Origin of the sequence: Bacillus sp. S/N-304-OC-R1, from assembly GCF_019749375.1 — a bacterium.
Lineage (GTDB): Bacteria > Bacillota > Bacilli > Bacillales > Cytobacillaceae > Cytobacillus.
Genome location: NZ_JACWFE010000001.1, coordinates 173015 through 403700, shown reverse-complemented (window position 1 = coordinate 403700; position 230686 = coordinate 173015). Strand labels below are relative to the sequence as shown.

General features: G+C 36.9%; 221 protein-coding genes, 1 tRNA gene, 1 pseudogene and 2 riboswitches (2 of these 225 cut by a window edge). Of the genes and pseudogenes, 189 read left to right on the top strand and 34 right to left on the bottom strand.

Annotation, left to right across the window (positions count from 1 at the left end):
* The 102 genes from sucC to mutL all read left to right on the top strand — a co-directional run.
* A protein-coding gene (sucC, locus tag H0173_RS01965) for an ADP-forming succinate--CoA ligase subunit beta (RefSeq protein WP_221844234.1) crosses the window boundary here: on the top strand, nt 1-877 show its 3' portion. It extends 284 nt beyond the left edge of the window; the window shows 877 of its 1161 coding nt (coding positions 285-1161); its start codon lies beyond the left edge, outside the window; its stop codon occupies nt 875-877.
* A 77-nt stretch (nt 878-954) separates the two neighbouring features.
* Nucleotides 955-1857 (top strand): succinate--CoA ligase subunit alpha, encoded by a 903-nt coding sequence (gene sucD / locus H0173_RS01960; protein WP_221844233.1) that lies wholly within the window; start codon nt 955-957, stop codon nt 1855-1857.
* 95 nt (nt 1858-1952) lie between these two features.
* Nucleotides 1953-2819 carry a DNA-processing protein DprA gene (gene dprA, locus H0173_RS01955; RefSeq protein ID WP_221844232.1) on the top strand — a complete coding sequence of 289 codons (867 nt, stop codon included), beginning with the start codon at nt 1953-1955 and terminating at the stop codon, nt 2817-2819.
* A gap of 460 nt (nt 2820-3279) precedes the next feature.
* On the top strand, nt 3280-5355 hold the full coding sequence (gene topA, locus H0173_RS01950; protein WP_221844231.1) for a type I DNA topoisomerase: 2076 nt from the start codon (nt 3280-3282) through the stop codon (nt 5353-5355).
* Nucleotides 5356-5536: 181 nt separating this feature from the next.
* On the top strand, nt 5537-6847 hold the full coding sequence (gene trmFO, locus H0173_RS01945; RefSeq protein WP_221844230.1) for an FADH(2)-oxidizing methylenetetrahydrofolate--tRNA-(uracil(54)-C(5))-methyltransferase TrmFO: 1311 nt from the start codon (nt 5537-5539) through the stop codon (nt 6845-6847).
* A gap of 57 nt (nt 6848-6904) precedes the next feature.
* On the top strand, nt 6905-7807 hold the full coding sequence (xerC, locus tag H0173_RS01940) for a tyrosine recombinase XerC (protein ID WP_221844229.1): 903 nt from the start codon (nt 6905-6907) through the stop codon (nt 7805-7807).
* Nucleotides 7808-7862: 55 nt separating this feature from the next.
* Nucleotides 7863-8405, top strand: coding sequence for an ATP-dependent protease subunit HslV (gene hslV, locus H0173_RS01935; protein WP_221844228.1), 543 nt, complete (start codon nt 7863-7865; stop codon nt 8403-8405).
* Between the two features lie 18 nt (nt 8406-8423).
* Nucleotides 8424-9827, top strand: a complete 1404-nt coding sequence (gene hslU / locus H0173_RS01930; protein WP_221844227.1) for an ATP-dependent protease ATPase subunit HslU — start codon at nt 8424-8426, stop codon at nt 9825-9827.
* Between the two features lie 104 nt (nt 9828-9931).
* A complete protein-coding gene (codY, locus tag H0173_RS01925) occupies nt 9932-10711 on the top strand; it encodes a GTP-sensing pleiotropic transcriptional regulator CodY (protein ID WP_221844226.1) in 780 nt (259 codons plus the stop codon).
* Between the two features lie 400 nt (nt 10712-11111).
* The gene (flgB, locus tag H0173_RS01920; RefSeq protein WP_221844225.1) at nt 11112-11504 is read left to right on the top strand and encodes a flagellar basal body rod protein FlgB; all 393 of its coding nucleotides are present in this window, start codon (nt 11112-11114) and stop codon (nt 11502-11504) included.
* Between the two features lie 2 nt (nt 11505-11506).
* On the top strand, nt 11507-11965 hold the full coding sequence (gene flgC, locus H0173_RS01915) for a flagellar basal body rod protein FlgC (RefSeq protein WP_221844224.1): 459 nt from the start codon (nt 11507-11509) through the stop codon (nt 11963-11965).
* A gap of 28 nt (nt 11966-11993) precedes the next feature.
* Nucleotides 11994-12287: a flagellar hook-basal body complex protein FliE gene (fliE, locus tag H0173_RS01910; RefSeq protein WP_396021175.1), complete on the top strand. Its 294-nt coding sequence runs from the start codon at nt 11994-11996 to the stop codon at nt 12285-12287.
* A gap of 103 nt (nt 12288-12390) precedes the next feature.
* Nucleotides 12391-13986: a flagellar basal-body MS-ring/collar protein FliF gene (gene fliF / locus H0173_RS01905; RefSeq protein ID WP_221844222.1), complete on the top strand. Its 1596-nt coding sequence runs from the start codon at nt 12391-12393 to the stop codon at nt 13984-13986.
* Between the two features lie 11 nt (nt 13987-13997).
* Entirely contained in the window at nt 13998-15014 is a 1017-nt protein-coding gene (gene fliG, locus H0173_RS01900; RefSeq protein ID WP_221844221.1) for a flagellar motor switch protein FliG, read from the top strand.
* Nucleotides 14998-15777, top strand: coding sequence for a flagellar assembly protein FliH (gene fliH / locus H0173_RS01895; RefSeq protein WP_221844220.1), 780 nt, complete (start codon nt 14998-15000; stop codon nt 15775-15777). The genes fliG and fliH overlap by 17 nt, the downstream gene beginning before the upstream one ends.
* Nucleotides 15778-15779: 2 nt before the next feature.
* Complete coding sequence (gene fliI, locus H0173_RS01890) at nt 15780-17099, top strand: flagellar protein export ATPase FliI (protein WP_221844219.1); 1320 nt, start codon at nt 15780-15782, stop codon at nt 17097-17099.
* A gap of 5 nt (nt 17100-17104) precedes the next feature.
* Complete coding sequence (gene fliJ / locus H0173_RS01885; RefSeq protein ID WP_221844218.1) at nt 17105-17548, top strand: flagellar export protein FliJ; 444 nt, start codon at nt 17105-17107, stop codon at nt 17546-17548.
* 9 nt (nt 17549-17557) lie between these two features.
* The gene (locus H0173_RS01880; RefSeq protein ID WP_221844217.1) at nt 17558-18172 is read left to right on the top strand and encodes a MotE family protein; all 615 of its coding nucleotides are present in this window, start codon (nt 17558-17560) and stop codon (nt 18170-18172) included.
* A 36-nt stretch (nt 18173-18208) separates the two neighbouring features.
* Nucleotides 18209-19468, top strand: coding sequence for a flagellar hook-length control protein FliK (locus tag H0173_RS01875; RefSeq protein WP_221844216.1), 1260 nt, complete (start codon nt 18209-18211; stop codon nt 19466-19468).
* A 13-nt stretch (nt 19469-19481) separates the two neighbouring features.
* Entirely contained in the window at nt 19482-20114 is a 633-nt protein-coding gene (gene flgD / locus H0173_RS01870) for a flagellar hook assembly protein FlgD (protein ID WP_221844215.1), read from the top strand.
* Nucleotides 20115-20129: 15 nt separating this feature from the next.
* Nucleotides 20130-20516, top strand: a complete 387-nt coding sequence (locus H0173_RS01865) for a TIGR02530 family flagellar biosynthesis protein (protein ID WP_221844214.1) — start codon at nt 20130-20132, stop codon at nt 20514-20516.
* A 77-nt stretch (nt 20517-20593) separates the two neighbouring features.
* Complete coding sequence (locus H0173_RS01860; RefSeq protein ID WP_221844213.1) at nt 20594-21838, top strand: flagellar hook protein FlgE; 1245 nt, start codon at nt 20594-20596, stop codon at nt 21836-21838.
* Between the two features lie 55 nt (nt 21839-21893).
* Nucleotides 21894-22115, top strand: coding sequence for a flagellar FlbD family protein (locus H0173_RS01855; RefSeq protein WP_221844212.1), 222 nt, complete (start codon nt 21894-21896; stop codon nt 22113-22115).
* Nucleotides 22105-22533, top strand: coding sequence for a flagellar basal body-associated protein FliL (gene fliL, locus H0173_RS01850; protein WP_221844211.1), 429 nt, complete (start codon nt 22105-22107; stop codon nt 22531-22533). Before H0173_RS01855 ends, fliL begins: the two co-directional genes overlap by 11 nt.
* A gap of 45 nt (nt 22534-22578) precedes the next feature.
* Complete coding sequence (fliM, locus tag H0173_RS01845; protein ID WP_221844210.1) at nt 22579-23577, top strand: flagellar motor switch protein FliM; 999 nt, start codon at nt 22579-22581, stop codon at nt 23575-23577.
* The gene (fliY, locus tag H0173_RS01840; RefSeq protein ID WP_221844209.1) at nt 23567-24877 is read left to right on the top strand and encodes a flagellar motor switch phosphatase FliY; all 1311 of its coding nucleotides are present in this window, start codon (nt 23567-23569) and stop codon (nt 24875-24877) included. Before fliM ends, fliY begins: the two co-directional genes overlap by 11 nt.
* Nucleotides 24878-24896: 19 nt before the next feature.
* Nucleotides 24897-25259: a response regulator gene (locus H0173_RS01835; RefSeq protein ID WP_221844208.1), complete on the top strand. Its 363-nt coding sequence runs from the start codon at nt 24897-24899 to the stop codon at nt 25257-25259.
* 23 nt (nt 25260-25282) lie between these two features.
* On the top strand, nt 25283-25942 hold the full coding sequence (locus H0173_RS01830; protein ID WP_221844207.1) for a flagellar biosynthetic protein FliO: 660 nt from the start codon (nt 25283-25285) through the stop codon (nt 25940-25942).
* Nucleotides 25939-26604: a flagellar type III secretion system pore protein FliP gene (gene fliP, locus H0173_RS01825; RefSeq protein WP_221844206.1), complete on the top strand. Its 666-nt coding sequence runs from the start codon at nt 25939-25941 to the stop codon at nt 26602-26604. Before H0173_RS01830 ends, fliP begins: the two co-directional genes overlap by 4 nt.
* Before the next feature lie 13 nt (nt 26605-26617).
* Entirely contained in the window at nt 26618-26887 is a 270-nt protein-coding gene (gene fliQ, locus H0173_RS01820) for a flagellar biosynthesis protein FliQ (protein WP_221844205.1), read from the top strand.
* A gap of 4 nt (nt 26888-26891) precedes the next feature.
* Entirely contained in the window at nt 26892-27668 is a 777-nt protein-coding gene (fliR, locus tag H0173_RS01815) for a flagellar biosynthetic protein FliR (protein ID WP_221844204.1), read from the top strand.
* A 3-nt stretch (nt 27669-27671) separates the two neighbouring features.
* On the top strand, nt 27672-28757 hold the full coding sequence (gene flhB, locus H0173_RS01810; RefSeq protein WP_221844203.1) for a flagellar biosynthesis protein FlhB: 1086 nt from the start codon (nt 27672-27674) through the stop codon (nt 28755-28757).
* A gap of 80 nt (nt 28758-28837) precedes the next feature.
* Nucleotides 28838-30874: a flagellar biosynthesis protein FlhA gene (gene flhA, locus H0173_RS01805; RefSeq protein ID WP_221844202.1), complete on the top strand. Its 2037-nt coding sequence runs from the start codon at nt 28838-28840 to the stop codon at nt 30872-30874.
* A complete protein-coding gene (gene flhF, locus H0173_RS01800) occupies nt 30871-32031 on the top strand; it encodes a flagellar biosynthesis GTPase FlhF (RefSeq protein ID WP_221844201.1) in 1161 nt (386 codons plus the stop codon). Before flhA ends, flhF begins: the two co-directional genes overlap by 4 nt.
* 1 nt (nt 32032) lies before the next feature.
* Nucleotides 32033-32899, top strand: coding sequence for a MinD/ParA family protein (locus tag H0173_RS01795; protein WP_221844200.1), 867 nt, complete (start codon nt 32033-32035; stop codon nt 32897-32899).
* 8 nt (nt 32900-32907) lie between these two features.
* Nucleotides 32908-33999 carry a protein-glutamate methylesterase/protein-glutamine glutaminase gene (locus H0173_RS01790; RefSeq protein WP_221844199.1) on the top strand — a complete coding sequence of 364 codons (1092 nt, stop codon included), beginning with the start codon at nt 32908-32910 and terminating at the stop codon, nt 33997-33999.
* Nucleotides 34000-34019: 20 nt separating this feature from the next.
* Nucleotides 34020-36074, top strand: coding sequence for a chemotaxis protein CheA (locus tag H0173_RS01785; RefSeq protein WP_221844198.1), 2055 nt, complete (start codon nt 34020-34022; stop codon nt 36072-36074).
* A 50-nt stretch (nt 36075-36124) separates the two neighbouring features.
* Entirely contained in the window at nt 36125-36595 is a 471-nt protein-coding gene (locus tag H0173_RS01780) for a chemotaxis protein CheW (RefSeq protein WP_221844197.1), read from the top strand.
* A 4-nt stretch (nt 36596-36599) separates the two neighbouring features.
* Nucleotides 36600-37238 (top strand): chemotaxis protein CheC, encoded by a 639-nt coding sequence (locus tag H0173_RS01775; RefSeq protein WP_221844196.1) that lies wholly within the window; start codon nt 36600-36602, stop codon nt 37236-37238.
* Nucleotides 37231-37728, top strand: a complete 498-nt coding sequence (locus tag H0173_RS01770) for a chemotaxis protein CheD (RefSeq protein ID WP_221844195.1) — start codon at nt 37231-37233, stop codon at nt 37726-37728. Before H0173_RS01775 ends, H0173_RS01770 begins: the two co-directional genes overlap by 8 nt.
* Nucleotides 37729-37850: 122 nt before the next feature.
* Nucleotides 37851-38612, top strand: a complete 762-nt coding sequence (locus tag H0173_RS01765) for a FliA/WhiG family RNA polymerase sigma factor (protein WP_221844194.1) — start codon at nt 37851-37853, stop codon at nt 38610-38612.
* Between the two features lie 24 nt (nt 38613-38636).
* Nucleotides 38637-39995, top strand: coding sequence for a FapA family protein (locus H0173_RS01760; RefSeq protein WP_221844193.1), 1359 nt, complete (start codon nt 38637-38639; stop codon nt 39993-39995).
* 29 nt (nt 39996-40024) lie between these two features.
* Nucleotides 40025-40336: a hypothetical protein gene (locus H0173_RS01755; RefSeq protein ID WP_221844192.1), complete on the top strand. Its 312-nt coding sequence runs from the start codon at nt 40025-40027 to the stop codon at nt 40334-40336.
* A gap of 9 nt (nt 40337-40345) precedes the next feature.
* Entirely contained in the window at nt 40346-40954 is a 609-nt protein-coding gene (locus H0173_RS01750) for a hypothetical protein (protein ID WP_221844191.1), read from the top strand.
* 144 nt (nt 40955-41098) lie between these two features.
* Entirely contained in the window at nt 41099-41800 is a 702-nt protein-coding gene (gene rpsB / locus H0173_RS01745) for a 30S ribosomal protein S2 (RefSeq protein WP_221844190.1), read from the top strand.
* 208 nt (nt 41801-42008) lie between these two features.
* The gene (gene tsf, locus H0173_RS01740) at nt 42009-42890 is read left to right on the top strand and encodes a translation elongation factor Ts (RefSeq protein ID WP_221844189.1); all 882 of its coding nucleotides are present in this window, start codon (nt 42009-42011) and stop codon (nt 42888-42890) included.
* Between the two features lie 270 nt (nt 42891-43160).
* Complete coding sequence (gene pyrH / locus H0173_RS01735) at nt 43161-43886, top strand: UMP kinase (protein ID WP_221844787.1); 726 nt, start codon at nt 43161-43163, stop codon at nt 43884-43886.
* Complete coding sequence (gene frr, locus H0173_RS01730) at nt 43886-44443, top strand: ribosome recycling factor (RefSeq protein WP_221844188.1); 558 nt, start codon at nt 43886-43888, stop codon at nt 44441-44443. The genes pyrH and frr overlap by 1 nt, the downstream gene beginning before the upstream one ends.
* A gap of 288 nt (nt 44444-44731) precedes the next feature.
* Nucleotides 44732-45508 (top strand): undecaprenyl pyrophosphate synthase, encoded by a 777-nt coding sequence (locus H0173_RS01725; RefSeq protein ID WP_221844187.1) that lies wholly within the window; start codon nt 44732-44734, stop codon nt 45506-45508.
* A gap of 19 nt (nt 45509-45527) precedes the next feature.
* The gene (locus tag H0173_RS01720; RefSeq protein ID WP_221844186.1) at nt 45528-46316 is read left to right on the top strand and encodes a phosphatidate cytidylyltransferase; all 789 of its coding nucleotides are present in this window, start codon (nt 45528-45530) and stop codon (nt 46314-46316) included.
* Nucleotides 46317-46386: 70 nt separating this feature from the next.
* On the top strand, nt 46387-47529 hold the full coding sequence (locus H0173_RS01715; protein WP_221844185.1) for a 1-deoxy-D-xylulose-5-phosphate reductoisomerase: 1143 nt from the start codon (nt 46387-46389) through the stop codon (nt 47527-47529).
* A 71-nt stretch (nt 47530-47600) separates the two neighbouring features.
* Nucleotides 47601-48863 (top strand): RIP metalloprotease RseP, encoded by a 1263-nt coding sequence (gene rseP, locus H0173_RS01710; RefSeq protein ID WP_221844184.1) that lies wholly within the window; start codon nt 47601-47603, stop codon nt 48861-48863.
* 130 nt (nt 48864-48993) lie between these two features.
* Complete coding sequence (locus H0173_RS01705) at nt 48994-50700, top strand: proline--tRNA ligase (RefSeq protein ID WP_221844183.1); 1707 nt, start codon at nt 48994-48996, stop codon at nt 50698-50700.
* 164 nt (nt 50701-50864) lie between these two features.
* On the top strand, nt 50865-55184 hold the full coding sequence (locus H0173_RS01700; protein WP_221844182.1) for a PolC-type DNA polymerase III: 4320 nt from the start codon (nt 50865-50867) through the stop codon (nt 55182-55184).
* 221 nt (nt 55185-55405) lie between these two features.
* Nucleotides 55406-55879, top strand: a complete 474-nt coding sequence (rimP, locus tag H0173_RS01695) for a ribosome maturation factor RimP (protein WP_221844785.1) — start codon at nt 55406-55408, stop codon at nt 55877-55879.
* A 51-nt stretch (nt 55880-55930) separates the two neighbouring features.
* A complete protein-coding gene (gene nusA, locus H0173_RS01690; RefSeq protein ID WP_221844181.1) occupies nt 55931-57061 on the top strand; it encodes a transcription termination factor NusA in 1131 nt (376 codons plus the stop codon).
* A gap of 16 nt (nt 57062-57077) precedes the next feature.
* Nucleotides 57078-57362: an RNase P modulator RnpM gene (rnpM, locus tag H0173_RS01685; protein ID WP_221844180.1), complete on the top strand. Its 285-nt coding sequence runs from the start codon at nt 57078-57080 to the stop codon at nt 57360-57362.
* Nucleotides 57359-57661 (top strand): YlxQ family RNA-binding protein, encoded by a 303-nt coding sequence (locus H0173_RS01680; protein ID WP_221844179.1) that lies wholly within the window; start codon nt 57359-57361, stop codon nt 57659-57661. Before rnpM ends, H0173_RS01680 begins: the two co-directional genes overlap by 4 nt.
* A gap of 19 nt (nt 57662-57680) precedes the next feature.
* Nucleotides 57681-59888: a translation initiation factor IF-2 gene (gene infB / locus H0173_RS01675; protein ID WP_221844178.1), complete on the top strand. Its 2208-nt coding sequence runs from the start codon at nt 57681-57683 to the stop codon at nt 59886-59888.
* Nucleotides 59885-60166, top strand: coding sequence for a DUF503 domain-containing protein (locus H0173_RS01670; RefSeq protein ID WP_221844177.1), 282 nt, complete (start codon nt 59885-59887; stop codon nt 60164-60166). Before infB ends, H0173_RS01670 begins: the two co-directional genes overlap by 4 nt.
* A gap of 19 nt (nt 60167-60185) precedes the next feature.
* Nucleotides 60186-60554 (top strand): 30S ribosome-binding factor RbfA, encoded by a 369-nt coding sequence (gene rbfA / locus H0173_RS01665; protein WP_221844176.1) that lies wholly within the window; start codon nt 60186-60188, stop codon nt 60552-60554.
* Nucleotides 60555-60615: 61 nt separating this feature from the next.
* The gene (gene truB / locus H0173_RS01660) at nt 60616-61539 is read left to right on the top strand and encodes a tRNA pseudouridine(55) synthase TruB (RefSeq protein ID WP_221844175.1); all 924 of its coding nucleotides are present in this window, start codon (nt 60616-60618) and stop codon (nt 61537-61539) included.
* A 33-nt stretch (nt 61540-61572) separates the two neighbouring features.
* Nucleotides 61573-62523, top strand: coding sequence for a bifunctional riboflavin kinase/FAD synthetase (gene ribF / locus H0173_RS01655; protein WP_221844174.1), 951 nt, complete (start codon nt 61573-61575; stop codon nt 62521-62523).
* A 123-nt stretch (nt 62524-62646) separates the two neighbouring features.
* Nucleotides 62647-62916, top strand: a complete 270-nt coding sequence (gene rpsO, locus H0173_RS01650) for a 30S ribosomal protein S15 (RefSeq protein ID WP_221844173.1) — start codon at nt 62647-62649, stop codon at nt 62914-62916.
* Nucleotides 62917-63246: 330 nt separating this feature from the next.
* Complete coding sequence (pnp, locus tag H0173_RS01645) at nt 63247-65367, top strand: polyribonucleotide nucleotidyltransferase (protein WP_221844172.1); 2121 nt, start codon at nt 63247-63249, stop codon at nt 65365-65367.
* Between the two features lie 145 nt (nt 65368-65512).
* Complete coding sequence (locus tag H0173_RS01640; RefSeq protein ID WP_221844171.1) at nt 65513-66499, top strand: polysaccharide deacetylase family protein; 987 nt, start codon at nt 65513-65515, stop codon at nt 66497-66499.
* A 36-nt stretch (nt 66500-66535) separates the two neighbouring features.
* The gene (locus H0173_RS01635; protein WP_221844170.1) at nt 66536-67771 is read left to right on the top strand and encodes a M16 family metallopeptidase; all 1236 of its coding nucleotides are present in this window, start codon (nt 66536-66538) and stop codon (nt 67769-67771) included.
* Between the two features lie 109 nt (nt 67772-67880).
* Nucleotides 67881-68132, top strand: a complete 252-nt coding sequence (locus tag H0173_RS01630) for a YlmC/YmxH family sporulation protein (protein ID WP_221844169.1) — start codon at nt 67881-67883, stop codon at nt 68130-68132.
* A 262-nt stretch (nt 68133-68394) separates the two neighbouring features.
* Entirely contained in the window at nt 68395-69294 is a 900-nt protein-coding gene (gene dpaA, locus H0173_RS01625; protein ID WP_221844168.1) for a dipicolinic acid synthetase subunit A, read from the top strand.
* A gap of 1 nt (nt 69295) precedes the next feature.
* Nucleotides 69296-69895: a dipicolinate synthase subunit B gene (dpaB, locus tag H0173_RS01620; RefSeq protein WP_221844167.1), complete on the top strand. Its 600-nt coding sequence runs from the start codon at nt 69296-69298 to the stop codon at nt 69893-69895.
* A 141-nt stretch (nt 69896-70036) separates the two neighbouring features.
* Nucleotides 70037-71086: an aspartate-semialdehyde dehydrogenase gene (asd, locus tag H0173_RS01615; protein WP_221844166.1), complete on the top strand. Its 1050-nt coding sequence runs from the start codon at nt 70037-70039 to the stop codon at nt 71084-71086.
* Between the two features lie 107 nt (nt 71087-71193).
* Nucleotides 71194-72456: an aspartate kinase gene (dapG, locus tag H0173_RS01610; protein ID WP_221844165.1), complete on the top strand. Its 1263-nt coding sequence runs from the start codon at nt 71194-71196 to the stop codon at nt 72454-72456.
* A gap of 2 nt (nt 72457-72458) precedes the next feature.
* Complete coding sequence (gene dapA / locus H0173_RS01605; protein ID WP_221844164.1) at nt 72459-73325, top strand: 4-hydroxy-tetrahydrodipicolinate synthase; 867 nt, start codon at nt 72459-72461, stop codon at nt 73323-73325.
* Nucleotides 73326-73605: 280 nt separating this feature from the next.
* Nucleotides 73606-75273 carry a ribonuclease J gene (locus tag H0173_RS01600; RefSeq protein ID WP_221844163.1) on the top strand — a complete coding sequence of 556 codons (1668 nt, stop codon included), beginning with the start codon at nt 73606-73608 and terminating at the stop codon, nt 75271-75273.
* Nucleotides 75274-75408: 135 nt separating this feature from the next.
* A complete protein-coding gene (locus H0173_RS01595) occupies nt 75409-76152 on the top strand; it encodes a ClpP family protease (RefSeq protein WP_221844162.1) in 744 nt (247 codons plus the stop codon).
* Entirely contained in the window at nt 76149-76361 is a 213-nt protein-coding gene (locus tag H0173_RS01590) for a YlzJ-like family protein (protein ID WP_221844161.1), read from the top strand. Before H0173_RS01595 ends, H0173_RS01590 begins: the two co-directional genes overlap by 4 nt.
* 170 nt (nt 76362-76531) lie before the next feature.
* On the top strand, nt 76532-78868 hold the full coding sequence (locus H0173_RS01585) for a DNA translocase FtsK (protein WP_221844160.1): 2337 nt from the start codon (nt 76532-76534) through the stop codon (nt 78866-78868).
* Between the two features lie 283 nt (nt 78869-79151).
* Complete coding sequence (locus tag H0173_RS01580) at nt 79152-79877, top strand: GntR family transcriptional regulator (protein WP_221844159.1); 726 nt, start codon at nt 79152-79154, stop codon at nt 79875-79877.
* Nucleotides 79878-79958: 81 nt separating this feature from the next.
* A complete protein-coding gene (locus H0173_RS01575; protein WP_221844158.1) occupies nt 79959-81065 on the top strand; it encodes a BMP family lipoprotein in 1107 nt (368 codons plus the stop codon).
* A gap of 318 nt (nt 81066-81383) precedes the next feature.
* Nucleotides 81384-82919, top strand: coding sequence for an ABC transporter ATP-binding protein (locus H0173_RS01570; RefSeq protein WP_221844157.1), 1536 nt, complete (start codon nt 81384-81386; stop codon nt 82917-82919).
* Entirely contained in the window at nt 82912-83958 is a 1047-nt protein-coding gene (locus tag H0173_RS01565) for an ABC transporter permease (protein ID WP_221844783.1), read from the top strand. The genes H0173_RS01570 and H0173_RS01565 overlap by 8 nt, the downstream gene beginning before the upstream one ends.
* A complete protein-coding gene (locus tag H0173_RS01560; RefSeq protein WP_221844156.1) occupies nt 83959-84918 on the top strand; it encodes an ABC transporter permease in 960 nt (319 codons plus the stop codon). It begins immediately after the preceding gene.
* A 257-nt stretch (nt 84919-85175) separates the two neighbouring features.
* Nucleotides 85176-86456, top strand: coding sequence for an EF-P 5-aminopentanol modification-associated protein YfmF (yfmF, locus tag H0173_RS01555; RefSeq protein ID WP_221844155.1), 1281 nt, complete (start codon nt 85176-85178; stop codon nt 86454-86456).
* Nucleotides 86457-87746: an EF-P 5-aminopentanol modification-associated protein YfmH gene (gene yfmH / locus H0173_RS01550; RefSeq protein ID WP_221844154.1), complete on the top strand. Its 1290-nt coding sequence runs from the start codon at nt 86457-86459 to the stop codon at nt 87744-87746.
* 84 nt (nt 87747-87830) lie between these two features.
* Nucleotides 87831-88553 (top strand): elongation factor P 5-aminopentanone reductase, encoded by a 723-nt coding sequence (gene ymfI, locus H0173_RS01545; protein WP_221844153.1) that lies wholly within the window; start codon nt 87831-87833, stop codon nt 88551-88553.
* A 95-nt stretch (nt 88554-88648) separates the two neighbouring features.
* Nucleotides 88649-88909 carry a DUF3243 domain-containing protein gene (locus tag H0173_RS01540; protein ID WP_221844152.1) on the top strand — a complete coding sequence of 87 codons (261 nt, stop codon included), beginning with the start codon at nt 88649-88651 and terminating at the stop codon, nt 88907-88909.
* A gap of 293 nt (nt 88910-89202) precedes the next feature.
* Nucleotides 89203-89997 carry a DUF3388 domain-containing protein gene (locus tag H0173_RS01535; protein ID WP_221844151.1) on the top strand — a complete coding sequence of 265 codons (795 nt, stop codon included), beginning with the start codon at nt 89203-89205 and terminating at the stop codon, nt 89995-89997.
* Between the two features lie 18 nt (nt 89998-90015).
* Nucleotides 90016-90921: a helix-turn-helix domain-containing protein gene (locus H0173_RS01530; RefSeq protein ID WP_221844150.1), complete on the top strand. Its 906-nt coding sequence runs from the start codon at nt 90016-90018 to the stop codon at nt 90919-90921.
* Nucleotides 90922-91177: 256 nt separating this feature from the next.
* On the top strand, nt 91178-91756 hold the full coding sequence (pgsA, locus tag H0173_RS01525) for a CDP-diacylglycerol--glycerol-3-phosphate 3-phosphatidyltransferase (RefSeq protein ID WP_221844149.1): 579 nt from the start codon (nt 91178-91180) through the stop codon (nt 91754-91756).
* A gap of 42 nt (nt 91757-91798) precedes the next feature.
* Complete coding sequence (locus H0173_RS01520; protein ID WP_221844148.1) at nt 91799-93049, top strand: competence/damage-inducible protein A; 1251 nt, start codon at nt 91799-91801, stop codon at nt 93047-93049.
* Between the two features lie 255 nt (nt 93050-93304).
* Complete coding sequence (gene recA / locus H0173_RS01515) at nt 93305-94345, top strand: recombinase RecA (protein WP_221844147.1); 1041 nt, start codon at nt 93305-93307, stop codon at nt 94343-94345.
* 309 nt (nt 94346-94654) lie between these two features.
* On the top strand, nt 94655-96220 hold the full coding sequence (gene rny / locus H0173_RS01510) for a ribonuclease Y (RefSeq protein WP_221844146.1): 1566 nt from the start codon (nt 94655-94657) through the stop codon (nt 96218-96220).
* Nucleotides 96221-96332: 112 nt separating this feature from the next.
* Complete coding sequence (locus H0173_RS01505) at nt 96333-97130, top strand: TIGR00282 family metallophosphoesterase (RefSeq protein ID WP_221844145.1); 798 nt, start codon at nt 96333-96335, stop codon at nt 97128-97130.
* Nucleotides 97131-97458: 328 nt separating this feature from the next.
* Nucleotides 97459-97719, top strand: a complete 261-nt coding sequence (gene spoVS / locus H0173_RS01500; protein ID WP_009791522.1) for a stage V sporulation protein SpoVS — start codon at nt 97459-97461, stop codon at nt 97717-97719.
* Between the two features lie 319 nt (nt 97720-98038).
* Nucleotides 98039-99772, top strand: a complete 1734-nt coding sequence (locus H0173_RS01495) for a 2-oxoacid:acceptor oxidoreductase subunit alpha (RefSeq protein WP_221844144.1) — start codon at nt 98039-98041, stop codon at nt 99770-99772.
* Complete coding sequence (locus H0173_RS01490; RefSeq protein WP_221844143.1) at nt 99773-100639, top strand: 2-oxoacid:ferredoxin oxidoreductase subunit beta; 867 nt, start codon at nt 99773-99775, stop codon at nt 100637-100639. It begins immediately after the preceding gene.
* Nucleotides 100640-100925: 286 nt separating this feature from the next.
* On the top strand, nt 100926-102470 hold the full coding sequence (miaB, locus tag H0173_RS01485; protein WP_221844142.1) for a tRNA (N6-isopentenyl adenosine(37)-C2)-methylthiotransferase MiaB: 1545 nt from the start codon (nt 100926-100928) through the stop codon (nt 102468-102470).
* 1 nt (nt 102471) lies between these two features.
* A complete protein-coding gene (locus tag H0173_RS01480) occupies nt 102472-102900 on the top strand; it encodes a YlbF/YmcA family competence regulator (RefSeq protein ID WP_221844141.1) in 429 nt (142 codons plus the stop codon).
* 228 nt (nt 102901-103128) lie between these two features.
* Nucleotides 103129-103677, top strand: coding sequence for an outer spore coat protein CotE (locus tag H0173_RS01475; protein ID WP_221844140.1), 549 nt, complete (start codon nt 103129-103131; stop codon nt 103675-103677).
* Nucleotides 103678-103792: 115 nt separating this feature from the next.
* The gene (locus H0173_RS01470; RefSeq protein WP_221844139.1) at nt 103793-104419 is read left to right on the top strand and encodes a LysE family translocator; all 627 of its coding nucleotides are present in this window, start codon (nt 103793-103795) and stop codon (nt 104417-104419) included.
* A 153-nt stretch (nt 104420-104572) separates the two neighbouring features.
* The gene (gene mutS, locus H0173_RS01465) at nt 104573-107176 is read left to right on the top strand and encodes a DNA mismatch repair protein MutS (RefSeq protein ID WP_221844138.1); all 2604 of its coding nucleotides are present in this window, start codon (nt 104573-104575) and stop codon (nt 107174-107176) included.
* Nucleotides 107177-107211: 35 nt separating this feature from the next.
* Nucleotides 107212-109083, top strand: a complete 1872-nt coding sequence (gene mutL / locus H0173_RS01460) for a DNA mismatch repair endonuclease MutL (protein ID WP_221844137.1) — start codon at nt 107212-107214, stop codon at nt 109081-109083.
* An 854-nt stretch (nt 109084-109937) separates the two neighbouring features.
* Here mutL and H0173_RS01455 read toward each other — a convergent pair.
* The 4 genes from H0173_RS01455 to mreBH form a co-directional block, all read right to left on the bottom strand.
* Nucleotides 109938-110297 carry a response regulator gene (locus H0173_RS01455; RefSeq protein WP_221844136.1) on the bottom strand — a complete coding sequence of 120 codons (360 nt, stop codon included), beginning with the start codon at nt 110295-110297 and terminating at the stop codon, nt 109938-109940.
* Nucleotides 110298-110365: 68 nt separating this feature from the next.
* Nucleotides 110366-110452, bottom strand: a riboswitch (cyclic di-GMP riboswitch).
* 414 nt (nt 110453-110866) lie between these two features.
* Nucleotides 110867-111151, bottom strand: a complete 285-nt coding sequence (locus H0173_RS01450; protein ID WP_221844135.1) for a hypothetical protein — start codon at nt 111149-111151, stop codon at nt 110867-110869.
* 317 nt (nt 111152-111468) lie between these two features.
* The gene (locus H0173_RS01445) at nt 111469-111840 is read right to left on the bottom strand and encodes a hypothetical protein (protein ID WP_221844134.1); all 372 of its coding nucleotides are present in this window, start codon (nt 111838-111840) and stop codon (nt 111469-111471) included.
* A 1234-nt stretch (nt 111841-113074) separates the two neighbouring features.
* Nucleotides 113075-114082, bottom strand: coding sequence for a rod-share determining protein MreBH (gene mreBH, locus H0173_RS01440; protein ID WP_221844133.1), 1008 nt, complete (start codon nt 114080-114082; stop codon nt 113075-113077).
* A gap of 373 nt (nt 114083-114455) precedes the next feature.
* Between mreBH and miaA the strand changes: the two genes are divergently transcribed.
* The 7 genes from miaA to glnA all read left to right on the top strand — a co-directional run bounded on the left by miaA (nt 114456) and on the right by glnA (nt 121498).
* Nucleotides 114456-115415: a tRNA (adenosine(37)-N6)-dimethylallyltransferase MiaA gene (gene miaA, locus H0173_RS01435; protein WP_221844781.1), complete on the top strand. Its 960-nt coding sequence runs from the start codon at nt 114456-114458 to the stop codon at nt 115413-115415.
* A gap of 28 nt (nt 115416-115443) precedes the next feature.
* Nucleotides 115444-115677: an RNA chaperone Hfq gene (gene hfq / locus H0173_RS01430; protein WP_221844132.1), complete on the top strand. Its 234-nt coding sequence runs from the start codon at nt 115444-115446 to the stop codon at nt 115675-115677.
* A 226-nt stretch (nt 115678-115903) separates the two neighbouring features.
* A complete protein-coding gene (gene spoVK / locus H0173_RS01425) occupies nt 115904-116851 on the top strand; it encodes a stage V sporulation protein K (protein WP_221844131.1) in 948 nt (315 codons plus the stop codon).
* 151 nt (nt 116852-117002) lie between these two features.
* Complete coding sequence (gene hflX, locus H0173_RS01420; protein WP_221844130.1) at nt 117003-118259, top strand: GTPase HflX; 1257 nt, start codon at nt 117003-117005, stop codon at nt 118257-118259.
* Between the two features lie 13 nt (nt 118260-118272).
* On the top strand, nt 118273-119541 hold the full coding sequence (locus H0173_RS01415; protein WP_221844129.1) for a methionine gamma-lyase family protein: 1269 nt from the start codon (nt 118273-118275) through the stop codon (nt 119539-119541).
* A gap of 188 nt (nt 119542-119729) precedes the next feature.
* Nucleotides 119730-120128 carry a MerR family transcriptional regulator gene (locus tag H0173_RS01410; RefSeq protein WP_313770590.1) on the top strand — a complete coding sequence of 133 codons (399 nt, stop codon included), beginning with the start codon at nt 119730-119732 and terminating at the stop codon, nt 120126-120128.
* 35 nt (nt 120129-120163) lie between these two features.
* Nucleotides 120164-121498, top strand: coding sequence for a type I glutamate--ammonia ligase (glnA, locus tag H0173_RS01405; RefSeq protein ID WP_221844128.1), 1335 nt, complete (start codon nt 120164-120166; stop codon nt 121496-121498).
* Between the two features lie 141 nt (nt 121499-121639).
* On the opposite strand, the gene H0173_RS01400 is transcribed toward glnA, so the two are convergent.
* A complete protein-coding gene (locus H0173_RS01400) occupies nt 121640-121930 on the bottom strand; it encodes a DUF4257 domain-containing protein (RefSeq protein WP_221844127.1) in 291 nt (96 codons plus the stop codon).
* Nucleotides 121931-122160: 230 nt separating this feature from the next.
* The gene (lexA, locus tag H0173_RS01395; protein WP_221844126.1) at nt 122161-122784 is read right to left on the bottom strand and encodes a transcriptional repressor LexA; all 624 of its coding nucleotides are present in this window, start codon (nt 122782-122784) and stop codon (nt 122161-122163) included.
* Nucleotides 122785-122940: 156 nt separating this feature from the next.
* Here lexA and yneA point away from each other — a divergent pair, with 156 nt between their 5' ends.
* The 8 genes from yneA to H0173_RS01355 all read left to right on the top strand — a co-directional run bounded on the left by yneA (nt 122941) and on the right by H0173_RS01355 (nt 131153).
* Nucleotides 122941-123264 (top strand): cell division suppressor protein YneA, encoded by a 324-nt coding sequence (gene yneA / locus H0173_RS01390; protein WP_221844125.1) that lies wholly within the window; start codon nt 122941-122943, stop codon nt 123262-123264.
* 19 nt (nt 123265-123283) lie between these two features.
* A complete protein-coding gene (locus H0173_RS01385; protein ID WP_221844124.1) occupies nt 123284-123940 on the top strand; it encodes a YneB family resolvase-like protein in 657 nt (218 codons plus the stop codon).
* 138 nt (nt 123941-124078) lie between these two features.
* Nucleotides 124079-124312 (top strand): DUF896 domain-containing protein, encoded by a 234-nt coding sequence (locus tag H0173_RS01380; protein WP_221844123.1) that lies wholly within the window; start codon nt 124079-124081, stop codon nt 124310-124312.
* 177 nt (nt 124313-124489) lie between these two features.
* The gene (gene tkt, locus H0173_RS01375; RefSeq protein WP_221844122.1) at nt 124490-126490 is read left to right on the top strand and encodes a transketolase; all 2001 of its coding nucleotides are present in this window, start codon (nt 124490-124492) and stop codon (nt 126488-126490) included.
* 176 nt (nt 126491-126666) lie between these two features.
* The gene (gene sirA, locus H0173_RS01370; RefSeq protein WP_221844121.1) at nt 126667-127104 is read left to right on the top strand and encodes a sporulation inhibitor of replication protein SirA; all 438 of its coding nucleotides are present in this window, start codon (nt 126667-126669) and stop codon (nt 127102-127104) included.
* 87 nt (nt 127105-127191) lie between these two features.
* Nucleotides 127192-127404 carry a YneF family protein gene (locus H0173_RS01365; protein ID WP_221844120.1) on the top strand — a complete coding sequence of 71 codons (213 nt, stop codon included), beginning with the start codon at nt 127192-127194 and terminating at the stop codon, nt 127402-127404.
* A gap of 205 nt (nt 127405-127609) precedes the next feature.
* Nucleotides 127610-129358 carry an ABC transporter transmembrane domain-containing protein gene (locus H0173_RS01360; protein ID WP_221844119.1) on the top strand — a complete coding sequence of 583 codons (1749 nt, stop codon included), beginning with the start codon at nt 127610-127612 and terminating at the stop codon, nt 129356-129358.
* Nucleotides 129359-129362: 4 nt separating this feature from the next.
* Nucleotides 129363-131153: an ABC transporter ATP-binding protein gene (locus H0173_RS01355; RefSeq protein WP_221844118.1), complete on the top strand. Its 1791-nt coding sequence runs from the start codon at nt 129363-129365 to the stop codon at nt 131151-131153.
* Between the two features lie 78 nt (nt 131154-131231).
* On the opposite strand, the gene H0173_RS01350 is transcribed toward H0173_RS01355, so the two are convergent.
* On the bottom strand, nt 131232-131402 hold the full coding sequence (locus H0173_RS01350) for an aspartyl-phosphate phosphatase Spo0E family protein (RefSeq protein ID WP_221844117.1): 171 nt from the start codon (nt 131400-131402) through the stop codon (nt 131232-131234).
* A 371-nt stretch (nt 131403-131773) separates the two neighbouring features.
* Here H0173_RS01350 and H0173_RS01345 point away from each other — a divergent pair, with 371 nt between their 5' ends.
* From H0173_RS01345 to H0173_RS01335, 3 genes are all read left to right on the top strand, one after another.
* The gene (locus tag H0173_RS01345) at nt 131774-132481 is read left to right on the top strand and encodes a cytochrome c biogenesis CcdA family protein (RefSeq protein WP_221844116.1); all 708 of its coding nucleotides are present in this window, start codon (nt 131774-131776) and stop codon (nt 132479-132481) included.
* A 227-nt stretch (nt 132482-132708) separates the two neighbouring features.
* Entirely contained in the window at nt 132709-133068 is a 360-nt protein-coding gene (locus tag H0173_RS01340) for a response regulator (protein WP_221844115.1), read from the top strand.
* 151 nt (nt 133069-133219) lie between these two features.
* Entirely contained in the window at nt 133220-133684 is a 465-nt protein-coding gene (locus H0173_RS01335) for a CcdC family protein (RefSeq protein WP_221844114.1), read from the top strand.
* An 84-nt stretch (nt 133685-133768) separates the two neighbouring features.
* Here the strand turns inward: H0173_RS01335 and H0173_RS01330 are convergent, their stop codons facing one another.
* The gene (locus H0173_RS01330; RefSeq protein WP_221844113.1) at nt 133769-134200 is read right to left on the bottom strand and encodes a DUF2621 domain-containing protein; all 432 of its coding nucleotides are present in this window, start codon (nt 134198-134200) and stop codon (nt 133769-133771) included.
* A gap of 144 nt (nt 134201-134344) precedes the next feature.
* Here H0173_RS01330 and H0173_RS01325 point away from each other — a divergent pair.
* Nucleotides 134345-134441 (top strand) — tRNA-Sec (locus tag H0173_RS01325).
* Nucleotides 134442-134846: 405 nt separating this feature from the next.
* On the top strand, nt 134847-136379 hold the full coding sequence (locus H0173_RS01320) for a malate:quinone oxidoreductase (RefSeq protein WP_221844112.1): 1533 nt from the start codon (nt 134847-134849) through the stop codon (nt 136377-136379).
* A gap of 218 nt (nt 136380-136597) precedes the next feature.
* Here the strand turns inward: H0173_RS01320 and H0173_RS01315 are convergent, their stop codons facing one another.
* Nucleotides 136598-137743, bottom strand: a complete 1146-nt coding sequence (locus H0173_RS01315) for a thermonuclease family protein (protein WP_221844111.1) — start codon at nt 137741-137743, stop codon at nt 136598-136600.
* 216 nt (nt 137744-137959) lie between these two features.
* Between H0173_RS01315 and H0173_RS01310 the strand changes: the two genes are divergently transcribed.
* Nucleotides 137960-138838 (top strand): proline iminopeptidase-family hydrolase, encoded by an 879-nt coding sequence (locus tag H0173_RS01310; RefSeq protein ID WP_221844110.1) that lies wholly within the window; start codon nt 137960-137962, stop codon nt 138836-138838.
* 117 nt (nt 138839-138955) lie between these two features.
* The gene (gene kynU / locus H0173_RS01305; protein ID WP_221844109.1) at nt 138956-140242 is read left to right on the top strand and encodes a kynureninase; all 1287 of its coding nucleotides are present in this window, start codon (nt 138956-138958) and stop codon (nt 140240-140242) included.
* A gap of 44 nt (nt 140243-140286) precedes the next feature.
* On the opposite strand, the gene H0173_RS01300 is transcribed toward kynU, so the two are convergent.
* Together H0173_RS01300 and glcD are read right to left on the bottom strand one after the other, a co-directional pair.
* Entirely contained in the window at nt 140287-141615 is a 1329-nt protein-coding gene (locus H0173_RS01300) for a (Fe-S)-binding protein (protein ID WP_221844108.1), read from the bottom strand.
* Nucleotides 141612-143024: a glycolate oxidase subunit GlcD gene (gene glcD / locus H0173_RS01295; protein ID WP_221844107.1), complete on the bottom strand. Its 1413-nt coding sequence runs from the start codon at nt 143022-143024 to the stop codon at nt 141612-141614. Before glcD ends, H0173_RS01300 begins: the two co-directional genes overlap by 4 nt.
* A 367-nt stretch (nt 143025-143391) precedes the next feature.
* On the opposite strand from glcD, the gene H0173_RS01290 reads away from it, so the two are divergent.
* The 8 genes from H0173_RS01290 (at nt 143392) to H0173_RS01255 (ending at nt 152719) form a co-directional block, all read left to right on the top strand.
* Entirely contained in the window at nt 143392-143529 is a 138-nt protein-coding gene (locus H0173_RS01290) for a YvrJ family protein (RefSeq protein WP_221844106.1), read from the top strand.
* A gap of 201 nt (nt 143530-143730) precedes the next feature.
* A complete protein-coding gene (locus H0173_RS01285; protein ID WP_213100807.1) occupies nt 143731-143931 on the top strand; it encodes a cold-shock protein in 201 nt (66 codons plus the stop codon).
* Between the two features lie 213 nt (nt 143932-144144).
* The gene (locus tag H0173_RS01280) at nt 144145-145290 is read left to right on the top strand and encodes an exonuclease SbcCD subunit D (RefSeq protein ID WP_221844105.1); all 1146 of its coding nucleotides are present in this window, start codon (nt 144145-144147) and stop codon (nt 145288-145290) included.
* Entirely contained in the window at nt 145287-148421 is a 3135-nt protein-coding gene (locus H0173_RS01275) for an AAA family ATPase (protein ID WP_221844104.1), read from the top strand. The genes H0173_RS01280 and H0173_RS01275 overlap by 4 nt, the downstream gene beginning before the upstream one ends.
* A 111-nt stretch (nt 148422-148532) precedes the next feature.
* The gene (locus H0173_RS01270) at nt 148533-149219 is read left to right on the top strand and encodes a Dph6-related ATP pyrophosphatase (RefSeq protein ID WP_221844103.1); all 687 of its coding nucleotides are present in this window, start codon (nt 148533-148535) and stop codon (nt 149217-149219) included.
* Nucleotides 149220-149259: 40 nt separating this feature from the next.
* Nucleotides 149260-149991 (top strand): YwaF family protein, encoded by a 732-nt coding sequence (locus H0173_RS01265; protein ID WP_221844102.1) that lies wholly within the window; start codon nt 149260-149262, stop codon nt 149989-149991.
* A complete protein-coding gene (gene selB, locus H0173_RS01260) occupies nt 149988-151877 on the top strand; it encodes a selenocysteine-specific translation elongation factor (RefSeq protein WP_260630969.1) in 1890 nt (629 codons plus the stop codon). Before H0173_RS01265 ends, selB begins: the two co-directional genes overlap by 4 nt.
* 254 nt (nt 151878-152131) lie before the next feature.
* Complete coding sequence (locus H0173_RS01255) at nt 152132-152719, top strand: C40 family peptidase (protein WP_221844101.1); 588 nt, start codon at nt 152132-152134, stop codon at nt 152717-152719.
* 65 nt (nt 152720-152784) lie between these two features.
* On the opposite strand, the gene H0173_RS01250 is transcribed toward H0173_RS01255, so the two are convergent.
* The 3 genes from H0173_RS01250 to H0173_RS01240 all read right to left on the bottom strand — a co-directional run bounded on the left by H0173_RS01250 (nt 152785) and on the right by H0173_RS01240 (nt 154875).
* Nucleotides 152785-153834: a M42 family metallopeptidase gene (locus H0173_RS01250; protein WP_221844100.1), complete on the bottom strand. Its 1050-nt coding sequence runs from the start codon at nt 153832-153834 to the stop codon at nt 152785-152787.
* A 117-nt stretch (nt 153835-153951) separates the two neighbouring features.
* Nucleotides 153952-154566 carry a hypothetical protein gene (locus tag H0173_RS01245; RefSeq protein ID WP_221844099.1) on the bottom strand — a complete coding sequence of 205 codons (615 nt, stop codon included), beginning with the start codon at nt 154564-154566 and terminating at the stop codon, nt 153952-153954.
* A 120-nt stretch (nt 154567-154686) separates the two neighbouring features.
* A complete protein-coding gene (locus H0173_RS01240) occupies nt 154687-154875 on the bottom strand; it encodes a hypothetical protein (RefSeq protein ID WP_221844098.1) in 189 nt (62 codons plus the stop codon).
* Nucleotides 154876-155225: 350 nt separating this feature from the next.
* Between H0173_RS01240 and ltaS the strand changes: the two genes are divergently transcribed.
* The 6 genes from ltaS to H0173_RS01210 all read left to right on the top strand — a co-directional run bounded on the left by ltaS (nt 155226) and on the right by H0173_RS01210 (nt 161678).
* Nucleotides 155226-157169 (top strand): lipoteichoic acid synthase, encoded by a 1944-nt coding sequence (gene ltaS, locus H0173_RS01235; RefSeq protein ID WP_221844775.1) that lies wholly within the window; start codon nt 155226-155228, stop codon nt 157167-157169.
* A gap of 150 nt (nt 157170-157319) precedes the next feature.
* Nucleotides 157320-157553 (top strand): group-specific protein, encoded by a 234-nt coding sequence (locus tag H0173_RS01230; protein WP_221844097.1) that lies wholly within the window; start codon nt 157320-157322, stop codon nt 157551-157553.
* Between the two features lie 231 nt (nt 157554-157784).
* Nucleotides 157785-158471, top strand: coding sequence for a helix-turn-helix transcriptional regulator (locus tag H0173_RS01225; protein WP_313770598.1), 687 nt, complete (start codon nt 157785-157787; stop codon nt 158469-158471).
* A 39-nt stretch (nt 158472-158510) separates the two neighbouring features.
* A complete protein-coding gene (sdaAB, locus tag H0173_RS01220; RefSeq protein ID WP_221844096.1) occupies nt 158511-159173 on the top strand; it encodes an L-serine ammonia-lyase, iron-sulfur-dependent subunit beta in 663 nt (220 codons plus the stop codon).
* Between the two features lie 36 nt (nt 159174-159209).
* Nucleotides 159210-160085, top strand: coding sequence for an L-serine ammonia-lyase, iron-sulfur-dependent, subunit alpha (sdaAA, locus tag H0173_RS01215; RefSeq protein WP_221844771.1), 876 nt, complete (start codon nt 159210-159212; stop codon nt 160083-160085).
* A gap of 345 nt (nt 160086-160430) precedes the next feature.
* A complete protein-coding gene (locus H0173_RS01210; protein ID WP_260630967.1) occupies nt 160431-161678 on the top strand; it encodes an MFS transporter in 1248 nt (415 codons plus the stop codon).
* Between the two features lie 34 nt (nt 161679-161712).
* Here the strand turns inward: H0173_RS01210 and H0173_RS01205 are convergent, their stop codons facing one another.
* Nucleotides 161713-163086, bottom strand: coding sequence for a dipeptidase (locus H0173_RS01205; protein WP_221844095.1), 1374 nt, complete (start codon nt 163084-163086; stop codon nt 161713-161715).
* A gap of 385 nt (nt 163087-163471) precedes the next feature.
* On the opposite strand from H0173_RS01205, the gene paaA reads away from it, so the two are divergent.
* The 22 genes from paaA (at nt 163472) to H0173_RS01095 (ending at nt 185505) form a co-directional block, all read left to right on the top strand.
* A complete protein-coding gene (gene paaA, locus H0173_RS01200; protein WP_313770597.1) occupies nt 163472-164374 on the top strand; it encodes a 1,2-phenylacetyl-CoA epoxidase subunit PaaA in 903 nt (300 codons plus the stop codon).
* Nucleotides 164375-164449: 75 nt separating this feature from the next.
* Nucleotides 164450-164806, top strand: a complete 357-nt coding sequence (paaB, locus tag H0173_RS01195; RefSeq protein WP_221844093.1) for a 1,2-phenylacetyl-CoA epoxidase subunit PaaB — start codon at nt 164450-164452, stop codon at nt 164804-164806.
* Nucleotides 164793-165608: a 1,2-phenylacetyl-CoA epoxidase subunit PaaC gene (gene paaC / locus H0173_RS01190; protein WP_221844092.1), complete on the top strand. Its 816-nt coding sequence runs from the start codon at nt 164793-164795 to the stop codon at nt 165606-165608. Before paaB ends, paaC begins: the two co-directional genes overlap by 14 nt.
* Nucleotides 165609-165739: 131 nt before the next feature.
* The gene (locus tag H0173_RS01185; RefSeq protein WP_221844091.1) at nt 165740-166048 is read left to right on the top strand and encodes an EthD family reductase; all 309 of its coding nucleotides are present in this window, start codon (nt 165740-165742) and stop codon (nt 166046-166048) included.
* Nucleotides 166041-166820 (top strand): enoyl-CoA hydratase-related protein, encoded by a 780-nt coding sequence (locus H0173_RS01180; RefSeq protein WP_221844090.1) that lies wholly within the window; start codon nt 166041-166043, stop codon nt 166818-166820. The genes H0173_RS01185 and H0173_RS01180 overlap by 8 nt, the downstream gene beginning before the upstream one ends.
* Nucleotides 166821-166995: 175 nt before the next feature.
* Nucleotides 166996-167871 (top strand): phenylacetic acid degradation operon negative regulatory protein PaaX, encoded by an 876-nt coding sequence (paaX, locus tag H0173_RS01175; protein WP_221844089.1) that lies wholly within the window; start codon nt 166996-166998, stop codon nt 167869-167871.
* A gap of 307 nt (nt 167872-168178) precedes the next feature.
* Entirely contained in the window at nt 168179-169201 is a 1023-nt protein-coding gene (locus H0173_RS01170; protein ID WP_221844088.1) for an ABC transporter substrate-binding protein, read from the top strand.
* A gap of 18 nt (nt 169202-169219) precedes the next feature.
* Nucleotides 169220-170233, top strand: coding sequence for an ABC transporter permease (locus H0173_RS01165; RefSeq protein ID WP_221844087.1), 1014 nt, complete (start codon nt 169220-169222; stop codon nt 170231-170233).
* Nucleotides 170226-171020 carry an ABC transporter ATP-binding protein gene (locus H0173_RS01160; RefSeq protein WP_221844086.1) on the top strand — a complete coding sequence of 265 codons (795 nt, stop codon included), beginning with the start codon at nt 170226-170228 and terminating at the stop codon, nt 171018-171020. The genes H0173_RS01165 and H0173_RS01160 overlap by 8 nt, the downstream gene beginning before the upstream one ends.
* Nucleotides 171021-171289: 269 nt before the next feature.
* A complete protein-coding gene (locus H0173_RS01155) occupies nt 171290-172396 on the top strand; it encodes a Leu/Phe/Val dehydrogenase (RefSeq protein ID WP_221844085.1) in 1107 nt (368 codons plus the stop codon).
* 96 nt (nt 172397-172492) lie between these two features.
* Nucleotides 172493-173563 (top strand): pyruvate dehydrogenase (acetyl-transferring) E1 component subunit alpha, encoded by a 1071-nt coding sequence (pdhA, locus tag H0173_RS01150; RefSeq protein ID WP_221844084.1) that lies wholly within the window; start codon nt 172493-172495, stop codon nt 173561-173563.
* Nucleotides 173560-174555 (top strand): alpha-ketoacid dehydrogenase subunit beta, encoded by a 996-nt coding sequence (locus H0173_RS01145; RefSeq protein WP_221844083.1) that lies wholly within the window; start codon nt 173560-173562, stop codon nt 174553-174555. The genes pdhA and H0173_RS01145 overlap by 4 nt, the downstream gene beginning before the upstream one ends.
* Before the next feature lie 10 nt (nt 174556-174565).
* On the top strand, nt 174566-175786 hold the full coding sequence (locus H0173_RS01140; protein WP_221844082.1) for a dihydrolipoamide acetyltransferase family protein: 1221 nt from the start codon (nt 174566-174568) through the stop codon (nt 175784-175786).
* Nucleotides 175787-177220: a dihydrolipoyl dehydrogenase gene (gene lpdA / locus H0173_RS01135; protein WP_221844081.1), complete on the top strand. Its 1434-nt coding sequence runs from the start codon at nt 175787-175789 to the stop codon at nt 177218-177220.
* 118 nt (nt 177221-177338) lie between these two features.
* Nucleotides 177339-178454 carry a 4-hydroxyphenylpyruvate dioxygenase gene (gene hppD, locus H0173_RS01130; protein WP_221844080.1) on the top strand — a complete coding sequence of 372 codons (1116 nt, stop codon included), beginning with the start codon at nt 177339-177341 and terminating at the stop codon, nt 178452-178454.
* On the top strand, nt 178387-179553 hold the full coding sequence (gene hisC / locus H0173_RS01125; RefSeq protein WP_313770589.1) for a histidinol-phosphate transaminase: 1167 nt from the start codon (nt 178387-178389) through the stop codon (nt 179551-179553). Before hppD ends, hisC begins: the two co-directional genes overlap by 68 nt.
* A 2-nt stretch (nt 179554-179555) precedes the next feature.
* A complete protein-coding gene (locus H0173_RS01120; RefSeq protein WP_221844079.1) occupies nt 179556-180164 on the top strand; it encodes a flavin reductase family protein in 609 nt (202 codons plus the stop codon).
* A 17-nt stretch (nt 180165-180181) separates the two neighbouring features.
* Entirely contained in the window at nt 180182-181090 is a 909-nt protein-coding gene (locus H0173_RS01115; RefSeq protein ID WP_221844078.1) for a fumarylacetoacetate hydrolase family protein, read from the top strand.
* Nucleotides 181091-181103: 13 nt separating this feature from the next.
* Nucleotides 181104-182249 (top strand): homogentisate 1,2-dioxygenase, encoded by a 1146-nt coding sequence (locus H0173_RS01110; protein WP_221844077.1) that lies wholly within the window; start codon nt 181104-181106, stop codon nt 182247-182249.
* Between the two features lie 308 nt (nt 182250-182557).
* A complete protein-coding gene (locus H0173_RS01105) occupies nt 182558-183055 on the top strand; it encodes an RNA polymerase sigma factor (RefSeq protein WP_221844076.1) in 498 nt (165 codons plus the stop codon).
* Complete coding sequence (locus tag H0173_RS01100; protein ID WP_221844075.1) at nt 183055-184836, top strand: TolB-like translocation protein; 1782 nt, start codon at nt 183055-183057, stop codon at nt 184834-184836. Before H0173_RS01105 ends, H0173_RS01100 begins: the two co-directional genes overlap by 1 nt.
* Nucleotides 184837-184944: 108 nt before the next feature.
* Nucleotides 184945-185505 (top strand): hypothetical protein, encoded by a 561-nt coding sequence (locus H0173_RS01095; protein ID WP_221844074.1) that lies wholly within the window; start codon nt 184945-184947, stop codon nt 185503-185505.
* Between the two features lie 151 nt (nt 185506-185656).
* On the opposite strand, the gene H0173_RS01090 is transcribed toward H0173_RS01095, so the two are convergent.
* Both H0173_RS01090 and katA read right to left on the bottom strand, forming a co-directional pair.
* Nucleotides 185657-186508: a DegV family protein gene (locus tag H0173_RS01090; RefSeq protein ID WP_221844073.1), complete on the bottom strand. Its 852-nt coding sequence runs from the start codon at nt 186506-186508 to the stop codon at nt 185657-185659.
* A gap of 490 nt (nt 186509-186998) precedes the next feature.
* Nucleotides 186999-188459, bottom strand: coding sequence for a catalase KatA (gene katA, locus H0173_RS01085; protein ID WP_221844072.1), 1461 nt, complete (start codon nt 188457-188459; stop codon nt 186999-187001).
* 533 nt (nt 188460-188992) lie between these two features.
* Between katA and H0173_RS01080 the strand changes: the two genes are divergently transcribed.
* Nucleotides 188993-190183, top strand: a complete 1191-nt coding sequence (locus H0173_RS01080; RefSeq protein WP_221844071.1) for a glycine C-acetyltransferase — start codon at nt 188993-188995, stop codon at nt 190181-190183.
* A gap of 75 nt (nt 190184-190258) precedes the next feature.
* Nucleotides 190259-191197 carry an L-threonine 3-dehydrogenase gene (locus H0173_RS01075; RefSeq protein ID WP_221844070.1) on the top strand — a complete coding sequence of 313 codons (939 nt, stop codon included), beginning with the start codon at nt 190259-190261 and terminating at the stop codon, nt 191195-191197.
* Nucleotides 191198-191239: 42 nt separating this feature from the next.
* Here the strand turns inward: H0173_RS01075 and H0173_RS01070 are convergent, their stop codons facing one another.
* Nucleotides 191240-191977: an arylamine N-acetyltransferase family protein gene (locus tag H0173_RS01070; protein ID WP_221844069.1), complete on the bottom strand. Its 738-nt coding sequence runs from the start codon at nt 191975-191977 to the stop codon at nt 191240-191242.
* 25 nt (nt 191978-192002) lie between these two features.
* Nucleotides 192003-193073: a selenide, water dikinase SelD gene (selD, locus tag H0173_RS01065; protein ID WP_221844068.1), complete on the bottom strand. Its 1071-nt coding sequence runs from the start codon at nt 193071-193073 to the stop codon at nt 192003-192005.
* A 199-nt stretch (nt 193074-193272) separates the two neighbouring features.
* Between selD and H0173_RS22595 the strand changes: the two are divergent.
* A pseudogene (locus H0173_RS22595) lies at nt 193273-193467 on the top strand (SelT/SelW/SelH family protein); the annotation flags it as partial.
* 123 nt (nt 193468-193590) lie between these two features.
* Nucleotides 193591-194988 (top strand): L-seryl-tRNA(Sec) selenium transferase, encoded by a 1398-nt coding sequence (gene selA, locus H0173_RS01055; protein WP_221844067.1) that lies wholly within the window; start codon nt 193591-193593, stop codon nt 194986-194988.
* Nucleotides 194989-195031: 43 nt separating this feature from the next.
* Here selA and H0173_RS01050 read toward each other — a convergent pair whose 3' ends face one another.
* Nucleotides 195032-195175 carry a small acid-soluble spore protein P gene (locus tag H0173_RS01050; RefSeq protein WP_221844066.1) on the bottom strand — a complete coding sequence of 48 codons (144 nt, stop codon included), beginning with the start codon at nt 195173-195175 and terminating at the stop codon, nt 195032-195034.
* A gap of 114 nt (nt 195176-195289) precedes the next feature.
* On the opposite strand from H0173_RS01050, the gene H0173_RS01045 reads away from it, so the two are divergent.
* Complete coding sequence (locus tag H0173_RS01045; RefSeq protein WP_221844065.1) at nt 195290-195550, top strand: hypothetical protein; 261 nt, start codon at nt 195290-195292, stop codon at nt 195548-195550.
* A gap of 43 nt (nt 195551-195593) precedes the next feature.
* On the opposite strand, the gene sspO is transcribed toward H0173_RS01045, so the two are convergent.
* Entirely contained in the window at nt 195594-195743 is a 150-nt protein-coding gene (sspO, locus tag H0173_RS01040; protein WP_221844064.1) for a small acid-soluble spore protein O, read from the bottom strand.
* Nucleotides 195744-196098: 355 nt separating this feature from the next.
* Here sspO and acnA point away from each other — a divergent pair, with 355 nt between their 5' ends.
* The 9 genes from acnA to H0173_RS00995 all read left to right on the top strand — a co-directional run bounded on the left by acnA (nt 196099) and on the right by H0173_RS00995 (nt 203929).
* Nucleotides 196099-198807 carry an aconitate hydratase AcnA gene (acnA, locus tag H0173_RS01035; protein ID WP_221844063.1) on the top strand — a complete coding sequence of 903 codons (2709 nt, stop codon included), beginning with the start codon at nt 196099-196101 and terminating at the stop codon, nt 198805-198807.
* Between the two features lie 125 nt (nt 198808-198932).
* Nucleotides 198933-199349 (top strand): hypothetical protein, encoded by a 417-nt coding sequence (locus H0173_RS01030; RefSeq protein ID WP_221844062.1) that lies wholly within the window; start codon nt 198933-198935, stop codon nt 199347-199349.
* Between the two features lie 43 nt (nt 199350-199392).
* Nucleotides 199393-199899 (top strand): redoxin domain-containing protein, encoded by a 507-nt coding sequence (locus H0173_RS01025; RefSeq protein ID WP_221844061.1) that lies wholly within the window; start codon nt 199393-199395, stop codon nt 199897-199899.
* Nucleotides 199900-200016: 117 nt separating this feature from the next.
* The gene (locus H0173_RS01020; RefSeq protein WP_221844060.1) at nt 200017-200148 is read left to right on the top strand and encodes an FbpB family small basic protein; all 132 of its coding nucleotides are present in this window, start codon (nt 200017-200019) and stop codon (nt 200146-200148) included.
* 63 nt (nt 200149-200211) lie between these two features.
* On the top strand, nt 200212-200355 hold the full coding sequence (locus tag H0173_RS01015; protein WP_221844059.1) for an acid-soluble spore protein N: 144 nt from the start codon (nt 200212-200214) through the stop codon (nt 200353-200355).
* A gap of 143 nt (nt 200356-200498) precedes the next feature.
* Entirely contained in the window at nt 200499-200735 is a 237-nt protein-coding gene (tlp, locus tag H0173_RS01010; protein WP_221844058.1) for a small acid-soluble spore protein Tlp, read from the top strand.
* A gap of 103 nt (nt 200736-200838) precedes the next feature.
* On the top strand, nt 200839-203166 hold the full coding sequence (locus H0173_RS01005; protein ID WP_221844057.1) for an AAA family ATPase: 2328 nt from the start codon (nt 200839-200841) through the stop codon (nt 203164-203166).
* Between the two features lie 2 nt (nt 203167-203168).
* Nucleotides 203169-203591, top strand: coding sequence for an acyl-CoA thioesterase (locus tag H0173_RS01000; protein WP_221844056.1), 423 nt, complete (start codon nt 203169-203171; stop codon nt 203589-203591).
* A 44-nt stretch (nt 203592-203635) separates the two neighbouring features.
* Nucleotides 203636-203929: a hypothetical protein gene (locus H0173_RS00995; RefSeq protein WP_221844055.1), complete on the top strand. Its 294-nt coding sequence runs from the start codon at nt 203636-203638 to the stop codon at nt 203927-203929.
* An 87-nt stretch (nt 203930-204016) separates the two neighbouring features.
* Here the strand turns inward: H0173_RS00995 and H0173_RS00990 are convergent, their stop codons facing one another.
* From H0173_RS00990 to plsY, 5 genes are all read right to left on the bottom strand, one after another.
* Nucleotides 204017-204304 carry a HesB/YadR/YfhF family protein gene (locus H0173_RS00990; RefSeq protein WP_221844054.1) on the bottom strand — a complete coding sequence of 96 codons (288 nt, stop codon included), beginning with the start codon at nt 204302-204304 and terminating at the stop codon, nt 204017-204019.
* 36 nt (nt 204305-204340) lie between these two features.
* Nucleotides 204341-204607: a hypothetical protein gene (locus tag H0173_RS00985; RefSeq protein WP_221844053.1), complete on the bottom strand. Its 267-nt coding sequence runs from the start codon at nt 204605-204607 to the stop codon at nt 204341-204343.
* Between the two features lie 151 nt (nt 204608-204758).
* Nucleotides 204759-205913, bottom strand: a complete 1155-nt coding sequence (locus tag H0173_RS00980; protein WP_221844052.1) for a CapA family protein — start codon at nt 205911-205913, stop codon at nt 204759-204761.
* A gap of 455 nt (nt 205914-206368) precedes the next feature.
* Nucleotides 206369-207142, bottom strand: a complete 774-nt coding sequence (locus H0173_RS00975; protein ID WP_221844051.1) for an ATP-binding protein — start codon at nt 207140-207142, stop codon at nt 206369-206371.
* Nucleotides 207143-207247: 105 nt separating this feature from the next.
* A complete protein-coding gene (plsY, locus tag H0173_RS00970; RefSeq protein ID WP_221844050.1) occupies nt 207248-207832 on the bottom strand; it encodes a glycerol-3-phosphate 1-O-acyltransferase PlsY in 585 nt (194 codons plus the stop codon).
* A gap of 275 nt (nt 207833-208107) precedes the next feature.
* On the opposite strand from plsY, the gene H0173_RS00965 reads away from it, so the two are divergent.
* Entirely contained in the window at nt 208108-209829 is a 1722-nt protein-coding gene (locus H0173_RS00965; protein ID WP_221844049.1) for a glycosyl hydrolase family 18 protein, read from the top strand.
* Nucleotides 209830-209874: 45 nt separating this feature from the next.
* Here H0173_RS00965 and ade (H0173_RS00960) read toward each other — a convergent pair whose 3' ends face one another.
* From ade (H0173_RS00960) to H0173_RS00925, 8 genes are all read right to left on the bottom strand, one after another.
* Nucleotides 209875-211617, bottom strand: a complete 1743-nt coding sequence (gene ade, locus H0173_RS00960; protein WP_221844048.1) for an adenine deaminase — start codon at nt 211615-211617, stop codon at nt 209875-209877.
* A gap of 27 nt (nt 211618-211644) precedes the next feature.
* Nucleotides 211645-213012 carry an NCS2 family permease gene (locus H0173_RS00955; RefSeq protein ID WP_221844047.1) on the bottom strand — a complete coding sequence of 456 codons (1368 nt, stop codon included), beginning with the start codon at nt 213010-213012 and terminating at the stop codon, nt 211645-211647.
* A gap of 77 nt (nt 213013-213089) precedes the next feature.
* On the bottom strand, nt 213090-213404 hold the full coding sequence (locus tag H0173_RS00950) for an XdhC family protein (RefSeq protein ID WP_221844046.1): 315 nt from the start codon (nt 213402-213404) through the stop codon (nt 213090-213092).
* Nucleotides 213401-214216: an XdhC family protein gene (locus tag H0173_RS00945; protein ID WP_260630965.1), complete on the bottom strand. Its 816-nt coding sequence runs from the start codon at nt 214214-214216 to the stop codon at nt 213401-213403. The genes H0173_RS00950 and H0173_RS00945 overlap by 4 nt, the downstream gene beginning before the upstream one ends.
* A 5-nt stretch (nt 214217-214221) precedes the next feature.
* On the bottom strand, nt 214222-216540 hold the full coding sequence (locus H0173_RS00940; RefSeq protein ID WP_260630964.1) for a xanthine dehydrogenase family protein molybdopterin-binding subunit: 2319 nt from the start codon (nt 216538-216540) through the stop codon (nt 214222-214224).
* A complete protein-coding gene (locus H0173_RS00935; protein WP_221844045.1) occupies nt 216537-217412 on the bottom strand; it encodes an FAD binding domain-containing protein in 876 nt (291 codons plus the stop codon). The genes H0173_RS00940 and H0173_RS00935 overlap by 4 nt, the downstream gene beginning before the upstream one ends.
* A 10-nt stretch (nt 217413-217422) precedes the next feature.
* Nucleotides 217423-218019: a nucleotidyltransferase family protein gene (locus H0173_RS00930; protein WP_221844044.1), complete on the bottom strand. Its 597-nt coding sequence runs from the start codon at nt 218017-218019 to the stop codon at nt 217423-217425.
* Nucleotides 218019-218510 (bottom strand): (2Fe-2S)-binding protein, encoded by a 492-nt coding sequence (locus H0173_RS00925; protein WP_221844043.1) that lies wholly within the window; start codon nt 218508-218510, stop codon nt 218019-218021. The genes H0173_RS00930 and H0173_RS00925 overlap by 1 nt, the downstream gene beginning before the upstream one ends.
* 317 nt (nt 218511-218827) lie before the next feature.
* Nucleotides 218828-218926, bottom strand: a riboswitch (purine riboswitch).
* A 148-nt stretch (nt 218927-219074) separates the two neighbouring features.
* Here H0173_RS00925 and H0173_RS00920 point away from each other — a divergent pair.
* The 14 genes from H0173_RS00920 to H0173_RS00855 all read left to right on the top strand — a co-directional run.
* Nucleotides 219075-219425, top strand: a complete 351-nt coding sequence (locus H0173_RS00920; protein WP_221844042.1) for a Na-translocating system protein MpsC family protein — start codon at nt 219075-219077, stop codon at nt 219423-219425.
* Between the two features lie 246 nt (nt 219426-219671).
* Complete coding sequence (locus tag H0173_RS00915) at nt 219672-221000, top strand: nucleobase:cation symporter-2 family protein (protein WP_221844041.1); 1329 nt, start codon at nt 219672-219674, stop codon at nt 220998-221000.
* A 46-nt stretch (nt 221001-221046) separates the two neighbouring features.
* Nucleotides 221047-222510 carry an allantoinase AllB gene (allB, locus tag H0173_RS00910; RefSeq protein ID WP_221844040.1) on the top strand — a complete coding sequence of 488 codons (1464 nt, stop codon included), beginning with the start codon at nt 221047-221049 and terminating at the stop codon, nt 222508-222510.
* A 97-nt stretch (nt 222511-222607) separates the two neighbouring features.
* Nucleotides 222608-223198: a cysteine hydrolase family protein gene (locus H0173_RS00905; protein ID WP_221844039.1), complete on the top strand. Its 591-nt coding sequence runs from the start codon at nt 222608-222610 to the stop codon at nt 223196-223198.
* Nucleotides 223191-223781: a UbiX family flavin prenyltransferase gene (locus H0173_RS00900; protein WP_260630963.1), complete on the top strand. Its 591-nt coding sequence runs from the start codon at nt 223191-223193 to the stop codon at nt 223779-223781. The genes H0173_RS00905 and H0173_RS00900 overlap by 8 nt, the downstream gene beginning before the upstream one ends.
* A complete protein-coding gene (locus H0173_RS00895) occupies nt 223778-225115 on the top strand; it encodes a UbiD family decarboxylase (RefSeq protein ID WP_221844038.1) in 1338 nt (445 codons plus the stop codon). The genes H0173_RS00900 and H0173_RS00895 overlap by 4 nt, the downstream gene beginning before the upstream one ends.
* Before the next feature lie 71 nt (nt 225116-225186).
* Nucleotides 225187-225450, top strand: a complete 264-nt coding sequence (locus tag H0173_RS00890; protein ID WP_221844037.1) for a BMC domain-containing protein — start codon at nt 225187-225189, stop codon at nt 225448-225450.
* Between the two features lie 14 nt (nt 225451-225464).
* The gene (locus H0173_RS00885) at nt 225465-226454 is read left to right on the top strand and encodes a hypothetical protein (protein ID WP_221844036.1); all 990 of its coding nucleotides are present in this window, start codon (nt 225465-225467) and stop codon (nt 226452-226454) included.
* 20 nt (nt 226455-226474) lie between these two features.
* Nucleotides 226475-226933, top strand: a complete 459-nt coding sequence (locus H0173_RS22505; protein ID WP_221844035.1) for a BMC domain-containing protein — start codon at nt 226475-226477, stop codon at nt 226931-226933.
* Nucleotides 226934-226960: 27 nt separating this feature from the next.
* Nucleotides 226961-227245 carry a BMC domain-containing protein gene (locus tag H0173_RS00875; protein ID WP_066288284.1) on the top strand — a complete coding sequence of 95 codons (285 nt, stop codon included), beginning with the start codon at nt 226961-226963 and terminating at the stop codon, nt 227243-227245.
* Nucleotides 227246-227247: 2 nt separating this feature from the next.
* Entirely contained in the window at nt 227248-227988 is a 741-nt protein-coding gene (locus H0173_RS00870; RefSeq protein ID WP_221844034.1) for a hypothetical protein, read from the top strand.
* 14 nt (nt 227989-228002) lie between these two features.
* Nucleotides 228003-228281, top strand: a complete 279-nt coding sequence (locus H0173_RS00865; RefSeq protein WP_221844033.1) for a EutN/CcmL family microcompartment protein — start codon at nt 228003-228005, stop codon at nt 228279-228281.
* A 3-nt stretch (nt 228282-228284) separates the two neighbouring features.
* Nucleotides 228285-230093: an adenine deaminase gene (gene ade / locus H0173_RS00860; protein ID WP_221844032.1), complete on the top strand. Its 1809-nt coding sequence runs from the start codon at nt 228285-228287 to the stop codon at nt 230091-230093.
* Between the two features lie 20 nt (nt 230094-230113).
* On the top strand, nt 230114-230686 hold the 5' portion of the coding sequence (locus H0173_RS00855) for a cyclase family protein (RefSeq protein ID WP_221844031.1). 111 nt of this gene lie beyond the right edge of the window; 573 of the gene's 684 nt are visible here — the first part of the coding sequence; the start codon lies at nt 230114-230116; its stop codon lies beyond the right edge, outside the window.

Here is a 230686-nt window from a genome sequence, read left to right as displayed (position 1 = left end):
TCTTCTTATCGAAGAAGGTTGTGACATCAAGAAGGAATACTATATTGGTTTAGTATTAGACCGTGCAACTTCTCGCGTAGTATTAATGGCATCTGAAGAAGGCGGAACTGAAATTGAAGAAGTAGCTGAAAAAACGCCGGAAAAAATCTTCAAAGAAGAAATCGATCCAGTTGTTGGTTTAACAGCTTACCAAGCTCGCCGTATTGCATTTAACATTAATATTCCAAAAGAGCTTGTAAATCAAGCAGTTAAGTTCATGATGGGCTTATATACTGCTTATATTGAAAAAGATTGTTCAATCGCTGAAATTAACCCGCTAGTTGTAACTGGTGATGGCAAGGTTATGGCATTGGATGCTAAGTTAAACTTTGATAGCAATGCTATCTACCGTCAAAAAGATATTTTAGAATATCGTGACCTTGATGAAGAAGATGCAAAAGAAATCGAAGCATCTAAATACGATTTAAGCTATATTTCTCTAGATGGAAATATTGGCTGCATGGTTAACGGTGCTGGACTGGCTATGGCAACTATGGATATCGTTAAACATTACGGAGGAGATCCTGCTAACTTCCTTGATGTTGGTGGCGGTGCTACAGCAGAGAAAGTTACTGAAGCATTCAAAATCATCCTTTCTGATAAAAACGTAAAAGGTATTTTTGTTAATATCTTTGGCGGAATAATGAAATGTGATGTAATCGCAACAGGTGTAGTGGAAGCTGCGAAACAAGTTGGATTGAACGTGCCTTTAGTTGTTCGTTTAGAAGGTACAAATGTTGATTTAGGTAAGAAGATTCTTGCTGAGTCAGACATTGAAATTATTGCAGCTGAATCTATGGCTGATGGCGCACAAAAAATCGTTTCATTAGTAGGTTAAATTAATTTGGTATGCCATCTGAATAGGTATAAATACTTGATTTAGTTGGTAACCTGAAACCAGAAAGGGGAATAATCGTGAGTGTTTTTATTAACAAAGATACAAAAGTAATTGTTCAAGGGATCACAGGTTCAACTGCCCTTTTCCATACAAAACAAATGTTAGAATACGGAACAAAAATTGTTGGAGGAACAACTCCTGGTAAAGGCGGCTCTGAAGTAGAAGGCTTACCAGTATTTAATACTGTTTCTGAAGCTGTTAAAGCTACTGGAGCAAATGCCTCTGTTATTTATGTTCCTGCACCATTTGCAGCAGATGCTATTCTAGAAGCGGTTGATGCTGAGTTAGATCTTGTAATTTGTATTACTGAGCATATTCCTGTATTAGATATGGTTAAAGTGAAACGCTATATGGAAGGCAAGAAAACACGCCTAGTTGGTCCAAACTGCCCAGGTGTTATCACTCCTGAAGAATGTAAAATTGGTATTATGCCAGGATATATTCATACAAAAGGCCATGTTGGAGTTGTATCACGTTCTGGAACTCTAACTTATGAAGCAGTTCATCAGTTAACACAAGCTGGTATCGGCCAATCTACTGCTGTTGGTATTGGTGGAGACCCAGTTAACGGAACTAACTTCATCGATGTTCTTAAAGCTTTCAATGAAGATCCAGAAACATATGCTGTAATTATGATCGGTGAAATCGGCGGTACAGCTGAAGAAGAGGCTGCAGAATGGGTTAAAGCTAATATGACTAAGCCTGTAGTAGGCTTTATCGGCGGACGTACTGCACCTCCAGGAAAGCGTATGGGACATGCTGGTGCCATCATTTCTGGCGGTAAGGGAACTGCTGATGAAAAGATCCGCGTAATGAACGAATGCGGAATCGAAGTAGCTGCAACACCTTCTGTAATGGGAGAAACATTAATTAAAGTTCTTAAAGAAAAAGGACTTTATGACAAGTGTAAAACTCATTAATTCAATAAATAATATATCATTAATTTTTTGCAGACCCCCCCTTTTATAGGGGGGCTATTCTGCATTCATAATATATTTGAATAAGGGGGATTAAAATGGATGATTTTAAGCTGAAATTAACCCATTTGCATCACTGTAGGGGAATCGGCTGGAAAACAATTTTAAATATTTTAAAGGCTGATCCTGAACTTCGCAGGCTTTATCAACTCAGTATAAACGATTCTTTCCAAACAACTACCACGTTATCTTCTTCCACACTTCATGACCTTCACTCCAATTTATTACTCGAAAAAATTCATCACTATCACAATCAGAACGTTCACATTATTACCGTATTTGATGAAGATTATCCAGTATTATTAAAGGAAACCTATCAGCCGCCATGGGTTTTATATGCAAAGGGAGATATTTCGTTATTAAGAAATAAATTGAAACTTGCTGTAGTCGGCTCAAGACAGTGTAACCAATATGGCAATGAGGCCATACAAAGCTTATTTCCAAAATTAATAGAAAATGGTGTTGTTATCGTAAGTGGATTAGCAGCAGGGATTGATACGATTGCCCATCAAACGGCAATTAGATTAGGTGGAAAAACTATTGGAGTCATTGCTGGCGGCTTGAACCATATTTATCCTGAGTCTAACAAAGCGCTTTCGTTAGATATGATGAAAAATCATTTAATAATTTCTGAGTATCCACCTCATACAAAACCAGAAAGATGGCAATTTCCATTGAGAAATAGAATTATTAGCGGCATGAGTAATGGTACCTTTATTGTTCAAGCTAAAAAGAAAAGCGGATCATTAATAACTGCTAACTACGCAGTTCAAGAAGGAAGGGAAGTTTTTGCTCTTCCAGGAAATATGTTTAGTCCTTACTCAATTGGAACAAATGAGCTTATTCAGCAAGGAGCGAAATTAGTTCAAACACCAGATGATATACTAGAAGAATTAACATATTAAACAAATATGTATTTTTTTGAAAAAATTGTTGTATAATTCTAAAAAATGAATCACTATGTTTTAAGAAAATGATTTCCTAGAAAAATGGAACTATTTTTTTCAAATTTGCTCAAAAGGCTTGAAATTCCATCCAAACTGTTATACATTTTGCAACAGATGTTCGAAATTGCGAATGGAAAAATTACCTAATTCAATAGACCATTTAAAATGAAACCGCTTTTATATTGATATTAATGTTTGACAAAGATGAAAGAGTTGTACAATAATAGTTGATATTTCTTCAACCATTATTCACAACCTAATAATATCAGCATTTTTTATCTTACAAAGTTATTTCTAAGTAGAAAAAAGACTTTACTGTCGGTAAAGCAATAAAATAATTGGTATTAAGTATTTGAAGCTGTGTTAATAGTCATCTTACTTGAACCGAAATAAAATCCCCTCTTAAGGAGGACTAGGAATGTCAGAGTTTTTAGTTATCGTTGAGTCACCTGCAAAGGCAAAAACGATTGAGCGTTATCTAGGTAAAAAATATAAAGTAAAAGCATCAATGGGACATGTTCGGGACCTTCCGAAAAGCCAAACAGGTGTTGATATAGATAATCAATATGAACCTAAATATATAACAATTCGCGGTAAGGGCCCTGTTTTAAAAGAATTAAAAACGGCCGCAAAAAAAGCTAAAAAAATATACCTTGCAGCTGACCCTGATCGTGAAGGTGAGGCAATTGCTTGGCATTTAGCACATAGTTTGAATATGGATATTACATCAGATTGTCGTGTTGTGTTTAATGAGATTACTAAAGATGCGATAAAAGATTCATTTAAAAATCCAAGACCAATTAATACAGATCTTGTTGATGCTCAGCAAGCAAGGCGGATCCTTGATCGATTAGTAGGTTATAATATTAGCCCATTACTATGGAAAAAAGTAAAAAAAGGGTTAAGTGCAGGTAGGGTTCAATCCGTAGCCGTTCGATTAATTATTGATAGAGAAAAAGAAATTAAAGCGTTTGAACCAGAGGAATATTGGTCAATTGATGGTGAATTTCTAAAAGGGAAAGACAGCTTTGAAGCATCCTTTTATGGCATTGGCAAAGAAAAGCTTGAATTAAAATCTAAAGAAGATGTTGAAAATGTTTTAAGTAAAATGTCTGATGGCACGTTTTCAGTCACATCTGTTACTAAAAAAGAGCGAAAAAGAAATCCTGCGGCTCCATTTACGACATCTTCACTACAACAGGAAGCGGCAAGGAAATTAAATTTTCGCGCGAAAAAAACAATGATGCTCGCGCAGCAGCTTTATGAAGGGATTGATCTTGGCAAAGAGGGTACGGTTGGTTTGATTACTTATATGAGAACCGATTCAACTCGTATTTCCGAAATTGCCCAGACAGAGGCTTCAAATTATATTGACCAAACGTTTGGAAAAGATTATCTATCTTCAGAACCGAAAAAAGAAAAGAAGAAATCCAATACACAAGATGCCCATGAAGCGATACGGCCTACAAGTGTTACAAATGATCCAGCTAGTCTTAAAGAGTTTTTATCTAGGGATCAGCTGCGTCTGTACAAATTAATTTGGGAACGATTTATTGCAAGTCAAATGGCACCAGCCATTATGGATACAATGAGTGTAGATTTGAAAAACGGAGAGGTCATTTTCCGAGCAACTGGATCTAAGATAAAGTTTCCAGGCTTTATGAAGGTATATGTTGAGGGAACAGACGATCAAGATGATGTAAAGGATAAAATGCTTCCTGATCTTAAGGAAGGTGATGAGGTCTTTAAAAAAGATATTGAACCTAAACAGCATTTTACTCAGCCTCCACCTCGTTATACAGAGGCTCGTCTTGTAAAAACTCTTGAGGAACTTGGGATTGGTCGCCCATCTACATTTGCACCTACTTTAGATACGATCCAAAAGCGTGGGTATGTAGCATTAGATAACAAGCGATTTATTCCAACTGAGCTTGGAGAAATTGTTCATGAGTTAATCCTCGAATTTTTCCCTGACATTCTTGACGTAGAATTTACGGCAAAGATGGAGAAGGATCTCGATTATGTTGAAGAAGGCAAAGTAAATTGGGTAGATATCATTCATAATTTTTACATTGACTTTGAAAAGCATCTTGAAATTGCCGAAAAGGAAATGCAAGAGGTCGAGATTAAAGATGAGCCTGCAGGAGAAGATTGCGGACAATGCGGCAGCCCTATGGTATTTAAAATGGGACGCTTCGGTAAGTTTATGGCTTGCAGCAATTTCCCTGACTGCAGAAATACAAAACCAATTGTGAAAGAGATTGGTGTTAAGTGTCCGAAGTGTAATGAAGGAAATATAATAGAAAGAAAAAGTAAAAAGCGCCGGATTTTTTATGGTTGCGACCGTTTTCCGGAATGTGACTTTATTTCATGGGATAAGCCTTTACCGCGCAGCTGTCCAAAATGTGAGAATACGCTTATTGAAAAGAAGCTGAAAAAAGGTGTCCAAGTCCAATGTATCGAATGTGACTATAAGGAAGAAAAGCAAAGTTAAGGGTGGGCGATGCGCTCACTCTTTTCTAATGAAATAACTTTTATTCCAACTTTTACTTAAAACAGAATAAATTTAATCATTTTTATAGATAAATTATTATTTATGAGAATTGTTTCATTGCAAAGTGATAACGATTAGGTGTAAAGTAAGAGAGCTATGTTTCAAAAGCGGAGGTAAGAAAATGAATAATACAGTTAATGTTATAGGTGCTGGGTTAGCTGGAAGCGAGGCAGCCTGGCAGCTTGCTAATAGAGGAATTAAAGTAAACCTATATGAAATGAGACCAGTTAAACAAACTCCGGCTCATCATACAGAAAAATTTGCAGAACTAGTCTGCAGTAACTCATTACGTGCAAATACGCTAACGAATGCTGTTGGGGTGTTAAAAGAAGAAATGAGGAAATTAAACTCAATTATTATTGAGTCTGCGGATGCTTGTGCAGTCCCTGCTGGAGGAGCATTAGCAGTTGACCGCCATGAATTTGCAGGTCGAGTAACAGAAAAAGTTAAGAATCACCCAAATGTAACAGTTATCAATGAAGAAGTAGTTGGAATTCCTGAAGGTCCGACGATAATAGCAACAGGACCATTAACGAGCGAGTCATTGTCAGCCAAGCTTAAGGAATTGTCAGGGGAAGAATATTTATATTTCTATGATGCTGCAGCCCCAATCATTGAGAAAGAGTCCATTAATATGGATAAAGTTTACCTTAAATCACGCTATGATAAAGGGGAAGCTGCTTACTTAAACTGTCCGATGACAGAAGAAGAGTTTAATACATTTTATGAAGCTTTAATAAGCGCTGAAACAGTGCCATTAAAAGAATTTGAAAAAGAAATCTTTTTTGAAGGCTGTATGCCAATTGAAGTAATGGCTAACAGAGGGAAAAAGACCATGCTTTTTGGTCCAATGAAGCCAGTAGGTTTAGAAGATCCTAAAACGGGAAAAAGACCATATGCAGTCGTACAGCTTCGTCAGGACGATGCGGCTGGAACACTATACAATATTGTTGGATTTCAAACTCACCTTAAATGGGGTCCTCAAAAAGAGGTTATCCAATTAATACCGGGTTTGGAGAATGCTGAAATTGTTCGTTACGGAGTTATGCACCGGAATACTTTTATTAACTCCCCTAAAGTATTAAAATCAACTTATCAATTTAAAAATCGGGATGATCTCTTTTTTGCTGGCCAGATGACAGGGGTAGAGGGCTATGTAGAATCAGCTGCAAGCGGCTTAGTAGCTGGAATTAATGCTGCAAGATTTGTGAATGGAGAAGAGTTACTTGAATTTCCTCATGAAACAGTAATCGGAAGCATGGCAAGATATATTACATCGGCTAATGAAAAAAGCTTTCAGCCAATGAATGCAAACTTTGGCTTGATGCCTGAGCTTCCAGTTAAAATAAGAGGAAAGAAAGAGCGAAATGAGCAGCACGCTAACAGAGCGTTAGAAACAATTCAGAACTTTGCGAAAAGTAAGGAGATTTAATTGCAAGGGCTTCTAAAATGTGATACTATTTAGAAGCCCTTGTGAGGTGATTAATAAATGGACCAAAATGTGAACAATTCGTTAAACATGTTTATTGAATATTTACAAATCGAGAAAAATTATTCACAATATACTATTGAACATTATCAGCAAGATATTAACGAATTTTATATGTTCATATCTGAACAAGGAATTAGCAAGCTGGAAAATGTTAAATACTTTGATGTCCGAATTTATTTAACAAAGCTTTTTGAAAAAAAATTAGCAAGAAAATCAGTTGCAAGAAAAATTTCTTGTTTACGAAGTTTTTTTCGATTCCTTGTTAGAGAAAAAATAGTCTCCGAAAATCCTTTTGCTCTAGCTTCAATTCCAAAGCTTGAAAAAAGGCTTCCGGAATTTTTTTATGAGGAAGAATTGAAAGAGTTATTTAATGCATGTAAATCGGATACGATATTAGGGCAAAGAAACAAAGCTTTATTAGAACTGCTTTACGCAACGGGTATTCGTGTAAGTGAATGCAGTAATATCCGGTTAAATGATTTAGATATGCATTTATCAACCGTTTTAGTTCAGGGCAAGGGTAATAAGCAAAGGTACATTCCATTTGGAAGCTTCGCCCAAGACGCCTTACAATATTACATACAACATGGCCGCCAAAGCTTGCTTGCTAAGGAAGCACCTAACGATTATTTATTTTTAAATAGCAGAGGGAGACCATTAACACCTCGGGGCATTAGGCATATTCTTAATCAGCTGATTGAACAGTCATCTTTAAATGGCAAAATACATCCCCATATGCTTAGACATTCGTTTGCAACACATTTACTTGCAAATGGTGCAGATATGAGAACCGTTCAGGAATTGCTAGGTCATGCTTTTTTATCGTCAACACAAGTATATACACATGTTACTAGTGAGTATTTAAGAAGTTCTTATTTAGCCCATCATCCTAGAGCTTAGCACCATATGGATGCTTTGCCCAATATAGGAATACTAGGCAAAAGGAGGATAAAGAATGTCTCAATTCCATGCAACAACTATATTTGCTGTGCAACATAAAGGAGAATGTGCAATGGCCGGTGATGGCCAGGTTACATTTGGCAATGCGGTTGTAATGAAACATACTGCACGTAAAGTTCGGAAACTGTTCAATGGGAAAGTCATTGCTGGATTTGCTGGTTCTGTTGCAGATGCGTTTACTTTATTCGAGATGTTTGAAGGAAAGCTTGAAGAGTATAATGGAAATCTTCAGCGGGCTGCAGTGGAGCTTGCCAAGCAATGGAGGAGTGATAAAGTATTGCGGAAACTTGAAGCAATGCTTATTGTCATGAATTCAGAAAGTATGCTTCTTATTTCGGGAACAGGTGAGGTTATTGAGCCTGACGACGGAATATTAGCTATTGGCTCAGGCGGACATTATGCTCTTGCTGCTGGAAGATCATTAAAACGCTATGCCGGTGACCATTTATCAGCTAAGGAGATTGCAAAAGCTTCACTGGAAATGGCAGCTGAAATATGTGTTTACACAAATCACAATATTATTGTGGAAGAACTGTAAGGGAGAGTGTTCTGACCGATGGTTAAAGGAATGAATTTAACACCCCGTCAAATCGTTGAAAAACTTGATCAGTTTATTATTGGTCAAAAGGAAGCGAAAAAAGCAGTAGCAGTAGCACTTAGGAACAGGTATCGCCGTGGACTATTAGATGAGAAGCTTCGTGATGAAATTAGCCCGAAAAACATTTTGATGATTGGGCCAACTGGTGTTGGTAAGACTGAAATTGCCCGCCGGATGGCAAAGTTAGTTGGAGCACCTTTTGTTAAGGTTGAAGCAACTAAATTTACTGAAGTCGGTTATGTCGGACGTGATGTTGAGTCTATGGTTAGGGACCTAGTTGAAACATCTGTAAGGCTTGTTAAGGAAGATAAAATGGCAAGTGTTAAGGAACGTGCTGAGGAAAGTGCAAACAGAATAATTATTGATTTATTAGTTCCTTCTAACAAAAAAACGGTTAACTATAAAAACCCTCTTGAAATGCTTTTTGGCGGTGGAAATGATCAAACTGAACAAGATACATCTTCTGATGATATGAATATTCAGGCAAAACGTAAAGTGGTTAAAGAAAAGCTAGCTTTAGGTGAACTTGAAAATGAATATATTACCGTTGAATTAGAAGAGCAGCAACCATCCATGTTTGATATGCTTCAAGGTTCTGGAATGGAACAAATGGGGATGAATATGCAGGATGCTTTAAGTAGTTTAATGCCAAAACGCAGAAAAAAAAGAAAGCTCACTGTTAGTGAAGCAAGAAAAATTCTTACGAACGAAGAGGCACAGAAATTAATTGATATGGATGAAGTGACTCAAGAAGCGGTTTTTCGTGCAGAGCAATCAGGAATTATTTTCATTGATGAAATTGATAAAATTGCCAGCAAAAATAATGGCGGATCGTCTGCTGATGTTTCCCGTGAAGGTGTTCAGCGTGATATTTTGCCGGTTGTAGAAGGTTCTACTGTTGTGACTAAATATGGCACTGTAAAAACAGATCATATTCTTTTTATGGCAGCTGGGGCATTTCACATGGCAAAACCATCAGACTTAATACCGGAATTGCAAGGGCGTTTTCCAATTAGGGTGGAGTTAACTAAGTTAACTGTTGAAGACTTCTTTAATATTTTAGTTGAGCCTGACAATGCTTTAATTAAACAATATCAAGCATTATTAGAAACAGAAGGTATACAAATTGAATTTTCTGACGATGCTATTCGTAGGATTGCTGAATTCGCATTCGAGGTAAATCAAAATACTGATAATATCGGAGCACGCCGTCTTCATACGATCATGGAAAAGCTGTTGGAAGATTTATCTTTTGAGGCTCCAGACGTAACAATGGAAAAAATATTAATCACTCCTCAGTATGTAGAGGAGAAATTAGGTGCAATATCTCGCAACAAGGACTTAAGTCAATTTATATTGTAAAATTTGTGTTAAATTATTTGTGAATAGATAGACAAATAATAATATTATGATTCAAGATAAAACAGAATAAAGCTTTATTGTTAAGCAAAATGGAGGAAAATTCAATGGATTTATTATCAAGAACAAGAAAAATTAATGCTATGCTTCAAAGAGCGGCTGGAAAACCTGTTAACTTTAAAGAAATGGCAGAGACATTAAGTGATGTTATTTCTGCAAATATTTTTGTTGTCAGCAGACGTGGGAAACTTTTAGGGTTTGCGGTAAATCAGCAAATTGAAAATGACCGTATGAAACAAATGCTAGCGGATCGTCAATTTCCTGAAGAATATACAAATAATCTTTTTAACATTCAAGAGACTTCACCAAACCTTGATGTTGAAAGTGAATATTCCGCATTCCCTGTTGAAAATAAAGACCTATTTAGAACAGGTTTAACAACAATTGTTCCAATTATCGGCGGCGGGGAGAGACTAGGTACTTTAATCCTTGCAAGATTAAACGAGCAATTCCATGATGACGATTTAATTTTAGCTGAGTATGGTGCAACAGTAGTAGGAATGGAAATTTTACGTGAAAAATCAGAAGAAATTGAAGAAGAAGCACGCAGCAAAGCAGTTGTACAAATGGCTATCAGTTCTCTTTCATATAGTGAACTTGAAGCGATTGAGCATATATTTGAAGAACTAAGCGGCAGCGAAGGTCTTCTTGTAGCTTCTAAAATAGCTGACCGTGTGGGAATTACAAGATCGGTTATCGTCAATGCACTAAGAAAATTAGAAAGTGCAGGCGTAATTGAATCAAGATCACTTGGTATGAAAGGAACTTATATTAAAGTTCTGAATGACAAGTTTTTATATGAGCTTGAAAAATTAAAATCTCACTAAAATATTTGCAAAAAAACCTCCTTCTTTCGACAAAAAGGGAGGTTTTTTATTGTTCGCATATTACATTTATTAATTTTTTTAAAATGTTTTTTACGTTAATTACTAAATTTCATTTCAATGTTATAGGACTTTTTTAATATTTGTGTTAAAGTTATCAGGTTATTTGTTCGTAAATTTGTTATTATTTACAAAGTTTTACTCTTTCCTACAAGATTTTCTCGATCTATAATAAAAAATGGGAATAAGGTCATGTTAAAAGTATCCTAAGTATCATAGACAGATTATTTCATTTTCATTACAATAAAAGGTAAGCGACATAAATCGTTTTTTTTCTTCTAATTTCAACATTTTACTTAAATGCCAAATTTATCTTAAAAATAGCATTAATGAGGTGCGTTTTATGAAGTTATTTTCTAATACAATAACGTCTCTTGAAAATGGTCTTAATTATTCTGCACTAAAACAAAAAGTAATCTCACAAAACATTGCTAATGAAGCAACTCCAGGCTATAAAGCAAAAGATGTTAGCTTTAAACAGTCATTAGAGGAAGCAGTAAATGTAATACATGCAAACCGCACAGATATGCGTCATTTTGACTTTCAAGGCAGTCAGCTCTCAAATGCTGGAGTGATCACAAAAAAAAATGTTTCTTACAATCATAATGGAAATAGTGTTGATATAGATAAAGAAATGACAGATTTAGCAGGTAACCAAATCTATTACAACGCCCTTATCGAGAGAATTAACGGTAAGTTTTCGAGTTTGCAGACAGTCATTAGAGGAGGTAAATAACAATGTCGATTTTTCATAGTATGAATAATTCTGCTTCCGCATTAACAGCGCAGCGTTTAAGAATGGATGTTATTTCTTCCAATATGGCGAATGTGGACTCAACTAGAGGAAAGCTAGTGAATGGGGAATGGCAGCCTTACCGCAGAAAATCTGTCATACTCGAACCAAAAGAAGGTCAATTTTCAAATTTCCTAAATAAAGCAATGAATCGCTCTAATGCAGATGGAGCAGGAAATGGTGTAAAGGTTACAAGAATTGTGGAAGATCAAACACCATTTAAGCTTGTTTATAATCCTGAGCATCCTGATGCTAATGCTGAAGGATATGTCGAACTTCCTAATGTGGATCCTTTGAAAGAGATGGTAGATTTAATTAGTGCTACTAGATCGTATGAAGCTAATGTGACTGTCTTGAATGCTTCGAAGAGCATGTTGATGAAAGCATTGGAAATCGGGAAATAAAGGAGCAGAGTAGATGAATAATATAGGGATGGCTTCTGTAAGCCAAATTTTAAAACCGCAGGAACCAAAACAGACTCATACATATACACCATACGAGGCTCAAAAGAGTTTTGCGTCCGTATTAAAGAAATCTATTGAAGAAGTTAATAAACTTCAAAATGTATCTGATAATATGACAGAAAAACTAGTAAGAGGCGAAAATATAGATTTGCACCAAGTTATGATTGCTTCACAAAAAGCAAGCATAACACTTCAGACAACATTGGAAATCCGCAATAAAGTAATTGAGGCATACCAAGAAACGATGCGTATGCAAGTTTAATAGAATAGTTGTTTTTTGTTAATTGAACAATTTTGAAGCTAAAAACTACTGTTTTGCGGTTATTAGCTGCCAAAGAATGAGACAGAATAACCGGGGGATTGAAATGAAAGAATCGTTTCGGAAATATAAAGAGAAAATTCAAGAGTTTTTGCAAAGTCGAACCAAAAAGCAGAAAATATTGCTCTTTGGTTCCATACTTTTATTTATAATTCTGGTAACTAGTTTATCCTTGTTGGCAACGAGAACAACATATGTGCCGCTTTATAGCAATCTTTCACCTTCTGAAACAGGAACGATAAAAGAGAGTCTAGATGGCCGAGGGATAAAATCGGAAATTACTGATGGTGGAACAACGATTAAAGTGCCTGAGGAAGTAGTGGACACGCTTAAAGTTGAACTGGCTGCTGAAGGGATACCGAAATCAGGTAATATTGATTACTCATTTTTCAGCCAAAATGCAGGCATAGGCACAACGGAAAATGAATTTAAAATGATTAAATTAGATTCAATGCAAACAGAATTAGCAAATTTAATAAAAGGAATTGATGGGATTAATGACGCAAAGGTTATGATTAACCTTCCGGAAAAAGGAATCTTTGTGAAAGACTCGTCTGAAGAAGCTTCTGCTTCGATTGTTTTGAATACAAAACCAGGGTATAAATTTGAGGAATCACAGATCCAAGCTCTTTATCATTTAGTCTCAAAAAGTATTCCAAACCTACCTACTGATAATATCGTCATAACGAATCAGTTTTTTGAGTACTTTGATCTAAAAAATAATCAAAATTCTACTCCTGGTTCAACTTTTGCTGAACAGCATGAAATTAAAAAGCAAATTGAACGCGATGTACAGCGCCAAGTCCAAGGAATGCTCGGCACATTAATGGGTCAGGACAAGGTAGTTGTGTCTGTAACAGCAGATGTTGACTTTACCCAGGAAAATAGAGAAGAAAATCTCGTCACTCCAGTAGATGAAGAAAATATGGCGGGAATTGCTATCAGTGCCCAAAAGATTACAGAAACCTTTACGGGAAGTGCAGATCAAGCCGGCGGATTAGCTGCTGCTGAAGATCCTGCAGATGTACCGGGGTCTTCCTACTTAGAGGGAAATGGAACAAACGGAGATTATGAGAAAGTACAAGAAACTTTTAATAATGAAGTAAACAAAATTCGTAAAGAAATCGTAGAAAGTCCTTATAAAGTAAGAGACTTAGGTATCCAGGTAATGGTTGAACCGCCGAAACCAGATGATCCAACTTCACTACCTCAAGAAAGAGTAGATGATATCACAAAAATTCTGGCAACCATTGTGCGGACAACAATTGATAAAAAAGCCGGAACACAAGAACTGACGGATGAGGCAATCAATAACAAAATTGTTGTATCTGTTCAGCCGTTTAATGGAAAAGTGCAATTCACTGAAGATGTTAAACAAGTTCTTCCTCTTTGGGCTTATATAGTAGGTGGAGTTCTTCTGGCTATTATTGGATTGTTAATCTTCTTATTTATTAGAGCAAGAAGAAAACAAAAAGCTGAAGCAGAAGAATTATTAGAAATGGAAGAAGCCATTTATGTTCCTGATGTAAACGAGGAGCAGGAAACTGAAAGCTCAATGCGCAAAAAGCAGCTTGAAAAAATGGCTAAGGAAAAACCAGAGGATTTTGCCAAACTATTGCGTACTTGGATTGCTGAAGATTAGGAGGTATGGGAATGGCAAAGAAAGATTCAAAAGAATTAACGGGGAAACAAAAGGCAGCCATACTTCTAATTTCGCTCGGACCTGATGTTGCATCTTCGGTATATAAGCATTTAAGTGAAGAAGAAATAGAAAAGTTAACTTTGGAAATTTCCGGAGTAAAGAAAGTGGATTCTTTGGCAAAAGAAGAAATTCTAGAGGAGTTTCATAATATTGCATTAGCACAAGATTATATTTCACAAGGCGGTATTGGTTATGCAAAAACGGTGTTAGAAAAAGCGCTCGGTAATGAACAAGCTGCGATTATTATTAATCGACTAACATCATCATTACAAGTAAGACCGTTTGATTTTGCCAGAAAAGCTGATCCTGCACAAATATTAAACTTTATTCAAAATGAGCATCCGCAAACAATTGCCTTAATTTTATCTTATTTAGATGCTGCTCAAGCTGGACAAATTTTATCTGAGCTGCCTCAAGAAATGCAAGCGGATATTGCAAGAAGAATTGCAGTTATGGATAGTACTGCTCCTGAAATTATTAATGAAGTCGAACAAATTCTTGAAAGAAAACTATCCGCAACTGTTACACAAGACTACACACAAACTGGTGGAATTGAAGCGGTTGTTGATGTTCTGAATGGTGTAGACCGTTCTACAGAACGGACGATTCTAGACGCATTAGAAATTCAAGATCCAGAGCTGGCTGAAGAAATTAAGAAAAGAATGTTCGTATTTGAAGATATTGTTACCCTTGATAACCGTGCCATTCAGCGTGTTATCCGCGATTGTGAAAGTGAAGATCTTATGCTTTCACTTAAAGTATCAAGTGATGAAGTTAAAGAGATTATATTCAAGAATATGTCCAAACGAATGGTTGAAACGTTTAAGGATGAAATGGAATATATGGGACCTGTTAGACTTCGTGATGTTGAAGAGGCACAATCAAGAATCGTTGCCATTATTCGCCGCCTAGAAGAAGCTGGAGAAATCGTCGTCGCACGCGGCGGGGGAGATGATATTATTGTCTAGATTAATAAAAGGTGTTTCCCCTTTAGTTAATCAAGTTCCCAATGACAAAAAGGTCATCTCAATAAAGCTGTTTAAACCAGATCTTAAGGACGACGAGATTACTCCAAATCCAATAAATATGGATGAGCTGACACAATCTATTATTGAAAATGCCCAAAGAGAGGCAGAAGAGATATTAAGAAGTGCAAGGCATGAGGCGGAGCAAATCCGTGAAAAACTGGATGAAAATATTCAAGACTTTGAATTGGAAAAAGTAAGGATAACTGAGAGCGCCAAGGAATCCGGATTTGCTGCTGGCTTTGAAGAAGGACGAGAAAAAGGATACTTAGAATATCATGATGTCATTCAACTGGCACGTTCTGTTGTTGATTCAGCAAAAGCAGATTACCGTTCACATGTTGAATCATCTGACCGAGAAATTCTAGAAATTGGCATTAAAGTAGCCGGAAAAATTCTAGGGAAAACAATTGAAGAAAACGGGGAAGAATTCCTAACTCTTGTTAAGAGAGCATTAAAAGAGGCTAGAGAAAATCAAGAGGTTCAACTGCATGTAAACCCAATCCATTTTGATTTGCTGCTTGCTAACAAAGAAGAGCTCAAAATGCTCTTTCCAAGGGAAGTAGACTTATTCATTTATCCTGATGACGAATTAGTAGAGTCTAGCTGTGTTATTGAATCGGTTAATGGAAGAATTGACGCTAGCATTGACAGTCAGCTAGAAGAAATTAAACGCAAGCTTATTGAAATGCTAGAGGGTGAATAGGAATGAAACTTCTTGATGTGATCGGACAAATTGATGGTCTTGATTCTTTTAAACGTTTTGGGAGAGTTAAAAGAGTAGTAGGATTAATGATTGAATCTCAAGGTCCACCTGAAAGCTCGATTGGTGATGTGTGTTATATACACGTTGGAAACAAGAAAAATAGAGTGATTCAAGCAGAAGTTGTTGGCTTTAAAAATGAAGAAGTTATTTTAATGCCATTTACGACAATAAACGATATTTCACCTGGAAGCTTAGTTGAGGCGACTTCAAGACCATTAGAGATAAAGGTAGGTCCCCAATTAATCGGCACAATTATTGATTCTATTGGACAGCCGCTTGATGGATCACCATTGCCAAAAGGATTATCTCCAGCACCAACTGAACAAGAGCCGCCAAATCCAATGCAGAGACCCCCTATCTCTTCTTCTATAGAAGTAGGTGTTCGAATGATTGATAGTTTATTAACTGTTGGAATTGGACAGCGAGTAGGAATTTTTGCTGGTAGTGGAGTAGGCAAAAGTACTTTACTAGGTATGGTTGCACGGAATACAACAGCAGACTTAAATGTTATTGCTTTAATAGGTGAGCGGGGAAGAGAAGTTCGTGAATTTATAGAACGTGATCTTGGCCCAGAAGGACTTAGCCGATCAATTGTCGTTGTGGCAACTTCTGATCAGCCAGCGTTAATGAGGATAAAAGGTGCCTATACAGCAACCGCAATTGCTGAATACTTCCGTGATAAAGGTCTCAATGTCATGCTGATGATGGATTCAGTAACAAGGGTGGCAATGGCACAAAGAGAAGTGGGTCTTGCCATTGGGGAGCCTCCAACAACTAAAGGATACACACCTTCTGTGTTTGCTATTTTACCAAAGCTTCTTGAAAGAACAGGAACGAATGAAAAAGGTTCAATCACAGCCTTTTATACCGTTTTAGTTGATGGCGATGATATGAATGAACCAATTGCTGATACAGTCCGTGGGATATTAGATGGCCATTTTGTTTTGGATCGGGCTCTGGCGAATAAAGGTCAATATCCAGCTGTTAATGTTTTAAAAAGTGTCAGCAGGGTGATGAATAATATTGTCCCTCGTGAACATATATCAGCCGCTGAAAAATTGCGTGAAGCATTAAGTACTTATATAAATGCTGAAGATTTAATTAATATAGGTGCCTATAAAAAAGGATCATCAATAGAAATAGATGAGGCAATCAGGCTCTATCCTAACATTATTTCTTTTTTGAAACAGGGAACACATGAAAACGTATCTTTTCAGGAAAGTGTTAATCAACTTTATAATCTTGTTGGGGAAGGAGAGTAATTTTCATGCAATACCAATTCAAATTTGAAAAGATTCTTTCGATTAAAGAAAGAGAGAAGGATGAAGCGTTAAATGTCTTTAATCAATCCGTTAAAAGATTTGAAACGGCTGCTGAAAAATTATATGAACTCCTAAAGAAAAAAGAGGATTTAGAAACTTATCAATCCTCAAGGTTAGTAAATGGTTTGCCCGTTCAGGAAATAAGACATCATCAGCATTTTATTCATAATCTTGAGAGAACGATAGAGCATTATCAGCAAATTGTTATAAATGCACGTAATCACATGAACTTTCAGCAGGAAAGACTTGTTGAAAAAAATGTAGAAGTAAAAAAATATGAAAAGATGAAAGAAAAAGATCGGATAAGCTATGCTGAAAGTGTTAGACAGGAAGAGGTCAAGCAAATGGATGATATCTCGATCCAGCACTACATGAATCGGGGAAATTAGGTGGTTAACGTGGAAAAGGTTTTAGAGGAAAAAGAATCGAAAAAACAATCAAGATTCCAGGGATTCATTATTGTAGTCTTAATTCCGCTGCTATTTGCTATAACTGTTGCACTTATTGTTATGACAGTACTTGGTGTAAATGTCTTTGAACTAACAAAGGAATATAGTCAAAAAATCCCGTTTATATCTTCCTCTTTGAAAGAAGATGAACAAAAAACAGTTAAGGGTCTTGAATCTAAAATGATTGAGCTTGAAGCTGAAATTAAGGACAGAGAAGCAAAGGTTTCAAAGCTTGAAACTGAATTAAAGGGTAAGGACGATGAAATTTCACAAATCCAAATAGAAAAGCAACGCCTTGAGGAAGAAATAATGGAATTAAAGGCAATGAAAGAAGACAACAAGCGTGCATTTAAGGACATTATTAAAACATATGAAACGATATCGCCTAAAAAAGCAGCTCCAATCATATCACAAATGGGTGATGAAGAAGCATTGCAAATCCTTTCAAGCATTAAAGCTGATACATTAGCAGCAATTATGGAAAAAATGAAGCCGGAAGATGCAGCAAGATATACCGAGCTTTTGACAGCTACTGCTGAAAATAAATCAGCTGATTTACCTTAAATACATAAATCAATATGTTGAAAGGAGGTGTGAAAGATGGAGACTAGTGGCTTAGGAACGATTAATGCAATTGTTTCCAATGGTGGTAAATCTATTTCTTCTGGAAAAACCGGAAGCGGATTTGATTCTTTACTAACTGGAATAATGGGTGTTGAACCTGTTTTACCTAATGATTCTGCTAATATAACTTCAATTGATATGCCAAAAGCTGAGCTTACAGACTTAATTCAATACCTGCAAACTACAGATATTTTTAAAATGGAAAACGGGTCCCAGCTATTGGGGGAATGTGCAAATTCTGGTAGTTCAGATGTCATTAAACTTATTGAAGAGCAATTGAATTTATCTTCTGATGAGTTAATCCAGTTATTAAGCAAGTTGCACAATAGCCTAAATGTTAATATAGAAGAACAAAACGTCAGTATTGATCAACTTAAGAAAGATAATAAGGATGAGGATCAATCAGATTTAATCATTGCATTAATTCAATCAATCTTTTCAATCCAAAAGCAAGATATGAGAATCGAACCGACAAAAGAATTTGGACAAGCAATGAAAGCGATTAAGCTCTTTGAATTATTATCTGCACATAAAGGTTCCCTAGAGGATCAATTAAAATTAAAAGAATTTATGAAAAATATTAGCGAAAAGCTCGAGCTTGCTTTAAATACTGGAAGTACTATTGACAGAGTAGATTTTGCAAAGAAAACATTCCAATCACTTTTAAATGAACAAGGTGGTAAAACTCAAGCCGATTCTGAAATTGCCGGAAAAGGTCTAAATAAATCAGAGACGGTAAATCATCAAGGGTTTATTCAATTTCAGCAGATGAGTAAGCCAGAGCAGCTTTCTTTAATTACGAGTGCCGGAAAGCCTGTTTCAACAGAACAACTGTTAGAGCAATTTGAGTCAATTCTGTCAAGAAGCCAGTTGATGAAAAACGGAGGAACGCAGAGACTATTTATTAAGTTAAATCCAGAGCATCTTGGTGCACTTCGAGTAGAGCTTATTCAAAAGGACTCAACAATTATTGCACGTATTTTGACTTCCACGGCAAATGCTAAGGATATGATGGAATCTCAGTTAAATGGACTAAAGCAGGCATTTCACTCGCAAAATATTCAAGTAGAAAGAATTGAAATTTCTCAAAGCTATACTCAAGCTGATCGCAGTTTTAACCGTGACCAGCAGAATCAAGGCCAGGAAGGGCAACAGCACCAAGAAAGACAGCAAGAACAGCAAACAGAAGATTTTGATCTTTCATTTGCAGAAGCACTTCTCAATACAGAAGCGTAGGTGTAATTAGAAAATGACAAATACTATTGATTCGTCTTTATTGTTATCAAACTATCAAAAAGAACAGCGAAAAACCGGTTCTGATATTTTAGGCAAAGATGATTTTCTAAAAATATTAATGGTTCAGCTGCAAAACCAAGATCCAATGAATCCGATGCAGGATAAAGACTTTATTGCACAAATGGCGACATTCTCGACACTAGAGCAGATTACCAATATGGGTAAAACGATGGAGAAATTTGTTAAGGTCCAAGAGCAAAGTCAATTAATTGCATACAGCCAATTTGTAGGTAAGGACATTACTTGGCATAAAGTAACCGAAGCAAAGGATGATGCGGGGACACCTATCATAGAAGAAGGTAAAGGTAAAGTAGCATCTGTTCAGTTTAAAGACAACAATGTTCTATTTATCCTGGATGATGGAACAAAGCTAGAGCCAGGTAATATTTCACAAGTGAATGAAATTTCTAAAGAAAATGCAATGGTGCAGGCGAGCATGTTGATTGGGAAGTCAGTTACATATTTAGCGGACAAGGCAGAAAAAACAGGATTAGTGAAATCTGTTTCCTTTAAAGATGGAAAAACTCTATTTCAGCTGGATGATGAGAAGAACATTTCAGCATCACAGATTACAAAAATTGAATAATAAGTAGGTGATTGAATGGATAAAATGATGTTTCATCCGATTCAATCAAAGGCCGTAATAAACCCAAAGATTAGACCGATTAAACCGGAATTGCAAAGCAATAAATTTGCCGCCCATCTTCAAACGGCTCTTCAGCCACAAGGTAAATTAACAGTGAGTAAGCACGCCCAGGACCGCATGCAGCAAAGAGGAATCCAGATTAATGATACTCACTGGAAGCAAATTGCGGATAAAGTTTTTGAAGCTAGAAAAAAGGGTGTAAATGAATCTCTTGTATTATTGAAGGATGCTGCCCTAATCGTCAGCGCCAAAAACAATACAGTGATCACGGCAATGGATCGGGAGGAAGCCCGAACACAAATATTTACAAATATTAATGGGACCATTCTACTAGATCAATAAATATTGGCTGGACCTGAAAAAGGAAGCCAAAGCTGCGGACTGACAGAAGCAGCTGCATACGAAAGGAGCAATAATTAATGCTACGTTCAATGTATTCAGGTATTAGTGGATTAAGAAACTTTCAAACAAAACTAGATGTAATTGGTAATAACATAGCAAACGTAAATACAGCTGGATTCAAAAAAGGCCGTGTAACGTTTAAGGATGCTATGAGCCAGACGATTGCAGGGGCCAGTGCATCAACTGATAACCGTGGTGGTAAAAATGCAATGCAGGTTGGGCTTGGGTCATCGTTAGCTTCAATCGATACAATTCATACAGGTTCAAGCTTACAATCAACAAACCGTCCGCAAGACCTTTCAATTGAAGGAGATGGGTATTTTGTTGTTAAACAAGGAAATGCTCAATACTATACTCGCGCTGGTAACTTTTATCTAGATGATAAGGGTGCCTTAGTAAATGGAGATGGATATAAGGTACAAGCTTATAAATATGCAGCCGATGGGAAAACATTAACAAATAATTATGGTGATGTAGCGATCAATGTAAATGCAGTACTACCAGCTACACCGACAGATCAAATATCAGTATCAGGGAATCTTGATGTGGGTGCTATTGAAGGTACAATTATAACTCAACAAATAAAAGTTATTGATGAAAAGGGAAAAGTACATGATTTGGATGTTCATTATAAGAAAACTTCTGCAGATGAATGGCAGGTATATTATGGTGGCGTAACAAGAAAAGAATTAGAGGACGACGATACTATAGCAGGACAATTAAAGATTACGGTTGGTACGGATGGGAAATTAACACTAGATCCAGTAGATGGGTCCGCCATTTCCATCATACTTGGTAAAGATGAAAATGATGACGATATAGAATTAAAACCCAAAATTGCAATAGGCGATATTTCTGTAGATAAGGGGGGGACAACTGCATTTTCAGATCCAAATGGATATTTAGAGGGGAAATTAGAGAGTTTTAGTATCGGAGCAATGGGCGAAATAAATGGTGTCTATTCAAATGGAGAGATTGCAACACTTGGCCGTCTAGCGATAGCTAAATTTAGCAATACATCCGGTTTAAATAAAACTGGCTCTAACTTATTTCAAGAAACGATTAGCTCAGGAACAGCTAATGTTGGTGCTGCGGGGGATGGCCGGGGTACAATCGCTTCCGGCACATTAGAAATGTCCAATGTCGACCTATCAGAAGAGTTCACTGAAATGATCACTGCTCAACGCGGTTTCCAAGCAAATACTCGTATTATCACGACATCCGACGAAATTCTGCAAGAATTGGTTAACCTAAAACGATAGGTAAGGGAGGGACAGGGTCTTAAAGGCTGAGCTTTCTAAGACCCTGAACATAACATTGATTAAAGTAACAAAGCTAAATGGAAAACCATTTACATTGAATGCCGTGTTTATTGAGACAATTGAGTCGTTTCCTGATACGACCATTACGTTAACGAATGGCCGAAAATATGTTGTAAAGGAATCTGAGGATATTGTTTCTCTGCGAGTAAGGGAATTCTATCAATCTGTCGGCCTACTCGGGCAGCAGCAAATGGGAGAAAGAGAGAATGAAGAATAATAAGCTGGTCATGATTATGTTAATTATGCTTGTGGCAATTGCTCTTGTCGGAACGGTGGCAATTATCATTGTTAAACAGCTAAATGATAATTCAGGCAGTAAGGAACCAACTATTGATGAAGTATTAGCTGCGTCAGTGGATGTTCCGCAAATTACGACGAATCTAGCAAGCAATGATTTTATTCGTATATCTTTTAAAATTCAAACAGATAGCAAAAAAGCTAAAGAGGAATTAGAAAAAAGAGATTTTCAAGTAAAGGATATAATCATTCAAGAGTTATCCGAAATGAAGGCAGAAGATGTTCAAGGTAAAGATGGACAGCAAAAGCTAAAAGAGGATTTAAAAACAAAGATAAATAAGATTTTACAAAAAGGTGTAGTAAAGCAGGTTTATATTACTGAGAATCTCCTCCAATAGTATTAAAAATCATAATAAATAGCCTAAAACTGGAGGTGAGATTTCATGTCAGGAGAAGTTTTATCACAAAGTGAAATAGATGCGCTACTATCAGCACTGTCTACTGGAGAGATGGATGCGGACGAGCTTAAAAAAGAGCAATCTGAGAAAAAAGTAAAAGTTTATGATTTTAAAAGAGCACTACGATTTTCAAAGGATCAAATTAGAAGTTTAACGAGGATTCATGAAAATTTTGCAAGGCTGTTAACAACCTTTTTCTCAGCACAGTTAAGAACATATGTGCAAATTACTGTCGCTTCAGCCGATCAGATTCCTTATGAAGAATTTATTCGTTCTATCCCGAATATGACAATTTTAAATGTTTTTGAGGTTCCGCCATTAGAAGGAAGAATCCTAATGGAAGTCAATCCTAATATCGCTTATGCCTTAATGGATAGAATGATGGGAGGCAAAGGCTCTAGTATTAATAAAGTTGATAATTTAACCGAGATTGAAACGAAAATTATGTCTACTACTTTTGAACGGGCTTTTGAAAACTATATGGAAGCCTGGAGCACGATAGAGGAAATCGATCCGCAGCTGATGGATTTTGAAGTCAATCCACAGTTTCTGCAAATGGTTTCCCCGAATGAAACAGTTGTTGTTATTTCATTGAATACTACAATTGGTGAAACGAGCGGAATGATGAATATTTGTATTCCACACATTGTTTTGGAGCCAATTATTCCGAAATTATCTGGTCACTACTGGATGCAATCAGATAAAAAAGAAAGAGTTCCAGAAGAATTAGACAGGTTGGAGAAGCACATTCACCAGGCCGAAGTCTCTGTCATCGGAGAACTGGGCACATCTGAAATTAGCATTCAAGATTTTCTAATGTTAGATATTGGTGATGTCATCGAGTTAAATAAGCAAATAGATCAGCCACTATTGGTCAAGGTTGGAGACATACCTAAATTCTTAGGTCAGCCAGGCAAAGTAAATAAAAAGCTTGCTATACAAGTATTAGACATCGTGAAAGGGGGAGAAGACGATGATGAGTGACGGTATGCTTTCACAAGATGAAATTGATGCACTTCTACGTGGAACAGATGATGAAGATGAATCGAGTTTATTTGATGACAACCTGCTGAACGTTGAGGACTATCTATCTCCAATGGAACAAGACGCATTAGGAGAAATAGGCAACATTTCATTTGGAAGCTCAGCAACAGCATTGTCAACCTTACTTAACCAAAAAGTAGATATTACAACACCAACAGTTACAACGATACCGCCTAAAGAATTGCATGATGAATTTCCACATCCTTATGTAGCGATTCAAGTTAGCTATACAGAGGGGTTTTCTGGGAGTAATTTATTAGTTATTAAACAATCAGATGCAGCGATCATCGCAGATTTAATGCTTGGAGGAAATGGGGAAAACCCGGCAGATTTGATGGGAGAAATCCAGCTAAGTGCAGTGCAGGAAGCAATGAATCAAATGATGGGATCTGCTGCTACCTCGATGTCTACAATTTTTAGTAAGAAAGTTGATATTTCGCCGCCAGCTATTGATGTTTTAAATCTTCAAGCTGGTGAAGGTACAGAGCGAATACCAGATGTGGATATTCTTGTTAAAATTTCTTTCAGATTAAAAATCGGGGAACTAATTGATTCAAATATTATGCAATTATTGCCACTGCAATTCGCGAAGGAATTAGTCAATGAATTGTTAAATCCTGGAGGTCCAGCAGAAAATACTTCAGGTACAATGGAAGAACCAGTAGATCCATTTCCAGAACTTCAAGAGCAGCCTGCGATCACAATGGATAAACAGCCTGCAGATTATCCTCAGGGAAATGGTTATTCACAAAATGCCTATCCTGAAACAAATATGGCACATCCTAATGGCGCATGGCAGCAAACGCAACAAGCTCAACCGGTCCAACAATCACAACAGGCGTATTATGCTCAGCCACAGCAGCCTAGCTATCAAAGTGGACCGCAGCATTTTGGTTCACCACTTCCTGGAGGACCTCAGCCTACTGTTCAGCCGGCGGTATTCTCTAGCTTTGAACCGTACTCACTTCAGGAGTCGGAATCAAAAAATTTAAATATGCTATTGGATATTCCATTACAAGTAACGGTTGAATTAGGAAGAACAAAACGATCTGTAAAAGAGATTCTGGAGTTGTCGGCTGGATCTATCATTGAGCTTGATAAGCTTGCTGGAGAACCAGTAGATATTTTAGTCAATAACCGCTTGATTGCTCAAGGAGAGGTAGTCGTTATTGATGAAAACTTCGGAGTGCGAGTAACAGATATTATAAGTCAAAGCGATCGAATAAAAAAACTTAGGTAAATACGGGGGTTAAGAAATAATGGCTCATAAAATTTTAATTGTAGATGATGCAGCTTTCATGAGAATGATGATCAAGGATATTTTATCAAAAAATGGATACGACGTTGTAGGGGAAGCTGCAGACGGTGCACAGGCAGTAGAAAAGTATAAAGAAGCAATGCCTGATCTAGTTACAATGGACATAACGATGCCTGAAATGGATGGAATTACTGCTCTTAAAGAAATTAGAAAAATAAATCCGAATGCAAAAGTAATCATGTGTTCTGCGATGGGGCAGCAAGCAATGGTTATCGATGCGATCCAAGCTGGAGCAAAAGATTTCATTGTTAAGCCATTCCAGGCAGACCGTGTGCTAGAAGCGATTTCAAAAACCTTAGGATAATAAATTATAGAGGGTGCAGTATATTGCTACTATATGTAAAGCGGACAATCCTTTCGCTGTTTTTAATAAGCTTCGCTCTGCTGGGCATTCATGCACCAGCCTATGCAGAGCAAGTAAATAGCGTAAAGGATTGTATAGAACATCCAGATTCCTGCGACCAAGATCATCAGCCTAATAAACAAGAAACAAAAGCAGATGAACCCGTAAAGGTAGGCTTAAATGCATGGGATTTCATCAAAATGATTTTTGCTACACTGTTTGTAATAGCCCTTTTATACTTCCTATTAAAATTCATTAATAAGAAAAGCAGAACATTTAAAAGTTCTCAGCTTGTTGAGAATTTAGGCGGTACTGCACTAGGGACAAATCGTTCAGTGCAATTAATAAAGGTTGGAAATCGGATTTTAGTTGTAGGTGTTGGGGAAAATATTCAGTTATTAACAGAAATAGATGACCAGGAAGAATATAATCAGCTAATTTCTAATTATAACGAGAAAATGGATCAGCTTGTACAACCAAGCGATATTGTGACAAAGGTGCTTCAAAGAAGGAAAAATATACAACCAGACAATAAAAAAGGGAACCAATTTCAAAACTTGCTTAAACAACAATTAGAAGAAATCACAAAAGGTAGAAAGCAATTATATAAAGAAATGGAGAAGAAGGGGTCAGACGAGCAATGAATGAATTTATTGATTTTTTTAACAGCAGTTCGCCTGAGAATGTATCAACTTCTGTGAAGCTTATCCTCATGCTCACAGTCTTATCATTGGCACCCAGTATTCTCATTTTGATGACTTGCTTCACAAGGATTGTAATTGTTCTCTCCTTTGTCAGAACGGCGCTTGCCACTCAGCAAATGCCTCCAAACCAAGTATTAATAGGTCTATCATTGTTCCTAACATTTTTTATCATGGCACCAACCTTTCAGCAAGTTAACAAAGAGGCACTTACACCATTATTTAATGAAGAAATTAATCTAGACCAAGCATATGAAAAAGCTTCTGTTCCCTTTAAAGAGTTTATGAGTGCGCATACGAGGCAAAAGGATTTAGCGCTGTTTCTGGAATATTCCAAAGCAGAGACTCCAAAATCAATTGAAGATATTCCATTAACGGCTCTTGTCCCTGCTTTTGCCATCAGTGAAATAAAAACTGCATTCCAAATCGGATTTATGATTTTTATTCCATTTCTAGTGATAGACATGGTAGTAGCTAGTGTGCTGATGTCAATGGGGATGATGATGCTGCCTCCAGTAATGATTTCATTGCCTTTTAAAATATTATTATTTGTGTTAGTTGATGGCTGGTATCTCGTCGTGAAATCTCTATTACAAAGCTTCTAAAGCAGGTGAAAAAATGACTCCTGAATCCGTAATTACCATTGCAGAACAAGGAATTTATACAGTATTGTCCATATGCGGTCCATTATTATTGCTTGCCCTTGTAGTAGGGTTAATTGTTAGTATTTTTCAAGCGACAACACAAATTCAAGAGCAAACCTTAGCGTTTATCCCGAAGATTGTTGCCGTTTTAGTTGGATTAGTAGTCTTTGGTCCATGGATGCTTAGCCATATGCTGTCATATGCTGGAGAAATATTCTCGAATCTTACTAGGTTTGTAGGATAAAATGATGGCGAATTTTTTACCAGCATTCCCAGCTTTTTTACTAATTTTAGTAAGGGTAACATCTTTTTTCTTGATGATGCCCCTTTTTTCTTATCGATCTATTCCAACAGCTGCAAAAATTGGACTAGGATTTTTTATGGCAATGATAATGGTATTTACAATTGATACACCAACTCTTGAAATAGATAGTCACTATTTCTTATTGATTATTAAAGAAGCACTAGTCGGTCTTTTAATAGGATTTATCGCTTATATGATTTTAGCAGCTATACAAATTGCTGGAGGCTTTATAGACTTCCAGATGGGATTTGCAATTGCTAATGTCATAGATCCTCAAACTGGTGCACAAAGCCCGCTAATGGGTCAATATTTATATACAATTGGACTTTTTTTCTTACTAACAGTGAATGGTCATCACCTACTATTAGATGGGGTTTTTTATAGCTATCAGTTTATACCTTTGGATCATGCTTGGATTCCATTTGGCAATGAAAATTTGGTGGAGTATGTTATTAAAGCTTTTAATTCCATGTTTATTATTGCTTTTCAGATGTCTATCCCAGTAGTAGGAAGCCTATTTTTAGTGGATCTAGCTTTAGGAATTGTTGCAAGAACAGTTCCCCAGCTCAATGTTTTTGTCGTGGGACTTCCCCTTAAAGTAGGTGTGAGCTTTATAGTGCTCATTGCAGTTATGAGTGTAATACTGCTTGTAGTTTCCCAATTATTCGAAACAATGTTGAGCACAATGCGAGGGCTAATGGATCTTATTGGGGGAACGTAAAGGATGCAGCGGTTAATTAATTTAGATCTTCAATTTTTTGCTGGTGAAAAAACAGAAAAAGCAACACCGAAAAAAAGACAGGATTCACGAAAAAAAGGACAAGTTGCTAAGAGTCAGGATGTCAATACAGCTGTTGTACTACTAGGTGTCTTTTTGTTTCTTTTTTTCGCAGGTTCCTATTTAAAAGATATTATTTTTTCCATTATGACACATACGTTTAATTACTATATGCTAATGGATCTTACTGAAGGAAATGTGCAAATCCTTTTCTTAACTATTTTAAAAGAGCTTGTATTATTTTTAGGACCTATTATGCTTGTGGCGATGTTAGCTGGTATTGCGGCTAATTATGCCCAAGTTGGATTTTTATTTTCAACGGAAACTATTCAGCCGAAGTTAGAAAAGCTTGATCCAATTAAAGGATTCAAACGAATATTTTCAGTGCGTGCTATTGTTGAACTGTTTAAATCAATTTTAAAAATAGGTTTTGTTGGCATTGTCACGTTTATGGTTTTATGGAACCGAATTGATGAAATTCTAATTCTTTCTCAAAAATCAGTAGGTGCTGCGATGGCAACCATTGGAAGCTTAACTGTACAAATGGGGCTATTTGCCTCTGGTGCACTCTTATTTCTATCTTTATTAGATTTTCTGTATCAAAAATATGATTTTGAAAAAAACATCCGAATGTCAAAACAGGATATTAAAGATGAACATAAAAATATCGAAGGGGACCCCCTGATTAAATCAAAAATTAAACAAAAACAACGGGAAATGGCGATGAGAAGAATGATGCAGGAAGTTCCGAACGCAGACGTTGTAATCACGAATCCAACTCATTTTGCCGTTGCATTAAAATATGATGAATCCAAATTAGATGCTCCATATGTTGTGGCAAAAGGTGTAGACTTTGTGGCACAAAAAATAAAAATGATTGCAAAAGAAAAAGATATTATAACTGTCGAAAATCGGCCTCTAGCAAGAGCTTTATATAGTCAGGCAGAAATTGGCGACGCGATACCAGAGGAATTCTTTAAAGCGGTCGCTGAAATTCTCGCCCATGTGTATAGAATGAAAAAAAAGATTTAATGATTACTTTATGTTTTTTAGCTTACAGCAGTGCCTTTTTTTCCTAAGGTATCAACGCTTTTTAATAGGAGAGGAAAATTATGTCAGCAAGGGATTTATCAGTATTGATAAGTGTAATCTTAATTGTAGCTATGCTTATCATCCCTTTTCCATCATGGCTACTAAGTATACTTATTATTTGTAATATAACGTTGGCTCTTATCGTTCTTCTAACAACGATGAATATGAGTGAACCACTGCAATTTTCTATATTTCCATCATTATTGCTATTATTAACGCTTTTCAGATTAGGTTTGAACGTATCAACTACCCGTTCAATTCTTTCAAAAGGTGAAGCAGGTGGAGTTGTAGAAACCTTTGGAACCTTCGTTGTTGGAGGAAATGTAGTTGTAGGAATGGTTGTATTCTTAATTCTAATTATCATTCAATTTATTGTTATTACAAAAGGGGCGGAACGTGTTTCTGAAGTGGCTGCTCGTTTTACTCTCGATGCGATGCCGGGAAAACAAATGAGTATCGATGCTGACTTGAATGCTGGAATGATTTCAGAGCAGGAAGCTAGACAACGTCGAGAAAAGGTGAGCAGGGAAGCTGATTTTTATGGTTCCATGGATGGGGCAAGTAAATTCGTTAAAGGCGATGCCATTGCCGGTATCATTATTGTCCTGATTAACTTAATATTTGGAATAGTAATCGGGATGACTCAGCAAGGCTTATCCATTGCTGATGCCGCCAATAAATTTTCGCTGTTAACAGTTGGGGATGGAATTGTCAGCCAAATTCCAGCTTTGCTCATCTCTACTGCTACAGGTATTGTGGTCACTAGGGCTGCATCAGACGGAAACCTTGGAAAGGACATTACAGCACAATTATTTGCCTTCCCAAAGATGTTATATGTTACAGGCGGTACGATTTTGTTATTAGGCTTATTTACACCAATTAATGACTTTTTAACAATTCCGATTGCTGCTCTTTTAGGAGTTGGTGGGTATCTCATTTCCCGTACACCTGATCCAGCAAAAGAACAGCTGCCTGAAATTGATGAAGAGCTAGAAGCAGGCGAAATGAAAAGCCCTGAGAGTGTTGTAAGCTTATTAAATGTGGACCCGATAGAATTCGAGTTTGGCTATGGTCTTATCCCATTAGCTGATGCTAATCAAGGCGGGGACCTGCTTGACCGTATTGTCATGATTCGACGTCAGTTAGCTATTGAACTAGGTCTAGTTATTCCAGTCGTTAGAATTAGAGATAATATCCAGCTACAGCCCAATGAATATAGATTAAAAATTAAGGGAAATGAAATGGCAAGGGGAGAATTGCTTTTAGATCATTATTTGGCGATGAGCCCAGGGATTGAAGACGATTCAATTGAGGGTATTGATACGATTGAACCATCATTTGGATTGCCTGCAAAATGGATTACAGAAGATATGAAAGAACAGGCAGAGATATTTGGATATACAGTTGTAGATCCGCCATCTGTTGTTTCAACACATATTACTGAAATAATTAAAAGTAATGCATATGATTTAATCGGCAGACAGGAAACAAAACAACTGATTGATCATTTAAATGAGAGCTACCCAATCCTCGTTGAGGAAGTGACGCCTAATCCGTTATCTGTTGGAGAAGTGCAAAAGGTACTATCTAAACTATTAAAAGAAAATGTTTCAATACGAAATCTCCCTATTATTTTCGAAACACTTGCTGATTTTGGAAAGGTGACGAGTGATACAGATTTGCTCACAGAGTATGTAAGACAGGCATTGGCTCGTCAAATTACAAATCAATTTTCCCAAGGGTCAGATTCTCTAAAGGTTGTAACACTTTCTGGAAAAGTGGAGAAACTAGTAGCTGAAGGAATTCAGCAGACAGAGCACGGTAACTATTTATCCATGGATCCAACCGTGTCCCAATCCATTCTAGAGTCGATCGCGTCACAGGTAGAACAATTATCATTAATTGAACAAACACCAATTGTTTTATGCTCACCTGCAGTAAGAATGTATGTACGTCAATTGACAGAAAGATATTTTCCGCAGATTCCGATTCTATCCTATAACGAACTAGAAGCGAATGTAGAAGTACAGAGTGTTGGGGTGGTGAATATAGATTGAAGGTAAAAAAATATATTGCTCCTTCCATGGCGGAAGCAATGAAGAATATTCGTGCTGAACTTGGAAGTGACGCAGTTATATTAAATTCAAGAGAAGTACATTCAGGCGGGTTTTTGGGCTTATTTAAAAAGAGAAGTATTGAAGTTATTGCAGCAACAGATAAGGGAGTAAATCCCCAACAAAAACCGATAACAAAGTCTAGCTCAACTGCAGTAAATGCATCTAAAGGGGATTTTTTACAACCGGAAAAATCTGCAAATGTAAAAATGGAAATACAAAGACCTTCAGAAGATATCATAAAAGAAATAACTGACTTAAAGTCTAAGCTAAACTCACTTTCATTGAATAGTTCCAATCAAGGCCCTTTATATCCGGAGCATTTGCAGCTTATGCAAAAGCTACTAAAGGATCAGGAAATTGATGAGTCTCTTCAAAATACTTTGCTTACTTGCCTTCTTGAAAAATGGTACGTAAATGGAGGGAATGCATCCATAAATGAGGTATATTCATGGCTTCAAAAAGAAATGATAAGTCAGCTTTCTGGGGCAAACTTTGGCGGGATATCATTTAAGAAAAAGTATATTAATGTTGTTGGTCCAACCGGGGTTGGCAAAACTACAACCTTAGCTAAAATTGCTGCAGATTGTGTGATAAATCATAAAAAGAAAGTTGCATTTATAACGACAGATACGTATCGAATAGCTGCGATTGATCAGTTAAAAACATACGCAAAAATTTTAAATGTCCCAATGGAAGTTTGTTATACGATAGATGATTTTAAGAAGGCTACGGAATCTTTTGAAGAATATGATGTAGTTTTAGTTGATACAGCCGGGAGAAATTTTAGAAATAAACAGTATGTAGAAGATTTGAAAAAGGTAATTGATTTTGATAACGAGATGGAAACATTTCTCGTTCTTTCTCTGACTTCGAAGCAGAGAGATATGGAAGATATATATGAGCAATTTTCTATTATTGAGATAGATAAATTTATTTTTACAAAAGCGGACGAAACATCTGCCTATGGGGCGATGTATAATTTGATCACAAAATACAATAAGGGCGTCGCTTACATGACAAATGGTCAAAATGTTCCAGACGATATGATTGAAGTAAAACCAAGTAATATAGCAAAAACCATTATTGGGGTCGAGTAAAATGAAAGACCAGGCAGAAGATTTACGATTAAGAATAAGAGCTAAAGAGCAAAATAAAACTCCTAGAACGCTAGCTGTTGTAAGCGGAAAAGGGGGAGTTGGAAAATCAAATATTTCTCTCAACTTTTCAATTTCCTTAGCCAAAAAAGGTTTATCTGTTCTACTGTTTGATATGGATTTAGGAATGGGGAACTTGGATATATTAATGGGAAAATCATCAGAGGTTTCTATTATAGACTATTTTGATGGAAATATTTCATTAAGAGAAGCCATAATGAATGGTCCAGAAGGGCTTCATTATATTGCAGGTGGCTCTGGCCTCTCCCATTTAGTTCATTTAGATGAGAAAATGGTTGGAAAATTTACACAAGAGCTTGAGATTCTATTCAGTGATTATGACTATGTCATATTTGATATGGGTGCCGGAATAACGAACGAATCGATTAAATTCATCTTATCCGTTCAAGAAATTGTTTGTATTACGACACCTGAGCCAACGGCGATTATGGATGCCTATTCAATGTTAAAGCACATTCATATAGTAGATTCGTCTATTCCTTACTATATTGTCATTAACCGTGTACAAAGTGAAAGAGAAGGACAGCAGACATTTGACAGGATATCAAAAGTATTAAAAAGTTTCCTGGATAGGGATTCCTACTATTTAGGGATGCTTCCGGATGATAGAGTTCTTCAACAAGCTGTCAGAAGGCAGACTCCATTTATTTTATACAATGAAAAGTCAGCCTCTTCAAAAGCAATAATGGAAATTACGGAGAGATTTAACAACAAGCATTTTTATGAGAAACCGTTATTAAATGGTATGCCATTTATATCAAAATTAAAACGGCTTCTCTTTGAAAGGTAGGCAGCCTCATGAGACAAATTAATGTGTTAGTAGTAGATGATTCAGCTTTTATGAGGAAGCTAATTTCTGATTTTCTTGCTGAGAATCCCCTAATTAAAGTTATTGGCACGGCTAGAAATGGTAAAGATGGACTAAAAAAAGTCAAAGAATTGAATCCTGATGTTGTCACAATGGATGTTGAAATGCCTTTATTAAACGGACTTGACGCGGTAAAGAAAATAATGGAAGAACATCCTGTGCCAGTCATTATGCTTTCAAGTACAACGAAAGCAGGAGCAGAAAATACTGTGATTGCCATAGAAAATGGTGCATTTGATTTTATAGCCAAGCCTTCAGGTGCCATTTCTCTTGATTTACATAAAATAAAGGAAGAATTAGTTCGAAAGGTGATCTTAGCAAGTAAAATAAGCAGGAAACAACTGATAAATCTAGCATCAAATAGAAATTTTTCTTCTATACATGAAGAAAGATATAGTAAAATAGAACCAAGTGAATCTAGTAAAATAATTAAAATCAGTGAAGATCACTATACGAGAAAAGTAATTTGTATAGGCACATCCACAGGGGGTCCAAGGGCTCTCCAAAAGGTTTTAACTAAATTACCGTCTAATATGGATGCAGGAATTCTTATTGTCCAGCATATGCCTGCAGGGTTTACAAAATCATTAGCAGATAGATTAGATTCACTATGTGATATTTCTGTTAAGGAAGCTATTGATGGTGAAATAGTAAAAAAGGGAACAGCTTACATAGCTCCAGGAGGTCTCCATTTAAAGGTTAAGCAATCTGGCGCTGATCTTATTATTCAATTAGATAAATCAGAGCCGAAAAATGGTCATCGGCCAGCTGTTGATGTACTTTTTGAATCTGTAAGTGAAATAAAGGAGTACAAAAAAATTGCGGTCATTATGACTGGAATGGGGTCAGATGGAACAAAAGGTCTCATTACTATGAAAGAAACAGGTACAGTAACGGCAATTGCGGAATCGCAGGAAACATCAATTGTTTTCGGAATGCCAAAAGCTGCTATTTCAACAAGATTGGTAGATGAAATTCAAGATGTTGAAAAAATTGCAGATTGTATTATGAAGCATGTTTAAAGCGGAGGGGTGAGTAGCTAATGGATATGAATCAATATTTAGAAGTTTTTATTGAAGAAAGCAAAGAACATTTACAAGCTTGTAATGAACAGCTGCTAGAACTTGAGAAGAATCCGGAGAATATTAGCATTGTTAATGAAATTTTCCGGTCTGCACATACGTTAAAAGGTATGTCAGCTACTATGGGCTATGAAGATTTAGCAAAATTAACTCATCAAATGGAAAATGTTCTCGATGCAATTCGAAATCATAAAATTAAATTTAACCCAGAAATCCTTGATGTTGTTTTCCTTGCTGTAGACGATTTAGAAGCAATGGTCCAGTCTATTGCAGGAGGCGGAGACGGTAAAAGAGACGTAGCAGATGTTGTTGAAAAGCTCTTATTAATCGAAAAAGGGGAAAGTATTTCCAGCGCTACGAAGTCGGAGGTAGCTGCCGCAGTTGCAGAACCTGTAGAAAAGGTTAAAAGCTTCTACGATGAATTTGAATTGACTGTCCTACAGCAATCTAAAGAGCAAGGCTTCGAGACTTTTGAAATTACTATTTCATTAAGGGAAGATTGCTTGCTTAAAGCAGCTAGGGTATTTATGGTTTTTGAAATCCTAGAAAAAATCGGAGAAGTAATTAAAGCGAATCCACCGGTAGAGCAATTGGAAGAAGAGCAGTTTGATAATGAATTTACTGTTACGATTGTATCTAAAGAGACTAAAGATGATATTCAAAAGAAAGTAATGAAGGTTTCAGAGATTGAAAAAGTGGAAGTAAACACATTTACATTTGAAGCTATTCGTCAATCCGATCTGGAAGTAGCTGAGCAAATTACAGCTATTGAACCAATTTCACAGACTATTGAAAATAACGAAAATAGTGAAGCTCCTAAACAGGAAGAAAAGAAATCAGCTTCATCATCATCTTCAAAGCAGGCAAACAGTAAAACAATTAGGGTGAATATTGAAAGACTAGATATTCTAATGAATCTATTTGAGGAATTAGTTATCGACCGCGGACGTTTAGAACAAATTTCCCGTGATTTAAATAATCAAGAGCTTCATGAAACGGTAGAGCGAATGACAAGAATCTCTGGTGATTTGCAAAATATTATTTTAAACATGCGCATGGTACCAGTAGAAACGGTGTTTAACCGATTCCCACGCATGGTTCGTCAGCTAGCCCGTGATTTAGATAAAAAGATCAACCTGGAAATAGTTGGTGCAGAAACTGAGTTAGATAGAACCGTTATTGATGAAATTGGAGATCCGCTTGTTCACCTAATTAGAAATGCACTTGATCATGGTGTCGAAACACCAGAAGTTAGAAAAGCAAACGGCAAAAATGAAGAAGGTACAGTTATTTTAAAAGCTTATCATAGTGGCAACCATGTCTTTATTGAAATTGAGGATGATGGTGCAGGTATTAATCGCGATAAGGTACTTGCCAAGGCGATAAAAAATGGTATTGTTACTCAGCAGCAAGCAGCAACGATGAGTGACAAGCAAGTATATGAACTAATCCTTGCTTCTGGATTCTCTACAGCAGAAAAGATTTCAGACGTATCAGGCCGTGGAGTTGGTCTTGATGTTGTGAAAAGCACGATTGAATCCTTGGGCGGTACAGTTTCAATTGATTCCACACTAGGAAAAGGATCGATTTTCTCAATTCAATTACCATTAACATTATCGATTATTTCTGTCATGCTAACCGAAATACAAAGAGAAAAATTTGCAATTCCTCTATCCTCAATTATTGAAACAGCGATTGTGAAAAAATCAGAAGTACTTAATGCTCATAATCAAAGAGTCATTGATTTTAGAGGTAAGGTAGTACCGCTACTATTCCTAAAAGAAATATTTGAAGTACCTGTATTTAATGAAGAGGACGAATTTTATTCAGTTGTCATTGTTAGAAAAGGTGACAAAATGGCTGCTCTTGTTGTAGACTCTTTTATCGGACAACAGGAAGTAGTTTTGAAATCATTAGGAAACTATTTAACAAATGTATTTGCTATTTCAGGAGCTACTATACTTGGAGATGGACAAGTAGCATTAATTGTAGATTGCAACTCTCTAATTAAGTAAAAAATATAATTCCGATTATTTAAGATTGACTAGTAAGGGAGTAGATTAGTATGACGGAAGCAGTTGCTGGTGATATTAAATTAATTGTTTTTCAGCTTATGAACAAGGAGTATGCAATACCAGTGAATCAGGTTCGGGCTATTGAAAAGATTGAACACATTACAAGAGTGCCAGGAACTGAAAGATTTATTAAAGGGGTTTTCAACCTGCGTGGAGTAATAACACCAATTATTGATCTCCGCAGCCGATTTGGACTCCAAGAAGTGGAATATTCTGATAGTACTCGTGTCATTATTGCGGGCCTAAATGATTTAGAAGTTGGCTTTATCGTAGACTTAGCAAATGATGTAATTGATATTCCGGTAGACTCCATCGAACCGCCGCCAGAAGTGGTAGGTGTTACAGAAGCTGAGTATATAAATGGTGTTGCTAAAATCGGTAATCGATTATTGATTTTGATTGACCTAGAAAAAATCTTAAATACCGAAGAGCGATTGAGATTATTAGGAAATGAAGGATAATCAAATGAATTTTTTTGAAAAAATTACATCCATGCATCTTGATATTTTGAAAGAGATCGGAAATATAGGTGCTGGACACGCCGCAACAGCACTTTCAAAATTATTAAATAAGAAAATTGATATGAAAGTGCCTGATGTGAGAGTCGTTTCATTTGACGAAATGATGAATATGATGGGCGGAGCTGATAATGTTGTTGCAGGGGTGTTTCTGAGAATTGAAGGTGACGCCCCTGGAAGTATGTTTTTTGTGTTGCCTGTTAGGCAGGCAACACAATTTATTCGTGAAATGATTGGAGATCATAGCTTTAGCTTCGAATCACCCGAATATAGTGAGCTAGGATTATCCGCCTACCAGGAGCTTGGAAATATCCTAGCTGGCTCTTATCTATCATCTCTGTCAGATTTTACTAACTTATCTTTATATCCATCCGTACCTGCATTAAGTATTGATATGGCAGGTGCAATCATTAGCTATGGACTTATTGAATTATCTCAAGTTAGTGATTATGCAATAGTTATTGACACAGCGCTTAACGATGAAGGTATTGATAAAGAAACAGTAAAAGGTCATTTTTTCTTGCTGCCTGATCCAGAATCTTTTGATACGATCTTTAAATCATTAGGAGTTCAGCAAAATGATTGAATGTAAAGAAGTAATAAAGGTTGGTATTGCAGATATGAATATCGTCAAGACACCTCATACAATCAGGACGTCAGGATTAGGCTCTTGTGTAGGGGTAGTTGTTTACGATCAGCAGCGGGAAATTGCTGGATTGGCTCATATTATGCTTCCTGATTCGAAACTGGCAAAAAACAGTATTTTAAATATTGCTAAGTATGCAGATACGGCAGTAAAAGACCTTGTTTCGAAACTTATACAAAATGGCGCAAGAGCCTACTCATTAAAGGCAAAGATTGCAGGTGGGGCTCAAATGTTTCACTTTTCATCAGGCAGTGACATTATGCGTATTGGTCCGAGAAATGTAGAAGCTGTAAAGGCAGAACTATCTGCACTCAAAATTTCAATTATAGCTGAAGATGTAGGCGGGAATAGTGGAAGAACAATAGAATTTGATCCACAGTCATGCCTGCTTCATATTCGTACAGTAAATAAAGGAGTCCAGGAAATTTAATCAGCTTCTTTCAGGATAAGAGGCTGGTTCTCCTTTTAGACTAAAGCATGACGTCTAAATCAGCTGTTACAGAGGTATTTTCACAAATTTCTAGGAATTAGAAACGTTTGAGGAGGATGACCATGGTGCATCATGCGACTGAAGAGCAACGATATTGGCATAATTGGGTCAGTTCGCGGGATAATCAAGCGGGAGATTATCTCGTAAAAAAATATATGCCACTCGTTAGTTATCATGTACAGAGAATTTCGGTAAATCTTCCGAGGAATGTTTCAAGAGATGATTTGCGAAGCTTAGGGATGATAGGACTTTATGATGCCTTAGAAAAATTTGACCCAAATCGGGATCTTAAGTTTGATACATATGCTTCATTCCGAATTAGAGGTGCTATTTTAGACGGTTTAAGAAAAGAGGACTGGCTCCCGCGCAATACAAGGGAAAAGGCAAAAAGAATCGATGCAGCTATAGAAAAGCTCGAGCAGCGGCTAATGAGAAATGCAACAATTGATGAAATCGCTGAAGAATTAAATATGAGCGAAGAAGAAGTGCAATTAGTGATAAATGAACACTTCTTTGCAAATATTCTTTCAATCGATGAGAAACTGTGTGATCAAGATGATAAAGAAGGTCACTCTCATACCATTAAAGATGATCGAGCTGAAATTCCCGAGGTGAAAATAGTAAAAGATGAAATCATTCGAGAGCTAGGGGATATGATTTCTCAGTTAAATGAAAAGGAACAGCTTGTTATTAGTTTATTTTATAAAGAAGAATTAACTTTAACTGAAATTGGACAGGTAATGAATCTATCAACCTCAAGAATTTCGCAAATTCACTCAAAGGCTATTATTAAACTAAGAACAGCTTTAGCAAAGGTAATCTAAATATTGTCAAAAGGGGGAACTAAGATGGAAAAGCATTATCGGATAATTATTACAAAAGATCGTTTAACTGCAAAAATTGATTTAATCACTGAGATTGAAAATGACTTTTCCATTAAAAAGAATGATATTGAACTTTTTCTAGCGAAAGAGAAAGTATTCTTTGGAATTAAAGAGGAGCTTGTTGTCCAAATTTGCGAAGACCCCAAATCCCTTCGTTATCCAGTTGTTATTGCAGAAGGCATCCCGCCAAAAGCTGGAGTGGATGCCTATCTTCTAAGTGAAGTTCAAAATGAGAAAACTGAACACAGAGAAAAATTTAACTTCCGAAAAATCCTTCAAATCCCATCTGTTTCAAGCGGTCAGCTTCTAGCTTCAATTGTTCCGCCAACTCCAGGTACAGACGGTAAAGATGTATTTGGAAATAGGATTCCCGCCAATAATGGAAAGCCTCTTAAAATTAGACCAGGAAAAAATGTAATATTGAATGATACTAAATTTTATTCAACAGCAGACGGTCAATTAAGTTTATTAAATAGTATGATTTCAGTAAATCCTGTTTTTGAAGTTAATGGAGATATAGACTTAAAAACAGGAAATATTGATTTTATTGGAAATGTCATAATTCGAGGGAATGTTCCTAGTGGATATGAGATAAAAGCAGGCGGAGATGTTAGAATATTTGGGCTAGTTGAAGCTGCAAATATTAATGCTGGGGGAAATATTATTGTTTCTGGAGGAATTTCAGGTGGTAATAAAGGGGTGGTTTCTGCAGGGGGAAATGTTCTGGCAAGTTATTTAAATCAAGCAATTGTCCAAGCTGGTCAAGATGTAATAATTGAGTCATCTATTTTACATAGCAGGATCCAAGCAGGCAGTTCTATATTAGGGAAGAAAGCACTTGCAATTGGCGGGTTACTAACTGCTAACAAGGATATTTATTTAAAAGAAGTGGGAAATCGTCTGTTTACTAAAACAGAGCTTCAAGCTTTTACTGATACTACTTTAGCTGAAAAAGAGCAAGAGTTAAAAATAGAAATGGCCAAATTAAAAGATAACATCGAGAAATTATCAAGCATCGAACAAAAGCTATTGGAAATAGAAAAAAAATCAGGCAATTTATCTCCCGAGCAAAAAATGGCCATTTTAAAGCAAAAGTCTACAAAGCAACATTTGCAAGAACAGCTTTTAAATATGAATCAAGAGCTTAGGCAGTTGGAAGAAGAAAAAAATGAAAGACAGGACCCCTCAATTTACGTTTATGAGTCTGTCTATCCTAATACAACTGTTCAATTTGGGAAATATGCATTACAGATCCAGCACAAGCAAACGTCAGTTCGTTATTATCTTGACAGCGGTGAGATTTCTTCAGAGTCAATAATCTAGCGAATAATACTAATAATGGGTGTGGTACTATGAGTTTGAAGTCGATTGAAATGCAAGTAGCATTACCAAGAACACTGGAAGTTGGTAAAATTCAGGAGCAATTGCAGCAACGAGGTCAAAACATTAATGATTTTGCCACAGAGAGAACCCATAAGGAAGAAAAACTTCAAAGAGAAACAGTAATTAAAAATGAGCAAAAAGCAAATGTCAAATTGTCGCAAGATGAACGAAATGGCAGCTCTAGAGAAGATAGAGAGAATAATCAAAAGAAAAATAACAGAAAATCTGCTGAAAGTGAAAGACACCCGTATAAAGGGAGTGTTATTGACTATAGTGGATAGAGGGATTATATGACCACTTTTTTATTATTAATTAGCTTATTTTTAAATGTTCTTGCACTTTTTTCAATTATTATCTTATTCCTGAGGCAAAATAAATTTTTGCTGGTAGAAAAAAATCAAGAACAAATGATGCAGGAAATGGAAGAAGTAATTTCTGCCTATCTTGTTCAAATGAAAGAAGAAAATGAAGAATTTCTTAAGAGAATGAGTCAAATTGATAATAAGTCTACCATATCTATAAAAGAGGAAAGCGATATTAATTTTAAGGAAGAAATAAAAGATATTGAAATAAATGGAAGTATTCAAGGTAGAGTAGGTAAAGCCAATATTTACAATGCTGCAAAGGCTTATAAACAAACTGCTAACATAGCTAAAATGAAACAAGGGAATTCCAACAATACAGAAAAAGAAAAAGCTGGTATTCCGCCATTAGATAGTGAAGTTAATGACTTAAATAATAAAAAAAACAATAGCAGTTTAAAGGAAGATACATTAATAAATGAGATTCTTCTCTTAAAAAAACAAGGATTAAATGAAACCGAAATAGCCCAAAAGCTTAATAAAGGTAAAACAGAAATAGCTCTTTTACTAAAATTTAATCAAAATAGTATGGAATAGCTTGATAGTCAATTATTTTTATGCTATATTAACAAATGGTGTTAATACACACGCTTATTGATTTAGTCGGACGGTGCTGAGTTGTCAGTTCCCGATTGAAAATGATATAAGCGGAGGAAAACAAACCATTAGGAGGAAAAAATAATGTCAGTAATTTCAATGAAACAATTGCTTGAAGCTGGTGTACATTTTGGTCACCAAACACGCCGTTGGAACCCTAAGATGAAAAAATATATTTTCACAGAGCGTAACGGCATTTACATCATCGACCTTCAAAAAACTGTTAAGAAGGTTGAAGAAGCTTACAACTTCGTTAAGGAGCTTGCTGGTAACGGCGGTACAATGCTTTTTGTTGGTACTAAGAAACAAGCTCAAGATTCAGTTAAAGAAGAAGCAATCCGTTCTGGTATGTACTATGTAAACCAACGTTGGTTAGGTGGTACATTAACTAACTTTGAAACAATCCAAAAACGTATTGCACGTCTTAAAGATATTGAAAGAATGTCTGAAGATGGAACTTTTGAAGTACTTCCTAAGAAAGAAGTAGTTCAATTAAAGAAAGAGCAAGAGCGTTTAGAAAAATTCTTAGGCGGAATCAAAGATATGAAGTCTCTTCCAGATGCTTTATTTATCATTGACCCTCGCAAAGAGCGCATTGCTGTTGCAGAAGCTCATAAATTAAACATTCCTATCGTTGGTATCGTAGATACAAACTGTGATCCGGATGAAATTGATGTAGTTATCCCTGCAAACGATGATGCTATTCGTGCGGTTAAACTTTTAACTGCTAAAATGGCAGACGCAATCCTTGAAGCAAAACAAGGTGAAGAAGTTACAACTGCTTAATAAAAGCTCTCTTGGATAATGAATTTAAACATTATTAGATTTTAAAGGATTTTACCAAGAATCTAGGCTAACAATAATAAAGGTGATAAGGGAGCACCCTTTATCACCTTTTTTTAAAGAAAATGCAGAGTTAAGAAGAGTTATTGATTGTAAGTAAAAATATAGGTAAAAATATTATTACATAATTGACTTAAGGAGGATTTTCATAATGGCTATTACTGCACAAATGGTTAAAGAACTTCGTGAAAAAACAGGCGCAGGTATGATGGATTGTAAAAAAGCGCTACAAGAAACTGACGGTGACATGGAAAAAGCAATCGATTTCCTACGTGAAAAAGGAATTGCAAAGGCTGCTAAAAAAGGTGACCGTATTGCTGCAGAAGGTTTAACTTCTATTAAAGTTGAAGGAAATAATGCTGTTATTCTTGAAGTAAACTCAGAAACAGACTTTGTTGCAAAAAACGAAGGCTTCCAAGTACTTGTTCAAGAATTAGCTGATCACCTATTAGCTAACAATCCAGCTTCAGTTGAAGAAGCTCTTGGACAAACTATGGCTAACGGTTCAACTGTAGAAACTCATATTAACTCTGCAATTGCAAAAATTGGTGAAAAGCTTACTCTTCGCCGCTTTGCAGTAAAAACTAAATCTGATAGTGATGCATTTGGTGCATATCTTCATATGGGCGGACGCATTGGTGTATTAACTGTTGTTGAAGGCACTACAGATGAAGATGCTGCTAAAGATGTTTCAATGCATATCGCTGCATTAAATCCTAAATATGTTTCACGTGACGAAGTTTCTGCTGAAGAAGTTGAGCGTGAGCGTCAAGTATTAACGCAACAAGCCTTAAATGAAGGCAAGCCTGAAAATATCGTTGTTAAAATGGTAGAAGGACGTATAAGCAAATACTTTGAAGATGTTTGCGTAAACGACCAAGCTTTCGTTAAGAATCCTGACCAAAAAGTTGGTAAATTTGTAGAATCTAAAGGCGGAAAAATCCGTGAGTTCGTACGTTACGAAGTTGGAGAAGGCCTTGAAAAGCGTGAAGACAATTTCGCAGAAGAAGTAATGAGTCAAGTTAAAAAATAATAAACTTAGTGTAATACATCAAGAAATGCTAAATAGGGAACACTCTGTGTTCCCTATTTTTCAAAGTTGTCTAGCTTCAGCGCCTACCCCCGACGTACAGGATGTACTAGTGTCGACAATGCGACAGGACGTCGCGGTTATGTCGACCTCGAGGTCATAAGCCGATCCTCCCAGAAAGATAAAATACAATCTTTCCGGGAGGCTCGTCTTATGCTTGTCGGGGGTGAACAAGGCGCTTCTGCATTTCGATTTTTACATATGGAGGTCTATATGAGCAACCCAAAATACAAACGCGTCGTCTTAAAATTGAGTGGAGAAGCTTTAGCAGGAGAACAGGGCTTTGGTATCAACCCTTCCGTAATTAAATCAGTTGCAGCACAGGTAAGAGATTTAGCTCAATTAGGAGTAGAGGTTGCTGTTGTTGTTGGCGGCGGTAATATTTGGCGGGGAAAAATTGGGGAAGAAATGGGCATGGACAGAGCAAATGCTGATTATATGGGCATGCTTGCTACTGTTATGAATTCATTGGCACTCCAAGATAGCTTGGAACAGCTTGGTATTGAGACTAGAGTTCAAACTTCAATAGAAATGAGACAAGTAGCAGAGCCATACATTCGCAGAAAAGCAATCCGTCACCTAGAGAAAAAACGCGTTGTTATTTTCGCAGCAGGTACAGGAAATCCTTATTTCTCAACAGATACAACTGCTGCATTACGTGCAGCAGAAATTGAAGCGGAAGTAATTCTGATGGCGAAAAACAATGTAGACGGTGTATACTCTGCAGACCCGCGTATCGATAAGAATGCAAAAAAATATGAAGAGCTTTCATATTTAGACGTATTAAAGGAAGGTCTCGCTGTTATGGATTCAACAGCATCTTCTTTATGTATGGACAATGATATTCCTTTAATTGTTTTCTCAATTATGGAACCAGGAAATATAAATCGTGCCGTTATGGGTGAAACAATCGGAACAATTGTTAGGGGGAAAAAATAATGCCAAAACAAGTAATCGCTAATGCAAAGGATAAAATGACAAAGGCTATTCAAGCTTATACTCGTGAATTAGCATCTATTCGCGCTGGCAGAGCAAATGCTTCCTTGCTTGATAGAATTACTGTAGATTATTACGGGGCACCAACACCAATTAATCAATTAGCTGGTGTTTCTGTTCCTGAAGCCCGTCTATTAGTGATTCAGCCTTACGATAAATCGATTCTTAGCGACATAGAAAAAGCAATATTAAAATCAGATATCGGATTAACTCCATCAAATGATGGAAATATTATTAGACTTTCAATTCCTCAGCTTACAGAAGAGCGCCGCAAAGAGCTCGTTAAGCAAGTGAAGAAAGAATCAGAAGAAGCTAAAATTGCAATTAGAAATATTCGCCGTGATGCAAATGATGATTTAAAGAAACTAGAGAAAAACGGTGAAATTACTGAAGATGATTTACGCGGCTATTCTGATGATATTCAAAAACTGACAGATGACCAAATTGCCAGAATTGAAACCATCACAAAAGATAAAGAAAAAGAAGTGCTGGAAGTATAATTTTGCCCATAATACTGGTGTTACAAGTAAAAAAATAACCCTCTAGCTTTAGGGGGTTTTTTTCGATCTTTTTAGAAAATATACTTTTCTGTATTATAAATAATAAATACATATGAGCATATTCTTAATTTAGTCATCTTTACATACCCTTTTTATAGAGATAACTTTCTTTATTTTTGGTATGATAAAACCATGCGGAAAATGAACTCTATCTTGTCCTTACCAGATGTATTAATCGGCAAGTTTTCTTTACGGAGGTAAGAAAACCTATCTTAAAGGAGCAATCTTATGTTTAATAAAATGAAACAATGGAGGAATCAGCAAAGCTCAAACGAACTCCGAGAGAGAATCTTGAAAATTCAAGAGCTCGACATTCCTTCTCATGTAGCGATTATTATGGATGGCAATGGCAGATGGGCAAAGAAGCGAGCGCTGCCTCGAGTAGCAGGTCATCATGAAGGAATGAAGGTTGTTCGGAAAATAACAAAGCTTGCAAATGAGCTGGGTATAAACACATTAACACTTTATGCTTTCTCAACCGAAAACTGGAAAAGACCAAAAATGGAAGTTGATTTTTTAATGAAGCTCCCAGAAGAATTTTTAGGTACATTTTTGCCTGAATTGATAGAAGAAAATGTCCAAGTTCAAATGATGGGCTACAAAGAAATGCTGCCTCCTCATACAAGAAATGCGATTAACAAGGCGATGGAAGAAACGAAAAATAATACGGGTCTTGTCCTTAATTTTGCTTTAAATTACGGAAGCAGGGCTGAAATTATTGAAGGGATCAAACTTGTCTTAAAAGATTGTAATAGTGGTATAATAAATGAAAATGAATTAAATGAAGAAATTTTTTCTAAATATTTAATGACAAGAGATTTAACGGATCCTGATCTATTAATCCGAACTAGCGGCGAAATTCGCTTAAGCAACTTTATGCTTTGGCAGCTTGCATATACAGAGTTTTGGTTCACTGATGTCCTCTGGCCGGATTTTAGTGAGGAACATTTTATCGAAGCAATAGAGGTTTATCAAAATCGTCAAAGGCGGTTTGGCGGAGTTTAAAAAAGGTGTGAAAACTTAGATGAAGCAAAGAATTATTACAGCGATCGTATTTGGTGCAATATTTATACCCGTAACTATTTACGGTGGGTTGCCAATTACAATATTAGCCTACCTATTTGCATCCGTTGCACTTTATGAAGTATTAAAGATGCGAAAAATTAACATCTTATCAGTTCCAGGACTCATTTCATTATTACTACTGTGGGTTATTATGGTGCCTCAGCAATTGAGAGATATTCTCGAGGGAATTCGATATTCTAAAATAGAATTTGTTTTACTGGCAGTATTATTATTTTTGACTTATACTGTTGCTTCAAAAAACCGATTTACATTTGATGATGTAGCTTTTTCGATTTTAGCTACACTCTATGTTGGTATTGGATTTTATTTCTTTATAGAAACTCGTGAAGCTGGTTTAGTTTACATCTTCTATTCATTATTTATTATCTGGGCAACAGATTCAGGAGCTTATTTTATAGGGCGAGCAATGGGGAAAAATAAACTATGGCCAGAGATAAGCCCTAATAAAACGATTGAAGGTTCTGTTGGCGGCGTCATTTGTGCATTAATAGTGGCTGCCTTATTTGTCCTTTTCTCAAATATCGAGGCAACCTTCCTGCAACTTTCAATTATTACTATCGTTCTTTCTGTTTTTGGACAAATTGGGGATTTAGTTGAATCAGCGTTAAAGCGTCATTATGATGTAAAGGATTCCGGGAATTTGCTTCCAGGTCATGGAGGTATTTTAGATCGTTTTGACAGTTTATTATTTGTTTGGCCATTATTACATTATATTTATTTGCTGTAATGTATTCATATATTAATCTTAAAGCTAAAAAATGGTATTCACCTGCTTTATCCAACAGGAGTTGAGTTCGTTGAAAAACATTAGTTTAATGGGGGCAACCGGATCAATTGGAACCCAGACGCTAGATATAATTAAAGAACATCCGGAAGAGTTTCGCCTTGTTGCAATGGCAACTGGCAAAAACATTGATTTAACTAGGAAAATCATTCATGACTTTCAACCTGAGCTCGTATCTGTTTCTGATCGATCATCAGCGAAAGTGCTAGAAGCAGAGTTTCCAAATATATCATTCACTTATGGCAATGACGGTTTAACAGAAGTAGCCGTTTATCATAAAGCAGACATTCTTGTTAATGCAGTAATTGGTAGTATTGGTTTAACACCTACTTTACAGGCGATTAAGGAAAAGAAAACAATTGCTATTGCCAACAAAGAAACATTAGTCACTGCTGGTCATCTTGTAATGGCTGAAGCGAAGAAAAATCAAGTAGCCCTTTTGCCGGTTGATAGTGAGCATTCAGCAATATTCCAGGCATTACAAGGAGAAAAGGAAAAAAATATTGAGAAGCTAATTTTGACTGCATCAGGCGGTAGCTTCAGAGATTGTTCAAGACAGGAATTAGAAAACGTAACAGTTAACGAAGCTCTTAACCATCCAAATTGGTCAATGGGTGCAAAAATAACAATTGATTCCGCTACGATGATGAATAAAGGTCTTGAGGTTATTGAGGCACATTGGCTTTTTTCTATGGAATATGACAATATTGAAGTATTATTGCATAAGGAAAGCATTATTCATTCGATGATAGAACTTCATGACAGTAGCATTATCGCCCAGCTTGGGACACCCGATATGAGAGTTCCTATCCAATATGCTTTAACATATCCTGACAGGCTGCCTCTTCCAACAGCAAATCGCCTTAATTTAGCAGAGATTGGGAAACTCCATTTTCAAAAAATGGACATGGACCGTTTTCGCTGTTTAAGATATGCTTTCGAAGCTGGGAAGTCTGGTGGAACAATGCCTACTGTTTTAAACGCTGCAAATGAAGCAGCGGTTGCGGCATTTTTAGAAGGGAAAGCTTCCTTTCTTCAAATAGAAGAATTGATTGAAAGTGCTTTGAGTATTCATAAAAACATCTCAAATCCTAATTTACTTGAAATCCAAGAAGTAGACATGGAAACGAGAAAGTATGTAAACTCACTTATATAAGTATGTAAAAAAGTAGGGCAATATCATTATTCCTGCTTTTTGAACAACCTCTAAATAAAGGTGGTTATAATTTGAGTACAGTCATAGCCTTCATTGTCATATTTGGGGCATTAGTATTTTTTCATGAATTAGGACATTTTGTGTTTGCGAAAAGAGCTGGAATTCTTTGCCGTGAATTCGCTATTGGCTTTGGTCCTAAAGTTTTCTCTCATAAAAAAGGAGAAACTGTTTATACAATTAGACTTTTACCTATTGGTGGATTTGTCCGCATGGCAGGTGAAGATCCTGAAATGATTGAAATCAAACCTGGTTTCAGAGTTGCTTTATTATTTAACGACTCTGACCAAGTGAATAAGATCATATTAAACCAAAAGGAAAAGTTTCCAGATGCTAGAGTCATCGAAGTAGAAAGTGCAGATATCGAGCATTCTTTAGTTATTAAAGGATATGTTGAAGGTGAGGAAGAAGAAAGCCTTCATACATTTTCAATTAGTCCGAGTGCAGTATTTGTAGAGGATGGAATTGAAACACTTATAGCTCCTTATGACAGACAGTTTGCTTCAAAAACACTCGGACAGAGAACGATGGCAATTTTTGCTGGACCGATGATGAACTTTATTCTTGCATTTGTTGTATTTGTTCTTATCGGTTTATTACAAGGGATTCCAACTAATAATCCAGAGCTAGGAAAATTAACGCCTGATGGCGCAGCAATCTCTGCCGGACTAAAAGAAGGCGATATTATTCATAGCATTAATGGCGCAGAAATTTCTAGCTGGTCTGATGTCGTTGAAATTATTCGTAAAAATCCGAACAAGGAACTTCAATTTAGTTTAGACCGAAATGGCAAAGAATTGAACATACCTGTCACACCGAAAGCGCAAGAAGTCGAAGGTGAAAAGATTGGAATTATTGGTGTATTTAGTCCAATGGAAAAATCACCGATAAAAGCTATAACGAATGGCGCTATCGAAACTTATAATTGGACAAAAGAAATATTTGTCATGCTAGGTAAGTTAGTTACTGGTCAGTTTTCAATTGATGCATTATCTGGACCTGTAGGTATTTATGTATCAACAGATACAGTGGCGAAATCTGGTATTTACTACTTAATGAAATGGGCCGGTATTTTGAGCATCAACTTAGGAATTATGAATTTACTGCCAATTCCAGCACTTGATGGTGGAAGATTAATGTTCTTTGCAGTTGAAGCTGTAAGAGGAAAGCCAATTGATCGTCATAAGGAAGGTATGGTACATTTTATTGGTTTTGCTCTATTAATGTTATTGATGCTAGTTGTTACTTGGAACGATATTCAAAGATTTTTCTTATAATACGCAAAAGCTTCTAAAGGTCACATTCTCTTTTTGAGTGAAAAAGCGGGCCAGTAATCTTCCGTTTTATGCACCTGAATTAGAGTGTGCCTTTTTCTTTTTATTATAAAATACATAGAGGTGCTGACAAATGAAACAAAGCATGACGTTAATTCCTACATTAAGAGAAACTCCAGCAGATGCAGAGATCAAAAGCCATCAATTATTAGTAAGAGCTGGCTTTATTCGCCAAAATGCAAGTGGAATATATAGCTATCTCCCTCTTGCTCAAAAAGTGCTTAGAAAGATAGAATCCATTGTACGGGAAGAAATGGATAATGCAGGAGCAGTTGAATTATTAATGCCTGCCATGACAGCAGCAGAATTATGGCAGGAATCTGGAAGATGGTATTCATATGGACCGGAACTAATGAGAATGAAGGATCGACATGACCGAGATTTTGTATTAGGCCCAACTCATGAAGAAGTTATTACAAGTTTAGTTCGTGACGAGGTTAAATCATATAAAAAATTGCCGCTAGCTCTATACCAAATTCAAACTAAATTCCGTGATGAAAAACGTCCGCGTTTTGGTATTTTAAGAGGCAGAGAGTTTATTATGAAGGATGCTTATTCATTTCATTCTTCTAAGGAAAGCCTTGATGAAACATATGAAAAAATTTATCAAGCCTATTCCAATATTTTTTCTCGCTGTGGTCTTAATTTTAGAGCGGTTATTGCTGATTCAGGTGCAATGGGTGGTAAGGATACACATGAATTCATGGTGTTATCGGATGTTGGTGAGGATACGATTGCTTATTCTGATAGTTCTAGCTTTGCTGCAAACATTGAAATGGCTCCAGTTATCACAAAATACGAAAAAAGTAATGAAGACTTAAAAGAACTGGAAAAAGTATTAACGTCAGATCAAAAGACGATTGAAGAAGTTTCAGCATTTTTACAAGTAACCTCTAAAAAGTGCATTAAGTCACTCCTATTTAAAGTGGATGATAAATATGTGCTAGTGCTAGTTCGCGGCGATCATGAGGTTAATGACATAAAGTTAAAAAATTTATTCGATGCATCTAGTGCCGAGCTGGCAGATCCAGAAGAAACGAAAGAGTATTTAGGATGTTCAGTTGGGTCCCTTGGTCCAGTTAATCTAAGTAATGTAGAAATTGTTGCAGATTTTGCTGTTGAGGGGCTTAGTAATGCAGTTTGTGGGGCAAATGAAGAGGATTATCATTTTATAAATGTGAATCCTGGACGTGATTTTGTAGTTAGCCAATATGCAGATCTTCGTTTTATTCAAGAAGGAGATCTTTCTCCAGATGGACAAGGCAAGATTCGTTTTGCTAAAGGAATAGAAGTTGGTCATGTCTTTAAATTAGGAACACGCTACAGTGAAGCAATGGGAGCAACCTATTTGGATGAAAACGGCAGAAATCAGCAGATGATTATGGGTTGTTACGGAATAGGTGTCTCTCGTACAATGGCATCTGTTGTTGAACAGTTTAATGATGAAAACGGAATTGTTTGGCCTGCAAATATTTCACCATTTGATTTGCATCTAATTCCTGTAAATATGAAGGATGAGAGCCAATCTGCATTAGCAAATGAATTATATACTGAGTTAAGAGGCAAAGGTTATGATGTATTGCTTGATGACCGACAAGAAAGACCAGGAGTAAAATTTGCTGACTCAGATTTAATTGGCTTGCCTATCCGTATTACAATCGGAAAAAAAGCGCCTGAAGGAATTGTCGAGTTAAAAGTTCGTAAATCTGGCGAAGTAACAGAAGTTCATAAAGATCAATTAGGGGATATGATCGACAAAATTTTCACGTCACTTAAATAAACATAGCAATTATGATGGATCCCTTACAAATAGGGATCCATTTTGCATTCGCACAGAAAAAAATTTCCTTTAGTACAGTTTAGCCAATTGAAGGATCGTTCATGATATAATAGACTTCGTCTGTATAGAATTAATTAGAAAATTAATAGATGGGAGAGAGATTGATGGAAGCCTTAGGCAATAAAGAAAGATTCCAACTCTTGCTCCAACAGCTGCAATTAACTGAAAGCTCGATTGTGCAGCATTTTCAGCATGCTCAAATAAAAAAAGTTGTAATAGGGAAAAAGGAGAGAAAGTGGCATTTTCAATTTGAATTCCAGCAAATTCTTCCATTTAATGTATTTAGCCTTTTTTCTACAAAACTAACTGCGACTTTTTCTCATATTGCCAATACATCTTTTACGATTGAAGTAAGAGATCAAACAATTGATGAACAGTTAATACAGGGATATTGGAAATATTGTATACAAGAAATGGAAGGGATGGCTCCTCCGCTTATTAAATTATTAAATGAACAAGTCCCTGTTGTACATGGAAATAAACTTATCATAAATGTAAGAAATGATACAGAGGGTCTTTCTATAAAAAGGAAATATGCTGATATAATATCAAGAGTATATGAAACACTTGGATTTCCATTATTGTCTATTGATACAGAAATTTCTGCTGAGGCTGCGAATGATGAGTATAAAAAATTTTTAGACGCAAAGCAGAAGGAAGATCAGGAACGCGGTATCCAAGCAATGATAGAGATGCAGAAGAAGGAATCTGAAGCAGAATCTAAAGATTCTGCAACAGTTCAAGGTCCGTTAATGATTGGACTAACGATTAAAGATGATGCTGATTTTAGAAAGTTAATCGATATAGTGGATGAAGAACGACGAGTTGCTGTTGAAGGATATGTATTTGCAGCGGAAACAAAGGAGCTGCGCAGCGGAAGAACTCTGTTAACCTTTAAAATAACAGATTATACTAGTTCAATCATGGTTAAAATGTTTTCTCGCGATAAGGAAGATGCTGCATTATTCCAGCATGTTCAAAAAGGGATGTGGTTAAAGGTTCGGGGCAGTATTCAAAATGATACGTTTGTTCGTGACCTTGTTATGATCGGTAATGATATAAACGAAATAAAACCGATTCAAAGACAGGATACCTCACCTGCAGAAGAGAAACGTGTAGAGCTTCATCTTCATACACCAATGAGTCAAATGGACGCAGTAACTCCAGTTAGCGCATTAATTAGCCAAGCTAAAAAATGGGGTCATAAAGCGATAGCTGTAACAGATCATGCAGTTGTTCAATCTTTTCCAGAAGCATTTGGTGCCGGAAAGAAAAATGATATCAAAATATTATATGGTGTTGAAGTAAACTTGGTTGACGACGGTGTTCCTATCGCTTATAACAGTGCAAAGCGAAAGCTATCCGAAGATACCTTCGTTGTATTTGACGTAGAAACAACTGGGTTATCTGCTGTATATGATACTATTATTGAACTTGCTGCTGTAAAAATTCATAATGGTGAAATTGTAGATCGATTTGAGTCGTTTGCCAATCCACACCACCCTCTATCTGCAACTACGATAAACTTAACAGGGATTACAGATGATCTTGTTGAAAATGCGCCTGAGGTAGAGGAAGTGCTTCAGAAATTTCATGATTGGACAGGTGATTCTGTATTAGTAGCTCATAACGCATCCTTTGATATGGGATTTTTGAATGTAGGCTATAAAAAAATTGGGTTAGAGAAAGCACCGAACCCAGTAATCGACACATTAGAACTAGCTCGTTATTTATACCCGGACATGAAAAACCATCGTCTAAATACTTTGGCGAAAAAATTTGATGTAGAATTAACTCAGCACCATAGGGCGATATATGATGCGGAGGCTACAGGGTACCTATTATTAAAAATGTTAAAGGATGCAGCAGAAAAGGAAATTGAATTTCACGATCAGTTTAATGATCATATGGGTGAAGGAAACGCTTATCAGCGGGCAAGGCCTTACCACTGTACATTACTTGCCCAGACGGAAGCAGGTTTAAAGAATTTATTTAAACTTGTTTCTATTTCTCATTTGAATTACTTCTATCGTGTTCCACGTATTCCAAGGTCACAGCTCCAAAAATTCCGAGAAGGCATTCTTGTCGGATCAGGCTGTGATAAAGGTGAGGTTTTTGAAGGCATGATGCAAAAATCACCTGAGGAAGTGGAAGGGATTGCCAGGTTCTATGATTATATTGAAGTGCATCCAAAGGAAGTATATGCGCATTTAATTGAACTAGAGCTAGTGAGAAATGAAAAAGCACTCGAGGAAATTATCGGAAACATTGTTAAATTAGGTGAGAAACTAAGTCTTCCTGTCGTAGCAACAGGTAATGTTCATTACCTAAATCCAAATGATAAAATTTACCGAAAGATATTGATTAGTTCTCAAGGGGGAGCAAATCCGCTAAATCGCCATAAGCTTCCTGATGTTCATTTTAGAACAACGAATGAAATGCTTCAGGCATTTTCATTTTTAGGAAGCGAGAAGGCAAAAGAGATAGTCGTCGATAATACTAACAAAATCGCCGATATGATTGATACTATAAAGCCAATTAAGGATGATCTGTACACACCAAAAATTGAAGGTGCAGATGATGAAATGCGTAATATGAGCTATGCAATGGCTAGAAAAATATATGGTGATAACCTGCCGGAAATCGTAGAAGCCCGCTTAGAAAAGGAACTAAAGAGTATCATTGGGCACGGGTTTGCAGTTATTTACCTGATCTCTCATAAACTAGTGAAAAAATCATTGGATGATGGCTATCTTGTAGGTTCCCGTGGTTCAGTCGGTTCATCATTCGTTGCGACTATGACTGAGATTACAGAAGTAAATCCGCTACCGCCGCATTATGTATGCCCGGATTGTAAGCACTCTGAATTCTTTAATGATGGATCAGTTGGCTCTGGTTATGATTTGCCTGATAAAGACTGTCCAAACTGTGGTGCGATCTACAAAAAAGATGGACAAGATATCCCATTTGAAACCTTTCTAGGGTTTAAAGGGGACAAGGTTCCCGATATCGACTTAAACTTCTCAGGCGAATATCAGCCGCGAGCCCATAACTATACAAAAGTATTGTTTGGAGAAGACTATGTGTACCGTGCGGGAACAATCGGAACGGTTGCAGACAAGACAGCCTTTGGTTATGTTAAAGCCTATCAGCAAGATCATAATCTACAATTAAGGGGTGCAGAGGTTGAGCGTCTTGCATCAGGATGTACCGGTGTAAAAAGAACAACCGGCCAGCATCCCGGAGGTATTATCGTTGTACCAGACTATATGGATATTTACGATTTTTCACCAATACAATTCCCGGCAGATGATAAAAATTCTGAATGGAAAACAACTCATTTTGATTTCCACTCGATTCATGATAATTTGCTAAAGCTTGATATACTAGGTCACGATGATCCAACCGTCATCCGGATGCTGCAGGATTTAAGCGGAATAGATCCGAAAACAATTCCGACTGACGACCCTGAAGTAATGAAAATATTTAGCGGAACGGAATCCTTAGGTGTAACAGAAGAGCAAATTATGTGTAAAACAGGGACGCTGGGCATTCCTGAATTTGGAACAAGATTTGTTCGCCAAATGCTTGAGGATACGAAGCCGACTACTTTTTCCGAACTTGTTCAGATTTCAGGGCTATCACACGGGACAGATGTATGGCTTGGAAATGCACAGGAGCTTATTCATAATAAAATCTGTACATTAAGTGAGGTAATTGGCTGTCGTGACGATATCATGGTTTATTTAATTTACCAAGGGTTAGAGCCGGCATTTGCCTTTAAAATTATGGAGTCAGTGCGTAAAGGTAAAGGGTTAACGGATGAAATGGAAGAGGAAATGAGAAAAAATGAAGTGCCGGAATGGTATATTGATTCTTGTAAAAAGATTAAATACATGTTCCCGAAGGCCCATGCCTCTGCATATGTTTTAATGGCAGTCCGGATTGCATACTTTAAAGTTCATCATCCGCTTCTTTATTATGCAGCTTACTTTACTGTACGTGCTGAAGATTTTGATGTTGATGCGATGGTAAAAGGATCTCAATCTATCAAAGCATTAATCGAGGAGATAAATGCTAAAGGTCTTGACGCTTCAACAAAAGAAAAGAACCTGTTAACCGTCATGGAGTTAGCACTAGAGATGTCAGAGCGTGGATTTAACTTTAAAAAGGTAGATTTATATCGTTCAAGCGCGAACGAGTTTATTATTGATGGAAATTCACTTATTCCTCCGTTTAATTCGATCCCAGGTCTTGGAACGAATGCAGCGTTCAATATTGTTAAAGCAAGGGAAGAAGGCGAGTTTCTGTCTAAAGAAGATCTTCAGCAGCGCGGGAAGGTATCCAAAACCATCATAGAATTTTTAGATAATCACGGCTGTTTGGAATCACTTCCAGAGCAAAATCAGCTTTCATTATTTTAGTATCCTCTAAAAATATTGTAAAAATCGGTGTATCCCTTGACATGGAAGCCATTCCATTTGCAATAAAAAAATGGTTATGGTATAGTTTTAGTGGAAATACTATTAATAACTCTCGTTACAGAAGAGTGGGGCAACCCACTCTTTCGTGTTGTATACGTTATTTTTAGTCAATACATTTATCCAAATTTCACTTGTAGCTATGACCCAGTTAAAGGAGGGATATTATGAGCAAAGTGACTGATACGGTCGGACAATTAGTCACGCCCATTTTAGATGAGCTTAATTTAGAATTAGTTGACATTGAATACGTCAAGGAAGGAAGAGATTGGTTCCTTCGAGTATTTATTGATAAGGAAACTGGTGTTGATATCGAGGAATGCGGACTAGTCAGCGAGAAATTAAGTGAGAAGCTTGATGAAGTTGATCCTATTCCTTATAACTATTTCTTAGAGGTTTCATCACCTGGAGCTGAACGCCCTCTTAAAAATGCAAAGGACTTTGAGAAAGCAGTCGGCAAAAATGTTTACATAAAAACATACGAGCCTATTGATGGTGATAAAACATTTGAAGGAGTTTTAACCCATTTTGACGGAGAAACAGTCACAGTTGAAATTAAGATTAAAACTAGAAAGAAAAGTATTGAAATTCCTTATGCAAAAGTAGCCAATGCCAGATTAGCAGTTGTTTTTTCATAATAGACCATTGAGCGCTAAACGCGCTCTTCGATTAAAGGGGGAAAAAGTCTCATGAGCAGCGAATTATTAGATGCTCTCACTTTACTTGAAAAAGAAAAAGGCATTTCACGTGACGTTATTATTGATGCAATTGAAGCAGCGTTAGTATCTGCATACCGCAGAAACTTCAATCAAGCACAAAACGTACGGATCGATTTAAATCTTGGCAGTGGAACAATGAGAGTTTTCGCTCGAAAAGAAGTAGTTGAAGAAGTTTTTGATCCAAGACTTGAGATTTCAATTGAAGATGCCCAAAGAATGAATCCAAATTATCAAGTTGAAGACATTGTAGAATTAGAAGTTACACCTAAGGATTTCGGTCGTATTGCGGCTCAAACTGCTAAGCAAGTCGTTACACAGCGTGTTCGAGAAGCTGAAAGAGGCATTATTTATTCAGAATTTATTGACCGTGAAGAAGATATCATGACAGGGATTGTTCAGCGTCAAGATTCTAAATTTATTTATGTTAGTCTAGGAAAAATTGAAGCCATTCTTCCTACTAATGAACAAATGCCGAATGAACAATATAAGCCACATGATAGAATTAAAGTATTTATTACAAAAGTTGAAAAGACAACAAAGGGACCGCAAATTTTTGTATCCAGAACACATCCTGGACTTTTAAAGAGATTATTTGAAATTGAAGTACCGGAAATTTACGACGGAACAGTAGAAATCAAATCTGTTGCTCGTGAAGCTGGGGATCGTTCAAAAATCTCTGTTCATTCAGATAACGAAGAAGTTGATCCGGTAGGTTCATGTGTAGGACCAAAGGGTACCCGTGTTCAAGCGGTAGTAAATGAATTAAAGGGCGAAAAAATTGATATTGTGAAATGGTCTGCAGATCCGGTTGTATTCGTTGCGAATGCTTTAAGTCCATCTAAAGTTCTTGATGTCATTGTAAACGAAAACGATAAAGCTACTACTGTTATTGTTCCAGATTACCAGCTGTCTTTAGCCATTGGAAAGCGTGGACAAAATGCAAGACTTGCTGCAAAACTTACTGGATGGAAAATTGATATTAAATCGGAATCTGAAGCACGTGAGTCAGGAATGTATCCAAGGGAAGAAACTCTCTTGACATTCGATGCCAATGAGTTTGAAGACGATGAGAATCTTGATTTACAAGATGATATGGAATAATTGGAGGTGAATGAATGTGAACAATCAGAGAAAAGTTCCTATGCGTAAATGTGTCGCTACCGGTGAAATGAGACCGAAGAAAGAACTCGTTCGCATCGTTCGCTCTAAAGAAGGGGAAGTTTCAGTTGATCTAACTGGCAAGAAATCTGGCCGGGGAGCTTACCTTTCTAAAGATGAAGAGGCAGTAAAACTTGCAAAAAAGAAAAATATATTAGCTAGCCATTTAGAGGTTACAATAAATGATTCAATTTATGAAGAACTTTTTGAGCTAATTGAGAAGGAGAAACGACTATCCAAATGAATTCTAATCAATGGATGTCATTGCTTGGCTTAGCGAATCGGGCACGAAAAATTACTTCGGGTGAAGAGCTTACTATCAAAGAAATAAGAAACGGTAAAGCGAAGCTCATATTGCTATCAGCAGACGCTTCTGTAAACACGACAAAAAAAGTGACTGATAAATGTAAATCCTATCAAGTACCTTATCGTATTGTTGAAAGCAGGGAAATCCTTGGTCAGGCGATTGGGAAAGAAGCTCGGGTTGTGGTTGCCGTGTTAGACGGTGGATTTGCAAAGAAACTGAAGTCGTTGCTCGATTAATACCAGCGGGGGTGAAAGTATGAGTAAAATACGCGTTTACGAATATGCAAAAAAACAAAACGTATCAAGTAAAGACGTAATTACAAAACTAAAAGAAATGAATATAGAGGTTTCGAACCATATGACAACAATTGAATCTTCAGCCGTACAAAAATTGGACGAAATCTACGGTAAGAAAGAAGAAAAACAGCCTCAAAAGCAAAATGAACAAAAGGCTAACCATGTTCAGACAAAACCAAAAAATTCTAATCCTGAAGATCAGCCTGCTGTAGCAAAGGTAAATAATAATCCAGCCCCAAAACAAGGCGATGGTAAAAAGCAGAATCAGGATCAGCAACAAAAAGAAAACAAAGCTTTTAATAAGAATAAGAACAAAAATAGCAATAATAGTCAAAATAAAAATAAAAACAATCAAAAAGGCAAGAACAGCTATCAGGCACAAGTCCCTCCTGCACCTAAAAAAGTAAAAGAACTTCCTACAAAGATTACTTACAGCGATACATTAACAGTTGCAGAGCTAGCGAAAAAGCTTCATCGTGAACCTTCAGAATTAATTAAGAAATTATTCTTGCTTGGGGTTATGGCAACAATTAACCAAGTGTTAGATAAAGATGCTATTGAATTAATAGCAGGTGATTATGGTGTTGAGGTTGAAGAAGAAGTTCATATCGATGTTACAGATTTAGAAGTATATTTCACTGATGATGAGGGTGCAGAATTAATTGAGCGTCCAGCTGTTGTAACAATAATGGGGCATGTTGACCACGGTAAAACAACAACATTGGACTCAATTCGTAACACAAAAGTAACTGCTGGAGAAGCTGGCGGAATTACTCAGCATATCGGTGCTTATCAAGTTGTTGAAAATGGGAAAAAAATTACGTTTTTAGACACTCCAGGCCACGCAGCTTTCACTACGATGCGTGCAAGGGGAGCGAAAATTACGGATATTACGATTCTTGTCGTAGCAGCCGATGATGGTGTAATGCCACAAACAATCGAAGCCATTAACCATGCAAAGGCAGCAGAAGTTCCAATTATCGTAGCTGTAAATAAAATGGATAAAGAATCTGCTAATCCAGACCGTGTTATGCAAGAATTAACGGAATATGGATTAGTACCTGAAGCTTGGGGTGGGGAAACTATTTTTGTTCCTATTTCAGCTCTTAAAGGCAATGGAATTGATGATCTCCTAGAAATGATCCTCCTTGTCAGTGAGGTTGAGGAATTTAAAGCAAATCCAAACAGAAATGCTGTTGGTACAGTGATTGAGGCTCAATTAGACAAGGGCCGCGGATCAGTAGCAACTCTTCTTGTTCAAAACGGAACATTAAAAGTTGGAGATCCAATTGTTGTCGGAAATACGTTTGGACGTGTCCGTGCGATGGTAAATGATCTTGGCCGCCGAGTTAAGACGGCTGGTCCATCAACACCTGTTGAGATTACTGGTCTTAATGATGTACCACAAGCAGGGGATCGCTTTGTCGTGCTTCCTGATGAAAAGACAGCTCGTCAAATTGGGGAAGCTCGTGCCCAGCAAGCATTACAAGCACAAAGAAGTGAAAAGACAAAAATCAGCTTAGACAATTTATTTGAGCATATGAAACAAGGCGAAATGAAGGACCTTAATATTGTTGTGAAGGCAGACGTTCAAGGTACTGCTGAAGCACTTACAACAGCCCTTCAAAAAATCGATGTTGAAGGCGTTAATGTTCGTATTCTTCATACTGGTGCTGGCGCCATTAATGAGTCTGATATTACATTAGCAGCTGCATTCAATGCGATCGTTATTGGATTCAATGTTCGTCCTGATAATAATGCAAAACGTGCTGCTGAAACAGAGGGTGTAGAAATTCGTCTGCATCGTGTCATTTATAAAGTAATTGAAGAAATTGAACTGGCGATGAAAGGAATGCTTGATCCAGAATTTGAAGAAAAAATTATTGGTCAGGCAGAAATTCGCCAAACGTTTAAAGTGTCTAAAGTTGGAACAATCGCAGGTTCCTATGTTACAGACGGTAAAATTACACGTGATAGCGGTGTCCGTTTAATCCGTGATGGCATTGTTATTTTTGAAGGGGAAGTAGATGCTCTAAAACGCTTCAAAGATGATGCTAAAGAGGTAAGTCAAGGATATGAGTGTGGTATTACAATTAAAAACTTTAACGACGTGAAAGAAGGAGACGTTATTGAAGCCTTCGTCATGCAGGAAGTTGAACGTAAATGATCGTAGGGCTTGCAGCTTGTGAATGTATCATATATGACACACATTCTTTAAAAGAAAAACGAGCTGTATTGCAAAGAGTTCTTACACGTTTGAAGCAAAAGTTTAATGTATCTGTTTCAGAGGTGGAGCATCAAGATGTGTGGCAGCGAACGAAGATAGCCATTGTTGCTGTATCGTCTTCTCGAGTTTCAACGGAGCATGAACTGCAAAATGCCCTTAAATTAATTGATTCGTTTCCAGAAATAGAACGAACAATCACAGAAGTTGAGCTGCTTTGATTAATAGAGGTGAAATTGTATGAGCCTTCGAGCAAATAAAGTTGGAGAACAGATGAAGAAAGAACTTGGGGACATCATCGGCCGTAAAATTAAAGACCCTCGTGTTGGATTTGTTACGGTAACTGATGTACAAGTAACTGGAGATTTGCAGCAAGCAACCGTATTTATATCTGTCCTTGGAGATGAGGAACAAAGAGAAAATACGCTTAAAGGTCTTGCCAAAGCAAAAGGATTTATCCGTTCAGAAATTGGGCAGCGTATCCGTTTGCGTAAAACTCCAGAAATTTTCTTTGAATTTGATGAATCCATCGATTACGGAAATCGTATTGAATCATTACTTCATCAAATCCATGATGAAGATCGTTCAAAAGAAAATGAAGATGAATGATAGAAATGGATGATGGATAGACAATTGTCTATCCATTTTTTTCGAATAAGGAGGGAAATAGATGGAAGGGATATTGCCGCTATTTAAACCTAAAGGAATGACCTCACATGATTGTGTATTTAAGCTGCGAAAAATCTTAAAGATGAAAAGAATCGGCCATACAGGAACATTAGATCCAGATGTAACAGGCGTACTGCCAATTTGTCTAGGTCGAGCTACTAAAGTAGCTGAGTACATTACAGATGCAGGGAAGGCATACGAGGGAGAAGTAACAATTGGATATTCGACGACTACTGAAGATGCTTCTGGCGAAATTGTTGAACAACAGAAGTTAACAGAAACATTTTCAAGAGATGAAATTATTAAAGTATTGAAAAGCTTAACAGGAGAAATTACACAAACTCCACCGATGTACTCCGCTGTAAAAGTTAATGGGAAAAGGCTATATGAATATGCAAGACAAGGAATTGCTGTCGATAGGCCATCAAGGAAAGTAAGCATCTATTCAATAGAACTACTAGATAATCGTGAAAATTTCAGTGGGGAAACGATTAAGTTTCGTTTTAAAGTTTCATGCAGTAAAGGGACATATATTCGTACACTAGCTGTTATGATAGGTGAAAGACTTGGGTTTCCTGCACATATGTCTGAACTCGTCCGAATTCAATCAGCTTCATTTTCATTACAAGATTGTTTAACACTTGAAGAAGTGGAAACCTTTGTACAAAACGGAACAATTTCAGAAAGAATTAAGCCGCTTGAATTAGCGCTTTCTCATTTGCCCAAATATACGATAAATGATACAGTAGCAAAGAAAGTAAAAAATGGTGCTGTTTTGCCCATTCCCAATGGATTACAAGAAGTGGACGGGCCGATCGCCGTTGAAATGGCTGATGGTATGGTACTTGCTATATATGATCGTCACAAGGAAAAGCAAGGATTAATGAAACCTGTTAAGGTCATTCGAAATGAAATGCTTGAATGAAATTAGGCTTTGATAGAAAAAAGGTGAACCATCATGGAAATAATTAGAATTAATCATCCGCAATATTTTGAAAAAGAACAAAATCCTCCTTTAGCTATCGCCTTGGGTTATTTTGATGGTGTTCATCTTGGACATCAGAAAGTGATTTTGGAGGCAAAGGAGATTGCTGAAAAAAGCGGCTTAAAAAGTGCAGTTATGACATTTGATCCTCATCCCTCAGTTGTATTAGGAAAAAGTACAAAGCATATAGAGTATATCACTCCGCTTCGAGATAAAATTCAGATCATATCTGACTTAGGAATTGATTATTTATTCATCATTCACTTTACAAAAGAGTTCGCCAATTTATTGCCGCAGGAATTTGTGGACCAATATTTAATAAATTTAAATGCCAATCATGTTGTTGCAGGCTTTGATTATACATATGGCAGAATGGGAAAAGGAACGATGGAAACTTTGACATTTCACTCGAGGGGAAAATTCGATTTCACGATTGTACCAAAGCTAGCTGCCAATAATGAGAAAGTAAGCTCAACTTTAATTCGTTCTATGCTGGATGCCGGCAAAATGGAAGAGATTCCTCCTATACTTGGCAGGTTTTATCGTACATCAGGTGTAGTCATTCACGGTGATAAAAGAGGGCGTACAATTGGCTTTCCAACAGCAAATGTTGATGTAACTGATGATTATATTATTCCGCCTTTAGGGGTTTATTGTGTACGAATAATGGTACAGGGGAAATGGCTTGAAGGAGTTTGCAACGTTGGTTTTAAGCCGACATTCAATAATGAAATGACGAAAAAACCTTCAATTGAAGTTCATATCTTTAATTTTGATCAAGATATATACGGTCAAGAAGTGACAGTTGAGTGGCGCCTGCATTTAAGAAAAGAACAAAAATTTTCGGGGATCGATGAACTGGTAGCACAAATAGAAAAAGATAAACAGTCTGCACTCTCTTACTTTGAAAAAAACAAGGTTTAGCCTTGCATTTTGTCATAAAAAGTTGTATTCTTATTAACGTATCAAAAGAACCTTTGCTTGGCAAGTCGAGTCACCGACGCTTGCTCGGTAACAGGGGATTTGAAAAATTAGGAGGTGAAACGGATGGCAATCACTAAAGAACGTAAAAACGAACTTATCAATGAGTTTAAAACTCATGAAAATGACACTGGTTCTCCAGAGGTTCAAATCGCTGTCCTTACAGAGGAAATTAACAAATTAAACGATCATTTACGTACTCATAAGAAAGATCACCACTCACGTCGCGGTCTTTTGAAAATGGTAGGTAAACGTCGTAACCTGTTAACTTACCTTCGTAACAAAGACGTTCAACGTTACCGTGAGTTAATCAACAAACTAGGTTTACGTCGATAATTGGAAAAGCGGAGAGTGCCTGCATATCGGCGACAAGCATAAGACAAACCGGCATGAAGGTTGTATTTTACCTTCTTGTCGGATTGGCTTGTGACCTCGAGCCGATGGCACTCGAAGCTAGACAATGAGAAGCGGGAATTTTCCCGCTTTTTTATTAGCCTAAATAGAACACATGTTTACATACATAAAACACCGATTTTAACATGCAATAAAAATGTACATACTATACATACGCATAATTCATACTTTATGAGCATTTAGTTTTAGGTTTAGGGTTCCAAAACATTCACTAAACCTCCATTGTGAAAAGGTAGAGAGGGGTTACAAAATATGGGACAAGATAAACATATTTATTCTATAGACTGGGCTGGCCGGAAATTAACAGTTGAAATTGGCCAGCTGGCAAAACAGGCTAATGGAGCAGTTCTAGTCCGTTATGGAGATACTGCTGTACTTAGTACGGCTACAGCATCAAAGGAACCAAAGAATTTAGATTTCTTTCCTTTGACTGTTAATTATGAAGAGAGACTATACGCTGTTGGAAAAATACCTGGGGGATTTATTAAAAGAGAAGGCCGTCCGAGTGAAAAAGCTATATTAGCGAGCCGATTAATTGATAGACCGATTCGCCCATTATTTGCTGATGGATTTCGTAATGAAGTACAAGTAGTCAGTATGGTAATGAGTGTTGACCAGGATTGTTCATCAGAAATGGCTGCTATGTTTGGATCTTCCTTAGCATTAAGTGTGTCAGATATCCCGTTTGATGGACCGATTGCTGGAGTAAGTGTTGGCCGCATTGATGGTGAATTCATTATTAATCCAACAGTTGAACAGGCGGAAAAAAGTGATATTCATCTAGTAGTAGCTGGTACAAAAGATGCAATCAATATGGTTGAAGCAGGTGCACTTGAGGTACCTGAGGAAATAATGCTAGAAGCAATTATGTTCGGCCACGAAGAAATTAAGCGTTTAATTGCTTTCCAAGAAGAAATTGTTGCAGAAATTGGCAAGGAGAAACTTGAAATAGTTCTATTTGAACTTGATCAGGAGTTAGAAACTGAAGTCCGTGCTCTTTGTGAACAAGAAATGATTGCAGCTATTCAGGTTCAGGAAAAACATGCACGTGAAGATGCAATTAAAGCAGTGAAAAATACTGTCTTAGCAAAATTTGAAGAAAAAGAAGCAGCTGATGATGATCTTAAACAAGTGAAACAAATTCTAGATAAGATCGTAAAAGGTGAAGTGCGTAGACTTATTACAGAAGAAAAAATACGTCCTGATGGCCGCGGATTGGATATTATTCGCCCTTTATCTTCTGAAATTGGCATTCTTCCTAGAACTCATGGTTCTGGACTATTCACGCGTGGACAAACTCAAGCACTAAGTGTATGTACTCTAGGAGCTTTAGGGGATGTTCAAATTCTTGATGGACTAGGTATTGAGGAAGAAAAACGCTTTATGCACCATTATAACTTCCCTAATTTCAGTGTTGGGGAAACAGGGCCAATGAGAGGACCTGGCCGCCGTGAAATTGGTCATGGTGCATTAGGTGAGCGTGCATTAGAGCCAGTTATTCCATCAGAAAAGGATTTCCCATACACAGTTCGTTTAGTATCTGAAGTATTGGAATCAAATGGTTCTACTTCCCAAGCTAGTATTTGTGCAAGTACACTTGCTATGATGGATGCAGGTGTGCCGATTAAAGCACCTGTTGCTGGAATCGCCATGGGATTAATTAAGTCAGGTGAACACTACTCCATTCTTACAGATATTCAAGGTATGGAAGACCATTTAGGGGATATGGACTTTAAAGTGGCTGGTACTGCCAACGGTGTTACAGCACTTCAAATGGATATCAAAATTGAAGGCTTATCACGTGAGATATTAGAAGAAGCACTTCAGCAGGCTAAAAAAGGTCGTATGCAAATTCTAGAATCAATGCTAAGCACAATTGCTCAACCAAGAACAGAACTATCTAAATATGCTCCAAAGATCTTAACATTGCATATTAATCCTGATAAGATTCGAGATGTTATTGGGCCAAGCGGTAAGCAAATTAATAAAATCATTGAAGAGACTGGCGTTAAAATTGACATCGAGCAAGATGGAACAGTATTTATCTCCTCTACTGATGAAGAAATGAATCAAAAAGCGAAGAAGATTATCGAGGATATCGTTCGAGAAGTGGAAGTCGGACAAATGTATCTTGGTAAAGTTAAACGAATTGAAAAATTCGGTGCTTTTGTTGAAATATTTAACGGAAAAGATGGGCTTGTTCACATTTCAGAACTTGCTGAAGAACGTGTTGGCAAAGTTGAAGATGTTGTCTCTATTGGAGATGAGTTGTTAGTAAAGGTAACTGAAATCGATAAACAAGGCCGTGTTAATTTATCACGCAAAGCTGTACTGCGTGAACAGCGCGAGCAGAAAGAGCAAGCACAGCAATAATTGAACTTTAGGAAAGAGTCAGGGGGAATCCCTCCTGACTCTTTCCATATACATATAAAGCAGAAAAATATCTGCCTATGCATGACGTAAGCTCGTTCTACCTTGTCCTTCCAAAACATATGGTTTATGGAAGGAGGCATAGAGAATGAAAAGAATGATACATTTTAGCATTATTTTTATTGCTGCGATTTTATTTGTTAATAATCCACTAACTAGTGAATATGTGCTAGGATTAAAAGCTGGTTCAATAATCGCTTCCAAACAAAAGGATCCTTTATATAATGAAATTGTATCTAGGTCTGCTCAATACTATATTCCACCGCAAGACGCGAAAATAGACCGTGTATGGAAAGCTATTCCTGGTTTGAATGGAATAAAGGTTGATATTGATGCCTCATATAAAAAGATGAAAGCAGATGGGGAATTTAAAGAAGAAAAGCTTGTCTTCCAGCAGGTCCTGCCAAAGTTGCAGTTAAATGATTTACCGCCATCACCTATTTATAAAGGCCATCCTGAAAAACCGATGGTAAGCTTCATCATAAATGTGGCCTGGGGTAATGAGTACATAACGGATATCCTAGCAACATTAAAAAAGCATAATGTATCGGCAAGCTTTTTTTTAGAAGGCAGATGGGCTCAAAATAATCCTGAACTAGCCAAGATGATTGAAGCTGCTGGGCATGAAATCGGCAATCATTCATATTCTCACCCAGATATGGCAAAAATATCATCGAGTACGATTAGAGAAGAAATTCAAAAAGCCAATGAAGTCATTAAAGCTCTCACTGATCAACCTGTTGTTTGGTTTGGTCCGCCAAGCGGTAGTTTTCGTGATGAAACAGTGCAAATAGCAGCACAGGAAAATTTAAAGACAGTCTTGTGGACAGTTGATACTGTTGATTGGAAAAAGCCGACTCCAGAGCAATTGCTTAAACGTGTCCTAGGAAAGGTTCATAATGGAGCAATGATATTAATGCACCCGACTGATGCAACAGCAAAATCACTTGATCGGCTAATTATCCAGCTTCAACAACAGAATTTGCAGATTGGTACCGTAAGTGAATTATTAAACTCTGACAGGCCAATGGCTAATCATAATTTTAAAAATGGGAATAATATTGAAAATAACTAAAAGCGCATCTGTGTTATAGGAACAGGAGGAATTTCTTTGATAAAGAAATATACATGCCAAAATGGAGTAAGAGTCGTATTAGAAAATATTCCAACCGTTCGTTCCGTAGCAATTGGAGTTTGGATTGGAACAGGATCAAGAGATGAAAACTTGAAGAATAATGGAATCTCTCACTTTTTAGAGCATATGTTTTTTAAAGGGACAAAAACTAGATCAGCTCGTGAAATTGCAGAATCATTTGACAGTATTGGCGGACAGGTAAATGCCTTTACTTCGAAGGAATATACTTGCTATTATGCAAAGGTTTTAGATACTCATGCTGATTTTGCATTAGAAGTACTAGCGGATATGTTCTTTAACTCAACATTTGTCGAAGAAGAACTAAATAAAGAGAAAAATGTAGTGTATGAAGAAATTAAAATGTATGAGGATACCCCAGACGATATTGTACATGATCTGCTTAGCAAAGGAATCTATGAGAATCACCCTCTTGGCTATCCAATTTTAGGTACAGAGGAAACACTGGCTACCTTTAATGGCGATAAATTGAGAGAATATGTTCACGATATGTATACACCTGAAAAAGTAGTTATTTCTATAGCAGGTAATATTTCAGATGCCTTTATAAACGAAGTTGAAAAATACTTCGGATCCTATGAAGGCGGCAGACAGGAAAAAGTGGAACAAAAGCCTGAATTTCATTCAAATAGAATTGTCCGAAAAAAGGATACAGAACAAGCACATTTATGTATCGGATTTGAAGGGCTTCAAGTTGGCCATACTGATATGTATGATTTAATCGTTCTGAATAATATACTTGGCGGCAGTATGAGCAGCCGGCTATTCCAGGACGTTAGAGAGCAAAAAGGGCTTGCATATTCTGTGTTCTCTTACCACTCCGCTTATCAAGATGCAGGAATTGTAACTCTTTATGGAGGAACAGGTGCAAAGCAATTAGATGTATTGTTTGAAACAATGCAAGAAACGTTAATTAAGTTGAAACAAGAAGGAATTACTGAGAAGGAACTTAATAATAGTAAAGAACAGTTGAAAGGCAGCCTCATGCTTAGTTTAGAAAGCACAAATAGCCGGATGAGCAGAAATGGAAAAAATGAGCTGTTGCTAAAACGTCATCGATCTTTAGATGAAATTCTTGAACAAATTGATTCCGTTACTAAACAAGGTGTAGATGAAATGGCGAGTTCTGTATTTACCGACAAGTATTCTATTGCATTAATTAGCCCTGATGGAGAATTACCAAAAGGCTTATAATCTCTTTTACAGTCTGTTTATAAAACAGGCTGTTTTTTTGTAGAAATAGAGCAATAACTAGTAATAAACCTTGATCAAAACGATAAATTGTAAAGAAGGAGGGGGAAAAATGAGACTAAGTGAATTAAGTGGAAAAGAAATCGTTGATGTTAAAAAAGCTGAACGTTTAGGTGTTCTTGGGCAAACAGATCTGGAAATCAATGAAAAAAGTGGACAAATACAAGCATTGGTTATTCCATCATTAAAATGGTTCGGACTTAAAAGACAAGGTGATGAAATTCGAGTTCCTTGGAGTCATATAAAAAAAATAGGTACCGATATGATCATTTTAGATATGCCTGATGAAGAAGAAACAGATTAATATGGGTTTAGATAGCGTATAGATTGGCAATGCCAGTCTATTTTTTTTGGAAAAAAATTTTTTAAGATACATTGATTTAATTATAATTAGGCTAAAACCCAGTGCCCACTTACCTTCTACCCCCAAAAAATCCCCTCAGACCTTTTATATCATACCATTTCTTTGCATGGAAAACTCACCGATTTAGACTTTCGTACATAGGATGTGGCAGTAGTTAATTAAAACAATACCTGTACACTCATTAGAAGAAGGTGAGGGTTTCATGCTAACAGATATACAAATTGCTGTTATTGGCGGAGATGCTAGGCAGCTTGAAATTATTCGCAAACTAACTGAGCTGGATGCCAAGCTTTCGTTAATCGGATTTGAACAATTAGACCATGCTTTTACTGGAGCTGTCAAAGAGAAAATTGAAGAAGTCGATTTTTCAAATAAAGATGTTGTTATATTACCTGTTCCAGGAACTGCCTTGGATGGTCAAATTGAAACAATATTTTCTAATGAAAAGGTGTTTTTGCGCAAAGAAATGCTTTTGGAAACACCAGCACACTGCACAATTTATTCAGGCATAAGCAACTCTTATTTAGACAGCATTACAAAACAGGCAAATAGACGTTTAGTAAATTTATTTGAACGGGATGATGTCGCTATTTACAATTCTATTCCAACAGTAGAAGGAACTATTATGATGGCCATTCAACATACAGATATTACGATTCATGGCTCGAACATTACGGTGCTCGGTCTTGGAAGAGTTGGGATGAGTGTCGCAAGAGTGTTCTCAGCACTTGGAGCGAAGGTTAAGGTAGGTGCGAGGAAAAGCGAACATATCGCAAGAATTACAGAAATGGGTCTTACACCATTCCATTTAAATGATTTAGAGAATGAAGTGAAGGATACTGATATTTGTATCAATACGATTCCTCATTTAGTTGTAACTGCCTCGGTCATTGCAAAAATGCCTGTTCATACTCTTATTATTGATCTAGCTTCCAAGCCAGGTGGAACAGATTTCAGGTATGCAGAAAAGAGAGGCGTGAAGGCACTGCTCGCACCCGGACTTCCTGGAATCGTTGCTCCGAAAACAGCCGGAAAAATATTAGCAAAGGTTCTTTCACAGCTAATTAAAGAAGATAGTACAAGGCGAAAGGGGAATATTTAATATGAGTTTAAATGGAAAACGTATCGGTTTTGGTCTTACAGGATCTCATTGCACATACGATGCGGTGTTCCCGGAAATTGAGAAGCTTGTTAACGCAGGAGCCGAAGTTTTGCCGGTCGTCACATTCACTGTAAAGAGCACAGATACAAGATTTGGCAAGGGGGAGGATTGGGTACAGAGAATTGAAGATCTCACAGGCAATAAAGTGATCGATTCAATTGTAAAAGCAGAGCCGCTTGGTCCGAAAATTCCTCTAGATTGTATGGTTATCGCTCCGTTAACCGGAAATTCAATGAGCAAATTTGCCAATGCCATGACAGATTCCCCAGTTTTAATGGCAGCGAAAGCAACATTGCGTAATCAAAAGCCAGTTGTGCTTGGAATTTCTACAAATGATGCTCTTGGATTAAATGGTGTCAATCTTATGAGACTAATGGCAACAAAAAATATTTACTTTATTCCTTTTGGGCAAGATGATCCAGTGAAGAAGCCAAATTCAATGGTTGCTAGAATGACAGCTTTAACGGAAACAATTGAGTCTGCTATGAATGGGAGACAATATCAGCCTGTGCTTGTTGAAAGATATAAAGATGAAAACTAGCCCCTGTAATGATTTCTAGCAAAAAGTTTATTACTTTAAAGAATGAATATGTTAAAATGTATTTTATTATAAGAAAATTCATTATGTTTCTTTATTAATCTTTTTGCTAGAAAGTATTTTTTTTTGAGAGGGGAAAAACAAATGGAACAGAAAAAAGGATTTCATGTAGCAGTATTAGGAGCAACAGGGGCAGTAGGTCAGCAAATGATCGAAACACTTGAGAAGAAGGACTTTCCGATTGCAAAGCTAACATTGCTTTCATCTGCTCGCTCTGCTGGTACAAAGGTTCAATTTAAAGGAGCAGAGCTAACTGTTCAGGAAGCAACACCAGATAGCTTTACAGGTGTTGATATTGCTCTATTCAGTGCTGGAGGCAGTGTTTCAAAGGAAATGGCGGATCATGCTGTATCTCATGGTGCAGTTGTTGTTGACAATACGAGTGCTTTCCGTATGGATGAGGGAGTTCCGCTTGTTGTACCCGAAGTAAATGAAGAAGATCTTCATAACCATAAAGGTATTATTGCAAACCCAAACTGCTCAACAATTCAGATGGTTGTTGCACTGGAACCAATCCGTCAAAAATTTGGTTTAAGTAAAGTGATAGTTTCTACTTATCAAGCAGTTTCGGGCTCAGGTGCTGCAGCTGTAGAAGAACTTCATGAACAAACAAAATCCATACTAAATGGAGAATCTTTTGAACCTGCAATTCTTCCTGTAAAAGGTGATAAAAAGCATTATCAAATTGCATTTAATGCGATACCGCAAATTGATAAATTTACAGATAATGGGTTTACGTTCGAAGAAATGAAAATGATTAATGAAACAAAGAAAATCATGCACTTGCCAGAACTGCAAGTTGCGGCTACATGTGTACGTTTACCTGTTGCAACAGGTCACTCAGAGTCTGTCTATTTTGAAGTGAATGAAGATGGTGTAAGTCCTGAGGAAATCAAAGCGCTTCTGAAAGATGCACCAGGTGTTGTTCTGCAGGATGACCCAGAAAATCAAATTTATCCAATGCCAGCCCATTGCGTAGGCAAAAACGATGTATTTGTTGGCCGTATCCGCAAAGATCTGGATCAACCTAAAGGCTTTCATATGTGGGTTGTATCTGACAATCTATTAAAAGGTGCTGCCTGGAACTCTGTCCAAATCGCAGAAAGCTTAATTAAATTAGGTTTAGTGAAATAATAAAGAATCCTTCATTAAAGATAGGAGCTAGAAATGATTCTAGCTCCAACTATATGTAATCTTACGCAAAGCTCACTACAAAGAAAGAGTTTTATAGAGGTGTAACAATGAAAATAATTGTTCAGAAATTTGGAGGAACATCAGTACGTAATGCAAAAAGCAGAGCATATGCATTAAAACACATTAAAAAAGCTCGATCAGAGGGTTTTAAAATCGTTGTGGTCGTATCAGCAATGGGCCGAATGGGTGATCCTTATGCGACTGATACACTGCTCTCTCTCGTAGAAACAAATAAATCCCGAATTAATAAAAGAGAAACAGATTTACTATTATCTTGTGGTGAAGTGATCTCTAGTATAGTTTTTACCAATATGCTTTTGGAGCATGGAATGAAAGCTACAGCCTTAACTGGTGCCCAAGCAGGCTTTCGAACAAATAATGAGCATACAAATGCTAAGATCATCGACATGAAATGTGAACGACTGCTAAAGGAGCTGGAAGATAATGATGTAGTTGTAGTCGCTGGATTTCAGGGTGCAGCCAAGAATTGGGATGTAACAACGATTGGCAGAGGCGGTAGCGATACATCTGCAGCCGCACTGGGAGCAGCCCTTAATGCAGAATGGATTGAGATATTTACCGATGTAGAAGGTATAATGACAGCTGACCCTAACATTGCTGAAAATGCACGTCCTCTAACTATAGTAACATACACTGAAGTCTGTAATATGGCTTATCAAGGAGCAAAAGTCATACACCCTCGTGCAGTTGAAATTGCCATGCAGGCAAAGATCCCCATTCGAATTCGTTCTACTTATTCCGAAAGTTTAGGTACCCTCGTTACAACATTAAATAAAGAAAGGCAAGGAATTGACTTTAAAGAAAGAATTGTTACAGGAATTGCCCATCTCTCCAATATTACACAAATCAAAGTAAAGGCTAAGAAGGATCAATATAATTTGCAGGCTGAGGTTTTTAAAGCTATGGCTAATGAAGGGATTAGCGTTGATTTTATAAACATTTACCCCAATGGTGTAAATTATACAGTTTCAGAAGAAATGACAGAAAAAGCGATATCCATACTAGAACAATTAGGTCATACTCCAGAAGTTGAGAAGGATTGTGCAAAAGTATCAGTTGTAGGAGCGGGAATGCAAGGTGTGCCAGGTGTTGCTTCTAAAATTGTAACAGCCTTATCAGAGCAGGAAATTAGAATTTTACAATCTGCAGATAGTCACACGACAATTTGGATACTCGTTAAACAGGAAGATTTAACAAAAGCAGTAAACGCACTGCATGACGCATTTCAACTGGAAAAGGATTATTCAGTAATTGAACAAAAGGATATTTGGAAGATTAAAGGAGTGTAGTCATGATTGGATTAGGCAGGGTTTCGACAGCTATGATTACTCCCTTTGACAAGAAGGGACATATAAATTTTCCGAAAACAACTCAGCTAATAAATTATTTAATCAATAATGGTACAGATTCACTCATTATTGCAGGAACAACAGGGGAATCGCCAACCTTATCAAAGGAAGAAAAGATTGCTTTATTTCAACATGCAGTACAGGTTGCAGATAAACGTGTCCCCATCATTGCTGGAACAGGCAGCAATGACACATATGCAACGATAGAATTAACAAAGCGGGCAGAGCAAGCAGGTGCAGATGGAATTATGGTTGTAGCACCATATTATAATAAGCCTAATCAGGAAGGTTTTTATCAGCATTTTAAAGCGGTTGCTGAAAATACTGACCTCCCAGTAATGGTCTATAATGTTCCGGGAAGATCAGCCGCGAATATCGAACCGGAAACAATTATTCGCCTCTCAAAAATTCCTAATATATTTGCTGTTAAGGAAGCGAGCGGTAACCTGAATGCAATGGCCAAAATTATTTCTGAAACGGATAAAGATTTTCTAGTTTACAGTGGGGATGACGGCTTGACCATCCCTGTATTGGCCATCGGCGGAGATGGAGTCGTATCTGTTGCGTCCCATATTATTGGGAATGAAATGCAAACAATGATACGGGCATTTATGACGGGAGAGACAGAAAAAGCGGCGCAGCTACATCGAGATCTTCTTCCTATTATGGAGGGCCTCTTTGCTGCACCTAGCCCTGTGCCTGTTAAAACAGCTCTGCAGCTAAAAGGGCTAGATGTCGGATCCGTAAGATTGCCGCTAGTGCCCTTAACTGAACAGGAAAGAAGCAAATTAAATGCTTTAATAAATTAATCCCATAACTTTGCCAATTAGCGCCAGTGCTAATTGGCTTTTTAATTCCTTACTAACACCCCTTCCGCTTTTCTTTGTCCAGCTTCAGTGGCCATCGGCTCGAGGTCATAAGTCAAAGCCTCACAAAAGGAAAAAACACCTTTTGTAAGACTTTGACTTATGCTTGTCGCCGATAAACAGGCCCCTTCCGCTTTTCTTCTTGTCATGGTTTTCTTCTTTCAAGTATAATATTGGTAACTGATCTAAGGTCGGGCCAACATAAAGTAGGAGGAAATTAACATTGAACAATAGAAAGAACGAGAGCATCAAGATAACGGCACTAGGGGGAGTTGGCGAATTTGGAAAAAATATGTACCTGGTTGAAGTGGACGGGGACATATTCGTTTTAGATTCTGGACTTATGATACCGGAAAATGAAATGTTCGGAATTGATATCGTTATCCCTGATTTCACATATTTAATTCATAATAAAGAAAGGGTAAAAGGAATCTTTTTGACACACGGTCATGAAGATCATATCGGAGCCCTTTCTTATATTTTAAGAGAGATAAATGTTCCGGTTTATGGTACGAAATTGACTCTAGCATTAGCAAAAGCGAAATTAAAGGAACAGGAATACAAAGGCCAGTTTAATTTTATTGAAATTCATTCGAATAATAAGATTGAATTTCCATCTGCGGACGTTTCATTTTTTCATACGACCCATAGCATTCCGGATAGTGTAGGAATTTGCATACATACATCTGAGGGAAGCATTGTGTATACAGGGGACTTTAAATTTGATCAAGCAGCGTCTTCTTTATATAAGCCTGAAATAGGTAAAATGGCAAAAATTGGTGAAGAAGGTGTCCTTTGCTTGCTTTCAGATAGTACGGAGGCAGAAAAACCTGGTTATACCCAATCAGAAGCTCAAGTAGTCAGTCAAGTGACTGATGCGTTTCACAATGCTCCAGGGCGAATCATTGCTGCCTCCTTTGCTTCAGATTTAATTAGAATCCAACATGTTTTTGATGCTGCCTATCAAAGTGGAAGAAAGGTTGCAGTCGCAGGGAAGTTTTCACAAACAGCGTTTGATATTGCGCTAAAGCTGGGCTATTTACATGCACAGGATGAATTAATCATTCCAATGTCTCAAATTACCGAGTATCCAGATGATGAGGTCGTTATATTGGCAACAGGTTCTCAAGGAGAGCCAATTGAAGTTCTGCAAAAAATGGCAAAGCAAATGCATAAGCAAATTAATATTAAGCAAGGAGACACGGTCATGCTTACAGCTTCCCCACTTAGAGGAAGTGAAGTCTTTATTTTTAAAACTGTGGACATGCTTTATCGTGCAGGGGCTAATGTTATTACAGGGAAAGGTGCATTTAAAACATCTAGCCATGGCAGTCAGGAAGAGCTTAAATTTATGATAAATTTAATGAAACCTAAATTTTTCATACCAGTTCATGGCGAATACCGTATGCTCAAAGCACATGCGAAGGTAGCTTTAGAATGCGGATTAATGCAAGAACAAATCTTTATTCCTGAAAAAGGGGAAATAGCAGAAATAAAAGAGGGGCGTATTCGTCCGGCTGGCAGAATACTGTCAGGAAATATTCTAATCGATGGCAGCGGAATTGGGGATGTCGGTAATATTGTTTTAAGAGACCGTAAGCTGTTATCACAAGATGGAATATTACTTGTCGTTGTAACTTTAAATAAGAAGGAAAAGGTTATTTCTGCAGGTCCTGAAATTATTTCCAGAGGGTTCGTCTATGTGAGAGAATCTGAACAACTATTAGTTGAGGCAACTAAAAAGGTCCGTGAGGTAGTTGAAAAAAGTATTTCAAAGGAAACCTTTGATTGGTCTGGCATTAAGCAGGATATGCGAGATGTGTTAAATCAATATTTATATGAAAAAACAAAACGCAGACCAATGATTCTGCCTATTATTATGGAAGTTTAGTTTCAAAAGCACAGCTGAGCTGTGCTTTTTCTATTGCAAAAAAGTTGTACCGAATGAAAATATCTCCAAAGACCATACTAAACCCATATGGCTTTTATGGTTTTTAAAAATTGTCTTGAAGGGAGATTATAGAAAATGAATAATGATTTTAGACAAAGCGGCTCTGAAAATGAGGAGCAGCCGAAGGAAGAACAATCTTCAGGTCTAATTGAGAAAATACAGCAACTTGGACAAACGAATGTCCCACAGCTTTCTCAAGACTCTAAAATTCACTGTTTAACCATTGTTGGCCAAATTGAGGGGCATCTTCAGCTGCCGCCACAAAATAAAACAACAAAATATGAACACCTTATACCCCAAATTGTAGCAATTGAGCAAAACCCAAAAATCGAAGGACTTTTAGTTATTTTAAATACGGTTGGAGGAGATGTTGAAGCAGGTCTTGCCATATCGGAAATGCTTGCTTCGTTATCAAAGCCAACTGTTTCAATTGTGCTAGGAGGGGGACATTCCATTGGAGTACCAATTGCAGTTTCATGTGACTATTCATTTATTGCAGAAACAGCTACTATGACCATTCATCCAATTAGATTAACGGGATTAGTGATTGGTGTTCCCCAAACATTCGAATACTTAGACAAGATGCAAGAGAGAGTCATTAATTTTGTTACGAAGAATTCAAATATTACAGAAGAATATTTCAAAGAATTAATGTTTGCAAAAGGGAATTTAACGAGAGACATCGGTACGAACGTAGTTGGAAAAGATGCGGTAGAATGCGGTCTTATCGATAGTGTTGGAGGGATTGGTCCTGCATTGCAAAAGTTAAATGAATTAATTGATCTAAATAAAAAGAAGAATGAAGGGATTGTCCAATGATCCTTTACACAATGATGCCGCAAGAACTAGTTTACCAAACAAATGAAAGTGATTACGCTAAACAAAAACTAGTCTCTTTTCAAGGAATTCCAGTATTAGTAAATATGGATGATAGTCAAACATGTACAGTAATTCGTATTATGAGCAGTGATCCAGCACATTACCTTCATGAATCATGTTTTCCGGGGGCAAAAATAACTTTATCATAACAGGGTATTAAGGCAATGTGTTATAATAGAATAAACTTCAGGGGCAGCCAAATTATGGCTGCTTTCTTCTTTACAATACATAAATTTATAGCTTTTACATACTTAACAATGCATGGTTTATTAAATTGATGTTGATGATGGAAATATGAAGAATTATACAGGTGATCTCAATGGCTAAAAAAAAGCGAAGAAAGACTAAGAAAAAAGAGAATATAAAAAAAACGATACAATATGAATTAATTGCACTTGCAATTATTGCTTTTGCAGCAATAGGAATGGCCAAGCTAGGAGCAGTTGGGAAAGCGGCAGTTTTTTTCTTTCGATTCTTTATGGGTGAGTGGTATATGGTTAGCCTTATAGGGCTAATCGTCTTTGCTGTTTATTTAATGTGGAAGAGGGAGATACCTTTTTTTCTACATCCAAAATTGGTAGGGATATATTTAATAATTTGTTCTCTTCTTTTATTAAGTCACGTTACCCTATTTCAGCTTCTGTCCAATGGTGGAAAGTTTCAAGACCCTAGTGTTATCGCAAATACTTGGGAATTATTTTGGATGGAAGTGAATGGAGAAACGAGTACAACTGATTTAGGTGGAGGAATGATCGGGGCTGTCCTTTTTGCCTTATTTTACTATTTGTTCGATGAACCCGGTACAAAAATAATCTCATTTGTTTTGATTATCGTAGGATTTATCTTAATAACTGGCAAAACCTTTGGCGAAGCAATAGGAAAATTGCTAGGTGGAATGGGGAGTTTCTCAAAAAAACAATGGGGAGCTTTTAAAGACGATTTATCAGATTGGAAGGAAAATAAGCAAGAAAGAAAAAATACAAGAAGAGCCCAATTAGAGGATGAGAATAAAAAGGCCAAGAAAGAAAAAAGCCCGGAGCCTGTCATTAAAATTAATAGTTCAAGTGAACAAATTGAAGAGCCGCAGCCTGAACCAATAATTTCAAGCTTTGTTGAAAGGGCTAATTATGAACAAAACAGACAGGAAACTGTACAAGAAGTGAAGGGTGACAATAGTGTACAAGATTCTGATTCTGGTCCTCCGATCACATTTACTGAAGTAGAAAACATGGATTATGAGCTTCCGCCAATTAACTTATTAAAGCTTCCTCGTCAAACGGACCAAAGCGGTGAATATGAATTAATACATGCAAATGCTGCTAAACTTGAGAGAACCTTCCAGAGCTTTGGAGTAAAGGCAAGAGTAACGCAAGTACATCTTGGTCCAGCCGTTACGAAATATGAGGTTCATCCGGATGTTGGGGTAAAGGTAAGTAAGATTGTTAGCTTACATGATGATTTAGCTTTAGCGCTTGCCGCTAAGGATATTAGAATCGAAGCCCCAATTCCAGGTAAATCTGCGATTGGGATCGAGGTTCCTAATTCAGAGGTAGCAATGGTTTCGCTTAGAGAAGTAATTGAGGCTAAGCAATATGAAAAGCCTGACGCAAAGCTATTAATTGGTCTTGGACGTGATATAACTGGAGAATCAGTCCTTGCAGAATTAAACAAAATGCCTCACTTATTAGTTGCTGGAGCAACGGGCAGTGGAAAAAGTGTGTGTATTAATGGAATCATAACAAGTATTTTAATGCGTGCAAAACCACATGAAGTTAAGCTAATGATGATAGATCCTAAGATGGTTGAGTTAAATGTTTATAATGGTGTGCCGCATTTATTAGCACCGGTTGTAACGGATGCCAAAAAAGCTTCGCAGGCTTTGAAAAAAGTCGTGAATGAAATGGAAAGACGCTATGAATTATTTTCCCATACCGGAACAAGAAATATTGAAGGATATAATGAACATGTCCGAAAGCATAATGCAGAAGAAGAAGCACAGCAGCCACTGCTACCTTATATTGTGGTCATTGTGGACGAGCTTGCAGATTTAATGATGGTTGCCTCTTCAGATGTGGAAGATGCGATTACAAGACTTGCACAGATGGCACGTGCCGCAGGGATTCATTTAATTATCGCTACACAACGTCCTTCTGTTGATGTTATTACTGGTGTAATTAAAGCAAATATCCCTTCAAGAATTGCTTTTGCTGTCTCTTCGGCAACAGATTCAAGGACTATTCTCGATATGGGCGGTGCAGAGAAATTGCTTGGAAGAGGAGATATGCTTTTCCTGCCGGTAGGTGCATCTAAACCTGTTAGGATACAAGGAGCCTTTTTATCTGACGAGGAAGTAGAGGAAGTTGTAAATTTTGTTATTGAACAGCAGAAAGCTCAATATCAAGAAGAAATGATCCCCGATGATATTCCGGAAACAACTAGAGAAGTGGATGATGATCTTTATGACGAAGCGGTTGAGCTTATTCTGGAAATGCAAACTGCATCTGTTTCCATGCTGCAGCGCAGATTTAGAATCGGTTATACTAGAGCAGCCCGGCTAATAGACGAAATGGAAGCGAGAGGTATTGTTGGGCCATATGAAGGAAGTAAGCCAAGAGCTGTATTGGTTGGAAAGCCTTCCGAAGAAGCTACATCCTAGAGAATTAAAGGAAAGACCCGTTTTTATTAAAAACGGGTCTTTTCCACTAGGAAAATTGAGAGGATATTGTGAGAAACTAGAAGTATCCTCCTCTGCAGAGAGTTTATATATAAGGATTTATTCTTAAAGATGAAAAATTATATTTGTAGTAGTACGTTTTTGGTACTTTTCAATAAATACTATTTCTTTATTTATTAAAAAATGATATAGTATTTTCGATTAGTAGGAAAGATTGAACATCAGAGGTCTGATGTCTTCAAGAAAATGTGTTGGAGGAACCTGCATGACCATTAAGTCAGATAATCGGCATTTATATTTACAAGTGATTGATCGCTTAAAGCAAGATATAGAAGTGGGAACATATAAAGAGAAAGAGAAACTCCCTTCTGAATTTGATCTTGCTAAGCAGCTCGGTGTAAGCAGAGCTACCCTCCGTGAAGCTTTACGGATTCTTGAAGAAGAAAACGTTATTATTCGCAGGCATGGAGTAGGGACATTTGTAAATGCAAAGCCTATGTTCACTTCAGGAATTGAACAGTTAAATACTGTAACTGACATGATATCAAATGCAGGAATGAAGCCTGGTACCATTTTCTTGAGTTCAGCAGCAATAGGACCAACTGAAGAGGATATTCGCCGTTTTTCATGTTCTAGTGATGAGGAAATAATTGTGATTGAAAGAGTACGTACAGCGAATGGTGAACCTGTGGTGTATTGTATTGATAAAATTCCAGGAAAAATTCTTGAAGAGAAATTTTCTCATGAACAAGAATCATTATTAAGTATTCTGGAAAATAAAGCAAACCGAAAAATTACATATGCATTCACCCAAATTGTGCCCCTTGGCTATCATGAAAAAATTTCCCCTATCTTAGAATGTGATCCTGAAACAGCATTGCTTGTTCTTAAACAACTGCATTTCGATGAAGCGGATGAACCAATCCTATACTCGGTTAACTATTTTAGAGCTGATAAGTTTAGCTTTCATGTTCTTAGAAAAAGGGTCTAGAAAGAAACAGGAAAAATAAACTAGTAATAGCTCTAAGCCTTTTCTACTATCAGATTAATAAACTAATAGGGGGTTAATACCTTGACAAAGCGTAAATTTGGTTTAGCACTATCTCTTGTGTTAGCTGCTGGTACGATTTTAGGTGCTTGTGGAAAGTCCGAAGAGAAAGATAATGGGGCAGCTAAAAACGAAAAAAATGAAAGTGCTTTCTCAGTTGCAATGGTAACAGATGTTGGCGGTGTGGATGATAAATCATTTAACCAATCAGCATGGGAAGGTCTAAAAGAGTTTGGAACGAACAATGGTATGGAGCAAGGCAAAACAGGTTATGATTATCTTCAATCTAAATCAGATGCTGACTATTCAACAAACCTAAACAAGCTTTCTCGTGAAGGATTTAATTTAGTTTTCGGTGTTGGTTTCCTAATGGTAGAAGATATTAACACAATTGCTCAACAACAAAAGGATACTCACTTTGGTATCATTGATGGTGTAGTTGAACAGCCAAACGTTGTAAGCGTTCTGTTCAAAGAGCAAGAAGCGGCATTCCTTGCTGGGGTAGCTGCAGCAAAAGCTACAAAAACAAATAAAATTGGTTTCATTGGCGGAATGGAAATTCCTGTTATTGAACGTTTCGAGTCTGGATTCTTAGCTGGTGTTCAAGCCGTAAACCCAGATATTAAAGTAAATGTTCATTATACAGGAGCGTTTGACAAAGCAGAACTTGGAAAAACAACTGCTTCTCAAATGTATTCTTCAGGCATTGACGTAATTTTCCACGCAGCTGGCGGAACAGGTAACGGATTATTTACTGAAGCTAAAGACCTTAAGAAGAAAGATCCTTCAAGAGAAATCTGGGCAATCGGTGTTGACTCAGACCAGACTGCTGAAGGTGTAGTTGAAATCGATGGCAAAAACCAAAATGTTATTTTAACTTCTGCAATGAAGGGTGTTAAACATGCAGTAATTGATATCTCTGAGAAATCAAAAGCTGGAGACTTCCCTGGCGGAAAAACACTAGTATATGGTTTAGCAGAAGAAGGTGTAAACCTAGCACCGATTAATGAGGAAGTTGCTAATAAAGCAGATATTGAAACTGCTGTTAACGAATGGTCTGAAAAAATTAAAAAAGGTGATATTACAGTTCCAGGCACATTAGATGAACTGAAAAATTTTAAGGCACAGTAATATTTTCCTATATAAGAGGAATAAGCGGGTTTGAATAACCGGCCCCCTTATTCCTTTTTTTAGATTCTTATATTTTTGTTAAAATAGAAGCTTAATTGAAGTGCAGAAACATATTTTTCTGCACTTCACTTAAGATTTTATTGACTTTACAATATTTGCTTTGCTGAGCCAAATTTGAATTGGATTCATGAAGTAACTAAAGGAGCACATTATCTCTGAATTAATATCTTCAGTATAATGAAGCGAAAATTAGTTTATTAAAGGTCTGACATCTTACTACTATTACTTTCCTTTTATTTTGAGCAAGGAGTGAAAATGATGGAATATGTAATTGAAATGCTCAATATCCGTAAAGAGTTTCCTGGAATAGTTGCGAATGATAATATAACCCTTCAGTTAAAAAAAGGTGAAATTCATGCGTTGCTTGGTGAAAATGGTGCTGGGAAATCAACTCTAATGAACGTTCTATTTGGGCTATATCAACCAGAACAAGGAGAAATTCGTGTAAAAGGGAAGCCAGTGAAAATTACAAATCCGAATATCGCAAACGATTTAGGAATTGGGATGGTGCATCAGCACTTCATGCTAGTAGATCCTTTTACAGTAACCGAAAATATCATTCTTGGAAAAGAAACAACTGTCGGTGGCAAGATTGATATTAAAAAAGCGGAAAAAGAAGTAAGAGAAATTTCAGAAAAATATGGTCTTGCTGTTGATCCTAGAGCTAAGATCGCTGATATTTCAGTAGGTATGCAGCAGCGTGTAGAAATTTTAAAAACGCTTTACCGAGGTGCAGAAATTCTTATTTTTGATGAGCCTACAGCTGTTTTAACGCCTCAGGAGATTCATGAGCTTATTCAAATCATGAAGGCATTAATTAATGAAGGTAAATCTATCATCTTAATTACACACAAATTAAAAGAAATAATGGATGTCTGTGATCGTGTAACAGTCATTCGCAAAGGTGTAGGGATTGGCACAGTCAATGTAAGTGAAACAAATCCAAATGAGCTGGCAAGCTTAATGGTTGGCCGGGAAGTTACATTTAAAACGGAAAAGAAAGAATCGCAGCCAAAACAGGACGTTCTTGTTATTGATGATCTGCATGTTAAGGATTCTCGAGGCCTTCCAGCAGTTGATGGTTTAAGCCTGACAGTAAAAGCAGGAGAGATATTAGGAATTGCAGGAGTTGACGGAAACGGTCAGACGGAATTGCTTGAAGCTATTACAGGATTGAGAAAGTCTGAAAGCGGTTCTATTAAACTTAATGACAAGGAAATTCGAAATTTAGTGCCTAGAAAAGTAACTGAATCGGGTATCGGGCATATTCCGCAGGATCGCCATAAGCACGGTCTTGTACTTGATTTTCCTATTGGGGAAAACATGGTTTTGCAAACATATTACCAAAAGCCATATTCCAATAAAGGCATTTTAAATTTTAAAGAAATTAATAAAAAGGCTAAAAGTTTAATTCAGGAATATGATGTTCGTACTCCGAGTGAATATACTCCCGCACGGGCATTATCAGGTGGTAACCAGCAAAAGGCTATTATTGGCCGTGAAGTTGACCGTGATCCTGACATGCTGATTGCTGCACAGCCAACAAGAGGTCTTGATGTTGGAGCAATAGAGTTTATTCATAAACGTCTTATTGACCAGCGTGACCATGGAAAAGCAGTTTTGTTATTATCATTTGAGCTCGATGAAATATTAAATGTAAGTGATAGAATTGCTGTTATCTATGAAGGGAAAATTGTTGCGGTTGTAGATCCAAAACAAACGACTGAACAAGAATTAGGACTATTAATGGCTGGTTCGAAACGGAAGGAAGCAGGTGAAGAAGCCAATGTCTAATCGCTTTAAAAATTTAATTGTTCCCGTCCTTGCAGTTTTATTAGGAATGCTTGCAGGTACAATCATAATGATTGCGACGGGCTATAATGCAGGCGATGCGTTTTATGCTCTTTGGGATGGTGCATTTGGGGATATTTATTATACTGGTGAAACAATTAGACAGGTAACTCCATATATTCTTGCAGGACTAGCTGTCGCCTTTGCCTTTAAGACCGGATTATTTAATATCGGTGTAGAGGGCCAGCTGATTGTTGGATGGCTGGCAGCAGTTTGGGTAGGGGTTGCCTTTGATCTTCCAAAATTTATTCATTTACCGTTAGCTATTTTAGCAGCAGCGGCAGCAGGTGCATTGTGGGCTTTTATACCAGGCTTTTTAAAAGCAAGGTTTCGAGTACATGAGGTTATTGTCACAATCATGTTAAACTATGTGGCCTTGCATATTTCCAACTATATTGTAAGATCTGTTCTTTCCGAAAAAAGTGATCGTACTCCTAATATTCATGATACTGCATCACTGCGTTCACCATTTCTTGAAGGTTTAACGGATTACTCCCGATTGCATTGGGGAATTGTTGTTGCACTTATTTGTGTATTTTTAATGTGGTTCATTTTGGAAAAGACAACTCGCGGATTTGAACTTAGAGCTGTTGGAATTAATCAGCATGCATCAGAGTATGCTGGGATGAATGTTCGTTCAAACATCATTCTATCAATGGTCATTTCAGGTGCCTTTGCGGGTCTTGCTGGGGCGATGGAAGGACTCGGTACATTTGGGTATACAGCAATAAGAGGCGGATTTACAGGAGTTGGATTTGATGGTATTGCAGTAGCATTATTAGGTGCTAATGGGCCGATTGGCATCATTTTAGCAGCGCTCTTATTTGGTGCTTTAAAAGTTGGTGCTTTAAATATGCCACTTGAGGCTGGGGTTCCAAATGAGCTTGTTGATATTATTATTGCATTAATTGTATTTTTCGTTGCAGCAAGTTATATGATTCGAATCTTTATTGACCGCATTGGGAAAAAGGGGGCGAAATAAGTGGGCATCATGGATATATTAGCAATTATCATTCCCTCTACTATGCTTTGGGCAGCACCACTTATATTCACTGCTTTAGGCGGAACCTTTTCTGAGCGTTCTGGAGTTGTTAACATTGGACTAGAGGGGTTAATGGTTATTGGTGCTTTTACAGCCATTGTCTTTAACTTGACTTTTGCTAGTACATTTGGCGAAATGACTCCTTGGGTTTCACTTTTGGCAGCAATGGTTGTCGGAGCATTTTTATCTGTTTTTCATGCAATTGCTTCTATTACATTTAGGGCTGACCAAGTAGTATCAGGGGTAGCAATCAATTTATTAGCAATTGGAGCTGCACTATTCCTAGTAAAGTTTATCTATGGAAAAGGTCAAACAGATATTATTCAAAAGGGATTTCACAAAGTTGATATTCCAATACTAGATAACATACCTGTACTTGGAAAATTGTTTTTCTCTAATACGTATTACACATCCTATGTGGCTATTATTGTAGCAATTATTGCGTGGTATGTAATTTTTAAGACACCTTTTGGTTTAAGATTACGCGCTGTCGGGGAACATCCAATGGCTGCAGACACAATGGGAGTAAATGTAACGAAAATTCGTTATATCGCTGTTATTCTTTCTGGAGCGCTTGGTGGAATTGGCGGAGGAATTTATGCACAGTCAATTACTTCAGACTTCAGTCACGCAACAATAAGCGGACAAGGATTTATGGCTCTGGCGGCAATGATTTTCGGTAAATGGCATCCGCTAGGTGCAATGGGTGCGGCTTTATTCTTTGGTTTTGCCCAAAGCTTAAGTATTATCGGTTCAAGCTTACCGTTCCTTGAGAACATTCCTAATGTCTATTTATTGATTGCACCATATGTGTTAACTATTCTTGCGTTAACAGGATTTATCGGGCGTGCGGATGCCCCAAAAGCATCAGGTGTGCCATATATAAAGGGTTCCCGCTAATTTTTGCAAAGACTCCAGTTTTGGAGTCTTTTTTTTTGTATCTGTCGAAAATATTGCTTAAGCTATATTAGCAGCAATCTTTACGAGAAAAATTTTTGTTTTTTCCATATAAGTTAATAACTTGAAATATGGAAATTGGGCAAGTTATATTTAGAATATGATTTATTTAAAATAATTTTGATGAAAATAACCATTATAAAGCAACATAAGATAGTAAAGCATCATGAATAATAACAGGTTAATCAGGAGGATCGGTTATGGATATCTTATCGGAAGCCATTAAACCCATGAATGGCTATAAGCTTCATGTCGTAAAAACAGAAAAATATAAAACAAATACATTAGTTTGGAAAATGAAAGCTCCGCTTAATAAAGAGTTTGTTACACTAAGAGCTTTATTGCCATATGTTTTGCAAAGCAGCAGTGAAAAATACCCGACTACGGGGAAACTTCGATCCTATTTAGACGAACTTTATGGTGCCACTTTTTATGTCGATTTAGCAAAAAAAGGGGAATATCACATTATTAGTTTTTCATTAGAAATGGCGAATGAGAAATTTTTATCTGACCAGACCCCTCTTTTAAAGAAAGCTTTTGAATTTTTATCAAATATATTAACAAAGCCAAATGTTTCTGGAAACGCATTTGATAAAGAAACAGTAGAGAATGAAAAGAGAACATTAAAGCAGCGGATTCAATCAGTTTATGATGATAAAATGCGTTATTCAAATTTTAGACTCGTCCAAGAAATGTGCAAAGATGAGCCATACTCACTCCATGTTCACGGAGAGAAGGACGATGTTGATTCAATTACTCCAGAAAGTCTATTTCAGTACTATCAGGAAGCTTTAAGCCAGGATGAGATGGATCTTTATGTAATTGGAGATGTAAATGAGGACGAAGTAGAATCATTCGCAAAAGAGTTATTACATTTTGGAGCAAGAACACCACTGAAAATAAACGCATCTCAGTATACAAATAAAACGAACGTCCATGAGGTAGTTGAAAAACAGGATGTAAAGCAAGGAAAATTAAATATTGGCTATCGGACAAATATTGTTTATGGTGACGATGAGTACTATGCCTTGCAAGTATACAACGGAATATTTGGTGGCTTCTCTCATTCAAAGCTTTTTATTAATGTCAGAGAAAAAGCAAGCCTTGCTTATTATGCAGCAAGCCGTTTAGAAAGTCATAAAGGATTATTAATGGTCATGACAGGTATTGATAACAAGAATTTTGATCAAACCGTAAGTATTATTAAAGCGCAAATTGAAGCGATGAAAAATGGCGACTTTTCCGAAGAAGAGGTATCCCAAACGAAAGCAGTTATTAAAAACCAGCTGCTAGAGACAATAGATACTTCTAGAGGAATAGTAGAGGTCTTATACCACAACGTTGTTTCACAGAAGGATGTCACTCTTCAGGATTGGATGGATAAAATGGATCTGGCCACAAAAGAAGACATCGTAGCTGTCGCAAATAAAATATCATTAGATACGATTTACTTCCTAACTGGGAAGGAGGAGAACATGTAAATGGAAAAGATAACGTTTGAACAGCTTAATGAAGAGTTATTTTATGAAAAGCTTGAAAATGGTCTCGATGTATATATTTTGCCAAAGGCAGGATTTAATAAGACATATGCAACATTTACAACGAAATATGGATCGATTGATAATCATTTCATTCCTTTAGGAAAAACTGAATATGTAAAGGTTCCGGATGGTATTGCACACTTTTTAGAACATAAACTATTTGAAAAGGAAGATGGAGACGTTTTCCAGCAATTTAGCCGTCAGGGGGCTTCTGCTAATGCCTTTACTTCTTTTACGAGAACTGCGTATTTGTTCTCAAGTACATCCAATGTCGAAAAAAATCTTGAAACGTTGATTGATTTTGTTCAATATCCATATTTTACAGAGGCAACGGTAGAAAAGGAAAAGGGGATTATCGGGCAAGAAATCACGATGTATGATGATAACCCGGATTGGCGCTTATATTATGGTTTAATTGAAAATATGTATAAACATCATCCGGTGAAAATTGACATTGCTGGAACGATTGAAACGATTTCTCACATTACGAAGGATATGCTTTATGAATGCTATCATACTTTCTACCATCCAAGTAATATGCTCCTATTCATAGTTGGTCCTGTAAATCCTGATGAAATCATGAAACTTGTTAGAGATAATCAGGCCAATAAAGATTATAAAGAAATGCCGGAAATTAAGCGTAAGTTTGAAGATGAACCTGCAGAAGTTGCAAAGGAAAAACAGGTTCTTCAAATGAATGTTCAAACATCGAAGTGTTTAGTTGGCATTAAAGCAAAAAATCCTAACCAATCTGGGCAGGAATTATTAAAAACAGAATTAGGCTTAAATGTGATGCTGGATATCATGTTTGGCAAGAGCTCAGATTACTATAGTACACTTTATAATCAGGGCTTAATAGACGATACATTCTCTTTTGATTATACACAGGAAAATGGTTTCGGCTTTGCAATGGTTGGCGGTGATACAACAGAACCAGACCGGCTTGCCGATGCACTAAAGACAATTCTACTAAAAATGAAAGACAAAGGGACCTTTTCTAAGGAAAGCCTGGAAAGGACAAAAAAGAAAAAGATTGGTACATTTCTTCGGGCAATCAATTCTCCAGAATATATTGCCAACCAATTTACACGCTATGCTTTTAATGAAATGAATTTATTTGATGTTGTTTCAACTCTAGAAGGGCTGCAATTGGAGGATATTGAAGCTCTGGCAACGGAGTTTATTTCTGAAGATAGATTCTCTATATGTCAAGTTGTTCCGAAAAGTTGAAAATTAACGGAAATAAGATGATAATAAAAGAAAGCGCCTGTATATTTGGCGCTTTCTTTGTTGTAAATTTTTGGAGTGAATAAAATGAGAAAATATGTATTAATTACAGGAGCAAGCGGAGGGATTGGAGAAGCGATTGCTGTTAAATTAGCGGAGGAAGGCTGCCATTTATATTTACATTATCATGAGAACAAAAAGGCGATTGAAAATCTTTTAGAGCGTCTTAAAGCATTTGGAGGCGAGTACATTCCCATTCAAGCTGATTTATCAACTAAAAATGGCTATAAAAAAGTTACGAAAAACATTTTTTCCCTGGACGCCATTATTCATAATAGCGGAATAAGCCATTATGGCCTTTTGTATGATTTGGAAGATGGAATGGCAGAGAAGCTAATCAATTTACATGTGACTACTCCTCTTTTACTGACGAGGGAGTTACTGCCAAAATTACTCTCTAAAGGAAGCGGTGGGATCATTGTTATTTCTTCGATTTGGGGGCAGACAGGTGCAGCCTGTGAAGTAGCATATTCAACTGTAAAAGGGGCTCAAATTTCTTTTGTAAAGGCATTAAGCAAGGAGCTCGCCTATAATGGCATTAGGGTGAATGCTGTGGCCCCAGGTGCAGTTCAAACTGCAATGCTTGAAGGATTCACATTTGAAGAACTAGAAGGAATCAAAAATGAAATTCCAATGGGGAGGCTTGCATCACCTGAAAATATAGCTGATTCAGTTTCATTTCTATTATCAGATAAATCGTCCTATATTACTGGACAAATATTAGCTGTAAATGGCGGCTGGTATACATAATAATCGCAAACCTTTCATGAATATTTTCTACCTCCAATAACCAAAATAACTGTGTACAGGATTGTACAACTTAAGTTTTAAAGGAGGATATATTCATGTCTGTACTTGATAATTGGCAGCAGTGGAAGGATTTTCTTGGTGATCGTCTAGATCAGGGACAGCAACAGGGAATGAATAAAGAAACAGTAACTAGCCTTGCTTATCAAATCGGTGATTACTTAGCGAACCAAGTAGATCCGAAAAATGAGCAGCAGCGTGTATTATCTGATTTATGGTCAGTTGCAGACAAGGATGAGCAAATGGCCATTGCCAATATGATGGTAAAGCTTGTTGAGAATAACGGAACACATCAATAATATTTGACAGAAAAAGAGAGGAGAGATCCCTCTCTTTTTTGCTTATTATGGAAATAGAATTTGCTGCTCTCGAGAGCTTTTTTGCATTTTTTCAATAAAATTGGATATTCTTTTGATTTATAAAGAATTTTCTCCTTTTTCCATTGTTATTCTTGGTTTTTCCTTTCATCTTTTTACAAAATCATTTATTATAAAAGTGCGTATTCATAAAGAGGACAAATAGACCTTTAATATTAAACCTCTTAAAGCATTAGAAGGGTTCGTGAAGAACGTTAATGAGGAGGTTATTTAGTTTGAGTAAGACAGAGTGGTATTTAGAATATGAAATACAAAAGAACCGGCCAGGTTTGCTCGGTGATATTTCTTCCCTTCTAGGTATGCTTTCAATTAATATTGTCACGATAAATGGTGTTGATGAGGGAAGAAGAGGATTATTAATTCTGGCAAAGAACAACGAACAAATTGCTCGGCTTGAGTCAATTCTAAATAGAATGGATACAATAAAATTAATTAAACTCCGAAAACCGAAATTACGAGACCGGCTAGCCGTCCGTCATGGAAGATATATACAAAGAGATGCAGATGACAAAAAGACATTCCGTTTTGTCAGGGATGAGCTTGGACTATTAGTTGACTTTATGGCAGAATTATTTAAGCAGGAAGGTCACAAACTAATTGGTATAAGAGGAATGCCCCGTGTAGGAAAAACGGAATCCATAGTTGCTTCAAGTGTTTGTGCTAATAAACGCTGGCTGTTTGTTTCGTCCACACTCTTAAAGCAGACAATTCGTAATCAGCTCATTCATGACGAATATAACGAAAATAACCTATTTATAATTGATGGAATTGTTTCGTCTAGAAGAGCAAATGAAAAGCATTGGCAGCTTGTACGGGAAATTATGAATATGAATGCTGTAAAAGTGGTTGAGCATCCGGATATTTTTGTAGAAAACACAGAGTATTCAATTGATGACTTTCACTATATTATAGAGCTTCGCAATGATCCGGAAGAGGAAATAAAATATGATATTGTCGATAAAACCAAAATGATCTCTGAATCTGATTTTGGAGGTTTTGATTTTTCGTAAGTTGGAAGGTGTTATAAATTGTCAGAACTAGGAAATCGGCTAAAAGAAGCCCGATTGGCTAAGAACTTAAGTCTTGATGACTTACAGATTGCCACGAAAATTCAAAAGCGTTATTTAGTTGGAATTGAAGAAGGAAACTATAGCATGATGCCTGGTCAATTTTATGTACGGGCTTTTATTAAACAGTATGCAGAAGCGGTAGGTTTACACCCAGAAGAACTATTCGAACAATATAAATCAGAAATTCCCTCTACAATTAATGAGGATATTCCGGAAAAGCTTTCAAGGGTGCAATCTAGAAAAGAAATTGCAAATAGCGGTTCAAAGGTTTTCGATATCCTTCCGAAAATATTGATTGCTGTATTTATTATTGGTGCAGCTGCTGTTATTTATTACTTCATAACCCTTAAGGGGGATGGTAATCAGGGGAAAGGACCTGCAAATAATAGCGAAAGCGAACAAGTACGGCTTGAAGAATCAGATAACTTTGCAAAAGACACAGACAAAAATTCAGATAAAGAGTCTGCAACAACAGATAAGGAAACAGATTCTTCACAGGATGAGGTTATAGAAGAACCTATTGCTCCTAAACAAGAAATTACTGTTTTGCAATCAAGCGGCAGACAAACGATTTATGAATTAAAAAATGCTGATAAGTTTGAGTTAAAAGTTGTATCAACTGGGGAAACTTGGGTAAATATTAAGAATGGAAAAGGTACCTCATTCTTTCAAGGAATGCTGACAAAAGGGGATACCGAAAGCCAGACGTTTGACTTTTCAAAGGAAACGGAAGCGACAATTGTTGTAGGGAATTCACTGCAAACAGAGATTTATGTGAATGATGAAAAGATTCAATTTGCCATTGATCCATCAAAGTCAGTTCGGCAAGATATTACCATTCGCTACTTATCAAGCACCGAATAGTCATCAGATGATGACTATTTTTCACTTTTTTCAAGTATAAAAATTGGCAGTAATTATATAATGCAGATGTCAATAAAATGATAACATGTACGATACAGGAACATGCATTTTTTGTCATGTGGCAGAAAAATTTAAATTAGCCAAGCAATAACGTATAATACATATAGAAAAAATAATTGAATATTACATTAGAAAATCTTTTGGGCCAATTACGCTAAAGGTATTCTAATCGGTTTAAACAAACTGGAGGTTAATCATGAATCTGCCTAATAAAATTACAATCTCAAGAATTTGCCTTATCCCGTTATTTTTAATTATTATGCTCTTTCCTTTTTCATGGGGTGAAGTAAGTTTGTTGGGAACATCATTACCAGTAAATCATCTTATAGGGGCATTAGTTTTTATTTTTGCTTCTGCAACGGACTGGGTGGATGGGTATTATGCAAGAAAGCTTAATCTAGTGACGAATTTTGGAAAGTTCCTTGATCCGCTTGCTGATAAGCTCTTAGTATCAGCTGCTTTAATTGTATTAGTAGAATTAAGGTTTGCTCCATCGTGGATTGTTATTATCATTATAAGCCGTGAATTTGCTGTAACAGGTTTACGTCTACTCTTAGCTGAGGGTGGGGAAGTAGTTGCCGCAAACATGTTAGGAAAAATAAAAACGTGGGCACAAATTGTGGCTATCTCTGCATTGCTTTTGCATAATATTATTTTTGAAATGTTCTCAATACCATTTGCCCAGATTGCTCTTTGGATAGCAATGATCTTTACAATTTGGTCAGGCCTAGACTATTTTATGAAAAATAAGCAAGTGTTTTCAAATTCAAAATAGATATGTTTATTCAAGATACTCTTTATCTAAGGTGGCGTTTCCATGAATGCGGAAATCATTGCTGTAGGCTCAGAATTACTATTAGGTCAAATTGTTAACACGAATGCTAGGTTTTTATCTCAGCAGCTTGCTGATTTGGGCATTAATGTTTATTTTCATACAGTTGTTGGTGATAATCCCAATCGTTTAAAAGCAGCGATTGAAATTGCTGAAAGCCGCTCAGATTTTCTCATTTTTACTGGTGGCTTAGGGCCAACCAAGGATGATCTAACTAAGGAAACTATTGCGAAGCATTTAAATAGGCAGTTACTAATGGACAATCATGCTCTACAATTAATTGAACAGTTTTTTGAACGTACAAATCGGGTAATGACAGAGAATAATATAAAGCAAGCAATTGTACTCCAAGGTTCTCAGGTTCTTCCGAATGATCATGGAATGGCACCTGGAATGTTGCTTGATTCCAAAACCCATTTGTATATGCTTCTGCCAGGTCCTCCTAAAGAAATGGAGCCAATGTTTTTGAAGTACGGTTATTCGCTGCTTCGTTCAAAGTTAAATGCAGAAGACACCATTATTTCAAGAGTGCTAAGGTTTTTCGGAATTGGGGAAGCAATGCTAGAAACTGAAATAGAAGATTTAATAGATTCTCAATCTAACCCTACCATTGCACCGTTAGCTTCAGATGGTGAGGTAACCCTCAGACTTACTGCCAAGCATAAACAGATGGAAACTGCACTTCAATTATTAGATGATGCGGAGCAAGCGATTCTTGCGCGAGTAGGTGAATTCTTTTACGGGTATGATGACACTTCACTAATGCTTGAAACTTCAAAATTATTGAAAGAGCAAGGATTAACAATTAGCTGTGCAGAAAGCTTAACTGGGGGGATGTTTCAACAAACCTTTACATCTATTCCAGGGGCTGGTTCCTTATTAAAGGGAGGCGTTGTGTGCTATACAAATGAAGTTAAAGCAGATGTGCTTAAGGTAAGTCGTGACACTATTAGCAGAGATGGGGTTGTCAGTGCTCAATGTGCCGCTGAATTAGCAACTAATGTTTCTCGCTTAATGAATTCAGACATTGGCATTAGCTTCACTGGGGTAGCAGGTCCGGATGAGCTTGAAGGCAAGCCGGTCGGCACTGTGTTTATAGGGATCCAAATTAAAGGAAAACCTGTACATACAGAAAAGTTAAAATTAGGAGGCACAAGAGAATCTATCCGTGTTAGAAGCGTAAAATACGGTTGCTATTTCTTGATAAAGCATCTTAAAGAAATTCAGAATGTCTAATAGGGCATTCTGATTTTTTATAGAATTTAATTTCAGACAATAGTTTAATTTTTCATTTTTAATCACATTCATCCTATGAAAATCCAATTTTCTCTTATAGAAAATAGAATTTTCAGCAGTGCTTCACGGTTTAAAAAAGACGAATGAATGTTCGAATTTTTTCTCGACAAACCATTGGAAAACAGTTATAGTAAAGATAGGTTTTGAGAACAAATGTAAACAATTCATTTGGTTAAGATAAAGGAGGAAGAAACTATGAGCGATCGTCAAGCAGCACTTGAGATGGCATTAAAACAAATAGAAAAGCAATTTGGCAAAGGTTCTATTATGAAACTTGGGGAGCAAACAGACCGAAAAGTTTCTGCTGTTCCAAGCGGATCACTAGCATTGGACGCAGCACTTGGAATTGGCGGCTATCCTAGAGGACGTATTATTGAAATTTATGGACCTGAAAGCTCAGGTAAAACAACTGTAGCACTTCATGCTATTGCAGAAGTTCAGGCAACTGGCGGACAGGCAGCGTTTATTGATGCTGAACATGCACTTGACCCAGTATACGCACAAAAGCTAGGTGTTAACATCGATGAATTGCTTCTTTCTCAGCCAGATACTGGCGAACAGGCTCTTGAAATTGCTGAAGCTCTAGTAAGAAGCGGAGCAGTTGATATTCTAGTTATTGACTCTGTTGCAGCATTAGTTCCGAAGGCGGAAATTGAAGGAGAAATGGGAGATTCCCATGTCGGACTGCAAGCACGTTTAATGTCTCAAGCACTTAGAAAATTATCTGGTGCTATTAATAAGTCAAAAACAATCGCAATCTTCATTAACCAAATTCGTGAAAAAGTTGGAGTCATGTTTGGAAATCCTGAAACGACTCCAGGTGGACGTGCGTTAAAATTCTACTCTACGATCCGCCTAGAAGTGCGCCGTGCTGAACAATTAAAGCAGGGCAATGAAATGGTCGGTAATAAAACAAAGATAAAAGTTGTAAAAAATAAAGTTGCTCCGCCATTCCGCGTAGCCGAAGTAGATATTATGTATGGTGAAGGTATTTCAAAAGAAGGCGAAGTCATTGATTTAGGCTCTGAACTCGATATTGTTCAAAAGAGCGGCTCTTGGTATTCTTATAATGAAGAGCGTTTAGGCCAAGGTCGTGAAAATGCAAAACAGTTCTTAAAAGAAAATCCAGACATCCGTTTGCAAATTCAAACGCAAATACGTGAGCACTATGGGTTAGATGATGTTAAAGTTATTAGTGATGACGAAGAGCAAGAGGAATTTCAGCTTGTCGACTAATTAAAGAGCAATAAGAAAGCAAAGCCGCAGTAGTAAAAATCGGCTTTGCTTTTTTCAATAATGGTAAGTCTCAACATAATTTATGTGCAAATATTCATGGTTTTAATAATAGTATGAGGAAATGAGCCAAGCCCGCAGTGACAAAGCCTTGACAATGAAATTCCACACCTTTACAATTAAAAATGTATATTTTACATTTTATGATGAATGAAAACGTTGAAAAGCCTTTGTGCTGTATGTTGAATGCAATATACATGCCGACACTTTAGAAACGTAACAAAAAAGTTCATAGCAAGAGGAGGTGAAATGATGGAACTATTAACAGCAATCATCATCTCCAGTTTGCTTGGCCTATTCGTCGGTGCAGTTGTTACCTATTTTGTTTGCAAGTCCATTGCTCAAGCCAAAATCGCAGGAGCCAAAGATTCTGCAGAGCAGATTCTTGAAGACTCTAAACGAGAAGCTGAAGCATTAAAGAAAGAAGCATTGCTTGAAGCAAAGGATGAGATTCACAAGCTTCGCACTGAAGCGGAACGTGAAATTCGTGATCGAAGAAATGAACTTCAAAAACAAGAAAATCGTTTACTGCAAAAAGAAGAAAATCTTGATCGTAAAGATGAAACGTTAGATAAACGTGAAGCACTTTTAGAGAAGAGGGACGATTCTCTTAACAAAAGACAACAGCATATTGAAGAGATGGAAAGCAAAGTGGACGAGATGGTACGAACACAACAAGCTGAGCTAGAACGCATCTCGGGCTTAACTCGTGAAGAGGCAAAGTCCATCATTTTAGAGCGCGTTGAGCAGGAAGTGGCTCATGATGTCGCCTTAATGATTAAAGAGGGCGAGATTAGAGCGAAAGAGGAAGCCGATAAGAAGGCGAAAGATATCTTGTCGCTGGCAATCCAACGATGCGCTGCGGATCATGTAGCGGAAACAACAGTTTCTGTTGTTAACCTGCCGAATGATGAAATGAAGGGACGAATTATTGGTCGTGAGGGCCGTAATATTCGTACATTAGAAACGCTTACAGGAATTGATCTTATTATTGATGATACACCAGAAGCCGTCATTTTATCAGGATTTGATCCAATCCGCCGTGAGACAGCCCGTTTAGCTTTAGACAAGCTTGTACAGGACGGTCGTATACATCCTGCACGCATTGAAGAAATGGTCGATAAGGCACGCCGTGAAGTTGATGAACATATCCGAGAAATCGGTGAGCAGACAACTTTTGAAGTTGGAGTACATGGACTGCATCCAGACCTTATTAAAATTCTTGGCCGTCTAAAATTCCGGACAAGCTATGGACAGAATGTTTTAAAGCATTCAATGGAAGTAGCACAATTATCTGGATTATTAGCAGCAGAATTAGGTCAGGACGAGGCTCTTGCACGCCGTGCAGGCTTACTTCATGACATTGGAAAAGCTATCGATCATGAGGTGGAAGGAAGCCATGTTGAAATTGGGGTAGAGCTTGCAACGAAATATAAAGAGCACCCAATTGTTATTAATAGCATTGCTTCACATCATGGTGATACAGAGCCTACTTCAATTATTGCCGTTCTTGTGGCCGCAGCTGATGCACTTTCTGCAGCGAGACCAGGTGCGAGAAGAGAGACACTGGAAAACTATATTCGCCGTCTCGAAAAGCTAGAAGAGATTTCTGAATCATATGATGGTGTGGAAAAATCATTCGCAATCCAAGCTGGACGAGAAATTCGAATTTTAGTGAAACCAGAGCAAATTGATGATCTTGAGGCACATCGACTAGCAAGAGATATTCGAAAGAAAATCGAAGAAGAACTCGATTATCCAGGACATATAAAAGTTACGGTTATTCGTGAAACACGAGCCGTGGAATATGCGAAATAAAGCGGTGCTTAGCATCGCTTTATTTTTTTCAGGTTCTGGTTACTTAATATAAAAGAGGAAAAAATATACTAACAAAGAAAAAAGCTAATAATAGCAGAGAAGGGACAATGATATGAACATATTATTTGTAGGGGATGTAGTCGGCTCTATAGGAAGAGACATGATAAAGGAATATGTTCCTAAGCTTAAAGAAAAATATCGTCCTCAAATTACAATCATAAATGGTGAAAATGCTGCTGGCGGAAAAGGGATCACAGAGAAAATATATCGTGACTTTTTAGAAGCTGGCGCGCAGGCAGTGACACTCGGCAACCATACATGGGATAACAAAGAAATATTTGATTTTATTGATGAAGCCAAATATTTGGTCCGCCCTGCTAACTTCCCAGAAAACAATCCTGGTAAGGGTATCGTATTTTTAAAATATAATGCAATTGAGATTGCGGTCATTAGTTTACAAGGGAGAACTTTTTTGCCGGCTATTGACTGCCCTTTTACAAAAGCTGATGAATTAATTCAAGAGGCTCGAAAAAGAACACCAATTATTTTTGTTGATTTTCATGCTGAAGCAACAAGTGAGAAGCAGGCAATGGGCTGGTACTTAAATGGGAGGGTATCGGCTGTTATTGGTACACATACCCATGTACAAACAGCAGATCATCGTATATTGCCAGAAGGAACTGCCTTTATGTCAGATGTCGGCATGACCGGTCCCTATGATGGAATTCTCGGAGTGGAACGCGAAGCAGTCATTAAAAGATTTATGACAAGCATGCCTGTAAGATTCGAAGTCCCAAAAGAAGGAAGAACCCAATTAAGTGCAGTTCTAATTGACTTAGATAACCAAACAGGGAAAGCAAAAAAGATTAATCCAATTCTTATTAATGAGGATCATACATTTTATTCATAATTAAAACGACTGTGTCTAAATAAGATACAGTCGTTTTTATCATTATGCGCTTGTCTTGTTATGTTTTGGAGAAATTTTGTAATTGATTATCTCTTAATTTTGTCCAAGCCGGAATATGTGAATTAAGATTTGAATATAGTAGCAATGGAATGATATATACCTGATGTGTTCATTTCCAGGGAGCCGTCAACGATATGAATTTCCCATTGTTTTTATTCGGATTTTGCAGCAATTTTTTATGGCTAAAACTAAAGCAATCCGAAAATTTAGGGCAATGGGATAACAAGGTCTTGAACATGCGGGAGGGGAAAACAAGGAGGAGCTAGGAATGGAAATATTAAAAGTTTCAGCAAAATCTAATCCTAATTCTGTAGCTGGTGCGCTTGCAGGTGTTTTGCGGGAAAGAGGCGGCGCAGAAATCCAAGCGATTGGTGCGGGTGCACTAAACCAGGCGGTAAAAGCAGTAGCTATCGCAAGAGGATTTGTAGCGCCTAGCGGAGTGGATTTGATTTGTATCCCTGCTTTCACAGATATCAAGATTGATGGGGAAGAACGGACAGCAATTAAACTAATTGTTGAGCCAAGGTAATTCATTACAGGAAAAGACCTGTTGCGAAAAGCAATAGGTCTTTTTTTTGCTATAAAAATATGGGTATCCAGCCAATTTCCATTAACTTAATTATTGTATTGTATATAAAAATAAAATATTCAAATTTTCACCAATAATTGGTGATAAAGGGTTGCTTTTTTTTAGAACTAGGTCTAGAATTGAAAGCGTTTAGTACCATTCAATTTCAATGAAAAAACTGGATAATTATACAGTGAAGATTCGATTTTGTATGGGTGCTATACTTCTTGTAAAAAACGTTTTTATATATTTTTTTAACGTATCCAAAGGGGTGTAAGACATGATCAATCAACTTTCATGGAAAGTTGGAGGGCAACAAGGGGAAGGTATTGAGAGTACTGGTGAAATATTCTCAATAGCATTAAATCGGTTAGGCTACTATTTGTATGGATATCGTCATTTCTCTTCTCGTATTAAAGGCGGTCATACTAACAACAAGATTCGTGTAAGCACAACGCAAGTAAGATCCATTTCTGATGATCTTGATATTTTGGTAGCTTTTGACCAAGAAACAATAGATCTTAATTACAAGGAATTACATGATAAAGGTGTCATTATTGCTGACGCAAAGTTCAGTCCTATTAAGCCTGAAGACACAAACGCAACGATGTACGCTGTTCCATTTACTGAATTAGCTACTGAACTTGGAACATCCTTAATGAAAAACATGGTTGCTGTCGGTGCCACTTGCGCAGTATTGAACTTAGATATTAACGTATTTGAAGAAGTAGTTCAAGAGATTTTTGGAAGAAAAGGTCAACAAGTTGTTGATAAAAATATGGAAGCCATTAAAGCTGGCTTTGATTTTATGAAAGAAAACCTTGGTGAAAATCCGGAATTAATGGAGCTTGAAAAGGCTGATGGCAAAAAACGCTTATTCATGATTGGTAACGATGCGATCGCTCTTGGTGCACTAGCAGGCGGATGCCGTTTCATGGCAGCTTATCCAATTACACCAGCTTCAGAAATAATGGAATATTTAATTAAAAAACTTCCTCCACTAGGCGGAGCAGTTATTCAGACTGAGGATGAAATTGCTGCTGTAACTATGGCAATTGGTGCTAACTATGGTGGGGTTCGTTCATTAACAGCTTCTGCAGGCCCTGGTTTAGCTTTAAAAATGGAAGCAATCGGTCTTTCTGGAATGACTGAAACACCATTAGTAATTGTCGATACACAGCGTGGCGGTCCGTCTACAGGTCTGCCTACTAAGCAGGAACAATCTGATTTAATGGCAATGATTTATGGAACTCATGGAGAAATTCCTAAGATCGTAATGGCTCCAAGTACAGTTCAAGAAGCATTCTACGATACAGCTGAGGCATTTAACCTTGCTGAAGAATATCAATGTCCGGTAATTGTTCTATCTGATCTTCAGCTTTCTTTAGGTAAGCAAACAGTAGAACCGCTTGAGTTGGATAAGATCGAGGTACGCCGTGGTAAGCTTCAAACTGGAGAGCTTCCGGAAGTTGAGGGCGGATACTTTAAACGTTATGAAGTAACTGAAGATGGAGTTTCACCACGTGTTATTCCTGGTATGAAAAATGGTATCCACCACGTAACAGGTGTTGAGCATGATGAAACTGGTAAACCATCTGAATCGGCAGCAAACCGTAAAGCACAAATGGATAAACGTTTCCGTAAAATCGAAAGAATTAAGTTTGACACACCAGTTTATAAAAATGCTCCACATGAAGAAGCTGACCTTTTGATCGTTGGTTTCAACTCAACTCGTGGAGTAATTGAAGAAGCAATGGGACGTCTTGAAAAGGATGGCTTAAAAGTTAACCATGCGCAAATTCGTTTAATTCATCCATTCCCAACAGATGAAGTATTGCCGCTCGTAAAATCTGCTAAAAAGATCGTTGTAGTTGAAAACAACGCTACTGGGCAATTGGCAAACATAATGAAGATGAACGTCGGACATGCTGAGAAATTCAACAACATGTTAAAATACGACGGAAATCCATTCTTGCCACATGAAATTCACACAAATTGCAAGGAGTTGTTCTAAATGGCAACATTTAAAGATTTTCGAAATAATGTAAAACCAAACTGGTGCCCAGGCTGTGGAGACTTCTCTGTACAGGCGGCAATCCAGCGTGCGGCTGCTAATGTTGGGTTAGAGCCTGAGAATTTAGCTGTTATTTCAGGAATTGGATGTTCTGGACGTATTTCCGGTTATATCAATTCATATGGCTTCCATGGAATTCATGGACGTTCACTCCCAATTGCACAAGGAGTAAAGATGGCAAACCGTGACTTAACAGTTATCGCATCTGGCGGTGACGGAGACGGATTTGCGATCGGAATGGGTCATACGATTCATGCTATTCGCCGTAATGTCAATATTACTTATATTGTTATGGACAACCAAATTTATGGTTTAACAAAAGGCCAAACATCTCCACGTTCTGCAACAGGCTTTAAAACAAAATCAACTCCAGAAGGATCAATTGAACAAGCGATTGCTCCAATGGAAATGGCATTAACAGCTGGCGCAACATTTGTTGCTCAAAGCTTCTCAACAGATTTAAAAGACTTAACTGCATTAATCGAAGCAGGAATTAAGCATGACGGCTTCTCTTTAATTAACGTATTCAGTCCATGTGTAACTTATAATAAAGTTAACACGTATGATTGGTTTAAAGAGAATTTGACGAAGCTTAGCGATGTTGAAGGCTATGATTCTTCTAATCGTGAAATGGCTATGCAAACATTAATGAAGCACAATGGTCTTGTAACTGGTCTTATTTATCAAAACACTGAGCGTAAATCTTACCAAGAGCTGTTAAAAGGCTATTCTGAAGAGCCATTAACACAAGCTGATCTTAACCTGGATCAGGCTCATTTTGATAAATTAGTTCAAGAATTCATATAATCATACATTGGAGAAGGAAACCCATTAATTTGGGTTTCTTTTTTATGCTAAAATAGGATTTCTATGACAAGCATTACTATCAGAAATAAATGTTTCTATAAAATATCTCTTTCATATAAGTTAGCTCCTTCAAATCAGTATATCTATTGTTTTAAAAGCCTAAAAGCATTATACTATACTAATGTGTATTGCTTTATTTATCCTATTTACGTTACTTTTTCATAGAAAAAATATAATGATAATCATACTACTATTTAACCCAGAACTTAAGAAAGGGGCTTGAAATATGAACGAAAAACAAAGACTCGAAGGACAGCAAGTGGTGACAGCAAATCCATCGGACAAAAAATCCGCCAAGGATTATAGTAAATACTTTGAGACAGTTTATACAGCGCCATCTTTAAAGGATGCTAAGCAGCGTGGAAAAGAAGAGGTCAAATACCATAAAGACTTTGATATTCCAGAAGAATTTCAAGGAATGGGGAATGGCCGTAAGTTCTATATCCGCACATATGGCTGTCAAATGAATGAACATGACACAGAAGTAATGGCCGGAATTTTCATGGGACTTGGTTATGAACCAACTGATACAGTGGAAGATGCAAATGTTATTCTATTAAATACATGTGCGATCCGTGAAAATGCCGAAAATAAAGTATTTGGGGAGCTTGGTCATTTAAAGCATCTAAAAAAGGAAAGACCAGATCTTCTGTTAGGTGTCTGCGGCTGTATGTCCCAAGAGGAATCTGTTGTTAACAAAATATTGAAAACCTATACACAGGTAGATATGATTTTTGGAACTCATAATATTCACCGTCTACCTAACATACTTCATGAAGCATATATGTCAAAAGAAATGGTCATTGAAGTTTGGTCGAAAGAGGGAGATGTTATTGAGAATCTTCCAAAAGTTCGTCAAGGTAAAATTAAAGCTTGGGTAAACATTATGTACGGATGTGATAAGTTCTGTACTTACTGTATCGTTCCATATACACGCGGAAAAGAGCGCAGCCGCCGTCCAGAGGACATTATTCAAGAGGTTAGACAACTTGCTGCTCAAGGCTATAAAGAAATTACTTTGCTTGGACAGAACGTAAACGCATATGGTAAAGATCTTGAAGATATTAAGTATGGCCTTGGAGACTTAATGGATGAAATTCGTAAAATTGACATTCCGCGTGTCCGTTTTACGACTAGCCATCCGCGCGATTTTGATGATCATCTTATTGAAGTGTTGGCAAAAGGCGGTAATCTCGTCGAGCATATACATCTTCCTGTTCAATCAGGATCTACTGAAGTATTAAAGATTATGGCTCGTAAATATTCGAGAGAGCAATATTTAGAGCTTGTTCGTAAAATCAAAGCGGCAATTCCTAATGCAACCTTCACAACAGATATTATTGTCGGTTATCCGAATGAAACAGAAGAGCAGTTCCAAGAAACGCTTTCCTTATATCGTGAGGTTGGATATGAGTCCGCTTATACGTTTATTTATTCACCACGTGAAGGCACACCGGCAGCAAAAATGCAGGATAATGTCCCGATGGAAGTGAAAAAGGAACGTTTACAGCGATTAAATGCTGTTGTCAATGAGCTTTCTGCAGAGGCAATGAAGAAATATCAAGACCAGATTGTCGAGGTTTTAGTTGAAGGCGAAAGTAAAAATAACCCAGATGTGTTAGCTGGCTATACGAGAAAGAATAAGCTAGTTAACTTTATCGGGCCAAAATCAGCAATTGGCAAGATTGTAAAAGTAAAAATTACAGATGCCAAAACTTGGTCATTAAACGGAGAGATGGTTGAAGAACTAGACGCGGTAGAGGTGGAGTAAATTGACTAAATACACAAAAGACGATATTGTTGCTCGTGCAAAAGAACTTGCATTCATGATTGCAGAAACAGAAGAGGTTGACTTTTTTAAGCGTGCTGAGGCGCAAATACATGGAAATGAAAAAGTAAAAGCAACGATTACTAATATTAAAGGTCTTCAAAAACAAGCTGTTAATTTACAGCAATTTGGTAAAAAAGAAGCTTTGAAGAAGACAGAAGATAAAATTGAATCATTACAAAACGAGCTGGATGAAATTCCTGTTGTGCAAGAATTTAAGCAATCACAAATTGAAGTGAATGAACTGCTTCAGCTTGTTGCGAATGTCATCTCTAATACAGTTACAGATGAAATTATTACATCTACAGGCGGAAATTTGCTAAGCGGAGAAACAGGTGCACATATAAAAAACAGCAGCTGTTCACATCATTAATATTTCAACCTATAGCCCCTTTTAGACACAATCCTAAAAGGGGTTTTACTATTTGGATTAAATAAATTAGTACATACCTCTGATTTTTCATTGTGGGCACACTCCTCCAAAAAAAGCATACTATGAATTATGCCAATACATTTACCTAACATTCATCAATAAATATCGCACACTAGTCTAATATCCCGCATAGGATGAATTGAAAATGAATGAGGAGGTTCGCACGCAATGGAAGAATACAGAGAGATAATAACCAAGGCGGTCGTAGCGAAGGGACGTAAGTTTACTAAGTCTAATCATACGATTAGCCCTAAACATCATCCATCCAGCATTTTGGGCTGTTGGATTATAAACCATAAGTACGATGCGAAAAAGGTCGGGAAAACAGTTGAAGTTTGCGGTAAATATGACATTAATGCATGGTATTCATATGACAATAACACAAAAACAGAAGTCGTTACTGAATGTGTTGAATATAAAGATGTCATAAAACTTAAATACCGTGATCCTGATTGCTTAGATGACCAAGAAGTCATTGCTCGAGTACTGCAACAGCCTAATTGCTGTGAATGTGTCATTTCACCAAATGGCAATAAAATCATTGTTCACGTAGAAAGAGAATTTCTCGTTGAAGTCATCGGCGAAACAAAGGTTTGTGTAGCTGTCCATCCTGGAAAATGCGATTGTGAGGATGACGAGGCATGGGGTCTTGAAGTAGAGGATGAAGAGTTTGAAGACTTAAATCCTGATTTCTTAGTTGGTGACGAAGAGGAATAAAGGTTAACTAGGAGGTTTTGCTTCCTAGTTTTTTCTTTTTTTATCATAACCTATATGTTGAAATATTCAAACTTATTATATAATGAATAAAAATAAATATATTGGAGGAAGCGGAATGGAGAATTATTGGCTGTTTGTCTTTATGTCTATTATGCTGATTATTTTGCCTGGTCCTGATACAGCTATTATTACAAGGAATACGATTTCAAAGCAGCGATCAGCAGGAATGAGAACTACTTTTGGAACTTTAACTGCACTATTAATTCATACTCTTGCTGCTGTTTTTGGACTATCAGCCCTTATAGTAAAATCAGCATTCTTATTTTCTGTGTTAAAATATGTTGGTGCTGTTTACCTCATTTACCTTGGCTGTAAATCCATTATGTTTATTACTAAAAAACAGCCGCAGAAAACAGAGGAAGCACCTCATCGATCAAAATATGAACATGTATCTAACTTCCGGCAGGGATTTCTAACAAATTTATTAAATCCGAAGGTGGCAGTGTTTTTTTTGACGTTTTTACCCCAGTTTGCAGGAAAGGGACCAAATGCATTTATTGAATTTCTCAGCTTAGGTTTAACTTATACAGTATTGACACTCATATGGTTTATTTTCTATATTTATTTAATCAATTATATTAGTGATTTTATGAAAAAGCCTTCTACTATTAAAACAGTAGAAGGATTCACAGGTGGTATTCTTATCCTTTTTGGCATTAAATTAGCTTTTGAAAATAATTGATTTCTATAGCATACTTATTATCAGAAAAGCAGATTTCTACTAATAGAAACTGCTTTTTTTATGTCGTCCAATCATCGGATTATTAGCTTTATGTTATAATAAAAAATAAGTTTTAGTACTTAAAAATGATTATTGAAATGTTGGAGGATACAAATGGCAGGATTTACGCCTATGATACAGCAGTATTTAAGTGTAAAGGCAGATTATAAGGATGCCTTTTTATTTTTTCGTCTTGGCGATTTTTACGAAATGTTTTTTGAGGATGCTATAAAAGCTTCCCAGGAATTAGAGATTACGTTAACAAGCAGGGAGGGAGGGACAGAGGAACGCATTCCGATGTGCGGTGTTCCCTATCATTCTGCGCCTCAATATATTGAACAATTAATCCAGCGAGGATATAAAGTAGCAATTTGTGAGCAGACGGAAGACCCGAAACAAGCGAAGGGTGTTGTTAGAAGAGAGGTTGTCCAGCTTATTACCCCAGGAACAATGATGGAAGGAAAAGGGCTCCATGACAAGGAGAATAATTACATTGCATCCATCACTCATTTTGATGACGGCACTTTTGGTTTTGCCTATAATGATCTATCAACAGGGGAGACTAAAGTAACGTTACTAAGCTCAGGCTTTGACGAGGTCCTTAATGAAATATCTCTTTTGGGAGCAAAGGAGATTGTGATTGCTGTTAATTTTGATGGGGAATGGCAGAGGAAAATAAAAGAACGTACCATTGTGACTTTTTCATATGAGGACGATGCCATTACTAAAGAATATTACAATCACCTACTGGTGGATATTAATCAAAATAAATTTGCCCAAACAGTTTCGAGACTTTTTAACTATCTTTACCGAACACAAAAGAGAAGCTTAGATCATCTTCAGAAAGTATCAATCTATCAAACCCATCAGTTTATGAAAATAGATTATTTTTCAAAACGTAACTTAGAGCTAACAGAAACAATTCGATCTAAAGGGAAGAAGGGATCATTGCTCTGGCTTTTAGATGAAACAAAGACTGCTATGGGGGGCAGATTGCTAAAACAATGGATTGATCGCCCTTTAGTGAACAAAAAAGAAATTATTCGCCGTCAGAGTTTGGTTGAAACATTTATTACCGCTTATTTTGAGAAGGAAGAACTTCGGGAGAAGCTTAAAGAAGTCTATGATCTGGAGCGGCTGGCGGGAAGGGTTGCTTTCGGTAACGTTAATGCCCGGGATTTAGTTCAGCTGAAGCGTTCACTAGGACAGGTTCCCGAAATTAAAGAACTACTCATGAAGCTTTCGAGCGATGAAGCACAAGAGTTCTCAGATCGGTTGGACCCATGTGAGGAAATTGTTGATCTGCTTGAAATGGCGATTGTCGATAATCCTCCGTTGTCTATTAAGGATGGCAATATTATTCAGGATGGCTATCATGATGAGTTAGATAAATATCGTGATGCTAGCCGTAACGGAAAGACGTGGATTGCTCAGCTTGAGAAACAGGAGCGGGAAAAGACCGGAATTAAATCATTAAAGATTGGATATAATCGTGTATTTGGCTACTATATTGAAGTGACTAGAGCCAATCTTCAACACTTACAAGAAGGCCAATACGAGAGAAAGCAAACATTAACGAATGCAGAAAGGTTTATTACCCCTGAGCTGAAAGAAAAAGAAGCACTTATACTTCAGGCAGAAGAAAAAAGTGTTGAACTTGAATATGAGCTGTTTACAGCGGTTCGAGAGAATGTAAAAGAGTTTATCCCCCGATTGCAAGCATTGGCCAAATTAATTAGCGAGCTTGATGTTTTACAATGTTTTGCAACTGTGAGTGAAGCAAGGCACTATGTGAAGCCTTCCTTTTCAGAGGAGCGGCGAATCATCATCAAGGATGGACGTCACCCAGTTGTAGAAAAAGTAATGAATGCTCAAGAATATGTTCCAAATGATTGCACAATGAATGCTGAACAAGAGATGTTTTTGATCACAGGTCCAAATATGTCCGGGAAGAGCACATATATGAGACAAATTGCGCTAACAGCTATTCTGGCGCAAATTGGCTGTTATGTACCAGCTTCTGAAGCAGTTTTACCGATTTTTGATCAAGTTTTTACGAGAATTGGTGCAGCTGATGACTTGATCTCGGGACAAAGCACCTTTATGGTTGAAATGCTTGAAGCCAAGAATGCTATCATGAATGCAACGCAGAATAGCCTGATACTTTTTGATGAAATTGGGCGTGGAACATCTACTTATGATGGAATGGCTTTAGCACAGGCAATGATTGAGTATATCCATCACCGTATTGGCGCAAAAACTTTATTTTCTACTCATTATCATGAGTTAACAATTTTAGAGGAAAGTCTAGAAAAGTTAAAAAATGTTCACGTAAGTGCGGTTGAACAAAATGGGAAAGTCGTATTCCTCCATAAAATTAAAGAAGGAGCAGCAGATAAGAGCTATGGGATCCATGTAGCTCAGTTAGCCCAATTACCAGAAGAACTAATTAATCGTGCGAATGAGATATTAATAAGCTTTGAAGAGAAGGAAACTGTCCAAATTACTGCAGCAACAGAAAAAGAAATACAATTACGTGAGAAAAAGGACGCACAGCTTTCATTTTTTGATGAACCACCATTAACCGTGAAAGAAAAACCATTACTTTCATCAGAAAAGCAGATAATAGAAAAAGTAAAGTCACTTGATATTTTAGACATGACACCAATGCAAGCATTGAATACATTGTATGAGCTTCATAAAAAACTTAAAGGATAAGATTTTTCCTAACGTTTCCATATGGAGGTGAGAGGATGGGAAAAATTATCCAGCTAGGTGATGCGCTTTCGAACAAAATTGCTGCAGGTGAGGTTGTTGAAAGGCCGGCTTCCGTTGTTAAGGAGCTAGTAGAGAATTCAATTGATGCCGGGAGTACGATTATCGAAATTGAAATTGAGGAAGCAGGTTTAGCAAAGATTCGCATCATTGATAATGGTGAAGGTATTGAAGAAGAGGATGTTCTAACTGCCTTTCAGCGTCACGCTACTAGTAAAATAAAGGATGAAAATGATCTATTTCGAATCCGCACTCTCGGATTTCGAGGAGAAGCATTGCCAAGTATCGCATCTGTGGCCAGAATAGAAATGAAAACCTCTACTGGAGAAATTGGCACAAAAATAGTCGTAGAAGGTGGAAAGGTTGAATCAATTGAAAAGGCTCCTGCCAGAAAAGGGACAGATTTAACGGTAGCCGATTTATTCTACAATACTCCTGCACGCTTAAAATATATGAAAACCATTCATACAGAGCTAGGGAACATTACAGATGTCGTGAATCGTTTAGCCTTGGCACATCCAGAGGTCTCCATCCGTCTCGTTCATAATGAACGGAAGCTCCTTCATACGAATGGAAATGGTGATGTACGCCAAGTTTTAGCAGCGATATACGGATTGAATATTGTAAAGAAAATGATTCCTATTCGGGCAAGCTCTCTCGATTTTCAAATAACAGGATATGCAGCTTACCCTGAAATTACAAGAGCATCAAGAAATTATATCTCGACTATGATCAATGGCAGATTTATTAAAAATTATGCTTTGGCAAAGGCGATACAAGAAGGCTACCATACTCTCTTGCCAATTGGACGATATCCAATAGTATTAATTAATATTGAAATGGACCCATTATTAGTGGATGTTAATGTGCATCCTTCGAAAATGGAAGTTCGGTTAAGTAAAGAACAAGAATTATATGAGCTTTTGATCGAAACGATTAGATCAGGGTTCAAGAAAAAGGAATTAATCCCATCAGGTGTTACTGTACCAAAAGCAACTCAGCCTAAATCTGAACAAACGTCTTTGAAATTAGACCATTTACCTGAGAAGGCAAATCTAGAAGAAAATAAGTTAATTCAGACTCATATTCCATCATTTGTCCATGAAGATAGATTGACTACCGAAAATGTAACTACTGATCATGAACCTACATTTCTAGTGTCAGCAGTAGTGCCAGAAAAGGATGCTTTTGTTTACGATTTAGATGAAGAAAGTGCTGAAATTCCTGATAAACTAGATTTTGAACAAGAGAAGGGTCTTGAGCCTTCGCGAGTACCGCCATTATATCCGGTCGGCCAGATGCATGGAACGTATATCTTTGCTCAAAATGAAAAGGGACTATATATTATTGATCAGCATGCAGCGCAGGAGCGTATTAAATATGAGTTTTTTAAGGAAAAAGTTGGACAAGTCGCGAGCGAGCTTCAAGAAATGCTGATTCCACTAACCTTTGATTACTCTACAGACGATTATATAAAAATAAATGAATATAAGGATGAGCTAGAAAAGGTCGGTGTTTTCCTAGAACCATTTGGTCATAATAGCTTTATTATCCGCTCACATCCGCAATGGCTTCCTAAGGGAGAGGAGAAGGAGATTATAGAAGATATGATCGAACAGCTCCTCTCTATGAAAAGGGTAGATATAAAAAAACTTAGAGAAGAAGCAGCCATTATGATGAGCTGTAAAGCATCCATAAAAGCAAACCATACTTTAAGAAATGATGAAATTCAAGCATTGCTAGATGAATTAAGACAAACTTCCGATCCGTTCACATGTCCGCATGGACGGCCAATTATTATCCATTACTCCACATACGAAATGGAAAAGATGTTTAAAAGGGTTATGTAACAGTGGTTTGGTGGGTGGATTTTCAGACTTGCTCACCATTTGCCATCACTATTATTTAAATAGCTCTCTAATTTTGATACATTTTCCTCTTTGTGTTTTTTTGTAATATGAGGATTCACATCAGTTGTCATGTATATACTCGAGTGCCCAAGTCGATCACTCACTGTTTTAATATCTACACCACTTTCCAAATAGCATGATTGCGTGAGTATGACGTAATCCGTGATGGGATATGTGGTGTAGAGTTGTTTTTTTAGGATTGTGTCTATAACTTTATTAACTCCGAATATACCCATTTCAGTCCCATTTTGATGAGGGGATCAAAAAATCAGACCGTACTTAATTTTATTTTTCTTCTGCCAAGTTCTGTATTTTATTAACCCACCAACAGTCGTTTCATCAATGCTGATCCTGCGCATGTTCTTGTACCTAATCCGGTAATTCTAGTTCCTTTAAGACATTTTTTGAGGTAGATGAGCCCGAAATAGAGTTTATATTCAGAATGAGAAAGGGTCCAGAATGTTCCTTGTTCAAAGCAGATGATGTGGCATGGAAACTAAATGCTATGAAAAATATAAAAGATTATTTACAGTCAGTTTTAATACAATAATTGTAAATGGCCAAGTAGTTGTAAACACATAATGTTTCCAGTAATTATTGCCGATGAATGTCCAAAATGGAAGCGGGAAGGAGATAGTAGAATGGCGGGCATGATACGCTGTTCTCTTTTGAAAAAATGTTAATCTAGATTAGGTGTGTACTGTAAAAAGCTTGGTGGAGAAGAAATACGAAGATTAAGGAAATAGACTTTGTAATATGTTTCATAAAAAAAGCACTTCAATATGAAATGCGAGTTAATTAAATAATTTTCTAACTGCTGGACCCAGCTCTTTAAAATTGGGCTTTACAATAAAGTCTTTTGCTCCAGAGTTTATTGCTTCCACAATCAGTCTGTTTTGACCCATTGCAGAACAAATAATTACATTTGCTTTTGGATCATAATCAATAATTATTTTTAGTGCGTCTAAACCGTTCAAGGTAGGCATAGTTAAATCTAATAACACAATGTCTGGAGACTTTTCTTTATATAAAGAGACGGCACTTATCCCATCAGAAGCCTCATAAAAAATTTGGAAGCCTTCTTCTTGTAAGAAGTTCTTTAGTAAATTTCTTAGAAACCTTGAATCGTCAGCAATTAATACGGTTCTACTCATTTAAAACACCTTTCACTAAAAATTAAGGCAAATTAGGAAAGGAAATTTAAAAGCTATAATAATTCGTTTTATGCAACCCGGCTACCATAACAGATAATTGTCTTAGGCCCGTAGCTTTGCGTCTTTTACTTTCGTAAAATTTGCCCTTATTCAACTTTAGCATACTTTGTTATAAAAGGGTGAAAAATGTCGAATTTTTTATCAACAACGAAAAGATTAATGTACAAGTTTATACACACATGAATTATTAAGTTTACTAGACTGAGTAAAAGTTGAACGCATATGATTTGTATATAACTCCAGATGAATATAAAAAGCTGAATTGAATAGTTTGGATACCTTCAATCTAGTTCGTCAAATCCGGTTGCTGGGGTGGGAAAAGGAGAGCTTTTATGCTCTTCTTGCTCTTCCGGCAGTAATGATAATTTAAAATTCGCTTGAGTTTGTAAGAAAAAGAAATTTCAAATATGGTTGTGGAGCTTTGCTATGGACCATCATGGTTGTCGTTTTTTGCTAAATTATGAAACTCAAGAGTAATTAAGTTTAAGCATTGGAGGAGATTTATAACCTTATTTAGGCCAAAATCTCCCTTCCAGGATACTATCGATAAATTCTTCTTGTGTTAGCAAAATATTAAAACCTGGTAGCTCTATGAAAAATCTACCGTCAATAGGATTATAAAAAACTTGTAATGAATTCTCAGTTTGATACAAAAGTATTTGGGATTTTGATTCTTTGTCAAGCTTTTTTAGTCTTTGAAGAACAGAATATAGTTCTCCCCAGAATGGAAGATATGGTTTTGCTTTATATAATTCAACTACATTTCTTAAATCAGTTTGTATGTCAATTATCAACTTGTTCACCATTCGATTATTATATTTAAAATTTATTTTTATTAAGCTAATGTAATAAATAAAAGGGAGGAAATTTAGAAAAGCGTAGGATTGCGGTGCGAAAGAAAAACTAAGCCAGTAGATGATCTACGCAAAAAGCAGTGAGTGCTACAGAGCAAGACAGCTGTAGAAAGGAATTTAATCACAAAAACCCAAGAACACGACAGTCAAGCAAGTCTACGATTCTGGGTGATAATGGACTATCGTATTGCTCCTGGGCATGAAGAGTTGATTATTAGGAAAGGAAAGCAAGGATTAATCCTTACTTCTACTCGACGTTAAGTATGAAGTCGAAATCCATCACATAAGATCTGAGCATCAATATTTAGCCAATTTTGGATTTCAGGTCTATCAAATAAATTCTTATGTTTTATGTAAGTTTTTCTTGCATGAGAATACCTAAGATCACGAACATATTGATTCATTTGATGTATAATTCTTTTTTCATCAAAAGTAAGCTGATTCAATATATTTTTCTCACTTTCAGCTTGAATAATCTTAACTAAACTCTGAGCATTGATATTTAAGTGAAGATAATGTCTTGATTCTGTAATCATTGACCAATGATGTTCAATTATAGATCGTGCCTTTGGAAGGTCATTATTATTACAAGACTCATTAATATGAAGTATTACAGTTTCAGCTCTCAAGTAAACCATCCTTTAGTCATGGGTATATTAACCTATTATAAAATATTAAATTACAAAAAGTTATATAATTTTTAAAAATAATAATCCTTAAGGCTAAATATGGAGGATATTAAGTAAACACAAGATAGAGCTAGTATATTAAATAGGGAGAAGTAGCTTAATGCTCTTCTTCATCCTATTAAATCAAGTAGAACAAATTAATAAATACATTGAAGATTCTTGAGCTGAAAGTCATTTTTAATAAAATGTTTTTTTATAGTTTCAGGACAATAATATGGAGCTTACATTCAAATAAATTATAGAAATGTCAATAAAAAAAAGACTAGACTATTTCAAAATGCATGCATAAAATAAACAAATGACTCTTAAGGTTATTTAAAATCAAAACAGGAGGGAGTTGATCAGTCATGCAGCGAATTAAGTTTATGTTCAAGCAATTTCAAAAAGAGCCTTTGTGGTTTAAAATACTAATCTCTATAACCTTGCTAATTTCGATTGTTTTTAGTAGTTCATTATTTTCAGATAATGCTTATTTTCAAAGCTGTTCGAAATTAGCTGCAGCTATCTTTTTTTGTATTTATGGGTTTAAAATGAGGAGGAACCTTAAAACTTCTCTAATCTTTTTCACATTAGCGGGTATATGTGTTTTTCTTTCTATTCTGGCACAATATTAGTATTGCCTGGGGGGTATTAGTAAGAAATGTTGCAGTCAATAGATTATTTGTTGACTTTTTTACGTCGCATTCGTAACATGATATCTAACCTTCATTAGTCTTGTCAAACTAAAAGGGGCAAGTGTGTGATAATTGCGCAAGCACTGTTCTATGAGGGGGCAGGATGAGGTTTACCATTTGTGAACAAAATATTTTTTAAAACAGATGACACAGGAATTCACTTATTGGAGTATACAGAAGAAAGTAGAGTTATCTTATTTTCAAATAGTTCAACACACTAAAAGAATAAGAACGAAATTAATTGGTAACTTTTCATAGGGCTATTTTTATTTTGATTAATAGGGTGATAATTAGCAATAGTATGTATTATTTATTACTGTTTTCCTATATAGTCGAGTTGAGGGAGCACCATAAATTGGGTAGTTTAGCCCCTAAAACAAAAAGATAAGCATTTAATCGATTTAACATAATAATATTATGCCAACAAAAACTTGAAAATATGAGCATTATTCATTAATAAATAATGCCCAATATTCCAAGACTTTCCTTAAAGAGAAATATTATTTAACAGCAGACTGTAATTTTCCGATATATTTCAATGCTTTACCAGTTCCGATAGCAACAGACTCTAATGGACTTGGTGCCAAATGGACAGGAACAGAAATTTCATTGGATAACCATTCTTGTAACCCATTGATTAAAGCTCCACCCCCTGATAGAATAACCCCTCTATCTACGATATCTCCGCTAAGTTCAGCAGGGCTCTCTTCAAGTGTGGCACGAATTGCTTCTAATATATGAAGGAGTGATTCTTTAATAGCATCACGGATTTTATAAGAGGATAAGGAAATAGTTTTTGGAAGTCCAGTTACCAAATCCCGCCCGCGAATTTCCATCGTTAATTCATCATGATCCACTAATGCGTAACCAATTTCCATTTTTACTTGTTCAGCAGTTCGTTCCCCGATCAGAACATTAAATTCTTTTCGGACATATTGAATAATATCATCATCTAATCGATCGCCGCCTATGCGGATGGAATTACAGGCAACAACACCGCCATATGATATGATTGCGACCTCAGTAGAACCGCCGCCAATATCAACGACTACGTTTGCAATTGGTTCATCTACAGGTAATCCAGCTCCAATGGCTGCAGCTACAGGTTCCTCAATTAAATGAACATGTTTTGCACCAGCATTGCGTACTGCATCATGAATCGCTCTTCTTTCTACACTTGTTGAGCCTGAAGGGGTACAGATTACAACATTCGGCTTTCTAATCGCAAAACCGGAAGCCTTTGTTGCTTTAGCCATAACATAGCGAAGCATCTCAGTTGTTGTATCGTAATCGGCAATGACTCCATCTTTCAATGGACGAATCGCGATAATTCTTCCGGGAGTTTTCCCAATCATTTCTTTAGCTTCTTTTCCAACTGCCAGCACTTTTTTCGTATTTGTATCAATAGCGACAACAGAAGGCTCATTAAATGTAATTCCTTTATTTTTACAATATACTAATATATTTGCAGTTCCTAAATCGATCCCTAATTCAGAAGTTGTAATCATTTTTATTCCCACCTAATCTATTACTGTTTATTTAATCACTCTAAATATTCTTCTAATAAACTACCATGATTAAGGGGGTACCCATTTAATTGTTATACAATCGTTAATAAAATGTAATCTTACATGAAAATAACACCATAAATTTAAACATTTTTATTATTAAAAAAGTAATACTTGCGAGGATGATTCCTATAAAAGTTGAATAGAATTATGAAATCTGGTTAATAATGTTTGAATGTTGAAATCGTGTCTTTCTAAATAGATGCATAACCGCTGAAAGTCATTCACGTTTATGATACTATAGGGGAAAGATCGTCCAGATTTTTTGGGACGAATTACTTGATAGTCCGATAAAGGCAGTGTGAACAGTTTGATGGAAAAAGATAAGCTAGTTGTGTTAATTGGTCCAACCGCAGTAGGAAAAACAAAGCTTAGCATTGAATTAGCAAAGCGATTGAATGGGGAAATTATTAGCGGAGACTCCATGCAGATTTATAAAGGAATGGATATTGGCACAGCAAAAATCAAAGCTAATGAAATGGATGGTATCCCCCACCATTTAATTGATATAAAGGACCCGGATGAACCATTCTCTGTTGCAGAGTTTCAAGACATAGTCAGGAAAAAGATCTCGGAGATTTCATTAAAAGGAAAACTTCCAATGATTGTTGGTGGTACGGGCTTGTATATTCAGTCCGTTATTTACGATTACCACTTTTCTGATGCCCCTTCTGATGACAAATTCCGGATAATGCTTGAGAAAAGGGCTGAAGAAGAGGGAAATGATGTTTTGCATGATGAATTAAACAAGGTTGATCCTATAAGTGCAGAAAGAATTCATCCTAATAATATACGCAGAGTCATTAGAGCGCTAGAAGTTTATCATTGTACAGGAAAAACGATAAACGAAATACAAGAGAATCAAAATCCAGAACTTATGTATAATACGGCTATTATTGGGTTAACAATGGATAGGGATAAATTATATCAGCGTATTAATTCACGAGTAGATATTATGATGGATGAGGGATTGCTTGAAGAGGTTGAAAATCTATATAAACAGGGACTCAAGGACTGCCAATCGATTCAAGCAATTGGCTATAAAGAATTATATGAGTACTTTGGCCATACTATCTCTTTAGAAGAAGCAATCACTCTATTAAAGCAGAATTCAAGGCGATATGCGAAAAGGCAGCTGACATGGTTTCGGAATAAAATGAATGTAGATTGGTTTGATATGTCAGAAGTTGTCGAAATCAGCACGTTTGAAAAAAAACTTGCGGAAATTTCAACGCATATTGAAGGAAAGCTGCAAATAAAATCGAATACATAGTAATAGAGATAAAAGAGGAGGATATAGGATGAAAACATCTATTAATATTCAAGACCAATTTTTAAACCAGCTTCGTAAGGACAATACAAATGTAACTGTATTTTTACTTAACGGCTTTCAAATTCGCGGTCAAATAAAAGGATTTGATAATTTTACCGTATTATTCGAATCTGAAGGGAAGCAGCAGCTAGTATACAAGCATGCTATTTCTACATTTGCGCCTCAGCGTAATGTTCAAATTGATATGGATAATAATAACTAAAAAATAAGGGTTCTGCTTTAAAGCGGGACCTTTTTTATTTGACTCAAGATGAATCAAGCTTTTATAAAAATCTTTAATGAAGTGAGGAAGAGTTGAATACATATAGATAAGGATTTTTTTAATACGAATAAAATGGCAGATTAAGAGCCATCAAAGGAAAATGGGCTTTTGTCACAATCCGAACTTCTATGCGTATACTGTTTCTGAGAACGTGAGGTGAAAGCTTTTGGACCAGCCAATTCGGATGAAGAATAACGGGCAGATTAGCATCGTGTTAAATTCACAAAAACGCAATTCATTGACGAAAGAACTCCCTGAAACTCAAGTTCTTCCAAAAGAAATTCCACCAGAGCATTCAGCTCTTAAGGATATTGAAGAGGAATTAACAGCTTTAGTTGGCATGGAAGAAATGAAGAGAATGATTAAAGAAATTTATGCTTGGATATATGTCAATAAAAAACGTGAGGATGCTGGACTTAAAGCAGGTAAACAAGCGCTTCATATGATGTTTAAAGGGAATCCCGGCACTGGGAAAACAACTGTTGCAAGACTAATTGGCAAGTTATTTCAAAGAATGAACGTCCTGTCGAAGGGACATTTAATTGAAGCGGAACGCGCAGACCTTGTTGGGGAATATATTGGCCATACAGCCCAGAAGACGCGGGATCTAATTAAAAAAGCGTTAGGCGGAATTTTATTTATTGATGAAGCTTATTCACTTGGAAGAGGGGGAGAAAAGGACTTCGGAAAAGAAGCCATTGATACCCTAGTGAAGCATATGGAAGATAAGCAGCATGAATTTATTCTGATTCTTGCTGGTTATTCAAGAGAGATGGATTATTTCCTGACGTTAAATCCTGGATTGCATTCCCGATTCCCGCTAGTCATCGATTTTCCGGATTACTCGATTACGCAGCTCATGGAAATTGGCGATAGAATGTTGAAAGATCGAGAATATACGTTAAGCCATGAGGCAGAAAAAAAACTCCGTGATCATTTACTATGGATAAAGACGCATTTAAACCCAGTAAGCTTTTCTAATGGACGCTATATTCGTAATGTCATTGAAAAGTCAATTAGAGCTCAAGCGATGAGGCTGCTCATGCAGAATAACTTTGACCGTCATGAATTAATGACAATAAGAAGCAATGATTTAGTGTTTGAAGAGGATTAAAACGCAAAAGGATTCCATTTAACGGGAATCCTTTTTTTCATTTCAATCGGACTTTCATTCGTACTTTGAAAATTAGTGTTAAATGATCGTTTTTGTTATGATAGGATTTAAGTGGATTATTATAAGAATGTATAGGAAAGAAGGATGTTGATTGGAGCAAAAAACTGAATTTGAAAAAGTAATCCTTGTCGGATGTCAAACAGATGAAGAGGATCAGCAGTTCGGCTATTCGATGGAAGAGCTTGGCTCATTAACCGAAACAGCAAAAGGGAAAGTAGTCGCAACCTTAACGCAAAAACGTGATCGCATCCACTCAGCTACTTATATAGGAAAAGGTAAGGTTGAAGAATTAACTGCTTTGCAGGATGAATTAGAAGCGGATTTGATCATTTTTAATGATGAACTCTCACCAAGCCAAGTTCGCAATCTTACAGCAAATGTAAACGCGAAAATAATTGATCGTACTCAATTAATATTAGATATTTTTGCCCAAAGAGCACGTTCCAAAGAAGGTAAGCTGCAAGTGGAGCTAGCCCAGCTCCAATACTTGCTACCAAGATTATCCGGCCAAGGAACCCAGCTTTCAAGGCTAGGTGGAGGTATTGGAACGAGAGGCCCTGGTGAAACAAAATTAGAATCAGATAGACGGCATATTCGCAACCGTGTAAATGAAATAAAAAATCAACTTTCCGTTATTGTTCAGCACCGTGATAGATATCGGGAAAGAAGAAAAAAGAACAAAGCATTTCAAATAGCTATTGTCGGCTACACGAATGCCGGAAAATCAACATTGTTTAATAGGTTAACCGAAGCTGATTCCTATGAAGAAAATCAGTTATTCGCTACTTTAGATCCTATGACTAGAAAATTAATTTTGCCAAGCGGTTTTTCAACTTTACTGACAGATACCGTTGGTTTTATTCAGGACTTGCCAACGACTCTTATTGCTGCATTTCGCTCTACTTTAGAGGAAGTGAAGGAGGCAGACCTCATTCTGCATGTTGTGGATAGCGGAAGTCCGGATTATTATCAGCATGAGCAGACGGTTAATCAGTTATTAGCGGATCTAGAAAATGAAAAAATTCCGCAGTTAACTGTGTATAATAAAAAGGATATTAAACATCCTGATTTTGTACCGGTAGCTAGCACGAAGTCTATTCAAATAAGCGCTTTTGAAGAACAAGACAGGGTTAAGTTAAAAAGCATGATTGAAGAGACGGTTCTTGAAATGATGAGGTATTATCATGTTGAAGTTCCATCTACTGAAGGAAAGCTTCTGGCACAGCTAAAAAATGACACCATTTTACGAGAATTATTCTTTCATGAAGAAAAGCAAATATACGTTTGTAAGGGCTATTACTTTGAAAATCACCATATAGCAGGACAATTAAATAAATATACAGTATAGGTAGGAGAACAACATGTTTCAACAGTTATCAAATGGGGAAAAGCTGCAGCCAATTGTAAATGAGGTTGAACAGCAAATTACAAATATATTACAAGCAATTGACAAAAAAATTGACGAAAATCAATTTCGTGTTTTAAACAGCTTTCAGAATAATAAAGTAAGCGATTCTCATTTTATTCCAACGACCGGGTATGGCTACGATGATATTGGCCGAGATACACTGGAAAGGATTTATGCAGAGGTGTTCGGGGGTGAAGCAGCCGTCGTAAGACCGCAAATTATTTCTGGAACCCACGCTATCTCGATTGCTTTATTCGGAGTGCTTCGTCCAGGGGATGAACTGCTTTACATAACAGGCAAGCCTTATGACACATTAGAAGAAATTGTTGGACTAAGAGGCAATGGGATAGGCTCATTAAAGGAATTCGGTATTTCATATAATACAGTGGATTTAAATCAGGAAGGCAATATTGATTATGATGCTGTAGCAAAAGCCATTAAGCCTCATACGAAAATGATTGGGATTCAGCGTTCAAAAGGGTATGCAACAAGACCATCCTTTACCATTGCACAAATTGAGGAAATGATACAGTTTGTCAAAGAAATTAAATCAGATGTAGTTGTGTTCGTTGATAACTGCTATGGAGAGTTTGTTGAGGATAAGGAGCCATGCCATGTTGGAGCAGATTTAATGGCGGGTTCCCTTATTAAAAATCCTGGAGGCGGACTTGCGAAGACAGGCGGCTATATAGTCGGCAAGGAAAAATGGGTAGAAGCGTGTTCATACCGAATGACGTCACCAGGAATTGGGGCTGAAGCAGGTGCATCACTATATAGCCTTCAGGAAATGTATCAGGGCTTTTTCTTAGCCCCTCATATTGTAGGACAAGCATTAAAAGGTGCTGTATTTACTTCCGCATTACTAGAAAGATTAGGAATGAACTCCTCACCTAAATGGAATGCAAAGAGGACAGATTTAATTCAGTCTGTGCAATTTGATGACCGGGAAAAAATGATTGCCTTTTGCCAAGCGATCCAATATGCTGCCCCAATTAATTCTCACGTCACACCATACCCAAGTGCGATGCCTGGATATAATGATGAGGTAATCATGGCAGCAGGAGCTTTCGTTCAAGGCGCCAGCATTGAGCTTTCAGCCGATGGCCCTATTAGGCCACCATATGTTGCATATGTACAAGGAGGGCTAACTTATTCACACGTAAAAATAGCCGTTTGTATTGCAATTAATGGACTGATAGAAAAGGGATTAATTCATATTTAAGAAGTGACATACTAAGGACAGCAATTAAAATGCTGTTCTTTATTATTTTAAAAATATCATGTTAGAAAACCTAACATGATATTGACAATAAACCTAACATTAAGTTATATTTATTTTTGTAATTAAGAATAAAGGTTTTAAAACCTAGAAACTTTGCATTTTAGAAAATGATAAGGGAGGAGAAATGAGTGACTGGAAGCAAGATACGTCGTTCCATGCCGCTTTTCCCAATTGGTCCCGTCATGCAGCTTACTGAATTGACTGCACGTCAAATTCGATACTATGAGGAGCACCAATTGATTTCTCCAGCTAGAACCGATGGCAACAGAAGAATGTTTTCTCTAAATGATATTGATAAGCTCCTAGAAATTAAGGATCTAATCGATCAAGGAGTAAACATGGCTGGAATCAAACAGCTATTTGCAATCAATCATCGGAATACGGTACTTTCATTTAAGGATGAAAAAGCAGAACGAGAGCTGTCCAATGATGAAATTAGAAGACATTTGCGCAAGGAAATTGTGCAGGCAGGCAGATTTAATTTACCAGCATCCCATCAAGTGAATATGAACCGTTTTTTCCATTAACGGTTTTGTTTATACAACTAAGGAGGAACCAAATTATGGCAAAATTCACCAAAGAAGACATTAAAAGAATTTCAGATGAACAAAACGTTAAATTTATTCGCCTGCAGTTTACTGATATTTTAGGGACGATTAAAAACGTTGAAATTCCAATTAGCCAACTAGATAAAGCGCTAGATAACAAAATGATGTTTGATGGTTCTTCCATTGAAGGCTTTGTTCGGATTGAAGAATCTGACATGTATTTATTCCCGGATCTTGATACATGGGTTGTTTTTCCATGGACAGCTGAAAAGGGAAAGGTTGCCCGCTTAATTTGTGATATTCATAATGCAGATGGCACACCATTCCAAGGGGATCCTCGTAATAATTTAAAGCGAATTCTAATAGAAATGGAAGAAATGGGCTTTACTGATTTTAATCTTGGACCTGAGCCAGAATTCTTCTTATTTAAACTTGATCAGAACGGAGATCCTTCATTAGAGCTAAATGATAATGGTGGCTACTTTGACCTTGCTCCAACTGATCTTGGTGAAAATTGCCGCCGTGATATCGTTCTTGAACTGGAAGAGATGGGATTTGAAATTGAAGCTTCCCACCATGAAGTCGCACCAGGACAGCATGAAATAGATTTCAAATATGCAGATGCCTTAACTGCATGTGACCAAATTCAAACATTTAAACTTGTTGTAAAAACAATTGCCCGTAAACACGGATTGCATGCAACCTTTATGCCAAAGCCATTATTTGGTGTAGCAGGTTCAGGGATGCACTGCAATGTGTCTCTATTTAAAGAAGGGAAAAATGCATTCTTTGATGAAAAAGGAGAACTGCAATTAAGTGATTATGCAAGACAGTTTATCGCTGGAATCCTTAAGCATTCCATCGGGTTTACAGCTGTTACGAATCCAACAGTTAACTCATACAAGCGTTTAGTACCAGGGTATGAAGCACCATGCTATGTAGCTTGGTCAGCTCAGAATCGTTCACCGCTAGTGCGTATCCCATCTTCAAGAGGAGTGAGCACACGTGTAGAGGTTCGTAGTGTAGATCCAGCAGCTAACCCTTATTTGGCAATGGCCGTCTTATTAAAAGCAGGATTAGATGGCATAAAAAATAGCCTAGTTCCACCAGCATCTGTTGACCGTAATATTTATGTAATGAGCAAAGAGGAGAGGATGGCTGAAGGTATTGATGATCTACCATCAACTTTAGCTGAGGCTCTTGATAAGCTAAAAGCAAACGAAGTCATTGTTTCTGCTTTAGGCGGACATATTTTTGAACACTTTGTAGAAGCAAAAGAGATCGAATGGGATATGTTCCGTACGCAAGTACATCCATGGGAGCGCGAGCAGTATATGACGATGTATTAATATTCAAAACCGCTAGAGTATTAGGCTCTAGCGGTTTTTTATCGAAGAACTCTTTACCGTTATTCACATGGTTGTATATCATATCAAATCTCAAGAAAATATCCTCGCTTAACTTAAGCGGGGATATATAATTCCACTTACTTAATTCTGGTCCTTTTCCCGTATCTTTAAAATTTCAAGACATCTTAGCAGTGTGTCTCCGCCTAAACCTGCGATAATAGAAAGCGAGACAACTTTTAATGTTGAGTCAGGCTCAGAAAAAGTGACAAAACAAGCTGCAGCAAGTCCACCTAAAATAACTTCTTCCAAAAAACCAAGATAAATAAACTTTTTTGTTTTCCGAGGCTTAATAATTCTGCCTTCTTTTCTAATATGCCCTGCCGCACCGACTAATCCACCAATCAAAACAGCGAAGAAAATGTTCAAATACATTTGGACTTCACCTCCTAAAGTCGAAAATTTTTTTAGAGCGACCTTAGGTTGATTCTGGGTGTATTACTATTTTATAGAAAATTCCAATAATTAGAATGTGTATAAATATCCAATTTGCGGAAATATATGTAGTAGAGAACTCATATTTTTCCTATTAAATTGAAAAACTAATTCTTTCTATATAAATATTAATAGAAAAAGCAGACAATATATGTCTGCTTGATACCTACTTAATGAATGTGACGATAAACCCCAATAACTTTTCCTAAAATGGAGACATTACGAAGTATTATTGGTTCCATTGTAGAGTTTTCTGGCTGAAGCCGAATGTAATCCTTCTCCTTGAAAAATCTTTTCACGGTTGCTTCATCATCCTCAGTCATGGCAACAATTATGTCGCCATTATTTGCAGTCTTTTGCTGCTTTACAATGACATAGTCTCCATCTAATATTCCTGCTTCAATCATACTTTCTCCCATAATCTCAAGCATAAAAACGTGCTCGGGATCTGGAGCGAGTCTTTCGGGCAATGGAAAATAGTCTTCAACATTTTCAATAGCTGTTATCGGCTGGCCAGCAGTAACTTTACCGACAATTGGAACATTCACAATTTTGTAATCAGGAGTTTGTATATTATTTTCTAAATCTAATATTTCAATCGCTCTTGGCTTTGTAGGGTCTCTTCGAATTAATCCTTTACTTTCTAATCTAGCAAGATGGCCGTGTACAGTAGAGCTTGAGGCCAGTCCTACTGCTTCGCCAATCTCTCTTACAGATGGTGGATAACCTTTTTGTCTTACTTCATCTTTAATAAAATTTAAAATATCCTGCTGCCTTTTAGATAATTTCGCCATCCAATCACACCTCTTATGATTTTCTTTCCTTAATTATAGCACTACTTACCATATAGTACAAACATAAGTTCGAATAATTGTTGACACGAAACAAATGTTCGGTTTATAATAAAAACAACAAACGCGAACATACATTCTAAAAGAGGTGTTTCTAAAATGAAAAAATTGTGGAATCAATATTCATATGCTATTATTCTATTCGTTTTAAGTTTCTTATCTGCATTTATCCTAATTTTTCAGCTAGGAGAGTCTGAAAATAATAGTTATATAAAAATTACCGTAAATGAAGGCGATACACTTTGGCAGATAGCTGAGGATTTTTCAGACAAACATAATTTATCCGCTGATGAATTTGTCACATGGGTTGAAAGAAATAACGGTATTGCCAGCGGAAGAATTTATCCAGGGGATGAATTGGTTATACCTGTTGTAGAGCAGCATGAAGCGAATCTACATACAGAATTAGCAAGTTCACAGTAAATTAAGAAGGGTAATGAATATGAAAGCAATTATTTACTGCAGAGTCAGTACTACAAAGGAATCACAGGAAACGTCACTTACTAGACAAGAGGAAGAGCTAACTGAGCTAGCTAAGAAAAATGGCTTAGATGTTCTGAAGGTAATTAAAGAACAGGCTAGCGGATACGATCTTAATCGGGATGGGATATTAGAACTCCTATCACTTATAAAAAATAAGGATGTTAGGTATGTTCTAATACAGGATGAGACTAGACTCGGGAGAGGGAATGCCAAAATGGCTATTCTTCATTGCATTCTGAAAGAAGACATATTGCTATATAGTATTACACATAATGGAGAGCTTCAGCTTTCTGAATCAGATTCTATGGTCTTAAATATTGTCAGTATAGTAGAGGAATATCAGCGGAAAATACATAATATAAAAATTAAGCGCGGAATGAAACGAGCGGTTCAAAATGGATATAAGCCTGAGAAGAATCTTTCAAATTTGGGTCAGCATTCTGGCCGTGACCGGATTGAAGTTCCGATTGAAGAAATAGTTAGACTTCGTAAAAACAAATTAACCTTTGCTGAAATTGCTGCCACTCTGAACGGATTTGGGTATCATATTTCAAAAGCTACTGTACATAGAAGATATCAGGAATACATTGATTCACAAACTGAAGCGGAATTGTAATTTATTTTATATTTTTCACCTAATGCTAAACTCTTTTCATTTTGAATCGAGTTTTTTTATATGCTCCTTTCTTGTCAAAAGTACTCTTTTTTAGTAACATGGCAGATGGATTCAATGAAATAAAAAAGGAGCTAAACTATGCTGCCAAAAGAGAAACTAAATCGATTAAATGCACTGGCTAAAAAGGCTAAAGAAGTAGGATTAACTGAAAGCGAAGCAAAAGAGCAATCAGCTCTGCGCAGAGAATATTTACAAACATTTCGTTCATCGATGTTAACTACGTTAAAAGGGGTTACCATTATCGATCCAAATGGTAATGATGTTACACCGGAAAAGCTAAAGACAATTCAGAACAAGGATCCATTACATTAATATTTTTGGCAGAAGGAAAATACAGAGATTGTATCCTCCTTCTTTACATATACATTGTTTTTTAAGGCAAACATAGAAATAAAATGTTTTTATTATTTTTATTGTATTGGTTGTATTAGAAAGGCACTGACTTTAATATTAGAAGAGTAATAATAACTCGCAGAAGGGATGTATCAAATGTTTGATCAAAAAGATGCCTTATCGATAAGCTCTATTCGTACTTTATCAATTGATGCAATTGAAAAAGCAAATTCGGGTCACCCAGGTATGCCGATGGGAGCAGCACCAATGGCTTATACACTATGGACTCGATTTATGAACCATAATCCTAAAAACCCTCAATGGTTTAATCGTGACCGTTTTGTTCTATCTGCAGGACATGGCTCTATGCTTTTATACAGTCTTCTTCATTTATCTGGCTATGATGTAACAATGGATGATATTAAGAATTTTAGACAATGGGGAAGCAAAACTCCAGGTCATCCAGAGTTTGGTCATACACCAGGTGTAGATGCGACAACTGGACCACTAGGTCAAGGTATTGCAATGTCTGTTGGAATGGCAATGGCTGAGCGTCATTTAGCAGCTGTTTATAACAAAAGTGATTACAATTTGGTTGATCATTATACATATAGCATTTGCGGGGACGGAGATTTAATGGAAGGTGTGTCTGCAGAAGCAGCTTCTCTTGCAGGCCACTTAAACCTTGGAAGATTAATAGTCCTTTACGATTCCAATGATATTTCTCTTGATGGAGATTTAGATAAGTCTTTCTCTGAAAGTGTGGAACAGCGTTTTAAATCATATGGCTGGCAATACTTAAAAGTGAATGATGGAAATGATCTTGCTGAGATTACAAATGCAATTGAGGAAGCAAAGCAAGATACAAGCCGTCCAACTCTTATTGAAGTAAAAACTATTATCGGCTATGGCTCACCAAATAAGTCAGGTAAGTCAGATGTTCACGGTGCTCCTCTTGGTGCGGATGAATTAAAATTAACGAAAGAAGCATATAAGTGGACTTTTGAAGAAGATTTCTTCGTACCTGAAGAAGTATATGAGCATTTCAAACAACAAGTTGCTGAGCAAGGTCAAAAGAAAGAAAAAGAGTGGAATGATCTTTTCACTCAATATAAAAATGAATACCCTGAGCTTGCAACTCAGCTAGAGGATGCAATTAACGGTGAGCTAAAACAAGGATGGGCGAACGATATTCCTGTCTATGAAGAAGGAAAGAAAATTGCAAGCCGTTCTGCATCGAGTGATGCTTTGAATGCCATTGCTAAGAACCTGCCTACTTTTATTGGCGGATCAGCTGACCTAGCAGGTTCAAATAAGACATTAATCAAAGGTGCCTCAGATTTTACACCTGAAAGCTTTGATGGCAGAAATATTTGGTTTGGTGTTCGTGAATTTGCAATGGGCGCAGCATTAAACGGAATGGCTTTACATGGAGGAATAAAGGTATATGGAGGAACATTCTTCGTATTCTCTGACTACTTACGTCCAGCTATTCGTCTGGCTGCATTAATGAAGCTTCCAGTAACATATGTATTTACACATGATAGTATTGCAGTTGGAGAAGATGGTCCGACACATGAGCCAATTGAGCAAATAGCAGCATTGCGTGCAATGCCTAATCTCTCAGTTATCCGTCCAGCTGATGGAAATGAAACAGCAGCTGCATGGAAGCTTGCTGTTGAATCAGCAGATCAGCCAACAGCTCTTGTTCTAACTCGTCAAGATCTTCCAACATTAAAGGGTACAAAAGATAGAGCATACGATGGAGTTTCAAAAGGTGCATACGTGCTTTCGGCTGCTAGCAAAGAGAAAGCTGATGCATTATTACTTGCTTCTGGTTCGGAAGTAAGCTTAGCGGTTGAAGCTCAAAAAGCATTAGAAGCAGAAGGTATTTCAACTGCTGTTATCAGTATGCCATCTTGGGATCGTTTCGAAGCTCAATCTAAAGAATATAAAGAGAGCGTTATCCCGAAAGATGTGAAGAAAAGATTAGCTATTGAAATGGGTGCTTCCCTTGGTTGGCATCGCTATGCTGGAGATGAAGGAGATGTACTTGCGATTGATCAATTTGGTGCATCGGCTCCAGGAGAAAAGATAATTGAAGAATACGGATTTACAGTTGAAAATGTAGTTGCGCGAGTTAAAGCATTATTCTAGAACTACTATGAAAAGAAGGATGAACTTTGTTCATCCTTCTTTTTTGTATAAACTTTCTAAAAAGTCAATGATTTTCGACAAAAAAAGTGGTTGTTTTTGACGGCTTAAGACACAATCTTTAAGTGCCCATTATTATAATAGGAAGAAACAGGGTTGTCCCGGAAGGAGAGGTTTGGATGAGATCCTATCAGTTATATTTAATTGAAGAGGAATTTGCCTCCCACTATTTTGGCAGGGAGAGAATGTTTTTTCAGTTATTTCAAGAGTTCGAGTATGCAGCTGGAGCGATGAAATCCATTCTGGCTAAACAAATTCAATTTATCACAAAGCCGATACCGGGACTCAAACTACATCAATATATTAACCAGCAGATGTATCGAAATAAAGATTTTTTAGCGCATAAAGGGATATATTATTTAGAAATAGGAAAAAGAAGCAGTGCAAAACTTGAAATTAGCGACCGCTGTATAATATTAAAGGCTAATGGAAATTATGACGCAGAGACCATTTTCTTCGAGGTATTGCGAAAAAGTGAGCCTTCTTTTCTAGCGATTGACATTGATCATCACCGCTACGGCTGGCTAAGACCGATTAAGGAAAGAAAATTAGTGTAAAAATGATAAAATCTCGAAAGCAAATATTGTATAATAGCCTTTGGTTTAGTACACTGTATGTTAGACAACACGAAGGAGGAAATTTGAATGTGGACTTATATTCTAGTTGGTATCCTAGCACTTCTTGCTGGTATAGCACTAGGATTTTTCATTGCTCGTAAATATATGATGAGCTATCTAAAGAAAAATCCGCCAATTAACGAACAAATGTTAAAAATGATGATGATGCAAATGGGTATGAAGCCTTCACAGAAGAAGATCAATCAAATGATGAACGCCATGAATAAACAAACAAAGTAATGGTGGACGAGCACTCAGTAATGAGTGCTTTTTTATTTTCGAAAATAATTAATTACATCATTAAATCTTCCTATTTTTTCAAATATTTGATAAACTATTTAGGTCCAAATAGTAAGCGCTTCCTTTCTCTAAACTTTTATGCTTCAGAGGAATTTAGGAAATTGGTAAGAAAACAAGAGTCAAAATAATTCCGGAGGATCGACAGATGAGAGTGTTTTTAGATTTAATGTGGTTTTTTAAGCAAGAAAAGAAGGCCTACCTAATAGGAATACTGATGTTATTGTTTGTAGCATTACTCCAGCTTGTTCCTCCTAAAGTAATTGGTATATTTGTTGATCATGTTAAGGATGAAACCTTAACTGCTAATACGCTTGTACTTCTACTTGGCATTTTAATCGGGGCAGCTCTTCTCATGTATGTTTTACGCTATTATTGGCGGATTATGATTTTTGGCTCATCAGTGAAATTGTCAAAAATTTTAAGAAATAAATTGTATCATCATTTTACTTCAATGTCCCAATCCTTTTATCAAAGAAAAAGGGTTGGTGACCTAATGGCACATGCGACAAATGATCTTCAAGCAATTCAGCAAACAGCGGGTTCAGGTGTTTTGACTCTCGTTGACTCATTAGCAACTGGAGGTTTTGTCATTATTGCCATGGCTGCAACAATTAGCTGGAAGCTGACATTAATAAGTTTAATTCCAATGCCTTTTATGGCTGTTTTAACGAACTGGTACGGAACCATGCTTCATAAACGTTTTCATAAGGCACAAGAGGCATTTTCAGCGTTAAATGATAAGACGCAGGAAAGTATTACAGGCATTAAAGTTATTAAAACCTTTGGTCAAGAGAAAGAGGATATTGAGGATTTTAGAAGACAATCTGAAGATGTTGTTCAGAAGAATATTTCAGTTGCTCGAATTGATTCATTATTTGATCCAACGATTTCTATTATTGTTGGTATTTCTTTTTTTCTCTCCATTGCTTTTGGTGCGAAATTTGTTATTAGCGGTGATATTACGATAGGTGAACTAGTGTCGTTCACAACCTATTTAGGATTACTCATTTGGCCTATGCTTGCCTTTGGATGGCTTTTTAATATAGTAGAAAGGGGGCGGGCTTCTAATGACCGTATTACAGCTCTTTTGACAGAAAAGGTTGATATTTATGATTTGCCAGATGCAATTAATTCTGTTCCAAGCGGGGATATAGAATTTAATCTAAACCAATTTACATATCCAGGTGCTAAGACACCACTGTTAGCGGATATTCATTTCCAATTGAAGCAAGGGGAAACGCTTGGAGTCGTCGGAAGAACGGGTGCGGGTAAAACGACGCTGTTAAAATTATTAATTCGTGAATTTGAAGGCTATGAAGGTGTAATAAAGTTTGCCGGCATTCCATTAAATCATTATCAGCTTGAAAAGCTAAGATCAGCTATTGGGTACGTTCCACAGGATCATTTCTTATTCTCTGCAACTGTAGCTGAAAATATTGCTTTTACAAATCCGAGCGCAGAGCTTGAAGAGATTTATTCTGCTGCAAGGCTTGCTAATATTCATGAAGATATTCTCTATTTTACTGAAGGGTACGAAACGGTCGTTGGTGAGAGAGGAGTTTCCCTTTCTGGAGGGCAAAAGCAGCGAATTTCAATCGCAAGGGCGTTATTAATGGACCCTGAAGTATTAATACTGGATGACTCTTTATCTGCAGTCGATGCAAAGACAGAGGAAGCTATTTTATCAGCATTAAGGCAGGATAGGGAAGGAAAAACGACCATTATTACCGCTCATCGCTTAAGTGCCATTCAGCATGCGAACCTCATTATCGTTCTGGATGAAGGTAGAATAGTACAAAGAGGTACTCATGAACAGTTAATGAATGAAAGTGGCTGGTATAAGGATATGTATTTGCAACAGCAGCTAGAAGATCTTGTAGAGCAGGGAGGTTAGGATAATGGATGAAATTAAAGAAATAAAAGGGAAGGAACAGCGTAAAATACTGTTTCGTCTTCTTTCCTATACAAAGCCCCATATTAAAACAATGATCCTAGCCTTCGGATTGTTATTGCTAACAACAGGTGGGGATATTTTTGGGCCGATTTTGATAAAGATTTTTATAGATGACCATTTAAGACCACTTAACCTTGAATTTGAACCTCTGTTTGCGTTAGGAGCGGCATTCATTGGAATTCAGATTATGAATGTGCTAGTCTCATATTTTCAATTGCTTAAATTTCAGGAGATCGCCTTAAAAATTATTCAGCAACTCCGTGTAGACGTATTTACAAAGGTACAGCAGCTTGGATTGAAGTTTTTCGATAAGACGCCTGCCGGAAGCATAGTCTCAAGGGTTACAAATGACACAGAAGCCATTAAGGATATGTTTGTCAGTGTGATCGTGACATTTATTCAAGGCGCATTCCTTCTAGTTGGAATATTCATAGCTATGTTTATTTTAAATGTAAAGCTTGCATTATTTTGCTTAATTATTCTCCCAATCTTGTTTTTCATTATGCGAGCCTATAGAAAATATAGTTCATTATTTTATCAGGATATGAGAGAGCGGCTAAGCCAGCTTAATGCAAAACTAAGCGAGTCTTTGCAGGGGATGGCCATGATACAAGTCTTCAGGCAGGAAAACCGGCTGCGAAAAGAATTTGGAGACATTAATGAAGGACACTATCAGGCGGGAATGAAAAATATTAAAGTTGATAGCCTGTTACTAAGACCAGCCATTGATTTAGTATATGTTTTTGCGATGATTATTATTTTAAGCTTTTTCGGAATTAATTCCTTTAATAGTCCGATAGAAATCGGGGTCATATATGCATTCATTAGCTATTTAGATCGATTCTTTGAGCCGGTGAATCAGATGATGATGAGGCTCTCTATGTATCAGCAGGCAATTGTGGCTGCATCGAGAGTATTTAAGCTTATTGATGATCAAGAGCTTGCACCGGAACAGAAAGAGAGTGCTAATACTCGGATTAGCAAAGGGGAAGTAGAATTTCGGAATGTAAGTTTTTCTTATGATGGTGAGAGAGACATTTTAAAGAATATATCCTTCACTGCCAAACCTGGAGAAACCGTAGCTCTAGTTGGACATACTGGAAGCGGAAAGAGCTCCATTATTAACCTGTTAATGAGGTTTTATGAATTCGAAAGAGGGGATATTATAATAGACGGCGAGTCTATAAAATCATATGGCAAGGATGAGCTTAGAAAGAAAATGGGGTTAGTCCTTCAAGATCCATTCTTATTCTACGGGACGATTAAAGATAATATTCGTCTCCATCATGATGTGTTAAGTGATTCGGAAATCGAGGAAGCAGCCCAATTTGTGCAAGCCCATACATTTATTGAGAAATTAGAGGATGGCTATAGTCATCAAGTTGTAGAACGGGGCTCAACCTTCTCAAGTGGACAGCGGCAGCTGATCGCTTTCGCAAGGACCATTGCTGCAAATCCAAAAATATTAGTTTTGGATGAAGCAACAGCGAATATTGATACAGAGACAGAAGAGGCGATTCAAGTTGCCTTAGAAAAAATGCGAAAGGGCAGAACCACAATCGCAATTGCTCATCGCCTTTCTACGATTCAGGATGCTGAATTAATCCTAGTCCTTCATCAGGGTGAAATCGTCGAACGAGGGAATCATCAGGAGCTTCTGGCAAAAAGGGGTCTCTATCATAAAATGTACTTATTGCAAAATAGCTCAGCCGAAAAGGTTGGAGATGCTGTTTAAGACTCAATAATGTCAAACCAATGAAAAGCCTTACAAAAAAGAAAATCCAGCTTTGGTATTTTACCTAGGCTGGTTTTTTTAATGGGAAAGTACTTTTTGGCTGTATTTTTGCTGATACTCATTGAGCAAATGATCTAGTTCTTGGCTATATCTAACGGCTATACTAGAAGCTAAGCCATTTTTCATCGCCACTTTTATGAGTTCAAGCCTTTTTTGTTCAATCAAATTAAGTAAATCTTTGTTAGACACGTCAAGTTATCCTTTCAAATCATTTTTAAAAATGATAGCTCTTTTCTTAAGAGCTACTATTTATTAAAAATTAAATATAATTTATTCTTATATCATATTAAAATGCTGTAAATCCATATATCAGCCAAAACACTACAAACATGTAAAATCATGATAGATTGGAACAAAATTTGTTAACATATGCTATAGTATAGCGAATTTTGGGAATAAATTCAAAAGAAACTTGTCTAAAAAAATAAATTATATGGATTGACAAAAATATCCTATGATTTTAAAGTTAAGGTCACAAATTGTTCAAAACTAAACATTATCATTTGATAATAACATTTGTTAGAATGAAGATTGAATCGTTTTGAACAGGAGATGTTTAGATGACTGACTTAAATGTGTTCATTGCGCTAGGAGCGGGATTTTTAAGCTTTATTTCTCCATGCTGTTTACCGTTGTACCCTGCATTTTTATCTTATATAACAGGAATGTCTGTTGGAGAAATTAAAGAGGAAAATGCTATGCTTCAAAGACGGAGTATGCTCCATACATTGTTTTTCTTAATTGGTTTTTCTTTAATTTTTATTGCACTTGGGTTCGGGACTTCTATTTTTGGGAGATTCTTTGCTGATTACCAAGATTTAATCAGGCAAATTGGAGCCATCTTTATCTTTTTCTTTGGTTTAATGGTTGTCGGAATCATCAAACCGGAATTCCTCATAAAAGAAAGAAGATTCGAATTCAAAAATCGCCCATCTGGTCTTCTTGGGTCCATTCTTATCGGAATGGCGTTTGCAGCAGGTTGGACGCCGTGTATGGGTCCTATATTGGGAGCAGTTGTTTCTCTAGGTGCAACAAATCCTAACTCGGCAATGGTTTATATGATTGCTTACATACTAGGCTTTGCCGTACCGTTCTTTATTCTCTCTTTCTTTATTGGAAATCTGAAATGGATTCGCAAGAATAGCATAAGATTTATGCAAGCTGGCGGCTATATTATGATGGTAATGGGAGTTATTTTGTTCTTTGACTGGATGACAAAAATCATTGCTGTATTTCAAGGACTATTCGGAGATTTTACTGGTTTTTAATAGAAATCGAATGAAAATTTTTTATTTGACTTGATAGATTGAAGGGATTAATATAAATAGGCGAAATTTGTCGGGTTCTTTAAATTGAAATTTCACAAAATTTTAGATATATTGTATAATATATTCTTTCTTAGTATAAAGAAACAACTAGTAAATCTATCATAATAATTAAATTCTATTAAATATATGGATTTAACTTCCGATGCAGTTGTCAGGGGGAAACAGCGATGGCAAAAATACTAATTGTAGATGATGCAAAATTTATGAGAATTACTTTATCAAACATTTTAAAAAAGGCAAACCATGAAATTGTTGGTGAAGGGGAAACAGGACTCGAGGCAGTTCAATTATATGAAAAATTATTGCCGGATCTGGTTACAATGGATATTACAATGCCTGAAATGAGCGGGCTGGAAGCGGTTAAAGAAATTAAAGGAAAATATCCAAGTGCTAAGGTCATTATGTGTTCTGCAATGGGGCAACAAAAAATGGTTGTCGAGGCGATTGAGTCAGGGGCAAAGGATTTTATCGTTAAGCCTTTTGATGAAGGGCGCGTTTTAGAAGCTGTAAATCGAGTATTAAGTTAAGCTTTATGGGGGCTGACTTGGGTGGATTCAAATAGCAGGATAAACCTTGCAGGAATCTGACTTAAGGCAGCTTTTATTCTTTAACATTTCTTTATTGATACTATTGCTATATAATAAATGTTGAAAATCTAAGGATAAGGGATGTAAAACTATGGACATGGTTATTATTTCATCAGTTGGAGCCGCTTTAATGGCTGTGTTTGTCATGTTTGTCCGTATGAAGGCGGCTAAAAAGCCGGCATCTGCAAAAAAAATTATTTTACCGCCAATATTCATGAGTACCGGAGCTCTGATGTTCATTTTTCCTTATTTCAGAGTAACACCTCTAGAAATCTTAGAAGCGGCTTTAGTAGGGATGCTATTTTCCATTTTGCTGGTTAAAACTTCTAAGTTTGAAATTAGGGAAAATCAAATATACTTAAAGCGCTCAAAAGCATTTGTCTTTATTTTGATTGGTTTGCTTATCATTAGAATTATCGCCAAATTAATTTTGAGCTCTTCCATTCATGTTGGACAGCTTGGCGGTATGTTTTGGATCTTAGCCTTTGGGATGATTGTCCCGTGGAGAATTGCGATGTATATGGACTTCCGTAAATTACAGCGTCAACTAAGTTAATACATGAATAACAAAAAATGCCACTGATCTTACGATATTAGTGGCATTTTGTATTGAAAAAGCTACTTCTGATATCGGTTGCATCTAAAATAAATGCTCATATGGAGTCATATTGATTTCTTTTTCAATTAGTCTTTTTTTAAGAAATTTATGGTCTCTTTTGGGAGTGGCCATTATGTATCCGCGAATAACTAAATCACGATCGATAGAAGAAACTTTCTCTTTTAATGCAAGCTCGCCAATTTTACCGGCAATTTTATGACGCGCTACATCTCGGAACAATTCAGGAACTGGGCTTACTAATTCCTCAAGCAAGTCCTTTACCTCCTGTGTCCAAAGATGTCTCGATTCATTTACATAATATTCTTCCCAATCCATATCTGATTTGCCGTCTTCCTTCGGCATTTTTTTCAAGAACTTCCGAAACATGAAAAAGCCGCCGATGGCCATAGATCCACTCAAAACAACAACCCAGAATAAAATAAACCATAAAAACCAGCCTTCAAGTTGAGTCATGCAAATTCACCTACAAATTATTATTCCTTCATTTATTATAAACCGTTGGCAGTTTTCAGACAAGTTAAGTGATATCTGGAAAGGGGAAGTTGAACCTCTTGCCCAATAGACCTTTTGGTACTATAATAATACTTGTCAATAAGTGGGGCTGAATGGGGTACTGGTGTCCTCCGTAGTCTTCAAAACTATCTGTGACCTGCGTGCCAGGTCAGCTGGGTTCGATTCCTAGGCAGTCCCGCCAGGATAAATTTTAGTGAATTAGAGATTTATTAATTACTTGCAACAATTCAATAATTAGCAATATTATAGAGTATAGTATTCAAATGTTTTGTTTTTTCATTTTTAGTATCGGCAAGCCAATGCCTCAACCGTTGCAAATATGCTTGGTTAGGGCCTTGGTTTTTGTGTGTTACTGGCGCTTGTGGGAATACCTTTTAATTTTTCCAACTTTTAGAGTTTTTATATATTAGTAGATATTTAAATCAATAAATAATAATGATATACTAAATGTAAAATGTGTTATACTATAAAAAGATTAAGAATAATGCAGAAAAGGTGTATGACTAGGTCGTGCCCTGGCTTGCTGTATCACCAAAGCAGGAGCGCCTAATCCTTGCTGCAAACTTAGGGGATAAGGATGGGAAATATGAGCAACAGACAAACTAGTACAGACGTTATCTTAATTGGTGCCGGAATTATGAGTGCAACATTAGGTACACTTCTGAAGGAATTAGCACCCGACTGGGATATTAAAGTGTTTGAGAAGCTGGATAAATCAGGAGAGGAAAGCTCTAATGAGTGGAATAACGCTGGTACAGGCCATGCTGCACTATGCGAGCTCAATTATACTCCTGAAAGATCTGACGGCTCTATTGATATATCTAAGGCAATCAATGTCAATGAACAATTCCAGATTTCAAGACAATTTTGGTCTTATCTTGTTAACAGCAATCTAATCCGTAATCCACAAGACTTTATTATGCCATTGCCTCATATGAGTTTAGTACAAGGAGAAGATAATGTTAAATTCCTAAAAAAACGCTTTGAAGCACTTTCAAATAATCCGTTGTTCCAAGGAATGGAGTTTTCAGATAACCCAGAGAAACTTAAAGAATGGATACCGGTTATAATGAATGGCCGCACATCTGCTCAACCTATTGCAGCAACAAAAATTGACTCTGGAACAGATGTCAACTTCGGCGCATTAACTCGTATGTTATTTGATCACTTAAATAATAAAAATGTTGAGATCAACTATGAACATCAAGTTGAAGATATTAAGCGTACTAGTGACGGTTTATGGGAATTAAAAATCTGGAATATGGAAACTGGTCAAATTGAACGCCATACAGCAAAATTTGTATTTATCGGCGGTGGTGGCGGAAGTCTTCCATTATTACAAAAAACAGGTATTCCTGAAAGTAAGCATATCGGAGGATTCCCTGTTAGCGGACTATTCCTAGTATGCAACAATCCAGAAATTGTAGAACAGCATCATGCAAAAGTATATGGTAAAGCTGCGGTTGGTGCCCCACCAATGTCTGTACCGCATCTTGATACTCGATATATTGATAATAAAAAATCTTTACTATTTGGGCCATTTGCGGGCTTCTCGCCAAAATTCTTAAAAACAGGTTCAAATATGGATTTAATCGCTTCTGTAAAGCCTAATAATGTTTTCACGATGTTAGCAGCAGGAGCAAAAAATATGTCCTTAACAAAATACTTGATTGGGCAAGTTATGTTATCTAAAGAAAAACGCATCGAAGAATTACGCGAATTTGTTCCAAACGCCAAAAGCGAAGACTGGGATATCGTCGTAGCAGGTCAACGTGTACAGGTTATTAAAGATACAGAAGCAGGTATGGGAACACTTCAATTCGGTACTGAAGTGGTAAGTGCAGCTGATGGCTCCGTTGCTGCATTGCTTGGCGCATCTCCAGGTGCTTCTACAGCCGTTCACGTCATGCTGCAAGTAATCAAAAAATGCTTCCCGGAACAATTACCTGAATGGGAATCAAAAATCAAAGAAATGATTCCTTCTTACGGCATAAAACTAGCTGAAAATCCAGATCTATTCAATGAAATTCATGCTTCAACTGATAAGGCGCTTGGATTAAGCGAGAGCAGTGAAAAGAGTGAAAAAGAGTTAGAGATGGCGGGGCAAGGTTCTTATTAAGAAGGTTTGAATTTTTGAAGTTGTAACTAAGTGTAATAGCTAAAAGGTTAATTTAAGTAGATTAAGAGTTCTCCTATTTTATAGACGAAGGGCTTCTCACAATTGTGGGAAGCTTTTTTCACATTATATAAATGGTTTTTACTATTTAATAAATAAAGCGAATGCACTCATCATAAAAATACACCTGGGGATTTCCCCAAGTGCAATTTGTCTCTTGTTTACCTCTCACAAGCCCAGTTATCCTTATCTCGATCAAGTCGGGATGCATATGCAGGATGATCCGCTGGAACCCCATTTGGATAAACTTTTCTTAATTCCGTGCAGTTTTTATAGTATTCGCTGCCTCTGCTGACAGGGGCAGTAGATGTTGTTCCAGAATTTGAACTTGAACTAGAATTTGAGCTTGAATTTGAATTGCTCGTTTTTCCGCTATTAGATGAAGCTGATGTTGAACTGCTGCTGTTGCTGGCTGCCACTGGCTTGGAATCCAAATCTCCTTTAGTCGTGCCTTCATCACCAAATGCCCACAAGCCTGTATTTTTATCTCTTGCCTCACGAGCGAATTTGACAAAATAATCGCTGTATTTGACGTCTGGCGGGTAAGTAGATGGTTCGGCATAGCCATTTATTACAAGGTCCGCGTTAAACATTTTTGTTCGAATCTCATTTTCGTTCAAATCATCGCTTGGAATATCAAGCCATATAATTCGTAGGTATCGAGCATATCGATCTGTTTCAGAAACGTCTTTTTGTAAGTATACTTGTTTCCCTTCTAGCTTGGAGGTTGTGTAGTTGCTTGCTTCCTTGCCGTATACTTCAGTTCGAGTCGTCGATTCGGGTGTGTTGACACCAACTAAGCGAATTTTTCTGCCATCTGATGTTTGAACAGTATCTCCATCCACAACTCTGCTAATGGTTACAAGCTCCAATCCTAGCTTGCTAATTTGTTCCTCTTTCTCTTTTTGAGAGGCTTCCTGTTTTTCTATTTCAAGTCGTTCTGCTTCTGCTTTAGCATCTGCTTCGGCTTTCGCTTTTTCTTCCGCTTCTTTTTTTGCCTTTTCAGCTGCTTCCTTTTCCGCTTTGATCTTCTCTGTTTGAGTATCCGCTACTTTTGTTCCTTCGGATTTCTCTGCCGTATTGGTTGTATCAGCTGTGGATGCTCCTAAAATTAAAAATAAAATAAACCCGATCGCCGTAATAAAACCAGGTTTTTTAACAAGAGTGTTCCCTTTTTTCTTTTGGCTGGATAGGAATAAACCGATTAAAAATACAGCCATACCAATAAAAGCTAGCGGTGCTGCAAACCCCATAAATAACATTAATAATAGGATAATAGTGATAATAATCCATTTTAAAACCTTCATTAAAACTTCCTCTCCCTAAATCTGAAATTTCCTATATTAGAATACAATCACTATTTATTATACATGTTCTAAAACCCCATTTGTTCTAGTTTGTTAGTGTGAAAATATGTAAGCTATTTCTGTAAATGCGTTAATTGTTAAATTGACTTCATATTTAAGGAAAATATATACTTATAAAACAGCAATCTACCATTTAATTGAATAGGGGAGAGGAATATGACAATTCAGGAAGGGTTTATTGAAGTAACTGGCGGGAAGGTTTGGTATCAACTTCACAAAGGACAGAAAAATCTTACACCGGTGATTATTCTTCATGGGGGACCAGGTTCTTCACATTTTTCGCTGCAAGGTTTAAAAGTGTTGGCCGAAGATCGGCCGGTAATCTTTTATGACCAATTAGGATGCGGCAAATCAGATCGTCCAGAGGATCAAACTCTATGGACGCTAGAGAGATTTGTAGATGAGCTTGATCAAATTAGAACTTCGCTATCACTAGATACAATACATATTCTTGGGCATTCATGGGGAACAACTTTGGCAGCTGCGTATTTATTAACGAAACCTGTAGGAATACAAAGCGTCATCTTTTCTAGTCCATGCTTAAGTGCACCTCTATGGGCAGACGATCAGGAGCGAAATCGAACATTATTGCCACAGCATATTCAAGATACATTAAAGAAATGTGAAGAAAATGGAACGACAAATTCTACTGAATACAAAGAGGCAACAGCAGAATTTAATAAAAGATTTGTTTGCCGTTTGGACCCAATGCCAGAAATTATTAAACAAGGAGCACCATATAAAAATCAAGTCGTTTACAACCTAATGTGGGGTCCGTCTGAATTTCACGTTACTGGAAATCTGAAAAACTTCGATTGTACTTCTCGTCTAAATGAAATTTCGATTCCTGCATTATATACTTGCGGACGTTTTGATGAGGCAACTCCAGAGTCAACAGAATATTTCAGCAAGCTGACACCTGGAGCGAAATTCCATGTGTTTGAGAATAGTGCACATATGCCTTATTTAGAGGAACCTGAAGTATATGTAAAAGTAATTAGGAGATTTTTGGCGAATGCAGATATACAAAAATAATATTACAGCTTTTTCTCTTTCAAAATGAGAACAAAAATTATAAGTTCAGTTTAAATTGTTTGCTAGGCAAAAATAGTAATTCAAAAACAGAATCCTTGGAAAATGGAGTGAGGTAATTTGAATAAACCAACCTTTGATTCTTCATTCGAATATGCTTGCCAGCTAGATGAACAGGACGAACTTAAGGGAATTAGAGAAGAGTTTTATATTCGGGAAGGTACCATTTATTTAGATGGAAACTCGCTTGGGCTTCTATCAAAAAGAGCAGAAAAGAGTGTTTTAGAATTATTGGATTCTTGGAAGCAGTTTGGGATTGATGGGTGGACAGAAGGAGAATATCCGTGGTTTAGTCTCTCTGAAAGATTAGGAGAGATGGTAGCTCCTTTGATCAATGCACTTCCAGAAGAGGTGATTGTTACAGGGTCAACAACAGCTAATCTTCACCAAATGACTGCAACCTTTTATCAGCCGGAAGGCAAGAGGACAAAAATTTTAGCAGATGAATTAGCTTTTCCATCTGATATTTATGCCTTACAGAGTCAAATTCGGCTAAAAGGTCTGAATCCAGATACTCATTTAATTCAAGTAAAGAGCCGTGACGGAAGGGTGCTTGAGGAAAACGATATTATTGAAGAGATGACAGATGAAATTGCTTTAATTGTTCTTCCTAGTGTCCTATATCGGAGCGGACAAATTCTCGATATTGAACGGTTAACGCTAGAAGCCCATAAGCGTGGAATTCTTATTGGGTTTGATTTATGCCATTCTATTGGTGCAATTCCTCATGATTTTCAAAAATGGGAAGTTGATTTTGCCATCTGGTGCCATTATAAATATTTAAATAGCGGCCCTGGCGGTGTTGGCGGCTTGTATGTAAATAAAAGGCATTTTGCGAGGAAGCCCGGGCTAGCCGGCTGGTTTGGATCACAAAAAGATAAACAATTTGATATGGAACATACTTTTTCACAAGCTGAACATGCAGGTGCTTATCAAATAGGCACTCCTCATATTTTAAGTGTAGCTCCATTGGTCGGTTCTATAGAGCTGTTTGAGGAAGCGGGTATAGAGCCATTGAGAAAAAAATCATTAAGCCTAACAAGATATATGATGAATCTTATTACATGTGAACTCGAGGATATGAAATTTGTGTTTGGTAATCCTGATGAAGATCATAAACGTGGGGGACATGTATATTTAGAGCATACTGAGGCAGCACGAATTTGCAAAGCATTAAAAGTTAATGGGGTGATTCCGGATTTTCGTGCACCAAACGGAATCCGCTTCGCCCCTGCTGCTCTATATAATTCATATAGGGATGTTTGGGGGGCTATAAATATATTAAAGAGAATTATGATTGAAGAGCAGTATAAACAATATGAAAATAAACGTGGGGTGATTGCTTAGCTTATCCTGTCGTCCTAACAAACAAGAAGCCTTAGAAATTTAGTCTAAGGCTTTTTCTCTGCTGCTTCCAACAGCAAGTCGGCAATATGGACAGCACGCATTCCGCGAGACAACCCTTCACGTTCAATTCCTAGCTTCATTTGGAGCAGGCAGCCGGGGTTTGCGGTGACAATTGTTTTTGCTTCTGTTTGTTTAACTTTAATCATTTTAGAGTCTAGTATTTTCATCGACATTTCGGATTCGATAATATTATAGATGCCAGCGGATCCACAGCAGCTGTCAGCACTATTCATTTCACAATAAGTGATGCCTTTAATGGATTGAAGAAGTTTTCGTGGCTCGGAAGCTGTCTTCATAACATTTCGCAAGTGACAGGAATCTTGATACGTTATTACTTGAGGCGGGAGAGAAAGCTCCATTTTATGAAAATCTAATTCTATTAAAATGGCAGAAATATCTTTAAGCTTTTTTGAAAAAGCAAGAGCACGGGTTGCCCAATTAGGATCGTCTTTTAGCAGATGGTCATAATCACTAAGAAAAGCCCCGCAGCCCCCCGCATTTGTAATAATGTAATCTGCTTCATTCTCTTCAAAAGCTGCAATATTCTTTTTGGCAAGCTTTTTCGCATCGTTTTTCTCACCGCTATGTGCGTGAAGTGCGCCGCAGCAGCTTTGTGAGTTAGGAATAACAATTTCACAGCCAGCCATCTGAAGTAATTTCATAGTGGCGTCATTCGTACCCATAAATATAGTGTCCATTAAACAGCCAGAGAAGAAGGAAACTTTTTTCTTTTTTGTTCCAATCGGGTGTAAATGGTTTGGACGGTTATTTAATTTTTTTCGAGCAGGTACATTTGGAAGGACTTTTTCCATTGTGACTAATTGCTCAGGCAATGCCTTCATTACACCACTCTTTTGCATCCATTTTTGCACGCCAGAACGCTGGTATATCCCTAATAAATTTGTAAGTGTCCGCATTCTGTTTTGATATGGAAAAATTCCTTTAAAGACAGTATTGCGAATTAATTTGGCTGAAAATGAGTGTTTCTTATTCTGATTAATAATATCTCTTGCCTCTTCCAGCAAATGTCCATAATTGACCCCTGATGGACAGACAGGCTCACATGCCCGACAGCCGAGGCACATATTTAAAGACCTTTCTACATCCTCGTCCGGCTCAATTAAACCGTCTACTACCGCTTTCATTAAAGCAATCCGGCCACGTGGAGAATGTAACTCCTGATATCCAGATTCGATATAGGTTGGACAGGTTGGTAAGCAAAATCCGCATCGCATACAATTTAGTAGCTCGTTTTCATTCATTCGTTCTTTGAACTCTTCCTGAATTTTCTGCTGCTCTTTCAAAGTTGTCATTTTGATACCACCACACGTTTCCGTGAATCTTTGGCAAACATTTTTCCAGGATTCATAATGTTATTTGGATCTAAACTATTTTTTATTACTTTCATAGCTGCAACTCCAGCTTTTACTAGCTTCATTTCCAAGTATGGAGCCTTCATAATGCCAACTCCATGCTCACCGGTGATCGTACCGCCAAGTTCAATTGCTTTAGCGAAGATTTCTTCGAATGCTTTTTCCACCCGTGCAATTTCTTCTTTATTTCTAGCATCTGTTAAGCAGGTAGGATGAAGGTTTCCATCACCGGCATGCCCAAAGGTACAAATCCATAGATCGTATTTCTCCGCAATTTCATTAATGGCCTTCACCATATTCGCAATTTCTGAGCGAGGAACAGTAGCATCCTCCAGAATAGTTGTCGGCTTTAAACGTGCCAGTGCGGAAAGAGCGGCTCGGCGTGCAGTTCGGAGGGCATCTGCCTCCTGTTCACTCTGGGCTTCTTGGACAGAAACCGCGTTTTCTGATTTACATATTTTAATAATTTCTTTAATGTCCTTTTCAACTATATATGCAGGACCATCTTGTTCGATTAATAGAATTGCCTTAGCTTCAGTAGGAAGTCCAATCTGAGCAAAGGCCTCAACTGCTTCGAGAGTGGGCTGATCGAGAAATTCCAGAGTTGCAGGAATAATCTTGCTGGCTATAATTTTCGATACGGATTTAGCAGCAGATTCAAGATCAGTATATAGTGCTAATAGCGTTTTCTTTGTTTCTGGCATAGGAATAAGCTTAAGAATCACTTCTGTTATGATGCCTAACGTTCCTTCAGAGCCAACGAACAATCGAGTAAGATCATAGCCTGCAACATCCTTTGCAAGCTTGCCTCCAGTAGTTATGATTTCTCCATTCGGCAATACTACTTCCAGACCCATCACATAATCCCTTGTAACACCATATTTTAGGCCACGTAAGCCTCCGGAATTTTCATTAATATTACCGCCTATTGTTGAGATTTTCATAGAGCCGGGATCAGGGGGATAAAATAGTCCCTTTGCTTCTACAGCTTCCGTTAATTCAAGGGTAATGACGCCGGGTTGAACTGTGACAGTCAGGTTCTCCTCATCAATTTCTATGATTTTATTAAGATGCTTAAATAGCAATACGATACCACCTTCTGTCGGACATGTGCCTGCACAAAGATTAGTGCCAGAGCCACGGGGAACAATTGGAATATTGTATTGACTGCATAATGAAATAATTTGTGATATTTCCACTTTGTTTCGAGGGGAAATTATTGCATCCGGCATGGATTGAAACTGAGGGGTCGCATCATAGGAATATACAAGCAGCCCCGCTTTTGAGTCATCATAGTTTTCATGACCAACAATCTCAATGAGTTTTTGCCGCACTTCTTTTGATATCATATATATAGCCCCCTATTATCCTATTACTATTAAGGATAAGAGATAGGTAAATATTTGTAAAAGAAATTCTATTCATAATTAATTAATTCTTTAGAAAAAATAATTAAAATGCGGACAGGATTGTCCAAACCATAAAGGAAAAGCTTAATAATATATTATGGAAGATCTCCTCCCTTAGGTCTTTGTGAAACTACACTTTGTCCGTTCATTCCACAGTCTGAACGGACTTTTTTATCGTTCCCTAAATAAAAACACTCCGACAGATGTGAAATTTTTTTATAGTATTTTAATTACTATGTCTAATCTTAATAAACCAATGTATATAAAAAGTGAAGACTAAAATAACTTATGAAAGGAGTGCAAGTGGATGGAGGAGCTTTTACCGATCCTAAGCGAAGTAGGCTTTCCTATTATTGTTACGCTATTTTTGCTGTACAGAATAGAAGCAAAGCTAGATGTCGTGGTGAATTCCATACAAGGGCTTCCTGAACGTTTAAGGGAATGAGGATAGTGAGTTACATTTATTGACTTTCAAAACCAATAATGCTAAATTTAAATCAGCCGTTATGCATCGCATTATATTTTTGCAAGCTATTTTTTCCAAAGAAGTTTTTGTTTGGATGAGTAATGTTGAGTAAAAGCTATAATCGTTGTGAATGGTGAATTAACACATGGCTTTTTGAAGCCTATAGGAGGATTTTTTTACATGAAAAACGGTAAAGTTAAATGGTTCAATGCTGAAAAAGGTTTCGGATTCATCGAAGGTGAAGACGGAAACGATGTATTCGTACATTACTCTGCAATCCAAACAGAAGGTTTCAAATCTTTAGAAGAAGGTCAAGAAGTGTCTTTCGAAGTTGTTGAAGGTGCTCGTGGACCACAAGCTGCTAACGTAAACAAACTATAATCTAACAAATACAAACAGTCCTGCTTAAGCAGGGCTGTTTTTTCATGCTTTGAAATATATTTAATTGTTAAAATATTTTAAATCAATACATATGTTTCTGCTTGTATAGTAGTAATTAATTCCTCCAATCTCCTTTTCCAAATTAATATTATCTATATTTGATATAATATGATTAATACGAAACTAGGTTAGAAATATAAGAAGGTGAAAGAATTGAAATTTATTCATACTGCCGATTGGCACCTTGGTAAGCTTGTTCATGGAGTTTATATGACAGAAGATCAGCGTTATTTCTTGAATCAGTTTGTGGATCTTGTTGCAGAGGAGAAGCCAGATGCTGTTGTTATTGCAGGAGATCTATATGATCGTTCTGTTCCCCCGACTGATGCTGTCGAATTGCTGAATGAAGTTTTGTTCAAGATTAATGTCGAGCTGAAAACTCCTATTGTTGCGATTGGAGGGAATCATGATAGTGCTGAAAGACTTTCTTTCGGGAGCTCATGGTACCGGCAGAGCCAGTTTTTTTTATCAGGGAAACTTGAGGGAGAAGTTCATCCTATCCATATTAATGGTGTGAATTTTTATTTAGTTCCATACGCTGAACCAGGTATTGTCAGACAGCTGCTGGGTGACGATAGTATTCATACACATCAGGATGCGATGAAAGCAGTTATTGGAAGAATAGAAGATAAAATGAATACGAATGAGCCCAATGTATTAATAGGACATGCTTTCGTTCTCGGCGGAAAAACGAGTGAATCTGAAAGGACATTATCTGTTGGGGGTTCAGGCTGCGTAGGAGCTGAATTATTCGAACCGTTTTCTTATACAGCTCTTGGGCATTTGCATAGTCCTGACGCAATTAAGCATGAAAAAATTCGCTACTCTGGTTCTCTATTAAAATATTCTTTTTCTGAAGCTAAACAGAACAAATCTATCTCTATTATTGAAATGAATGAAAAAGGTCAATTTGATTTACGAGTCCGTTCACTCTCTCCGAAAAAAGATATGCGGGAAATAGAAGGTTTTCTTGATGAACTTATGGACCCAGGTTTTTATGAGAAGCAGGCAGTTGACGACTATGTAAAAATTATTCTCCATGATGAAGGGGCTCTCATCGATCCGATTAATAAACTCCGTCAAATTTATCCGAATGTAATGCACCTTGAACGAAAAATACACCTAACTGATATGAAGAAAAAACAATTTTTCACTGCGGTTAAAGAAGAAAAGAAGAATGAATTGGAGCTATTTCAGCAGTTTTATCAGGAAATGACGACTTCAGAATTTACAGATGAAAAGAAAGCGGTAATGACCGATGTAATCGAAAAAGCTTTAAAGGATGGTGTGATCATATGAGACCTTTAAAGTTAATGCTGCAGGCATTTGGACCATATGCTGGTACAGAAATCATCGATTTTACTAAGCTTGGGAACCGGACGATGTTTGTCATTTCTGGAAAAACAGGATCAGGAAAAACAACGATTTTTGACGGCATTAGTTATGCTATTTATGGTAAAGCAAGCGGAGAAGACCGTAATGGACCTGACCTTAGGAGCCAGTTTGCGAAAGATGATTTATTAACAGAGGTTTCGCTTGAATTTTCATTAAGAAATAAAACGTTCTTTATTACAAGATCGCCTCAACAGGAGAAAAGAAAAGAACGCGGGGATGGATTTACGACAATCGGTGCAAAAGCAGAATTGTATATGATAGATGAAAATGGAGAAAAACAGCTGATAGCTGCGAATACCCGTGATGTGGATGAAAAAATTAAAGAAATTATGATCATTGACAGTAATCAATTTAGGCAAATTCTTATGATTCCCCAAGGTGAATTCAGAAAGCTGCTTACATCAGAGAGTAAGGATAAGGAAGTTATATTGCAGCGGCTTTTCCATACACAAATATATAAAAAGATTGAAGAGAAATTAAAGGAAGATGCGGCAAAATTAAAATCCTCCGTAGAAAAACAATTAGAAAACCGGGATCAGGCTATACAACAAATTCATGCTCTATATAATGAAGAACTGAAAGGGTACCTTGATGCAGGAAGCGTAAATGATACTGTCATTATGCCTTTATTGGATTTGGAAATAGAAAGTATGAATACTGAGCTCCTGAAGCTTGCTGATCATTTAAAGACAGCTCAGGAAAAGCGGGATATCCTTCAGCAAAAGCTCTTTGAAGCAGAAGCCATTGTGAAACAGCTAAAGTTACGAGAAGATTTAGAAAAACGAAAGGCTGACCTTGAAAGGGAAAAGGATCAATTCATTGTGATCGAAAGGAATATCAGTCATGCCCAGAAAGCAGCCGTGCTAGCGCAGCAGGAAGAGCTTTGTCACCATTTAAAAAAAGAATTAGATGAAGCAAACTACGATTTAGCTTCTATTATATCTAATTTATCATCCTTGTCTTCATTACTTAAGGATCAGGAAAAACAATGGGAAGAAGAAAAGAACCGAGAGTCTGAAAGGAAGTCCCTCTCTGAAGAAATAAGTCATCTTCATAATATGAAAGAGGATGTCCAATCATTATCTAATGTCAAGAAAGAGGTATTCCTATTAGAACAAAGCCTTGAAAAAAGAAAAGAGGAAAGAGTTCAGATTGAAGCATCTTTAAAAAACATAGAAAAGAATCTGTTTGCACGCAATGAAGAAAAGCAGCAAATTGAAAAAGAGCAATTATTATTCGTTGAAAATGCACGAAAAATAGAGAAGCTTGAGGAAGAAATAGGGAAGTTTATTAAATATGAACAGCTTAGCCAGCGTTATTATCTAGCTATAGAGGAATTTGAAAGGCGAAATGGCCAATATGAAAATGTTGTTTCACGATTAGCTGATGCAAAAGCAACCATCGCTCAACTAGAAGAACAATGGATGTATGGACAAGCTAGTCTGCTAGCAAGCAAGCTTCATAAAGGAGAAGCTTGCCCTGTGTGCGGCTCAATGGATCATCCAAGTCCAGCAGGACATTCTACAGAAGTACCGAATGAAAATGATTTAAAAGCTGCAAAAAAACAGACAGATGAGGTTGAAAAAGAAAAAACAAAAGCAGAAGCTGCATATTATGATTCCCAGTCCACTGTCAATTCATTGCAGGAGTCAATGGATTCGCTCCTCGAGGAACTGCAGAAGCATCGTGGAAATCTGACAACTGACACATTTTCAACTGTTAAAGATAGTATCTTATTGGAACAAAGCCATCTAAAAAGTACACAAAGTGAACTTTCAGAAAGGCAGGCAAGATTATCCGGGTGCATAAAAGAAATTGATACTTTACAACAGGATAAAGAAAACTTATCTAAACAGCTTCAATTCAATATGGAAAGAATAAATAGTGAAACTATTAGCTTTACGGAAAAGAAAACTAATTTCACGAGAATGATTGAAAAAATCCCAGCCCAACTTCAATCACTAGAAGCGTATGAATTAAAATTACAAAATACAGTAGCAAAACATGACAGCTTAATTAAAAGGCTGGAAGCCATCCAGCAAGCCTATCAAGATACTAAGGTCAAGGTTATGGCAGAAAAGGCAAAGTGTGAAACAATTGAAAAACAGGCGAATCGATTAAAAGAAAGATTAACAATTGAAAGAGAAGCGTTTGTTCAGCGAATGAAGGACCAAGGCTTTGGAACTTATTCTGAATATAGTGAAGCGAAAAAGACAGATCGTGAAATACAATTACTTGAGCTATCATTAAGAAACTACCGGGAAGAGGTCCGCTCTGTTCATGACCGTTATGAAGAGCTATCACAGCAGTTGAAAGATGTTCAGATGCCGAATTTAGAGGAACTTAATGCATTCTTTAATGAAAATGAAAACCAAATTCGACTACTTCAAGGAAATTATACAGATTTGTTTATTAAGAAAAAACAAAATGTAGACACATCAGAAAAAATAACGAAAATCAATGAGCAAATGAAGGAACTTGAAGATCGCTATAAATTAATCGGCCATCTATATGAAATTACTAAAGGCCAAAACACATACCGTATTACGTTTGAGCGCTTTGTACTAGCTGCTTTTCTTGATGATATATTAAGAGAAGCCAACGGCAGGCTAAGGAAGATGACAAGCGGAAGATACGAATTATTAAGGAAAACAGATCGTTCTAAAGGAAATGTACAAAGCGGATTAGAACTGCTTGTGTTCGATCAATATACTGGTCAGGAACGGCATGTAAAGACATTATCTGGGGGAGAAAGCTTTAAAGCAGCATTAGCGCTTGCTCTTGGACTGGCTGACGTTGTACAGCAATATGCTGGCGGTGTTTCGCTTGAAACGATGTTTATTGATGAAGGATTTGGTACACTTGATCCTGAGTCATTGGATCAGGCAATTGAAGCGTTAATGGATATTCAAAGCAGTGGCAGACTTGTAGGGATTATTTCGCATGTGCCTGAACTAAAGGAAAGAATTGATGCACGGCTTGAGGTCATTTCATCTCAGTCGGGTAGCCAGACGGAATTTCAATTTTTATCCTAATAACAGCAGCAAAAAGAAAGGAAGGAATGCATTGAATCCTTCCTTTCTTTTTCAGTATACTGACCATTTCATGGTACTATAGGGATAAGCTAGATAGAAGGATGATGTATTATGACAAAAAGAGTTGCTTTATCATGGAGCGGAGGTAAGGATGGCTGCCTTAGCCTTGATGTTTTGTCCAACAATGGACTGGATGTTGTTTGTTTAGTTACGACTGTTCCAATTGAAATAGGCAGAACCTTTGGCCATGGTGAAAAAATGGAATTAGTTAAACTTCAAGGGACCGCCTTAAAAATCCCAGTCGAATTTATTTCGACCTCCTTTGAGCATTATACAGACAGTTTTATACATAAACTAATATCATTGAAAGAAACATATCAGCTTGATGCTGTTGCTTTTGGCGACTTGTATTTGGAAGGGCATCGAGAATGGGGAGAAAAGGTAGCAGAGTCTGCTGGACTTAAACCTTTGTATCCCTTATGGGGGAAACAGGATGAAGCTCTTAACATGCTGGAGAATTTTCTGAATTCAGGCTATAAAGCAACCGTTATCCGTATAAGGGAAGATATCCTCGATGATACATGGTTAGGAAGAGAGCTAGACACTTCTTTTTTCGAGGATGTTAAATTGAAAGAAATGTGTCCAATGGGAGAATCGGGTGAATATCATACTTTTGTGTATGATGGACCATTATTTAAGCAGAAAATTGTACTGAAAGATCCGGAAATTATTAGCTTAGAGACTACGAAAAAATTAGAATTCCAGCAATATGGACTAAAGGGAAAATGTGAAAAATAAGGACTAGATTCGAAAATGGGGTTAAAGTGAGGAATCCGTTATGAATGAGCTGTTTGGACATGATTTTGCTCCATTTCCTTTCGAGGCATTTTCACTTCAGCATTTTACGATGATTTTTGTATTAATTGCCGGCTCTATATTGATTTATAAAAATAGAGGAATACTGATAAAATATGACAGAGCTATAAGGTTTATATTGTTTACTAGTTTATTTGTTTTGGAATCTATGTACCATATATGGTTATTTAAAGATGGTTATTGGGAGATATCTTTTACATTGCCATTGCAGCTCTGTTCGATCAGTCTTATACTCTGCCTGATTTTACTTATTACGAAGTCAGCTTTTGTTTTTCAAATTGTTTTTTTTATCGGGATCACTGGAGCAGCAATGGCTGTCATAACTCCAGAACTATATCTTGGTTTTCCGCACTTCCGATTTTTTCAATTTTTTATTACTCATATAGCAATCATTTGGACTTGTCTATATTTTTTCATCGTCCATCAATATATACCTAACGGAAAAGGGCTTATTAAGTCTTTTATATTTCTAAATGTAAGTGCTTGTCTTGCATTTGTTGTGAACAAAGTTACAGGAGGAAACTATATGTTTCTAGCCTCTAAACCTTCAAATGCCTCATTATTGGATTATTTCGGTCCATTTCCTTTCTATATAATTGCTTTAGAAGGAGCGGCTTTAGTTTTTTTCTTTCTAGTGCTAGTAATATGCCAAAAAGTAAAACTCGGTAATATTAAGGGAGGTGACTGTTTTTGAACAACAAAAGATATTTCACAATTGGTATGGCGGGTCACATTGACCATGGAAAGACGACATTAACGAAAGCGCTAACAAATGTAGATACTGATCGATTAAAAGAGGAAAAGGAAAGGCAAATTTCTATTGAGCTTGGTTTCGCACCACTGTATGAAAATGATGAGCTGCAAATTTCAGTTGTCGATGTACCTGGCCATGAACGGTTTATTAGACAGATGATTGCCGGGGTAGCAGGAATTGATTTAGTTGTGCTTGTTGTCGCTGCAGATGAAGGAGTCATGCCGCAAACACGTGAGCATTTACATATACTTCGTTTATTAGGAATCAAACACGGAATCATTGCGATAACAAAAATTGATCGAGTCGATGAAGAATTCATTGACCTGGTCAGGGATGATATTTTAGAAGAGCTAACTGGCACTGTATTTGAAAATGCTCCTTTCACTTTAGTTGATAGTGTGTCACGGAAAGGGGTTAATGATTTAAAAAATTTAATTATTAACGAATTAAAGAAACAAGAAGCACGAGATATTAATGGCGCCTTTCGCCTGCCTATTGACCAAGTGTTTTCAGTGAAAGGCCAAGGAACAGTGGTCAGAGGAACAGTATATGAAGGAGCCGTTGAAGAGGGACAAGCGTTAATGATCATGCCAAATGGAATAGAAACACGTGCACGTCAACTTCAAGTCCACCACAAACCAGCGAAAAGTGCTTACGCTGGTCAGCGTACGGCTATTAATTTATCCGGAATCGCAAAAGAGGATATACAGCGTGGAGATGTTCTTGTTTCCTCTGAGCATTTTATTGTTACGAAAACAATTGATGTTGCCCTTCTAATTGCCGGGGAATTAGAATATATAGTTAAGCAGAGAATGCCGATAAAGTGTCATATCGGTACTGCAGAAGTACTGGGCAAGATTGTATTCTTTGACCGTAATGAAATGAAGGGTGCAAATGCAGAAGTTCTCTGTCAAATTCGTCTGGATCAAGAAATTGTCACAAAAAGAGGAGACCGCTTTATAATTAGGCGTCCAAGTCCTCAGGAAACCATTGGCGGAGGCTGGGTTATTGACCCAAAAGGTGAAAAGTATCGATTTGGATTAGAAACAGTCGAAGATTTGGAAAAGAAAAAAGAGGGCACACCAAAAGAAAGAATCATAGCTGCCTTATTAGCGGCAAAAAGCTTATCCGTTCAAGAGATCGTGAAAAGAACATCTCTTTCTGAACAAGAGCTTATAGATTATTTAATGGATGAGGAATTTCTTTTCTACGATAACAAAGAGTATACATTAGTTAAAACGAAAGAACAGATTGAAGTAGAAATAACGTCAATATTACAGACCTTCCACAGTGAAAATCCACTAAAGTTAGGGATGAATAAAGCAGAGTTATTACAATTAATTAATCGCTATCCCAAAAAACTATCAGAGTTTGTATTGGAGCAGGGGATGGAAATGTCTGTTTTTGCAAAAAAAGACCAATATATTTTCTTAAATGAATTCACCCCTAATGTCCCGAAAAGCTGGCAGAAAAGGGCTGAGAATATGCTGGCACAATTAAAAATGGATGGATTCAAAGTAAAATATCTCTCTGATTATTTTACGAGTGCTGGCATTCCAAATGATCTGGTACTAGACTTAAAACGTTTTTTAATTGAAAATGAAGAAATCATTTCACTTGATGAACAATTCTACTGGCATGCGGATCATTTTAAAATGGCTGTAAAACAATTAAAAGAGCATACAGCTTTAGAATTTGAAGTTGGAGATGCAAAGGAAGTTCTTGATCTTTCCAGAAAATATATGATTCCTTTTTTAGAGAAGCTTGATTCTTTAGGCATTACCGAGAGGATTGAAAATAAAAGAGTATGGCTAGATAAAAAATAACACAAAGAGGAGCTGTGAAAATTTCAGCTCCTCTTTTCTATGAGAAAGTATTTTACTTGATTATTTTGATAATAGTAGAATCCTATGTTGTTTTTAGGTCAATATACCTAATTAATTTTGGGTAATAAAGGTCAAAAATCCAAATTGGACAAATATAGGATTGAATTACTACATAAACCATTTTTTACAGATAGGATTTTAATAGATTAATTACTAAAATAAGGGTGTAAAAGAAGAAATAAGGAGTGTGTACAATGAGAAAGCAACTATTGACGATGACAGCAGCTGCTGGGCTCTTTATTACAGCATTTCAACACCCTGCAAGTGCACATGAAATGACTTACCAAGTCCGTACTGGTGATACGTTATGGAAAATTGCCCAAGCTAACAATTTATCTGTCAATCAATTATCAGAATGGAACAAGCTCATAGACTATGTCATTTATCCTGGGCAGAAATTAATCATTAGCGGCAGTGTTATTTCAAAGGTAGACGCACTAGTTACCGAAGCGAAAAAATATATTGGTGTCCCTTACGTTTGGGGAGGAAGTACACCAGCAGGGTTTGATTGCAGCGGATATTTAAACTATGTATTTAATAATGTTGGAATTGCTATTCCGAGAACGGTACTAACCATCTGGAATGCAACGAAACCAGTTTCTTCACTAAAGATTGGAGACATTGTTTTTTATAATACAACTGATTCTGGTCCATCACATGCTGGAATATATTTAGGCGATAACAAGTTTATTCATTCAGGCTCTTCAACCGGGGTTACGATTAGCGATATGAATTTAGCATACTGGAAAACGCGTTACTTAGGAGCTAGAACTCCTTTTTAAAAGAAGCTAAGTTATGGATGTCAAAGGAAAACCAAGCCCTTTATTAGACTTGGTTTTCTTGTATTTTAAATAACCATTTTTGATAATACATATTGGTAAAGCAATTTAGCTGTATTATCAATAGAAGATTTATGAGTCCGTTCGAATGCATGGGATGAATCAATTCCCGGTCCAACTAATCCGTGAACAATATCATGTCCAGACCGGATTGCAGCAGATGCATCAGATCCGTAATATGGATAAATATCTAATTTATATCCTATATTGTGATCAATAGCTAACTGCACAAGTCGTTTTCTTAAGCCATAATGATACGGTCCGCTAGCATCCTTTACGCAAATGGAAACTGTGTATTCATCAGTTGACTGTCCGTCACCCATTGCACCCATGTCTACAGCTAAGTATTCAACTGTTTCAGGAGTGATATTAGAATTTCCGCCATAGCCGATTTCTTCATTATTTGAAATTAAGAAATGAGTGGTATATGGAAGCTCTATATTATCTGTTTTTAATTGTTTTATTAAATCTAAAAGAATGGCCACGCTTGCTTTATCATCTAAATGCCTTGATTTAATATATCCGGATGGTGTGATTACTACTCGCGGATCGAATGATACAAAATCTCCTACTTCAATGCCTAATGCACGAACATCTTCAGCATTCTGTACGACTTCATCTAAGCGAACTTCCATATTATCCTGATTTCGCTCTGCCTTACCAGCATCTTTGTATACATGGACTGATGTTTGATGCATGAGAATAGTCCCGGTGTATTTCTTGCCGGAGGAAGTTTCAATTTCGCAATATTCACCTTCAATGGAGTTATATTTAAAACCGCCAATCAAATCAAGCTTTAGTCTACCACTCGGTTTGACTTCTTTAACTATTGCTCCGAGGGTATCAACATGGGCTGTGAGCATTCGATGGTTACTTTCGTCTCGTCCTTGAATCGTTGCAATTAGTCCGCCTTTTCGATTTCTCTTTGTTTCTACATTTAAGTTTGTTAAGTAATTTTCAACAAATGAAATTACCTCATTTGTATTTCCAGATGGACTTGGAATGGAGACTAGTTTAGAAATTAATTGAAGAATTTCATCTGTGTTAGAATAAGTCATATGTATTGCTCCTCTCTAGGAAAAAATCATACTTCTTCCATATTATACTTCTTTATACAAATAGAATAAATGAATATGAGGCATGCATTTAAGAATTTAAATATGCCTATCAAAAAGTTATTTGATTGTTTCAAGTTCTGATATGACGTTAAATTCTTCATTATTCTGATCAGTAGTAATAAACTCCTGCTTTACCATTCCTGTATTAGGTGCCCAATACTTTCGTACTATTGAGTTGTTTTTATGATCTTGTTGTTCAACAATAATTACATTCTTCACCATACCAATTGGTAGCACCACGTTTTCCTTAATGTTTATTATTTTCCAGTTATTAAATGATGAATTTACTTTAATAGGCTTTTCAAGAAGAGGTACCGGATTAAATTGCTTTTTCATCTCTTCAAAGGAAGGGATCTGTTCATCATAAAATTCTGGCTGTTCATAAACTAAATAAATTCCTTTTTTTGTTAGTTGATAAATCCTCAATATTCTGGTCCCGCCATTATCAACAACTGAAGGTAGATAACTATCTGTCCTTTTATAAAAAACCTCTGTATAAGCAGAGTATTCATTACCTTCTCCACGGTAACTATATGTTTTGTTTTCCTGGAAGAAGTAATCTTCCATAATGAATTCTTCAGAAGGTAATTTTGGTTCTTGTAACGGTGCTTTTTTTTCGCTGCAGCCTGTAACTAATAATAAGCCAATTAGCAGGAACCACCATTTATTCATTTTGTTTAACTCCTTTAGGAAGCCTATTTAATAGACGGTTAATATTATAAAAAGTTGCAATATACTATCCTAAATATATGTAAGATAGGAGATCAACTTAGATCTCCCATATATTTATTCTTATCTTTTTCCGATTAGAGCTTTGACTCCAAGGTATAGTAAAGCTAATGAAAAGACAATAACGGCAATTCCACCTAGAATGTGGAAAAAACTAGCAATTACTGGTGTGATAACAGCTGAAACCGGTACTTTAATTAAGGCAAAGCCTGCTAATATACAAGCTAAATACAGTAAAGTTAATGGATGCATTAAAGTAATCCCTCCTTTACTACAAAATATGTATAAAAAGAGGTTTTTGTTTGGGTTTCAAAGCAAAAAGTATTGGGTAAAGTTTATGTATTGATAGGTTTTGTGCAAGTAATTCTATAAGAAGGTTTTAAAATTTTTTGAAGAATTTTGCTGAAATAGCACTAAAAATATATAATGAATACTTGTTTAACTTTTTTTTTATTTGTGTTATAGTAGTTTACGTTCAACAACTCATTAACTAATTGACCACGAATATTTATCTTATAAACTTAGCGATTGCTAAGTTTTTCTGATTTCTACAATGTGAGGTGTGAATTATGAAAAAAGTATTTGCTTTAACAAAAGACTTAATGAAAGAAAAACGCATGAGGATCTTCGCCTTCATTGTTGTTCTTCTTTGGTTAAAAACATATGCTGCGTATAGAATTGAGTTTAGTTTAGGGATTGATAATAAGCTTCAAGAGTTTTTATTATTTTTAAATCCATTAAGTTCGGCACTATTATTTTTAGGAATTGCGTTGTTTTTTAAAGGCCGGCTTCAATCAGCACTTTTAATAACGATCAACTTCCTAATGTCGTTTTTATTATATGCAAATATTGTTTACTACAGATTTTTTAATGACTTTATTACAGTCCCAGTTGTGATGCAAACAAAAACAAATGGAGGTCAATTAGGAGAAAGTGCACTTTCATTAATGAGCCCTTTTGACATTCTTTACTTTATTGACACAATTATCCTTGCTGTTTTCGTCTTTAAAAAGTGGTACAACCCAGAGAAAACTGTTAGCAGAAAGCCTGCTAAATATGTAATTGCAGCAGCAATCCTAACTTTTATCATTAATCTTGGTTTAGCTGAAACTGATCGGCCAGAGCTGCTTACACGATCTTTCGATAGAAATTACCTAGTTAAGTACTTAGGAACTTATAATTTCTCAGTTTATGATGTGATTCAAAATGCGCAATCAGCAAGTCAAAGAGCTCTAGCGGATACAAATGATATAACAGAAGTTGAAAACTATATAAAGGCCAATTACGCTTCTCCTAATCCGAAATACTTCGGAAAGGCAAAAGGCATGAATGTGATTTATATTTCATTAGAATCACTTCAAACCTTTATCATTGACTACAAGCTAAATGGCCAAGAAGTAACTCCATTCTTAAACTCATTAGCTCATGATGGAAAAACCTTCTATTTTGATAATATTATTAACCAAACTGGCCAAGGAAAAACATCAGATGCTGAGTTTATTATGGAAAATTCTTTATACCCAATGTCTCAAGGGTCTGTTTTCGTAACAAAAGCTCAAAATACGCTTCAGGCTGCACCAGCAATTTTAAAAACACATGGATATACTTCAGCAGCTTTTCATGGAAACTATAAAACATTCTGGAACCGAAATGAAATGTATCGTTCTTTAGGATATGATCAATTTTTCGATGCAGAATACTATGATATGAGTGAAGAAAATACAAAGAACTATGGTATGAAGGATAAGCCGTTCTTTGCGGAATCAATGCCAATGTTAGAAAGTTTGCCACAGCCTTTCTATACTAAATTTATTACTTTATCAAATCACTTCCCATTTAAAATGGATGATGGAGATACTGATTTCCCAGCAGCTGAAACAGATGATAAAGTGGTTAATCAGTACTTCCAGTCTGCTCATTATATGGACCAAGCAATCGAGCAGTTCTTTAATGACCTTAAGAAATCTGGATTGTATGATAACACTGTAATTGTTATGTATGGTGATCATTATGGTATTTCTGAAAATCATAATGACGCAATGGCTCAAATTATCGGAAAAGATATTACACCTTTTGAATATGCAAGAAATCTTCAAAGAGTCCCAGTATTTATTCATGTACCGGGTGTAGATGGCGGAGCACAGCATCAGATTGGTGGCCAAGTGGACGTTCGCCCAACATTGCTGCACTTACTTGGAATTGATACGAAAGATTATTTAGAAATCGGTTCAGATCTTCTATCTGAGAAGCACCGTGAAATTGTTCCTTTCCGAAATGGCGATTTCGTGTCTCCTAAATATACACAAGTAGATGAAAAATGCTATTCTAATGAGACTGGTGAACTTGTTGATGGTGCAGGATGTGCACCTTTAGCAGAAAAGGTAAAACAAGAGCTTCAAATGTCAGATGAAATTGTATATAAAGATTTACTAAGATTTTATAAGCCTGATGGCTTTGTACCAATTAACAGAAATGATTACCAGTATATAAAGAAAGAAATTCCTGTTCCGAATGAAACAGGGACCAAAACTGGAGCTGTCGAATAATGGAAAGAGAGCGAAGAGATGATCTTCGCTCTTTTTTTATTTCTAGAAAATAATATTATTATGTAAACTAATGGAGCTGTCAAATATTAGACTAATGTGTGATCACCGTGTACAATAAATGTAAATTGTTACCTGACAGGAGGAATATTTATGAGCGAGTGCAAATTGGATCATTCACATGACGATGTAAGGCAGAAGTACGAGCAGCAAGAGGATTATTTGCCTAAAGATATGGTTCCTCTTTTTGAAAGCTTTTTTGGAAAAGAACATACTCAAGAATTATTGAATGATGTGTTTCATTTACTAAAGAAATATGATCTGTCCACAGAAGATGAAAAAGAAAAACGGAATAATCGACTATATTTAGTACTAAAGAATGTATAGAAACCATCGCTTTTTGGCTATGGTTTTTTTGCTTGAAAGATAAATCCTAAACCGCCTGTGACATCCTTGGCAGAATCGGTAAATAATTGAATAATAATCTTAAAGAAGACTTCAATTATAGGAGTCTTCTTTTTTTTGCTATTACAAAAATTTTGTAGCTATTAAAATATTATTTTAACTAAAGAATTTTTGTGATATGATGAATTTATAATTGTAATGCTTGAAAAGGATGTGGCAGAATTGAAGGAATCTAATCGGCCAATCTTTGATTTAGCCATTCGTACAGCTGATATGCTTGTAAAAATGTTTGGTTCACGCTGTGAAGTGGCAGTTCATGATTTCTCAGATTTGAAAAGATCGCTAATACATCTGGCAGGGAGTGTAACGGGAAGAAAAATTGGCTCTCCTATTACAGATTTAGTATTAAATGAGCTTGCAAAGAAGGATCACGATATAGAAGATATTCCTAGTTATAAAACACAGTCGAATAAAGGAAATGTCATGAAATCAGCAACTATTTTCCTTCGTGATATACACGGGAAAATAATTGGTGCCTTATGTATTAATTATGATATTAGCTTGTTAATGCAATTTGGAGGAGAAATAGAGGAATTTATCAGATTCGATGATCACCAGCATTCAAAATCCGAAAACTTCTTTACATCTGTACAAGAAGTAATTCATGAAATGGTCGAACAGGTTCTGGTCGGATTTAAGAAAGCGCCTTCATTAATGACACTTGATGAAAAAGTGGAATGTGTTCGTCAATTAGAAGAAAAAGGCACCTTTTTAATAAAAGGAGCAACTGATTATGTGGCATCTGTGCTAGGTGTCTCCAAATTTACGGTTTATAATTATCTGCAAAAAATAAGAACGATAAATGAATTTCAACAAGAAGACCTTGCAGAACATAAATAAATTACTACTCATATATTACGAAAAAAAGGAGCTTATGAAATGAAATATAGATCGGCTTTTGACATTATTGGACCAGTTATGATTGGTCCATCAAGCTCTCATACAGCAGGTGCCGCAAGAATTGGCCGTGTAGCCCGAACATTATTTAATCGTTTGCCAAAGAAAGCAGTAATCTCCCTTTATGGATCATTTGCCAAGACGTATAAAGGGCATGGAACAGATGTGGCCATTGTTGGAGGCTTGCTGGACTTTGATACATTTGATGAACGAATTCCAAAATCTCTGGAACTTGCAGCAGAAGCGGGAATGGAGATTATATTTTCCGTGGAGGATATGGTTCCAGAACATCCAAATACAGTTCGAATTAATTTATATGATGAAAATGGCGAGATAGAGGTTGTTGGAATATCGATTGGCGGAGGTACAATCGAAATCACGGAGCTTAATTCATTTAAGCTTAAACTGTCTGGTGAACATCCAGCTATTCTTGTTGTCCATAACGATCAGTTTGGCGTTATTTCTGCAGTGACAAAGATTTTTGCTAATCATGAAATAAATATTGGTCATATGGAAGTATCTAGGAAAGAAAAAGGAAAAATGGCTCTAATGGTTATTGAGGTAGATCAGAAAATCAATCAAGAAGTGATTGGAGAAATCGAGAAAGTTCCGAATGTAACACAGATTATCAGAATGGTTGATTAATAGAAACAGCTGGGAATTAGGGGTGGAATAATGATATTGTTTAGAAATGTAGCGGAGCTTATTGAACTTGCTGAAAATAAGGGAGTAAAAATAGCTGAAATTATGATCCAGCAGGAAATCGAAGTGACGGGTCTTTCAAGAGAGGAAATTATTGCAAAGATGGACCGTAATTTAACGGTTATGGAACAGGCAGTCGAACGGGGATTAAAAGGAGTAACGTCCGTTTCAGGATTAACAGGCGGGGATGCAGTTCTTCTTCAAAATTATATTAAAAGCGGTAAAGCATTATCTGGTCATATTTTGCTTGATGCAGTAAGTAAAGCAGTGGCAACAAATGAAGTGAATGCGGCAATGGGAACAATTTGTGCAACACCAACTGCTGGCTCAGCAGGTGTTGTTCCTGGTACGTTATTTGCAGTAAAAGAAGTTTTAAATCCAACTAGAATGGAAATGATTGAATTTCTGTTTACCGCAGCGGCTTTCGGCTTTGTTGTTGCAAACAATGCTTCTATCTCAGGTGCAGCTGGGGGCTGTCAGGCAGAGGTTGGATCTGCTAGTGGAATGGCGGCAGCTTCTATTGTTGAACTTGCTGGCGGAACGCCAAGCCAGGCTGCTGAAGCAATGGCTATTACATTGAAAAACATGCTTGGTTTAGTGTGTGACCCAGTGGCTGGACTAGTAGAGGTTCCATGTGTTAAGAGAAATGCAATGGGCGCTTCTAATGCGATGACTGCTGCAGATATGGCGCTTGCCGGCATTAAGAGCCGTATTCCATGTGATGAAGTTATTCATGCTATGTTCCTTATCGGACAAACAATGCCATCCGCTTTAAGAGAAACAGCAGAAGGCGGTCTAGCAGCAACTCCAACAGGACGCAGATTGGAAGCTGAAATTTTTGGCAAGAACAATTAATCAATCATTTAGATGACCTGGATATACTTTTATCCAGGTTTATTTTTTTGCATAAAATTAAACTTAAAAACATTTATGACCTATTACAACAATGGAATGTAAATGTAAGTGAATTTTCAAAGCTTCTATTTATGACCGGTGGTAGGCGTAAGGAAATTTAAAAGGTGGGACTCTCTTTAAAAAATAATTCTCTTCTTTTGTGATTTTGATATGAAAATTAAAATTTTTAAAAACTGCATTATCCCTATTGCAACTTAATAAGAGAGGGATTATGATAACTTAAGAAAAATATTTAGTATGTCGAAATATACAGTTTCATTGATGAATGAGGGAAGAGGAATATCTATGCCACAGGCCTATACCGCATTAAAATTAAATGAAAAGCTTAGTATTCGAAATGGGATTGCCACTACAATTGTTTTAAATATCAGTAATAATTATTTTCCCTTGTTTGCGATTAGCGTACTGGGTGCTACGAATTATCAGGTTGGATTGATCAGCTCTTTGCCCCAGTTTGTGGGAATGTTTGCAATGTTAGCTGGTTCAATCATATTGAACCGATTAGAAGAAAAGAAAAAGTTTACCGCGTACTCATTTTTAGCTGCTCGCCTGTTTCTCATTGCGATGTTTTTTGTCATATTTTTACCTGTTGAATATCGAAGCTGGGCATTTGTGCTTTTAGTTGGTTTCATGAATCTACCGGGTTCCTTTGCAAATTTGAGCTGGCAATCCTTTATTGGTGATTTAATTCCTGATCAGAGAAGAAGCGGATTTTTTAGTGATCGGAATAGAATTATGACTGTAGTAGGTATGATTTCAACGTTTCTAATAGGAATCCTGCTGCAGCAATTTGATAAAAGCAATGCTCTTCCATTTCAAATTCTTTTTGCTGCTGCCTTTCTATTTGGATTATTAGAATTCTATTATTTAATGAAACATGTAGAGAAAAAGACTGATAAGAAGAAAGAAATGAAGAAGTTTGATTTAGGGTTACATGTATATAAATATAAACCATTCGTATATTTTCTAGTTTGCAGCTTATTTTTTAATTTTGGCTGGCAAATGGCTTGGTCTTTATTTAGTATTTACCAAATTAAATATGCCGGGGCAACAGCCTTCTGGATTAGTTTATTTACTGTTTCAAATCAAATTGCCCAAATTGCAAGCTTTAAATGGTGGGGGAAAATGGCTGATAGGCATAGCAATGCAAAAATGCTGATATTAGTTTCGTTAGGAATGGCAAGCACGCCATTTCTTACTGTGCTCTCAACTAATTTAGTTTATCTTGTTATCGTAAATGCATCCTCTGGATTATTTGTTTCGGGTACAGTATTATTATTATTCAATCACCTGTTAGAAGTAACGAAGGAAGATAACCGAAGTCTCTGTATTGCGAATTATAATATATTGCTAGCCTTGGTCGCGTTTATTGCTCCTCAGTTTGGAGTTTTTCTGCTTGAAAATACGACTATGGACGCAGCTATGATTATTTCTACGATTTTAAGAGGTTCCAGTGCTATCTTTTTCTTCTTTATGTTTCTATATTTAAAAAAGCAAAAGCCTCTTTCTATTAATAAAAACATGCTAGGATAAGCAAAAGACGCCGTCAATAAACGGCGTCTTTCCTTTATAGTGACTTTTCAAGTTCAAACCAATAATAACAAAGTGTGTCAAGGCCTTTGTCGAAGTTTTCTAGATGGAAGTGCTCATTTGGTGCGTGGAAATTTTCATCAGGTAAGCCAAAGCCCATTAATACGACTGGCAGTTTTAAAATTTGATCGAATGCAGCCACAATTGGAATGGAACCGCCGCTTCGAGTATAAGAAGTTGGAACTCCATACACTTTTTCATATGAACGGCCAGCAGCCTGAATAGCTGGGTGATCAAAAGGAGTGACATATGGCGCACCTTTGTCAAAAAGAGAAATATTAACTTCTACACCAGCAGGCTTATTTTTTTCAATATGTAATTTTAAAAGGCTGACAATTTCATCAGGATCTTGATTAGGGACAAGACGGCATGTGATTTTTGCGGTTGCTTCAGAAGGAATGACTGTTTTAATTCCTTCACCTTGGAAACCTCCATATATACCGTTTACCTCTAGTGTTGGTCTTACCCATAATCTTTCTAATGTGGAATATCCCTTTTCACCGAATAATTCTGTGACTCCAGCTTGCTGCATGAAGCTTTCATCACTCATTTCCAATGCATCATAGGCTTGCTTTTCTTCATCAGTTAGAAGTTGAACCTTGTCATAAAATCCTTCTACAGTAATTTTTCCATCAATATCATGGAATGAATTCACCAGCTGAACAAGCGCATGAATAGGGTTTTGCACTGCTCCGCCGTATAGGCCAGAATGTAAGTCGCCTTTTGCACCTTTTATATCAATCTGCAATCCGCATAATCCTCTAAGTCCATAGCAAATAGTAGGCTTTCCTTTATCAATCATCCCCGTGTCAGAAATGACAATGACATCAGAAGCTAATAGCTCCTTGTTTTCTTCAACGAATAACGGGAGGTGAGGGCTGCCAATTTCTTCTTCACCTTCGATGCAGAATTTAAAGTTAACAGGGAGAGTTCCGGTTGTTTCCATGATGGCTTGGATAGCCTTTAAATGCATAAATACTTGACCCTTATCGTCAGAGGCACCGCGTGCATAAATTTTTTCATCTCTTATATCTGGTTGAAAGGGAGCAGTTTCCCATAAATGTAGGGGATCCACTGGTTGTACATCGTAATGGCCGTAAATGAGAACAGTCGGTTTTCCTTCTGCTTTTAGCCATTCTCCATAGACAACAGGATGACCTTTTGTCTCATAAATCTTAACATTTTCCATTCCTATATTTGATAGTGCATCAGCAGTCCATTTCGCAGCATTTTGAACATCGTCTTTATGATCTGGAAGAGCACTAATGCTTGGAATGGTTAAAAATTCGAAAAGTTCCTTAAGATGCTTCTCTCTATTTGTTTGCAGATAATCCAAAATTTCCTTTTTCATGTCATAACTTCCTCCATTTCTCCTATGTACATATTTAACCAACAAAATTGTATCTATTTAAATATAGCATAGGCTGGTTCTATTATAAAAAGGATAATCACTATTTTTTATTACTCGTTGAAAATGTATAAAATATAATTAAATAAAAATAAAAAATTTTCAGAAAACTAATTGACTTTTTACCATTTCCACGGTATCTTTGTGTTAAAAATATGACACATAATAAATAGAGCGGTAAATAAACGTTATATAAAAATACCACTAGATATAGATTTATTTTTATCATATGACGTTAGTAAACGTCAAAATTTTTTTGGGGGTGACTGTTTTGTCGGAAGCTATTTTTGGTGAGCTATTAACGGAAGAGGATAAATATGCTCATTTTATGAATCGAATATATGCCGGTGAAAAAATAGAGGCAGACGATTGGATGCCAGACGATTATCGCATCACGCTAATAAAATTAATTTCAATGCATGGAATAAGTGAAATAATGGGGGCATTGCCAGAAAAGGAATGGGTTCCAAAAGCGCCTTCTTTAAAAAGAAAGCTCGGTATTATGGCAAAGGTTCAGGATGAAATGGGACACGGGCAATTACTTTTAAGAGTCGCCGAAGATTTGATGAAGCCATTTGGTAAGACGCGGGAAGATATTATGCAAGATTTATTTAACGGAAGACTAAAATTTCATAATGTATTTCATATGGAAGCGCCGACCTGGGGTGATGCGGGATTAATTGGCTGGCTTGTTGATGGAGCGGCAATAATTTCACAAACTAATATGCTTGACGCTTCGTATGGACCATATGCACGGGCATTAAAAAGAATTTGCGCTGAGGAAGTTTTTCATGCACAGCATGGTGAGTCAATAATAATGGCATTGGCAGAAGGAACAAAGGAGCAAAGGGAGATGGTGCAGGATTCCATTAATCGTTGGTGGGAAGCACTCCTAATGTTTTTTGGCCCAGCAGATTCTACAACAACCGGTACTTCAAAACAAGATATAACGATCAAATATCGAATTCGGACAAAAACGAATGAAGAACTAAGACAGGATTTCTTTTCAAAATACATTCCTCGCGTATTATCCCTTGGATTAACATTGCCTGATGAAACGATGCACTATGATAATGAACAGCAAAAATGGATTTATCAGCAGCCTGATTGGTCACGCTTTAAAGAAATAGTTAAGAATAATGGACCAAAATCGAAAGAGCGATTAGAGCTGAGGCAAACCACATATGTTGAAAATCAATGGGTACGTGACGCACTAACTGGAGTGAAGTAACCTCACTAAAAGCATTTAAAAAGCTTCTTTACAGAAGACAGATGTCAAGAAATTATTAAGATTGGAGGAGACCTTTTGGCTAATGAAGGGTTTTATCAGGAATTCGAAGTGTTTAGTAAAAGAACCGATACATCCCCAATGCAATATCAATTTTCCTTGCTTGCTCCAAATCATGAGCTTGCACTCGTAATGGCACAGGAAAATTTCATGAGGAGAGAGCCAGTATCGGATATTTGGGTTGTTAAATCTTCGGAGATTCGAAAGATGTCCCCTGAAGAAAAACAATCATTAAAGCGGCTAGATAATAAGGATTATCGCAATACAAAGGGATATGGTTATTTACGAAAAAAATGGCGTCAATACGAACAAACAATGCTAGATGAAAAAGAAATTTTGTCTTGGGGAGGAGTGAAAAAAGGTGAACAAGAGTGATATTTCATCATTAGACTCTGCATATAAATCAGCATTAACAGCACTTTTATTTCAGCTTGCTGACGATGATTTCATTCTCGCTTATCGTGGGAGTGAATGGCTAGGGCTTGCTCCTCATATAGAGGAAGATGTTGCGTTTTCTTCCATTAGCCAAGACACAATGGGGCATGCGGCTATGTTTTATAAGCTGCTCGAAGATCTAGGTGAAGGGAATGTTGATGATTTAGCCCATTCTAGACCCGCTGAAGGCAGAAGGAATGCAGTACTTCTAGAAATGGTTAACGGTCCGGGTCACTATTTATCTCACCCTCGGTATGATTGGGCATTTGCAGTCGTGAGAAATTACTTCTATGTACAGTCAAAAAAAATCCGTATGGACTCCTTGAAAAACTCCGCATATGAGCCACTTTCACAAATCGCTATAAAAGTTAATATGGAGCTATTTTATCATCTGCTGCATTGGAAAACGTGGTTTATCCAGTTAATGAACGCTGGGGGTGAGTCGAGAAAAAGAATGGACGAGGCTATAAAAAAAGTATTTGATGACTTCGATGGTGTACTAACTCTAGGGCTAATGGGAAGCGAAATGAATAAACACGGATTAATAGAAAGCGAGGATACGCTAAAGCAAAGATGGAAATCGAGCATGGTTCCAATCTTTGAATCAGTTAATCTTTCGATGCCTGAATCATTCGGAATGAAGAGTGGAAATGGACGAATTGGTGAACACATAGAGGATTTGTCTGCTGCTCTAGCTGTTCTTTCTGAAGTTTACAACATAGATCCTGCTGCAAGCTGGTAGGATAAAGGGTTTTAATAAACTGAGTAAGATAATTGAAGATTTAGTTGAAGCGCTTCAGAAAGTGACTCTATATTAATTGTTGATTTAGAGATGGTTAATAAAAAATAAACAATAGGAAGGAAGAAAATAATATGGCAAAATTAATCGCTTTATACAAACATCCTGAAAATAAAGAGGCATTTGATAAGCATTATTTTGAAACACATGCTCCCCTTACTGCAAAAATCCCAGGTCTTCGAAACATGATAGTGACAAAAATTGTCGGGAGTCCAATGGGAGGAGAAGGAAAGTATTATTTAATGTGTGAAATGCAATATGACAGTATGGAAGCACTGCAAACAGCTATGAGAACAGATGAAGGGAAGGCTTCTGGCAAGGATGCCATGAAATTCGCTGGTGATCTAATAACCTTAATGATTGGTGAGGAAGTTGATGAGTAAAGTCTATGAATATATTGAAGCTGCCGTAGAAGGGAAGCTTGGATTCATAGCCTTAAACCGTCCAAAGGTGCTTAACGCCATCAATCGCCAAATGGTGTCGGAAATATTGTCGGTAATCGAAGAATTTGATGAACATGAAGAGGTTAAAGTCATTGTTTTGAGCGGGAATGGAAGAGCGTTCGCAGCAGGGGCCGATATTGATGAAATGGCTGCTGATCATGCTATAGATTTTGAGCTCCGCAACCAATTTAAAGATTGGGATCGTTTGGCAAGGATAAAGAAACCGATCATTGGAGCTGTGCAAGGGTTTGCATTAGGCGGTGGCTTTGAGTTGGCGCTTTGCTGTGATCTGCTTTATGCAGCAGACGATGCAGAATTTGGTTTCCCTGAAGTAAATCTGGGTGTTATGCCTGGAGCTGGTGGCACTCAAAGATTAACAAAGTTAGTCGGGAAAACAAAAGCGATGGAATGGCTATTTACCGGAAAACGAATCCTAGCAAGGGAAGCACTCCATTTTGGAATCGTCAATGGTTTGTTTGCTAAAGAAGTACTAATGGAGGAAACCTTAAAGATTGCTAGACACATAGCTGCTCAAGCACCGATCTCTATCAGATTAATTAAGGAATCGGTACTGAAAGCAGTGGATGCACCTATAGAAGAAGGCATGCATTTCGAACGGAAAAATTTCTATTTATTATTTTCAACTGAAGATCAGAAAGAAGGCATGAAGGCTTTTCAGGAAAAAAGAAAGCCAAATTTTAAAGGGAGATAAAGAGCAATTAAATTATCGCGAGCACTTTACCTTTAGGTGCTCGTCTCTTTGTTTGGGATAACAGACAAGGAATTAAAGATAGGATATTTATCAAAATATTATGTAGTTTTTTAGTTTAAAAGTATTAGGTATTTTTCTTAAATGGTTTTATAGTTGAAAAGAGGATTGAATTCAGTTGAATACTAGATCAATGATATTTACTTTATATGGCGATTATATTTCTCATTACGGAAGTAAAATTTGGATTGGAAGCTTAATTCGCTTATTAAGTGAATTCGGACATAATGATCAATCTGTTAGAGCTGCGATTTCTAGAATGAATAAGCAAGGATGGGTCCGGGCAGACAAGGTTGGTAACAAAAGCTACTATTCATTAACTGAGCGTGGACAAAATCGAATTGATGAAGCGGCAAAGAGAATATTTAAGCTAACACCGGAAAAATGGGACGGGCAATGGAGAATATTAATGTATACGATTCCTGAGGAAATCCGTACAGTTAGGGATGAACTTAGAAAAGAGCTTGTGTGGAGCGGTTTCGGCTCGTTATCTAATAGCTGTTGGATTTCAGCTAATAATCTTGAAAAACAAGTGATGGATTTAATAGAGAAATATAATATTTGCGAGTATGTTGATTTCTTTATTGCTACGTATACCGGTCCCCATGAGGATATCCGTATTATCGAAAAAAGCTGGAATCTAGAGGAGATCAATGCAAAATATCAAGCTTTCATTTCCGAATACAGTCAAAAATATATTATCGATAAAAATAAAATTCAAAAAGGTCATATGTCTGAAGCAGAATGCTTTGTAGAACGAGCAAAGCTTGTCCATGAATATAGAAAGTTTCTCTTTGTTGACCCAGGACTGCCGGAAGAATTATTACCAGAGAAATGGCTTGGTAGTTATGCTGCATCCCTTTTCAGTGATTATTACAAAGAACTAGCAGAGCCAGCCTCCCGCTTTTTTGAAAGTGTATTTAAAGACGGAAATGAGATTAAGCATAAAAATGTCAATTATGATGTGCTTGATCATCCCTATATAGTTGAATAGTAAAATACCATTCCATCCTTATAAAAGGAGAAGGGCTTATATTATAAGCATACTGAGTGTTGTATGCTTTTCTTCTTGCTTACATACTCATTATATATTAATCTAAATATATTAAATTTTTTGAATATTATTGACTATTTCCTTATTAAAATGATAATATAACGATATAATTACGATATCAATGTTATTTATCATATAAATTTAGATTTATAGTAAAGACCATTGGTAATGAATCTTTATACATAGGTAGTTCACGCTGCTATATAGCAGTGTTAAATATTTTATATAAAAGAGGGGGTTTTATGTAATGAAAAAGTCTTTTAAAGCGATGTCCTTTTTATTAGCAGCCGGGCTGCTAGTACTAGGCGGATGTGGAAAAGAGGCATCAAATGAACCATCAAATTCTTCAAAAGGAGAAAAGGTAGAAAAAAGCTATAAGATTGGTATTTCGCAATTTGTTGCGCATCCATCATTAGATGCTGCAACAGAAGGATTTAAAAAGGCGTTGCAAGATGAAGGTTTTATTGAAGGGGAAAATGTAGAATATAATTTTCAAAACGCTCAAGCAGACATGAATAATACGCAAACGATAGCCAATAACTTCGTTGGTGATAAGGTTGATCTGATTTTTGCTAATGCCACTCCGAGCGCAGTTAGTGCTCTTAATGCCACAAAAGATATTCCAATCTTATTTACATCTGTTACAGACCCGGTTGGGGCAGGTCTCGTGGAAGCATTCGATAAGCCGGGTGCTAATATAACAGGTACGACAGACAACCATCCAGAGGGTACTGCAAAAACGATCAATTTTATAACTGATGAAGCTGGTGCAAAGAAAATTGGAGTTATTTATAATGCAGGTGAGCAAAACTCAGAAGTGCAGGTAGCAGAAGTAAAAAAACTTGCTGAGGCGAAAGGTGCAAGTATCGTGGAAGCATCCGTTTCAACTTCTGCAGAAGTCAAACAGGCTACAGAATCTTTAGTTGGCAGAGTTGATGCTATTTATGTGCCTACAGATAATACAGTTGTTTCAGCTTTAGAATCGGTCATATCAGTTGCTAATAGTAAGAAGCTGCCGCTATTCGTTGGCGAACTTGACTCAATGAAACGCGGTGCGGTTGCAGCTAGTGGATTCAGTTATTATGACTTAGGCTACCAAACTGGAAAAATGGCAGCTGAAATTTTAAAAGGAAATAAAAAGCCATCTGAAATACCTGTAGAGCTTCCAAGCAGCCTAACTCTAATGATTAATAAAAAAGCGGCTGAAGAACAAGGTCTTGCAGTGAAGCAGGAGTGGGAGAAAATTGCAGAATTCTATGAAGGCGAATAATAGAGGGTGTGATTCTTAATGTTCACTGCAGTATTTGGAGCGTTTGAAGCTGGAATTATTTATGCAATCATGGCACTCGGAGTATATTTATCTTTCCGAGTGCTCGATTTTCCAGACTTAACGGTAGATGGAAGCTTTGTAACGGGTGCAGCTGTTTCTGCAACATTGATTGTTAGTGGTGTGAACCCATTTCTTGCAACTGTACTAGCATTAATTGCAGGATTTGCAGCAGGTTGTATAACAGGCGTCCTTCATACGTTTGGTAAAATCAATGCGCTTCTTTCGGGAATATTAATGATGATTGCACTCTATTCAATTAATCTCCGAATAATGGGGAAATCAAATGTTCCGCTGTTAAATACAGAAACAGCGATGACAAAAGTAAGAGACACATGGGATAAAACCGGGTTAGACTCCATTTTTAATAGCATTCTTTCCAGCGTTGGACTTGGGGATAGCCTGCCTAGGACATGGGGAATCTTAATCTTCATGATCATTGTTACCTTTATAATTAAATTCCTCACCGATAAGTTTTTGCAAACGGAAATTGGTCTTGCAATCAGAGCAACCGGTGACAACAAGAGAATGATTAGAAGTCTTTCTGCTAACACAAATTTAACGGTCATTCTAGGGCTCGGACTTGCAAACTCAATGGTTGCCTTTTCCGGAGCACTAATTGCTCAACAAGGCGGTTTTGCAGATGTTGGTATGGGTATTGGAATGATTATTATTGGTTTGGCTTCAGTTATTATTGGTGAGGCATTATTTGGCACAAAAACTATCGCCAGAACAACTCTTGCTGTAATCGGCGGTGCGATCATTTACCGAATTGTAGTAACGCTTGCTTTAAGGGTTGATTTCCTTGAACCTGGGGATATGAAGCTAATTACTGCTACTATTGTTATCCTAGCTCTAATAATGCCAAAAATCATTGACTCAACAAAAGAGAAGAAAAGGAAGGCAAGAAAACAGGCGGAAAGTTTGGCTTTAAGCAATATTCCTTCTGAAAGAAAGGGGGAGGCAGATGCTTGAGCTGAAATCTATTCATAAAGTATTTAATGAAGGGACACCTGATGAAAAAATTGCTCTAGATAAGATTAATTTAACTTTAAATAAAGGGGACTTTGTTACGGTTATTGGCAGTAATGGTGCGGGGAAATCCACGTTAATGAATATGATTTCCGGTGTTATGATTCCAGATGTTGGCTCTGTTGCGATTGACGGACAAAATGTCACGTTGATGTCGGAATATAATAGAGCTAAGCTAATCGGCAGAGTTTTTCAAGACCCAATGGCTGGTACTGCTCCGAGTATGACGATTGAAGAAAATTTAGCAATGGCATACTCCAGGAATAAAAAAAGAACGTTAAAAAAAGGGGTAACAAAGAAGCGGAAGGAATACTTCCAAGAGGTTCTTGAAACACTTCATCTTGGTTTAGAAAACCGTCTAACTGCAAAGGTTGGATTGCTGTCTGGAGGAGAAAGACAGGCTTTGTCGTTATTAATGGCTACCTTTACAGAACCTTCCATTCTCCTGCTTGATGAGCATACTGCAGCACTAGATCCTGCTAGAGCTGAGCTGATTACAAACTTAACGAAGGAAATTGTGGAAAAATATAATCTTACTACTCTTATGGTTACTCACAATATGCAGCAGGCGCTTGATTTAGGCAATCGATTAATTATGATGGATAAGGGACAAATCATTTTACAGGTTGACGAAGATCATAAAGGGAACCTGACAATTGAACAGCTGCTAAATGAGTTTCAGCGAATACGCGGTTCGAAAATGGCCAGCGACAGAGCACTTTTAACTTAATATTATTAGTAAAAGGATTAATTAGGAGTAATGCACTAATTAATCCTTTTTATCTGTAATATTAATAAAAAAATAGGGAATTTTTAAAGTTTTTACAATTTATTGACTATTCATTAAACGAAATGGTATTATATCGTTAAATAAACGTCATACATATTTATTGTATAAATCCTTTGAAGTGATCGAATAAAAGCAGTTTAAGGCAAGTCTATTGAACTACAATTAATTGCAAATGTAAGCGTTAACAAAATTGATAGGGGGAATGCTACATGAATATGTTTTCAAAGATAAGAGAACATGAACAGGTTGTATTTTGCAATGATGAATCCACAGGATTGAAAGCTATTATCGCGATCCATAGTACACAGCTTGGCCCTGCTCTTGGCGGCTGCAGGATGCTTCCTTATGCAAGCGAAGAAGAGGCGTTAGAAGATGTGCTCAGACTTTCCAAGGGAATGACCTATAAATGTGCAGCTGCAGATGTAGATTTTGGTGGCGGAAAGGCAGTAATTATCGGGGATCCGAATAAAGATAAAACTCCTGAACTTTTCCGTGCATTTGGCCAATTTGTAGAATCATTAAATGGACGTTTTTATACGGGAACAGATATGGGAACAACTCCAGAGGATTTCATACATGCTTTAAGGGAAACAAATTGTATAGTCGGAGTGGATGAGGCATATGGTGGAAGCGGAGACTCTTCTATACCTACCGCTCAAGGAGTTATTTATGGGATTCAGGCAACTAATAAAGTGTTAACAGGGTCTGATGATCTCAGCGGCAAAAGCTATGCGATTCAGGGTCTGGGGAAAGTGGGATATAAGGTTGCGGAAAGACTGCTTGAGGAGGGCGCAGATTTATATGTCACAGATATTAATCACATAGCAATTGATAAGCTGCTTTCAAAAGCTAAAGCATTAGGCTCAGGTGTAAAAGTATTATCAGGTAATGAAATTTATGAAGCTAACGCTGATATTTTTATCCCGTGTGCAATGGGTGGAATCATAAATGACGAAACGATTGAACAGTTATCTGTTAAAGCGGTTGTAGGTTCAGCAAATAACCAGCTTTTAGAGCTTCATCATGCCCAAATGCTAAAGGAAAAAGGCATTCTGTTTGCCCCTGATTATATTGTAAACTCTGGAGGGCTCATACAAGTGGCTGATGAGTTATATACTCCTAATAAAGATAGAGTTATGCAAAAAACAAAAGCGATTTATAATTCCCTTCTTTATATTTACGAATATGCAAATGCTGAAGGAATTACAACCGTTGAGGCAGCTAATCAATTTTGTGAAAAGCGGATTGAAGCAAGATCCCGCCGGAATAGCTTCTTTTCTCATATGAAACGTCCAAAGTGGGCAGTTAGGACATAATTTTTTTGAGACAATAACACCATTGACAATGTGTTTATGAAGTCATTTCAAATTTTAAAAAATGGATTTAAATAAATTTAAAGTAAGGGTGAGGAAATGGAAAGAGAATTTCCTATTCTGCAAATAATGGATCAAAACGGAAAAATAACAGATTCAGAGTATAGGGAAAAAATCACCGAAGATTTGGTCAAATCATTCTATGTGCAGCTTGTCAGAATACGGCTGTTTGATCGTAAAGCTGTTAGCCTTCAGCGACAAGGGAGAATCGGTACATATGCACCCTTTGAAGGGCAGGAAGCTTCACAGGCGGGAAGCGCCCTAGCATTACAGCCATCAGATTGGATGTTCCCGACGTATCGTGATCATGGAGCTGCCTATGTGTTTGGACATTCTTTAAAAAATATTCTTTTATTTTGGAATGGACGAAATGAAGGCTGTGTGCCGCCCCCTGGAAAAAAGATATTTCCGCCTGGAATTCCGATTGCTACACAAATTCCTCATGCCGTTGGCGCTGCCTTGGCTGAAAAGAAAAAGGGCACAAAGCATGCAGCTATCGCCTATTTTGGAGATGGTGCAACTTCAGAAGGAGATTTCCATGAAGGGCTGAATTTTGCAAGCGTTTTTAAAGCGCCGGTTGTTTTCTTTAATCAAAATAATAAATACGCCATCTCTGTCCCGATTGAAAAGCAAATGAATTCGAAGACGATTGCACAAAAGGCTTTAGCTTACAATATTCCAGGTGTCCGAATCGATGGCAATGATGTGTTTATCGTTTATTTTGAAACGTTGAAGGCTTTAGAGAGAGCGAGAAATGGAGATGGACCGACATTGATTGAAGCTATTACTTGGCGGTATGGTGCACATACGACGGCTGATGATCCATCGAAATATCGCTGCCAGACAGAGAGCAATAATCGCAGAACAGAAACAGATCCGATTCTCCGACTTGAAAGATGGATGAAAAACGAAGGAATATATGATGAGAACTGGGTTCGTGAAATTGAAAAACAAGCTGTAGAAGAAATCGAAAAAGCTGTAGCGGAAATGGAAGCTTTTCCTTCAGCTAATCCAGCTGATATTTTTGATCACGTCTTCGCAGAACCGACATGGCAAATTTCCCAGCAAAAAGAAGAGTATCTTAGATTTATAGGAGGGGAAGGGAGATGAGTACAGCAGTAAAAACAAAAACATTAACACTTATTGGAGCGATTACCGATGCCCTGGACATAATGCTAAATGATAAACCTGAAGTGCTGCTGTTAGGTGAGGACATCGGCAAAAATGGCGGTGTTTTTCGTGCAACTGATGGATTGCAGGCAAAGTATGGAGAGGATCGCGTGATGGATACCCCTTTAAGTGAAGCTGGCTTTGTTGGGGCAGGAGTAGGTTTAGCCGTTAATGGTTTCTTGCCTGTTATTGAAATTCAATTTCTCAGCTTTATTTATCCTGCCTATGAGCAAATAATGACTCATGTATCCAGACTTAGAATGAGAACGATGGGCCATTTTACCGTCCCTATGGTTATTCGAGCTCCATATGGAGCAGGAGTTAGAGCACCTGAAATACATTGTGATAGCCCAGAAGCGATTTTTACACATATGCCAGGAATTAAGGTTGTTTGTCCATCAAGTCCTTATGATGCCAAAGGTCTGCTTATTGCTGCAATTGAGGATCCAGATCCTGTTTTGTTTATGGAACCGATGAGGTGCTATCGCTCTGGAAGAGAAGAAGTTCCAGAAGGAAAATACACCATTGAGATTGGAAAAGGGAAAAAATTGCTTGATGGTGATGATGTTTCAATTATTACCTGGGGAGCAATGATTCCTATTGTTATGAAAGCAGCAAACGAGATGAAGGAACAGGGAGTTCACTGTGATGTCATTGACCTAAGGACGCTGTACCCGATTGATAAAGAGATCATTGCTGAATCAGTACAAAAAACGGGTAGGACTATCATCGTTCATGAAGCTCATGCAACAGGCGGAGTTGGAAATGATGTTTTAGCTATTATTAATGATACTTCATTTTTATACCAAAAGGCTCCAGTTGAAAGAGTAACAGGCTTTGACACTCCAGTTCCGTATTTTGGATTTGAGGATCATTATTTACCAACAGCAGAACGAGTAAAGTTTGCGATAAAAAAAGTAATTTCGTTTTAGGAGGGATGGAATGGAAGTCAAGTTACATGATATAGGCGAAGGAATGACAGAAGCTGATATTAACTGCTTTTTAGTGAAGCCAGGAGATTATGTTCAAGCAGATGACCCGATAATAGAAGTACAAACAGATAAAATGACAGCTGAAATTCCAGCCCCTCGTGCTGGTTTTGTCCGGGAATTTAAGGTTCAAATAGGGGAGACTGTACCTGTTGGGACAACACTATTAATTTTGGAGGAAACAGGATCTGTAAATAACAAAACTACTCAGTCAGATTTGAAATCTCCTTCATTAGAATCAATGAATCATCACGTTGTAATGATCAGCAATCAAAAGAAACGTATACTTGCATCCCCTTTTACGAGAAAGATTGCGAGAGAAAATGGAATAAATATTGAAAATGTTAAAGGCACTGGACCTGCTGGAAGGATAACAGATGAAGATATTTATAAAATGATTGTATCTAAAAAAGAAGAGATAGACATTCCAATTCAAATTAACAGTAATGAACAAATAACACCTACAGAGCAACCCCCAACACAAGCAGATACTATTCCTTTCAGAGGCAGACGAAAACAAATTGCGAAAAAAATGGTTCATTCTCTATATACAATTCCACATTGTACTCACTTTGAAGAAGTTGATGTAACTGAGCTGATCGCATTCCGAACAGAATTAAAGAAGATGAATCAAACAATATCAGCGACAGCTTTTTTTATCAAAGCTCTATCAATTTGTCTAACGGAATTTCCAATTTTCAACGCCCGTCTAGATGAAGAAAATGAGGTGATCGTTTTACAGAAAGATCATCATATCGGTTTAGCCGTAGACACGGAAGATGGCTTGATTGTACCTGTCATACGCAATGTAAATAGTAAATCAATCAGATCCATCCATAATGAAATGAAACATCTAACCGAAAAAGCGTTAGCTAATAAATTAAGCGTTAAGGAGATTACTGGTGGAACATTTACGATAAGTAATGTTGGCCCTCTTGGAGGAAGCTTTGGTGCAACCCCGATTATTCAGCATCCAGAAGTCGCTCTCGTTTCCTTCCATAAGACGAAGAAACTGCCAGTCGTAATCGATGATCAAATTGTCATTCGTTCAATGATGAACATCTCCATGTCATTCGATCACAGAGTTGCTGATGGTGCAACTGCAGTCAGATTTACAAATCGTCTGACACAATTAATTCAAGATCCTAAATTGCTAATGCTGGAGTTGGTTTAAATGGTTGTCGGTGAACTTGCATATGAACGTGATTTAATCATTATTGGTGGAGGGCCAGGCGGATATCATGCCGCCATCCGAGCAGCTCAGCTTGGGCAGTCGGTTACACTAATTGAAAAAGATAAGCTTGGTGGAGTTTGTCTAAATAAAGGCTGCATTCCTTCAAAAGTTCTTACACATAGTGCAGATCAATTTGCTTCACTTCACCATATGAATGAAATGGGCATTGAAATGAACAGTGCCCGTTTTAATATGGAAAAACTCCAAATCTATAAAAGTAAAACAATTCAACAGCTGCGTGAAGGTGTTCAATCTTTATGTAAAGCAAATAAAATCGAAATTCTTCAAGGTTCAGCATTTTTCCTATCAGAAGACAAAATTGGTGTTGAAAATGATGATCAATATGAGATATATCGATTTAAACATGCTATTATCGCAACAGGCAGTACACCAATAGCACCGGAAGGAATCAATGTAGATCAAGAGCGAATATTGGATTCATGGTCAATCACTGATTTACAAACCGTACCTGAAAAGCTTGTCGTTTATGGCCATGACTATATTGCGTTAGAGATAGCAATGTCCTTTAATGCTATTGGCTCTGAGGTTGTCCTCATTATGGAACAAGATGATTTTATGCTGGATGCATCAGTTAGCCGTGAATTAAAGCGGATTTTAAAGAAAAATGAGATTAAGGTAAGAAAAAATACATCGATTGTTGAAGCAAAATACAATGATGGGCAGGTCACCGTTATTTTAAAAAGTCCGACAGACATAGAAGAAATAACTTGTTCACATTTATTTATATCTTGTAAAAATTCACCAAACACAAACGATCTGGGCATTAATAGAATTGGTATAGAAACAACAGGGAGCGGATTTATCACTGTTAACGAAGAGTGCCGAACGTCCAAGAATCATATTTTTGCGATTGGTGATGTAACAGAGGGTCCAAATTTGGCAGTTAAAGCTATTAAACAAGGGAAGACTGCTGCAGAGATAATTGCAGGGTTAAGGCCAGAGGCAGATATCCGATTTTTACCGATCGTTGTTCATACGAGACCGCAGATTGCATATGCAGGATTAACTGAGGCAGAAGCCATTAATCATGGCTATTCAGTTGAAACAGCTCAATTCCCGCTTTCTAGTAACGGCTATGCGGCGATTCAAGGTAAGAAGGAAGGGCTTATTAAAGTCGTTTTTGATAAAAATGACCACCTATTACTAGGTGTGCACATAATAGGAAATGGCGCCGTTGAACTCATTTCAACAGGGGTACAGTCACTTGAAATGGCAGCACGAGACGAGGATATTCTCTTCCCATTATATCCGCATCCAAGCATCAATGAAGGATTATTGGAGGCGGTTGAGGCTATTAAAAATCAGGCTATCCATCTTCCTCCTGTTAGGAATAAGGAAAGCATTAAGCTATAAAAAAACACTTTAACACAGATGTGCATTGTAGCTTTAACTTGTACTCTTGAGAATAATAGTACTATTAATATAATATTAATTCAGAATATTAATAATTTTATGATTAGGGGGAACTAGAATGCAAGAAAAGATGACAGCTAGCCAACAAAAAGCCGAGGATTTTTTTCCCGTTAGAGAAGTAGATTATATGGAAATTTACACAGGAAATGCGAAACAATCCTGCTACTATTTTTGCTCAGCATTTGGTTTTAAACCAGTCGCATACTCAGGTTTAGAAACAGGCAATCGAGAGACGGTATCCTATGTTCTTCAGCAAAGAAAAATTCGACTTGTCATCACAGGCTCATTAACTGAAAACAGCCGAGTCGCATCCTTCGTTAAAAAGCATGGAGATGGGGTAAAGGATGTCGCATTAACGGTTGATGACGTGGAAAAAGCATATAAAGAGGCAGTTGCACGTGGGGCAATTGAAATTATGCCACCTTTCGAAATAAAAGATGAGCATGGCTCTGTTAAAAAGGCAGTTATTGGGACATACGGAGATACGATCCACACCTTAGTAGAACGGAAAAATTATAACGGTGTATTTATGCCAGGTTATAAACCGATAGAAATGAATATGCCTATTGAGGATGCTGGGTTCATAGGAATTGACCATGTCGTAGGCAACGTTGAAAGTATGGAGGAATGGGTTAGTTATTATGCCAATGTCATGGGCTTTAAGGAAATGACTCATTTCACTGACAAGGATATCAGTACTGAGTATTCTGCCCTTATGTCAAAGGTTATGCATAATGGTGGAAGAATTAAATTCCCGATTAATGAGCCAGCTGAAGGGAAGCGTAAATCTCAAATCGAAGAGTATTTGGAATTCTACAATGGACCAGGTGTACAGCACTTAGCCCTTCTTACTGAGGATATCGTAAGTACAGTCAGTACGTTGAAAAAGAATGGCGTAGAATTTTTAAGCACACCAGACACTTACTATGAAGCGTTATCTGAACGGGTCGGCAAAATCGATGAAGAAATCGATAAGTTAAAGGAATTAAGTATATTAGTAGACCGAGATGATGAAGGTTATCTGCTGCAAATCTTTACAAAGCCAATTGTTGACCGTCCTACATTATTTATTGAAGTGATTCAGCGTAAAGGTGCAAGAGGGTTTGGTGAAGGAAATTTCAAGGCGTTATTCGAATCGATTGAAAGAGAACAGGAAAGAAGGGGAAATCTATAATAATATGGTAAATGTTCAAACAAGAAGCGTTTTAGGTTCAATTCAATCATATCCGCTTGGCCTTTCAACTGAAGAAATACAAAAGAGGTATAAATTAAATCGTGTTTTGAAAATGTCTGATAATGAAAATATATACGGCTGCGCTCCTGTGGTAAAGGAGGCTATTCTTCGAAACTTGAGCTGTCTTCATTTATATCCGGATGGCCATACATCCGAGTTAATCAGCGGGTTGGCAAATTTATATCACTTAAATGAGGAACAGTTTATTACAGGAAATGGGTCTGATGAAATCATTAGACTGCTCACTCGTGCCTATATCGAAAAAGGTGATGAAGCAATTATGGCTGATATCACCTTTCCGCGATATGAAACAAATGTTGTCATTGAGGGTGGAACTGTAGTTAAAGTTCCAGTTATTGAAGGAGTTCATGATTTATCCGGAATGCTAGATAGAATTACAGAAAAAACAAAAATGATCTTTGTTTGTAATCCGAATAATCCAACAGGAACGATTGTTGGAAAAGAGGATCTGCTCCGTTTTATAGTGAATGTCCCAGATAATATTTTGATCGTTCTTGATGAGGCTTATTACGAATACGTAACATCTGATCAATATTTACAATCTATTCCTCTCCTAGACTCTTGCTCAAATTTAATAATCTTGAGGACATTTTCAAAAATTTACGGGCTTGCAGGTCTTCGAGCAGGTTACGGGATGATGCATCCTTCGATCGTAAAAGAGCTGCAAAAAGTAAAAGAAGTATTTAATGTAAATGTGATAGCACAAATTGCTGCTGTTCAGGCACTTGCCAGTCAGGATTTTATTACTATGTGTGTAGAAAAGAACACTTTAGAACGGGATTATGTATGTGATCAATTGAAGAAAGTTGATTTACATTATTTTTCTACCCACACCAATTTTCTATATGTTTACAGTCAACTGCCAATTTCTCAACACTTAATCTCAAACGGCTTTCTCGTGCGACCAATGAAGCTTAACGGTTATGCGGACGCATTTCGAATGACTTTCGCGTCGAGAGAGGATAATGAAGCAGCACTTTCTGTAATCAGACAAATAAAAAAAGATTTGGCGGTGTAATGATGGAAATTACAACTGGTAATCTTGAATGGAGAGAGGCATATAAACTATTAGTTGGTTCAATTTTACCTCGCCCGATTGCATTTGTTACAACAGTCGATGAGGAAGGAGTTGTGAATGCTGCGCCATTTAGCTTCTTTACGGCTATATGTGCAGACCCTCTTCTTATTTGTTTTTCACCAATGAGAAGAGGAAATGATGGCGCAAAAAAAGATACTCTTTTGAACATTGAAGCAACGAAGGAATTTGTTATCAATATTGTCAGTGAAGATTTTGTGGAGCAGATGAATATTTGTGCTACTGAATTTCCATCCGAAGTAGATGAAGTCGAAGTATCAGGGTTAAACAAATCAGCAAGCATTAAGGTAAAGCCTCCCAGAATAAAAGAGTCAAAGGTTCATCTCGAATGTACACTGTATGAAACTCTTCATTTCGGAGAACATGCCGGTGCAGGGAGCTTGGTAATTGGCAAGGTGGAACATGTTCATATTTCCGATGAACTTTATGATAATGGCAGGATAAATACTGAAAAATTAAACCCGATTGGCAGACTAGCGGGTCACATGTATACAAGGCCGATGGCAGAAACGTTTGAAATAGTACGTAAATAATAATCCAGGGTGATGCAATGAAATTTGTAACCTTTCAAAAAGAGGACGGTTCCATCAGGGCAGGCTGGATGATTGATCAATATCATGTAGTAGATATGCATGAGGCTACAGATGGAGTCCTGCCAAAAGATTTGCTTTCGTTTCTGAATGATCACTCTTTTTATATGAAATATATAGCCTCTTTATATAGTAAAGAAGATGCTGTTTATCCGCTAGAAAAAGTGAAATTAAAGGCGCCTTTGCCGAATCCGAGAAGCTTTAGAGATTTTTATGCTTTTGAAGAGCATGTGAAAACAGCTAGGGAAAATCGCGGATTAGAAATGGTACCTGAATGGTATGACATCCCTGTCTTTTACTTTTCGAATCATTTATCAATTAAAGGGCCAAATGAAAATATTAAAAGGCCGACGCAATGCGAATGGCTGGATTATGAATTAGAAATTGCCTGTGTAATTGGAAAAGAAGGAACTGATATACGTGCGGAACAAGCTGAAGATTATATCTTTGGCTATTGCATTTTGAATGACTGGAGCGCCAGAGACATTCAGCGGAAAGAAATGAAGGTTGGCCTTGGGCCGGCAAAAGGAAAGGATTTTGCAACCTCCATTGGACCCTATATCGTAACAAAAGATGAATTGGTGGAGTTTCAAGTCGAGAACGGCTATGACTTAACGATGAAGGCAAAGGTAAATAGCGTACTACTATCAGAAGGAAATATGAGTGATCTGTATTATTCTTTTGCTGAAATGATTGAAAGGGCTTCAGAAGGTGTGACTTTATATCCTGGAGATTTAATTGGTTCTGGGACAGTAGGGAGCGGCTGTATTTTAGAGCTGGGGACTGATGTTCACCGCTGGCTAGAGCCAGGTGATGAGGTTGAATTGGAAATTACCGCTCTAGGAACATTAAAAAATTCTGTAATCTAAAGTAGGTGGAAGAATGTTTTACAGGCAACTGGGGAAAATCCCTCATAAACGTCATACGATGTTTAAAAAAGAAGATGGAAGTCTGTTTAGAGAACAGGTAATGGGGACAAAGGGTTTTTCCGGTACCCAATCAATATTATATCATCATCACATGCCGACAGAAGTAGTTAGTACGAAATTAATTGGTAAGTATCTACCTGAGTATGAAGATCAAGAAGTACTAAAGCATCGTCACCTTATGACAGATAAAATTAAGAAAAGCGGCGATGCTCTGCAGGCCAGGGAATATTTATTAGGGAATGATGATCTGCTGATTGCAACGGTAAAAATTGATGGGCCAATGAATGCTTACTATCGAAATGGCGATGGCGATGAAATGTTCTTTATTCATTATGGTACAGGTGTTTTTGAAACAATGTTTGGCACCATTACCTACGGCCCAGGAGACTATGTCATTATTCCAATTGGGACGATATATCGAATGATCCCTAAAGATGAAACGAAGGCACTTATCGTTGAGGCCTTTAGCCAAATTGTAAGCCCAAGAAGATATCGAAATGAATTTGGTCAATTATTAGAACATAGCCCATTTTGTGAACGAGACATCAGAGGTCCTGAATCAATCGTCACTTTTGACGAAAAGGGAGAATTTGAAGTGATTGCCAAGACGAGAGGGTACCTTCACTCTCATGTGTTAAATCATCATCCATTAGATGTAGTTGGCTGGGATGGTTATCTGTATCCGTGGGTATTTAATATCGAAGATTTTGAGCCAATCACTGGAAGGGTGCATCAGCCTCCGCCTGTTCACCAAACATTTGAGGGTCATAATTTTGTCATATGTTCTTTTGTTCCAAGATTATTTGACTACCATCCTGAAGCGATTCCTGCTCCATATTATCATAGCAATGTTAATAGTGATGAATTGCTATATTATGTCGAAGGGAATTTTATGAGCAGGAAGGGGATTAATCGAGAATCCATCACCTTGCATCCAAGTGCAATTCCTCATGGCCCTCATCCAGGAACGACAGAAGCGAGTATCGGTAAGAAAGAAACACTTGAGCTTGCAGTCATGATTGACACTTTTAAGCCTTTAAAGGTAGTTAAACAAGCAAAAGAAATTGAAGATGAGAAATATATGTATTCATGGGTTTAAAATCAGTAAAGTTGGATTAAAGATCACACATAATCTCAGCAATTCTTTTAGGAACTAAGAATTGCTGGGATTTTTTATTTTTATAACTATTAGGAAAAAGATGTAAATCCCCGCATAAAAAACATATAATACAATTAGTCATTTTTACTAATAGCAGAAATATGTAAGTGCGTTTTTTTCATTTAAATGTTTATCTTATCTTCCGCTTTTAGCCGGAGGATTTTTTTTGGATAATTTTTTCTTATGATAGGTTACGTTTTTGAATGTGGAACGTTATTAATAATAGATGTTAATAGGAGAGGAATAGCTTGATAGATCAATTTACGAATGTATATGATGAATGCTTTGATGATGTTTATCGATATGTTTATGCGAAAACAAGCAATAAATGGGATACGGAGGATATTGTAAGTGAAACATTTCGAAAAGCTTATGAAAAAATGTCTTCTTTAAAGGATGGCCAGAACATGAAAGCTTGGCTTTTTGCTATTGCCCGAAACACGGTTATTGACTATTACCGAAAAAAGAAAACAGTGCTAGTTGGGGATGAAATAGATTTATATTTAAGTCCCATTCCGTTTGAAGACCCATTAGAGGAGTCTAGTGAACTTGAATGTCTTAAGAAAAGTTTGAATGTTTTATCTAAAGAAGATCTTGAAATGACGAATTTAAGATATTTTGCTGGTTTGAAGTTTAAAGAGATTGCTATTGTCCTAGATAAAACCGAAGAAACTCTTCGGGTAAAGTCAAGCAGGATTACAAAAAAAATCGGAAAATTAGTGAAAAAGTGTTTGGGGGAATCTTAATGGACTCTGAAAAAGTTGAAAAGCTTTTGCACGAAATAAAAAAAGATATTTATGTAGATCAAGAACTGAAAAAGCAGTTAAAAGAAACATTTGTGAAAAAGAAAAAAATGAAGTTCCAGCGAAGATCTTTGGTTAGTACGTTAGTAGCAGCTGCTGTATTTTTTGCTGTGTTTTTTAATTACTTCCAAATTAAGCAAACAAATGCGAGTGCTTTCAATATTCAAAATGCCATTTCTTTTCTTGATGTAGGAAGCGGAGAAATTACTTCATACACCTATCATGGAGAGATCCTATATGTTTCGATCAAAAATCAAGGGATTTTCAGCTATACAAGCAGCGGTTATAAAAAAATAACAGAAGAAACTGCTGATAGTTTATCGCATTCCCAACACACAAATAGTCTTCTTTTTTCACAAAATGGAGGAATTTTTATATTTAACCTTGATACAAAAAAGAAAGAAGAAATTGTATCTGGAGGATATTCACAGCCTGTATGGAAAAATGACGAAAATATTTATGCAGAGAAATTAATGGAAAATAAAACAATCATCGTAGAAATTAATACCGACTCTAAAGAAGAGAAAGTCATATCTATAGGACAGCATCCTTCATTTAATGAAAAAGAATACAAGCTTGTGTTTGAACGTGATGGAGAGATTATGATCAGAAATAAAACAGGAAAGGAAATAGTAGTTGATAAAGGGAAGGATCCTAATATTTCTAAAGGCGGCAGCTATATATCTTATGTACAAGAAAGTGATGGATTTGAAAATGTATGGATCTCTGATTTTAATTTAAAAACTAAGAAAAAGGTAACATCTAATCCACCGAGTAGAGAAAATCCGAAAGTGGGCCTTTATAAATATCATTCCTCTGTATGGAGTTCGGATGAACGAACTTTATATGTATTAAAAAAGGATGAAATTCAGGCGAACTCCAGAATAATGATGATCTCATTGAGTGAAAGTGAAGTGACTTCTAAGGATACAGTCATTAGATATTTACAAGCATTATTAGTAAGGGACGATGACTATGCTAAGGGCATGATGGAGAATCCACCCGAATTTTTAACGTATTCAAATCCGTCTCAAATCGGCTACAAAATTATAAATGTATTAGATAGTGAAGATCGTGCAACAGTAACGGCTGAGGTTTATTGGACATATACAGCAACTCCGTATTATAAAATTTCGACATATGAATTTGAACTTTACAAAGCAAATAACCGTTTTGTGATCAAAGGAGTGACTGAAAAGGAAACGAAAGAAATTTTTGACCTTGATACAGGACGAATACAACTGCTAAAAAATGGTCAAATAGCTGAAGATTACTTTTCTTTAGAAGATATTCCTAAGTCCATGTTGAATTCGGAAAATATTCGAATTAGCTCTCTTGTTTTAGCACAAAGTGGAAACGAAATTATATTCAGTTTGCAGGAAATGAATGAGAAAAAACCTTCAAATGTATCAATATTAAAATACAACATCAAAGCGAAAATCTTTAGTTTGGTTGGTAAGATTAGTTCAGAGCAAGGTCAAGATATTGTAATAGAAAAAATGTCTATAGATTCAACAGGTGGATTCGTATCGGCAGATGTGTTTGATGGAGAAATTTCGAGGGTAGTAGTTGCTGATATAAATAAAGGAGAATCTGCAGGTCAGTTCAATAAGACTCATACAATCTTCTGGCAAGGGAATTCTTTGTTAATTGAGGAAAACAATGAATATTTTACCACTTTGTATAAATATGACCCTGAAAAATCCATTAAAAATAATTTTTAATAATTATTGGTAATCCCTGTTACGAAATAGAAAATCTATCGTTATTATAGTTGGAATGACAAAGGGCCCTGTCATTTATATTAATCATTGAATGAGAGGAAAATGAACATGTTTAAGAAAATGATGATGTTAGTTGCAGCGCTTGTCTTAGGAATATCAACTGCAGCATTCGCTGGATCTTTCAATTCAGTAGAGAAGTCAACTGTAAGCAGTGAGAAAGAAGTTGAAAAATCATCCATTGAAGAGCAGCTTGAGATGTTAGAAATGGGTATTGTTTCTACAAATCCAGACTTAACAGTCGAAACATGGGCAAATGCAGTAAAACTTAGAAATGGAGCATTACAATATGCTCTTCTGACGAAAGATGCTAAGGCTAGTGTTAAAGAGCTATTTGAGAAATATCATTGGGTTACAGGTGTCTCAAGTCCATGGGTTGAATCATCAAAAGTTATTAGTAAGAAAGAGAATAACGATAAAACAATTCAATACGTAGTAGAATTTAGATTAGCTACATCCACTGGTTATGGAGGAAAAGATTATGCAGCTCTAACTTTGGTCAAAATGGGGGATCAATGGTTTATTAATACAATCAAATCAGCATCAGATCATGCAGTTGGAATTTGGAAAACACCAGAAGAGGTAATTGAGGAGAATATCGGTAAGAACTAACTCAAAGGAGGAAAAGAAGCAGCAAATCTGTTAGAGGGTCTAAAAGAAGAAATACACTACCCGATTCCTTCTAAATAATTGTTATAAGCCCATAAAAAACCCGACTTATCTTTATTTTAATAGAAAAGTCGGGTTTTATTAATGATATCCCCTATTCATTATGCCAAATCATTGCCAGTGTGCCTTCTCCAGCATGGGCAGCAATTGTAGAGCTAATTTCACCAATAAAAATATCTAGCTTTGGGAAAAGAGCTTTAATTTCTGATGCAAGTTCATTTGCTTTATCGAGTACATTCCCATGCAGTATTTGCACTTGAAAGATGGATTGTTTCTTGTACGATTCTCCTAATAATTCAAGCATTCGCTTAACAGCTTTTTTCTCTGACCGGACTTTGTCAAAAAGTTCAAATTCGCCGTTCGTATTAATTTGTATTATGGGTTTTATTTTTAATAGACTGCCAAGTAAATAGGCAGTTCCTGACATTCTTCCGCCTTTATAAAATTGATCCAGACTTCCTAACAATATATAATTTTCCGATTTAACTGTTTCTTCCTGAAGCTTTTCTGCGATTTTGCTGGCATGAAGCCCGTCATTTTCAAGTGCCATTCCTTTATAAATTAAGGTTGTAATGGCATATGACATAGATTTAGAATCAACTGCTTCAACTGGAAACCCCGCCATTTCTGCACCAGAAAGACAGCTATTAATTGTTCCGCTAAGTTTCCCGGAAATATGGACGGCGATACCGCAGTCATAGCTTTCCTTTAATTGTGCAAACAGCTCTGCAAATTTACCTGCAGGGGGCTGTGAAGTTTTAGGAATCTCTTTAGATGAACGAATTCTTTCATATAATTGATCAGTGCTTAAATCTATACCATCATCAAAAGTATCATTGCCAAATGTAATAGAGAGAGGGATAACATATACATCTGGATGATTCCGTAACTCCTCAGTTATATATGCCGTACTGTCAGTAATCCAGGCTATTTTTTTTTCAGTCATTTTGTAGTATGTCCTTTATCTAATATTAACCTGCAAAGAGGCTAGTTTAATTATCGATCATGTTTTATTATACACTAATAGTTTTTGATTGTATGAACTGCAGAAAAGTTTCACGTATTGCTCACAGTTTTAAACCGCATTTTGCTAATGCAGCACGTACCTGATGCTGATCCATGGACGGGTTTGCCAATTTTAAAGTCTTCTCCTTCGAATACAGAACGGCTGCTTCCGCGAGACTCTTTAAATTCGAATGTTGGCTTTGTATACCGAGTAAGCTTTGAAAACTCCAGATGGAAGATTTTATTTAAATCCCCATCTCATCTAAAGTAATCCATTTCTTCATAATACTTGATTTTTATTCATAAGACTAGACTTTCGATATGTACTAAATAGGAAGTTAAAACTGTAATTGGTTTGGATGATAATAATAAGCAATGAAAAAGGCATCCGTATACCGGATACCTTTAAATAGAAAGCTATTCTATATTTATTAATTTTTAACTTCCTCAGGAACAGGAAGACCTAGGCCTTCAGCAATCTTTGTACCGTATTCTGGGTCTGCTTTATAGAAGTGCTGGATTTGTCTTAGTTTTATTTCGTCTTTTTCGACTTGCTTCATCGCTCCAACAATATTTGCGACAAGTCGTTCTCTTTCCTCTTTAGACAGCAGTCGATAAAGGTCTCCAGCCTGAGTATAGTGATCATTGTGGTCATATGCGACACTGTCTGCCGATCCTGACACAGCGTATGGAGCAGGCTTATGTTCAGGAACTTCTGTAGGACCTCCATAGCTGTTTGGTTCGTAATAGACCGAGCCGCCGCCATTGGAATCAAACCGCATCTGGCCATCGCGCTGATAGTTATTCACTTCAGCCTTAGGGCGATTAATCGGAAGAGCCTGATGGTTGGCTCCTACACGGTATCGATGTGCATCATGGTAAGCGAATAAACGGCCCTGAAGCATTTTATCAGGTGATACTTCAATTCCTGGAACAAGTGTCCCAGGTGAGAATGTCGCCTGCTCAACTTCAGCAAAGTAGTTTTCCGGATTTCTGTTCAATACCATTCTACCAACTTCGATAAGCGGATAATCCTTTTGAGACCATACTTTTGTAACATCGAATGGATCAAACCGATACGTATTCGCATCCTCTAAAGGCATAATTTGGACGCATAGCTTCCAGGATGGATAGTCACCATTTTCAATCGCATTGTATAAATCTTCGATATGATAGTCTGGATTTTCTCCTGCCATTTGCGCTGCCGCCTCAACACTTAAGTTTTTAACCCCTTGTTCTGTTTTAAAGTGATATTTAACCCATACGCCTTCACCTTGTTCATTCACCCATTTAAATGTATGACTTCCAAATCCGTGCATATGCCGGAAAGTAGCAGGGATGCCACGGTCGGACATAAGGATCGTAACTTGGTGAAGCGCTTCAGGGGATAGAGACCAGAAATCCCAAACCGCATTTGGATTTTTTAAGTGGGTTTTTGGATCACGCTTTTGAGTATGAATAAAGTCTGGAAATTTAATCGCATCACGAATAAAAAACACAGGTGTGTTGTTTCCTACAAGATCGTAATTTCCTTCTTCTGTATAAAATTTAACAGCAAATCCGCGTGGATCTCTAACTGTGTCTGCCGAGCCTAGTTCACCGGCTACAGTTGAGAATCGAACGAAAAGAGGAGTGCGCTTGCCAACCTTTGATAAGAAAGCTGCTTTTGTATATTTTGAAAGGTCATTGGTTACTTCAAAATAGCCATGTGCGCCTGCGCCTTTAGCATGAACTACACGCTCAGGAACACGTTCACGGTTAAAATGTGCCAGTTTTTCTAATAGATGCACATCTTGAATGAGTGTTGGACCTCTTGAACCAGCAGTCATTGAGTTTTGGTTGTCCCCAACTGGAGCTCCCCAACTAGTCGTTAAATGATTGTTTTTCGTCACTCGAATTCACCTCATATATATTATTAAATTGCTTCCTGAATTAATGATAACACTTCTCAATATAAAATCAATATCTTTTTATAATTATTATAAAATAAAATTTAATATTATTTAAAATGTATACTAAATATGATGGAATCATAGATAGCACTTTGTAAAAGCCTTATTACAACATTGGTATATCTATATTTTTGAATATGGACAAAAGAACTGGAAATTGGAAAAATTATTAATTATTTTCTTGACCCGGGAAGGACGATATTTGCCATTAATAATAGAAAATGGGCAAACTAAACAAATGACTCTAGATTCGTTTTTGCATGAAAGGAAATCTAGAGAAAAGTTTAATAAAGCAAAAGTTCTAAAAAATATTTTTTTACTGTCCTCTATGTATGTACAAATTTAAAATTTATGTTAAAGTATTCGTAAGAAACCTTTATATATCAAGGGTTTATCTGTCCTTCTAAGGTAGACAACTGTATTTTTGTAAATGACATTTAGTTGAGGAAATAAATGAACAGGGGGATTTTTACATGACAAGTAAAACATTAGATGCATTTTTAAAGGAAAATTTAGAAGATTTAAAAGGGAAAGGTTTATACAATGTTATCGATCCTTTAGAAAGCCCGAACGGCCCTATTATAAAAATTAATGGAAGAGAGCTGATTAATCTTTCTTCTAATAACTATTTAGGATTGGCTACAGACGAGCGTCTAAAGAAAGCAGCTATTGATGCAATTAACAAGTATGGTGTTGGAGCAGGAGCGGTTCGGACTATTAACGGAACACTAGAGCTTCACGTAAGGCTTGAAGAAAAACTTGCACAATTTAAACATACGGAAGCAGCAATTGCTTATCAATCCGGATTTAATTGTAATATGGCAGCTATTTCGGCTGTTATGGATAAAAATGATGCCATTCTTTCTGACGAGCTAAATCATGCTTCTATTATCGATGGCTGCCGGTTATCTAGAGCTAAAATTATTCGTTATAACCATTCGGATATGGAAGATTTAAGAGCAAAAGCAAAAGAGGCAACCGAATCAGGATTGTACAATAAAGTTATGGTTATTACCGATGGCGTTTTCTCAATGGACGGAGATATTGCTAAGCTTCCTGAAATAGTAAAAATCGCAGAAGAGTTTGACCTTATTACATATGTGGATGACGCTCACGGATCAGGAGTATTAGGAGAAGGAGCAGGGACTGTTAAGCATTTTGGCCTTTCTGATAAGATTGATTTTCAAATTGGCACGCTATCAAAGGCGATTGGAGTTGTTGGCGGCTATGTAGCAGGGAAAAAAGATTTAATTGATTGGTTAAAAGTAAGAAGCAGACCATTCTTATTTTCTACATCCTTAACTCCTGCTGATGTCGCTGCTAGTATGGAAGCTATTGATATTTTAATGGAAAGCACAGAATTAAATCAAAAGCTTTGGGAAAATGCCAATTATTTAAAAGCAGGCTTAAAGAAATTAGGGTTTAACATTGGTGAAAGCGAAACTCCAATAACACCATGCATTATTGGTGATGAAATGAAGACACAAGAGTTTAGTAAGAAGCTGAACGAAGCAGGGGTTTATGCTAAATCAATTGTATTCCCAACTGTTCCGAAGGGGACTGGACGAGTTAGAAATATGCCATCAGCTGCACATACGAAAGAAATGCTAGATCAGGCTATTACCATTTACGAAAAAGTAGGAAAAGAAATCGGTGTAATTTAAATCAATTTCAAGACTGCTATTTGCTTCTTGATAGAGGGCACGAGAATTTTTCAAAAAGGGAAGGTTTGGAGATATATGAAAAAGATATTTATTACAGGCGCTTTAGGACAAATCGGCTCTGAGTTAACGATAAAGCTTAGAGATATTTATGGATCAGATAACGTTATTGCCACTGATATAAGAAAGAACGATTCAGAGGCTGCACAATCTGGTCCATTTGAGGTTGTAGATGTAACAGATACGAAATCAATGATTGAAACAGCTAGGAAGTATCAGGCCGATACAGTTATCCATATGGCTGCATTACTTTCCGCAACGGCTGAAAAAAATCCAGTGTTTGCATGGAATTTAAATATGGGCGGATTAATGAACGCTTTAGAAACCGCACGTGAATTACAGTGCAAGTTCTTTACTCCAAGCTCGATCGGTGCTTTTGGTCCTTCAACTCCAAAGGATAATACGCCTCAAGACACAATTCAGCGCCCAACAACGATGTATGGGGTGAATAAAGTAGCTGGTGAATTGCTTGCGGATTATTATTATTATAAATTTGGTGTAGATACAAGAGGATTAAGATTTCCGGGATTAATCTCATACGTGACTCCTCCAGGAGGCGGCACAACAGATTATGCTGTCGAAATATATTATGAAGCGATTAAGAACAAACGCTATACATCTTATATTGCAGAGGGAACATATATGGATATGATGTATATGCCAGATGCACTGAATGCAATTGTAGATTTGATGGAGGCAGATCCCTCTAAATTAAAGCACCGAAATTCATTTAATGTTACGGCCATGAGCTTTGAGCCGGAAGAAATTGCAGCAGAAATTCGCAAATCTATTCCTGAATTTAAGATGGACTATAATGTGGATCCAATCCGACAAAAAATTGCTGACAGCTGGCCAAATTCTCTAGATGCTACTGCTGCTAAAGAAGAGTGGGGCTTTAAGGCTGAATATGATCTTGCTAAAATGACAAAAGATATGCTAGAAAAGCTAAGTAAATAAGAAAAAGCGAAAAGCTTGGGCATCCCCAAGCTTTTTCGTGTATCAAATAGAGATGTGAAAGACTTGTTTAAGAAACTGATTCTTTTCTTCCTGTGATAGATCCAGCTTTGTTTTCTGACCATCTTTTGTTTCTGTTACTGATAATCCGTTTAGTGTAATTCTGCCTGTTTGTGTGGCAATTGTTACTATATCACCATGTGTAAAAGTAGAATCAGGTGATGTTTGGTTGTAAATGCAGCCTTCCGTAAAATCTAGAATTTGTTTTGGCAAGTTTTCAAAGCGATATAGATGTTTCCACTCTTGATCCTCATGACGCTGAAGATAATACATCTCATCCTCTTTTTTTATGATTCTATACGATCCGCTAACATCAGTTCGAATCTCACCTGTTAATCCGATAGGCTGGCGCACAGAGTCGCCAAATCCAACGTCAACTAAATAAGGCTGATCAAGCAGAACCATTATAGCGGCATGAGTATTAGGCTTAGCCCAACCTGTTGGCTTATTTACCGTACAGGAAATAAGATAGGATTGAAAGCCGAGATCGGTTAATAATCTCTGAAAAAGGCCATTAAGCTCGTAGCAATATCCTCCGCGATGACGCCCAATGATTTTTTCATAAAATTGGTTCGTATCTAATTCTATTTTGACCTTACGCGTTACATCTAAATTTTCAAATGGGATTTTTTCCAAATGTTTTCTTTGCAGTTTAGACAGATAATCTAATGTAGGCTCTTCACTTTCAATATCCAATCTCTTCAAATATTCCTGAACATTCATGACAATCATCCTTTTAAAAATGATTTTACGGTTTCTGGGAAGCTGAATTATTGACTAATATTAATTTTTCATTTTTGGGTAATACTTTGCCAATAATTGAAGCATCCTGTAATCCAGCTTCATGTAATTTTGAAATGTAGTCTGCTGCCTGTTCTTCCGGAATGGATACTAACAACCCACCAGAGGTAATTGCATCACATAAAATTAGCTGACTTTCTTTTGAAATATGATTATATAGTACATCATCAATCAGCCAGTTATGGTTCGCTTTTGATCCGCCTGGTACTATTCCTTTTTCAGCAAGTTGATATGTACCATCCAAGAGTGGAACTTTATGATAATCAATTTCAAAGGAAACACCGCTTCCGCGGGCCATTTCACTGGCATGGCCGAGTAGGCCAAAACCTGTTACATCTGTAACGGCGTTAGGATTAAAGTCAGTTAGTATCTCTGCAGCTGTTTTATTTAGCATAGCCATTGTCTTTGTGACGGCACTTTCTTGGTCAGGAGTAACAGCACCTCTTTTTATGCCAGTTGTCAAGATACCAACACCTATTGGCTTTGTTAAAACTAGAAGATCACCAGGTTTGGCTCCAACATTTTTCCAGAAGCGTTCTGGGTGAACAATACCAGTTACTGATAAACCAAATTTTGGTTCTTGATCATCTACTGAGTGGCCTCCAACTGTAATGGCGCCAGCTTCCTTTACTTTATCTCCAGCTCCTCGTAAAATCTCAGCCAGCATGTCTGGACCAAGCTTTTTAACGGGATATCCAACAATATTAAGCACTGTTTTTGGATGACCGCCCATTGCATAAACATCACTTAATGCATTTGCGGCTGCAATTTGCCCAAACATGTATGGATCATCAACAATTGGAGTAAAATAATCTACTGTTTGTATTAAGGCAATCGAATCTGTTAATTGATAAACACCTGCATCATCCGATGTTTCATGGCCGACAAGCAGCTCAGGCACGGGATCTTGTTTTGGTAAAAGACGCAAAACTTGCGTCAAGTCCTCAGGACCGATTTTGCATCCTCAGCCAGCTTTTGTTGACAAGGAAGTCAAACGAATTTTTTCATGCTCGCTCATAATACCACCTCCAAAATAAGTATACCTTTATTTAAAAATAAAATCACAATTTACATATCGATAGTTTGCAGAAAAATACAGTTTATAATAAAATGATTTATGTATAAAATATGAATATTTTGTATTTTGTTGAAGGGGGATTATCTTGAAGAAATACAATGTCATTATTGAATTTTGTATGATGTGAAACTATGCTCCTAAAGCCGCGGGTCTCGCGGAAGAACTATTTACTCACTTTCGCCATGAAATTGAAAGACTAGAGCTTATTCCTGGAAAAGGCGGAATATTTGAGGTTATTGTGAATGGAGAAAAAATCTACTCGAAGGATGAGACAGGATTATTTCCAAAATTCCATCAGATTATCGAAATTATGCAGGGTTCTACTATAGACTAACCTTCTTCATTTTTGAAGAAGGTTTATTTATTGAATATAATAATATTATGTTAACTAATTTAGTGATTACAGAGCATAGTTAATAAATGATATAATAGGTGAACGATGATAGGAGGGAAGCTAGTGAATCATTTACTAAGAAATATTCCCCCCGTACATGAATTTCAAAAGGATGCACGCTTTATTCTTTTGGAGAAAGAAAACGGGATTAATTCTATACATATAACAAATGAGCTAAAAAATATCCTTTCACAAGTTAGGGAAGAATTGCTGCAAAATATTTGGAATGGACCTGAACCAGGTACGATTGCGTTCATCGAGGAAGTATTTAACAGACTGAAAGCAGGTATTAAAAAAAATTATAGTTACACCCTTAAGAGGGTCATTAATGCAACAGGAACCATTCTCCATACGAATCTCGGCCGGTCACGTTTAAGTGAAAATGCGATACAGCATATGCTTGATATTGCTCATCATTATTCTAATTTAGAATATAAAATTGAAGAAGGAGAACGAGGGGCAAGGCATTCTCATGCAGAACTGCTTATTAAAGAACTAACTGGCGCAGAGGCAGCTATGGTTGTAAATAACAATGCAGCTGCTGTATACCTGATTTTAAAGGCATTTGCTGATAAAAAGGATGTCATCGTTTCAAGGGGGCAGCTCGTTGAAATAGGGGGATCATTTAGAATCTCCTCTATTATGGAAGAGAGTGGTGCCAATTTAGTTGAAGTAGGAACAACGAATAAAACTCATTTATCTGATTATGAGAAAGCAATTTCCGAACATACGGCTATGGTATTAAAGGTACATACAAGTAATTTTAAAGTAATTGGCTTTACTCAATCAGTAGAAACGGAAGAATTAGCGAAGCTTGCCAAAAAAAGCGGCATCATATTTTATGAGGATTTAGGCAGCGGAGCTCTATACGATTTTCGACAAAATGGCATTGGCGAAGAACCAGTAGTGAAAAAGGTGCTTAAAGAGGGGGCACATCTTGTCTCCTTTAGCGGGGACAAGCTTTTAGGCGGGCCTCAAGCAGGAGTTATTGCTGGAAAAAAAGAATACATCTCCGTTTTAAAAAGTCACCAGCTTGCTAGAGTGTTACGAGTTGATAAATTGACACTTTCTGCACTAGAAGGAACTTTGCTAGAATATATAAAAGGGAATGAGAAAAGTATTCCTGTTATTAGAGAAATAACTATGACACAACTGGAATTAAAAGTAAGGACAGAAGCTTTTGTAGGAAGACTTCAAAAGATGACAGAGCAATATCAAATATCGATTAGAAATAGTATGGGTCAAATAGGAGGAGGGACAATGCCTGAGGTAGAGCTTCCTTCTATTGTGGCTGTTTTGAATCATAAAAGCCTTACTGCTGAACAGCTAGCAAAAAAATTACGCACAAATCATCACACACCTATCGTTGTTCGTATTCAAAAAGATGAAGTATTTCTCGATTTGCGGTCGGTCACGGATGAGGAAGAATTAACAATCCTTGAAGTATTACAAAAATTATAATTGTAAAACAGCTGCAACGAAAAAATTGCAGCTGTTTTTTTAATTACATATCATGCCCTGCATTGTTTTTCTGTCTTGTATGATTCCGGTTTTTTACTTTTTTAGAGCCGCTTAATGGTTCTGGCTGTCCTGAATTATGTCCCTTTGGCGCATTTTTACGCATATCCTTGCTATCATTTTTGTTCATTTTAGCATCCCTCCTATGAAATAGGATGGAAGGATAGGTCAAATTTATACAGAATATTTTTTTCAAAGACTGCACAATTTAAATGTACATTTTATTAAAGGAGTGAATAAGGGGATGCCATATCATAAGAATAAACAGCAAGCATTTCAGGCTGCCCAACAGGGGATGGAGGATGCCCAAGAGCTTTATTTTGAAATTGTCCGGGACTCAGCAAATTATGGACATCAGCTTAAACATCTAAAACAAGAGGTAAATGAAGCATATCAGCAAATTGAAAATGCGTTAGAAATTGCTTCGGAAACTCAGAAAACACAATTAGAAAAGTTTCAAAAAGACTTGAGTAAGATGGTAGAAGAGGTTAACCAATATCATTAAATAATAGCTGATAAAGGAAGCGAGCATAAGTCGCTTCCTTTATTTATAGATTTTTCTTTCGTTTTTTATTATTTAGTTTTTGTTTTTCTGTTAACGGTTCATTTGAGAATTCTTCATTATAACCAGCACCCATACCTTGACCCTTTGCTGCATTCATTCCTGGAATTAGATGATTTGATTTTCTTTTAGCCAATGATATCACCTCCAAATACTATTTTCTGCAAGTTTTATCTAAATATGTCGGAGTTACAATCCTTTTTTTATGCTTGAAAATAAGTTAAAATATTTTGGTAACATAATATGCATTAATGTACAAAAGTTAATGACAAAGAAAAAACCTTTAAATTTCAACCTATTTAATGGAAAGAGGGTTATTATCTTAAATGCAATAAGATAAACTTATCAAAAACAATAACTTTCTTGTTATTTACTTATGTAGCACATTGTATTAAGATTATTTGTGGGAAGAGTAAGATGGACGAAAATGACATCTTTTCGACAATTTTCAAAGCTTTTATTGATTAAATTTATAAAAGGGGGATTATCCCATGGTGAAAAATGATGTATTCAATGCCCGTAAGTCTTTTGAAGTAGACGGGAAGCGCTATCATTACTACCAATTAGACGCACTAGAAAAGGCTGGCGTCGGCAATGTAACAAAATTGCCTTATTCAATTAAGGTGCTATTAGAATCTGTCCTTCGTCAATATGACGGTCGTGTAATTACTAAAGAACATGTTGAAAACTTAGCAAAATGGGGCACTAGCGAAGTGAAGGAAGTTGATGTTCCCTTCAAGCCTTCACGCGTTATTCTTCAAGACTTTACAGGGGTTCCTGCTGTAGTAGACTTAGCTTCTCTTCGTAAAGCTATGGCTGATATGGGCGGAGATCCGGATAAAATTAATCCGCTAAAGCCAGTGGATCTTGTTATTGACCACTCTGTTCAAGTTGACCAATTCGGTTCACCTGAAGCTTTAGAAGCTAACATGAAGCTTGAATTTGAAAGAAATGCTGAGCGTTATCAGTTCCTAAGCTGGGCACAAAAAGCATTTGATAACTACCGTGCAGTTCCTCCTGCTACTGGTATCGTTCACCAAGTAAACCTTGAGTATCTTGCAAGTGTAGTTCATTCAGTAGAGAATGAAGACGGTGAATTTGAAGCATTCCCAGATTCTTTAGTTGGTACTGACTCACACACAACAATGATCAACGGTATTGGTGTTCTTGGATGGGGTGTTGGAGGAATTGAAGCAGAAGCAGGAATGCTTGGACAGCCTTCATATTTCCCAGTTCCAGAAGTTGTTGGTGTTAAGTTAACTGGTGAGCTTCCAGACGGTGCAACTGCTACTGACTTAGCGTTAAAGGTAACACAAGTTCTTCGTGCACACGGAGTTGTTGGGAAATTTGTTGAATTCTTCGGTACTGGTGTAACTCAATTACCACTTGCAGATCGTGCAACAATTGCTAACATGGCTCCTGAATATGGTGCAACTTGCGGATTCTTCCCAGTTGATGAAGAATCTCTTCAATACATGCGTTTAACTGGCCGTTCTGAAGAACAAATTAAATTAGTTGAAACATATTCTAAAGAAAATGGATTATTCTTTGATCCGGCTTTAGAGCCAGTTTACACAAATGTTGTTGAAATTAATCTTTCTGAAATTGAAGCAAACCTTTCTGGTCCAAAGCGTCCTCAAGACTTAATTCCGCTTTCAGCTATGAAAGAAGAATTTAACAAAGCTTTAACAGCACCACAAGGAAACCAAGGCTTTGGTTTAGATGAGAAAGAAATTGATAAAAAAGTAACTGTTCAATTTAACAACGGCGATACGACTGAAATGAAAACAGGTGCTGTTGCAATTGCTGCAATTACAAGCTGTACAAATACATCTAACCCATATGTATTAGTTGGTGCAGGTCTTGTTGCGAAAAAAGCAGTAGAGCTTGGCATGGAAGTTCCTAAATTCGTTAAAACTTCTCTAGCACCAGGTTCTAAAGTTGTAACTGGTTACCTTCGTGATTCTGGCTTACAGCCATATCTTGATCAATTAGGCTTTAACATTGTTGGTTATGGTTGTACAACTTGTATCGGAAACTCAGGTCCATTAAAAGAAGAAATCGAAAAAGCAGTTGCTGAAAGCGATCTTCTTGTAACATCTGTTCTTTCTGGTAACCGTAACTTTGAAGGACGTATTCATCCTTTAGTAAAAGCTAACTACTTAGCTTCACCTCCGTTAGTTGTAGCTTACGCATTAGCTGGTACAGTAGATATCGATCTTCAAAAAGACGCTATCGGAAAAGATAAAGACGGTAATGATGTATTCTTTAAAGACATTTGGCCAACAACTGCTGAAGTTAACGAAGTGGTAAAACAAACTGTAACTCCAGAGCTATTCCGTAAAGAATATGAAAATGTATTTGGTGACAATGCTCTTTGGAATAAAATTGAAACAAGCAATGACGCGCTTTATACTTTTGATGATAAATCAACATATATTCAAAATCCTCCTTTCTTTGAAGGATTAAAGGCTGATCCAGATGAAGTGAAGCCATTAAATAATCTTCGTGTTGTTGCAAAATTTGGTGATTCTGTAACAACAGATCATATTTCTCCTGCGGGTGCAATCGGCAAAAATACACCAGCTGGTAAATATTTATTAGAAAACGGTGTAGATGTACGCGACTTTAACTCTTATGGTTCTCGTCGTGGTAACCATGAAGTTATGATGCGTGGTACATTTGCTAATATCCGTATCCGTAACCAAATTGCGCCAGGAACAGAGGGTGGCTTCACAACTTACTGGCCAAATGAAGAAGTTATGTACATTTATGATGCTTGCATGAAGTATAAAGAAGACGGAACTGGTCTTGTTGTACTTGCAGGTAAGGACTATGGAATGGGTTCTTCTCGTGACTGGGCAGCAAAAGGTACAAACCTTCTAGGAATCAAAACAGTTATTGCTGAAAGCTATGAGCGTATTCACCGTTCAAACCTTGTATTAATGGGAGTTCTTCCGCTTCAATTTAAAGATGGTGAAAATGCTGAAACTCTTGGTTTAACTGGAAAAGAAACAATCGATGTTCAAATCGATGAAAATGTTAGACCACGTGACATTATTAAAGTTACTGCTACAGATGATCAAGGCAACAAGAAGGAATTTGAAGTTCTTGTTCGCTTCGATTCAGAAGTTGAAATTGACTACTACCGTCATGGCGGTATCTTACAAATGGTTCTTCGTGATAAATTAGCAAATTAATATCAAACCAAGACGCGTGTAGTTTCAAATTTGAAATTACACGCGTTTTTTTATGCATTTGTTTTTACAAATATAAATTTCTTTTGTATGGTGAAGGGAGAATTATCCTAAATTGGAGGTAAAAGATGGGTGCGATCATGCTAGGTCCCTTCATGATAAAATATGAATGGATTTTATATTTAATAAGCGGTCTATCGGCTTATCTTATGATAAGATTCCATTCAAAAGAAGATTTACCCTTTCAGGAAATTTTTTTAAATAGTATGTTGAATTCATTTTTAATTGGATTTATTGTCTATAAATTCAGTTCTATTATTATTCGGCCAACCATTCTAATTGACAATCCATCATCGATAATATTTACAACTGGCGGGACAAAAGGAAAGCTTCTTGGCGTTATAATAGCTCTTCTTTATTTTTTTAATAAATATCGAAACGGGATTTGGCCGCTAAAAAACTGGCTGATTTTAATGGTTTATGGAATTGTTACATTTTTTGTAGCGTTTTGGATGTTCAGAACGTTATTTTTTCTGCTTGTCTAGGTAACAATACCGGTAAATAGTTATAAAGGTGTTGAAAATAGACATGATTAAAAAGGTTATTTCTGCTAGTTTTCTTTTCTTTCTAATGGCGATTGTAATCGTTCAAGCACAAGGAAAGGAAGATTCGAATAATGAACAGGTTCCAGGCATTCGCGTAGGATTAAAAGCTCCTGACTTTGAATTAAAGGATTTGGACGGTAAAGCAGTTCGACTTTCGGATTTTAAAGGAAAAAAAGTGATGCTGAATTTCTGGGCAACGTGGTGTCCGCCATGTAAAGCTGAGATGCCTGCCATGCAAAAGTTTTTCGAAGAATCTGGCGATGAAATCGTTATTTTAGCCGTAAACATTGATCCAGAAAACAATGTGGCAGGGTTTGTTAAACAAATGGGAGTTCAATTTCCTGTTCTTCTCGATAAAAACGAACAAGTCAATTCGAAATATAAGATCTTGTCAATTCCAACTACATTCTTTATTGATGAGAATGGAATTATTAAGCATAAGCATTTAAGCGTAATGACAATTGATATGATGAGGAAATATTCAAAATAGCATCAGGTAAGCTGGTGCTTTTTTTTGATTAATATAATTTTCGAAAATTTGTAATAATTATTTAGAGTTTTGGAAATAATAACAGTTATTATAGTATTAAAGGAAGGTGATAGAATAATGAGAAAACCTAGAAAACGCTCATTCGCCGAACTTGTTTTAGAAAATAAACGACAAATATTAAAAGATCAGGAAGCAATGGAAAGAATAGAAGAAAGATTAGAAGAAAAGCGTCTCCATAAAGCAGAATAACATTAATTACTATTAATGACCCCTTCTTCAAGTGTACATACTTAAATAAGAGGAGGGATTTATATGAGTAATCCAAAAAAGCATTCTCAAGGCTTTAGGCCAGACCATACCGGAACGCAGCAGCGAGGGTATGGCGGGAATAAAGGGAAAAAAATGCAAAGCAATACTGGTGGTACCCCTCAAGTAATGCAAACAAAAGGTGAATAGGTAATAAATTGGTGGCTCTTTTCAGGGGAGTCACCTTTCATTTGTTCATAATAAAAAAACACCACTCTTTTCCGTTGATAATTTTCATTCTGATTCACAAACTAAATTTGTACCATCACAACTTCAACAGGGGGTTATTTTTTATGGAATACACTAATAAGCCAAATCCAGATGACCGTAGTGATAACGTTGAAAAGCTTCAAACAATGGTTCAAAATACAATTGAGAATATAAACGAAGCAGAAGAATCTCTACAATTTGCAAATGAAGAAGATCGTGCAAGAATCGAAGCAAAAAACGAACGCCGCAAAGAAAGTATTGAGGCAATGCGAAGTGAAATAAAGGATGAAAGCGAAGCAAGGCAAAACGGCTATAAATAAGTGAGTGAAGAGACCTGATTATTGTGATCAGGTCTTATTTTTTTTTCCAAATAATTAAATATGTTATGATAGTTATTGGACTATATAAAAAGAAGTGATAATAATGGAAAAACATAGACAGAAAATGGACAGTAGAATAAACGAGTGGGAATTGGAATTTCAGCAAAATGGGGTTATTGAAAATGAAGGCTCTCTTTTAGCTTTTATTAAAACGCTAAGTGATGAAAAGGATAAGGAACTCATTTCAAGCCTTTTATCTATTGCCGGACTTTCAAGATTAACTAAAGAAAAACATGACTCTCTTGGCCTTGCGTGGATTCAAAAGGCGTATGACATTAATCCTAATAACTCAAAAGCATCTGAAATTATAGAGCAATTGGATTGGAAAAATAGGGAAGCATTTTTATCCCTTTTGTCGTTTCCTCCTTTGCGTGAAACTGATCATAAACAAGCTAAATTGCAAGCAGTTGATCAAATTCAAGAAATATGCAGACATTTTCTTGATAAGGCGGATGAGGAAAGGGATAAGCTTGAAAAAATACAGGAAAAACTAAATAATACTGAGTTATTTAATTTATATACGAATTTACTGGAACTGTTAGAGAACGTACAAGAAGAAACTGTATCTCTCTTGAAAGCATCTGAGGATTATAAACAATCTGTTGTTGGAGTTTTTTATCATTCGTCTTATTACTCGGAAATGAAAAAAGTGTTAGAGCGTATAGAGGAATTAAAAGTGAACTGGCAGCAGCTTTTTTTGGAAGATATGAATGATAATGATACAGAAATTGCTAAGAATCCTCTTGATGAACTGGATGGATTAGTAGGTCTTGAAAAAGTGAAAGACCGTGTGAAGGATTTTTATCGTTTTTTAAAGTATCAGAATGAAAGAAGAGCTCTTGGTTTTCAGTTAAGGGATGAACTAAGTCTTGATATGATCATAACCGGAAACCCCGGAACAGGTAAATCGACGTTAGCAAGACTGCTGGGAAAAATTTATTATGAACTTGGTGCCCTATCAAAAGAAGCTATAGTTGAAGTAGATCGCTCACAGCTCGTCGGCGCCTTCGTAGGCCAAACAGAGGAAAATGTTCGGGCAGCTGTCCAAAAAGCATTAGGCGGCGTATTATTTATTGATGAAGCCTATAGTTTAAAAAGACAAGGGCAAACAGGCAATGACTATGGACAAACCGTCATTGATACACTCGTGTCATTAATGACAGGGGCAGAATTTGGCGGTAAATTTGCAGTTATCATGGCTGGGTATCCGGATGAAATGCGACAATTCCTTGATGCCAATCCAGGTTTGAGAAGCAGATTCCCACAGTCCAATCATATCCACTTGCCAGACTATACAAATAAAGAGCTTATTGTGATAGCAGACAAATTAGCATTGGGTAATGACTATGTTTTGACTGAGGAAGCGAAACAAGAGCTTGAAAAAAGGGTTGAAATGGAACGGGTTGATGATTCGTTTGGAAATGCAAGAGCTGTAAAAAATATAGTTCTGGACGCTATTTTCAAAAAAGGTGCACAACATACTGTAGAGCATTCCATATTAGATTATTCCCTGCTCGATAGAAAAGATTTTGAAGTAATAGAACAAGATAAGACGATGAACCCTTCAAACATGCTAGAGAATTTAGTTGGGCTTGAAGCGGTAAAAAATGAAGTGAAAATGCTCACATCATTTGTAAAAATGCAGCAAATTCGAAGAGACAAAGGGCTGCCGATTGTTCCGATTCAACTTCATTCAGTCTTTATTGGCAATCCAGGCACTGGGAAGACAACCGTTGCAAAAATTTATGCCGAGCTTTTAAAAGAATGCGGTTTTTTAAAAAGAGGTCATTTGATTGTTGCGAGCCGAGCTGATTTTGTCGCGGGCTATGTCGGGCAAACAGCCATTAAAACAAAAAAGAAAATAAAAGAAGCACTCGGCGGAGCTCTATTTATAGATGAGGCATATTCATTGCTTTCACAAACACAAGGAGATTTTGGCAAAGAAGTGATTGATACACTTGTAGATGAAATGACAAAGCATAATGAAAATTTAGTCGTTATTTTGGCAGGGTATCCTAAAGAAATGGAAGCATTACTGCAAAGTAACCCGGGGCTAAAATCAAGATTTAAAAAGTTCCTGCATTTTAATGATTATAGTACTGATGAATTGCTTAAAATCATGATAAATTATGCTTCACATTTTCAATACAACTTATCTGGAGAAGCAGTGGATTTTATAAAAGAAAAAATAAATACGATTGAAATTAAGGGAAATGGACGGTTTGCTACGAATTTAATTGATGAAACCATTCAATCACAAGCAATGAGGCTATTAGGAAACGAGGATAAAGCTGAGTTGTTGGAACATGTTTCTTATCTTGAAAAAGTAGACGTAGAAGCAGCATTAGTAAGATTGGGAAAAGGGGAATAGTAATGCTAATATCAACAAAAGAAATAGAAGTAAGATATGCAGAAACAGACCAAATGGGTGTTGTCTATCATGCAAATTATTTAATTTGGATGGAATTAGGACGGACACAGCTTATAAAGGATTTAGGTTTTAATTACGCTGAAATGGAGAAGGACGGAATTATTTCGCCTGTTTTAGATATACAAGCATCCTATAAAAAACCTCTTCATTATGGTGAAAAAGCAATTGTAAAGACTTGGATTGAAGATTATGACGGCCTGCGTGTCAGCTACGGCTATGAAATATATACGGAAGATGAAGAAATAGCTGTTACTGGTATTTCTAAGCATGTTTGTGTAAAGAAAGAATCCTTCCGTCCCATCTCAATTAAAAAACATTATCCAATTTGGCATGAAGCTTATGAAAATGCAAAAAAACCAGTATAGAAAATTTAGGTGATTAAATACTTACTAAGAGAGGCGGTGCATTTTTGGCTTTTGGAATAAAAAGACAGGAATTAAATGATTGGAAGAAAATAATTGATCATGGCGGCATTGCTTTCTTAACACATTATTGGCTTGATGACCGTTTTCCTGGATGTAAAACGGTTACAAAGGTAGGTTGTAATGACTTAAATAAACTCATTGCATGGGGAAAAAAATATGGATTGAAGCCGGAGTGGATACATACTCGAAAAGACGGATATTCACATTTTGATCTCATTGGGGAGAGACAAGCTGATATTCTTAAGTATGAAGGATTAACCGAACAAATTTGGCGTTAGAAGAACAACTAGTTTTCGAATAGTCATTTTAATTATAAAAAAACTGCCTTGTCATCATATCAAAACTGTAAATGACAAGGCAGTTTTTTAAATATATTTATATTCAGGCTCTAGAGCTTTTTCGTTAAATTCAACATGTAAGTCATGATTATCAAAATACCATATATCTTTTTCTTCTATATAGTAAGTGATTCCATTTTTTAAGATTTCTGCTCCCGAATTAACAGGTTCCTCTTTAGATATTCCTAATGAAAAGCCCTGCTGTACTGTGCTGCATCCGCCATAGCGTGCAAAAAAACGGACATAATTACCTTCTTTCAATAGCATTTCATCTTCAAACCAAGCGGCTGCTTCATCGCTAATATGTATTTTCATGTTTATTTCCTCCTTCATTCTATCATCTGCTGTAAATTAACCAATATACGATATAATTCCGCTTAAAATCATCAAATCATTTAATATGAAATGCCAAATAACAGCTGGAATAATACTCCCTGACCGAATAGTAATGCCGGCATAGAAAATGCCCCCAACAGCAAAGCAAAAGCAAGCTTCTAAAGAATACCCAAGGGCCATATAAAATACTTTTACAGTGACTGTATGAAACCCATTCCATATAAAAGGAAAGGAAATACTCTTTTGCCAATCAGGTTTAAAAAGATATTTATTCCAATTCATATTGAACTTTCTTATAACGTATACGATAAAAAAGATTGAGACTATTAATAAACACCGGTTTTCGTTTAAACATATTTTAGCATGTTCCTCTTAATTTTTTTACAATATTAATTTTAAAAATCTAATTTGATATTTTTCAAACCATAAATTTCTAAAGATTGCCCAACATATGATTCTGAATTTCCTTATATTTATCTAAAGCATTTTTTAAGCCATATTTTTCTGCCTCAATAAGAGGAACAATGCGGTAGTTTTTTAGTTTTTGTTTTGACACGTAAGTTGGATAGAAATCAGGATGATCTAACTTGATCGACACTCCATTTTCATTAATACTTTTTGAAATTTTTATTGTTGCCATTCCGCCTATATCTTTGTAATCCCAATTTTGTCCTGAAAGAAAATTTCCTAATGAATACACGATTAGACCTTCTCTTCCATCAGTGGCATTTAGCCATTCCATTGGCTGTAAAACATGGGGGTGATGTCCAAACAATATATCAACGCCTTCATTTATTAAAAAATGTCCTAATTCTTTTTGTTCAGCAGTAGGAAAACGCTGGTATTCATTACCCCAATGAAGACTCATTACGACAACATCTGCCTCTTTTTTGGCTCGGTGAATTTCTTCTTTCATTTTTTCTTTATCAATTACATTTACTAGATAATCTTTCCCGCTCGGAATCAGGATTCCATTTGTTCCGTATGTGTAGGAAAGGTAAGCTACCTTTATCCCATTTTTGTTTAAAATAAGGAGGGTTTGCTGCTCTTCAGGGCTCCGATATGTGCCGACATGGGGAAGTCCAATTTTATCCATATAATCGATAGATGCTTTTAGCCCTTTTTCACCTTTATCAAGAGAGTGGTTGTTGGCGGTAGAAACAATATCTACACCAGCATGTACTAATGCATCACCAACTTCTTGGGGACTATTAAAAAGGGGATAGCTTGAAATGCCAATTTCTTCTCCGCCAAGGATTGTTTCCTGATTCGCAAGAAGAATATCGGGTTCATGGAGAATAGAGCTGATGTGCTGGAACATTGGATTGAAGTCATAACCTGACTTTGATTTAGCATCTTGATAAACCCAATCATGTATGAGAATATCGCCGATTGCTCCCAGAGTAATCGATTCTGAAAAATTTTTAGAGCTGACGGTTGTATGCTTAAATTCATGAAGGTAAACAGGAAGTTTTTCTGTTCTTATGACTTTACTCTCATTGTACATTTTATAAATTAGACCTGTAGATAAACTAATTAAGGTAAAACAAAAAAGAGCAGAAAAAATAATCGACTTTATATTTTTCATATTGATCTCCCTACTGCATATTTAAATCTACTATAATACAAAAATAGGAAAATTTCGACATGATTTTAATTTTTGTCCAAGCGTAATTCGTGTAATTATTGAATACTGAGGATAAAATAAGGAGAAGGGGTGATTACATGATAAAATTGACTTCTAGTGCGGTTCAAATATTGGAAGATGCAATTAAAAAAGAGCAGAAATATGAATCCGAAAAGCTATATATTCGCTTATCTATGGGAATTGGCTGAGGTGGTCCTCAATTAAAGCTGTCTCTGGAAGAGCAGCCATTAACTGATGATGAACAAATTGAAGTCGAAGGAATAAATCTATTAATTCATCCGAAGGATAGGGTTTATTTTGAGAATACAAAACTTGATTATGTAAAGGATGTTTTTGGATCTGGCAGATTTCAATTGCTAAAAGTATAAAAAGCGGAAGCTATGCTCCGCTTTTCTTTATTTTAATGGGAGCTTTAAGATAAAAGCAGTCCCATTTATAGTCGAGCTCTTTATTTCCAGGTCGCCATCATGGTCCTCAATTATTTTTTTGCAAATAGAGAGACCGATTCCAGTGCCAGATTGTTTTGTTGAATAGAAAGGAGTGAATATTTGTTCCATCGTTTCAGCTGACATTCCGAATCCATTGTCTTCTATTAGTATTAAAGCTGCGGAATTATGCTTACTTAATGAAATTGTTATCTGTCTATTATTTTCTTCACGGCAGATTAGGATGGCTTCTATTGAATTCTTTATCATATTTCCTAATACCTGTCTTAATTGTTTTTCATTAGCCAAAACGTTAAGATTTTCATCTAGTAGTTGAACGGTAAACTGAATATTGTTTAAGCTTCCTTCACATTCGTATACTATAGCAATATCTTGTAGCAGCTTATTTAATGAGAGTTCACTTTTCAATGCTAACTTCGGTTTTTCTGAGCTCATAAAATCAAAAAGCAGGTCATTTGCCCGATTTATTTCTTCAAGTGCAAGGTCAGCATATTGTTCTTTGCCAATTTCCGCTAAATGCGGTTTTATTAGCTGAATTAAGCCCTTAACAGTGGTTAGAGGATTTCTAATTTCATGCGCTAACCCAACTGCTGCCGTCCTTGTCAAATATTCTGTTTGGATTTGACCTCGGTTTTCATCATATAAATATAAATTATTTCGAATACGTGATTTAGCTGAAAGCAATAGAACCACCTCAATAATGTCATTTAATTTTTGTTTCAATCTACTCTATGCCGAAAAAAATCTGATTATGTATAAATTTGTTCTTATTAATCAAAAGAATATAAAAAAACAGCAGAAACAAATTCTGCTGTCGAATCTTAAAAGCTAAAGCCATTTTATTTTTGGTTCTGTTTTGTTTAGGATCCTTTTAATATTGGCGCGATGTCTATAAATAACAAAAAAGGCGAGGAGACAAACGACAATGATTAAAGGAGTATCCTGGGTGATAATTGAATAAATAACAGCTACAATAGCCGCAAGCATCGAAGATAATGAAACGTACTTTGTTAAATATAAGCACAAAAAGAAAACTAAAATCATTATAATAAACATTAATGGAGCGTATCCTAAAAGAATGCCTCCAGAGGTTGCCACTGCCTTTCCGCCTTTAAATCCTGCAAATATTGGATACATATGTCCTATAACAGCAAATATTCCAGCTATTAGAAGGTGTATTTCAGCACCAAATAATATAGGCAGGTAGACCGCTAATGTGCCTTTTAAAATATCTGCAATAGTTACAGCAAGCCCGGCTTTTACACCCAAAGTTCTAAATGTGTTTGTTCCGCCTAAATTTCCGCTCCCATGTTCACGAATGTCGACCCCATAAAAAAGCTTTCCAACAATCAATCCTGATGGGATGGATCCTAATAAATAAGCTAGTACAAAAATTATTCCGTTCGTTACCATAAAAAATTCTCCTTCGATAATATCTGCATGTCTTTAAGAATAAAGAAATCGGCGTGCTGCCGATTTCTGTGTAATTAGACATTATTCACTATTATTAATAGAAAAGTCATTTTTATTATTGTACCAATTTTTGTTCAAGCATGCCATGCTAATTCCGGAAAAAAGTGATATTAAGGCAAAAAATGCATGATGGCTAATATAGGAAAGTGATTTCCATTAAAAGACCTTCCCAATTAGAGAAATTTTCGTTACGATAGTTCTAAGGGGGAAAGGGAATGGCTCGTGTCGAATATTACAAAAAGAAGCCTCTATCGAAATGGTGGATAGTAGGCGGCCTTTTTTTTGCTTTTTTATTAATCTTCTCTAGTATTATATTACTATTATATCCATTTGCATCAAAGGAAAGGGAAATATACTTTCAAGGGGAAAACCCAATTTTATTCAATGGGGAGCAGGCTGGAAATGCCATTATCGAAGGAAATAGTGTATATATGCCACTTTCCTTTATAAAAGAACATTTTGATGATGCTATCACTTATGATGAGAAATCGAATTCAATAATAATTACGACTCAAAATAAAGTAGTGCAAATGCCTTCTGAATCGCTTACTTATTATGTAAATGAAGAGCCTGTACAATTACATTTTTCCGTATTTAAAAAGAAAAACAACGAAATGTATCTTGCATTAGATCCTCTTCTAGCTTATTATCCATTCGAATATTCTATATTGCCGGAAACAAACGCAATTTGGGTTAAGAAGAATGGACAGAATATTCGTCATGCAAAAATTACTAACAAAGAAATGAACGAAGAAAAGCTTCGGCTAAGGACAGATGCAAGCTTGCAATCTCCTTTTACTGATCAAGTAACTAGTGGTGAAGATCTTTTCATTGAAGGCGAGAAGGAAGAATACTATTTTGTCAGAAAAGAAAATGGTATAGCTGGTTTTATTAAGAAGGATTTTGTGACTGAGGGGAAAACAGAAACAGTCACACTTCATCATAATCAGCAGGAAGCAGTTGTGCCAAAAATAGAAGGACCCATTAACCTAACATGGGAAGCTGTTTATACGAAAAATCCAGACACTGCAAAAATTCCTATGATGCATGGAATAAATGTTATTTCACCTACATGGTTTGAATTAGCTGATCATGAAGGGGCTATAAAAAACCTTGCCTCACTTGACTTTGTAAAATGGGCTCAAAATCAGGAATATCAGATTTGGGGATTATTTTCAAATGCTTTTGATCCTCAATTAACACATGAAGCGTTTAAGGATTTTGAAACTAGACAAAAAATGATTCGGCAGCTATTACATTTTAGTCAAATCTATCAATTGAATGGAATTAATTTTGATATCGAAAATGTAAATCCAGAGGATGGGCCTCTTATTACGCAATTTGTTCGTGAAGCAGTTCCTTATTTTCATGAAGCAGGTCTCGTTGTTTCTATGGATATTACTTTTATTTCTACTAGCGGAAATTGGTCAGTCTTTTATGAGAGAGATAAGCTGGCCAATCTTGTTGATTATTTAGTTGTTATGGCTTATGACGAGCATTGGGGAACATCTCCGAAAGCGGGTAGCGTAGCAAGCTTGCCTTGGGTAGAAGAAAACTTAAAAAGGCTGCTGGAAGTTGTTCCGAATGACAAGCTCATTTTAGGTGTACCTTTATATACAAGGCTATGGACAGAGAAGGATACAGGGGAAGTGACTTCTAAAGCGCTGTCCATGGGAAAAGTGAAGCAATGGCTGAAGGAAAATAATGTAACTCCTGAATATGATGAAGCTTCTGGTCAAAACTATGCAGAAATTTACTCAGAAAAAGAGCAATCAACATATAAAATTTGGCTTGAGGATGAATTATCATTAAAAAAACGTGCTGATGTCGCATTAAAATATGATTTAGCCGGTGTTGCCAGCTGGTCAAGATATTTTGCAGATGAATCTGCCTGGGCTGCGTTGTCACTTGGAACTGAAAATGTAACTAAGAAATAAATGAAGGTGGTTCACTATAAAAATAGTGAACCACCTGTTGTACGTTTAATTAACTTCAACACCAATATGCTTAAATGCCTTTACATCAAATAAACCAATATCTGTTAGCTTTAATTCAGGTATTACAGGCAGTGCCAAGAAGGAGAGTGTGACAAATGGATTAAAATCCATTGTACAACCAATAGTTAATAGACCATTGTTCAATTCTTTAATTTTCTTATAAGCAATTTTGAAATCCATATCTGACATTAATCCTGAAACAGGTAACGGCAAGGAAGCAAGTATTTCTCCATTTTGGGAAACCACTAACCCTCCATTCATCTCTCTTGTTAAATTGATGGCATTTACAAGATCAAGATCGTTTGTGCCTGCTGCGACGATATTATGCGAATCATGAGCTACTGTTGATGCTATCGCTCCATTTTTTATACCGAGACCCTTTATGATTCCAAGACCAATATTTCCGGTGTTTTTATGGCGCTCAAGTACGGCTAATTTTAACTGATCTTTTTCAATATTCGTTTTGAATTCATCATTTATGGAGGTAACTTCATCTATCAAATGCTTTGTTACAATCATATTAGGCAGGATTTCAATTATATTAGCTAGGCTGCCATTTTTGATGTTTATTTTTAAATGTTCAATTTCAATCCGTTCAAGATTGACACTGTTTAAAATGGATGAAGGCGTTTCTGTCTTTGAATGAATTGGTGAAACGACTGATCCGTGTTCTGCAACTAGTTTTCCGTTTTTATAAACTTGTTCAATCTCCATTGTTTGGAGATTATTTACGACTAAGAAGTCAGCCTCGTATCCTGGTGCAATAGCGCCTTTTGTTTTTAAACCAAAGCACTCGGCTGCATTAAGTGTGGCCATTTGTATAGCAAGTAAAGGGTGGATTCCATTTTCAATTGCAGTTTTTATATTGAAATTAATGCTGCCTTCTTCAATTATTTCATCTAAGTGTTTATCATCTGTCACAAACAAACAACGGCGTGCATTATTTTCATTTACAGCCTTTAATAATTGGACTAAATCCTTTGCTGCAGAGCCTTCTCGCAGCATAACATACATCCCTTTTCGAAGTCTTTCTATTGCTTCCTCTGATGAAACACATTCATGATCTGTTCGAATTCCTGCGGTCATGTATACATTTATTGCATTTGCATCAAGTCCTGAAGCATGGCCGTCAATGCGCTTTCCTTTTGAACTCGCGCTTTCAATTTTGCTCAGCATCCCATTATCGTTATTTAATACAGAAGGGTAATCCATTACTTCACCAAGACCAAGAACCCTTGGGTGATCATAAAAAGGCTCCAAATCTAATTGTGAAAGTGTGGCACCTGCGTTTTCAAAAGGAGTAGCAGGAACGCATGAAGGCAGCATAATATAGACATCGAGCGGAATGCCTTCAGAATCATGGAGCATAAAATTAATCCCGTCAGTTCCAGACACATTGGCAATTTCGTGAGGATCGGCAATAATCGTTGTTACACCATGAGGAAGGACGACATTAGAAAATTCCGCCGGCGTTACCATTGCAGATTCTATGTGCACATGGCCATCAATAAGGCCAGGAACAATAAAATTGCCTGCTGCATCAATAGTTTCAACACCTTCATAATCACCTATGCCGACAACATAACCATCAACAATTGCGATATGATCTTCAATAACCTCAAGAGTGAAAACGTTTACAATCCTTCCGTTTCTTACAACTAAATCAGCTGGTTTTCGTTTAGCTGCTACATCTATTCTTCTTTTGAGCAGTTCTTTTGTTAGCTTCAATCCATACCCCTCTTTCTCATCTATCGATTAGTGACCTCCGCCCATAATAAAGTTTATAATAAATGCCGCACTTACAACATACATAATCCAATGAATTTGTGAACTTTTCCCAGTAAGAAGCTTTAATAGTGTATAGGAAATAAACCCAAATGCTAAGCCTTGAGCGATACTGAATGTTAGCGGCATTAAGACAATTGTTAGAAAAACAGGGATAACATCTGTAAAATCATCAAAGCAAATATGTTTTATTTCACTTATCATTAATGCTCCAACGAGGATTAAAATAGGTGCGGTGGCAACAGAAGGGATGAAAACAATTAATGGTGCAAAGATTAGAGCAGCAAAAAATAGGAATCCGACAGTTAATGCGGTCAAGCCTGTTCTGCCGCCTTCAGAAATTCCGGTTGCATTTTCTACATAAGCATTTAGTGCAGTGCTTCCAAATGCAGCACTCGCCATTGTGCCTATAGCATCTGCTTGCAGAGCACGATCTAAATTGACAATTTTTCCATTTTCATCCGTGAGGCCGGCTTTTCGAGTTAATCCAATTAAAGTAGCCAGGTTATCGAATAATTCAACAATAGTGAAAGAGAAAATAACAGAGAGGATTCCATATCCAATGGCACCCATAATATCCATTGCCAGGAAAGTTTCGGACATGCTTGGAAGGTTAAGTGAAACAATATCACCAATAGATTTTGGAAAGCTAATAAATCCCGTAATCATGGCGATAATACTAGTTGCTAATATACTAATGAGTAGAGCACCCTTTACTTGTTTTGCCATTAATATAGCAGCTACGATTAACCCTAATAGAGCTAATAACGGTCCAAGGCTCGTAATATTACCCAATGCAACAAATGTAGCATCACTAGCTACGACAAGCTCTGCATTCTTCAAGCCAATAAAGGCAATGAATAAGCCAATCCCAACAGCAATTGCTGATTTTAATACATCTGGAACGCCATCAACAATTTTTTGCCGAATGCCTGTAACGGTTAATATTAAAAACACAACCCCGGAAATGAAGACTGCTCCAAGTGCTGTTTGCCATGTAAGGCCTTGACCTAGAACAACCGTGTAGGCAAAAAATGCATTTAAACCCATTCCTGGTGCGACTGCAACCGGATAATTGGCCCATAATGCCATGAGAATTGTACAGAATACACTAGCATAAATTGTTGCTGCAAGAGCAGCTTCTTTTGGAATTCCAGCGTCTGCTAAGATCGCTGGGTTAACAAAGATTATATAGCTCATTGTTAAGAAGGAGGTAACTCCAGCAAGAATTTCTGTTTTTGCATTTGTTTTTCTTTCCGTTAATTTGAACATTTTTTCTAATAAGCTGTTCTTAGTTGGCGGGAGGTTGGATCCTAAACCTTTTTCAATCATGGACATATAAGCTCACTCCTTACATTTTTAATAACTAAAAATCATTCAATCGAGCAACAGGCAAAAAAATTCCATGATGCCATTTATAATGGTTCGATAAAAACGTCCATAATACCGCCGCAAATTCCGCCATCTTCATATAATAATCCTTTAGTTAAATCTACTGTATGCTTGCATGGTAATCCGGTAAAAATTACTTCAAACCCTTTTTCTATTACTTCTGCTTCTCCACATCCACCCCCAATTGTTCCTTCAATCTTTCCACAAGGAAAAATAAGCATTTTACTGCCAGCTTTTCTCGGAGTTGAGCCTTTTGTACGAATAACAGTCGCTAAGGCTGCTTTTTCACCCCCTTTCTGAATTTCCATAGTTCTTTGGATTATGTGTAATTGCTTCATTTTGAAGCCCCCTCATGAAAACCCATTTTTGCATAGTCTCGAATTTTACTGCTTAATGAACTGCCTGATTTCCCATTCTTAACTTTTAATATTTCTGCCATAATGCTTACGGCAATTTCTGAAGGAGTCTCAGCACCAATATCAAGTCCTACTGGAGTGAAAAGATGATCAAGACATTCATCCGGAAAGTCTTGAAGCAGTTCATTAAAAACCCCAGAAATGCGTCGTCTGCTTCCGATCATCCCAATATAGGAAGACTTTTCTTTTCGTTTTAACAGCTCTTGTAAACTCAAAACATCATATTTATGTCCTCTTGTAAGAAGTAATATATACGTATGATTAGTTATCGTCACGTTCCGAAAAAATTGAATAAAAGACTGGCAGCAAACTTCATCTACATTTGGGAAACGTTCTTTATTCGCAAAGTCACTGCGATCATCAACGACGGTGACATAAAACCCCAGCATTTTCGCCATTTCTACTACTGGTTCACATACATGACCAGCTCCAGCCACGATAAGGTGGATCTGAACAGGGAAGTATTCTGCAAAACATTCTATATTCTCATTAATATGTTCAAAAGTGATAAGGCCCGATCTTTGTCTTTTAATCAGCTTTTTGCAGTTAGAGAATAGATGACTTTGAAGAAGTGGGGGTAGAGGGGATTCGGTAAATAGATCCCCGTTTGGCCACAATAATGCCTTTTCTCCAATTAAATCAGTATTTGGGTGTTCAGTAATAGTTAATAAAAAAACATCTTTTCTCATATTGAGAGAGTCTTTTAATTTATCAAACAGGCTTTGCTTTATCATTTTCATCACCTAGTAGAATTAGCTTCTAGCTTTAATTTCTTTATTGCATTAAAAATCCTTTCAGGTGTTGCTGGCAAGTGATAGATTCTTGCTCCGGTAGCGTCATAAATAGCTGACATAATAGCAGCAATAATTGGAATCATTACGACTTCGCCAATTCCTTTTGCACCGAATGGCCCGGATTGTTCAGGGGCATCTTCTACAGGGAATGTTTCAATAATCGGTGTTTCTCTAATAGTTGGAATAATATAATCAGTAAAATTTCTCGTTTTATGAACGCCGCCTTCAATTAATACATCTTCGTATAGAGTGTAACCAATCCCCATGACAGCTCCGCCTTCCGCTTGACCTTCAAGTCCTTGAGGATTTATTACCTTGCCTGCATCAGGAATGGACACAACGCGGAGAACATCTGTCTCACCAGTCAATGTATCAACCTCCACCATGACTACATGAGTGAGGTAGCCATATAAATGATGAGGGGCCCCTCCAGAACCTTTAAGTTCGACCTTTTCTTTAGGAAGGATAAAATGCCCTTCAACTCGAGTTTTCCGATGCTGCTCATATAGGTAATTAAATATAGCTTGATAGGAAATATTTTCGCCATTAGCAGTAAGGCAGTTGTGCTTCACTTCTACATTTGAAGGAGGGACGTTAAGTATTTCTGCTGCAGCTTTAGTTAGAAGTTCCACCATTTTTGGTGCAGCGGCTGCAACAGCTCTTCCGCCCGTATAAGTTGAGCGGGAAGCGGTAACTGTTCCGCTGTCCAGTGTTTGACCCGTGTCACCTTGAACAACTTTAATCAGGCTAATATCACAATTGAGAATTTCCGCTGCTACCTGCGCGTATGCAGTACTATTCCCGCCACCAATTTCTTCGCAGCCGACTCCAACGAGAAACTTTCCATCAGCTAGAAGTTCAATAGCTGAAGCGCCGTAATCTGGCAATCCTATTCCCATTCCAATTCCATGAAAGGATGTTGCAAGTGAAACACCGCGTTTTTTCCACGGCTCGCTTACTTCATTTTTATATTTGTCTCGATTTTTCCAAAGATCACAGTTTTCTGCTATGTCAAGTGTTTTATATGTTCCAACACTTGACTTCACTACATGACCTAAACTTGAAATATCTCCTTGGTGATATACATTTTTCTTCCGGATTTCAATTGGATCTATGCCAAGCTTTTCAGCAATCATATCCATATGTGTTTCAATTGCCATACAAACTTGATTAACTCCAAAGCCTCTAAAAGCTCCTGCAATTCCGTTATTTGTGTATACGCAGAACCCTTCAAGATTTACGTTTGGAATTTTATAGGGACCGCAAGAATGTTCAATTGCTAATGCAATAACAGCTCCGCCGAGTGATGCGTATGCACCTGTATCTGCTACAGCTCTTACTTCATTTGCTATTAAGGTACCGTCCTTTTTCACAGCTGTTTTCATATGAACTTTAAATGGATGTCTCTTTATTCCGGCGATGACTGATTCCTCACGGCTTAAATGAATTTTTACTGGACGTCCATTTGTGTGCATGGCGAGAAGAGCTAAATATATTTGGACAGTGATTTCATCCTTGCCGCCAAAAGCACCCCCAATTGGACTAGATATCACTCTAATTCTTTCAGGGTTATAGGCAATAGAACGGGCAATTTGCATTCGGTCACGATGGGCATATTGTCCCGGACATCGAATGGTAATAAAGCCTTCTTCATCCATGACTCCCCATCCGCCTTCTGTTTCTATAAAGGCATGCATTTGTCTAGGAGAATAAAAAGTATTTTCGACAATAAGCTCCGCTTCGTCAAAAGCTTTTTTGGTATCTCCATTTTTAATCATGACATGACTATGGATATTACCATCGCGATGTAGCTTTGGAGCAGAGGCGCTCATAGCATATTCCGCATCAGTTACAACCTCAAGAGTCTCGTAGTCGACATCAATTAATTGAAGTGCTTGTTCAGCAATTTCTTTCGTTTCGGCAGCAACAAGGGCAACGGCGTCACCAGTACAGCGAACAACATCGGAGCATAAGACAGGCTGATCGGGAATTACAATACCAAAACCGTTAAAACCTGGGATATCTTTATGGGTTAAGACGCAGACGACACCAGGAAGCTGTTCGGCCTTTTCCGTGTTAATTGAATTTATTTTTGCATGAGGATATTTTGCGCGCAGAACCTTTCCCCATAACATATTGTCATAATGGTAATCTGTCATGTATTTTAGTTCGCCTGTAACCTTTTCCGGTCCATCAATTCTTTGAACCCTTTTTCCAATCCACTTGAAGACCTGCTCATTATACATTTCATCTATTTGCTTCATTTATTTTCCCACCTCTGCATAAGTCGATAGAGTCCGCGTTCTAGTAAGGCGCTTGCCATATCACGCCGATATTCCGCAGTAGCTCTAACATCTGTAATGGGCATGACTTCTTTCCAGGCAATTTTAGCTATATTTTGGATTAATTCCTCCGTTAAAGGATTGAGAGTGATCATTGACTCACATTTTTTTGCTCGAATAATGGTTGGTCCTACTGATCCGAATGCTATTTTTCCTTTAAGAACTTGCCGGTCTTCTCCCATTAATAGAGAGATCGCCACATTAACAATCGAAATAGATTGTGCTTTTCTCGGGCCGAGTTTTTGAAATATCCCGATTTCATTTTCATCCTGAGGCTGGATTATAATCTTGGTTACCATTTCATTTTGCTTTAACGCTGTTTTTCCAGGACCGATAAAAAACTGTTCAATAGGGACAAGTCGTGTGTTGGCTAATGAACTGATCTCAATGACTGCATTTAGAACATATAGAGCAGGAATTGTATCACCAGCAGGGGAGGCTGTACCGATGTTTCCTCCAATCGTACCTGCATTTTGCATCTGAATGGCTCCTACTTCCCCGGATGCTTCAACTAATACATCAGCTTTCCTTTGGAGGAGCTTGGATTTTACAATGTCAGTATGTGTAGTCAATGGGCCAATTTGAATAGATCCATCTTTTTCAGAAATATACCGCAATTCCTTTAAATCTTGAATATTTATCCATTTTTGCGGGCGCCATTTACCTTCCTTCATTCGAACAACTGCATCTGTACCGCCAGCGATTAGTTTTACATTAGATCCTTCTTTTGATAATATTGTTAAACACTCTTTTAAAGAGGCAGGTGATACAACATCAATCTCAGAAACTAGCATAATAGACCTCCTAGTAATATGTATTTAAAGCGTCTTGATAGTTTTCTGGTGTGTTAATATTTAAAGAAATTAGGGGAGTATCAACGGGTAACTCCAATATTTCTTTTTCGTATTTTCGTATAATATTTCTTAATCCAAAGGTTTCTTCTTGTATTAGTAACAATTCATTAAATAGTTTTGATGAGAATAAGATGGGATGCCCTCTTTTGCCATTACAAGCAGGAATCGCGATCGATGCATTAGAAGTTTTTAATGAGTTAATGAGCTCATTATTGATGGATGGGGCTGTTGGCTGGTCAACGGCAGTCATTAAAATATATTTTGAGGTATGATCTATTGATTGAAGTCCTTTAATTATAGAAGAGCATTTTCCGTTTTCGTAATTTTCGTTGTATATCGTTTTTACTGGATATTTACTGGCTAATGGCAAAAAAAATTTTGCCTGATAACCGAGAACAACGATTATCTCAGAAACTGCAGAGTTTAAAAGTGATTGAATTTGGTATTGGAATAGAGTTGTTCCCTGCCAATTAACGAGACCCTTATGTGGAAGCGGATGCATTCGGGTGGACTTTCCGGCTGAAAGTAAAACGGCTGAAACACTCATTAAGTCGATGCACTTGCCTTTATTTTTAATTCTTTTTCTGCGGCAGATTGAATGGCCTTAATAATTTTTGTGTAGCCAGTGCAGCGGCATAGATTACCGCCTAGAGCTGTTTTTATTTGCTCAACTGATGGAATATAATCAATTTCATTGAGGAATGCTCTCGAGGCCACGATAATACCAGGTGTACAATAACCGCATTGCGTCGCCCCTTCGATAACAAATGATTCTTGAATGGTATCCATATTTGATGTAAGACCAATTCCCTCACACGTAGTTATCACTTTATTTTCCGCCTGTTTAGCAAGAATGAGACATGAACAGACTACATCACCATTAAGAAGAACTGAGCACGAGCCGCATTCTCCCTTTCCACAGCATTCTTTACTTGCCGTCAGGTGTAAATCCTCCCTTAAAACATCGAGTAATGTTTTCGCAGGAGGGCATACAATTTCACAAGCTTTCCCGTTAACGATTAAATTAATTTTCTTCACTGGTTTTTCCTCCATAATAAATGAATTATTGAATGAAAATTTCATTGATTTGCCTGTTTTGTAAAGAATGAAAGTTGGAATATGGTGTATTATTGATTGGGAGTAAATCTTGAAAAATATTAATAAGTATTTTTACAAAGAGGCAGCAACTAGCTTCTATCAGGAGAATGTAATGGCATGATCCCATTTTTATTTTTGCTGTATTAAAGCATTTTGTTGATTGGAGCCGAAAGCATTTCTCTGAAGCGGAATTCAACAGTAATAATTAACATAGCCTCAATCTAAAAAATTCCCATACAAAAGGTTACTATGACTCCTTGCCACAGTTATCCTTTCGTAGTCAGGAATTTACGGTCCCTAGTAGAAACCCTCAAACCAATTTTTGAGGTTATACGAAAATAGTAATTAAATTTTAAAAACAAAAAATGCTTAAGATTTCTAAATAGTATGAGTTGATTTGTAGTGTAATAGCCATTCCAATATTTTGTCAAGTGCAAATTTTCAGAAAACGGAGTTGACTTTAAATTTAGTTTTGTTTAATATAGTGACTAACAGGAGGAAAATATGTCTATTATTTCTACATATAACCAGCAATCATTAAAAAAAGATATTGCTCATCTTTATAATCGTGTTAACCAGGAAATACATGGTGTAGGTGTAAGGAAACAGCGTATTGAAGTTTTTGATGACAGAGTAATAGTTTTTGCTCAGCATAAACGGGTACAGGCACTCCAAACGCTAAGCAAGAATTTTCAGCATTTGACTCTTTCGGTGGATTCGGCATTAATTGTTGAATTTAAATCGTTATTTAAAGGGCAAATTGAAGAAACGCTGGATTTAAGGGTAAAGACGATATTAAAAGATTATGATCCTGTAAGCGAAGAGGCTTGTACAATCATTTATTTTAAAGAATAATAGCTATCAATTTTGTTTGGGGAAGTTGTGCAGAGCGCATCTTCCTTAAGCCATTATTGAAAGCGGTTCCTCTAGCTTTTGTTTATCGGAAGTTATATGAAACCGCAGTAATAGAACATCTTTGTAAAGATGTAATCTATTGCTGCGGTTTTTTATATACTAAATAATTTTCAGGAGGTGATTAATGCAAATATGCATCTCAATAATAAGTTACAGTAATACTCTAAAAAATTTGGGGGGCTGACCTTGAAAAAGCTAAATCCTGTAAAAGTTGGAACTTTAGGATTTCAGCATGTTTTGGCAATGTATGCAGGCGCTGTAATAGTTCCATTAATTGTTGGACCTGCAATCGGATTAAATGCACAACAACTTGCTTACTTAATCTCCATTGACTTATTTACTTGTGGAATTGCGACATTATTACAGGTGATTGGCGGAGAGCATTTTGGAATTAAGCTGCCTGTTATATTGGGATGTACCTTTACTGCAGTTGGACCTATGATTGCAATTGGAAAGTTACAAGGTATTACGGCTATTTACGGGGCTATTATTGTTTCCGGTATTGTAGTAATGATATTGTCACAATTTATGAGCAAAATTATGCGTTTTTTCCCTCCTGTTGTCACTGGATCTGTAGTTGCCATCATTGGTGTTTCATTAATTCCTGTAGCAATGAATAATGCTGCTGGGGGGCAGGGTTCTCCGGACTTTGGCAGCCCGCAAAACTTGTTTCTAGCGGCATTTACTTTATTTCTTATTATCATCATGAATCGATTCTTAAAGGGGTATATGCGGGCAATCTCAGTATTACTCTCTCTCATTGCGGGAACTTCAGTGGCATATATAATGGGGATGGTTAGTTTTGCAGAAGTTGCCAATGCTTCCTGGTTTCATATCGTTCAGCCCTTTTATTTCGGTCTGCCAACCTTCAATGCTTCAGCTATACTGACAATGACTTTAGTTGCTATCGTTAGCATGATAGAATCCACTGGAGTTTTCCTCGCATTAGGTGATGTTTGCGAACGTAAAATATCATCTAAAGATATTAAGAAGGGATTGAGAGCAGAAGGACTTGCGGTGGTCATAGGAGGAATTTTTAACGCATTTCCGTACACGTCATTTTCTCAAAATGTTGGTCTCGTTGCACTGACCAAAGTTAAAACTAGAAATGTTGTGATTTCAGCCGGTTTTATTCTTATGATATTAGGTTTACTTCCAAAGATTGCAGCATTAACGACAATTATTCCAATGGCGGTTTTAGGAGGAGCTATGATTCCTATGTTTGGCATGGTCATTTCCTCAGGTGTCAGAATGCTCTCAGCGGTAGACTTTAGTAAAAATGAAAATCTATTAATTATCGCCTGCTCAATTGGAATCGGCTTAGGATCTGCTGTAGTTCCAGCAATTTATGAAAGTCTTCCAACTAGTATCAGATTGCTTGTCGAAAATGGAATTGTTCTAGGAAGCATTACAGCAATTTTATTAAATTTGGTCTTTAATTATAAGGAGTTAAATATATCTGAAGATGAGCAAGTTAATCAAATGAAAACCGATCACTCAATGGATTTCATTTAATCTCAGAAATAATACTAGAAAATTAATAGCTGAAGGAGTAGAGAATATGGATTTAATTCTGAAAAATGCAAATATTCCACAAGGAGATCGTCAAGTTTTAACGAATATTCTAGTAAAAGATGGAAAAATAGTTGGCTATTCCAATGATATCAGTTTCCTAAACGCCTCAAAAGTAATTGATGTAGGGGGAAAGCTAGTTGTTCCAGGGTGTATTGATCCACACACTCATTTTATGGATCCGGGCTTTACACATCGGGAAACCTTTGCTACTGGAAGCCGTTCAGCAGCTGCAGGCGGATTGACGACAATCATAGATATGCCATGCTGCAGTAAGCCGTCAGTTCGAGATGGAGATAGCTTCCAGAAGAAGATTGGCCCAATTCGTGATCAAGCATATATTGATTATTGCTTCTGGGGCGGAATGACAGGGGAAGATGCTCGTGAAGGCTGGATTGATAATATTTATCCTCAAATTGATGAGGGAGTTGTAGCTTTTAAAGTTTACATGACACCTTCTGTACCTACTTTCCCAAAAGTTTCAGATGCTGAAATGCTAGAAATTTTCACACATGTTGCAAAAACAGGCTTGCCAATAGGAGTACATGCCGAAAACTATGATATTTGTACCTTCTACTCTAAGAAACTAGAAAAAGAAGGTCGTTTAGATGGCCCTGCATGGGCAGAAGCTCGTTCAAGTCTTGCTGAAAAAGTAGCTATTGAATTAATTTTAAGTTTTGCTGAAGCAACAGATGCAAGAGTTCATGTCGTCCATATGAGTACAAAAGAAGGAGTTGAACTTGTAAAGGCTGCTAAAAAGAGAGGAGTTAAGGTTACAGCTGAAACTTGTCCTCATTATTTAATGTTGAATGCTCAAGACTCGATGTCAGAAAGAGGATCATTTGCAAAAATTGCACCTCCTTTACGAGGCAAGGAAGACAATGAATCACACTGGCAGGCACTTGCAGATGGAACGATCGATTTTGTCGGAACAGATCATGCGCCATATGAAATTGCTACTGAAAAAGATTATCCAGGCTCGACAATTTGGAATACTTTCCCTGGCATTCCAGGAGTAGAAACGATGGTTCCTATTCTAGTTAGTGAAGGATTAAATAAAGGTAGATTATCACTATCTCGCTTTGTTGAAGTAACTAGCCGAAATGCAGCCATTCACTATGGCATCTATCCGAAAAAGGGATCAATGGAAATTGGCAGTGATGCGGATTTCACTATTATTGATTTGGATAAAGAGTACGTCATTGACGAACAAAAAACACAATCAATGGCGAAATACAATCCTTTACACGGCTTGAAATTAAAAGGAAAACCAATACAAACAATTATCCGGGGAACACTTATTTATGATGAAGATAATGGTGGGATTGTTGGGGAAGCTGGCTATGGAGAATATGTGCCGCGCCAAAGTATTCAACGATTAGAAAGAACGCTTAGATATGAAAAGTATGAAGCCGTAAAAGTAGAAGAGAAGGAAGCTGTTTCGCAAAACTAATATGACTAAGATTTAATATAATGCAAAATTTTTTATATTAAATTGTAAGGTTCATATATTAAAAAGGAAATGAATTTACAGAAAGGATGTTAGATTCGTGGAACTTAAAGGAAAAAAACATTGTGTAGTTGTCATTGATATGCTAAATGATTTCATTGGTGAAAATGCAGCTCTCCGTTGTGAAAACGGGGAAAAAATAGTTCCAAAAATAAGAGAGCTAATTGACTTTGCACATGATCATAATATTCAGGTTGTTCATGTACAAGAAGCTCATCGCAAAAATGACAGGGACTTCCGAGTTAGACCTGTTCATGCAGTAAAGGGAACTTGGGGATCGCAATTTATTCCTGAGTTGCAGCCTGAAGAGGATAAAGGTGACTACGTCGTGCAAAAACGCCGACACAGCGCATTTAGCTACACAGACTTCGATCTATTTCTAAGGGAAGAAGAGATTGATACGGTTGTTTTAACAGGTGTGTGGACGAATGTTTGTGTTCGGAGTACAGCATCTGATGCATTGTATCACGGTTATAATATAATCTGCATTTCAGATGGGACAGCGTCACAGGATGATGATATGCATGTATCCGGATTAAGGGATATCGATATTTTTGGTGACATTATGACGACTGAGGAATATAAAGAAGCAGCAAAAATAAAATTCTCCCAAGACGAAAAGGTTGTCTAATATTATTCCTTCAGGTACTAGAAAAAGAAGAATATTAGTTGGCATTACAGGGGCTAGCGGATCATTGTATGGCTATACTTTGATCCGTGCCCTTCATCAATTAGATATAGAAACGCACTTAATTGTAACGGAGATGGGAGAAAAGGTCATGCAATTTGAGTGCGGTGTAACGATGGAGGAGCTAAAAGAGTATGCCACTATCCATAGTAATAAGAATTTATTTGCTTCGATAGCGAGCGGATCCTATTTGACAGATGGGATGGTCATTGTTCCTTGCTCAATGAATACACTAGGTGCTATCGCCAATGGGGTCGGTGATACATTACTTAGCAGAGCTGCCAGTGTTGTTTTGAAAGAAAATCGCAACTTTATAATAGTTCCAAGGGAAGCGCCATTTAATTTAATTCACTTGCGTAATATGACGCTGTTAGCTGAGACAGGTGCTTGTATTATGCCGGCTTCGCCAGGTTTCTACCATAAGCCGACAGAAATCTGGGAGCTTGCGAACTTTATGGTTGCCCGAATACTAGACATGCTTAATATTGATCATCAAATCCTGGAAAGGTGGGGAGAACGTTCATGAATCCTGTAACGATGAGAGCATTATTAGATGACTGGGAGAATAAAGGAATTTTATTACGGATCAAAAAGGAAGTAGATCCCCGCTATGAGTTAGGAGCAGTAGTTAATACGAAAAATGGAAGGCAGCCATTTCTCTTTGAAAAAGTGAAGGGCTATCAATCTCAAATGGCAGCTGGATTAGGCGGAGATCGTGATCTTGTTGCCGACAGTATGGGAATTCATACCTCTGAACTTATTCCAAAAATTATTGATTCGATTGTAAATCCAATCCCTACAACATTAAAGGAAACCGGACCAGTACAAGAAAATCTAGTTACAGGTGACTTTGACTTAGCTGACCTTTTTCCAATTCCAACTTTTCATGCAGGAGATTCAGGTGCATATTATGTTTCTGGAATTCTAGTAGTAAAAGATATTACAGGAACGAAAAGGTATACATCGATTCGCAGAATGCAGTACCTTGGCGGTAACAGGACAAATATATTAATTACTTCACCTGAACTGCTGGAGCAGTATTCTCATTTTGAAAAGCAGAGAGAACCAATGGAAATAGCCGTTATGTTCGGTGTTGTGCCTGCTGTCGTATTAAGTTCACAAATAAGTACTCATTTATATCATACAGATAAATTGAATGTTGCAGGTGCCCTTCTTGGACAATCTCTCGATGTTGTTCGCTGTAAAACCGTGGACTTAGAAGTCCTTGCAGAAGCAGAAATTGTTTTAGAAGGCCGTATGCTTCCTCATGAAAGAGAAATGGAAGGACCTTTCGGTGAATTGGCAGGATATTATGGATTCCGTTCGCCACAGCCAGTTGTTGAGATTTCAGCTGTAACGTATCGAAACAATGCCATTAATCAAACTATATTTCCTTCTAGCTTTGAGGAAAGATTGCCAATGGCTCTTGTTCGTGAAGCCACTCTTCTAAGCACTGTACGCCAGGTCGTTCCGAATATTAAAGCCGTACATATTCCAATGGGGGGTGTTGCTCGCTACCATGCAGTTATCCAAATCGAAAAGAAATCAGAAGGCGATGGAAAGCAAGCGGCACTTGCTGCATTCGCCAGTGACAAAGACTTAAAACATGTAGTTGTCGTTAACGATGATGTTGATATTTTTGATTCTGACGATGTCGAATGGGCAATTGCGACTAGAGTCCAGGCAGCGAGTGATGTTTTTATCGTTCCTGGAGCTAAAGGGTCACCTCTTGAATCCTCTCATAATTTAAGAGGGGTTTCCGATAAAATGGGCATTGATGCGACCTACCCGATAGGAGAAGAAGAAATGTTTAGAAGAACATCCATTCCAATTGAAGTAAATTTAGAAGATTATTTATAAATTCCACAAGTTTGAACGATAAGTACTTACTTTAATTCTTCAAACTGGTCTTAAAAATGGAGGGATCAAAGATGAAAGCCATTGGGATGATTGAAACAAGGGGATTAACAGCTGCAATAGAAGCACTTGATTCAATGGCCAAAGCTGCAAACGTAAGTTTAGTAGATATGAAAAAAGTTGGGTCAGGATTAGTGACCGTAATTGTTGAAGGTGATGTTGCCGCCGTTACTGCTGCTGTAGAAGTGGGAAGAGAAGCTCATAACAGAACTGGTGGAGAATTAGTTTCCTTTAATGTCATTCCCCGCCCTCATTCAGAACTGGCAAAGATTCTCTAAGGAGGTGATCATGTTTGTCAGAATTTATGAAAAGTATCGTCCAAGAAGTATTAAAGCCTGCTAATAAACCAAAGGAAAATCCGCTTTTCGATGGTGAAACAAAGTATATTTATTCAAAATCAATTGTTAATACAACTGCCAAAACGAATGATCAGCCACCCATCCAAGGCATTGATCGTCCGAACTATCAGAAGAAAAATATACAAAAAAGGCTGGCAGGCATCCCAGTAAAACCCACTGCAAATATTGCCAGTACGTCTCCCATTCCTGCACCAAGAAAAAGCAGCTCCGCTAATCAAATTAATAAAGATTTTGTTACAGGCTCACTCTCTAAACTGCAAACAATTTCTTTAGTTCAAGGAAATCAGCCGAAAAATAGCTCTTATAAAAATTCACCCGCAAGCAAGCATAGTTTTCATGAACAAAGTCAATTTATTGGCGAAACAAAAAATGGAACGAAAGCTTGGATTTTTCCATGTGTGCATCATCAAATTTTAGAAGTTTTTCAGCGGCCGTTAAAAACAAATTCCATTGGGGTTATTTCATGTGAAAGATCCACAATGGGACAACTTTTTCTAACCAATGAAGTATTAAGAGAATTCTCATCTCTCAAATACAATTTAATATGGGATAAGGACCAAAAAAATGGATTTGTCATCGAGTTATATGAAGAAAATACGGACCGCCTTTCTAATGCAGTCAAAACAATGTTTCAAAAGCTTTCCCAGTATTCATTCAAACAAATACAAACGTTTAAAGTTCAGTCACCAAGCCCTTGGCTGACAAAACAGCTTAATTTAACAGCTCAAGTTGATGGAGCAGCTGTAATAGAAGGGATTGATAAATATTCATCTGTACATGTTTTAGATCGATATTTAAAACAATCACCTTCAGATCACTTTAGTTTTAAGATCGAAAGAAATTTTATATTGCTGTACGGAAAATACGATATTGTTTCTAAAGCTGCTGATGAATTGCAGAAACAAGCAGAAAAAATTAAATAAACGTTATAGGACTGGAGGCTATGTCATTGCAGGCACTAGGATTAATTGAAACAGTTGGCTATTTAACGGCTGTTTCTGCTGCGGATGCTGCTGTAAAAGCGGCTGATGTAGAGATAGTCGGCATCGAAAAGGTCATAGGAGTAAACGGCTATCTTGGGGTTACTGTTCATTTCAGTGGTGATGTTGCTGCAGTTAAATCAGCAGTAGATGCTGGCAAGGCTGCCGCTGAACGGGTAGGGAACGTCATTTCTTCACATGTAATTCCAAGGGCTCATAATGAAGTGGCTCAGAAGCTTCTGCCTAATTTCAAGCTAGAGAAGAAGAACTTAATTAGCACCGAAAACTCTGCAACGAAAAATAATGATTATACAGAAACAAAAAAGAAGAAATCGAAAGACTTAGCGAAAAACGAACCGCAAAAAAATACGGATAGTGAATCAAAGAGTAATAATAGTTTAGCAGAAGACAATGATAAATAAAATAATTGACAATAAGGAGGAATTATTATGGGTGAAGCATTAGGGTTAGTTGAAACAAAAGGTTTAGTTGGAGCTGTTGAAGCAGCAGATGCAATGGTAAAGGCAGCAAATGTAGAAATTTGCGGTTATGAAAAGGTTGGGTTTGGTCTCGTAACAGTTATGGTAAGAGGCGATGTTGGTGCTGTGAAGGCTGCGACTGACGCTGGTGCTGAGGCGGCTAGCCGTGTTGGGGAACTTGTTTCTGTACATGTCATTCCGAGACCACACAGTGAAGTTGAACGTGCACTATTATCTAAAACGATTGGTGAATGAGAATGAGCTCATATAAGCAGAGTGTCATGATGCAGCACACTCTGCAGGAGCTGTCTGATCGAAACTGCATGGGCAAGAGCCAACAGAAAAGACCATATGTCCTGGCTCTAATTACCTCTCATTTGATAGGAATGGAACCAGGACTTTTATATTTAAACAGACTAGTAAAAAAACAATGGATCGTTCGAATCTCGGCGGAGCAATCTCTATTTTTGAATTACACAAGAACTGAGCTTATTGGATTAACAGGTAATGATGATTGGATTCCGCTCCAAAGACTAACAGAAAGATTGATAAAACAGGCTGATATTATATTGATTCCTATTCTTTCATTTTCCCTAGTTTCAGATATTATTTCTTTTAATGAACAAAGACCTATTGTTCGAATGATCTTAAATGGATTGTTAACTGGGAAAAAGGTAGTTGCCTTAAAGGTAGGCACCGATCCATATCATGAACATTGGAAGCTAAACGGATTGGATAAGGGAACGAATCTATTGAAAAGAAAACTTTATAAACAACTGAGCGAATTAAAATCGATGGGAATTATAATTATTGACCCGGACGAAAGAGTAGAATCGTCCCTCGTGAATACGGAGAAAAAAACAATCGTAACTGCAGAAACTGTTCGGTATATACATTTACAAAAACATGATCACTTAATAGTAACAAAGGAATCGATTATTACTCCTCTTGCTATAGATGTGGCAAGAGAGTTAAATATCACATTAATTTTAGAATAAGGGGACGATTCATTGTGCAAATGGGAATAGTGGTAGGTCGGATTACTGCTACGAGGAAGGATGAAAATCTAGTTGGAACTAAACTCTTAATTACACAGCCGATTGGATTAGACGGACAAGTATTGCCGAACCCCATTATTGCCGTTGATACTGTTGGAGCCGGTATTGGAGAAAGAGTTATTTATGTAACAGGAAGCATGGCTTCAAGGGCTATCAGGAATAAAGAAGCACCTATAGATGCAGCTATTATTGGAATAATTGATAGTTTAGAAGGAACGATGTTAGGGGGGTAAAATGTGGACGCTTTAAAGATTAAAGAAGCAATACAATACAGAAAATTGATCGATGTATTATTAAATCCTAACCTCTATGCAGACATTGTTCTAAGAGGGGGATATTTTATTAATGTCATTACCCGTGAGATTTATGAGGCCGATGTCGCTATAAAAGGTCAATATATTTTAATGGTCGGAGATGCTAAAGATCTAATCGGACCGAAAACAACGGTTGAGGATGTAAGAGGGAAATTCATTAGTCCAGGTTTTATTGATTCTCATATGCATTTCGAGAGCGCCATGCTTACGTGTACTGAATTCTCCAAGCTGTCTATTCCAACTGGCACTACAACTCTGATCGGTGATCCTCATGAGATCGGCAACGTACTGGGAGTTCATGGCATGAAGGCGATGATTGAAGAAGCGAAAACACTTCCTAATCGCATCCTTTTTACAGTTCCTTGTGCAGTACCGGATGCACCTGGGCTGGAAACGTCTGGGTATGACGTTTCAGCAAAGGATATGAAGGATTTATTAAATGATCCTTATGTTCAAGGAATTGGAGAAATTCAAAGCTTCAGTAATATTCAACCTGTCTACCAGCATGCACCTGAGTTAATTGATGATTTAGTGGCAGCTGTTTCCTATGCAAACAGTATTGGGAAGACAGTAGAGGGGAATGCTCCAGAATTATTTGGAAAGGAGCTTGCTGCCCATATTATTAGCGGTGGAACACATGTATCTTGTCATGAAACAACTACAAAGGAAGAAATGATTGAAAAGCTTCGCTATGGCGTAAGTGTATTCATGCGTGAAGGATCATCACAAAGGAATATGGCAGAATGTATTCGCGCCATTACAGAAGAAGGATTAGATTCAAGAAGAGCAATCCTTGTATCTGATGATATGGTCCCTGCAGACCTCCTTAATTTCGGTCATATGAATGACATTATCCGCAGAACAATCGCTGAGGGAATTGACCCTGTTGAAGCAATTCAAATGGCTACAATCAATCCAGCCTCTCACTTTGGCTTTAAAGATGTTGGAGTAATTGCTCCTGGAAAAAGAGCAGATGTCGTCGTAATTAGTGATTTAACCAATATGACTGTTGATCAAGTCTATCTTGGGGGTAAAAAGGCAGCTGAAAAAGGCGAATTAACGATTGAAATTGCTCCTTATATTTATCCAGAAAGTGTAAAGAAGTCAATAAAAAGAAAAGCAGTAACCCTAGATGAATTAACGATAAAGGCCACAGGCAGCCGGGCAAAGGTCAGAGCTATTGAAGCAATTCCATTCCAAAACTTAACTGGAGGAAGCGAATATACACTAAATGTTAAAGATGGAGTTGTCCAGCCATGCCTTCAGCAGGATGTTTTGCCATTACTTGTTGTTGAACGACATGGGCGGACAGGAAAGGTTGGTAAGACTTTCCTTCATGGTTTTGATCTAAAAAGCGGTGCCATAGCAGAAAGTGTTGCCCATGATACCCATAACATTATTGTGACTGGAACGAATTACGAAGATATGGTAACAGCTGTAAATCGAGTGATTGCAATGGGCGGCGGTATTGCGATGATAAAGGATAGTAAGGTAGTTGGAGATTTGCCGCTCCGTATTGGCGGTTTAATGACAGATGAATTAACAGGCAAGGAAATGAGCGATAAAGTCGATGAATTATCCAGACTGGCAAAGGAAGAGCTCGGATGTAGCATGGAGGTACCATTCATGCACTTATCATTCTGGTCCTTAGTTACAAGCCCTAAATGGAAGATTACAGATATGGGTTTAATTGATGTCGATAAATTTGAAGTAATCCCTACAATTATTTAAAACATATAAGGAGGGAAATCATGGGAGTCAAACTAGTTGATTTAACTCAGGAAATTTTTCATGGGATGCCAGTCTTCCCCCTTCACCCATCAACGATGATCTTCACAAATATCACACATGAAGAATCGGAAAAAAAGATCGGTTTTCCTTTTGCGACAAATAATTTAATTATTAACGAACATGGACCTACCCATAGTGATGCTACATATGAGTTTGATCCAAATGGGAAGTATATCGATGAAATGCCACTAGAATATTTTTACGGACCAGCTCTTTGCTTGGATGTATCTCATGTCCCCACTAATCGTTATATCACTAGCCGTGATCTTGAAGAAGCACTTGAGAAATCTGGCCAATTTATTGATAGGGGAGATATTGTCCTGCTATATACGGGACATTATAACAGGTCATACGGAACAGATGAATGGTTGACAACTTATACTGGCCTTGATTACTACGCAGCCAAATGGCTCGCTGAAAAAGGAGTAGTCAATATTGGAGTTGATGCTCCAGCAATTGATCACCCGGATGATCCGAAATTTTCTGGACACCTTATTTGCAGAGAATATGGTATGACAAATACAGAGAATCTT

Coding starts and splice junctions, on each gene's coding strand:
- dpaB (WP_221844167.1), top strand. CDS start 69,296: ATGAGTTTAAATGGAAAACGTATCGGTTTTGGTCTTACAGGATCTCAT.
- H0173_RS01865 (WP_221844214.1), top strand. CDS start 20,130: ATGGATAAAATGATGTTTCATCCGATTCAATCAAAGGCCGTAATAAAC.
- H0173_RS01335 (WP_221844114.1), top strand. CDS start 133,220: ATGGACATGGTTATTATTTCATCAGTTGGAGCCGCTTTAATGGCTGTG.
- ltaS (WP_221844775.1), top strand. CDS start 155,226: ATGAAAGAAAAACGCATGAGGATCTTCGCCTTCATTGTTGTTCTTCTT.
- asd (WP_221844166.1), top strand. CDS start 70,037: ATGGAACAGAAAAAAGGATTTCATGTAGCAGTATTAGGAGCAACAGGG.
- fliQ (WP_221844205.1), top strand. CDS start 26,618: ATGACTCCTGAATCCGTAATTACCATTGCAGAACAAGGAATTTATACA.
- H0173_RS01540 (WP_221844152.1), top strand. CDS start 88,649: ATGTCTGTACTTGATAATTGGCAGCAGTGGAAGGATTTTCTTGGTGAT.
- H0173_RS01750 (WP_221844191.1), top strand. CDS start 40,346: ATGACCACTTTTTTATTATTAATTAGCTTATTTTTAAATGTTCTTGCA.
- fliG (WP_221844221.1), top strand. CDS start 13,998: ATGGCAAAGAAAGATTCAAAAGAATTAACGGGGAAACAAAAGGCAGCC.
- H0173_RS01415 (WP_221844129.1), top strand. CDS start 118,273: ATGTTTCAACAGTTATCAAATGGGGAAAAGCTGCAGCCAATTGTAAAT.
- mutS (WP_221844138.1), top strand. CDS start 104,573: ATGGCAGGATTTACGCCTATGATACAGCAGTATTTAAGTGTAAAGGCA.
- H0173_RS01005 (WP_221844057.1), top strand. CDS start 200,839: ATGGAAAAACATAGACAGAAAATGGACAGTAGAATAAACGAGTGGGAA.
- H0173_RS01170 (WP_221844088.1), top strand. CDS start 168,179: ATGAAAAAGTCTTTTAAAGCGATGTCCTTTTTATTAGCAGCCGGGCTG.
- fliP (WP_221844206.1), top strand. CDS start 25,939: ATGAATGAATTTATTGATTTTTTTAACAGCAGTTCGCCTGAGAATGTA.
- fliH (WP_221844220.1), top strand. CDS start 14,998: ATGATATTATTGTCTAGATTAATAAAAGGTGTTTCCCCTTTAGTTAAT.
- H0173_RS01585 (WP_221844160.1), top strand. CDS start 76,532: ATGGCTAAAAAAAAGCGAAGAAAGACTAAGAAAAAAGAGAATATAAAA.
- dapG (WP_221844165.1), top strand. CDS start 71,194: ATGAAAATAATTGTTCAGAAATTTGGAGGAACATCAGTACGTAATGCA.
- H0173_RS00980 (WP_221844052.1), bottom strand. CDS start 205,913: ATGAAAAATATAAAGTCGATTATTTTTTCTGCTCTTTTTTGTTTTACC.
- H0173_RS01455 (WP_221844136.1), bottom strand. CDS start 110,297: ATGAGTAGAACCGTATTAATTGCTGACGATTCAAGGTTTCTAAGAAAT.
- H0173_RS01240 (WP_221844098.1), bottom strand. CDS start 154,875: ATGCATCCATTAACTTTACTGTATTTAGCTTGTATATTAGCAGGCTTT.
- H0173_RS01315 (WP_221844111.1), bottom strand. CDS start 137,743: ATGAAGGTTTTAAAATGGATTATTATCACTATTATCCTATTATTAATG.
- H0173_RS01355 (WP_221844118.1), top strand. CDS start 129,363: ATGGATGAAATTAAAGAAATAAAAGGGAAGGAACAGCGTAAAATACTG.
- H0173_RS01255 (WP_221844101.1), top strand. CDS start 152,132: ATGAGAAAGCAACTATTGACGATGACAGCAGCTGCTGGGCTCTTTATT.
- H0173_RS00945 (WP_260630965.1), bottom strand. CDS start 214,216: ATGATAAAGCAAAGCCTGTTTGATAAATTAAAAGACTCTCTCAATATG.
- H0173_RS22505 (WP_221844035.1), top strand. CDS start 226,475: ATGTCATTGCAGGCACTAGGATTAATTGAAACAGTTGGCTATTTAACG.
- tkt (WP_221844122.1), top strand. CDS start 124,490: ATGTTTGATCAAAAAGATGCCTTATCGATAAGCTCTATTCGTACTTTA.
- H0173_RS00890 (WP_221844037.1), top strand. CDS start 225,187: ATGAAAGCCATTGGGATGATTGAAACAAGGGGATTAACAGCTGCAATA.
- fliE (WP_396021175.1), top strand. CDS start 11,994: ATGGCTTCTGTAAGCCAAATTTTAAAACCGCAGGAACCAAAACAGACT.
- H0173_RS01875 (WP_221844216.1), top strand. CDS start 18,209: ATGGAGACTAGTGGCTTAGGAACGATTAATGCAATTGTTTCCAATGGT.
- H0173_RS01330 (WP_221844113.1), bottom strand. CDS start 134,200: ATGACTCAACTTGAAGGCTGGTTTTTATGGTTTATTTTATTCTGGGTT.
- flhB (WP_221844203.1), top strand. CDS start 27,672: ATGCAGCGGTTAATTAATTTAGATCTTCAATTTTTTGCTGGTGAAAAA.
- spoVS (WP_009791522.1), top strand. CDS start 97,459: ATGGAAATATTAAAAGTTTCAGCAAAATCTAATCCTAATTCTGTAGCT.
- H0173_RS01310 (WP_221844110.1), top strand. CDS start 137,960: ATGACAATTCAGGAAGGGTTTATTGAAGTAACTGGCGGGAAGGTTTGG.
- H0173_RS01050 (WP_221844066.1), bottom strand. CDS start 195,175: ATGAACAAAAATGATAGCAAGGATATGCGTAAAAATGCGCCAAAGGGA.
- H0173_RS01795 (WP_221844200.1), top strand. CDS start 32,033: ATGAAAGACCAGGCAGAAGATTTACGATTAAGAATAAGAGCTAAAGAG.
- H0173_RS01640 (WP_221844171.1), top strand. CDS start 65,513: ATGAAAAGAATGATACATTTTAGCATTATTTTTATTGCTGCGATTTTA.
- H0173_RS01045 (WP_221844065.1), top strand. CDS start 195,290: ATGCCATATCATAAGAATAAACAGCAAGCATTTCAGGCTGCCCAACAG.
- H0173_RS01155 (WP_221844085.1), top strand. CDS start 171,290: ATGAATATGTTTTCAAAGATAAGAGAACATGAACAGGTTGTATTTTGC.
- H0173_RS01115 (WP_221844078.1), top strand. CDS start 180,182: ATGAAATTTGTAACCTTTCAAAAAGAGGACGGTTCCATCAGGGCAGGC.
- H0173_RS01780 (WP_221844197.1), top strand. CDS start 36,125: ATGACGGAAGCAGTTGCTGGTGATATTAAATTAATTGTTTTTCAGCTT.
- fliY (WP_221844209.1), top strand. CDS start 23,567: ATGATGAGTGACGGTATGCTTTCACAAGATGAAATTGATGCACTTCTA.
- H0173_RS01160 (WP_221844086.1), top strand. CDS start 170,226: ATGCTTGAGCTGAAATCTATTCATAAAGTATTTAATGAAGGGACACCT.
- H0173_RS01120 (WP_221844079.1), top strand. CDS start 179,556: ATGGAAATTACAACTGGTAATCTTGAATGGAGAGAGGCATATAAACTA.
- nusA (WP_221844181.1), top strand. CDS start 55,931: ATGAGCAGCGAATTATTAGATGCTCTCACTTTACTTGAAAAAGAAAAA.
- allB (WP_221844040.1), top strand. CDS start 221,047: ATGGATTTAATTCTGAAAAATGCAAATATTCCACAAGGAGATCGTCAA.
- H0173_RS01205 (WP_221844095.1), bottom strand. CDS start 163,086: ATGAAAAAGGAAATTTTGGATTATCTGCAAACAAATAGAGAGAAGCAT.
- H0173_RS01565 (WP_221844783.1), top strand. CDS start 82,912: ATGTCTAATCGCTTTAAAAATTTAATTGTTCCCGTCCTTGCAGTTTTA.
- H0173_RS01700 (WP_221844182.1), top strand. CDS start 50,865: ATGGAAGCCTTAGGCAATAAAGAAAGATTCCAACTCTTGCTCCAACAG.
- fliM (WP_221844210.1), top strand. CDS start 22,579: ATGTCAGGAGAAGTTTTATCACAAAGTGAAATAGATGCGCTACTATCA.
- H0173_RS01380 (WP_221844123.1), top strand. CDS start 124,079: ATGCTGCCAAAAGAGAAACTAAATCGATTAAATGCACTGGCTAAAAAG.
- flgC (WP_221844224.1), top strand. CDS start 11,507: ATGTCGATTTTTCATAGTATGAATAATTCTGCTTCCGCATTAACAGCG.
- H0173_RS00955 (WP_221844047.1), bottom strand. CDS start 213,012: ATGTCCATGATTGAAAAAGGTTTAGGATCCAACCTCCCGCCAACTAAG.
- H0173_RS01075 (WP_221844070.1), top strand. CDS start 190,259: ATGAAAAAGATATTTATTACAGGCGCTTTAGGACAAATCGGCTCTGAG.
- H0173_RS01490 (WP_221844143.1), top strand. CDS start 99,773: ATGGCAACATTTAAAGATTTTCGAAATAATGTAAAACCAAACTGGTGC.
- H0173_RS00875 (WP_066288284.1), top strand. CDS start 226,961: ATGGGTGAAGCATTAGGGTTAGTTGAAACAAAAGGTTTAGTTGGAGCT.
- pnp (WP_221844172.1), top strand. CDS start 63,247: ATGGGACAAGATAAACATATTTATTCTATAGACTGGGCTGGCCGGAAA.
- H0173_RS01180 (WP_221844090.1), top strand. CDS start 166,041: ATGAGTAAAGTCTATGAATATATTGAAGCTGCCGTAGAAGGGAAGCTT.
- glnA (WP_221844128.1), top strand. CDS start 120,164: ATGGCAAAATTCACCAAAGAAGACATTAAAAGAATTTCAGATGAACAA.
- H0173_RS01270 (WP_221844103.1), top strand. CDS start 148,533: ATGACAAAAAGAGTTGCTTTATCATGGAGCGGAGGTAAGGATGGCTGC.
- H0173_RS01100 (WP_221844075.1), top strand. CDS start 183,055: ATGGACTCTGAAAAAGTTGAAAAGCTTTTGCACGAAATAAAAAAAGAT.
- H0173_RS01015 (WP_221844059.1), top strand. CDS start 200,212: ATGAGTAATCCAAAAAAGCATTCTCAAGGCTTTAGGCCAGACCATACC.
- H0173_RS01300 (WP_221844108.1), bottom strand. CDS start 141,615: ATGACAACTTTGAAAGAGCAGCAGAAAATTCAGGAAGAGTTCAAAGAA.
- dprA (WP_221844232.1), top strand. CDS start 1,953: ATGGATGATTTTAAGCTGAAATTAACCCATTTGCATCACTGTAGGGGA.
- H0173_RS01770 (WP_221844195.1), top strand. CDS start 37,231: ATGATTGAATGTAAAGAAGTAATAAAGGTTGGTATTGCAGATATGAAT.
- H0173_RS01630 (WP_221844169.1), top strand. CDS start 67,881: ATGAGACTAAGTGAATTAAGTGGAAAAGAAATCGTTGATGTTAAAAAA.
- H0173_RS01265 (WP_221844102.1), top strand. CDS start 149,260: ATGAATGAGCTGTTTGGACATGATTTTGCTCCATTTCCTTTCGAGGCA.
- sdaAB (WP_221844096.1), top strand. CDS start 158,511: ATGAAATATAGATCGGCTTTTGACATTATTGGACCAGTTATGATTGGT.
- H0173_RS01320 (WP_221844112.1), top strand. CDS start 134,847: ATGAGCAACAGACAAACTAGTACAGACGTTATCTTAATTGGTGCCGGA.
- H0173_RS01680 (WP_221844179.1), top strand. CDS start 57,359: ATGAATTCTAATCAATGGATGTCATTGCTTGGCTTAGCGAATCGGGCA.
- ribF (WP_221844174.1), top strand. CDS start 61,573: ATGGAAATAATTAGAATTAATCATCCGCAATATTTTGAAAAAGAACAA.
- glcD (WP_221844107.1), bottom strand. CDS start 143,024: ATGATATCAAAAGAAGTGCGGCAAAAACTCATTGAGATTGTTGGTCAT.
- yfmF (WP_221844155.1), top strand. CDS start 85,176: ATGGATATCTTATCGGAAGCCATTAAACCCATGAATGGCTATAAGCTT.
- fliF (WP_221844222.1), top strand. CDS start 12,391: ATGAAAGAATCGTTTCGGAAATATAAAGAGAAAATTCAAGAGTTTTTG.
- plsY (WP_221844050.1), bottom strand. CDS start 207,832: ATGGTAACGAACGGAATAATTTTTGTACTAGCTTATTTATTAGGATCC.
- H0173_RS01570 (WP_221844157.1), top strand. CDS start 81,384: ATGGAATATGTAATTGAAATGCTCAATATCCGTAAAGAGTTTCCTGGA.
- dpaA (WP_221844168.1), top strand. CDS start 68,395: ATGCTAACAGATATACAAATTGCTGTTATTGGCGGAGATGCTAGGCAG.
- H0173_RS01400 (WP_221844127.1), bottom strand. CDS start 121,930: ATGTATTTGAACATTTTCTTCGCTGTTTTGATTGGTGGATTAGTCGGT.
- fliR (WP_221844204.1), top strand. CDS start 26,892: ATGGCGAATTTTTTACCAGCATTCCCAGCTTTTTTACTAATTTTAGTA.
- pgsA (WP_221844149.1), top strand. CDS start 91,178: ATGAATCTGCCTAATAAAATTACAATCTCAAGAATTTGCCTTATCCCG.
- rpsO (WP_221844173.1), top strand. CDS start 62,647: ATGGCAATCACTAAAGAACGTAAAAACGAACTTATCAATGAGTTTAAA.
- H0173_RS00870 (WP_221844034.1), top strand. CDS start 227,248: ATGAGCTCATATAAGCAGAGTGTCATGATGCAGCACACTCTGCAGGAG.
- H0173_RS01070 (WP_221844069.1), bottom strand. CDS start 191,977: ATGAATGTTCAGGAATATTTGAAGAGATTGGATATTGAAAGTGAAGAG.
- H0173_RS01145 (WP_221844083.1), top strand. CDS start 173,560: ATGAGTACAGCAGTAAAAACAAAAACATTAACACTTATTGGAGCGATT.
- H0173_RS01030 (WP_221844062.1), top strand. CDS start 198,933: ATGGGTGCGATCATGCTAGGTCCCTTCATGATAAAATATGAATGGATT.
- dapA (WP_221844164.1), top strand. CDS start 72,459: ATGATTGGATTAGGCAGGGTTTCGACAGCTATGATTACTCCCTTTGAC.
- H0173_RS01860 (WP_221844213.1), top strand. CDS start 20,594: ATGCTACGTTCAATGTATTCAGGTATTAGTGGATTAAGAAACTTTCAA.
- lexA (WP_221844126.1), bottom strand. CDS start 122,784: ATGGCGAAATTATCTAAAAGGCAGCAGGATATTTTAAATTTTATTAAA.
- H0173_RS01080 (WP_221844071.1), top strand. CDS start 188,993: ATGACAAGTAAAACATTAGATGCATTTTTAAAGGAAAATTTAGAAGAT.
- codY (WP_221844226.1), top strand. CDS start 9,932: ATGGATTTATTATCAAGAACAAGAAAAATTAATGCTATGCTTCAAAGA.
- hfq (WP_221844132.1), top strand. CDS start 115,444: ATGAAAACATCTATTAATATTCAAGACCAATTTTTAAACCAGCTTCGT.
- mutL (WP_221844137.1), top strand. CDS start 107,212: ATGGGAAAAATTATCCAGCTAGGTGATGCGCTTTCGAACAAAATTGCT.
- H0173_RS01095 (WP_221844074.1), top strand. CDS start 184,945: ATGTTTAAGAAAATGATGATGTTAGTTGCAGCGCTTGTCTTAGGAATA.
- H0173_RS01290 (WP_221844106.1), top strand. CDS start 143,392: ATGGAGGAGCTTTTACCGATCCTAAGCGAAGTAGGCTTTCCTATTATT.
- H0173_RS01595 (WP_221844162.1), top strand. CDS start 75,409: ATGAATAATGATTTTAGACAAAGCGGCTCTGAAAATGAGGAGCAGCCG.
- infB (WP_221844178.1), top strand. CDS start 57,681: ATGAGTAAAATACGCGTTTACGAATATGCAAAAAAACAAAACGTATCA.
- H0173_RS01590 (WP_221844161.1), top strand. CDS start 76,149: ATGATCCTTTACACAATGATGCCGCAAGAACTAGTTTACCAAACAAAT.
- H0173_RS01755 (WP_221844192.1), top strand. CDS start 40,025: ATGAGTTTGAAGTCGATTGAAATGCAAGTAGCATTACCAAGAACACTG.
- miaA (WP_221844781.1), top strand. CDS start 114,456: ATGGAAAAAGATAAGCTAGTTGTGTTAATTGGTCCAACCGCAGTAGGA.
- miaB (WP_221844142.1), top strand. CDS start 100,926: ATGAACGAAAAACAAAGACTCGAAGGACAGCAAGTGGTGACAGCAAAT.
- H0173_RS01345 (WP_221844116.1), top strand. CDS start 131,774: ATGACTGACTTAAATGTGTTCATTGCGCTAGGAGCGGGATTTTTAAGC.
- flhA (WP_221844202.1), top strand. CDS start 28,838: ATGTCAGCAAGGGATTTATCAGTATTGATAAGTGTAATCTTAATTGTA.
- H0173_RS01020 (WP_221844060.1), top strand. CDS start 200,017: ATGAGAAAACCTAGAAAACGCTCATTCGCCGAACTTGTTTTAGAAAAT.
- rpsB (WP_221844190.1), top strand. CDS start 41,099: ATGTCAGTAATTTCAATGAAACAATTGCTTGAAGCTGGTGTACATTTT.
- H0173_RS01210 (WP_260630967.1), top strand. CDS start 160,431: ATGCCACAGGCCTATACCGCATTAAAATTAAATGAAAAGCTTAGTATT.
- H0173_RS01140 (WP_221844082.1), top strand. CDS start 174,566: ATGGAAGTCAAGTTACATGATATAGGCGAAGGAATGACAGAAGCTGAT.
- yneA (WP_221844125.1), top strand. CDS start 122,941: ATGAAAAAATTGTGGAATCAATATTCATATGCTATTATTCTATTCGTT.
- H0173_RS00985 (WP_221844053.1), bottom strand. CDS start 204,607: ATGAATTGGAATAAATATCTTTTTAAACCTGATTGGCAAAAGAGTATT.
- fliL (WP_221844211.1), top strand. CDS start 22,105: ATGAAGAATAATAAGCTGGTCATGATTATGTTAATTATGCTTGTGGCA.
- H0173_RS01705 (WP_221844183.1), top strand. CDS start 48,994: ATGAAACAAAGCATGACGTTAATTCCTACATTAAGAGAAACTCCAGCA.
- xerC (WP_221844229.1), top strand. CDS start 6,905: ATGGACCAAAATGTGAACAATTCGTTAAACATGTTTATTGAATATTTA.
- H0173_RS01090 (WP_221844073.1), bottom strand. CDS start 186,508: ATGACTGAAAAAAAAATAGCCTGGATTACTGACAGTACGGCATATATA.
- H0173_RS00990 (WP_221844054.1), bottom strand. CDS start 204,304: ATGAAAATACATATTAGCGATGAAGCAGCCGCTTGGTTTGAAGATGAA.
- tlp (WP_221844058.1), top strand. CDS start 200,499: ATGGAATACACTAATAAGCCAAATCCAGATGACCGTAGTGATAACGTT.
- truB (WP_221844175.1), top strand. CDS start 60,616: ATGGAAGGGATATTGCCGCTATTTAAACCTAAAGGAATGACCTCACAT.
- tsf (WP_221844189.1), top strand. CDS start 42,009: ATGGCTATTACTGCACAAATGGTTAAAGAACTTCGTGAAAAAACAGGC.
- H0173_RS00935 (WP_221844045.1), bottom strand. CDS start 217,412: ATGCTAGTTTCTGAGATTGATGTTGTATCACCTGCCTCTTTAAAAGAG.
- H0173_RS01470 (WP_221844139.1), top strand. CDS start 103,793: ATGGAGAATTATTGGCTGTTTGTCTTTATGTCTATTATGCTGATTATT.
- H0173_RS01360 (WP_221844119.1), top strand. CDS start 127,610: ATGAGAGTGTTTTTAGATTTAATGTGGTTTTTTAAGCAAGAAAAGAAG.
- flgD (WP_221844215.1), top strand. CDS start 19,482: ATGACAAATACTATTGATTCGTCTTTATTGTTATCAAACTATCAAAAA.
- H0173_RS01110 (WP_221844077.1), top strand. CDS start 181,104: ATGTTTTACAGGCAACTGGGGAAAATCCCTCATAAACGTCATACGATG.
- H0173_RS01495 (WP_221844144.1), top strand. CDS start 98,039: ATGATCAATCAACTTTCATGGAAAGTTGGAGGGCAACAAGGGGAAGGT.
- lpdA (WP_221844081.1), top strand. CDS start 175,787: ATGGTTGTCGGTGAACTTGCATATGAACGTGATTTAATCATTATTGGT.
- H0173_RS01835 (WP_221844208.1), top strand. CDS start 24,897: ATGGCTCATAAAATTTTAATTGTAGATGATGCAGCTTTCATGAGAATG.
- H0173_RS01720 (WP_221844186.1), top strand. CDS start 45,528: ATGAAGCAAAGAATTATTACAGCGATCGTATTTGGTGCAATATTTATA.
- H0173_RS01760 (WP_221844193.1), top strand. CDS start 38,637: ATGGAAAAGCATTATCGGATAATTATTACAAAAGATCGTTTAACTGCA.
- frr (WP_221844188.1), top strand. CDS start 43,886: ATGCCAAAACAAGTAATCGCTAATGCAAAGGATAAAATGACAAAGGCT.
- H0173_RS01230 (WP_221844097.1), top strand. CDS start 157,320: ATGAGCGAGTGCAAATTGGATCATTCACATGACGATGTAAGGCAGAAG.
- yfmH (WP_221844154.1), top strand. CDS start 86,457: ATGGAAAAGATAACGTTTGAACAGCTTAATGAAGAGTTATTTTATGAA.
- acnA (WP_221844063.1), top strand. CDS start 196,099: ATGGTGAAAAATGATGTATTCAATGCCCGTAAGTCTTTTGAAGTAGAC.
- pyrH (WP_221844787.1), top strand. CDS start 43,161: ATGAGCAACCCAAAATACAAACGCGTCGTCTTAAAATTGAGTGGAGAA.
- pdhA (WP_221844084.1), top strand. CDS start 172,493: ATGGAAAGAGAATTTCCTATTCTGCAAATAATGGATCAAAACGGAAAA.
- H0173_RS01520 (WP_221844148.1), top strand. CDS start 91,799: ATGAATGCGGAAATCATTGCTGTAGGCTCAGAATTACTATTAGGTCAA.
- sirA (WP_221844121.1), top strand. CDS start 126,667: ATGAGATCCTATCAGTTATATTTAATTGAAGAGGAATTTGCCTCCCAC.
- hslV (WP_221844228.1), top strand. CDS start 7,863: ATGTCTCAATTCCATGCAACAACTATATTTGCTGTGCAACATAAAGGA.
- fliI (WP_221844219.1), top strand. CDS start 15,780: ATGAAACTTCTTGATGTGATCGGACAAATTGATGGTCTTGATTCTTTT.
- H0173_RS01025 (WP_221844061.1), top strand. CDS start 199,393: ATGATTAAAAAGGTTATTTCTGCTAGTTTTCTTTTCTTTCTAATGGCG.
- flgB (WP_221844225.1), top strand. CDS start 11,112: ATGAAGTTATTTTCTAATACAATAACGTCTCTTGAAAATGGTCTTAAT.
- H0173_RS01000 (WP_221844056.1), top strand. CDS start 203,169: ATGCTAATATCAACAAAAGAAATAGAAGTAAGATATGCAGAAACAGAC.
- H0173_RS00940 (WP_260630964.1), bottom strand. CDS start 216,540: ATGAAGCAAATAGATGAAATGTATAATGAGCAGGTCTTCAAGTGGATT.
- H0173_RS01765 (WP_221844194.1), top strand. CDS start 37,851: ATGGTGCATCATGCGACTGAAGAGCAACGATATTGGCATAATTGGGTC.
- H0173_RS01725 (WP_221844187.1), top strand. CDS start 44,732: ATGTTTAATAAAATGAAACAATGGAGGAATCAGCAAAGCTCAAACGAA.
- H0173_RS01670 (WP_221844177.1), top strand. CDS start 59,885: ATGATCGTAGGGCTTGCAGCTTGTGAATGTATCATATATGACACACAT.
- H0173_RS01245 (WP_221844099.1), bottom strand. CDS start 154,566: ATGAATAAATGGTGGTTCCTGCTAATTGGCTTATTATTAGTTACAGGC.
- hppD (WP_221844080.1), top strand. CDS start 177,339: ATGCAAGAAAAGATGACAGCTAGCCAACAAAAAGCCGAGGATTTTTTT.
- fliJ (WP_221844218.1), top strand. CDS start 17,105: ATGCAATACCAATTCAAATTTGAAAAGATTCTTTCGATTAAAGAAAGA.
- H0173_RS01505 (WP_221844145.1), top strand. CDS start 96,333: ATGAACATATTATTTGTAGGGGATGTAGTCGGCTCTATAGGAAGAGAC.
- topA (WP_221844231.1), top strand. CDS start 3,280: ATGTCAGAGTTTTTAGTTATCGTTGAGTCACCTGCAAAGGCAAAAACG.
- rny (WP_221844146.1), top strand. CDS start 94,655: ATGGAACTATTAACAGCAATCATCATCTCCAGTTTGCTTGGCCTATTC.
- H0173_RS01790 (WP_221844199.1), top strand. CDS start 32,908: ATGAGACAAATTAATGTGTTAGTAGTAGATGATTCAGCTTTTATGAGG.
- H0173_RS01165 (WP_221844087.1), top strand. CDS start 169,220: ATGTTCACTGCAGTATTTGGAGCGTTTGAAGCTGGAATTATTTATGCA.
- H0173_RS01340 (WP_221844115.1), top strand. CDS start 132,709: ATGGCAAAAATACTAATTGTAGATGATGCAAAATTTATGAGAATTACT.
- trmFO (WP_221844230.1), top strand. CDS start 5,537: ATGAATAATACAGTTAATGTTATAGGTGCTGGGTTAGCTGGAAGCGAG.
- H0173_RS01285 (WP_213100807.1), top strand. CDS start 143,731: ATGAAAAACGGTAAAGTTAAATGGTTCAATGCTGAAAAAGGTTTCGGA.
- H0173_RS00895 (WP_221844038.1), top strand. CDS start 223,778: ATGAATCCTGTAACGATGAGAGCATTATTAGATGACTGGGAGAATAAA.
- H0173_RS01580 (WP_221844159.1), top strand. CDS start 79,152: ATGACCATTAAGTCAGATAATCGGCATTTATATTTACAAGTGATTGAT.
- paaA (WP_313770597.1), top strand. CDS start 163,472: ATGAATCGAATATATGCCGGTGAAAAAATAGAGGCAGACGATTGGATG.
- H0173_RS01275 (WP_221844104.1), top strand. CDS start 145,287: ATGAGACCTTTAAAGTTAATGCTGCAGGCATTTGGACCATATGCTGGT.
- H0173_RS01785 (WP_221844198.1), top strand. CDS start 34,020: ATGGATATGAATCAATATTTAGAAGTTTTTATTGAAGAAAGCAAAGAA.
- H0173_RS01475 (WP_221844140.1), top strand. CDS start 103,129: ATGGAAGAATACAGAGAGATAATAACCAAGGCGGTCGTAGCGAAGGGA.
- rbfA (WP_221844176.1), top strand. CDS start 60,186: ATGAGCCTTCGAGCAAATAAAGTTGGAGAACAGATGAAGAAAGAACTT.
- recA (WP_221844147.1), top strand. CDS start 93,305: ATGAGCGATCGTCAAGCAGCACTTGAGATGGCATTAAAACAAATAGAA.
- H0173_RS01385 (WP_221844124.1), top strand. CDS start 123,284: ATGAAAGCAATTATTTACTGCAGAGTCAGTACTACAAAGGAATCACAG.
- ymfI (WP_221844153.1), top strand. CDS start 87,831: ATGAGAAAATATGTATTAATTACAGGAGCAAGCGGAGGGATTGGAGAA.
- H0173_RS01185 (WP_221844091.1), top strand. CDS start 165,740: ATGGCAAAATTAATCGCTTTATACAAACATCCTGAAAATAAAGAGGCA.
- hslU (WP_221844227.1), top strand. CDS start 8,424: ATGGTTAAAGGAATGAATTTAACACCCCGTCAAATCGTTGAAAAACTT.
- mreBH (WP_221844133.1), bottom strand. CDS start 114,082: ATGATTACAACTTCTGAATTAGGGATCGATTTAGGAACTGCAAATATA.
- H0173_RS00930 (WP_221844044.1), bottom strand. CDS start 218,019: ATGAGTGTTTCAGCCGTTTTACTTTCAGCCGGAAAGTCCACCCGAATG.
- H0173_RS00920 (WP_221844042.1), top strand. CDS start 219,075: ATGTCTATTATTTCTACATATAACCAGCAATCATTAAAAAAAGATATT.
- H0173_RS00950 (WP_221844046.1), bottom strand. CDS start 213,404: ATGAAGCAATTACACATAATCCAAAGAACTATGGAAATTCAGAAAGGG.
- H0173_RS01775 (WP_221844196.1), top strand. CDS start 36,600: ATGAATTTTTTTGAAAAAATTACATCCATGCATCTTGATATTTTGAAA.
- H0173_RS00965 (WP_221844049.1), top strand. CDS start 208,108: ATGGCTCGTGTCGAATATTACAAAAAGAAGCCTCTATCGAAATGGTGG.
- H0173_RS01365 (WP_221844120.1), top strand. CDS start 127,192: ATGTGGACTTATATTCTAGTTGGTATCCTAGCACTTCTTGCTGGTATA.
- H0173_RS01250 (WP_221844100.1), bottom strand. CDS start 153,834: ATGACTTATTCTAACACAGATGAAATTCTTCAATTAATTTCTAAACTA.